The following is a 223,120-nucleotide window of genomic DNA, read 5'->3' as shown; positions in this document are numbered from 1 at the left end:
CCGGCAATGCGCTGGGGCAGGTCACGGTGGGCGTGGGTGGCAGCTGGACCTTCACCCCGGACCAACCCCTGGCCGACGGCACCGTGGTGACCATCGTCGCTCGCGACGCAGCCGGCAACGAGAGCGGCCCGGTGCAGGTGACGGTGGATTCCAGCGCCCCCAGCATTCCAACACTCGACCCGAGCAATGGCCTGGCACTGGGTGGCACCGGCGAGATCGGCAGTACGGTCATCGTCAATGTCGCCGGCAGTGAAGTGGCCCGCGTGCAGGTCGGCCCGGACGGGCGCTGGAGCTACACGCCCGGCAGCCCGATCGCCGATAGTACGGCCATCTCGGTGCAGGGCACCGATGCTGCCGGCAACACCACGCCGATCGTCAACGGCAGCGTGGACGGGCTCGCCCCCGGCGCGCCGGACATCCTCCCGAGCAACGGCAGCACCTTCACCGGTACGGCCGAGGCGGGCAGCACGGTCATCCTCAGCGGGCCGGATGGAGAAATCGGCCGCGCCCTGGTGGATGCCGAAGGCCGCTGGAGCTTTACCGCGACCACCCCGGTGGGCAATGGCGTGACGGTCAGCGCGGTAGCCCAGGACGCCGCCGGCAACACCAGTGGCAGCGACAGCGTGGTGGTGGACGCTTCCGCACCGCTGGCGCCGAGCATCGACCCGAGCAACGGTACGCTCATCACCGGGACCTCCGAGATCGCCAGCACCATCACCCTCGTGTACGCCAACAACGTACTGATCGGCCAGGCCACCACCGACCCGGACGGCAACTGGACCTTCACCCCGAACCCGCCGCTGGCCGACGGAACGAAGATCGACGTGATCGCCCAGGACGCCGCCGGTAACGCCAGCTCGGTGGCGAGCATCATCATCGATGCCACGCCGCCGGCGGCGCCTGTGGTTGCGGCGAGCAACGGCAGCGTGCTCACGGGCACCGCAGAGCCCGGCAGTACCGTGACCATCAGCCGTGGCGGCGTCGAGCTGGGCAGCGCGACCGCCGACCCGGTGACGGGGCAGTGGAGCATCACTCCAACGAGCGCCGTCGGCGACGGAGAAGTACTGCAGGTCGCCGCGCGCGATGCAGCGGGCAACATCAGCCAGCCGACCCCAGTCACCATCGACGCGGTGCCGCCGGGGCAGCCCGTCATCAACGCCACCAACGGCGCCTTGCTGTCGGGGACCGCAGAGGCCGGCAGCACCGTGCTGCTCAGCGACGGCAGCGGCAACCCGCTGGGAACGGCCATCGCCGACGCCAACGGCCACTGGAGCCTCACGCCGGCCAGCCCGTTGCCCGACGGCACCACGGTAAACGCCGTAGCGCGTGACGCGGCGGGCAACCAGGGACCGTTGCAGAGCGTGGTGGTCGACAACACCCTGCCTGACGCGCCGATCATCAATGCCAGCAACGGCAGTGTGATCTCCGGCATTGCCGTGCCCGGCGCGGAGGTCGTGCTGAGCGATGGCAACGGCAACGAGATCACCCGCGTCACTGCGGACCCCATCAGCGGCCAATGGAGCTATGAACCCGGCTTGCCCCTGGCCAATGGCACCGAAGTGGTGGCCGTGGCCGTGGTCGAGGGCCGCACCAGTGGCGTCAGTGCCATCACCATCGATGCCCTGGCGCCCGATACGCCGACCATTGTCCCGAGCAACGGCACCGAGTTCAGCGGCACCGCCGAGGCCGGCAGCACGGTGATCCTCGCCGATGGCAACGGCAACCCCGTGGGGCAGACCACCGCCGATGGCACCGGGCACTGGAGCTTCTCCCCCGTTGCGCCGCTGGCCAACGGCACGGTGGTCAATGTCGTCGCGCAGGATGCCGCCGGCAACGCCAGCGCGTCCGCCAGCACCACGGTGGATGCGGTGGCGCCCATCGCCCCGACCATCAACGCCAGTAATGGCAACGTGGTGACCGGCAGCGCCGAGCCGGGCGCCACGGTGCTCCTCACCGACGGCAACGGCAGCCCCCTCGGCCAGGTCGTCGCCGATGCCACCACCGGGCAGTGGAGTTTCACCCCCAACCCGCCGCTGGTGGGTGGCACCACGGTGAATGCCGTGGCCCAGGATGCCGCCGGCAACACCAGTAGCGTGGTCAACACGGTGGTCGACACCACCGCGCCGACCACGCCGAGCATTCTGCCCAGTAACGGCAACGTGCTCAGCGGCACCGGCGAGGCCGGGGCGAGCATCGTGCTCACCGATGGCAACGGCAATCCGATTGCCCAGGTCGGCGTCGATGGCAACGGCAAGTGGACCTACACGCCATCGCCGGCTCTACCCAACGGCACCACGGTCAATGCCGTTGCGGTGGATGCGGCCGGCAACCAGAGTTCCTCGGTCAGCACCACGGTGGACACCACCGCGCCGGCCGACCCGACCATCAACCTCAGCAACGGCACGCTGCTCACTGGCACCGCCGAAGCCAATGCGCTGGTGCTGCTGACCGACGGCGGCGGCAACGCCATCGGTCAGGTGCGCGCCGACGCCAATGGCGCCTGGAGCCTGGCCGTAAGCCCGGCTCTGGCCGATGGCTCGGTGGTCAATGCGGTGGCGAAGGACGCCGCCGGCAACACCAGCAACAGTGTCAGCACCACGGTGGACTCGGTTGCACCCGTCGCACCGACCATCGCGGCGAGCAATGGCACCGAACTGCACGGTACGGCGGAGAACAATGCCACCGTGCTGCTCACCGACGGCAACGGCAACGTGATCGGTCAGACCACCGCCAATGGCAGCGGCAACTGGACCTTCACCCCTGGCACAGCGCTGGCCGATGGCACTGTGGTCAATGCCGTGGCCAGGGATGCCACCGGCAACACCAGCGTCGCGGCCACCACCACGGTGGACAACCTGGCGCCGCCCATCCCAACCATCAATGCCAGCAACGGCGCGCTGCTCACGGGCACTGCCGAGGCAGACGCCACGGTCATCCTCACCGATGGCAACGGCAACCCCATCGCCCAGGTCACGGCCAATGGCTCCGGGGAGTGGTCCTTCGCGCCGGGTGTCCCTCTGCCCGATGGCACCGTGGTCAACGTCGTGGCGCAGGACGCTGCGGGCAACACCAGTGGTTCTGCCAGCACCACGGTGGCCGCCGTGGCGCCGGCCAGCCCGACCATCGATCCGAGCGATGGCGTGCACATCACCGGTACCGCCACGGCCGGCGTCACCGTGGTGCTCACCGATGGCGGCGGCAATCCCATCGGCACCACCGTCGCCGACGGTGCCGGCAACTGGTCCTTCGACCCGGCCACGCCGCTGGGCAATGGCGTGGTCATCCAGGCCGCCACCCGCGATGCGGTCGGCAACACCAGCGGCTCGGTCAGCACCACGGTCGACAACGTCGCACCGCCGCCGCCGACCATCGAACCCAGCAACGGCACCGAACTGGCCGGTACCGCCGAGGCCAACGCCACCGTTGTCCTCACTGACGGCAACGGCAACCTCATCGGCACCTCCCAGGCCAACGGCAGCGGCGACTGGGCATTCACCCCCAGCCCGGCGCTGGCCAACGGCACTGCAGTCACCGCAGTGGCCCAGGACGCCGCCGGCAACACCAGCGGGTCCGCTTCCACGGTGGTCGATAGCCAGGCGCCCGAGCCGCCGGTGATCGACCCCAGCAATGGCACGCTGCTCAGCGGCACTGCCGAACTGGGCGTGACCGTGGTGCTCAGCGTCGATGGCGTGGAGCTGGCGCGGGTGGAGGTGCAAGGTGACGGCACCTGGTCATTCCCGGTGCCCTCGGCGCTGGCCAACGGTACGGTCGTGGACGCCGTGACGGTAGATGCCACTGGCAACCTGAGCGCGAGCGTCAGTGTCACCATCGATGCCCTGGCGCCGCTGGCGCCCACCGTAACGCCCAGCGATGGCGCCGTGCTGGCGGGTACTGCCGAAGCCAACACGACGGTCCTCCTGCGCGATGGCCTGGGCAACCTGATCGGCTCGGCCCAGGCCGATGCCAACGGCAACTGGCACTATGTGCCGGACGCGCCGCTGGCCGACGGCCTGGAAGTGGTGATCAGCGCTCGCGACGCGGTCGGCAACGTCAGCCTGACGACCAGCGTCGTCATCGACGCGAGCCTGCCGGCGGTCCCGGTCATCACCCCGAGCAACGGCACGGTCATCAGCGGCACGGCCGAAGCCAACGCCACCATCCTCCTGACCACCACCGGCGGCTTGCCCATTGGCCAGGTCAGTGCCGATGTCAACGGCAACTGGAGCTTCACCCCGGGCACGCCGCTGGTCGACGGTACCGTGATCAACGCAGTGGCCCGCGATGCCAGCAACAACCTCAGCGGCGTCGCCACCGTGGTGGTCGATGCGGTAGCGCCGAACGTGCCGGTGGTCTCGCCGAGCAATGGCAGCGTGCTTGCCGGCACGGCGGAAGCGGGCGCCACGGTGGTGCTCAGCGTGGCTGGCGCGCCCATCGCCCAGGTCGTTGCCGACGGCTCCGGGCACTGGACCTACAGCCCCGGTGTGCCCCTGGCCAATGGCGTGCAGGTCAGCGTGGTGGCCAAGGACGCAACGGGCAACACCAGCGTCGCCGCCAGCGTCACCGTGGACAGCGTCGCGCCCAACACGCCGACCATCGCCGCCAGCAATGGCGTGACCTTCACCGGCACCGCCGAAGCCAATTCGACGGTGATCATCAGTGGCGCCAACGGTGCGCTGCTCGGCCAGGTCACGGCCAATGCCAGCGGTATCTGGACCTTCAACCCGACCACGCCGGTGGGCAATGGCGTGGTGGTCAGCGCGGTGGCCAGGGACGCCGCCGGCAATATCAGCCTGGTTGCCGCCACCACCACGGTGGATGCGCTGCCACCCGCGCTGCCGGTGGTCAATCCGAGCAACGGCGCGCTGCTGGCCGGTACTGCCGAGGCCGGTTCCACGCTGGTACTCAGCGTGGGCGGCAACGTCATCGGCCAGGTCACCGCCAATGCCCAGGGCCAGTGGAGCTTCGCCCCCGGCGTGGCGCTGGCTAACGGTGTGCAGGTCAGCGTGGTGGCCAAGGATGCCGTGGGCAATACCAGCGTCGCCGCCAGCGTCACGGTGGACGCCGTGGCGCCGACCGCGCCGGTTGTCGCGCCGAGCAATGGCACGGTCCTCAGTGGCACGGCAGAGATCGGTTCGACGGTGATTCTCAAGGTCGGCGGCGCTGTCATCGCGCAGGTCACCGCCGATGCCACCGGCAACTGGAGCTTCACCCCCGGCAGCCCGCTGGCGAACAACACCCAGGTCAGCGTCACGGCCAAGGACGCCGCCGGCAACACCAGCGTGGCGACCACCATTGGCGTCGATAGCGTGGCGCCGGTCGCACCCAGCGGTCTGAGCGTTTCCGCCAATGGCACGGTGCTCACCGGCATCGCCGAGGCCAACAGTACGGTGAAGGTGGTCATCAATGGCGACGCGGCCAATCCGATTACGGTGCAGGCCAACGGCAGCGGCAACTTCACCGTCAACCTCAGCCCGGCGCTGACGGCGGGGCAGCTGCTGACGGTCAACGCGGTGGATGCTGCCGGCAATGCCGGAGCCACCATTCAGGTGCAGGCGCCAGACCTCACGCGACCGGTACTGACCATCGCCGAAGCCGCCGACGGTTACATCAACAAGGCCGAGCTGGCCGACGGTATCCAGGTGCGTGTGGGCCTGACGGCCGGCGCTCGCGCCGGGCAGACGCTGACCCTGCGCTACAACGGCCCCGGCGGCTATACCTTCAGCCAGGCCCATGTGCTCACGGCGGCGGAAATCACCGCTGGCGTTGTGCTGGTGAGCATGCTCCCGGCGGCCGGCGTGGCGGCGATCCCGCAGGGCGCGGCGACCGTCACTGCCGACGTCAACGGCGGGCTGACAGCGACCCCGGCGAACTTCACCCTCGACACCATCGCGCCGGCCAACCCGGTGCTGTCACTGGTGGGCAACCTGCTGACCATCGGCGCCGAGCCCAGCAGCACCCTGCTGGTGGATGCCAAGCTGCTCGGGCTGGTGTCGCATACGGAAGTCTCGGCAAGCAACGCCGGGCTCGCTTCGCTGGACCTGCTGAGCGGCCTGGCCACCGCCATGAGCTGGGACCAGCTGCTGGACGCCAATGTCACCGTCGGCGCCCGTGATGCGGCAGGCAACGTCGGCAACCTGGTGGGCATCAACCTGGAGAACGTGCTGACCCAGAACACCGTCACCATCGGCAACCTCGGCCTCGCCGTCGGGCTGCTGCCGCCGGTGCTGGGCCTCAGCGGCACGGCCATCGCCGGCGGTAGCCTGGGCGTGGAGGTCATCACGCCGCTGCTGAACGTCGCGCTGCACCCCATCGTCGACAGCACCGGCCATTTCACCATCAACCTGCTTGCGCCGGACCTGCTGGCGCAACTCGGCCTGTCCGTCACCCAGCTGCTCAACCTGGGCAGCCAGCTGAGCATCAACCTGATTGCCTACGACGCCGCCGGCCACGCCAGCGCGACCTACGGCATTTCCCTGACCGGCTCCGGCCTTGGCCTGGCGCTGGGCGAGATCAGCGTCAGCGGCACCGCCGGCGCGGACGTACTGATGGGCACCAGTGGCACCGAGCACTTCTACGGTAACGCGGGAGCGGACCTGTTCCTCCATGTCGGCACGGGCGACATCGTGCAGGCGGGCGATGGCAACGACACCATCCAGTTGCAGTCGACCACCTTCAAGAGCGTCGACGGCGGCGCCGGCTTCGACACGGTGATCCTCGACAGCGGCATCAACCTCACCTACGGCTCGCTGTTCACCGGGACCATGACCAACATCGAGCGGATCAGCCTGGGCAAGGGCGACGCCGCGCCCAGCAGCCTGACCCTCACCGCGGCGCAGGTCGATGCGGTGACCGACGCCAACAACGTCCTGCAGATCACCGGTGACACCAACGACACCCTCACCGTGAGGGGCGCGGTGGATACCGGCGCCAATCAGGTCCACAGCGGCGTCAGTTACGACGTCTACTCATTCGGCAACACCACGCTGCTGGTGGAGGAGAACACCGTCCACGTCGTCGTGTCCTGAACAAGGAAAACAACTGGATGACACTACGCAACGCCTGGCTGTACGGCCTGCTGCTGGTGAGCGCGGCAGGCCAGGGGCAGACACTGGAGGAGGCCGTGCGCGCCGGCCTCGCCATCCATCCCGAAGTCCGCGCCGCAGTGGCGGAAGCGGAGCGCGGCAAGACCGATGTGGAGATCAGCAAGGGCGGCTACTACCCGCAGGTGAGCATGTCCGGCGGGCCCAACGAGTTCGACTTTGGCGAGGTGGTCTACGACCTCACTGCGTCCCAGATGCTCTACGACTGGGGCAAGATGAAGAGCAAGGTGGACAGCGCCAAGGCCAGCCACCGTCAGCTCGACGAAACCGCGCTGGTGAGCCGCGAGGATGCGGCGCTGGACATCACCGAGACCTACCTCGACGTGCTCGCCGCCCAGGCGCGGATCGAGACGGTACGCGAGCATATCCAGCGCCTCGGCGACATCCGCGAGATGACCCAGGCACGCGGCGGCGATGGCTATTCCGACCGCAGCGAACTGGACCGCGCCAACCTCGAGCTGTCCCGCGCGCAGGAGCAGTTGTCGCTGGAAAAGGGCGCCCTGCAGGACGCCCGCAACCAGTACGAAGTGCTGGTCGGCAAGCCGCCGGCCGACCTCGCCGAACCGGAGCCCCTGTCCATGCAACGCTACCTGGTCGGTACCGACATGAATCGCTTGATCGTCGACAGCCCGCTCTACCGCAAGGCCGCCGAGGACGCCGAAGTGGCCGAGGCCAAGCTGCGCGAGAGCAAGGCCTCGCTGCTGCCGCAGGTGAACCTGGAGGCCTCGTCGCTGCGCCGGGAGATCGGCGGGCACCTGGAAAACGACTCGGTGGTGTCGCTGCGCCTGCGCATGGATACCTTCGAAGGTCTGTCCAACTTCCGCCGACCCACCGCCGCCCAGCAGCACCTGGAGTCCACCCGCTGGACCCGCGACGCCATGCAGCGCGATATCAAGCGCAAGCTGCAGACCCTCTTCGACACCGACGACACCCTGCGCTGGCGGCAGGATTCGCTGGTACAGCAGGTGCGCGAATCGGAGCAGGTCAGTGGCGTCTACCGGGACCAGTTCGAGGTCGGCCGGCGCGACGTGATCGACCTGCTCAATGTGCAGCGCGAGCGCTTCGAGGCCGAGCGCCAACTGGCCAACCTGCGCTTCGAGCGCAAGCGCGTGGAGTACCGTGCCGCCGCGCAGATCGGCCTGCTCGGGCCGCTGCTGGAAAACCACCTGGCCCCGGGAGCCTCCTGATGAACGCCGAGAATGTGGTTCTGCTGGCGGATCACGAAGCCGAGACCGATCCCCTGCGCCAGGGCCTTTCGCTGCTCTGCCGGCAGTTGGGCCGGCCACTGGGCGTGGCCGAGCTGGGGGAGGGCATGCCGCTGCACCAGGGCCGCCTGCCGCTGCGTTTTGTGCCCCGCGCCTTGCGCCGCGCGGACATAGTCGCGCGGGTCGATCGCCTGGCCCTGGCGAAGATGGATAACTACCTGCTGCCGGCGCTGCTGCTGCTCGAAGACGGCGGCACCCTGGTGCTCTGCGAGCAGGATGAGCAGACCGCCAGCGTGCTGGTGCCGCACAGTGATGGCGGCGTCGAGCGGATTGCGCGGGCCGAACTGGAGCATCGCTACAGCGGTGTTGCGATCTTCGCCAAGTGCCGTTACCGGGCGGACGGGCGCGTCGGCGACTTCGCCAGGCGTGAGCCGGATCACTGGTTCTTCGGCCCGCTGAAGCGGCTCTGGCGTTCGTATTTCGAAGTCGCCATGGCGGCGATGATGGCGAACCTGCTGGCGATTGCTTCGGCGCTGTTTGCCATGCAGGTGTATGACCGCGTGGTGCCCAACGCGGCCATGGACACCTTGTGGATACTCGCCAGCGGCGTGGGCCTGGCCATCGTGCTGGAAGGCGTGATCCGCGGGTTGCGCGGGCACCTGCTGACCACCATGGGCAAGCGTATCGACCTGCAGCTTTCCACGCTCCTGTTCGAGCGCGTGCTCAACACCCGGCTGGCGGCCAAGCCCGGTTCGGTGGGCGCCTTCAGTACGCAGGTGCGCGAGTTCGAGGGCGTGCGTGAATTCTTCACCGCCTCCAGTGCGGCGATGATCAGCGACCTGCCGTTCGTGCTGCTGTTCCTGTTGATCATTGCGCTGATCGGCGGGCACCTGGTCTGGGTGCCGGCGGTGGCGGCATTGCTGATGTTGATTCCCGGACTGTTCTGCCAGGGCGTGCTGGCGCGGCTGTCGCGGGAGAACCTGCGAGAGGGCGCGGTGAAGAACGGCATCCTGCTCGAATCCATCGAGAACCTCGAGTCGGTCAAGGCCACCCGCGCCGAGGGTCGCTGCCTGCACCTCTGGGAAAACCTCACCGCGCAACTGGCCGGCAATGCCATGCGCACGCATACGCTGACCACGGCGCTGTCCTATGGCGCGAGCATCGTGCAGCAGTTGTGCTACATCGGCGTGGTGGTGTTCGGCGTGTACCGCATCAGTGCCGGCGAACTGAGTGTCGGCGCGCTGGTGGCCTGTTCCATCCTTGCCGCTCGTGCGGTGGCGCCGCTGTCCCAGGCCGCCGGCATCCTCGGTCGCTGGCAGCACACCCGGGTCGCCATGGAAGGGCTCGACCAGCTGATGAAGGCGCCCATGGAGCGCCCGCAGGACAAGCGCTTCGTGCGCAAGGAGCGCCTCGCCGGGCACTACCGCCTGGAGGCGCTGAAGCTGGCCCACGGCGAGAACCCGCCGGCGGTGGACATCGCTGCGCTGGAGATCCGCCCCGGCGAGCGCGTTGCGCTGCTGGGCGGCAACGGCGCCGGCAAGTCGACCCTGCTGCGCCTGCTGGCCGGGTTGTACGACGCGCAGTCCGGGCGTCTGCTGCTGGACGACGTGGCCATCGCGCAGATCGACCCTTCCGACCGGCGCCGTCACATCGGCTACCTGCCGCAGGATGTCGCGCTGTTCTACGGCACCCTGCGCGACAACCTCAACCTGGAAGGCGCGGCGATCAGCGATGACGAGATGTTCGAGGCGCTGGATGGCGTCGGCCTGGGCGACTTCGTCCGCTCGCACCCGCTGGGGCTGGACCTGCCGCTGCTGGGCAACGGCAGCCTTTCCGGCGGTCAGCGCCAGGCCGTGGGGCTGGCCCGCGTGCTGCTGCAGGACCCGCCCGTGGTGCTGCTCGATGAGCCCACCGCGACCTTCGACCAGAGCACCGAGCTGCACGTCATCGGCTACCTGCAGCGTTGGCTGGAAGGCCGCACCCTGGTGATGACCACGCACAAGAAGACCATGCTCGCCGTGGCCACCCGTGCCGTGGTGCTCAGCCAGGGCAAGGTGGTGATGGACGGCGCCCTGGACCAGATCGTCAAGGACCGCACCGTACAGATTCCCGGACAGGAAGGAGCCGTCCATGGCCAGTGAAACCCGCGCTGCCGAACGCCTGCGCCGCGAGCTGCAGGACCCGCTGCTGGTTTCCAGCCACCCGGTGTCGCGGCCGCTGCTCTGGGCGCTGTTGCTGAGCCTGGTCGCCGCTGTCGCCTGGGCAGCCTGGGCCGAGCTGGACGAGGTGACACGAGGCGATGGCCGCGTGGTGCCCTTCAGCCGCATGCAGAAGATCCAGAGCCTGGAGGGGGGTATCCTCGACCGTCTGCTGGTGCAGGAGGGCGAGCTGGTGCAGGTCGGCCAGCCGCTGGTGCGCCTGGACCGCACGCACTTCGAGACCTCCTGGCAGGAAGCGGCCAACCAGGCCGAGGTCCTCGGTGCCGCCATCGCCCGGCTGGACGCGGAAGTCATGGGCCAGGACCACATCGTCTTCCCCGCAGGCGTGCCCGCCGACGGCCCGGTGGCGCGTTCCGAACGTGAGCTGTTCAAGTCGCGGCGGGACAAGCTGGAGGAGAACACCCGCTCGCTGCAGCAGCAGGTTCGCCTGGCGCAGAGCCAGCTGGCGCTGGTCAAGCCGCTGGTGGAGCGCCGCGCGGTGAGCCAGATGGAAGCACTCAAGCTGAGCCAGGACATCGCTACCCTGAGCGGCAAGCTCACCGAGCTGAAGAACACCTATTTCCAGGATGCCTACACCGAGCGGCAGGAGAAGAAGGCCCAGCTGGCGCAGATCGAGCCCATCGTCCAGCAGCGCAAGGACCAGCTGCGCCGCACGGAAATCCTCTCGCCGGTGCGCGGGCGGGTGAACACCGTGCTGATCAGCACCCGCGGCGGCGTGGTGCAGCCGGGCGAGCCGATCATGGAGGTGATCCCGGTGGAGGAACGCCTGCTGGTGGAAGCCAAGGTCAAGCCGCGCGACGTGGCCTTCCTGGTGCCGGGCATGCCGGCCAAGGTCAAGATCACCGCCTACGACTACAGCATCTACGGGGATTTGAAGGGCACCCTGGAACAGATCAGCGCCGACACGATCGAAGAAGATACGGTGCACGGCAAGGAGTACTACTACCAGGTGCTGATCAAGACCGACGGCAGCCAGCTGATGCGCAACGGCGAGGTGCTGCCGATCATCCCCGGCATGGTCGCCGAGGTGGACATCCTCAGCGGAAAGCGCAGCGTGCTGAACTACCTGCTGCGGCCGTTGCTTAAGGCGCGGTTGATGTAACCGCGGCTAATAGGGCAGCCGCGCAGGGCGCATAACCCGGAGCGGGTTATCCGCCCTGCGTATCAGCGTGAGGGCTGCGGACCTTGTCCGCGAAGGTTTTGCGAACACAGGAACACCCGGCATACGCCTCCTTCCCCTGACAGGAAAGGGCCGGGAACCTGGGGAGGACAAGGGCGTGGTACCTGTAGGGGCGAGCCTGCCTGCCATGGTTGTCCGGGCGGGGCTTGCGGGCGGGCTCGCTCCTACGGCGGCCGTGGACTGTGCCCAGGCACACTCAGCAGTTGGAGATCTGCCCAGCGTCGATCTCATCCACGCGGCCTCTGGCGAAGTGCAGCCAGAGCCAGTTGGTGCGGTATCGGGTTCTATCGCACTTGCCTTCGATCCGGCGGTGATGTTCGAAGCGCCACCAGCCGTCCGCCGGCGGTGTCGAGACTCCCATGACCGCCTGCACTTCCGCACTCGACGCACCAATCCAGTCATAGCCATCGAGCGACAGCGAAAGCTGGGGAGACCGTAGTGCCGCGCACGCGCTGGTGGTTTGTGGCTGGGGCTGGTTGCGCAGGGTGATGCGCGTGATGCGATGGCTGCCATCGGTCTTCCTGGCGTCGGAAACCAGCCATAGGCCCAGCCTTGCATGCGGGAGCCAATAGCAGAGCCAGTCGCGGCTGTCTTCGCCGTCCATGTCGTGTTGCCACTCGCCGGAGCCCAGGTTATTGCGGGCGCCCTCCAGCGTGACGAGTTTCGCTTCGGTAACCAGGTTGCCCACTATCAGGGAACGCCACAGCGGCGCGCCAACGGTGAACTGGGCTGTGGCCAGGCGGAGTAGCTCGGGAGGTGTGTTGCTGTCGGTCGCCTGTGCCAGCGAGGCGACGCACGACAGCATTATCAGCCAGGGGCGCAGCAGCGAGTGGCGGATGAGAGAAAGCGGTTTCATGGTGGGCGCACTGGAGAAAGAGGGCGCCATGGTGGAAGTGAGGCCGATTTGCCCCTATGAGATTACTCTGGAGGAGGGTTCATAGGATTCTGATCCTGCCCGGCTCTGGCGGCTCAGATCATCGGGTCCCAGCGCTGCGACCAGTCCGGGTCCTGCGCCACCACCTCGCGCAGCACCGCGAAGGCCTGCTGCAGCGCCTGCGAGTCGCGGTCCCGCGAATACACGAGATAAGTCGGGTAGCTGAACTCCGGTGCCTTGGGCACGCGGCGCAGCACCTTGCGGTCGAGGTAGCTCTGCACCACCCGCGTGCGGAAGTAGCCCGAGCCGCCGTTCTCCAGGATGTACTGCAATGCCAGCGGGCCGAGGTTGAACGATACCGGCGCCTTGGACAGTTCCGGCAGGGCGCTGTCGTGCTGCTGGCGGAAGCCTTCGCCCCAGTCGATGTAGACGTAGGGTTCGGGGTTCTGCGCGCGCACCAGGATCAGCTTCTCCTCCAGCAACTGCTCCACCTGCATCCCCGGCCAGTAGGTCGGCTGGTAGACCAGGGCGGCATCGAGCACGCCCAGCTCCAGCTGGCGCAGCAGGCTCTGGCCGTCGCCGATCTCGGCGCGCACTGCGTGGTCGCCGATGGTCTGGCGGATACGGCTGACCCAACGCAGCATCAGCGGGTTGCACAGGCTCACCTCGCCGCCGATGTGCAGCACGTTGTGGATGCCTTCGGGCAGTGGCAGGTCGCGCTGGGCGGCTTCCCATGTCTGCAGGATCTGGTTGGCGTAGGTGACGAAGGCCTCGCCGTCCGGCGTCAGGCGGGCGCCGGCGCGGTTGCGCACGAACAGCGTGCAGTTGAGGTGTGCCTCCAGCTTCTGCACCCGCGCGGTGACGGCGGTCTGGGTGACGTGCATGCGGTCGGCGGCGGCCACGAAGCTGCCGTGGCGGACGATTTCCAGGAAGGTGCGGGTGAGGTCGATGTCCATGCGAAGGCTTCTGCGCGATTCAGGCGGCCAGTGTAACGGAAAGGGCTGTCAGCCCAGGCGAACTGAAAGCGCGGTCAGCCCAGGTGACTGAGCAGGTCGCGCTCCAGCGCGGCGATCAGGTCAGTCTGGGTGATCACGCCCACCAGTTCGCCGCGCTCCAGCACGGGCAGGCAGTGCAGGCCGTGGTCGGAGAGCAGCGGGATCAGTTCCACCGCATGGGTGTCGGCATCCACATGCAGCACCGGGCGGGTCATCACCTCGCCCAGCAGGCGGTCGCGGCGCAGGCCGATCCCGCCGAGCAGGCGCTTCCACCAGGCGCCCCTGGGCACCAGCAGGTCGATCAGGCTGACGATGCCCACCAGCCGGCGCTCCTCGTCGAGGATCGGCAGGGCCTTCAGGTGGTGCTTCACCAGCAGGCGCAGGGCGTGGCTGAGCGGGGTTTCCGGCGAGGCGCAGATCAGGTCGCGGGACATCACCTCCCGCGCGCGGGTCTCGCCCATGCTGCGGCGCAGGGCGTGGCGCTCGGTGCTGCGCACCAGGCGCTCGAGGTCGTCGCGGGTGATGTCGACAAAGCCCTCAAGCTCGTCCAGCGCCTGGTCGAGGTCGGCGGCCTGGATGCCGACCCGCGCGCCGGGGGCCGGGTCCTGGGTCTGGTGGTTGTCCGGCGCGAGGCTGCGGCGGCGCGGGTAGGGCATGCGTGTCAGGTTGTTGAACAGCAGCGCAAGCAGCACCAGGCCGAGGCCGCCGCTGATTGCCGGCAGCGATGCCATCCACACCGGCTCGCCAGGTGCGGGTGAGGCGAAAACCATGCAGAAGGCCAGCGCACCGCCCGGCGGATGCAGGCAGCGCAGCGGGTACATCAGCAGCAGGCTCAGCCCGAGGGCTAGGGCCGCGCTGGCGATGCCGGCGGGCAGGAACAGGCCGATCAGCAGCGCCACCAGCGAGGCGCACAGGTAGCTGCCGATCACTGACCAGGGCTGGGCGAGGGCGCCGGAGGATACGGCGAACAGCAGCACGGCCGAAGCGGCCCAGGGGCCGGCGAAGTGCAGCGCCACCGAGGAGCCGAACAGCAGGCCGCAGGTGGCGGCGCTGAGCAGGAAGCCCAGGCTGGCGCCGAGCGAGGCGCGCAGCCATTCGCGCGGGCGGGTATGGGGAATGTCGGGCAGGTACGCGGCGGCGCGGTGCCGCCAGCCGGTGAGGGCGGGCATCGGAAGGTCCGGGGAGCGAAGTCTGAAAAAACGGGCTCTCGCGGGAAAGAGCCCTGCAAGGTGCCAACATCGGCACTCGGGGAGGCTCCGTCCGTGGAGCAGGAAATCACTGGCGTCGGAGATCAGGCGCGCAGTCGGTAGGGCGGTGGCGGCTCCGGCAGCGGCTGGACGATCCTTTCGCAGTGCCGGCCGGTGGCCGCGCTCATGCGCCGTGCGGCTTCCGGGTCGTCGGCGAAGGGCAGCAGCGCAGCCTGTTCGTCATCATGGCGGCAGGATTGCCAGCAGGCGGCGATACAGGCGATCAGGCCGATAAGGCTCAGCAGCATCGTCGCGTCCTCAGGCCGCAGCCGCTTCGAGGTTCGACACCGGCTTGCCGGCGCGCACCGTGGCCCAGGTATTCCAGGCCATTAGCAGCATGCCGCTGGCGAAGGTGGACCCGCCGATCAGCCGCACGATGTAGCCCGGATGGCTGGCCGCCAGCGCCTCGACGAAGGAGTAGGTCAGCGTGCCGTCCTCGTTCACCGCGCGCCACATAAGGCCCTGGGTGATGCCGTTGACCCACATCGAGGCGATGTACAGCACGGTGCCGATGGTTGCCAGCCAGAAGTGCGCATTGATCAGCCCGACGCTGTGCATCTGCTCGCGACCGTAGAGCTTGGGGATCATGTGGTAGAGCGCGCCAATGGAGATCATCGCCACCCAGCCCAGGGCGCCGGCGTGCACGTGGCCGATGGTCCAGTCGGTGTAGTGCGACAGCGAGTTCACTGTCTTGATCGCCATCATCGGGCCTTCGAAGGTGGACATGCCGTAGAACGCCAGGGACACCACGAGGAAGCGCAGGATCGGGTCGGTGCGCAACTTATGCCAGGCACCGGAGAGGGTCATCATGCCGTTGATCATGCCGCCCCAGCTGGGCGCCAGGAGGATCAGCGACATCACCATGCCGAGGGACTGCGCCCAATCGGGCAGGGCGGTGTAGTGCAGGTGGTGCGGGCCGGCCCAGATGTACAGGGTGATGATCGCCCAGAAGTGCACGATGGACAGGCGATAGGAGTAGATCGGCCGCTCGGCCTGCTTGGGCACGTAGTAGTACATCATGCCGAGGAAGCCCACCGAGAGGATGAAGCCCACCACGCTGTGGCCGTACCACCACTGGATCATCGCGTCGGTGGCGCCCGAGTAGAGCGGATAGGACTTGAACAGTGTCACCGGGATCGCCAGGTGATTGACCACGTGGACCATCCCGGTGACCACGATGAAGGCACCGTAGAACCAGTTGCCGACGTAGATGTGGCGCACCTTGCGCCGGGCGATGGTGCCGAAGAACAGGTAGGCATAGATCAGCCAGAGGAAGGTCACCCAGACGGCAATGGGCCACTCCATCTCGGCGTATTCCTTGGAGGTGGTGATGCCCAGCGGGTAGCTGATCACCATGGCCACCAGGCTCGCCTGCCAGCCCCAGAACAGCAGGTTGGCCAGGCTGTCGGAGATGATCCGCACACGGCAGGTGCGCTGCACCACGTAGAAAGAGGTGGCGAACAGCGCGCTGCCGCCGAAGGCGAAGATCACCAGGTTGGTGTGGATCGGCCGGATGCGCCCGAAGCTGGTCCAGGGCATCTCCAGGCTCAACTGCGGCCACACCAGCTGGGCGGCGATGAACACGCCCATGAGCATCCCGAAGATGCCCCAGCCCAGGGTGGTGAGGGTGAAGCGGCGAACGATGTCGTAGTTGTATTCGGCGTCGCGGGGGGTGTGCTGATCGAGGGGTATCGCGCTGTCCATCTTGATTCCGTCGTACTCCGGTTGACTGACGGCTCCCTGGGCACCCGAGAGTGCTAAGCGTTGCTTAATCGGCGAAGAGGCAAGGTAGGAGGCAATTCGCCGCAGGGAGCCCGATCAGTCTGAACAGACGCAATGGATGCAACAAACGAATAATAATGCTGCATAAGTGCAGTTATTTTGATTTGAAAGCGAAGAGCTGGCACGCGGCCGCTCTGCAATGCCTTGTCCGGGGTCAAGGCCGACGAGCGGCGCAGCGGAAATGAAGAGGTACGGCGCGGGCTGGATGTATTCGGAAAATTGCAGCGTCAGTGCAATTCAATTCATTTAAAACCGTTTCGCGAGACGGTCTAGGATGGGCCTTCGCGATGACCTGGGGGCTTCATGTCCGACGATCTGATTGACTGGTTGCAGACCTTGATGCGCGCCGAGCGCGCTGGTGCGCGGGTGATGCTCGACAGCCTGCGGCAGGCCGACGAGGCCGTGGCACGCCACCGCCTGGAGCGTTTGCACCAGGGCGAGGCGGAAAGCTGCCGGCGCCTGCGGCGCTGCCTGGAACGACTGGGCGCCACGCCGGATACCGGCGTGGGCGACTTCCATGCCAGTGCCATGGCCATCGACGACCTGGAGCTGCGTTTCGACTTCATCGGCCGTGGCCAGCGCTGGGTTGCCCGGCAGATCACGCAGCGCCTGCCGGAAATCCATGAGCCCTGGCTGCGCGAAGAGCTGGAGGCGGTACTGCGGTTACACCAATGAGCGTAGGAGCGGACTCCGTCCGCGATCGGTTCGGTGCCACTCCGGCCAAACAAGGAGCTGGGCGAAGCCATCGCGGACGGAGTCCGCTCCTGCGCGCGATGTGGCATCGGCGGAAGGGGCAGGGCAGAGTCATCACACAACTGGCCAGCCATGGCCGGGCGCCATCCCGATGTTGTACGATGACCGCCACTTCATCTATTCCAGCGACCACCATGCCGACCAGTCCGCTTCCCCGCAAACGTTCCCGCAGCCTCGCCCATGACGTGGTCGCCGAGCTTTCCGCGCGTATCCGCGATGGTCGCATCAAGCCTGGCGACAAGCTGCCCACCGAGTCGGCGATCATGACCGAGCAGGGCGTCAGCCGTACCGTGGTCCGCGAGGCGATCTCCCGGCTGCAGGCCGCGGGACTGGTGGAAACCCGCCACGGCATCGGCACCTTCGTGCTGGACACGCCCAAGGACGGCCCGTTCCGCATCGACCCGGCGACCATCGTCACCCTGCGTGACGTGCTGGCTGTGCTGGAGTTGCGCATCAGCCTGGAGGTGGAGTCCGCCGGGCTCGCCGCCCAGCGCCGCAGCCCCGAGCAGCTGCAGGGCCTGCGCGACGCCCTGGATGCGCTGGAGGAGAGCCAGGCCAACGGCCGCGACGCGGTGGCCTCGGACTTCCAGTTCCACCTGCGCATCGCCGAAGCCACGGGCAACCGCTACTTCACCGACATCATGAGCCACCTGGGGGCGAGCATCATCCCGCGCACCCGCCTCAACTCTGCGCGCCTGGCCCATGACGACCAGAGCCACTACCTGGCGCGGGTCAACCGCGAGCACGAAGACATCTTCGACGCCATCGCCCGCGGCGACACCGACGCCGCCCGCGCCGCCATGCGCCTGCACCTCACCAACTCCCGCGAACGCCTGCGCCGTGCCCACGAATCGGCCGAGGAAAAACTCGGCTGACGAGCGGACGGAAGAAAAGGTTGTCTGACGACTTGTCGGCTTTTGTTTGTAGTTGTACGATGACCGACAACATGACGCCATAAGCCGATTGTCGTTGCACCTCTTCCTATAAAAATTCGCTTTGCAGGGTGATCGCCAATGAATCCACAAGAACTGAAGTCCACCCTTTCGTCCGGTCTGCTGTCGTTCCCCGTGACGGACTTCGATACCCAGGGCAACTTCCGCGCGGACACCTACGCCCGCCGCCTGGAGTGGCTGGCCCCTTACGGAGCCAGTGCACTCTTCGCGGCCGGCGGCACCGGCGAGTTCTTCTCGCTGGAGCCCAACGAGTTCTCCTCGATCATCAAGACCGCGGTGGATACCTGCCGTGGCCAGGTACCGATCCTCGCCGGCGCCGGCGGCCCGACCCGTCAGGCCATCGCCTACGCCCAGGAAGCCGAGAAGCAGGGCGCCGCCGGCATCCTGCTGCTGCCGCACTACCTGACCGAAGCCAGCCAGGAAGGCCTGGTGGCCCACGTCGAGCAGGTCTGCCGCTCGGTGGACTTCGGTGTGGTGGTCTACAACCGCAACGTCTGCCGCCTCAACGCCGACAGCCTGGAAAAGCTGGCCGACCGCTGCCCGAACCTGATCGGCTTCAAGGACGGCATCGGCGAGATCGAGCCGATGGTCGCCATCCGCCGCCGCCTGGGCGAGCGCCTGACCTACCTCGGCGGCCTGCCGACCGCCGAGGTCTACGCAGCGGCCTACAAGGCGCTGGGCGTGCCGGTGTACTCCTCCGCCGTCTTCAACTTCATCCCGAAGACCGCCATCGATTTCTACAACGCCATCGCCAGCGACGACCACGCCACGGTCAACCGCCTGATCGACGATTTCTTCCTGCCGTACCTGGCCATCCGCAATCGCTGCGAAGGCTACGGCGTGAGCATCATCAAGGCTGGCGCCAAGCTGGTCGGCCATGACGCGGGCCCGGTGCGCGCACCGCTGACCGACCTCACCGGCGAAGAAGTCGAGATGCTCGACGCGCTGATCAAGAAACTCGGCCCGCAGTAAGCCGGAGGTTCCCGTGGCTCAACAGTATTCGCACTACGTCGACGGCCAGTGGCTGGCCGTTAGCGACGCAACCCCGAACCGCAACCCGTCGGACCTGTCCGACGTGGTCGGCGACTACGCGCTGGGCGACGCCGCGCTGGTCAACCAGGCAGTGGAGGCGGCCCGCGCTGCTTTCCCGGCCTGGTCCAACAGCAACGTGCAGGCCCGCGCCGACGCGCTGGACAAGGTCGGCAGCGAGATCCTCGCCCGCCGCGCCGAGCTGGGCGCGCTGCTGGCGCGGGAGGAGGGCAAGACCCTTCCCGAAGCCATCGGCGAAGTCGGCCGCGCGGGGAACATCTTCAAGTTCTTCGCCGGTGAATGCCTGCGCCTGGCCGGCGACCTGCTGCCCTCGGTGCGCCCCGGCGTCAGCGTCGAGGTGACCCGTGAAGCGGTGGGCGTGGTCGGCCTGATCACCCCGTGGAACTTCCCCATCGCCATCCCCGCGTGGAAGATCGCCCCGGCCCTGGCCTACGGCAACTGCGTGGTGATCAAGCCTGCCGACCTGGTGCCCGGCAGTGCCTGGGCGCTGGCGGAAATCATCTCCCGCGCCGGCTTCCCCAACGGCGTGTTCAACCTGGTGATGGGCCGTGGCAGCGTGATCGGCGAGGCCCTGGTCAACCACCCGCAGGTGGACGCCGTGAGCTTCACCGGCTCGGTCGGCGTCGGCCGGCGCATCGCCGCGCAGTGCGTGGCCCGTGGCGCCAAGGTGCAGCTGGAGATGGGCGGCAAGAACCCGCAGATCGTCCTCGATGATGCGGACCTCGCCAGCGCCGTGGAGCTGTCGGTGCAGAGCGCCTACTACTCCACCGGCCAGCGCTGCACCGCGTCGAGCCGGCTGATCGTCACCGAAGGCATCTACCCGCGCTTCGTCGAAGCCATGGTCGAGCGCATGCGCCGGATCAAGGTAGGCAATGCGCTACAGGACGGCATCGACATCGGCCCGGTGGTTTCCGAAGCGCAGTTGCGCCAGGACCTGGACTACGTCGAGATCGGCCGCAACGAAGGCGCACGCCTGCTGTTCGGCGGCGAGCGCCTGTCGCTGGCCACCGAGGGCTACTACATGGCCCCGGCGCTGTTCGACGAGACCACCCCCGACATGCGCATCAACCGCGAGGAAATCTTCGGCCCCGTGGCCAGCATCCTCAAGGTGAAGGACTACGACGAAGCGCTGGCCCAGGCCAATGCCACCGAGTTCGGCCTGTCCGCCGGCATCGCCACTACCTCGCTCAAGCATGCCGCGCACTTCAAGCGGCACGCCCAGGCCGGGATGGTGATGGTCAACCTGCCCACCGCCGGCGTGGATTACCACGTGCCGTTCGGCGGTCGCAAAGGCTCGTCCTACGGGCCGCGCGAGCAGGGCCGCTACGCCCAGGAGTTCTACACCACGGTGAAGACCGCCTACGTCGGTGCCTGACCGATAGCAGTACCCGCGGGTGGCGCCTGCTAGCGCCATCCGCTGCACAAGACATGACCCGAACCCCGACACAAGAACAAAGCAGGGGAAATACCATGACCATCGACTGCCCGCCGTCGACACGTACCCGCGAACCCAGGCGCTGACCGCGCCCAGAGCTGTCCCACTCCGCTCAACTTCGCAGGTAGGTCGTCATGCAGAACCGTCCGATCTCACATCGCCGCGCCACCGTGCGCCGGCTTTCCCCGCGCCAGTTCCCTGGCCGCGCCGTGTCGTCTCGCCTGCTCGCCAGGCGTCCGGCGGGGCCCTTTTCTTCGCTCCACGCTCTCTCGCTGTACGCCATCCGGCTGCCTGCCGGCCATGGCGCGCTATCTGCTGTGTCGCTCGCCGCTGTGTCCTGCGTGCGAGTCGGAACGGACGTACCGGCCGCGCCCGCCGTACGTCGGCAAGGAGGCGGTAACGGCTCGCCACGACGGGCCGGCTGATAATCTGGCCGGCCTGCGCCGGTCGCTCCCATAACAACAAGACACGAGACGCAATCGATGAGCCAAGCAACCGCCAAACCGACGCATGTGCGTTACCTGATCCTGCTGATGCTGTTCCTGGTAACCACCATCAACTACGCCGACCGCGCCACCATCTCCATCGCCGGCTCCAGCCTGCAGAAGGACCTGGGCATCGACGCGGTCACCCTGGGCTACATCTTCTCCGCCTTCGGCTGGGCCTACGTGGCCGGGCAGATTCCCGGCGGCTGGCTGCTCGACCGCTTCGGCTCGAAGAAGGTCTACGCCGCGGGCATCTTCATCTGGTCGCTGTTCACCTTCCTGCAGGGCTTCGTCGGCTACCTCCCCGTGGCCAGCGCGGTGATCGCACTGTTCCTGCTGCGCTTCATGGTGGGCTTCGCCGAGGCGCCGTCCTTCCCGGGCAATGCGCGCATCGTCGCCGCCTGGTTCCCCACCGCCGAACGCGGCACGGCCTCGGCCATCTTCAACTCCGCGCAGTACTTCGCCACCGCGCTGTTCGCACCGATCATGGGCTGGATCGTCTTCCACTTCGGCTGGGAGCACGTGTTCGTGGTGATGGGCGTGCTGGGCATGGTCTTCGCCGGTATCTGGATGAAGACCATCTACAACCCCAAGGAACACCCGCGCACCAACGCCGCTGAAATCGCTGCGATCGAAGCCGGCGGCGGCATGGTCGACATGGACCAGAAACGCGCCAGCGACGGCCCGAAATGGCACTACGTCAGCCAACTGCTGCGCAGCCGCATGCTGCTGGGCGTGTACCTGGGCCAGTACTGCATCAACGCCATCACCTACTTCTTCCTCACCTGGTTCCCGGTGTACCTGGTGCAGGAACGCGGCATGTCGATCCTCAAGGCCGGCTTCATCGCCTCGCTGCCCGCGCTGATGGGCTTCCTCGGCGGCGTGCTGGGCGGGATCATCTCCGACTACCTGCTGCGTCGCGGCCATTCGCTGACCTTCGCCCGCAAGCTGCCGATCGTCTGCGGCCTGCTGCTGTCCACCACCATGGTGTTCTGCAACTACGTTGACGCCGAGTGGATGGTGGTCGGCTTCATGACCCTGGCGTTCTTCGGCAAGGGCCTGGGCGCGCTGGGCTGGGCGGTGGTGGCGGACACCTCGCCCAAGCAGATCGCCGGTCTTTCCGGTGGCCTGTTCAACACCTTCGGCAACCTCGCCTCGATCACCACGCCGATCGTCATCGGCTACCTGATCAGCGCCACCGGCTCGTTCAAGTGGGCCCTGGTGTTCGTCGGCGCCAACGCGCTGGTGGCCGTGCTGAGCTACCTGTTCATCGTCGGCCGCATCGAGCGTGTGGAGCTGCGTGAAGAAGACCCAAAGGGTCGCCAGGTGCCTGAAAAACGTCTGGCCCCGGCCAATTCCTGAGCAGTTCCGGGGGTATTTCGGAGATGAGTGTCATGCAGTTGATCCCGCACCAGGACTCGCCGCGCTACGTGAAATTACACGCGGACGATAACGTCGCCATCGTCGTCAACGACCAGGGCGTCGCCGCTGGCGGTCGCTTCCCGGATGAGCTGGTGGCCGCCGAGTCGATCCCGCAGAGCCACAAGGTGGCGCTGGTGGACATCGCCGAAGGCGCGCCGGTGCTGCGCTACGGCACGGTGATCGGCTACGCCCTGGCGCCCATCGCCAAGGGGCGCTGGGTGACCGAGCAGTTGCTCAGCCTGCCGGAGCCGCCGGAGCTGGATGCGCTGCCACTGGCCACCGAGGTGCCGCCCACTGCCGAGCCGCTGACCGGCTACAGCTTCGAGGGTTACCGCAATGCCGACGGCAGCGTCGGCACGCGCAACCTGCTGGGCGTCAGCACCACGGTGCAGTGCGTGACTGGCGTGCTGGATCACTGCGTGGAGCGCGCCCGTCGCGAACTGCTGCCCAAGTACCCGCACGTCGATGACGTGGTGGCGCTGACCCACAGTTATGGCTGTGGCGTGGCGATCAATGCGCCGGACGCCATCATCCCGATCCGTACGCTGTACAACCTGGCGCGCAACCCCAACCTCGGTGGCCAGGCGCTGGTCATCGGTCTGGGCTGCGAGAAATTGCAGCCGGTGCAGCTGATGGACGGCGACGCACTCACCGCCGGGCAGGACGAGGCACAGTGGCTGTACCGCCTGCAGGAATCCGGCAACGGCTTCCAGGGCATGGTCACGCAGATACTGGAGCTGATCGAGGAGCGTCTGGTGGTCCTCGACCAACGCCGCCGCGAGACGGTGCCGGCGTCGGAACTGGTGGTGGGCATGCAGTGCGGCGGCAGTGACGCCTTCTCCGGCGTCACCGCCAACCCCGCGCTGGGCGTCGCTGCCGACCTGCTGGTGCGGGCCGGCGCCACGGTGATGTTCTCCGAGAACACCGAGGTGCGCGATGGCATCCACCTGCTCACCGCCCGCGCTGTCAACCGCGAGGTGGCCGAGCAACTGGTCGCCGAGATGGACTGGTACGACCGCTACCTCGCCCGCGGCATGGCCGACCGCAGCGCCAACACCACGCCGGGCAACAAGAAGGGCGGGCTGAACAACATCGTCGAGAAGGCCATGGGTTCCATCGCCAAGTCCGGCAGCAGCGCCATCGCCGGCGTGATCCCACCGGGCGCACGGGTGAAGGGCAGGGGCCTGCAGTACTGCGCCACCCCGGCCAGCGACTTCATCTGCGGCACCCTGCAACTGGCCGCCGGGATGAACCTGCACATCTTCACCACCGGACGCGGCACGCCCTACGGGCTGGCCATGGCGCCGGTGATCAAGGTGGCCACCCGCACCGAGCTGGCCGAGCGCTGGCCGGACCTGATCGACGTCGACGCCGGCCGCGTCACGTCCGGGCGCATGACCCTGGACGAGCTGGGCTGGGAAATCTTCCAGCTCTACCTCGAGGTGGCCAGCGGCAAGGTCCACACCTGGGCCGAGCGGCATCACCTGCACAACGACCTGGTGCTGTTCAACCCGGCCCCCGTGACTTGATGCAACCGCTGGGCTGATCCACCCCTGATCGACGGCGCCTCCCGGCGCCGCCGGCCTCCCTTTGCCTGAAATCCCGCGCCTGCCCGCACCACTGGGACGGGTGGCGCTCACCCTGAAATCCACGAACCGGAGACAACAATGAAAAACTCCACCCTGGGCGCTGCCATCGCCTGCGCCGCCCTCGGCCTTCTCGTGCCCGCCGCCCAGGCTGCCGGCTTCATCGAAGACAGCAAGGCCAGCCTGACCCTGCGCAACTTCTACATCAACAGCGACAACCGCAACGGCACGGCCGAGCCGAGCCGCCAGGAAGAGTGGGGCCAGGGCTTCATCCTCAACTACGCCTCGGGCTACACCCAGGGCACCGTAGGCCTTGGCGTCGACGCCATCGGCCTGCTCGGCATCCGCCTCGACAGCGGCGGTGGCACCCATTACGAATCGGCCAGCCAGCAGGCCGGCACGGTGTTTCCGTCGAAAAGCAACGGCGAGGCGGTGAACGACTTCAGCAGCTTCGGCCCGACCCTGAAGGCGAAGATTTCCAGCACCGAACTGCGCTACGGCACCCTGATGCCCAAGCTGCCAGTGGTGACCTATAACGACGGTCGACTGCTGCCGGGCACCTTCGAGGGCGGGCAGGTGACCAGCGCCGATATCGACAACCTCAGCCTGGTGGCCGGCAAGCTGGAGCACACCCGTGGGCGCAACTCCAGCGACTGGCGCGGTATGTCGATCCAGGGCGCCAACAGCGGCGCCACGGTCCGCGACAGCAACGAGTTCTACTACGCCGGCGGCGACTACAAGCTGAGCAAGGACCTGACGCTGCAGTACTACTACGGCCAGCTCAGCGAGTTCTACCAGCAGCACTTCCTCGGCCTGCAGCACAGCCTGAACCTCGGTCCCGGCGTGCTGAAGACCGACCTGCGCGCCTTCGACAGCGACTCCGACGGCAAGAATGGCAGCGCCTCCGGACGCGCCGACGGGTACCTCTCCAGCGGCTACTACGGCAATCGCGTGACCAAGGGCGAAGTGGACAACCGCGCCTACAGCGGGATGTTCACCTACAGCCTATCCGGGCACAGCCTTGGCGCCGGCTACCAGGTCATGAACGGCGACAGCGACTTCCCCTACCTGAACCGCGGCGACGGCGCCAGCGGCAGCGCCTACCTGATCACCGACGTGCAGATCGGCAAGTTCCTGCACGCAGGCGAACGCACCTGGGTGGCGCGCTACGGCTACGACTTCGCCCAGGCCGGCCTGCCGGGCCTGACCTTCGCGGCAATCTACCTCAAGGGCGACGACATCAGGACCGCCAGTGGCGACCAGGGTGAATGGGAGCGCGACCTGACGTTGTCCTACGTGATCCCCGAAGGCACCCTCAAGGGCCTGGGCTTCTCCTGGCGCAACGCCATGCTGCGCAGCGGCCTGCCCGCCAGCGGCTCCGGCACCCCGACCCAGCGCGACCAGGATGAGAACCGGCTGATCGTCAGCTACACCTTGCCGCTGCTGTGAGTTCAGTAATGCAGAGACCGTAGGGCGCATAACCTGGAACAGGTTATCCGCCGTCGCCTCCACCAGTGGCGGATAACGCTGGCGCGTTATGCGCCCTACGAGACTGAGGGCGGACCTTGTCCGCCGCTCGCGGGCGTGGCCCGCTCCTACAGGGGGCACGGAGCTCTTGCAGGAGCGGGCCATGCCCGCGAGACCCCCGCGACGAGCTTCCAAGGGGCAAGAAAAAAGGCCCCTCGCCGGACTGGCGAGGGGCCTTTTCGCGGACGAAGTCCGCCCCTACGTCAGTTGCATCATCCGCGCGAAGCCTTCCAGCGACGGATCACCAGCTTCTCCAGTTCCACCGCGAAGAACACCGCGATACCGATACCCAACGAGATCAGCCAGCCGCTGAAGGGCAGGGCGACGGTGTGGAAGGCGGTCTGCATGAAGGGCACGTAGATCACGAAGCACTGCAGCAGGATCAGCGCCAGGGTCACGGTGAGCAGCGCGCCGTTGCGCAGCAGCGCCGTGTTCAGCGAGAACTCTTCCTGCAGCCGGCAGTTGAACAGGTAGGCCCACTGCGCCGTGACCAGGGTGTGCAGGATCATGGTGCGGATGTGGTCGGTGTCCTGGCCGTTGCTGACCATCCAGGCTTCCAGTAGGAAGGCCGCGGCGGTCAGCAGGCCACCCACGTAGAGCACCCGCCAGACCGCGAAGCCGTTGAGGATCGACTCCTTCGCGTTGCGCGGCGGCCGGCGCATCATCCCCGGCTCGCCAGGCTCGAAGGCCAGGGCGAAGGACAGGGTGGTGGAGGTCGCCATGTTCATCCAGAGGATCTGCAGCGGCGCCAGCGGGATCACCGCGCCGGCGAGGATCGCCATGACGATCAGCAGACCCTGCGCCATGTTGGTCGGCAGGATGAACAGTACGGTCTTCTTCAGGTTGTCGTAGACCCGGCGGCCTTCGCGCACGGCGCCGGCGATGGTGGAGAAGTTGTCATCGGTGAGCACCATGTCGGCGGCTTCCTTGGTCACCTCGGTGCCCTTGATGCCCATGGCGATGCCGACGTCGGCCTGCTTCAGCGCCGGGGCGTCGTTGACCCCGTCGCCGGTCATGCCGACCACTTCCTCGTTGGCCTGCAGCGCGCGCACCAGGCGCAGTTTGTGTTCGGGGCTGGTGCGGGCGAACACCGAGTACTGCATGGCGAGGGCTTTCAGTTGCGAGTCATCGGCCTGCTCCAGCTCCTGGCCGGTCATGGCGCGCAGGTCGTTGCCCATGCCGAGCATGCCGGCGATGGCCACGGCGGTATCCGGGTGGTCGCCGGTGATCATCTTCACCTGGATGCCGGCGCGCTTGCACAGCGCGATGGCCTCGATGGCCTCCGGGCGCGGCGGGTCGAGCAGGCCGGCGACGCCGAGGAAGATCATGCCGTCCTGCACGTCCTCGTGGTCGATCACGCCGTCATCGGGCTGCACTGGCTTGTACGCGGCGGCGAGCATGCGCAGGCCTTGCCCGGCGATGAAGCTCATCTCGCGCTCCCAGTACTCGCGGTCCAGCGGCTCCACGCCGCTGGCGCCGAGCTGTTGTTGGCACATGCGCAGCAGCACGTCGGGTGCGCCCTTGAGGTAGACCAGGCTCTGCCCGGCGACGTCGCAGCGCCGCGCCATGTACTTGTAGGCGGAGTCGAAGGGAATCTTGCCGAACTTCTGGAACTCTATTTCCGGCAGGTTCGCCTTGCGCGCCAGGACCTTCAGCGCGCCCTCGGTGGGGCCGCCGACCACGCCCCAGCGTCCTTCCTCGTTGAGTTGCAGGCTGCTGTCGTTGCAGATGTCCACCGCGCGGATGAAGTCGGCCAGCGCGGCGTGTTGCGACCAGTCCAGCTCGTCGCTGGTGCTGCCGAAGGTGATGCGGCCCTTGGGCTCGTAGCTCTGGCCCTCCACCGCGTAGAGACCGTTGGCGAGCAGCACGCTCTTCACGGTCATCTCGTTCATGGTCAGGGTGCCGGTCTTGTCCGAGCAGATCACGCTCATGGCGCCCAGGGTTTCCACGGTGGGCAGCTTGCGGATGATCGCCTTGTTCTGCGCCATGCGCTGCACGCCCAGCGACAGGATGATCGAGACGATCGCCGGCAGTCCCTCGGGCACCGAGGCCACCGCCAGGCTGATCAGCGACAGCAGCAGCTCGCCGAAGGGGTAGTCGTGCCAGAAGAAGCCGATGACGAACAGCACCACCATCATGCCGATGATCAGCTGGAAGATGCGCTTGCCCAGTTCGGCGATCTGTCGCAGCAGCGGGGTTTCGCCCTCGTCGACGTTGGCGATCAGCTTGTTGATGCGCCCAAGCTCGGTGGCCGGCCCGGTCTCGATCACCACGCCGCGCGCGTTGCCGGCGCTGACGTTGGTGCCGGAGAAACCGAGGTTGGTGCGGTCGGCCAGCAGCGCTTCCTTGTCCAGTGCGTCGGCGTGTTTGCCCACGGTGAGGGATTCACCCGTGAGCATGGATTCCTCGACCTGCAGGTGGTGCACGTCGAACAGGCGCACATCGGCGGGAATCTTGTCGCCGGGGCGCAGGATGACGATGTCGCCGGGCACCAGCTGGGCGGCGTCCATCTCGATCTTCTTGCCGTTGCGCACCACGTGGGCGGTGCTGCTGAGCATGCCGCGCAGGGCGGCGAGGGATTTCTCCGCCTTGTTTTCCTGGAAGAAGCCGATGCCCGCGTTGATCACCGCCACCAGCAGGATGACGAGGGTGTCGGTCCAGTGGCCCATCAGCGCGGTGGCCACGGCGGCGGCCAGGAGGATGTAGATCAGCACGTCGTTGAAGTGCCGGGCGAAGCGCAGCCAGAGCGGGTCGACTTCCTTGGCCGGCAAGGCATTGGGACCAACGCGCAGCAGCCGCGCCTCGGCTTCGTCGGGGGAAAGGCCTTGCGCGCTGGTCTGCAGGTCGGCCAGGGTCTGGTCGACGCTCTTGCGGTACCAGTCGGTGCCTTTGGGTTCGGTGTCTTGCGGTTTGCCGTCGGTGGTTTGCGGTGCAGTCATGCTTCGACTCCCGGCTCCTGCCTGTTGGGAAAGTGGGACTGCCCCCAGACTAGACCGCGGGAATTGCACCGGAACTGTCATACCTCAAAGTTCTTCGATTCCTAGCTGAACGCTTCCTGAACGGCGTAGGAATCGAGAATGTAGGGCGCATAACGCGCCAGCGTTATCCGCCGCGAGGCCATCGGCGGATAACCCGTTCCGGGTTATGCGCCCTACGGTTCTATGGAACGTCCGGCGCCAATTCCTGCGTGGCCCCCACCCGACTGGCCTGCCGCCAGCGGTTCGGCGTGCAGCCCACCAGCTTGCGGAAACTGCGGCAGAAGTGCGACTGGTCGGCGAAGCCGCATTCCTGGCCGACCTGGGAGATCGGCGCATCGCCGCTGGCCAGCAACTCGCGGGCGCGGTCGATGCGCAGGCGCAGCGCCCATTCCCGTGGCGCAAGTCCGGTGGCCTGCTTGAAGGCACGGGAAAAATGGCTGCGTGACATGCCGCATTGCTCGGCGACATCGGCGATGTACAGGCGGCTGAGCAGGCTGCCGGCGAGAATGTCCTTGGCCTTGCGCTCCTGCCAGGGGGCGAGGGCGAGGCGTTCACCCGTGTCCGCGCCATCGTTGCAGGGCTCGGGCACCCTGTAGTGTTCCAGCAGATGCTGGCAAAGGCGCTGGCTGGCTTGCTGTACGCCGTCGCCCTGGCTTTCCAGCTCCTCCATGAGCTGCAGGACCAGGCGGTGGGTCTGGGGGGCGAGCATGGTCGCTACCTGGTGGGCAGGTGCGGGCATGGCGTCTCTCTTCTCGTTCTAATGGCGGCCGAAATGCCGCTCCGGAATGTAAAAAATTCAAGGTAAATCAAGGTGATCCGATGCTCAATCGGATTAAGCCAAACGGTACGCGAATGAGCACACACGTCCAAGAAAAATGCCCTGTTTCATGATCGACTGGCGCGACCCTTGTCTTGTGCAAAGATGCCGACTCCCACAGCCCCGAGCGACCAGCCATGAACCGAAACGACCTGCGCCGCCTGGACATGAACCTGCTGGTGATCTTCGAATCCCTGATGCTGGAGCGGAACCTCACCCGCGTCGGCGAGAAGCTGTTCATCACCCAGTCCACTGTCAGCGCCGCCCTGGCGCGCCTGCGCGACCTGTTCGACGACCCGCTGCTGGTGCGCGCCGGCCGCGCCATGGAACCCACCAGCCGGGCGCTGCACATCTTCGAGGAGCTGCGCCCGGCAATGGACGTGATCTCCGCCGCGGTCAGCCGCGCCAAGACCTTCGAGCCGGAGAGCAGCTGCAATATCTTCCGCCTGGGGCTTTCCGACGACGCTGAGTTCGGCCTGTTCCCCGCGCTGCTGGCACGCCTGCAGCAGGAAGCGCCGAACATCACCGTGGTGGTGCGCCGCGCCAACTTCCTGCTGATGCCCGCGTTGCTGTCTTCCGGCGAAATCACCGCCGGCGTCAGCTACACCACCGACCTGCCGGCCAACGCCAAGCGCCGCAAGCTGCGCGATATCGGCGTGAAGGTGCTGCGCGGCGACGATCGTCCCGGCCCGCTGAGCCTCGACGAATACTGCTCGCGACCGCATGTGATGGTGTCCTTCTCCGGCGATCTGAACGGCGCCATCGACCTGGACCTGGAGCGCATCGACCGCCGCCGTCGCGTGGTGCTGGCCGTGCCGCAGTTCGGCAGCCTGCGCGCTCTGCTGCGCAACACCGAGATGATCGCCACCGTCCCCGACTATGCCGCCTGCGCGCTGGTGGAAGACAGCTGCCTGCGTGCCGAGGACCCGCCGCTGGAGATCAAGCCCGCGGAGCTCTCGCTGGTCTGGAGCGCCGCCCACGACAACGACCCGGCCGAGCGCTGGCTGCGCGAGCGGATGGTCGAGTACATGAGCGCGCCGGTGCCCTGAGGCCCGAGTTTCGGCCTTTGTAGGATGGGTGGAGCCTGAGCGATACCCATGCTGCTGGTGCATGGGATTGATGGGTATCGCTGCGCTCCACGCCATCCTACGGTGTGTTTCTCCTGATGACTTACCAGGCACCCTTGTAGCTCGTAGGGCGAATAACCTGGAACAGGTTATCCGCCGGTTCAGTTGCGGCGGACAACGCTGGCGCGTTATGGGCCCTGCGAACTGAGCAGAGCACCCTTGCAGGTGCGGGCCAGGCCCGCGATCGCGGACAAAGTCCGCGTCCAGCGGAGTGCGTCAGTGCCGGGCATATCCCGCTCCTGCAATGGCTGCTCGCTACGGCGCGACGGCGCTGAACGCCCGCGCGAGGGCGTCGATCACCGCCCGTACCCGCGCGGTATGGCGCACGTCCTTGTGGGTCACCAGCCACACGTCGTAGGGCTGGGGCGGGCGCTCCGGCCACAGGCGGACCAGTCCGTCCGCCTCGCCCATCGGCAGCGGCAATTCCCCTACGCCAAGGCCGGCGGCCAGGGCGCGGCGGACCATGAAGCCGGAAGTGCAGGTCATGGCGATGCGTCCGTGGATGATCGGCTCGCAGGCGAGAAATACTTCCTTGCCCGCGTCGATATACGGCTGATAGATCACCAGGTCGTGCCCGGCGAAGGCGCTCCCCGGTTCGGGAGCCCCGCGTTGCTCGACATACTGCGCGGAGGCGAACAGTCCGCTGCCCCAGCGTGCCAGGCGTCGAACGATCAGGTCAGGGTTTTCCGGCTGGTGGGTGCGCACGGCGATGTCGGCTTCGCGCTTGCTCAGGTTGAGCATCTGCGTGGAGGTCTGCAGTTGCACTTCGATGCCCGGTTCCTCGCGGTGCAGGGCGGCGACCGCGGGGATGATGAAATCGGCGGCGAAGGAGTCGGTAGTGGTGACCCGCACCACGCCGCTCATGCGGTCGTCCATGCCGAGGATCCGCCGTTGCAGCTCGGCAGCGGACGACTCCATGGCCTGCGCTGCCGCCAGGGCGATCTCGCCGGCGGCGGTCAGGCTGTAGCCGGCCGAGGTGCGCAGGAACAGCGTCGCCTCCAGCGAACGTTCCAACGACGCCAGGCGCCGGCCCACGGTCGCCTGGTCCACCGCGAGCACGCGGGCGGCGCCGCGCAGGGTCTGTTCGCGGCACAGGGCGAGGAACACCCGCGCGTCGTCCCAGTTCATCATGGCGAAATCCTCTTGATGCAAAAATGCGGTGCTGAGATGAAAACTCGCTGCATTATTTCATCTTCGCGCGACTTTATGATCCCCCCATCACCACTCAACGGCGCCGCCCTGACGGCGCGATAGGGGTTGTCATGAATACCGATGCTTCCCGCCTCGCCAGCCGAGGCTCCCTCTGGTTGCCGATCTGGGCGGGCCTCTGCGCCAGCCTGGTCGGCATCGGCCTGGCGCGTTTCGCCTACACGCCGCTGATCCCGGCGCTGATCGAGGCGCACTGGTTCTCGGCTTCCGCCGTGGTTTACCTGGGCGCCGCCAATCTTGCCGGCTACCTCGTCGGGGCGCTGGCCGGGCGCCCGCTGGCGGCGCGCTGGTCGAGCACGGCGGTGCTGCGCGGCATGATGCTGCTGGTCACGCTGTCGTTCTTCGCCTGCGCCTGGCCGCTGAACCAGGCGTGGTTCTTCTTCTGGCGGCTGGTCTCGGGGATTTCCGGCGGGGTGATCATGGTGCTGGCCGCCAGCACCATCCTCCCGCACGTGGCCGCCAATCGGCGTGGGCTGGCGAGCGGGGCGATCTTCCTCGGCATCGGCCTGGGCATCGCCGCCTCTGGCACCCTGGTGCCGCTGTTGCTGGCGCTGGGGCTGGTGCAGACCTGGCTCGGCCTCGGTTTGTTGGCCCTGGTGCTCAGCCTGAGCAGCTGGTTCGGCTGGCCACAGGAGCAGGCTCATCCCCAGGCGCACAGCGTTGAGGGCGTGCGCGCCTCGGCGGGCATCTACGTGTTGTTCGCCCAGTACGCGCTGATGGCCGCGGCACTGGTGGCGCCGATGATGTTCCTGGTGGACTACGTGGCCCGGGGCCTGGGCGCCGGTACCCACGGCGGCGCGCTGATCTGGACGCTGTATGGTGTCGGCGCCATCGTCGGGCCGGTGGTCTACGGCTTCCTCGCCGACCATCTCGGTGCGCGGGCGGCGATCCGCCTGGTGCTGGTGGCGCAATGCATTGCCCTCGGCCTGCTGCTGGAAACCGGTGACCTGCGCCTGCTGGGCGTGGCGAGCGTGGTGATCGGTTCGTTCCCGCCGGGCATCGTGCCGCTCGCGCTGGCGCGGGTGCATCAGCTGGTGCCCGGTCACGCTGCGCAGAGCGCTACCTGGAGCCGCGCGACGGTGTCCTTCGCCAGCTTCCAGGCCATCGCCGGCTACGCCTACTCGGCGCTGTTCAGTGCAAGCCACGGGCACTACGCGCTGCTCTTCGCGGTGGCAGCGGGAGCCATAGTGCTGGCCCTGCTGATGGAGACGGCGCTGCTGTTCAAGGCCTCGCCCCAGTCCGGCGTGCCGGCCCGCGGCTGACTCAGAACACGCCCTTGAGCGGGTACTCGACGATCACGTAGATGCGGTCGATATCCGCGCCGCCCTGGGCGTCGTTGGCACGGTGCGAGACCTGCGCGAAGCTCAGCGCCAGGTCCTTGGCTGGGCCGGATTGCACCACGTAGCGCAGGTCGAGATCGCGCTCCCAGTGGCGCCCGCCGTCGCCATAGGCAGGCTGGCAGGCCCCGCCGTCCATGGGGTTGTAGGCGCCGCCGCAGGGGGCGTGAGTGCCGTCGATGCCGCTGCCGCGCACGTAGCGCGTGGAAAAGGTCAGGCCGGCGAGGCCGGCGCTGGCGCCGTCCCACTGGTAGCGCGCCTGCCAGGAGTGCTCGCCGGGGCCGTTGAAGTCGGCGTACTTGATCGAGTTGGCGAGGTAGATGGAGTCGCCGCCGACGAAGTCGAAGGGCGTGTCGCCATCGATCTTCTGGTAGGCAAGACTCAGCGCATGGCTGCCCAGGGCGACCTTGCCCAGCAGGCTCCAGGCCAGGGTGTCGATCTCGCCGGCGCGGGCGCTGCCGGTATCGCCGGTCTTGTACAGGTTGGCGTCCACCGACCAGCGACCGAAGTGGCCGTTGAGGTTGGCGTAGGCCTGGCGCCAGACGTCGTCCAGCTGGCTGGCGTAGAGCGCGCCGCCCCAGTTGGCGTCGGGCGCGCTCCAGGTGGCGCCGGCCAGGCTCAGGCCGCCGAAGCGGGTGCTGGCGCCGTAGCCTTCGAACTCGCCGTGGCTGGAGCTGGAGTCCTGGTTCTTGAACGCAGTGAAGCGCCCGGCCTGCAGTCGCAGGTTGGACAGGCTGCGGTCGTCGAGGAACCAGCCGGTGGCGTATTCGGGTTGCAGGCGCTTGTCACCAGTGTCGAACACCGGGGTCTCCACTTCCATCTCGCCCCAGGCGAGGGAAGTCTTTTCATGCACCAGGCGCAGCGCGGCGCCGGCGTCGGAATACTCGCTCTCGCTGCGGCCGTCGCTGTCCAGTGGCAACAGGCCGGTGCCGGCGTGGCCGCGCCCGCCGTCGAGCTTCAGGCCGAGGAAGGCATGGGCATCGACGCCCAGGCCGACGGTGCCGGGTGTGACGTCGCTGCTGAACTTGCCGATGAAACCCTGCGCCCATTCACGGCGCAGGCTCTGGCCGTTGGGGCCAGGGCTGCGGTAGTCGTTGTCGAGGAAGTAGTTGCGTGACAACAACGACCAGTCGGCGGCGTGGGCCTGGACGCAGGCAAGCGTCAGTGCGCAGGGGAGCAGGAGGTTTTTCACGGTCGGGGCTCCGTCCGAAGTTCACCCAGGCGGGGCAGGGCGAGGCGATAGCTGCCAGGGCCGGCCATCGCCAGGCCGGCGAAGAGGATCAGCATCCACCAGGCGAACTGGCCTTCTTCCAGCGACCATTGAGGGTGCACGAACAGCAGTGCCACCAGGAGCACGGCGATTACCGGCAGGCAGGCGAGGCGGGCGAACACGCCGAGGATCAGCAGGATCGGGCAGAGCACTTCGGCGAACACCGCCAGTGCCAGGGTCGGCGTGGCGCCGAGGCCGAAGGGGTCTTCGATGTGCTGCAGCTCGTTCTGCCAGTGCAGCAGCTTGGGCAGCCCATGCACCTGGAGCAGCAGGAGCGCGGCGGCTACGCGCATGAACAGCAGCGCCAGGGCGCCGGAACGGTCTTGGGTCGGCATGGTGGGTATCCCGGAAATGAAAAAGGGGCGGCAATGCCGCCCCTTTCTGCTGCTCAGGCTCAGTGGCCTTCGCTGGCGTTGAACATGGTCTTGGCGTAGATCAGGCCGAGGCCGTAGGCGCCGCCGTGCTCGATGGAGGTCTTCACGGTCGCATCGTAGGTTTCGCCGCGGGCCCAGTCGCGTTGCAGTTCCAGCAGGTACTGCAGGGAGGTCATGGGGCGCGCGCCCAGCTGGATCATTCGTTGCAGGGCCATCTCGTGGGCTTCGGTGGACACGTCGCCACAGGCGTCGGCGATCACGTAGACCTCGAAGCCCTGGTCGATGGCCGACAGGGCCGGGCCGACGATGCACACGGAGGTCCAGAGGCCGGCCAGGACGATCTTCTGCTTGCCGAACTTGTTCACTTCCACGGCGATGCGCGGGTCTTCCCAGGTGTTCATGCTGGTGCGGTCGATGACGTTGTGTTCGGGGAAGACCGACTTGATCTCGTCGAAGATAGGGCCGGAGAAACTCTTCTCGGCAACGGTGGTGAGGATGGTGGAAACACCGAATTCCCTGGCCGCCTTGGACACCAGCGCTGCGTTGTTGCGCAGGGTTACCGCGTCGATGGACTTGGTCGCGAAGGACATCTGCGACTGGTGGTCGATCATGATCAGGGTGTGGTCGGTGGGGTTGAGCAGGGTCTTGCCGGGAACGGCTTTGGCGATGGCGGTCATGGTCGGATTTCCTGGTGGATTGCGTGGAGTGGGAAGAGGGCGTCTGGAGTGTCTTTTCGGCCTGCAGGACTTGGCTGCAAACCGTGGACACATCTTTGCCGAACGCTGCGAGGCGCGGAACAGACAGCCCGGCAGGGTGGCTTTGCAGTTCTGCAAGGGCGTCCGGGGCGCTTCGATGGGCAGACTATGGTTTCGCCGCCACGGCATTTATTGGACCTGTGTGCTCGGCCCGCCTGGCGGAGAATGATGCAAACGTGCGATTCGCCGGCGCGGCGAATGGGTACAGTGGTTTTTTCCTATACCGGGGCACGCGAGACCGCCAAGCCCCGTTTGCGTGCGAGTAGAAGAATGAAAACAGTGGCCATGGTGCTGTACGACGATGTGCTGGCGCTGGATGTGACGGGGCCGATGGAGGTGTTCTCCATGGCCAACCGCTACCTGCCGCCGGAGCGGCATTACCGTTTGCTCACGGTGGCGGCGAAGCCCGAGGGCGTGCGCGCCTCCAGCGGCCTGAAGATGAGCGCCGACCTGCCGCTGGAAGCGCTGCTCGCCGGCGTGGACCTGCTGCTGGTGCCCGGCGGGCCCGGTGCCTACAACGGCAACAACGAGGCGCTCAACGCCTGGTTGCCGGCGGCGGCGCGCGCGGCGAAACGCTACGGCGCGGTGTGCACCGGCGCCTTCCTGCTCGGCGCGGCCGGGCTGCTCGACGGCTACCGCTGTACCACTCACTGGAACTACCTGGATCGCCTGGCACAGCTGTATCCCCGCGCCGAGGTGCAGGCCGAGCGCATCTACGTCATCGACCGCAACCTGATCACCTCCGGCGGCGTCACCGCCGGCATCGACATGGCGTTGGCGGTGGTCGCCGAGGACCACGGCAAGGACGTTGCCCTGGAAGTCGCCAAGGTGCTGCTGGTGGTGCTCAAGCGCCAGGGCGGGCAGACGCCGTTCGGCCCGCTGCTGGTCTCGGTGGTGCGCGACGGCTCGGTGATCGCCCGTGCCCAGGCCCACGTGGTGGACCACATCGACGAGCCGCTGACAGTGAATCGCCTGGCCGAGCTGGTGGCCATGAGCCCGCGCAACTTCGCCCGCGCCTTCCAGCGCGAGACCAGCATGACGCCCATGCAGTACGTGCAGAGCGCGCGGATCGACCATGCGCGCAAGCTGCTGGAAAGCAGCGACCTGCCGCTCAAACAGGTGGCCAGCCGCAGCGGCTTCGGCAGCCCCCGGCACATGCGTACGGTTTTCGGCGAGCGGATCGGCATGACGCCGAGCCAGTACCGCGAGCAATTCGGTTTCGCCTGATGGCAGTGCGCCGCATTTTCAGCCGGATGACCGTCCGGCGCACCCAAGTTGGCCGAATCCTTCCCCCCGCGGGAATTGCGCTGTCACACGAGGGCGGGAAAATACCCTGACCAATAATCAGGGGCGCGTCACCTCGGTACTGGCCAGATCGCCTGGAATACCCGTTGTAGAGCGATCCGTCAGATCCGCAGACGTGAGCAGGACATGAGCGCAAGCACGGAAAACCGCACCGAGACCATCCTGCAGTTCGGTCGCTTCCAGTTCCACCCCTACAAGCGCCAGTTGCTGCAGGGGGATCGCCCGGTGCGCATCGGTAGCCGGGCGCTGGACATTCTCCAGGTGCTGATCCGCCAGCCCGGCGAGATCATCGGCAAGGACACGATCATCGCCCAGGTCTGGGGCGATACGGTGGTCGAGGAAATCAACCTGCGCGTGCACATCGCCGCCCTGCGACGTGCACTCGGCGAGGGCCGCACGGGTGAGCGCTACATCGCCAACGTGCCGTTGCGCGGCTATGGCTTCGTCGGCGTGGTGGAGAGCGTGGTCGCTCCGGCGCAGGCTGTGGCACTGCCGTGTGAAGTGCGCGCGAGCAACCTGCCGGTCCTGCTGATGGGCCTGGTCGGCCGCCAGGCGTTGCTCGAGCGGGTGGTGAAGCAGATGCCCGCCACGCGCCTGATGACCCTGGTCGGCCCCGGCGGCATGGGCAAGACCTCCCTGGCGATCCACGCTGCCGAGCAGCTCGGCAGGCATTTCAGCCAGGTGCGCTTTCTCGACCTCTCCGCCGACCCGGATGGCGTCTCCCTCAGCCAGAGCCTCGCCGTTCTCCTGCGCGAGCCGGCCTATGAACCGACCCTGCTGTTGCTGGACAACTGCGAGCACCTCGCCGACCGCTGCGCCGAGGCGGTAGAGCATCTGCTGCGCCTGCACCCGGCACTGAGCATCCTCGCCACCAGCCGCGAGCCGCTGCGCGCGGAAGGGGAGCGTGTGGTGCGCCTGCCGCCGCTGGAGATGCCCGCGCAGGACGATGCGCCACTGGCACTGGCCATGTGCAGTTCGGCGGTGCAGCTGTTCGTGATGCGCGCGCGGGAGGTCTGCGACCGCTTCGAACTCAAGTCCGGCCAGGTGCGCGCGATCATCGACGTCTGTCGGCGCCTGGACGGTATTCCCCTGGCCATCGAGATGGCCGCGCGGCAGGTGGGCATCCTTGGCCTCGCCGGGCTGCCGGCACTGCTGGACACGCCCATGCAACTGCTGATGCCCGGCCGCCGCACCGCGCCAGCCCGACAGCAGAGCCTGCGGGCGACCTACGACTGGAGCTACGCGCTGCTGGACGCCGTCGAGCAGCGTTGCCTGGGCTTGCTCGCGCAGCTGGCGGACGGCTTCACCCTGGACACCGCCGTCGCCTCGCTGGACGACAAACGCTGGTGCCGCGAGTGCGTGTTCGCCGCCGTGCGACAACTGGCAGACAAGTCCTTGTTGTGGGTGGAGCAGGGCGAGAGCGAAGTGCGCTACCGCGTGCCGCATACGGCGCGTGCCTATATGCGCCAGGTGACCTTGCCGGAGCTTGCCATCACCACCGTGTAAACGTTCCCCTTCCCACAGGTGAGTCCGGGCGGCTACTGAATCGCCGCCACCGGCTGCCCGGCCACCTGCCGGCTTGCCGCTTCCTGCGGGGCGGGGTTGGCCCAGTCGGCAGCCTTGAAGTCGCGGCGGATCAGGCCGTAGCTCTTCGCGGCCGTGATGGACGCATCCAGGCGACCGAGAAAGTCGGCATCGAGCTTCGGCGACAGCACGTCCACCAATGGCCGGTCCTGGTATTCGCTCTTGAAGATCACCGCCGGGTAGCTGGCCTGCTTCGACACCAGTTCGATATAGGCATCGCGGTTGGCCTCCGCACTGGCCCATTGCACGGCCTGCAGCTGCACCTTGAGCAGGCGCTCGGTGATGTCCGGGTGGGCGTCGACGAATTCGCCGTTGCCCACCAGCAGTGCCTGCAGGGTGCCGGCGCCGCCGAGGTCGCGGGTGTTCAGCGGGATTTCTGCCAGGCCCTTGTCGCGCAGGGCGAACAGGCCGGCCAGGCCCCAGGTGGCGTCGATCTGCTTGGCCGCCAGCGCCGCGAGGGCTGCGCTGAAGTCGAGGTTGATCACCTTCAGGTCCTTCTCGGTGAGGCCGGCGCTGGCCAGGGCGTTGTCGAAGGAGAGTTGACTGGCAGTGCCGCGGAAGATGCCCACGCGCTTGCCCTTGAGGTCGGCCAGGGTCTTGATCCCCGAGCCCGGCTGCACGCCCAGGTAATGGTTCACGCCGCGCGCGGTGGCGGCCAGCACGCGGCTGTCCAGGCCGCTGGACTTGCCGATGATCGCCGCCAGGTCGCCCAGGTAGGCGAAGTCCACCTGGCCATTGGCGAAGGCTTCATTGACCACCGGGCCGGCCCCCTTGAAGAAGCTCCATTTCACCTGGATGCCGTCCTTGGCGAATTCCTGCTCCAGCAGTTGGCGGGTGTAGAGGATGTCCACCACGCCGCCGCCGGAGTGGTTCTGCCCGGCGCTGACATCGGGCACGGCGATGCGGATTTCCTTCACCGGGTCGGCGGCCTGGGTGAACAACGGATAGGCGCCGAGCAGGCCGGCCAATACCGGCGCAGCGAAGAGGGACAGCAATTGAGTAGTGAGGGCCTTCATGGCGCCTGCCTCCTGCAGATGGGGGAGCGCGTGTGGCTCCGGCGCCCGCACTAAAGGCATGGGGCTGCTCATCAACAAAATAATAAAAAGTGATTTTTTAGTAATTATTCGAGCTAAGCGAGCAGCCGCAGGCCTCTGCGGGCAGATGCCCTGCGGGCATAAAAAATATTCGGCGAATGCATTGGATGAGCGTGCGGGCCTTCCCTTAAATGGCCTGTGTTAGCTCATAAATGCATTTATATAACTATTTATATTCCAATGAAGAATATTACGAAGCCGTATCGCCTTGCTCTTCCCAGCCCCCGCCTGAGGCCTTCCATCTTCGGCTGGCGCGGGCTCGCACCCATCCTGCCGTGGCTGGTGCCACTGGCCATCGGCGTGCTCTGGTGGTTCGCCAGCCACCGTCACTGGATGTCCGCGCAGATCCTGCCCACGCCCGAACTGGTGCTGCAGGCCGGCCGCGAGCTGCTTGCCGGCGAGCTCTGGCAGCAACTGGGCATCAGCCTGAAACGTCTGCTCTGGGGCCTGCTGGCCGGCATCCTCAGCGGGCTGGCACTGGGCGCCTGGCTCGGCTTCAGCCGCCGCGCCGAGCGTCTGGTGCTGCCCACCTTCAGTGCTTTGGCGCAGGTCCCGACCCTGGCCTGGATTCCGCTGTTCATGCTGTTCTTCGGCATTGGCGAACTGCTCAAGCTGGTAGTGCTGATCAAGGCCATCATCGTGCCGGTGACGCTGCACACCCTGGTCGGCGTGCGCGATGCCCAGCCGCGCCTGCGCGAGGCCGCTGCCGTGCTGCGCCTGCCGCACCGGCTGTTGCTGTGGCGGTTGATCCTGCCGGCGGCGCTGCCGGCGTTCCTTACCGGCGTACGCCTGGCACTTGCGCAGGGCTGGACCTCGCTGCTGGCCGTGGAACTGCTGGCTTCCAGTGAAGGCGTCGGCTACCTGATGGTGCAGGCGCGCCAGCTGTTCATGCTCGATATCGTGTTTGTCTGCATCCTGGTCATCGGCCTGGTGGGGGCGGCGATGGACCGCGGCATCCAGGCGCTGGACCGGCGCCTGGTGCACTGGCCACAGCAGGCTGCAGGGGAGCTGCGCCGCGCAGCGTTCCAAAGCAGCGGAACGGGGCAGGGCTGGGAACGCCTGCAACCCTGGCTGCTGCCGCTGGCGCTGCTGGCGATCTGGCAGGCGGCGAGCGCGTCGGAGTGGGTCGACCCCGCCATTCTCGCCAGCCCCGCGTCGGTAGCTGTCGCGCTGTGGGATGGATTGCTGGATGGCAGCCTGACCGTCGCGTTGCTGGCCAGCCTGCAACGCACGCTCGCCGGCCTGCTGTTGGGCGGCTCGCTGGGCTTCCTGCTCGGCCTGGGACTGGGCCTGTGGCGCCCGGCGGAGCGGCTGCTCGGTCCGTCCTTCGCCGCGCTGCGGCAGGTGGCGATCTTCGCCTGGGTGCCGCTGCTCACCGCCTGGTTTGGTTTGGGCGAGCTGGCCAAGGTGGTGTTCGTCGGCCTGGCTGCATTCTTTCCGCTGCTGCTGGCCACCCAGCGCGGCATCGCCAGCCTGCCGGCGCAACTGAGCGAGGCGGCCATCGCCCTACGCCTCTCGCCCTGGCAGCGGTTGCGCCGCTTGGTGCTGCCGGGCGCCGCGCCCTCGGTGTTCGCCGGGGTGCGCCTGGCGCTGATCTACGCCTGGCTCGGCACCATCGGCGCCGAGTACTTCATGCCTTCGGACGGCGGTATCGGCAGCCTGATGATCGGCGCGCAACAACTCTTCCGCATGGACCTGGTAGGTGCCGGCATGTTGCTGGTTGGCCTCACCGGAGCCCTGCTGGCCGCCCTCGGCCAGCGCATCGAAGCGCGGGTGACGCGCTGGAGACACGCATGAACGCATTCGCATCGCAGGCACTGGTGAGCTTTCGCCAGGTCGCCAAGAGTTTCCCCGTGGACGGCCGCGAGCTACAGGCCATCGAACGCTTCGACCTGGAGATCGCCGACGGTGAGTTCATCGCCATCGTCGGCGCCAGCGGTTGCGGCAAGTCCACGCTGCTGCGGCTGCTGGTGGGGCTGGACCGCGAATTCCAGGGCGAGATCCGCATCGACGGCGCGCTCATCGACGGCATTGGCGGCGAGCGCGGCATCGTGTTCCAGGAGCACCGGCTGTTCCCCTGGCTGAGCGTGGAGCAGAACGTCGCCCTCGGCCTGGTCAACGAACCGCTGAGCGAGACCGGCAAGGCCGCCAGGGTCGCCGATTATCTGCAGCTGGTAGGCCTGACGGCCTTCGCCCGCGCCTACCCGCATCAGCTTTCCGGCGGCATGGCGCAGCGCGTGGCAATTGCCCGCGGCCTGGTGGCCAGCCCGCGCATCCTGCTGCTGGACGAGCCCTTCGGCGCGCTCGATGCGCTGACCCGCCAGCAGTTGCAGGAGGAGCTGCTGCGCATCCGCCAGCGCGAACGCATTACCACCGTGCTGGTGACCCATGACGTCGAAGAGGCGCTGTTCCTCGCCGACCGCGTGGTGGTCATGGCGCCGCGTCCGGGGCGCATCAAGCGCATCGTCGAGGTGCCGCTGGCGCATCCGCGCGAGCGCGGTGGCTACGACTTCCTGCGCCAGCGCGAGGCGCTGCTGCACGAGCTGACGGGCGAGGGCGACTACGTCGCGCCGCAGCTCAAGCGGGTGGAAGACCTGCCGTTCGAGTTCATTGCCTGCTGATCCAGAGAACCCGCCCTTGCAGGCCCACCCAACCTAACGAGTCCGACCATGAGCAAACGCCCCAACTTCCTCGTCATCGTCGCCGACGACCTCGGCTTCTCCGACCTCGGCGCCTTCGGTGGCGAGATCGCCACGCCGCACCTCGACGCCCTGGCCCTCGACGGTCTGCGCCTGACCGACTTCCACACCGCGCCGACCTGCTCGCCGACGCGCTCGATGCTGCTTACCGGCACCGACCACCACATCGCCGGCATCGGCACCATGGCCGAGGCGCTGACCCCGGAGCTGGAAGGCAAGCCCGGCTACGAGGGCTACCTGAACGACCGCGTGGTGGCGCTGCCGGAGCTGCTGCGCGAGGCCGGCTACCAGACGTTGATGGCCGGCAAATGGCACCTGGGCCTGAAACTGGAGCAGGCGCCCCACGCGCGCGGCTTCGAGCGCTCATTCTCGCTGCTGCCGGGTGCCGCCAACCACTATGGTTTCGAGCCGCCCTACGATGAAACCACGCCGCGCATCCTCAAGGGCACGCCAGCGCTGTACGTGGAGGATGACCAGTTCATCGAGGAGCTGCCGGCGGACTTCTATTCCTCCGACGCCTTTGGCGACAAGCTGATCGACTACCTCAAGGAGCGCGACCAGAGCCGGCCGTTCTTCGCCTACCTGCCGTTCTCCGCGCCGCACTGGCCGTTGCAGGCGCCCAGGGAGGTGGTCGACAAGTATCAGGGCCGCTACGACGCCGGCCCCGAGGCGCTACGCCTGGAACGGCTGGAGCGGCTCAAGGAGCTGGGCCTGATCGAAGCCGACGTAAACGCGCATCCGGTTTTGGCAATCAGCAAGGAATGGGGGCGCCTCAGCGACGAGGAAAAGGCGAAATCGGCGCGAGCCATGGAGGTCTACGCGGCGATGGTCGAGCGCCTGGACTGGAACGTCGGGCGTGTCGTCGAATACCTCCGCCAGCAGGGCGAGCTGGACAACACCTTCGTCCTGTTCATGTCCGACAACGGCGCCGAGGGAGCGCTGCTGGAAGCCTTCCCGCGCTTCGGCCCTGATCTGCTGAGCTTCCTCGACCAGCACTACGACAACAGCCTGGAGAACATCGGCCGCGCCAACTCCTACATCTGGTACGGCCCGCGCTGGGCCCAGGCGGCCACCGCGCCGTCGCGGCTGTACAAGGCCTTCACTACGCAGGGCGGCATCCGCGTGCCGGCGCTGGTGCGTTACCCGGCGTTGCAGCGCCAGGGTGAGATCAGCCACGGCTTTTCCACGGTGATGGACATCACCCCGACCATTCTCGACCTGGCCGGCGTGCGCCATCCGGGCAAGCAGTGGCATGGCCGCGAAGTGGCCGAGGTGCGTGGCAAGTCGTGGCTGGGCTGGCTGTCCGGCGAGACCGAGCAGGCCCACGACGAGAAGACTGTCACCGGCTGGGAGCTGTTTGGCATGCGCGCCATCCGCCAGGGTGACTGGAAGGCGGTGTACCTGCCCGCGCCGGTCGGCCCGGCCACCTGGCAGCTCTACGATCTGGCCAGCGATCCCGGCGAGACAAGGGACCTGGCCAAGAGCGAACCGGCGAAGCTGGAAGCGCTGATCGAGCACTACAAGCAGTACGTCAATGAGACCGGTGTGATCGACGCGCCGCCACCGTTCCTGGCGCGCTGATTGCCAGCGCCGGAGCCTGTCTGCTCCCTCGCTCATGCGTGCCCGTGCGGGAAGGAAGGACAGTCCCGCGCGGGGGAGAGAACCGGTGGCCGCCCGACTGCTCGGACTGACGGCGGCCACCGGAATGCACTTCCCATCGGTTTGGCTGCGCTGGCCTTCTGTCTTATCGGCTTACGTCGGCCCGTCCTTGAGGCCGTCCTGGTGGGCCGCGGACAGATGGGGCTCCTGCCGGCTGTCCTCGGGCTCGATGTCCACCAGTTCTTCCAGCGACTCCTCGCGGGTCACTCGAGGGTCGGGGTCAGGGGTATCCACGGGGGTTTTCATGCTCACCTCGCTTGCGGGGCCTGCTTGCCGGCCAGGGCGCGCAGACGTGCACCGGCCACGACCACCTTGCGCGGCCGGTGGGTCGGATTCACCGGAACGAAGGTCTGCAGTTCGATGCGCTTGAGAAACCAGTCGACGTTGTCCTCCTCCAGCGGACCTTCCACGGTCATCAGATCTCGCCGGATACGCTCCACGAGGTTGTTCAGCAACACGGCGCTGGTCTGCTCCTCGTGCTGGATGACACGGGAGATCAGGCGCTTGCCCGCGGCATTGCGCAGGTTGATCAGCAGCGTGCCGTCGGGCCTGGTGGTGAACTGTGGACGGTAGTCGCTGAACAGGTGGCTCAGGTGCTCGATGGCAGTGTCGCGGCAACTGGACATGTCGATCCCTCCCGGTGGTTGGCAAAAGCCGGAGCGCTGGCTTGAGCCTGAAACCTCGCATCAGCCGTGCCAGGCCGGGAAAGACTGTTTCATCCGCTTAACAGGTTGTTATTGCTGGAAATCGTGCGCACATGCTGGCCTTTGGTCACTTGCAGGATGCAAGGTTGCACCGGCAAGAGGCTGGATAATGCACGGCCATCAGCTTTGCCGCCGTTCAAGTCGCCATGGTTGCCCCCTGGCAGGCCTTCCGTCCGAAACCCGCACGGGCCCGAAGGTAGCCTTGATATCAGCGGCGCCTGCCAGCGCGGGCGATCCGCTTGCCGATGCCGGCGAGTCCCGGCGCCTGGGCCAATCGCCAGCATTTCCCTCCGGCAGCCGAGCGGGCAGGGTTGAACCAGGGAGAGGAGGTGGCCATGACGCAGTTCCGACGCCTGGACGTGGAAGCGGTGCTCCACGAAGCCTACCCGCTGTTCAATTTCTCCTGCTACCGGGAGGAGGGTGGTCGCTATTCGATCCGACTCAGCAGCCAGCTGGCGGACATGCCCTGTACCACCGTGGTCGGCATCCACGGCGACGAACTGAGCAGCGCAGGGCGGGTGCGCAGTCTTGGCCTGGAGCTGATCGACAGCTTCATCGACTAGCGCGGCTCATCGGCCAGTGCGCGGTGAGCGGCAACGCTGCGGCCGCTCACCGCCCGGGCGTCAGTGCTGATGACGGCTCAGGGCACAGGCAGCCGCCAGCAGGCCCGCGGCTGTGGCCAGTACCGCAACGGTCTGCCAGGGGTGTTCACCGGCATACTCGCCGCCCGCGCGAATGGCCCGGCGGCTGCGCTGAATCAGGTGTTCGCTGGTTTCTCGGCTGTCGTCCACCAGGTCCCGCAGCCTCGTCTTGAACGCCGGCAGTTGTTCTGCCGTCAGGTCGCGGCTGCTGGCCAGCAGGGATTCCAGGTCGTTCACCAGGGATTGCAACTCCTGCACGCCACTGTTGCGGGTAGAGGGGAACCATCGATAGCTGCCCATTGACTGTCTCCTTGATTGCTTCAGGTTGGAATTCGCGGGTCGGTTGCGCCCTCGGGCTTCTATCCGCCACGGGCGTCGGCACGCGCTGCCGCGCGCATTGGCGGATTTGCCAGACCCATTCGAGAGAGCCCCGAGACCGCCGGTCGTTCACTGATTCGGATGAGCGGAACCTGACGGTTCGCCTCGGGCGTGCTTGAGTGCAAGGGTCGCTCGCCGGCTCTTTTTTGCCATTGTTGGAGGCTGCGCAGGTGCGACGATTGGTGGCAGTGCGCGGGGGAGCGCAGGGGTGATCGCTTGTGCGAGGATGCCGCCCGCCACGCCATGAGCACTTAAAAAGACCGGGAGACGACTCCGATGCAGATCCGTGACTTTCGCGATGACGACATGGACCGGGTGCTGGATATCTGGCTGCGCGCTTCGCAGCAGGCCCACAATTTCATCGATACCGATTTCTGGCAGCAGCGCCTGCAGGACATGCGCGACGTCTACCTGCCTGCTGCCGCCTCGCGCGTCGTCGAGAGCGACGGCTGCGTGATTGGCTTCTACAGCCTGCACGACGGCGCACTGGCCGCCCTGTTCGTTGCCCCCGAGTGCCAGGGCCAAGGGCTGGGCTCGCACCTGCTGAGCGACGCCAAGATTCACCTGCCGATGCTGGAACTGGCGGTCTATTCGGCCAATGCCGGCGCCGTGGCGTTCTACCAGCGGCACGGTTTCGAGGTGCTGGAGGAGCGCAAGGACGAACACACCGGGCATCCCGAGATGCGCATGGGCTGGACCGCGCGTCCGGCGGTCTGCGGATGCTGAAGAAAGCCGCTGCCGTTCTGCTGCTCGGCATTGCCGGCCCCGCCGCTGCCATGGATGGCAAGGGCAACTCCTCGGATCACTTCACCGTCGGCACCAGCCTCGGCACGGCCGCCGTCAGCGAGTCCAGCAGCCAGGCGCCACGCGCCTATCAGCAGGCTCGCGACGATGCACTGGCCTACGTCGCTTCGGCCGGGCAGATTCATGGCGCCCAACTCGAACAAGCCCTGCGCCTGTACCGCAGCGAGCACCCGCAATCACCCTTGAGTGACCAGCAGGTAGCCCAGGCCATTGCCAGCCAGGGCTGAAGGATTCTCCGCTTCCAGACAGGCAATTCGGCTTGCATTCGTGAGCTGGAATCAATTGATTTTGCCGAAACGGCGTCTTAATCCCCGTCGGCAAAGCCCGCAGACTGCTTTCCATTCGAACGATCGAGTGGTTCGCGGCGCTGCACCAAGGCTCCCACGGACTTCCCGATCGCGCCTCTTGCCGCTGAAGGAGTCCCGCCATGACCACCAACGCATCCCCGCTGTTCCAGTCCTATTCCCTGGGTGGGCTCGAGCTGCCCAACCGCATCGTCATGCCGCCGATGACCCGCTCCCGCGCCAGCCAGCCGGGTGATGTGCCCAACGAGCTGATGGCCGAGTACTACGCCCAGCGCGCCGGCGCCGGCCTGATCGTCAGCGAGGGCACCTGGATTTCTCCGCTGGGCAAGGGCTACGCCTGGACGCCGGGCATCCACACCCCGGCCCAGGTCGCCGGCTGGCGCAAGGTCACCCAGGCGGTGCATGCCGCCGGCGGGCGCATCTTCGCCCAGCTCTGGCACGTCGGCCGGCTCAGCCACATCAGCCTGCTCGACGGCCAGTCGCCGGTGTCTTCCTCGGCGATGCAGGCTGAGGGCGTCAATGTGTTCGTCGCCGAGAGCGACGGCACTCCCGGTTTCGTCCAGGCCTCGAAGCCCCACGCGCTGAAGGTGGAGGAAATCCAGGTCATCGTTGACGAGTACCGCCAGGCCGCGCGCAACGCCATGGCCGCCGGTTTCGACGGTGTCGAGTTGCACGCCGCCAACGGCTACCTGGTCAACCAGTTCATCGACTCCAACGCCAACGACCGCACCGACCAGTACGGCGGCTCGCTGGAGAACCGCCTGCGCTTCCTCGCTGAAGTGGCCCAGGCGCTGGTGGAAGGCACCGGCGACAAGAGCCGCGTCGGTATCCGCCTGGCCCCGCTGACCACCCTGAACGGCTGTTCCGATGCCGACCCGGAAACCACTTACCTGGCCGCCGCGCGCCTGCTGGGCGAGATCGGCGTGGGCTACATCCACATCGCCGAAGCCGACTGGGACGATGCCCCGCACATGCCGCTGGAGTTCAAGCGCCGCCTGCGCGAAGTGTTCCCCGGCGCGCTGATCTATGCCGGCAAATACACCGCCGAGCGCGCGACCGCCGCACTGAATGAAGGCTGGGCGGACCTGATCGCCTTTGGCCGGCCCTTCGTTGCCAACCCGGACCTGCCCGAACGCCTGCGCCTGGGCGCACCGCTCAACACGCACCAGCGCGAAACCCTGTTCGGCGGCGGCGCCCACGGCCTCACCGATTACCCGCGCCTGACTGCCTGACCTGCATCATCGTCTCCGGCCCTTGCACTGGCGCGCAGGGCGCGATGGATGCTGAGGGCGTGCGGTGTGGTTCGGCGCCTTCACTCCGGAGGCCATCACTGACACGACGCAGGCGCCCTGTTCACCGGCATCCATGTCGATGGCCCGGCGGCGCCAGAGTGGAAACTCGAAGGCTGATCGCGTCCAGCAAAAAGCCCCTTGCCCGTTATTCGGGCAAGGGGCTTCATCGTTCTTGCGCGACGGATTACCAGAAGCCTCCCGCGTGCCGGCTGGAGGCGTAGTCCAGGTGCAGGGCGAAGGAGCTCTGGAAGAACTCCAGCAGCCGGGTGTCCAGCACCAGCTCGTTGAGCGAGGCCAGCGAGCCGATCACCTGCTGTACGTCGGCTTCGGTCTCGCCGCAGCGGTTCTCGTGGCACAGGCGCTGGGTCTGCGGGTCGGCGCTGATACGGCAGACGCACTCGGCGTCGTAGCAGGAGTGGCGGACCTTCAGGCTCAACTCCGGCAGGTCGCGGCGGCCATCGAGCAACTCAACGCTGCATTCCAGACCGTGTTCGCGGGCGAATTCGCTGGCGCGGGCGAAGGCCGGCAGGGCCACCTCCACCAGGGCACTCTGGTAGGCATTGGCGAAACTCTCGGGGTCATCGCTCATCCATGGTCTCCTGTGCTGATTGCACGATGCCCGGCCTGCGGGCGGCCGGGGTTGAGTGATGGACCACGGAACACGCGGCTTTCACGATGTATCGGGTGGATTTCCGCCGAGCGGTCGCTGTCGCTCCGTCAGGCGGATTCAGCCTCCGCCCGAAGCGCCTCGATGACGGTCTTCCGTGCTCCGATCACTTCGAGGAAACGGCGGGTCGCAGGGAAGGGGGAGAGATCGACTTTCAGGTGATCCGACCAACCCAGTACGGTGAACAGGTAGGCGTCGGCGACAGTGAACCGGTCGCCAAACGCATGCCCGCTTTCCGACAGCACCTGCTCCATGTAGCCCAGACGCTTCGCCAGCTTGCCCCGCAGCAAGGCCTTCACTTCGTCCGGAATCTCGCTGCTGAACAGCGGGCTCATGCCGGCATGCAACTCGCTGCCGATGAAGTTCAGCTGGGCCTGCAACTGTGTGCGCGCCAGGCTGCCGTTGACCGGCGCAAGGCCAGCCTCGGGCTGCAGGTCAGCGAGGTACTGTAGAATCGCCGCGCCCTCGGTCAGCACCGTGCCGTCTTCCAGCTCCAGCGCCGCGACATAGCCTTTCGGGTTGATCCGGTAGAAGTCGGCGCCGTCGGCGGTGCGCTTGGTCTGGTTGTTCACGCGCACCAGCGAGAATGGCAGGCCCAGCTCGCGCAGGACGATGTGCGGGGCGAGGGAGCAGGCGTTGGGGGCGAAGTAGAGCTTCATCGGGCGGACTCTGGTCGGAAATGGGCGGCCAGTATTCCCGACCCCGATGCGGCGCGTAAGAACGCACTTTTTTGTGCGCTGGGCACAAAAAGGTTACCGGGAAGCAAAGATGAAGAAGAACGTTTCGGGCTGCTCGGTCGAGGAAGCCATGCGGGTGATCGGTGGTCGCTGGCGGCTGTTGCTGGTGTCTTACCTGCTCGACGGCAGCAAGCGCTTCAACGAGTTGCGCCGTGACATGCCGGAGATTTCCCAGCGGGTGCTGACCGCCGAGCTGCGTGCGCTGGAAGAGGCGGGGCTGGTGACTCGCACCGTGTATCCCGAGGTTCCACCGCGCGTGGAGTACTGCCTGAGCGATGACGGCGACCGGCTGCGGCCGGTGGTCGAGGTGATCAAGACCTTCGGCCTCTGGCTCAAGGCCCGTCCGGAGCTGTAGGGCGGGGGCGCCAGGCCCCACGGAACGCTGCTGAAGGCGCGCTTCGCCGCTACCGCTGGCGGTTGTGCCGCTGCCAGCGCAGGCCCTGCCGGCCGATCGCAAGCATGGCTCGCTCCTACAGGGTGTTCCCCTGCGAATTTCGGGTTGCACCTTTTCCAGCCCTGGCACGAACACTGCTTTCTTCCTGCCGTCCAGCCAGCCCCTGCGGGTTGCAGCCGGGCGAGCCCGTGGCCGTGCTCCGTTTGGTAGCGCCGTGTGTGGGAAATGTCACCGGTTGCACCGGATCTGCGCGTACGACCAAAGGCTTGTTTTTATTGGGTTGCACCTGGTTGCACCTTGAGAATCGGCGGTATAACCTTGCGCCGTTTTCAGGCAAACCTTCTAACAACAGGAAGCCCCATGGCCACCACCACCCTTGGCGTGAAGCTCGACGACGCCACCCGCGAGCGCCTCAAGCTGGCTGCCCAGCAACTCGACCGTACCCCGCACTGGCTGATCAAGCAGGCCATCTTCTCCTACCTGGAGCAGGTGGAAGGCGGGCTGACCCCGGCCGAACAATCCGGCCTGGCAGCGGCGGCGGGCGAGGAGTCGCTGGATTCGCTGAACGAACAAGGGTTGCAGGTCTTCCTCGATTTCGCCGAAAGCATCCTGCCGCAGTCCGTGCTGCGTGCGGCCATCACCGCCGCCTACCGCCGCCCGGAAACCGAAGCGCTGCCGATGCTGCTGGACCTTGCCCGCCTGCCGAAAGAGCAGGCCGGCGCCGCCAGCAAGATGGCCCTGGGCATCGCCGAGAAGCTGCGTAACCAGAAGAACGCCGGTGGCCGTCAGGGCCTGGTGCAGGGTCTGCTGCAGGAGTTCTCGCTGTCGTCGCAGGAAGGTGTGGCGCTGATGTGCCTGGCCGAGGCGCTGCTGCGCATCCCGGACAAGGCCACCCGTGACGCGCTGATCCGCGACAAGATCAGCAACGGCAACTGGAGCCAGCACCTGGGCCAGAGCCCGTCGATGTTCGTCAACGCCGCCTCCTGGGGCCTGCTGATCACCGGCAAGCTGGTGGCGACCCACACCGAAGCCGGCATGTCCTCGTCGCTCAACCGCATCATCGGCAAGTCCGGCGAGCCGCTGATCCGCAAGGGCGTGGACATGGCCATGCGCCTGATGGGCGAGCAGTTCGTCACCGGCGAAACCATCGCCGAAGCCCTGGCCAATGCGGCCAACATGGAGTCCCGCGGCTTCCGCTACTCCTATGACATGCTCGGCGAAGCCGCGCTGACCGATGAGGACGCCAAGCGCTACCTGGCTTCCTACGAGCAGGCGATCCATGCCATCGGCAAGGCCTCCCACGGCCGTGGCATCTACGAAGGCCCGGGCATCTCGATCAAGCTCTCCGCGCTGCACCCGCGCTACAGCCGCGCGCAGTATGACCGCGCGATGGACGAGCTGTACCCGACCGTGCTCGGCCTGGTGAAGATGGCCCGCGATTACGACATCGGCATCAACATCGACGCCGAGGAAGCCGACCGCCTGGAAATCTCCCTCGACCTGCTCGAGCGCCTGTGCTTCGAGCCGTCGCTGGCCGGCTGGAACGGTATCGGCTTCGTCATCCAGGCCTATCAGAAGCGCTGCCCGTACGTGATCGACTACGTCATCGACCTGGCCAAGCGCAGCCGCCACCGCCTGATGATCCGCCTGGTGAAGGGCGCCTACTGGGACAGCGAGATCAAGCTGGCCCAGGTCAACGGCCTGGAAGGCTACCCGGTCTACACCCGCAAGCCTTACACCGACGTGTCCTACCTGGCCTGCGCGCGCAAGCTGCTGGCCGTGCCGGAATCCATCTACCCGCAGTTTGCCACCCACAACGCCCACTCGCTGTCGGCCATCTACCAGCTGGCCGGGCAGAACTACTACCCGGGCCAGTACGAGTTCCAGTGCCTGCACGGCATGGGCGAGCCGCTCTACGAGCAGGTGGTGGGCAAGGTCGCCGACGGCAAGTTCAACCGTCCGTGCCGCATCTACGCCCCGGTGGGCAGCCATGAAACCCTGCTGGCGTATCTCGTTCGCCGCCTGCTGGAAAACGGCGCCAACACCTCCTTCGTCAACCGCATCGCCGACCACAGCATCTCCCTCCAGGACCTGGTGCTCGACCCGGTGCTGCAGGTCGAGCAGATGGCCGCGCAGGAAGGCACCCTGGGCCTGCCGCACCCGCGCATCCCGCTGCCGCGCGACCTCTATGGCGACAGTCGCCTGAACTCCGCCGGCATCGACCTGGCCAACGAGCACCGCCTGGGTTCGCTGTCCTCGGCGCTGCTGTCGAGCACCAACCACGCCTATGTCGCCGAGCCGATGCTGGGGCTGGCCGATGCCGCGCCCGGCGAGCCGCAGCCGGTACGCAACCCGGCCGACCTGCGCGACGTGGTCGGTCATGTGCGTGAGGCCAGCGAAGCCGATGTGAACAACGCCATCCTCGGTGCGCTGTCCAGCGCGCAGATCTGGCAATCGACCCAGCCGGCCGAGCGCGGCGCCATCCTGCAGCGTGCCGCCGACCTGATGGAAGCCGAGATCCAGTCGCTGATGGGCGTACTGGTGCGCGAGTCGGGCAAGACCTTCGCCAACGCCATCGCCGAAGTGCGCGAGGCGGTGGACTTCCTGCGCTACTACGGCGCCCAGGCCAGCACCCACTTCGCCAACGACAGCCACCGCCCGCTGGGCCCGGTGGTGTGCATCAGCCCGTGGAACTTCCCGCTGGCGATCTTCAGCGGCCAGGTGGCCGCCGCCCTGGCAGCCGGCAACACCGTGCTGGCCAAGCCCGCCGAGCAGACTCCGCTGATCGCCGCGCAAGCCGTGCGCATCCTGCTGGAAGCCGGCGTACCCGCCGGCGCCGTGCAGCTGCTGCCGGGCCGTGGTGAAACCGTCGGCGCCCGCCTGGTGGGCGACGAGCGCGTGCGTGGCGTGATGTTCACCGGTTCCACCGAAGTGGCCGGCATCCTCCAGCGCAACATCGCCGGCCGCCTCGACGCCCAGGGCCGCACCATCCCGCTGATCGCCGAAACCGGCGGCCTCAACGCGATGATCGTCGACTCCTCGGCACTGGCCGAGCAGGTGGTGGTGGACGTGGTCAACTCCGCGTTCGACAGCGCCGGCCAGCGCTGCTCCGCGCTGCGCGTGCTGTGCGTGCAGGAAGACGCCGCCGACCGCGTGGTGCAGATGCTCAAGGGCGCCATGGCCGAGTACCGCGTCGGTGCGCCGGAGCGCCTGCACACCGACATCGGTCCGGTGATCGACGAGGAAGCCAAGGGCAACATCGACAAGCACATCCAGACCCTGCGCGACAAAGGCCGCAAGGTCTTCCAGAGTGCTCGCGTGGATGCCGAGGAAATCAAGCGCGGCACCTTCGTCGTGCCCACCCTGATCGAGCTGGACAGCTTCAGCGAGCTCAAGCGTGAAATCTTCGGCCCGGTGCTGCACGTGGTGCGCTACCAGCGCGCCGACCTGGACCAGCTGCTCGCGCAGATCAACGAATCCGGCTATGGCCTGACCCTGGGCGTACACACCCGCATCGACGAGACTATCGCCCAGGTCGTCGGCACCGCCCATGTCGGCAACCTCTACGTGAACCGCAACGTGGTTGGCGCCGTGGTCGGCGTGCAGCCCTTCGGTGGTGAAGGCCTGTCCGGCACCGGTCCGAAGGCCGGCGGCCCGCTGTACCTGTATCGCCTGCTGTCGACCCGTCCGCAGGATGCCGTGGCCAACCAGCTCAAGGGCGACGGCGCCCAGGCGCTGCCGCGGCCGAAGGATGCCCAGCAGGCCGTGGACGCGCTGACCAAGTGGGCAGGGCAGAAGGACGCCGCCCTGGCGACCCTGCTCGGTGGCTACGGTGAATTGGCGCAGAGCTTCACCCAGCAGGTACTCACCGGCCCGACTGGCGAGCGCAACACTTACACCCTGCTGCCGCGCGAGCATGTGCTGTGCCTGGCGGAAGACCGCGCCGACCTGCTGGCCCAGCTGGCCGCCGTGCTCAGCGTCGGCAGCCGTCCGCTGGTGGCCGAGTCCAATGCCGCTGTGGTCAAGGAACTGCCCAAGGAAGTCGCCCAGCGCATCGAGCTGATCGCCGACTGGAGCGCGACCGACAAGGTGTTCGACGCCATCCTGCACCACGGCGACTCCGACCAGCTGCGTGCAGTCTGCGAACAGGCGAGCAAGCGCAAGGGCGCCATCGTCGGCGTCACCGGGCTGAACCGCGGGGAAACCGACATCCCGCTGGAACGCCTGCTGATCGAGCGTGCCCTGAGCGTCAACACCGCCGCTGCCGGCGGCAACGCCAGCCTGATGACAATCGGCTGATGACGGTGCCGGAAGCGCCTTACCGGGCGCTTCCGGCCAGTCTTACGGCCGCTTGCCGCGGCCAACCGGCCTGCCAGCCCTTGGGCGGAGCTACCCGTTCCCGGCAGGCCGTTACTCTCGCGCTTCCTGCGCAATCCGTCTCGGGCCCGGCGCCCGGCACAACGGCGGGGCTATCCGCTCCGCCGATTCCTTTCCTGCCGACTCAGACCGGCGCCGCAGTGCGGGTCAGCTGCTCCAGCAGTTCCAAGTCAGTGCTCATGCCCGAGGTCTCGCGGATGCGCGCGAGGATTTCCTTCTTCAGGGCGATGAATTCGGGGGCCATCTTCATGTCCTGGTTGCGCTCGGCCGGCAGCGGCACCTCGTAGACGCTGTCGATGCGACCGGGGCGCGGCGCCATCAGCACCACGCGGCCACCCAGGTAGATCGCCTCGTCGACGTCGTGGGTGACGAACAGGATGGTGCTGTTCTCCAGGCGATGCACGTGGCGGATCAGGTCGTGCATCACTTCGCGGGTCTGCGCGTCCAGCGCGCCGAAGGGCTCGTCCATCAGCAGGATCTGCGGCTTGGGCATCAGCGCACGGGCGATCGCCACCCGCTGCTGCATGCCGCCGGAGAGCTGGCTGGGGTAGGCCTGGGCGAAGGCCGACAGGCCCATCAGGTTGAGCAGCGCATCGGCACGGCCGCTGGCGACTTCCACGTCTGCATCGCCGCGCACGGTGTCTGACACCACCTTGAGCCGGCGGCAGAACTTGATGTTCTCCATCACCCGCAGCCAGGGGTAGAGGCTGTAGTGCTGGAACACCATGGCGCGGTCGATGCCGGGGCCGTCCACCGCGCGGCCATCGACGAGGATTTCGCCGCCGCTGTGGCGCTCCAGCCCGCCGATGCTGCGCAGCAGGGTGGACTTGCCGCAGCCCGAGGCGCCGACGAAGGTGACGAACTCGTTGGCGCGAATCTCCAGGTTCACGTCCTGCAGCGCCTGCACGTGCCGGCCCTGGCTGCTGAAGACCTTGTCGACGTGGCGAATGGCGATCTTGTTCTGGCTCATCAGGCTTACCTCTTCATCCAGGGGAAGGCGACCCGGCCGAGCCAGCGGAACGCCTGGTCGGTGAGCAGGCCGATGACGCCGATCAGCAGGATGCCGGCGAAGATCTTGTCGGTCTGCATGTAGCGCTGGGCGCGCAGGATGGCGTAGCCCAGGCCGGAGTTGGCGGCCACCAGCTCGGCCACCACCAGATAGGTCCAGGCCCAGCCGCAGGTGATGCGCAGGGTGTCCAGCAGCGCCGGACGCGCCGAGGGCAGCACTACCAGGCGAATCGTCTCGGCGCGGCTGGCGCCCATGGTCTGCGCCGCCTCGATCTGCGCCATGGGCACGCGGCGCACGTCCTCGGCGACCATCAGCACCATCTGGAAGAAGGTGCCGATGAAAATGATCAGCACCTTGGAACCCTCGTCGATGCCGACCCAGAGCATCACCAGCGGAATGAAGGCCACCGCCGGCATGTAGCGGATGAAATCGGTGAGCGGTTCGAGGAAAGCCTGCACCGGGCGGTAGGTGCCGATGTACAGCCCCAGCGGCAGGGCGATCACCGCCGAGGCGAGGAAGCCGGCCATGACCCGGTAGACACTGATGGCGATATCGCCCAGCAGGCCCTCGTCGCTCCACCAGTGGCCGATGCGCTTGAGCACGGCGTCCGGGCCGGGGAAGAACATCGGGTTGGCCAGACCGGCAGCGCTGTAGGCCCACCAGAGCAGCAACGGCAGCAGCAGGCCGGCGGCGGCCAGGGACCAGATGGCGCTGCGTGGCAGCTCGCCGCGGATCACCCACCAGCGCTGGCGTGCGGGTTGCGCGACGGGGCGGGGCAGGGGCTGGTGGGCGGTCATGGCGTCACCTCCTCATCGGGGTACAGGGGCAGCTCGCAGGCTTGCCAGCCACCGGCGGGCGGGGTGGCGCCGAGGCTATTGAGCCAGTGGGCGTCGCGCAGCAGCTCGGGGTGGTCGGGATCGGCATCGCTGGGCAATAGTCGGGCGCCGATGCGCGCCGGCAGGGTGCTCAGTTCGATGCGCCAGGGGGCTACGCCACCCTGGTGGCGGCCAAAGCTCAGTTCGAAACCCAGCAGCTCGGGGGTGTCGCTGTCGAGCAGTGCGGCCAGCGATGGTGCGTGGGGCAGCGGCAGGCGCCGCCCGGCGGCGAACAGGAAGCAGTCGCCGGCCAGCAGCAGGCAGCCCTGACGGCCGTCCGCTCCGAGCAGCCAGGTGCCACGGTTGCGCCCGAGCGACTCGGGCAGGCGCTCCCAGACTTCGTGGTAGCTGCCGTCCAGGCCGTCCTCCAGCACCTTTTCGCTGTCCACGAAGTGCATGCGGCCGATGTCCTCGCCGCCATTGGGCGGCTGGAAGTCGATTGCGCGGTGCCACTGGCAGATATCGCCAGTGATTTCGGTGAGGCCTGCAAAACCGGCCTGGTTCGCCAGTGCTTCGGGCGTTTCGGGTGCGGGCAGTGGAATGCGCAGGTCGGCGAACAGACGCTCGGTCTGTAGCCAGTACACGCGGGTGCTGGTGTCATGCGTACCGCCGGTGGTGGTCAGCAGGGTGCGCTGCCAGACGCCGAGGTAGGCGGGCGGTACTGCGGAGATGTTCAGGCCAGGCATGCGTTTTCCTCCCATTCGGCGAGCACGGAACGGCTGTCCAGTACGCGACCGAACAGCCCGCCTTCCACCTCGACCATGGCCAGGGCGGCGGCGTGCAGCTCGGCGCTCGGCGAGCCGCAGGCATCGCTCACCAGCGTACAGGCGTAGCCCAGCTCCACCGCCGCGCGCTGGGTGGAAGAAACGCACACTTCGGTGGTCACGCCGCAGAGCACCAGGTGGCCGATGCCGCGCCGACGCAGCAGCAGGTCTAGGTCGGTGTAAGCGAAGGCGCTGTAGCCCGGTTTGTCGATCACCGGCTCGTCGGCCAGCGGGCGCAGTTCGTCAATCAGGTCGTGACCATACTCACCACGCACCAGCAGCCGCCCCAGCGGGCCGCGTGCGCCGATGGGCGCGCCGGCCTGTTCGGCACGGCGGCGCTTGCTCTCGTGCAGGTCGGTGAGGTCGGGGCGGTGCCCTTCGCGGGTGTGCACTACCAGCAGGCCCAGGGCGCGGGCGCTGTCCAGCAGGCGCGAGATGGCCGGGATCGGCGCGCGCAGGCGGCCGATCTCCAGCCCGGCCTGGTCGGCGTAGCCGCCGGGGGCACAGAAGTCGCGCTGCATGTCGATGACGATCAGGGCGACGCTCACAGCTCGAACTCCTTGCGTACCGCAGTGGCGATGCCTTTTACGATGTCCTTCGCCATGCGCAGGCCCTTGTCGGCGCTGGAACCGCGCGCCGAGGACAGCACGCCCGAGGGCGGCACCCACTCGGTGCGGCTGGGGTACATGTCGTAGGGCGGGAAGTCGGCCGGGCCGTCGTCGGGGATCAGGTCCAGGCGCACCAGGCTGGGCAGGTAGTGCAGCATCAGCGAGGTCTCGATCACCGCCGCGTGCTCCAGCGCGAAGCCGGGGAAGCCGTCGGGGAATACATCGTTCAGCGTGGCTTCGCTGCAGAAGTCCCAGTGCTCCAGGCGCATCACTTCCAGCGGGCTGGAAGGCCCCAGCTCACGCAGCGCGAGCTGGATGCCCTCGGTGACGAACCATTGGTTCTCGTAGTGCCCGTCCACCAGCACCAGGCGGGTGACGCCGTGGCGGGCGAACTCGCGCACGGCGTCGCGCACCAGGGCGATCAGGGTCTGCCCGTCGAGGCTGGTGGTGCCGCAGAAGTGCTGGCCGCCGCCGCACTTGGGCTGGGACTTGTAGCCGTAGGACAGGGCGGGCGCGACCAGACCGTCGACCTGGCGGGCGACGTCTTCGCACAGCGCACTGGCCAGCAGTGCATCGGTGCCCAGTGGCAGGTGCGGGCCGTGCTGCTCGGTGGCGCCGCAGGGCAGGAAGACCACGGGGGATTGCTCGCGCACCCGGCGCGCGTATTCGACCCAGCTGAGCTGGTCCATGCGGACAGTCATGTTTCGGCCTCGCAGAGAGTGGGGGAAAGGTCAGGAGAAGGGCGCGCGGCGATCAGCGCCGCCGCCAGAACCAGGGAACCGCCGAGCCATTCGCGCAGGCCCAGTTCGCGGTCGCCGAACCACGCGGCGGTGAGTACGGCGACCAGCAGTTCGATCACCACCAGCACCGCGGCGCGGCTCGCCTCGACATGGCTGAAACCGTATTGCGCAGCGCCCATGGCGGCCAGCCAGAACAGCCCGAAGCCGGCCAGTTGCACCCATTGGTGGTCGTCGAGGGCAGGCAGCGGTGTGCCTTGCAGCAGGCAGAACAGGCCGCCCAGCGCGGCGCTGCCGATGAAGCCGACCACTGCCTTGCTGGCCAGCGGGACCTGCTCGGCGGCGCGGGTGGCCAGGTTGTTGAGGGCGAAGGCGAAGCCGGCGGAGAGCGCCAGCCAGTCGCTGGCGGCCAGCGGGCGGAAGGTGTCGTGGCTGATGCCGAGGGTCAGGGCAATGCCGAGCATGGCCAGCGCGAGGGCGCCGATTCGCGTAGGCGTCAGGCGTTCGCCGAACAGCAGCCGGCCACCGAGCAGGCCCCAGACCGGCGCGAGATAGAACAACAGCATGGCGCGCACCACGTCGCCCTCGGAGAGCGCCGCCACCAGCCCGGCCGTGGCCCAGCCGCCGAACAGGCCGATGGCGAGCAGGGCACCGCGTTGCGGCCACCACTGCCGGCGCTGGCTCAGTACCAGCGGCACAGCCAGCGCGCAGAGCAGCCCGTAGGTGCAAAGTACCAGCGGCATGCCGGCAAGGCCCTGGCCGGCGAAGTGCGCCAGGGGCATCCAGCCCAGGCCCCAGATGGCGGCGCCCAGCAGCAGGACGATTTCCGCGCGCATCAGCCGCCCATCCAGGCGCCGCCATTGGCGCCGAGTATCTGTCCGTGGAAGAAGCTCGCGCCGGGCGAGACGAGGAACAGCACCGCCGCGGCGATCTCCTCCGGCTGGCCGAGGCGGCCGGCGGGGATGGCGGTTTCGCGGGCGATCATCGCCGCGCTCATGTGCTCGACCGAGACCATCGGTGTCTCCACCGGACCCGGCGCCACGCCGTTGATGCGGATGTGCGGGGCGAACTCCCGCGCCAGCGCCTTGGTCAGGCCGATCACCCCGGCCTTGGCGGCGCAGTACGCGGCGTAGCGTTCGCGGCCGAGCTGGCCCAGCTCCGAGGCAATGTTGACGATGCTGCCGCTGCCGCGCGCCTGCATGTGCGTCAGGGCATGGCGGCAGCAGCGGTAGACAGCGTGCAGGTCGACGCCGAGCAGGTTCGCCCAGTCGTCTTCGCTGGTATCGAGGAAGGGCTTTTCCAGGATGATCCCGGCGTTGTTGACCAAGATGTCCAGCTCGCCTTCGGCGAGCACGCGGGCGAACATCTCGGCGACCTGTTCCGGCTCCGCGACGTCGGCCTGTACGGCATAGGCGCGCCCCCCGCTGGAGGCGATGCGCGCTACCAGCGCGGTGGCAGCTTCTGGCTGGTCGAGGTGGTTGATCCACACCTGCGCGCCGGCTCCCGCCAGCGCCAGGGCGATGGCCCGGCCGATGCCCTGGGTGGCGCCGGTGACCAGGGCGGTCTGTCCTGCGAGCGGTTTCATCAGTGCATCACCTCACCATGGCTGACCGATAGCGCCTGGCCTGTGATCGCCGAGGCCAGCGGACTGCCGAGGAACAGGAAGGTGCCGGCGAGATCGGCCGGCGTGAGCAGTTCCGGCACCGCCTGGGCGGCGAGGATCTGCGCCAGTTCGTGTTCCTCGCTGCGGCCGTTGGCTTGTGCCATCACCCGCAGCGAGCGCATGGCCGCTTCGGTGGCGATCCAGCCGGGGCACACGGCGTTGACGCGAATGCGCCTTGGCCCCAGTTCCCACGCCAGTGAGCGGGTCAGGCCGATCACCGCGTGCTTGCTGGCGACATAGGCGGAGAAGCCCGGCACGCCTTTCAGGCCCCAGATCGAAGCCTGGTTGATCACGCTGCTGCCAGCGTGCAGTTGCGGCAGCAGGGCGCGGGTGAGGCGCAGCATCGAGGCGACGTTGTTGTCCAGCAATGCCTGCCAGCGCTGGTCGGTCTCGGCGTTGCCGCCCTCCAGCGGCGTGGCGTACTCCACGCCGGCGTTGTTGATCAGCACGTCGAGCGCAGCGCCCTGGCGGCTGTCGGCAAAGGCGGCGATGGCGTCGCTGTCGCCCAGGTCGAGGGTGGCGGTGCGCAGGTCGCACAGTGCTGTCAGCCCGTCCGCCACGCCTTGCAGCGCCTCGGTGTTGCGGTCGAGCAGCTCCAGCGTCGCGCCCTGTTCGGCGAACGCCCGCGCCAGGCCCTTGCCGATGCCGCTGGCGGCGCCGGTGATGAGGACGCGCTTGCCCCGGTAGTCGATCATGCTCAGACCGCCGTCAGGAAGGAGACGCCCACGGCGCCATAGAAGCCGTCGGCACGGTCGTTGCCGGCGGGCGCGACCTCGCCGTAGTTGTCGTCCACCACGCGGCGCAGGCGGTGCTGGTGGAAACCCTTGAACAGCAGATGCATCGGCAGCACCTGGGCGTAGCCGTCGCCGTACAGTTCGTGGTGCAGCTTGCGCAGGCGGTACCAGGGCGCCACGGGTTTCTCGTGGTGGGCGTTGTGGTAGGCGAAGTTGAGCAGCAGCAGGTCGAGCACCGGCCAGCGCACCGAGACCACGTTGGAGAAGGTGTTCATCTGCTCGTAGGTGCGGTCGCGGGACTTGTCGTCGGGAATCTTGCCGCCGTCCTCCAGCACCGCGAAGGCGTCGTAGGTGTGCTGGTAGGCGTCGGTGAAGCGCAGCACGATGATCATCAGCGTCCAGGCGACGAAGTAGAGCAGCAGCGCCTTGAGCGACACGGCGGCGACCACGCCGAACAACACGCCGCGCACCAGCAGGGTCAATGCCACGCGGCGGCGGTTGGCGCGATGGCGCGGGTTGTCGGTGATGAAGGGCAGGAGGATCACGTAGTAGTGCATGATCAGCTCCACCGCCGGTACGTAGGCCCACTCGGCGGCCAGCACCACGGCGCGCACCCAGCGAGGGCTGCGTGCGAGGAAGGCCTTGGTGTCGAAGGTGATCACGTCGGCGCGGTCGACGTGGTGGCGCATGTGCTTGCGGCGCAGGTCCTGAAAGCCCGCGTAGCAGCTGCCGCAGAGCCAGCTGCAGGCCTCGCCGGCCCAGGTGTTATGCGCCGGCTTGGCGAAGATGGTGCCGTGGGCGAACTCATGGATCAGGTAGGCCGCGACTATCATCGCGTGGCCCAGCAGCAGGGTGCCGGCGGCATTGAGCAGCCAGTTGTCGGCGAACAGCAGGGCGAAGCCGGCGGCGTAGCCACCGAAGGCGTAGGCCAGGGCCAGGCTGTTGGGCAGCCGGCCATCGGCGTAGCGGTACAGGGACGCGGACATGAAGAACCTCCGTAGGCGTTCCCGCCCTCCCGGCGGGAACGGTGGGTGCCTTACTGGGCGAGGGCCTCGACGAACTGCGCGTCGAAGGTCTGGGCGAAGTCGGGTATCGCCGGAATCTGACTGTTGTCCTTGAGCAACTGGGCGATCACCGCGCCGCTGCCGAAGAAGGAGCTGGTAGCGTCGGATTTCTCGAAGTTCCTGTTCATCTCCGCCAGCGGGATGTTGTAGACCCCGGCCATCTGCTCCTTGGCCTCGGCGGCGCTGACGCCCAGCACCTTGCCGATGATCTCGGCGGACTCGTCCGGGTGCGCCTTCATGTAGGCCAGACCGTCGACGTAACCCTGGATCATCGCGCTGATCGCCTTCTGGCGTTTGCCGATGACCTCCTGGTTGAACACCAGCACGTCGGTGATCAGGCCCGGCGCGTCCTTGGATGAATACACGACGTGGAACTTGTCGCCGGGCATGCCGAGGATCTGCGAGACGTTGGGCTCGTAAGTCACGCCCACCGGCAGGCTGCCGGAGGCCATGGCGCCGGGGATGCCTTCGGGCGTCATGTTCACCGGGTTGATGTCCTTGTCGCTCAGGCCGTGGCTCTTGAGCGCGTAGGCGAGCAGGAAATCGGATGGCGAGAGCGGGTTGAAGCCGATCTTTCTGCCCTTGAAATCGGCGACCGACTTGATCGACTTGTCGGCGACGATGGCGTCCCCGCCGTTGGAGAAATCGATGGGCATCACCACGCGGTACGGCTGCCCCTTGGCGACACCGCCGACCACCTGGTCGTAGGTGAGCATGCCGCCGTCGAGGGCGCCGCCGGTCATGGCTGTGGGGATCAGCGCCGGATCGTTGAAGAACTGCAGCTCCACCTTCAGCCCGTGGGGCTTGTAGAGGTCGAGCTTGTCGGCGACGTAGAAGGGCGCGTAGCCGGCCCAGACGACGGTGCCGATCTTGAGCTTCTCGGCGGCCTGGAGCGTCAGCGGCACGACCCCGGCGGCAGCAAGCAGACAGGCACCGAGCAGGGTCTTGCGCAGGGAACGCAGGGAAAGCGGCATGGTCATGGCATTGCTCCTAACGGTTGGAAATCGGCACGGGATGACATCACGTCTCCCGGGCTTTTCTCCCGCCGTGTAGCCCTGTCCCTAGGGCCGGAAAACTCTCGGACCAGACGCCTTTCTTGCGAAAGACCGGAACCCTAGTTCGCCTGTGGTGCAACTCCAGTGTGCCTTGCAGCGTTCGCCCACCCGGTGGCTACCTTGCCGTGGGTGATGCATCCCGTTGCAGGGGACAGAGCAATTGAAATGCCAGCTTTTCCGAAACCCCAAAAACCACCGGGGATTTCAATCGCTTAGCGGAAATCCCCGGTGCAGGGTGGGTGCCGGCCGGGCCATGGCCGGCACCAAGTCGATGCGTCTTGCCTTCTATTGAGGCATCAGGCGGTGCGCAGGGCGGTGCGCCGCAGCGAGGCGGCAGCCGTGGCCACGAACAGCCCGGCGGCGAGTGCCAGTGCGACCGGCACGCCTTGCGGGCCGAGGTCCATCAGGCTGCCGCTGAGCAGCGGCCCGAGCAGGCTGCCGACGCCCCACAGCATGCCGGCAGCGGCGTTGGCGGTGACCAGGTCTCGGCCGCGGAAGCGCTGGCCGATCAGCACCAGTGCCAGGGTGTAGACGCCACCGGCCACTGCGCCCAGTAGCATCAGCGCCGGCCACAGCAGCGCCGGCTGGCTGATCAGCCAGGGCAGGGCGAGGCCGATCAGCATCGCCGCGACGCCGCAGGCAAGGTGCAGGGTGGGTCGGTCGAGGCGGTCGGACAGCCAGCCCAGCGGCAGCTGGCAGAGCATGTCGCCGAGCAGGATCACCGTCGCCATGAACGCAGCGATGCCCACCGCGTAGCCGTGACTGGAGGCGTAAACGGGGAAGAGCGAGAGCACCACGCTGTCGAAGAAAGAGAAGAACAGCACGCCCATGCACAGCGCAGGAGCCACCCGCAGGAAACCGGCCAGGGAGAAGCTGCGTGGCTCCTCGACGTGTTCGTGAATGCCTTCCTCGGGCATGGCGAAGGCCACGGTGGCCAGGGCGATCAGGTGCCCTGCGCTGACCAGCAGCACCACCCAGGGCGTCTGCGCGCCGAGCAGCGCCACCAGTGTCGGGCCGAGCAGCTGGAAGGCGGTGAAGCTGGTGGCATAGAGGGCCACGATGGTGCCGCGGTTCTTCTCGCCGCACAGCTCGTTGACCCAGGCTTCGCCGAGGATGATCGCGATGCCCATGCCGACGCCCAGTGCCAGGCGTGCCGCCGCCAGCAGCCAGAGGGAGTGGCTGCTGAATTCGATGGCTGCGGTGCTCGCGGTACACAGCACGAAGCACAGCAGGTACAGGCGGCGCCGGCTCATCAGCTGGCAGGCGCGGTCCACCAGGGTGGCGGCGAGGATCATGCCGGCCGCTGGCACCGCCGACAGGACGCCGATCTGCAGCGCGCTGGCGCCGTTGTCCAGCAGGCGCAGCGCTACCAGCGGCAAAGTCGCGCCCAGGCTCAGGCCGACGATGGAGACGGCGAACAGCAGCACCGCGAGAAGCGGTTTGTTGAGGGGGCTTGGGGTATTCATGGAAACCTTCTCTTGCCCCGGCGCTCAGGCCGTAGGGCGAACACATGCGAACGAGCCCGCCGGCGCTTACCGGAGGGCGGAATCGGAATGCGGAAATGCCGGCGCGAACGCGCGGCTTCCGGCTCAGCAGCCGGAGGGCGGAGAGAAGGTGAAGGCGAACAGCACGCTGCGGCGACGGCGCAGCACCGTATCAATCTTGCGTACGCGCGGAGGCTCTCGCAGCAGGGCGAGGCTCGGGTCGGCGAAGCGGTAGAACGGGGTCATGGTGCAGGTATTACGGGGGATGTAGGAAACCGCGCACTCTAGTGAGTGCGCGGCAGGGCGTCAATCTCGGCCAGCCGCACGGTATCGCGGCAAGCGTCGGCACCGTAAGCCCTGCTTGCGGATCGCCGGCATCGTCAGCGCCCATCGAGTGCGCCGCAACTACCGGCCGAAGGCCGGTTCCCCGGCCGGCACTTCCTGCGGGCGGCTCAGCACATCGCGCCCCGGCAGGAAGCGCCCGAACCCACGCTCCTTGCCCAGTGCCTCCGGGAAGCCGCTCTCGCGCCGATAGGCCACGCGCCCGTTGATCAGCGTGGCCTCCACCGCATCGTCGTTGCGCTTCACCAGCCGCGTCAGGCCGATGATCTCCATGGGCGCTTCGCAGACGTCATCCAGCTCATCGGTCAGGCCGGCCGGGTTGACCACCACCAGATCGGCGCGGTCGCCGACGCGGATGTAGCCGGCGTCGATCCCGGCGAAATCCGCCAGCTCGCCGGTCAGGCGGTGGATGGCGCGGCCGGTGTCCATGAAGCTCTGTCCGGCCAGTTCGGCATCGCGCACGTACTTGAGCATGCGCAGCGGGAAGTTGTACTGCGCGTGGGAAGCCAGGTGCGCGCCGGAGTCGGCGAAGCCCGGCTGGGTCCAGGGGCTGGCCAGCAGCTTGCCCATGATGTCCGGGCGGTGGTTGCCGTAGCAGGTGGTCCACTTGAGCTCGTTGCGGTACTGGCCGGCCAGCTCGAAGAAGGCGTCCACCGGGTCCAGACCGCGCTCGCGGCCGATGTCCTCGAAGTTGCGCCCGACCATTGAGGCATCCGGGCATTCGCGCACCCAGCAGTCGGACAGGTTGCGGTGCCACAGGCCGAGGCTGAGGGTGGCCTTGATGTCTTTCTTGAAGCGTTCGCGGAAGGCCGGGTCCTGGATGCGCGTGTAGAGCTCTTCCGGGTCCTTGATGTCGCGCAGCACCTCGCCGGCGCCGAACTCCTCGAAGCCGTTCATGTTCAGCCCCTCGATGCGCACCACGAAGGGCGCGGGCAGGGTCTGCCAGCGGTAGCGGCCGCGCAGCAGGCGGTTGGCGACCCAACCGGAGGCGCGGGTGATGCGGTGCATGAAGGGCTGGGATTTCAAGTCCAGCGCAGTGAGCATCGAGCACTTGAGCGGGCGGCGGAACCAGCCGTGAGCCTGGTAGAGGAAGGCGAACACGTTGATCTTGGTGACCGCGTTGGGTGCGCCCTGCATCAGCGCGTTGCGCCGGCGCAACACCGCGAACAGGCGGGAGAATTCCTTCCAGCTGGCAAAGGTGGAGGGCAGCGGGCTGGACCAGGCACGGTCGCCGTCCATCTTGTCCAGCCGCGTGGTCATCACCGAGAGACCGAAGCAGCCGGCGTCCAGCGCCTGTTCCAGCAGTTCCTCCATGCGTTGCAGCTCGGCTTCCGTGGGCTTGGCGCCGCTGATGGCGCGCTCCAGGCCCATTACCGTGACGCGCAGCTCCGAGTGGCCGAGGAAGGAGCAGAGGTTGGGCCCCAGCGGCTGCTGGTCGTAGAAGGCGCGGTAGCCTTTGGCGTCCTTCCAGGTGCGCTTGTCACGCAGGATCGGCAGCACCTGCTCGCGGGGCACGGCTTCGACACGGGTGAACAGGTCCGAACAGTCCTCGGCCTCGCCCAGCACCATGCTGATGGAGCAGGAGCCCACCGACACGGTGGTCACGCCATGGCGCACCGACTCCTTCAGCGCCGGCGCGGCGATGGCTTCGGCATCGTAGTGCGAGTGGATTTCCAGGAAGCCGGGAGTGACCCACTTGCCGGCGGCGTCGATGATCTGCGTGCAGCCGCTTTCGGCCAGCGGACTGACGCTCAGGGTGTCGATGCGGCCATCCTTGATGCCGACGTGGCGCAGGCTGCCGGGGGCATCGCTGCCGTCGAAGTACAGGCCGTTCTTGATGATGATGTCGTAGCTCACAGGAGGCTCCAGGGCGACAGCAGCAGGACGCCGCTGACCAGCAGCAGGCAGTGGATGGCGAGGCGGAAGTGGTGTTCCTCGAAGCGGTGGTGCAGGCGTTCGCCCAGCCATACGCCGAGCAGCAGCAGGGGCGCGTAGGCGAGCACCTGGGGCAGCGCCGGGCGCAGGCGGCCGTCGAGGAGGAAGGCAAAGGTCAGCAGGCCGTTGAGGGTGAACCAGACGCAGACCAGGGTGGCGCGCAGGCGGGTCTTGTCCAGCGGGCGGGTCGAGAGCGCGTAGACCAGTAGTGGCCCGCCGGAAGCGAACAGGCCATGGCAGACCCCGGCGGCGCCGGTGGCCAGGCGCACCACCCAGTTGGGCGTTCTGCCGCGCTCCGGGGCACTGGCGCGCAGACGCCACAACTCACGGCCGGCGAACCAGAGGATCAGCACGCCAAGGCCGCGCTTGAGCGGTTGCGGGTCCAGGTGCGGCAACAGCAGGTAGCCGATCAGCATGCCGATGAGCATCCCCGGCAGTACGGTGCGCAGCAGCAGGCGCGTGTCGATCAGGCGGCGGTGGCGCCAGCACAGGTAGCCGGTCATGCCGATGTTCAGCGGCACCAGGATCGGCAGCAGTGTCTCGATGGGCATCAGCAGCGCGCCGAGGGACAGGGCGATCACCACGCTGCCGAAGCCGGTGATGGCTTCCAGGGTGTAGGCCAGCAGGATGAAACCGCCGAGGGCGAGGGCGGGCGCATTCATGACGCCGTCACCGCGGCGGCGCGGGGTTCGCGGCGCGCCCAGAGTTGCGCCAGTACCAGCCCGGAGAACAGCTGCCAGCAGCCCCAGAACGCCGCGATCAGGAGCATGCCGCCGGCCTGCGGGAAGAAGGTGAGGATCAGCGCCATGCCCAGCGCGGAGTTGTGAATGCCGCTTTCCAGGGTCACCGCACGCACGTCGGCGTCCGGCAGCTTCCACAGCCGCGCGCAGGTGTAGCCCAGCAGCAATGCAGTGCCGTTGAGTAGCAGCACCAGCCAGAAGAACAGGTGGAAGTAGCCCATGAACTGCTGGAAGTTCTTGGCGAAGGCCATGCCGACGAAGCCGAGCATCACCAGGAGCGACAACTGCCGCAGCGGCTTCTCCAGGCGCTGCGCGAGCTGCGGTTTGTGCCGGCCCAGGGCCATGCCCAGCAGCATCGGCAGGATCAGCACCAGCACCACGACGCCCACCAGTTCCAGCGGGTCGATGTGGATCTGCGTGAGGCGGTCGCGGGTCGCTGGGTTCAGCCCCGCGTAGAGGGCGAAGTTCAGCGGCGTGAAGATGCCCGCGCTCAGCCCCGATACGGCAGTGACGCTGGCCGACACCGCGACGTTGCCGCGGGCCATCCAGGTCATGATGTTGGAGAAGGTGCCGCTGGGGCAGGTGGCGACCAGGATCATCCCCAGCGCCAGTTCCGGGTCGATCGGCAGGGCGATGGTCAGCAGGCAGGTGGCGGCGGGCAGCAGCAGGAACTGCACGAGCATGCCGATCACCGGCGCCTTGGGCTGGCGCAGGATGCGGGCGAAGTCGTCGCGGCGCAGTTCCAGCGATACACCGAACATCATCAGGGCGATGATGGCGTTCAACGCGATCATCGAACCGCCGGAGAATTCGAGATGGACTTCAGGCATCGCCGTTCTCCCGCAGCAGGTGGGCGGGGAATGGCGAACGGGCAGTAGCCGGCGGCACGGGCGCGGCTCCGGTTTCAATCAGCATGCAAGGCGACTCTTGTTTGTATTTATCGTTGTAATTGGCAAGCATAGGGGAGCGTTACCGCCCGGTAACGGCTCAATCGGGACCTTCGCCGGTTAATTCGGGACCATGCCGCACACCATTACCGTCCATTACGCCCAGGGCATCCTGCAGGCCGCGCAGCGCCTGGGGCTGCCGGTGCCTGCCGATCTGCAGGCCGCCAGCCTCGAACCGCGCATCCCCTTGCAGCGCCAGGACGCCTTCTGGGAAGCCCTCTGCGCCGCCTCCGGCGACCCGCTGCTGGGCCTGCACCTGGGCAGCGCCCTGCAGGTCGGGCACCTGGACATGGTCGGCGCGCTGCTGATGAGCTGCGAGCATTACGGCGAGGCGCTGGACGCCTTGCTCGAGTACTACCCGATCATTGCCGAGGGCAGCGAGTTCCAGAGTGAGCAGGACGCTACGCAGGTGCGGCTGGTCTATCGCCCCAGCTACAGCGTACGCCGCGAGGAGCGGGTGGAGGCCGCATTGGCCAGCCTGGTGCACCTGACGCGCTGGATCACTGGCGACCGTGTCAGGCCGCAGCGCCTGGCTTTGAGCCATGCCGCACGGGGCGAGCCTTCACGTTACGTCGGGTTGCTGGAGTGCCCGGTGGATTTTTCCTGCACCGAGAACGCGCTGAGCTTCGCCCTGGCCGATCTCGACGTGCCGCTGATCCAGGCCAATGCGCTGATGCGCGAGCACCTGCGTGCGCTGGCCGATGCGCAGCTGGAGCGCCTGGGCGCGCAGAGCCTCGCCGCGCGCGTGCAGCAACTGCTGCGGCAGAACCCGCGCTGGGGCAAGGAGAAGGTGGCCGATCAGCTGGAACTCAGTGGCCGTCATCTCAATCGCAAGCTGGCCGACGAGGGCACCAGCTTCAAGCTGCTGCGCGAGCAGGTGTTGTACACCATGGCCGAGCAGCTGCTGCGCGATTCGTCGCGGCTGGGCGAGGTGGCCGAGCGCCTGGGTTTCTCCGATGAGAGCGCTTTCGCCAAGGCCTTCCGACGCTGGAGCGGGATGACGCCGGGGCAGTTCCGCCAGGGCAACTGAAGCGCTTACTGGCGGTTATGGTTCACTGTTGCCAGCGCCTGGGCGGCGGGCAGGTCGACACGCTGGGGAACGTAGCGCTGGTGCTCGATGACACCGGTGCCCGGCAGCTTCGACACGAAGAACTGATCGACGCCGAAGAACAGCAGGATCAGGGCGATGGCGCCGATCCAGCAGAGCACGTCGTAGTCCAGCGGCCAGCCACGGTGCTGGCGCTGCGAGCGAAGGGGAGGCTGGTTTTTCTTCATGGCGGTCACTGCGTTCGGATAGAGAGTCGGCGAAACCAGGGAGTGCCTGGATTCGCCGGCCATTTTCCGGTGTGCGGTGCTGCCGATGATTCAGAGAGCTCTGTAGGACGAGTAGGAATTACCTCTGAATGAATTGTCCGATACCTTCATGTGCAATTCGATTCAGGCTCCCGGCAGCGCCTTGTCCTTGGGCCACAGCAGCCACAGCTGGCCGTCCTGCTTCATGTGCCCGGCCAGCTCGCCGGCAGCGTCGCCAGTGCCCCAGAACAGGTCCGCGCGCACTTCGCCGACGATGGCGCCGCCGGTGTCCTGGGCAGCTACCGGGCGCACGACTGGCGCGCCGTCCGGGCGAGTGGTGGAAAGCCACATCAGGCTGCCCAGCGGGATGACCTTGCGGTCGATGGCCACGCTGTAGCCGGGCGTCAGCGGCACGTTCAGCGAGCCGCGCGGGCCCTCGTTACTGTCCGGGCGCTGGCTGAAGAACACGTAGCTGGGGTTGCTCGCCAGCAGCTCGTCGACGCGCTGCGGGTGCGCGCGCGCCCAATCGCGGATGCGCGCCATGCTGACCTCTTCCTTGCTCAGCTCCCCCTGTTCCACCAGCCAGCGGCCTACCGGCTTGTACGGCCGACCGTTCTGGTCCGCGTAGCCCAGGCGCAGCTGGCGTCCGGAGGCGAGCTCCACGCGGCCGGAGCCCTGAATCTGCAGGAACTGCAGGTCCATCGGGTCGGGTAGCCAGGCGAGCACGGGAGCATTGACGCCATCGCGGCGGATGCCGGCGGCGTCGGCGTAGGGCACCAGGGTGTTGCCTTCGAGTTTGCCGCGCAGGCGCTTGCCCTTGAGTTCCGGGTAGACGCTGTCCAGCGCCACGGTGATCAGGTCCTTCGGTACGCCGTAGACCGGTACGGTGTGCTTGGCGTCGCGCTGCTGGCTGCCGCGGTAGACGGGCTCGTAGTAGCCGGTGATCAGGCCATTCTTGCTGCCTTCGCCGGAACGAAGCTGGTAGGGCTGCAGGTGCGCCTGCATGAACTGGCGGATCGCCGGGGCGGAGGCCGGTACGCTGGCGGCGTCGGCGCAGGTCGCGGCCCAGATGTCATCCTTCTTGAGGCGCACCGCACAGGCCGAGCGCCAGGCGATGAAACCTTGCAGCACATCGGTGTCGGCGGTCTGCGGCAGGTCCGACCAGTCGGCCTTGGAGTAGGTGGGCGCCTGGGCTTCTTCGGGCTTTTCGCCGAACAGGCCGCAGCCGGAAAGCAGGGTGGCAAAACACAGGGTGGCGAGGAGAGGGCGGGTCCAGTGGCGGGACGAATCGGTCACGGGCGAGTCCTGGCAGGCAAACGAAAGCCCGCTAGCTTGGGCAGACGCGGGGCGTGCGTCAAACGCATCGGTCGGATTTACATGCCTTGCAACGAATCCTCAGGCGGACCGGTAGAATGTCGGCATGAATCGACTGACGGGTGGTTAGAGCGTGGAGGCAAGGCAGGGTTTCGTCCTGACGCGACATTGGCGGGATACGCCCGAAGGCACCGAGGTGGGTTTCTGGCTGGCCACCGATGACGGGCCCCGGCACGTGCTGCTGCCGCCGCAGACGTCGGTAGCCTTCGTGCCGGCCGAACAGCGCGCCCGCGCCGAGAAGCGGCTGGCCGGCGAGCGCGGCGCCGAACTGCGCCCGCTGGGTCTGCGCGACTTCCAGCAACGCCCGGTGCTGGGCCTTTACTGCCAGCAGCATCGCCAACTGATGAACCTGGAAAAGCGCCTGCGCGAGGCTGGAGTCGAGGTGTTCGAAGCGGACATCCGCCCACCCGAGCGCTACCTGATGGAGCGCTTCATCACCGCCCCGGTCACCTTCAGCGGCGAGCCGGGCGAGGGCGGCAGCACCGTCACCGCGCAACTGCGGCCGGCGCCGGAGTACCGGCCAAAGCTGAAGCTGGCCTCGCTGGACATCGAAACCAACATCCGTGGCGACCTCTATTCCATCGCCGTGGAAGGCTGCGGCCAGCGCCAGGTGTACATGCTCGGCCCGGCCAACGGTGTCGATGGCGAGCGCGATTTCGAGCTGGAGTACTGCGACAGCCGCGCGCAGCTGCTGGAGCGCCTGAACCAGTGGCTGGCGGAGCACGACCCCGATGCGATCATCGGCTGGAACCTGGTGCAGTTCGACCTGCGCGTGCTGCAGGAGCACGCCAAGCGCCTGGAGATTCCCCTGCGCCTGGGGCGCGGTGGCGACGAGATGGGCTGGCGGCAGCACGCCTCCAGCAACCACTACTTCGCGGCGGCGGCGGGGCGGCTGATCATCGACGGCATCGAGGCGCTGCGTTCGGCGTTCTGGAGCTTCCCGTCGTTCAGCCTGGAGAGCGTCTCGCAGCAGCTGCTGGGCGAGGGCAAGTCCATCGACAACCCCTACGACCGCATGGCCGAGATCGACCGCCGCTTCGCCGAGGACAAGCCGGCACTGGCGAAATACAACCTCAAGGACTGCGAGCTGGTCACGCGCATCTTCGACAAGACCCGCATCCTCGACTTCCTGCTCGAGCGCGCCAGCGTCACCGGTCTGCCGGCGGACCGCAGCGGCGGCTCGGTGGCGGCCTTCACCCACCTGTACCTGCCGCCGATGCACCGGCTGGGCTACGTGGCGCCGAACCTCGGTGGCAAGGCACCGGAAGCCAGCCCTGGCGGCTTCGTCATGGATTCGCGCCCGGGGCTCTACGAGTCGGTGCTGGTGCTGGACTACAAGAGCCTGTATCCGTCGATCATCCGTACCTTCCTGATCGACCCGGTGGGGTTGGTGGAGGGCCTGAGCGACCCTTCGGACGAGGCGTCGATTCCCGGCTTCCGTGGCGGGCGTTTCTCGCGCACGCAGCACTGCCTGCCGGCCATTGTCGAGCGCGTCTGGCAGGGTCGCGACGCCGCCAAGCGCGACGGCAATGCGCCCCTGTCCCAGGCATTGAAAATCATCATGAACGCCTTCTACGGCGTGCTTGGCTCCAGCGGCTGCCGTTTCTTCGACCCGCGCCTGGCCTCGTCCATCACCATGCGCGGCCACGAGATCATGCGGCGCACCCGCGAGCTGATCGAAGGGCAGGGGCACCGGGTGATCTATGGCGACACCGACTCCACCTTCGTCTGGCTGGGTCGCGCCCACGACGAGGAAGCCGCCGCCGAGATCGGCCACGCGCTGGTGCGTCACGTCAACCAGTGGTGGGGTGACCACCTGCGCGAGGAGTACGGGCTGGAGAGCGCGCTGGAAATCCAGTTCGAACGGCACTTCCGGCGCTTCCTGATGCCGACCATCCGTGGCGCCGAAGAGGGCAGCAAGAAGCGCTACGCGGGCCTGGTGCGACGTGATGACGGCAGCGACGAGATGGTCTTCAAGGGCCTAGAAACGGTGCGCACCGACTGGTCGCCACTGGCCCAGCAGTTTCAGCAGGAGCTGTACCTGCGCATCTTCCAGCGCCAGCCATACCGGGACTACGTCCGCGACTACGTGAACCGCACGCTGGCGGGCGAGCAGGATGACCTGCTGATCTTCCGCAAGCGCCTGCGTCGCCAGCTCGGCGACTACGAACGCAACGTGCCGCCCCACGTGCGCGCCGCGCGTATCGCCGACGACTACAACGAGCGCCAGGGCCGCCCGCGCCAATACCAGCGCGGTGGCTGGATCAGCTACGTGATCACGGTCAACGGCCCGGAGCCGCTGGAAACGCTCAGCTCGCCGATCGATTACGACCACTACGTCAGCCGGCAACTGCAGCCCATCGCCGACGCCATCCTGCCCTTCGTGGACGATGACTTCAGCGCGCTGGTCGACCGCCAGATGGGGTTGTTCTGAGGCCTGGCGCGCCGAAATGAAAAAGGCCGGCAATGGCCGGCCCTTTTTCATGGCGTGGGGCGCATCAGTCGCCGCGGTATTCGCAACCGCTGGTGCAGGTCTCGTGCACGCGCACCTTGGACAGCTCCGGCAGCAGCGGCTTGAGCTGTTGCCAGATCCAGCGGCAGAGGTTTTCGCTGGTGGGGTTTTCCAGGCCGGGGATGTCGTTCAGGTAGTTGTGGTCGAGTTGGTCGTAGATCGGCTTGAAGATCTGCTTGATCTCGGCGAAATCACGAATCCAGCCGGTATGCGGATCGACCTCGCCCTCGATGTAGATGGCGGCCCGGAAGGAGTGGCCATGCAGACGTCCGCACTGGTGCCCGGCGGGAACATGGGGCAGGCGGTGGGCGGACTCGAAGGTGAATTCCTTGAACAGTTCCAAAGTAGCGTGCTCTGTGACGATCGCCGGCCCTGGAACGGGCCGGCCGGAAAATGGGCGCACAGTCTATCACCATCGCACCCTCCGGGCCGGCCGATCCGGCCAGCGGCTCACTTGATCGCCAGGCGTTTCGCCAGGCGATTGAGGTTGGCGCGGTCCAGCCCCATCTCGCGCGCCACGGCTGCCCAGTTGCCTTCGTGGCGCTCCAGGCTCTGGCTGATCATCCGGCGCTGGAGGGCGTCCACTGCCGGGCGAAGCTCGCCCGCCAGCTCCTCGCCGAGGGCATTGTCGCCTTTGCTCGCACTGGCCTCAGATGCACCTTTGTGCAGGGCGTTCAGAGTGAGGTCGTCGACACCCAGGCTGAGGATGCGCGAGCGCTGCGAGTGGTTCGCCAGGGCTTTGAGCGAGGCGCGGCCGATCAGGTGTTCCAGCTCGCGCACGTTGCCCGGCCAGGCGTAATCGACCAGCGCGGCCTGGGCTTCGCGGGTCAGGCGCAGGCTGCGCAGGCCCAGGCGCGGGCGGTTCTGTTCGAGGAAGTAGCCGGCCAGCAGCAACACGTCGTTGCCGCGCTCGCGCAGGGGCGGAACGCGCAGCGGATAGACGCTCAGGCGGTGGTAGAGGTCGGCGCGGAAACGGCCAGCGCGGACCTCCTCGGCGAGGTCACGGTTGGTGGCGGCGATCAGGCGCACGTCCACATGGTGCTCGCGGTCCGAGCCCAGGCGCTGCAACTGGCCGCTCTGCAGCACGCGCAGCAGCTTGGCCTGGATCGCCAGCGGCAGCTCGCCCACTTCGTCGAGGAACAGGGTGCCGCCGTCGGCCAGTTCGAACTTGCCGCGACGCTCGCCCACGGCGCCGGAGAAGGCGCCGCGGACGTGGCCGAAGAGTTCGCTTTCCACCAGGGTTTCCGGCAGCGCCGCGCAGTTCAGGCTGATCAGCGGCTCGGTGCGGCGCAGCGAATTGGCGTGGATCGACTGCGCGACCAGTTCCTTGCCGACGCCGGTTTCGCCAGTGATCAGCACGCTCAGGTCGCTGCCGGCCACCACCTGGATTTCATTCATCAGCGCCTGGTGCGACTTGCTCTGGCCGATCAGCTCCCTGGGCTGGTCGCCGGAGGCGCGCTGGTAGGCGTCGGCGCGCTGCTGCTCGTGCTCGGCGCGCTGGGCCAGGTCGGTCATGCGCTGGTTGGCCTTCACCGTGGCGGAGGCGAGGCTGGCGAAGGCTTCCAGGTTGTCCAGGTCGCCAGTGGAGAAGCGCTCGGGGTCCAGTGCGTCCAGGGTCAGCAGGCCCCAGGGCTGCTCGTCCACCAGCAGCGGGCAGCCGAGGCAGTCGTGGACTTCCAGGTGGCCGTGCAAGCCCTCCACCAGCCCGTCATAGGGGTCCGGCAGGCCGCAGTCGGCGGCGAAATGGGTCGGGCCGGGGTGCTCGATGAGGGCGCGCAGGCGCGGATGCTCGCTGATCTTGAAGCGGCGACCGAGGGTGTCCTGGCTCAGGCCATCGACGGCCAGCGGCACCAGTTGGTCGCCTTCCAGGCGCAGCAGGGCGGTGGCATCGCAAGGCAGCAGACCGCGCAGGGCTTCCAGCAGGCGGCGATAGCGTTCGCTTTCCGGCAGCTCGCGGGACAGGTCGGCAACCAGCGGAAGCAGGGTGGCCAGAAGAGGGTTGCGAGTCATATTGACCTCTTTGGAGTCGTTTTGACCTGGTATTTGCGTGGTCATTATGACTCATTTTCAGGCGAAAGTCCCTGAAGCAGCGGCCTGCGGGATTGGCACGCTTCCTGAAGTACCTCAGTCAGAAAGCTCAGGCGCACCCACTCATTGCCTGGCCAACCCGAGGAGATCCACATGCTGTCCAACGAACACCGTACCCTGGTCAAGGCCACTGTCCCGCTGCTGGAGACCGGCGGAGAGACCCTGACCCAGCACTTCTACAAGATGATGCTCAGCGAGTACCCGGAAGTTCGTCCGCTGTTCAACCAGGCGCACCAGGCTTCCGGCGACCAGCCCCGTGCGCTGGCCAACGGCGTGCTGATGTACGCCCGCCACATCGATGAGCTGGAGCAGCTCGGCCCGCTGGTGGCGAAGATCGTCAACAAGCACGTTGCCCTGCAGATCCAGCCGGAACATTACCCGATCGTTGGCAGCTGCCTGCTGCGGGCGATCCGCGAAGTGCTGGGCGAGGAGATCGCCACCCAGGCCGTGATCGACGCCTGGGCCGCCGCCTACGGCCAGCTGGCCGACATCCTGATCGGCGCCGAAGAGTCGGTGTACCAGCAGAACGCCGAGCAACATGGCGGCTGGCGTGGCGCGCGGCGCTTCCGCATTGCCCGCAAGGAAGCCGAGAGCGAGGAAATCACCTCCTTCTACTTCCAGGCGCTGGATGGCGAGCCGCTGCTGGACTTCCAGCCCGGCCAGTACATCGGCCTGTCCCTGGAGATCGATGGCGAGGAAGTGCGTCGCACCTACTCGCTGTCCGACGCGCCGAACGGCCGTGAGTACCGCATCAGCGTGAAGCGTGAACCCGAAGGCAAGGCGTCCAACTATCTGCACGATCGCCTGAGCGTGGGCGACGAGCTGGACCTGTTCCCGCCGGCGGGCGATTTCGTCCTGCGCGGTGGCGACAAGCCGCTGGCCCTGATCACCGCCGGCGTGGGCATCACCCCGGCGCTGGCGATGCTCAAGCCGGCGCTGGAGTCCGGGCGTGAAGTGCACTTCATCCACTGCGCCCGCCACGGTGGCGTGCATGCGTTCCGCGAATGGGTCGAGGCGCAATCCGACGAGCATCCGCAGCTCAAGCATTACTTCTGCTACAGCGAGCCGCGCGCGCAGGACGCGTCCCACGTCGAAGGCTTCCTCAGCCGCGAGCTGCTGGCGGACTGGCTGCCGGAAGACCGCGACCTGGACGCCTACTTCCTCGGTCCCAAGCCGTTCATGGCCCAGGTGAAGCGCCACCTGCGTGATATCGGCGTGCCCGAGCAACAGTCCCACTACGAGTTCTTCGGCCCGGCCAGCGCGCTGGAGGCCTGAACCTGAGCGCCGGCCCGATGGCGGGCCGGCGCAACCCGAGGAGGTGTGTGATGGAAAGTCTGTTCGCCTGCCCGCAACGCAATCTGTCGATGTCCTGGTCACTGCTGACCGGCGGGCTCGTATTACTGCTGCTGGGAATCGTGGGAGCCTATTTCGTCGATGGCCATCTGAACCTGCAAAGCATTGTCGCAGCGCATGCCTTCACCATCCTCGGCCCGACACTATTGAAGCTGGGCTATGTGCTGCGGCTGGTAGCCCAACATCAGATGCGCAAGGAAGGCTGGGAGGCTTGCTGTGTTACTGGTTGATCGAAAAGCGCTGTTGACCATACCGCCCCTGTGGCGCCTGGGCTTCCGCCCGTTCTTCCTCGGTGGCGCGGTGTTCGCGCTGATCGCCATCGCGGCCTGGGCGGCGGTACTGCTCGGTGTGCTGCCGGCCTGGCAACCGCTGGGCGGCTGGCTGGCCTGGCACCGTCATGAAATGCTCTTCGGCTTCGCGGCGGCGATCATCGCCGGCTTCCTGCTGACCGCGGTGCAGACCTGGACCGGCCGCCCCGGTGTCAGCGGCAAGCCGCTGATGGTGTTGTCGCTGGTCTGGCTCGCGGCGCGGGTTGGCTGGCTCGTGGGTGCGCCGCTGTGGCTGGTCACCGTGCTCGAGCTGGCGTTCATGCCGGCGCTGGCCTTCTTCATCGGCCGCAGCCTGTGGCAGGTCCGGCAGAAGCGTAACTATCCGATCATCGCGGTGCTGAGCCTGCTGACACTCGCCGACGCGCTGGTGATGGCCGGCGTCTGGACCGGCAACGATGCCTGGCAGCGCGGTGGCGCGCTGGGTGCGCTATGGCTGGTGGCGGCGCTGATGGGCCTGATCGGCGGCCGCGTGATTCCCTTCTTCACCCAGCGCGGGCTGGGCCGCACCGCCCAGGTGCCGGCCTGGAACTGGCTGGACAATTCGCTGCTGGGCGGCACCATGCTGGTGGCGGTGCTGAGCGCAGTCGGCATCGGCCTGACGCCGCACCCGCTGGTGGGCCTGCTGTTCGCCGCGCTGGCGGTGGGGCACCTGGTCCGTCTGTGGCGCTGGTACGACAAGGACTACTGGGGCGTGCCGCTGCTCTGGTCGCTGCACCTGGCCTATCTGTGGATGATGCTGGCCCCGGCAGGCATGGCGCTGTGGAACTTCTCGCCGAGCTTCAACGTGAGCCTGGCAATCCACGCGCTCACCGTGGGTGGCGTCGGCGGGCTGATCCTGGCGATGGTCGCGCGGGTGAGCCTTGGCCACACCGGTCGCCCGCTGCAACCACCGAAGGTGATGTCCTGGGCCTTCGCGCTGCTCAACCTGGGTGTCGTCGCGCGGGTGCTGCTGGTGATGTGGTGGCCGCTGGAAGGCCTGAGCATCGCGGCAGCGTGCTGGGTGGTGGCGTTCCTGATGTTCGCCTGGCACTACGGTCCGATGTTCTGGAAGCCGCGGCTGGATGGGCAGCCGGGCTGATCGGAGTGTTGCGGTAACGCCGTCTTCGGCGGCGGTTCGCGGGCATGGCCCGCTCCTACAGGTCGTAGGGCGGATAACGCGCCAGCGTTATCCGCCGCGGGCCCATCGACGGATAACCCGTTCCGGGTTATGCGCCCTACGGACCTGAGCGGCCTGGGGGCCGCCGTGGACGCAGTCCGCTGCTACGCATTTGCGGGAAAGCTTCACTGAGGCTGGCGTAGCCGCTTGAGCTCGTCATTCAGCCAGGCGCTGGAGTCCTGCTTGCCCGCCGGGCAATCCACCTGATAGCGCTGGCCGCTCATGCTGCTCTTGGTCGCGGCGCGCTCGATGAAGTCTTCTGCGCTGCTCACCATGTCCTTGTTTTCCAGGTAATCCAACTTCTTCTGCAGGTGCGCGCGTGCTTCGGCGGCCGGGTACTCGCTGCCGTTACGGATGAACTGGCAGCCGCTGTGCTCGACGAAGTCCAGCAACTGGGTGATTTCCCGCTGCGCCTTGGCATCGACTGCGGCCTGCGCGCCCATGCAGATGAGCAGGAGAGCGCCCAGAAGCGAGCGAAGCTTTCGAGAGTGCGGCATGGCGATTCCTTGCTGTAGGCGTGAAGCCGCTGATTATGTCAGCGGCTGCAGCCGTTCGCCGAGGCGCCCGTTGTCTACCAGTTCAAGGAACTCGTCACCCATCCGCCGGCTTTCATCCATTGCCTTGCGCCAGTAGCGCTCGCGGCCCGCGTCGTCGCCCAGGTAGCGGTGGAAGTCCTTGCGGTCCGGCAGCTTGTTGTGCGGCAGGAGTGCCAGGTAGTCCTTCGACGGCGCCAGCAGCAGCACGTCCTGCAGGCGGCCGGCGTCGCCGCGGCGCCAGGGCAGGCCCTTGTCGAACCAGCCGGGGATGACCTTGTCGGTGAAGTGCGGGTAGAGCACCACGCCCTCGGGTTGGTAGGGCAGGTCCAGGTGGTAGTCCAGCAGCCCGCCGTCGCGGTAGGTGCCGGGGCCGGCGCCGGGGATGTCGCGCACGCCTTCCATGACCATCGGAATGGAGCCGGAGGCGAGCAGGGCATGGCGCAGGTTGGCCAGGTCCAGGTGCAGGTAGCGCGAGGGGAAGTCCGACAGCGCCTCCAGCGGTGGTGCGCGGCGGGCGTCGTGGATGATCAGACGCTCGAAGTGCCGGTGCAGGTGGCGGCGGCCGACCAGGTTGTCGCGGATCACCGCGCCCAGGCCCAGGCCGAGGTTGGCCTTGCCGTCCTGCGCGAGGCGACCGTGGCTCTTCACCACCACGACGTTGAGGCGGTACCAGGGGTTGTCCAGCACGCTGGCATCGTGGCCATCGAGCAGGTCGTCGAGCATCTTCGCGCAGCTTTTCGATACGTCGCTGATGCTCGCGTTGCGGGCGAAACGTTGTTGGGTGTAGAGCTCGCCGAGGCGGCGGATGCCGACGGCCGGGTCGGGCAGGCAGGCGCTGGCGAAGCGCCAGGAACCGATGGAGGCGCCGATCAGCGAGCGTTCGCGCGGTGCGCGCGGCAGCCATTCACCGAACAGGGCGAGGTCCAGGCCCTGGATGCCCAGCGCCTTCGGGCCGCCAGCGGCGCCGGGGAGGATGCCTACATCGGCAGGGGCCAGCCCCTGTTCGCGGATGCGCTGGAGCGCGCGGCTTCCGGCCTTGAGGGTGAGGGCGGGGGTCTTGATCTGGATGGCGGTCATGCGGGCCTCGCTTTGGCAGGCCGCGATTATAGAGCCTGTACGCAGGGAGCAAGGATACTTCACCAGGTGAATGATCCTTGCCGATTCAGCTTGAATTAAGTCCTTCGCCTTAGTCTGGAGATAAGAAGATTCTGACGAGGTACGCTCATGAAATGGCTGCTGATCCTGACCGCGCTCTCCGCCCTGCTGCTGGGTGCGGGCGCTGCCACGGCCCACGACATCGGCCCGGACGAGGCGCTGCGCCTGCGCGATGCCGGCACCATCCGCAACTTCGAGGAGCTCAACCGCACTGCGCTGGCCAAGCATGTCGGTGGTTCGGTGTACGATAGCGAGCTCGAGCTGGAACATGGCCGCTATCTCTACAAGGTCGACCTCAAGGACGCCCAGGGCGTGAAGTGGGATGTCGAACTGGATGCGGTCACCGGCGAAGTCCTCACCGATCACCAGGATGACTGATGAAGACCGTTCTGCCGCGCGTGGCGCTGCTCGGCCTGGCGCTTGCCGCCATCGCTGGCGTCGCGCAGGCCCATGACCTGAGCCAGGACGAAGCCCTGCGCCTGAGCAAGGAAGGGGTGATCCGTCCCTTCGAGGAAATCCTCCCCGCCGCGCTGAGCCGCTACCCCGGCTCGCGCCTGCTCGAAGCCGAGCTGGAGAAGGAGCACGACACCTACATCTACGAGGTGGAACTGCTGACCACCGAAGGCGTGGTGCGCGAACTGGAACTGGATGCCCGCGACGGCCGCATCCTCAAGGATAAGGAAGACGACTGATGCGCCTGCTGCTGGTGGAAGACCACGTACCCCTGGCCGATGAGCTGCTGGCGACCCTGACCCGCCAGGGCTACGCGGTGGACTGGCTGGCCGACGGCCGCGACGCCGCCGTACAGGGAGCCAGCGAACCGTACGACCTGGTGATCCTCGACCTCGGCCTGCCGGGCCGTCCCGGCCTGGAAGTGCTGCAGGAGTGGCGCGGCATGGGGCTTTCGATACCGGTGCTGATCCTCACCGCACGCGGCTCCTGGGCTGAGCGCATCGATGGCCTGAAGGCCGGTGCCGACGATTACCTGACCAAGCCGTTCCATCCCGAGGAACTGTTGCTGCGCATCCAGGCACTGCTGCGTCGTGCCCGTGGGTTGGCCAACCAGAGCCAGCTGGAAGTCGCCGGCCTGAGCCTCGACGAGTCGCGCCAGTGCGTGCAGCAGGGCGGCAAGGAGGTCGACCTGACGTCCGCCGAGTTCCGTCTGTTGCGCTATTTCATGCTGCACCCCGGCCAGTTGCTATCGAAATCGCACCTGGCCGAGCACCTGTATGACGGCGAGACCGAGCGCGATTCCAACGTCATCGAGGTGCATATCAACCACCTGCGGCGCAAGCTCGGCCGCGAGATCATCGAAACCCGCCGGGGCCAGGGCTACCGCTTCACCGGCAACGGAGTCGGCCGTTGATGTCGATCCAGCGCCGGCTCGGACTTGGGCTTGGCGTGGTGCTGGTGGTGGTCGGCCTGGCGTTGGCCCAGGCGGGTCTCTGGCTGTTCGACCAGGGTTTGCGCCGTTACTTGGTGAACGGCCTGCAGGACGAGGCGGAAAGCCTGCTGGTGGGTATCACCCGTGGCCCGGCAGGGCTGCAGCTGGACGGACAGCGGGTCGACGCCACCTATGAGCGGCTGTTCTCCGGGCGCTACTTCGTGATCCGCTTCGATGACCAGACCTGGCGTTCGCGCTCGCTGTGGGACAACGAGCTGAAGCTGCCGTCGCACAAGGGCCTGGCCAGCAAGCTGGAAAAAGGCCCGGAGGGTCAGCGCCTGCTGGTCTTCCGCGGCGACTACAAGCGCTACGGCAAGAAGCTCAACATTGTCGTCGCGCAGGATTACACACCCGTCCTCAAAAGCTTCAACCGCCTGCGCAATATCGGCCTGGGGGCCGGTGCGCTGGCGCTGCTGCTGATCCTGGTGTTCCAGAGCTTCGCCGTGCGCCGCGCGCTGCGCCCGCTGGAGCGCGTGCGCCAGCAGATCGCGCAGTTGCAGGAGGGTCAGCGCAGCCAGCTGGATCGCCAGGTACCGCGCGAGCTGGAGCCGCTGGTGGAGCAGACCAACCATCTGCTGCAGCACACCGAGGACACCTTGCGCCGCTCGCGCAATGCGCTGGGCAATCTCGGCCATGCCTTGAAGACGCCGCTGGCCGTGCTGATCAGCCTGGCCGAGCGCGAGGAGCTGCGCGAGCACCCCGAGCTACGGCGTGTGTTGCAGGAGCAGCTGGAGCAGATCGAGCAGCGCCTGGCCCGCGAGCTGGGACGCGCGCGGCTGGTGGGCGAGGCATTGCCCGGCGCCCACTTCGATTGCGATGCGGAGCTGCCAAGCCTGTGCGACATGCTCAAGCTCATCCATGGCGACCACCTCGCCATCGACTGGCAGGCGCCGCCCGCGACGCGCCTGCCGTATGACCGGGAGGACCTGCTGGAGATGCTCGGCAACCTGCTGGATAACGCCTGCAAATGGGCCGATGCCCAGGTTCGCCTGACGGTTGAGAAGGGCGCCGATACCTACCGGTTGAGCGTTGATGACGATGGCCCCGGCATTGCCGAGGACCAGCGTGACAGCGTGCTGGAGCGTGGCACGCGGCTGGATGAGCAGGTGGCCGGGCACGGCCTGGGCTTGGGTATCGCGCGGGATATCGCGGCGGCCTGCGGTGGTGGCCTGACCCTGGAAAGCAGCGAGCTGGGCGGGTTGCGGGTGGCGGTGGAATTGCCGCGGCGGGTGGTTTGATCCTGGCGCCGGCGTTGCCGGAGGGGCGCGGGCGTGGGTTTGTTCCTGCGAGGGTGATTCGGCGCTGGGCTGGCCCTCACCCTAGCCCTGGCTGCGCGCCCCGCTCCGGAGGGAGAGGGGACCGTTCGGGGTGCTATGGGAGGTCAGCGTTAGCTGGTTAGCAAATGGTGCGGTAAGAACGACAAGCTTACCGAGCGCTACGGGCTGCCCCCTCTCCCTCTGGGAGAGGGTTGGGGTGAGGGAAAAGCCCGAGCACTGAAGGTCGGCATCAAACGCGGAACTGATCCATCAGCCCCTGCTGATGGTTCGCCAGCTTGTTCAGCGACTGGCTGACCTGCGCCGATTCCTGCGCCTGGCTGGACAGCGATTCGGTGACGTCACGGATGCCAGCGACGTTGCGATTGATCTCCTCGGCCACTGCGCTCTGTTCCTCGGCGGCGCTGGCGATCTGCAGGTTCATGTCGGTGATCACACCCACGGCGTCGCCAATGCGCTTCAGCGCGGCCACGGCCTGTTCGACCTGGTTCACGCTGTCCTGCGCCTGGCGGTGGCTGTTGTTCATGGCGCCGACTACCTCGCGGGTGCCGTTCTGCAGGCCTTCGATGACCTGGCGGATTTCCTCTACCGAATCCTGGGTGCGCTTGGCGAGGTTGCGTACCTCGTCGGCGACCACCGCGAAGCCGCGCCCGGCCTCACCGGCGCGGGCCGCTTCGATGGCGGCATTGAGCGCCAGCAGGTTGGTTTGCTCGGCGATGCCGCGGATCACTTCCAGCACCGAGCCGATCTGCTCGCTGCTCGCCGCCAGCCCTTCCACCTGGCTCATGGCGCTGCTCATGTCGCTGGCCAGTTCGTCGATCAGGCGGGTGGTGTTGTCGATCACGCTCAAGCCATCGCGGGTCGCGCCGTCGGCGCCACGGGCGGCATCGGCGGCCATGGCGGCGCTGTTGGCGACGTCATGGGCGGTGGCGCTCATTTCCTGGGAGGCTGTGGCTACCTGGTCGACTTCGCGGAATTGCTGCTGCATGCCGGCGCTGGTCTGGCTGGCGATTTCCGAGGATTGGTCGGCAGTGGCGCGGGCGTCCTGCACCGAGGACTTCACGTCGCGGATGATCGGCTGCAGCTTGTCGAGGAAGCGGTTGAACCAGCCGGCCAGTTCACCCAGCTCGTCCTTGCCGCTGTAGTCCAGGCGTTTGGTCAGGTCGCCTTCGCCGCTGGCAATGTTGCGCAGCATGGCGGCGACGTTGAGGATCGGCCGGGTCACACCGCGGGCGGTGAGCCACATGGCGAACAGGCCGATCAGGATGGCAACCAGGCCGAAGCCGAGTTGCGAGACGGTGCCTTGCACGCGCTGGTTGTCCAGTTCGTTCTGCAACTCGATGGCCGGGCCGAGCAGGACATTTTGCGGGACTTCCAGCAGCACGCCCCAGGGCTTGGAGCCGGGGATCGGTTGCAGCGGCTCGACCACGCGCAGCTGGTCGTCCTGGCGGAACACCTGCTCATGGTTGGCGGCGATGGCCTGCAGCAGGTCGGCGCCCTGGTTGGGGTAGACCTCCTTGAGGTTCTTGCTCAGTTTGGAGGCGTCCGCGCTGTGCCCGGCGAGCAGGCCAGCGGCGCTGACGATGCTGACGCGACCTTGGCCGTCGTACAGCTCCTGGCTGCCTTCGACGCTGATTTCCTGCAGCTTCTCCATGCTGATGTCCAGGCCCATGACGCCGATGACCTTGCCGTCCAGTTCCAGCGGGAAGGCGATGCTGGTCATCAGCATGCGCTTGTTGCCGACGTCGTCGAAGTACGGGTCAAGTACGCAGGGCTGGCCGGTGGTCTTGGGGCAGGTGAACCAGGCGTTGTAGGCGCTGCCGCTCGGGCCGGGGCTGGTGTCCTGCAGCAGCGACTCGGCCATGGCTTCGGATTCCAGGTGGCCCGGGGTGGCCTGCGACCAGTAGATGGAGAAGCGTCCAGCGTCGTTACTGCCCAGCTCGCCCTGGCCGGCGAAGAGCTTGTCCTTGCCGTCCAGCGCATCGGGTTCGAAGGCGACATAGAGGCCCAGCAGCTCCGGGTTGCCTTCCAGCGCGGTCTTCACCTGGCGGGTCAGGTCTTCGCGCAGGTCATAGGCGTCAAGGAAGCGCTTCTGCGCCTGGTCGCGCAGGAACAGTACCTGCCGCGAGAAGCCCTTGCCGTACTGGTAGGCATCCATGATGTAGCGCTGGATACGCATGGCCTGGACTTCGCCGCGCGATTGCAGGCGGGCCTTGGCCGCCTCATCGAGCATTTCGGTGCTCGATTGCTTGACCAGCGCGGTGCTGGTTTGCGTGCGGTAGACGGACAGGCCGGAGAGCAGCGAGACGACGCCGAGCAGACACAGCCCGGCAAGCAACGTGATCTTCCACTGGATGGAGAGACGGCGCAGCAGCATGGAGGGGAATCCTTGTTTGAACTAAGCCCTGGGATGCCCGATATATCGGCCTTTCCCGCATCTTCTTGACCCGTGACGGGGCGAAACGCCGGAAAACAGGCGATTCTGGCGTGCCGTTACGACGGGCGGCGACTTTAAGGCAAAAAACGTGCGCACTACGGTGAAAATCCCGCCCAGTTGATTTCGGAAACGTCCTGATTCGACACAGGTTTTGACACCCCGCCAGGGGTTTGGCAGAGTGCGCGCCTTTTTTGCCCGCGCACAGGCGGGGCAATCCGTGAGAGGGGTGGTGAAGATGAATGCGGTGCTGATCGCCATTGGCCTGATGCTGGTGCTGAGCCTGTGTCGCGTGCATGTGGTGGTCGCATTGATCGCCGGCGCGGTGGCCGGTGGTTTGCTGGGCGGCCTGGGCATGGACGGCACGCTCAAGGCGTTCAACGAAGGCCTGGGCGCCGGTGCGACGGTGGCGCTGTCCTACGCCATGCTCGGCGCCTTTGCCGTGGCCATCGCGCGCTCCGGAATGGCGCACGCGCTGGCCGATCGCGCCCTGGCGATGCTCGGCCGCCACGAGGCGAATGGCTCCAATGGCTTCAAGTGGATGATGGTCGGCCTGCTGCTGGTGGTGGCGATCTCCTCGCAGAATATCCTGCCGATCCACATCGCCTTCATCCCTCTGCTGGTGCCACCGCTGCTCTATGTGCTGACGCGCCTGCAGATCGACCGCCGGCTGATTGCCTGCGTCATCACCTTCGGCCTGATCACCCCCTACATGTTTCTGCCGGTGGGTTTCGGCAACATCTTCCTGAACCAGATTCTGCTGGCCAACGTGGCCCGCGCGGGCGTCGACGTGCAGGGCATCAACGTTACCCATGCCATGCTGATTCCGGCGCTGGGCATGGTCTGCGGCCTGCTGATCGCGGTGCTCTTCAGCTACCGGCGCAAGCGTGACTACGACCTCGAACGTATCGAGCAGGCCGAGCGGGTCGATACGCCGTACAGCAGGATGAGCCTGGTGGTGGCGGGCGTCGCGGTCGCGGCGGCCTTTGCCGTGCAACTGCTGCTGGATTCGATGATCCTCGGCGCGCTGGTGGGCTTTCTGGTGTTCTCGCTGTCCGGCGTGGTGCGCTGGAAGGAAGCGGACGACCTGTTCACCGAAGGCATGAAGATGATGGCCATGATCGGCTTCATCATGATCGCCGCCCAGGGTTTCGCTGCAGTGATGACCGCCACCGGGCAGGTCGCCAGCCTGGTGGACAGCGCCGCCGGCTGGATCGGCAGCAGCAAGGCGCTGGGCGCCTTCATGATGCTGCTGGTGGGCCTGCTGGTGACCATGGGCATCGGTTCGTCGTTCTCCACGGTGCCGATCATTGCAGCGATCTTCGTGCCGCTGGCGGTGCACCTGGGCTTCAGCCCGCTGGCCATCGTCAGCATCGTGGGGACTGCGGGCGCATTGGGCGATGCGGGCTCGCCGGCCTCGGACTCCACCCTCGGCCCGACCTCGGGCCTGAACGTAGACGGCCAGCACAACCATATCTGGGACACCGTGGTGCCGACCTTCCTGCACTACAACCTGCCGCTGCTGGTATTCGGCTGGGTGGCCGCAATGGTGCTCTAGAGCGCTCGCGCGCACGGAACGCGCGCTGAAAGTTGCACTTGGCGGGGCAACTGCTGACTAATGAGCAGGTTTATCCATCCATGGACCCGCTCATGTTCGAATCGAAACTGGAATACCGGACGTTCCTCGCCCTGCTGCTGGTGGTGACGCTCGCCTTCGGCTGGATCCTGCTGCCTTTCTACGGGGCGGTCTTCTGGGGCACCATCCTGGCGATCATCTTCGCGCCCCTGCAGCGCCGCCTGCGGGTGAAGCTCAATGGGCGCAACAACCTCGCCGCGCTGCTTTCCCTCGCCGTTTGCTTCCTGATCGTGATCCTGCCGGTGACCTTCATCGCCGGCGCGCTGGTGCAGGAGGGGGCGACCGTCTACCAGCGGCTGAAGTCCGGTGAGCTGAACTTCATCGCCTACTACCAGCAGGCAGTCGCTGCGCTGCCGGGCTGGGCGCATCAGCTGCTGGAGCGCTTCGACCTGGCGGACCTGTCCAGCCTGCAGGAAAAGCTCTCGGCGGGCGCGATGCAGGCCAGCCAACTGGTGGCCACCAAGGCCTTCAGCATCGGCCAGAACACCTTCGAGTTCGTCATCAGCTTCGGCATCATGCTGTACCTGCTGTTCTTCCTCCTGCGCGACGGCCCGACGCTGGGGCGTCGCATCAAGCAGGCGGTGCCGCTGAGCGTGGAGCACAAGCAGCACCTGTTCGCCAAGTTCACCACGGTGATCCGCGCCACGGTGAAGGGCAACATCGCCGTCGCTGCGACCCAGGGCGCGCTGGGCGGGCTGATCTTCTGGTTCCTAGGCATCCAGGGCTCGTTGCTCTGGGGCACGCTGATGGCCTTCCTCTCGCTGCTGCCGGCAATTGGCGCGGGGCTGATCTGGGTGCCGGTAGCGACTTACTTCCTGCTCACCGGAGCGATCTGGCAGGGCGTGGTGCTGACGCTGTTCTGCGTGGTGGTGATCGGCCTGGTGGACAACATCCTGCGCCCTATCCTGGTGGGCAAGGACACCAAGATGCCCGACTACGTGGTGTTGATCTCCACCCTCGGCGGCATGTCGCTGTTCGGCCTCAACGGCTTCGTCATCGGCCCGCTGATCGCGGCGCTGTTCATGGCCTCGTGGGATCTGTTCACCGGTCGTGAAGGCGAAGCAGCCAAGCCGGCAGAGTAGGGCAGAGCACCCATCCTACGAAAAGCCGCAACGCCTCACGGCAATAAATCCGCCGAATGAAAAACCCCGCCGAAGCGGGGTTTTTTGTTGCCTGTCGACCTTAGCCGGCGATGGCTACCAGGCCGCTGTGCTGGAGGATGTCCAGCAGCGGTTGCGGGTAGACGCCGAGGAAGAAGGCGAGCAGGGCGATGGCTACCAGCATGATGCCGCCGGCGCGCTGGGCCCAGTCCAGGGGCGCGTCGTGGCGCTTCATGTTCGGCTCGACCAGGAACATGGTGACCATGACGCGCAGGTAGTAGAACAGGCCGATGGCGCTGCCCAGTACCAGGGCGCCGACCAGCCACCAGTGCTGGGACTCGACACCGGTGGCGACGATGTAGAACTTGCCGATGAAGCCGGCGGTCAGCGGGATGCCGGCCAGGGACAGCATCATCACGGTCATTACCGCGGTCAGCACCGGACGGCGCCAGAACAGACCGCGGTATTCGAACAGCGCGTCGGCGTCGCGGCCGCTGTACGGGGTGGACATCAGGGTGACCACGCCGAAGGCGCCCAGGGTGGTGACGACGTAAGTGGTCAGGTAGACGCCGACCGCTTCCACGGCCAGACCCTTGCTCGCCACCAGGGCGATCAGCAGATAGCCGAAGTGGGCGATGGACGAGTAGCCCAGCAGGCGCTTGATGTTGCTCTGGGTCAGCGCCAGCAGGTTGCCGATCAGGATCGAGGCGACGGCGATTACTGCGATGGCGTCATGCAGCAGGCCGTTGTTCAGGGCCGCGGGAGCGATCTGGAACAGGCGCAGCAGCACGGCGAACACGGCGACCTTGGCGGTGGTGGCCAGGAAGGTGGCGACCGGAGCCGGCGCGCCTTCGTAGACGTCCGGGGTCCACAGGTGGAACGGCGCCAGGGACAGCTTGAAGCCCAGGCCGACGACCATCATGCCGACGCCGATGGCCAGCAGCGGACCGTGGCTGGTGCCTTCGGCCAGCGAGGCACCGATGGCGGAGAAGCCCAGGTTGCCGGACTCGGCGTAGAGCAGGGCCATGCCGAACAGCAGGAACGCGGAGCCGGCGGCGGACAGTACGGTGTACTTGATGCCCGCTTCCAGGGTGCGCTTGTTGAAGAAGGCGTAGGCCACCATGCCGTAGACCGGAACCGACAGCAGCTCCAGACCGATGAACAGACCGGCCAGGTTCTGCGCGCTGACCAGTACCAGGCCGCCTGCGGTGGAGAGCAGGAGCAGCAGGTACAGTTCCTCGCGGTTGCCCGGGAAGCTTTCCATGTAGGCGTGGGCGAGGGTAGTGCAGGCCAGGGCGCCGATGAGGATCAGGGCCATGTAGAAGCAGGCGAAGTTGTCGACCACCATGAGCGGCGTGACTTCGATCGGGGTGACTTTCAGCACCGGGATGATCGACAGCAGGGCCAGGTTCAGACCGATCACCGAGAGGGTGGCGGCCATCGAGTGGTTACGCTTCCAGGCTACCGCGAGCATCACCACCACCAGGGTGGCGCTGGTGATGAGCAGTGGCAGGAGCGCGATGAAGTGTTGAATCGTGAAGGTCATTTCGCGCTTACCGTGCTGCCAGAGTGGAGAGGGCGGCACCCAGCCATTGCTGGACGCCGTGCATGGTTGCCGCGGAGGTGTCGAGGACCGGCTGCGGGTAGACGCCGAGCACGATCAGCAGCACCGCCAGGCCGAGCACCATGGAGAGCTCGCGGAAGTTCAGACCGGCGATGGCGGTGTCGGACTTGGCCGGGCCGAAGTAGGCGCGGTGGATCATGATCAGCGAGTAGACCGAACCGAACACCAGGCCGAAGGTGGCAATCACGGTGATCACCGGAACGACCTTGAAGCTACCCAGCAGGATCAGGAATTCGCCGACGAAGTTGCCGGTGCCCGGCAGACCCAGCGATGCGGTGGCGAAGAACAGGGCCACGGCCGGCAGGTACGGGATGCGCGACCACAGGCCGCCCATCTTGCGCATGTCACGGGTGTGCAGGCGCTCGTACAGCTGGCCACACAGGATGAACAGCGCGGCAGCGGAGAGGCCGTGGGCGATCATCTGCACGACGACACCCTGCAGCGCCTGGGGGCTGCCGGAGTAGATGCCGATCATCACGAAGCCCATGTGCGACACGGAGGAGTAGGCCACCAGGCGCTTGATGTCGGTCTGTGCGAACGACAGGAAGGCGCCGTAGAAGATGCCGATCAGACCCAGGGTCATGGCAATCGGGGCGAACTCGGCCGAGGCGTTGGGGAACAGCGGCAGGGCGAAGCGGATCAGGCCGTAGGCGGCGGTCTTCAGCAGGATGCCGGCCAGGTCCACGGAACCGGCGGTCGGCGCCTGGGCGTGGGCGTCCGGCAGCCAGGAGTGTACCGGCACGACCGGCATCTTCACCGCGAAGGCGACGAAGAAGCCGAGCATCAGCAGCCATTCGGTGTGCGGCGGCAGCTGGGTCTTCAGCAGGTCGGCGTAATTGAAGGTCAGGACGCCGGTGCTGTTGTAGTGCACGAACACCAGGCCCAGGATCGCCACCAGCATCACCAGGCCGCTGGCCTGGGTGAAGATGAAGAACTTGGTGGCGGCGTAGATGCGGGTCTTCTTGCCATCGTCCGAGCTATGACCCCAGAGCGCGATGAGGAAGTACATCGGCACCAGCATCATTTCCCAGAAGAAGAAGAACAGGAACAGGTCGACGGCCAGGAACACGCCGATCACACCGCCCAGGATCCACAGCAGGTTCAGGTGGAAGAAGCCGATGCGACGCTGGATCTCGTTCCACGAGCAGAGGACGGACAGCACGCCGAGCAGGCCGGTCAGCGCGACCATCAGCAGGGACAGGCCGTCCATTGCCAGGTGTACGCTGATGCCGAAGCGCTCGATCCAGGGCACCTGGAACTGCAGGGTCCATTGCGGCTCGCCACCGGGCGCCGGGGCGAGCTGGAAGTCACCGGTGTGCCACACCCACAGGCTCAGCGCCAGGGTGAGGACCATCGATCCCAGGGCGACCCAGCGGGGCAGGGTCTTGCTGGTGTACTCGGCGATCCAGCAAAGGAAGCCGCCGATGAAGGGGATCAGGATTAGCCAGGGCAGAATCATGTCGGGCTCAATCTCTTTCGTGAATTCATTAAGCCAGCAGCAGCGCGCCGAGGAGCAGCGCGGCGCCACCCACCAGGGAAGCGGCGTACCAACGCAGGCGGCCGTTCTCGGTGAGGCTGAGGAGTTTGTGACCACCGCGGGCGGTGAGCGGGACCAGGACCAGGGTCTTGTCGATCGGGTCCGCGGCCAGCAGGCGGCAGATCAGCAGATAGGGTTTCACGAACAGCTTGTCGTACAGCCAGTCGAAGCCCCAGGCATGCAGCCACCAGGTACCGAAGAAGCGGCCCGGTGCGCTCTGGGCGACGGCAGTGACGAAGCGGCGCTTGCCGAGGAACAGCAGGCCCGCCAGCAGGATACCGGCGATGGCGATGGCGCCCGAGGCGATTTCCAGGCTGTGCTTGGCTTCACCACCGGCGTGACCGGCGCTTTCCGGCAGGACGCCGGCCAGCGGCGGAGTGATCAGCGCGCCGATGAAGGTGGAGAGCACGATCAGGACACCCAGCGGCAGCCAGTGGCTGACGCCATGGCCGGCGTGCGCTTCGGTCTTCGCTTCACCGTGGAAGGCGATGAAGATCAGGCGGAAGGTGTACAGCGAGGTCATGAACGCACCGACCAGCCCTGCGATCAGCAGGTTCTGGTGACCGCTGGCGAAGGCTTCCCAGAGGATCTCGTCCTTGGAGTAGAAGCCGGCGGTCAGGAAGGGCAGGGCGGACAGGGCCGCACCACCGACCACGAAACTCGCGTAGGCCAGCGGCAGTTTCTTCCACAGACCACCCATCTTGAAGATGTTCTGCTCGTGGTGGCAGGCGACGATCACCGCACCCGAAGCAAGGAACAGCAGGGCCTTGAAGAAGGCGTGGGTCATCAGGTGGAAGATCGCGCCACCCCAGGCGCCAACGCCCAGGGCCAGGAACATGTAGCCGATCTGGCTCATGGTCGAGTAGGCGAGGATACGCTTGATGTCGGTCTGCACCAGGGCGGCGAAGCCGGCCAGGACCAGGGTCACGGCGCCGATGATACCCACCAGCTCGAGGACATTCGGAGCCAGTTCGAACAGGCCGTGGCAGCGCGCGATCAGGTAGACGCCCGCGGTCACCATGGTGGCGGCGTGGATCAGTGCGGAGACCGGCGTCGGGCCGGCCATCGCGTCCGCCAGCCAGGTCTGCAGCGGCAGCTGGGCGGATTTGCCGACGGCGCCGCCGAGCAGCATCAGGGTCGCGAGGGTGATCCACAGGTCGCCCTTGGCGAAGTGCTGCGGAGCCAGGACCAGCAGCTCCTGGATGTTCAGCGTGCCCAGGTGCTGGAACAGGATGAACATGCCGATGGCGAAGAACACGTCACCCACGCGGGTCACGATGAAGGCCTTCAGCGCTGCGTTGCCGTTGGGTACGTGGTTGTAATAGAAACCGATCAGCAGGTAGGAGCAGAGGCCCACGCCTTCCCAGCCGAAGTACATGAACAGCAGGTTATCGCCCAGCACCAGGAACAGCATGCTGGCGATGAACAGGTTGGTGTACGCGAAGAAACGCGAGTAGCCGGTTTCACCGCGCATGTACCAGGAGGCGAACAGGTGGATCAGGAAGCCGACGCCGGTGACCACGCCGAGCATGGTGACCGACAGGCCGTCCAGGTACAGGGTGAAGTTGGTCTTGAAGTCGCCAACGCTCATCCATTGCCACAGCACCAGGCTGTAGGCGCCACCTTCGGGCGGGTTGCTGTGGAAGCTCCAGATCGCCCAGAAGGCGGAGAGGGCCGCGAGGCCCACGGAGCCGACACCCACCAGTGCCGAGAGATTTTCCGACCACTTGCCACGGGAGAACGAGAGCAGCAGGAAGCCGACCAGGGGGAACAGGAAAGTAAGGGGCAGCAGGTTCATCCGCGCATCTCGCTGGCAGCGTCGATATCGAGGGTATGGAAGCGGCGATACAGCTGGAGCAGGATCGCCAGGCCAATGCTGGCCTCGGCCGCAGCCAGGCTGAGCACCAGGATGAACATCACCTGGCCGTCAGGCTGGCCCCAGCGGGCGCCACCGACCACGAAGGCCAGAGCGGCGGCGTTCATCATCACTTCCAGGCTCATCAGTACGAACAGGATGTTGCGTCGTACCATCAGGCCCACCAGGCCGAAGCAGAACAGCACACCGGCGAGCGCCAGTCCGTGTTCGAGAGGGATTGCATTCATGGTGTTAGTCCTTCGCTTCGTGGCGGCCGAGGTGGTAGGCGGCGACCAGTGCCGCCAGCAGCAGCATCGAGGCCAGTTCGACGACCAGCAGGTACGGGCCGAACAGGCTGATGCCCACGGCCTTGGCGTCCACCGTGGTGTGGCCGATGCCGATGCCGCTCGGAGTGCGCGAGAGCATCCACAGCAGTTCGACCAGCAGCACGGCAGCCAGGGCGCCGGGGCCGATCCAGACGCCGGGCTTGAGCCACTTGCGCTCCTGCTCGGCAATCGCCGGGCCAAGGTTGAGCATCATGACCACGAAGACGAACAGCACCATGATCGCGCCGGCGTAGACGATGATTTCCAGGGCACCGGCGAACGGGGCGCCGAGGCTGAAGAAGGTCATCGAGACTGCGAGCAGCGAGATGATGAGGTAGAGCAGGGCATGCACCGGATTGCTGTTGGTGATGACCCGGAAGGTTGCCAGCACGGCGACGCCGGCGGCGAAGTAGAAAGCGAATTCCACGCGACGTCTCCTTACGGCAGCAGGCTCTTGACGTTGATCGGTTCGGCCTCGTTCTGCGCGGCGCCTTTCGGCTTGCCGGCGATGGCCATGCCGGCAACGCGGTAGAAGTTGTAATCCGGATTCTTGCCGGGGCCGGAGATCAGCAGGTCTTCCTTCTCGTAGACCAGGTCCTGGCGCTTGAACTCGCCCATCTCGAAATCCGGAGTCAGCTGGATCGCGGTGGTCGGGCAGGCTTCTTCGCACAGGCCGCAGAAGATGCAGCGGGAGAAGTTGATGCGGAAGAACTCGGGGTACCAGCGACCGTCGTCGGTCTCGGCCTTCTGCAGGGAGATGCAGCCGACCGGGCAGGCCACGGCGCACAGGTTGCACGCAACGCAGCGCTCCTCGCCGTCGGGATCGCGGGTGAGCACGATGCGGCCACGGTATCGCGGCGGCAGGTACACGGGCTCTTCCGGGTACTGCAGGGTGTCACGCTTGCGGAAGGCGTGACCGAAGATCATCACCAGGCTGCGCAGCTGGGTGTAGGTGCCGTGCACCACGTCGAAAATGTACTTGATCATGGTCCTACTCCTTACTGGCTGGCCAGCACGACAGCGCCGGTCACCAGCAGGTTGATCAGGGTCAGCGGGAGGCAGAACTTCCAGCTGAAGGCCATCACCTGGTCATAGCGCGGGCGTGGGATGGAGGCCCGCAGCAAAATGAACATCATGATGAAGAAGCCGGTTTTCAGGGCGAACCAGAAGAACGGGATCTGCGGCAGGATGCCGAAGGGACCGTGCCAGCCGCCGAAGAACAGGGTCGCCAGCAGCGCGGACACCAGCACGATGCCGATGTACTCGCCGACGAAGAACATGCCCCATTTCATGCCGGCGTACTCGATGTGGTAACCGTCGGCCAGTTCCTGCTCGGCTTCGGGCTGGTCGAACGGGTGACGGTGAGTCACGGCGACGCCGGCGACGAAGAAGGTCATGAAGCCGAAGAACTGCGGAATGATGAACCACACGTGCTGGGCCTGGTATTCGACGATGTCGCGCAGGCTGAACGAACCGACCTGGGCGACGATACCCATCAGCGACAGGGCCAGGAACACCTCGTAGGAGATGGTCTGGGCCGAGGCGCGCAGGCTGCCGAGGAGGGCGAACTTGTTGTTGCTCGACCAGCCGGCGAACAGGACCGCGTACACGGTCAGGCCAGCCATGGCGAAGAAGAACAGGATGCCGATGTTCAGGTCCGCCACGCCCCAGTTCGGGGTGATCGGGATGACCGCGAAGGCCACCAGCAACGCACCCATGGCGATCATGGGGGCGAGGGTGAAGATCATCTTGTCGGCGAACGGCGGGGTCCAGTCTTCCTTGAAGAACATCTTCAGCATGTCGGCGCCGAGCTGGAAGGCACCGAAGGGGCCGACCCGGTTCGGACCGTAGCGGTCCTGCCAGAGGCCGAGCAGACGACGCTCGACCCAGCTGAGCAGCGCGCCGCAGACGACCACGGCGAGCAGGATGACGATGGCTTTGATGACCTCGATCAGGATGTCGACGATGGCGGGTGTCAGCCAACTCATTGCGCAGCCTCCTGCAGACCTTCAGCGACAGCGCCGATGACACCGGCAGGAATGCCTTGCAGACCGATCGGCAGGGCAACCAGGCCGGCGCCGAGCTCTTCGCTCACGCGCAGCGGCAGGCGCAGTTCCTGGCCCTTGACGGTCAGGCGGATGATCGCGCCTTCGTTCACGCCCAGACGGTCAGCCTCGGCCTTGGCCAGGGTGACGTAGGTCTGCGGGATGCGCTCCTGCACCGGGGCGGCTTTCGAGGAGTTCTCCTCGCTGCCGAACAGGTGATAGAAGGGCACCACCTTGAACTGGCTGGCGGCGGTGTGGAACGGCGCAGGAATCTCGCTGAACCACAGGGCATCGCCCTTGGCCTCGATCAGGCGTACGCCCGGATCGCCGGCACGCAGGTGACCACCGACTTCGTCCTGGAACTTGTTCCAGGCCTGCGGGGAGTTCCAGCCCGGGGACCAGGCGAACGGAATCTGCTGACGCGGCTCGGCGCTGCCGGCGTAGCCTTCCATGGAGAAGGCGAACGCGGAGTCGATGTCCTGCGGCTGACGCGGCTCGCTGACATTGATGTTGGCACGCATGGCAGTGCGGCCGGAGTAGCGGTGGGGCTCGCGCGCCAGCTTCAGACCCTTGATGCGGAACGCGGCGTTCGGTGCGGCTTCGCGGATGCCGGCCAGTTGCGGCTTGGCAGCGACGACGGCGTCGATCACGTGGTCCAGTTGGGTCCAGTCGACACGCTTGCCTTCGAGGGTGCTGTGCAGGGCATGCAGCCAGCGCCAGCCTTCGCGAACCAGGATGTCGGCGTTGTAGTAGGTCGGGTCGTAGACCTGGAAGAAGCGCTGGGCGCGACCTTCCTGGCTGACCAGGGTTCCATCGCCTTCGGCGAAGCTGGCGGCCGGCAGCAGGACGGTGGCCTTGGCGCTGGTGGCGGTCTGCTGGTGATCGGCGACGACGACGATCTTCGCGGCGGCCAGGGCGGCATCGACAGCAGCAGCGTCGGCGCGGCGGTACAGGTCGTTCTCCAGGATCACCACGGCATCGGCGGCGCCGGAGGTCAGCTGCTCCAGGGCGGCTTCAACCGAGGCGCCACCGAACAGGGTGAGGCCCAGGCTGTTGGCTTCCGGAACGACCAGGCTCAGGGAGCCGTTCTTCTCGCGGTTCTTCAGCGCGCTGGCGATGTTGGCCGCGGCTTCGATCAGGGCGTTGCTGCCCAGCGAGGTGCCGGAGATGACCAGCGGACGCTTGGCGGCGACCAGGGCATCGGCGATGCGCTGGGCGAGGGCGGCGGCTTCGGCGTCGAGGCCGGCGACGGCCGGAGCGCTCGAGTCGATCGCGTGTGCCACGGCGAAGCCCAGGCGCGCCAGGTCTTCGGTAGCGGCGTGCACGCACTCGGCGGCTACGTCGTCGAGGCGGGTTTCATCCAGGCTGGCGATGAACAGCGGGTTCATCTCATGCTGGGCGATGGTCTTCACCGCGGCGTCGAGCCAGGGCTGGATCTTCATCGCGGCGGCCATGTCCTCGCCCTTGCCCTTGACCGACTGACGCAGGGCCAGAGCGATACGGGCAGCGGTCTGGGTCAGGTCTTCGCCAAGCACGAATACCGCATCGTGGTCTTCGATGTCACGGATGGTCGGCACCGGCAGCGGGCCGTCCTGCATCACCTTCAGGACCAGCTGCAGGCGTTGCAGCTCGTCAGCGGAGATGCCGCTGTAGAAGTTCTGCGCGCCGACCAGTGCGGACAGGGCGTAGTTGCTTTCCAGGCTGGCGCGCGGCGAACCAATGCCGATGACCTTGCGGCCCTTGAGCAGCGCTGCGGTCTGGTCCAGGGCGCCGTCCAGCGAGAGCTTCTGCTTGCTCAGCATCAGCTGCGGCTGGCGCGGGCGGTCTTCGCGGTTGACGTAGCCGTAGCCGAAGCGGCCGCGGTCGCACAGGAAGTAGTGGTTCACCGAGCCGTTGTAGCGGTTCTCGATGCGGCGGATTTCACCGTAACGCTCGCCGGGGCTGATGTTGCAGCCGCTGGAGCAGCCATGGCAGATGCTCGGGGCGAACTGCATGTCCCACTTGCGGTTGTAGCGCTCGGAGTGGGTCTTGTCGGTGAACACGCCGGTCGGGCAGACCTCGGTCAGGTTGCCGGAGAACTCGCTCTCGAGCACACCGTCTTCGATACGGCCGAAGTAGACATTGTCGTGCGCACCATAGACGCCCAGGTCGGTGCCGCCGGCGTAGTCCTTGTAGTAGCGGACGCAGCGGTAGCAGGCGATGCAGCGGTTCATCTCGTGGGCGATGAACGGGCCGAGTTCCTGGTTCTGGTGGGTGCGCTTGGTGAAGCGGTACCGGCGCTGGTTGTGGCCGGTCATCACCGTCATGTCCTGCAGGTGGCAGTGACCGCCTTCCTCGCAGACCGGGCAGTCGTGCGGGTGGTTGGTCATCAGCCATTCGACGACGCTGGCACGGAATGCCTTGGATTCTTCGTCTTCGATGGAAATCCAGGTGTTGTCGGTGGCGGGAGTCATGCAGGACATGACGATGCGACCGCGGGTGTCGTTCTCGTCGGTGTACTGCTTGACCGCACACTGGCGGCAGGCGCCGACGCTACCGAGCGCCGGGTGCCAGCAGAAGTAGGGGATGTCGAGACCGAGGGAGAGGCAGGCCTGCAACAGGTTGTCCGCTCCGTCGACTTCTAACGTCTTGCCGTCTACGTGGATCGTGGCCATGGGTCTAAGTCTTCGTTGGCCCGTTGTCAGCGGGCGTGGCTAATAGAAATCACGGTTTCATCGGGCCGGCGGCACGCCGCGGCACTACAACGAAACAACGCCGGGCGCAGCGCCCGGCGATCAAAGCATCAAGCGCCGACGGTCTGCGGTGCTTGTACGGCCTGAGCCTGGCGGGAGATGCCCGCTTCGAACTCGGGACGGAAATACTTCAGTGCGCTGCCCAGCGGCTCGACGGCACCCGGTGCGTGGGCACAGAAAGTCTTGCCTGGGCCGAGGAAGTTGACGAGCTGCTCGAGGGTCTCCAGGTCGCCCTGGGCGCCTTCGCCTTTCTCCAGCGCGCGCAGGACCTTCACGCTCCACGGCAGGCCGTCGCGGCACGGAGTGCACCAGCCGCAGGATTCGCGGGCGAAGAACTCTTCCATGTTGCGCAACAGGGAAACCATGTTGACGCTGTCGTCCACCGCCATGGCCAGACCAGTACCCATACGGGTGCCGACCTTGGCGACGCCGCCAGCGTAGAACAGGGCGTCCAGGTGTTCCGGCAGGAGGAAGCCGGTACCGGCGCCGCCCGGCTGCCAGGCCTTGAGCTTGTAGCCGTCGCGCATGCCGCCGGCGTAGTCCTCGAACAGCTCGCGGGCCGGAAGGCCGAAGGGCAGTTCCCAGATGCCGGGGTTCTTCACCTTGCCGGAAAAGCCCATGAGCTTGGTGCCCATGTCTTCGCTGCCCGGACGGGCAAGGCCCTTGTACCAGTCGACGCCGTGCTCGACGATCGCCGGCACGTTGCACAGGGTCTCGACGTTGTTCACGCAGGTCGGCTTGCCCCAGACGCCAACGGCGGCGGGGAAGGGCGGCTTGGAGCGCGGGTTGGCGCGGCGGCCTTCCAGCGAGTTGATCAGCGCGGTCTCTTCGCCACAGATGTAGCGGCCGGCGCCGGTGTGCACGAACAGCTCGAAATCGAATCCACTGCCGAGGATGTTCTTGCCCAGCAGGCCGGCGGCCTTGGCTTCATCGATGGCGCGATTCAGGTTGCGGGCGGCGTCGACGTACTCGCCGCGCAGGAAGATGTAGCCGCGGTAGGCCTTGAGGGCGCGCGCGGAGATCAGCATGCCTTCCACCAGCAGGTGCGGCAGCTGCTCCATGAGCATGCGGTCCTTCCAGGTGTTGGGCTCCATCTCGTCCGCGTTGCACAGTAGGTAGCGGATGTTGAGGGATTCGTCCTTGGGCATCAGGCCCCACTTCACGCCGGTGGGGAAGCCCGCACCGCCGCGGCCCTTGAGGCCGGAGTCCTTGACGGTCTGGACGATGTCGTCGGTGGCCATCTGCGCCAGCGCCTTGCGCGCGGCAGCGTAGCCGTTCTTCGACTGGTACTCCTCCAGCCAGACCGGGGCGCCGTCGTCACGCAGGCGCCAGGTCAGCGGGTGGGTTTCGGCCGCGCGCGCAGTGCGGTTGGGCGTGCCGTAGGAGGTGAGGCGACTCATACGTAGGCCTCCAGCAGTTTGGCGACGCCGTCGGGACGCAGGTCGCCGAAGGTGTCGTCGTCGATCATCATCGCCGGGGCCTTGTCGCAGTTGCCCAGGCAGCACACCGGCAGCAGGGTGAAGCGGCCGTCGGCGGTGGTCTGGCCGAGGCCGATGCCCAGCTGCTTCTGAATCTCGCCAACCACGGACTCGTGGCCGCCGATGTAGCAGACCATGCTGTCGCAGACGCGGATGATGTGGCGGCCGACCGGCTGGCGGAAGATCTGGCTATAGAAGGTAGCCACGCCTTCGACGTCGCTGTCCGGAATGCCGAGGATGTCGGCGATGGCCGGGATGGCGCCGTCCGGCACCCAGCCGCGCTGCTTCTGAACGATCTTCAGGGCTTCGATGGACGCCGCGCGGGAGTCCTCGTAGTGATGCATTTCGTGCTCGATGGCCGAGCGCTCGGTTTCGCTGAGTTCGAAACGATCAGTCTGGATAAGGGTACTCATGATCAGCGGTCCACGTCGGCCATAACGAAGTCGATACTGCCCAGATAGGCGATCAGGTCAGCGATCATGCTGCCGTTGATCACCGACGGAATCTGCTGCAGGTGCGGGAAGCTGGGCGTCCGGATACGGGTCCGGTAGCTCATGGTGCTGCCATCGCTCGTCAGGTAGTAGCTGTTGATGCCCTTGGTCGCTTCCACCATCTGGAAGGCTTCGTTGGCCGGCATGACCGGGCCCCAGGAAACCTGCAGGAAGTGGGTGATCAGGGTTTCGATGTGCTGCAGCGTGCGCTCTTTGGGCGGCGGCGTGGTCAGCGGGTGGTCGGCCTTGTACGGGCCTTCGGGCATGTTCTTCAGGCACTGCTCGATGATGCGCAGGCTCTGGCGCATCTCACCCATCTTGACCATGCAGCGGTCGTAGGCGTCGCCGTTGGCCGCCAGCGGTACTTCGAACTCGAAGTTCTCGTAGCCGGAGTAGGGGCGGGCTTTACGCAGGTCGAAATCACAGCCGGTGGCGCGCAGGCCGGCGCCGGTGGTGCCCCATTCCAGCGCTTCCTTGGTGTTGTACGCGGCAACGCCGATGGTACGGCCACGCAGGATGCTGTTCTTCAGGGCGGCGGTTTCGTACTCGTCCAGGCGCTTGGGCATCCAGTCGAGGAACTCGCGGACCAGTTTGTCCCAGCCGCGCGGCAGGTCGTGGGCGACGCCGCCGATGCGGTACCAGGCCGGGTGCAGGCGGAAGCCGGTGATGGCTTCGACGACCTTGTAGGCGCGCTGGCGGTCGGTGAAGGTGAAGAACACCGGGGTCATCGCGCCCACGTCCTGGATGTAGGTACCCAGGTAGAGGAGGTGGTTCAGGATGCGGAAGAACTCCGACATCATGATGCGGATGACGTCGACGCGCTGCGGTACCTTGATGCCGGCGAGCTTCTCGACCGAGAGCACGTACGGCAGGTTGTTCATCACGCCGCCAAGGTAGTCGATACGGTCGGTGTACGGAATGAAGCTGTGCCAGGACTGACGCTCGGCCATCTTCTCGGCGCCACGGTGGTGGTAGCCGATCTCAGGAACGCAATCGAGGATCTCTTCACCGTCCAGCTGCAGGATGATGCGGAACGCACCGTGCGCGGACGGGTGGTTAGGGCCGAGGTTGAGGAACATGAAGTCCTCGTTCTCGCCGTGGCGCTTCATGCCCCAGTCTTCGGGCTTGAAGCGCAGGGCTTCCTGCTCGAGGTCCTGCTTGGCGGCGGACAGCGCGTAAGGGTCGAACTCGGTGGCGCGCGCCGGGTAGTCCTTGCGCAGCGGGTGACCTTCCCAGGTGGGCGGCATCAGCATGCGGGTCAGGTGCGGGTGACCGTTGAAGGTGATCCCGTACATGTCCCAGACCTCACGCTCGTACCAGTTGGCGTTCGGCCAGATACGGGTGGCGGTGGGTACGTTGAGGTCGCCTTCGGACAAGGCCACCTTGATCATCACGTCACTATTACGCTCGAGCGACATCAGGTGGTAGAACACGCTGAAGTCGGCGCCCGGCAGGCCGCGACGATGAGTGCGCAGGCGCTCGTCGACACCGTGCAGGTCATAGAGCATGACGTACGGCTTGGGCACATTGCGCAGGAAGGTAAGGACGTCGATCAGGCGCTCACGGGCAACCCAGAGCACCGGCATGCCGGTGCGGGTTGCCTGGACGGTGAAGGTCTCGGCGCCAAAGCGGGAATTCAGTTCGACGACGATATCTTGGTCGTCTGCCTTGTAAGGCGGGATGTACAGAGCGGAGTCTGCATTCATAGTCTTTAAGTCACTCGGTCAACGGTGGAGTGAAAACGGGCCTCTCGTGGAGGGCCGGATCACACTTCGTCGGGGCTGCGCAGGTTGGTGACCGCAATGCGCTGTTCGCGCTTGAGATCCTTCTGGGCAGGCATGTCGGCGCGATAGACGCCTTGATCGCCTACAACCCAGGACAACGGACGACGCTCCTGGCCGATGGATTCCTGCAGCAGCATCAGGCCTTGCAGGAACGCCTCCGGACGGGGCGGGCAGCCGGGGATGTACACGTCCACGGGGAGGAACTTGTCGACCCCCTGAACGACCGAGTAGATGTCGTACATGCCGCCGGAGTTGGCGCACGACCCCATCGAGATCACCCACTTGGGCTCCAGCATCTGCTCGTACAGGCGCTGGATGACCGGAGCCATCTTGATGAAGCAGGTGCCGGCGATGACCATGAAGTCAGCCTGGCGCGGCGATGCACGGATCACTTCGGCGCCGAAACGGGCGATGTCGTGCGGCGCGGTGAACGCCGTGGTCATCTCCACGTAGCAGCAGGACAGCCCGAAGTTGTACGGCCACAGGGAGTTCTTGCGACCCCAGTTGACTGCACCGTTGAGAACATCCTCGAGCTTGCCCATGAAGATGTTCTTGTGGACCTGCCCTTCGATGAGCGGGTCTTCTACCGTTTCGCGTTCGCCGATCGGGTATTGATCATTGGGCGCATCCGGATCGATCCGGGTAAGTTTGTATTGCATCGCCAAAGCCTCATTGTTTTAGCTTCGCCTGCCGTGCGCGACGTGCCGCCGGCGCCCAATCGAGCGCGCCGATACGCCACAGGTAGACAAGACCTGCCAACAGAATTGCTATGAAAATGGTTGCCTCGATCAGACCTGCCCAACCGCTTTCACGGACGGACACGGACCAGGCGAAGAGGAAGAGGGCTTCGACGTCGAAGATCACGAAGAGCATCGCGACCAGATAGAATTTTGCCGACAGACGCAGGCGGGCGCTGCCGGTAGGAACGATCCCCGATTCGAACGGTTCGTTCTTGCTGCGACCAAATGCCTTACTGCCAAGAAGGCTGGAAACCCCTAGCATGAAGGCGAGCAGGCCCAGCACTCCTAAAAGGAAGGCGGCGAGTCCCCAGTGTTGAGCTGCAAGTTCAGCTGGATTGGGCATGCCGATACTCCTTCCTACAAATAACGATTGTCTTGGGTTCCGGGCGCAACGCCCGACTACTGCGAACCCGACAACTCAAGGATAGCGAGCTAAGGGTTCAGGTCATCTTTCCAATTTTATGCCCAAAGCCTTCAGCAAGTAAATTTTTCCAACACAAACAGATGCTTCTATTTCGGGCAAAAGGCTTTTGCATTTCCCGTAGCGCCCTGTCTGCGCGGCTCTGGATGCCTAGTGTGACGGCACTTCGGCTTTGGTCGAATAGTACTTTCGAGGTATTTGACCGCAATAAATCGGCAGGCTATAAATGATAAATATTATCATTTGCAGTGTCGTATATCCGTAACTTTACTACATATAAGCGGCGCGGCTTTTATTTCGCCTGGTATGTGACTTCGAATTATCCCTCTGTGAACTCGTTGGTCGCCCCCGCATCCGGGTGGTTCAATTTCCCTTTCGAATCCACGCCCAGCGCATCTCGCAGCGCACCGGTTCGGCCCCCGAATCGTCCAGAAGGGTCACCTGCACCAGCGCCTCGCCGCGATCATCGTCCTGCATTGCGCGGCGCTGTTCCGGCGTCAGCGTGGCGATGGCGCGCATGCTGCCGCTGGCCCGGCGCAGGTAGTCGACCTTGAGGGTCTTGATCAGCGGCAGCTTGTGATCGGGCAGGTTCATGCCGACCATGCAGCCGCTGGCGGACTCGGCCAGCAGCGCCATGGCTGCGGCATGTAAGCCGCCGATGTGATTGCGGGCGCGGCGATGGTTGGCCAGGCTCATTCTCACTTCATCATTGGAGAGCCTCTGGATGCGTACGCCGGCGGTTCCGGCAAAGCGCACCTGGGAGCAGAACAGGCGACTCAGCAGTGGCTCGTGGAGGCGGCTGGGCAGGCGCTGGATGAGGTGGGCGGCGAGGGCGAGGCGGTTGCGCTTGGGTTTATTGCTCATGGGGCGTTCCGTTCATATAAAGGAAGCCCGAGGCTGGCACGTCGAAGCGGTTCTGCCCTTGGCGGGCGGGGAAGGGGTTGCTGGCGGTTCGGCCAAGCGCAATTCGGCCAGGCACAAAAAGCAAGACCCCGGTCGGGGCCGGGGTCTTGCGGAGCCTCCCAGCCCCGAGGGGCTGGTTGAGCCAGTTCTTAGTGGAACTGGTTCATGGTGTTGTCTTTACCCGAGGCTTTCAGAGCGGCTTCGCCAGCGAAGTACTCTTTGTGGTTGTCGCCGATGTCCGAGCCGGCCATGTTCTGGTGCTTGACGCAGGCGATGCCCTGACGCAGTTCCTGACGCTGAACACCCTTCACGTAGGCCAGCATGCCCTGGTCGGCGAAGTAGCCCTTGGCCAGGTTGTCGGTGGACAGCGCAGCGGTGTGGTAGGTCGGCAGGGTGATCAGGTGGTGGAAGATGCCGGCGTGGGCGGAACCGTCACGCTGGAAGGTGCGGATCTTCTCGTCAGCAACCTGGGCCAGTTCGGTCTCGTCGTACTCGACGCTCATCAGCTTGGCGCGGTCGTAGGCGGAAACGTCCTTGCCTTCGGCGACGAACGCATCGAACACCTGCTGGCGGAAGTTCAGAGTCCAGTTGAACGACGGGCTGTTGTTGTAAACCAGCTTGGCGTTCGGGATGACCTGACGGATGCGGTCAACCATGCCCTTGATCTGGCCAACGTGCGGCTTCTCGGTTTCGATCCACAGCAGGTCGGCGCCGTTCTGCAGCGAGGTGATGCAGTCCAGGACGCAGCGGTCTTCGCCGGTGCCCTTGCGGAACTGGAACAGGTTGGAAGCCAGGCGCTTGGGACGCAGCAGCTTGCCGCCGCGGTTGATCACCACGTCGCCGTTCTGCAGCTCGGCAGCGGAAACTTCTTCGCAGTCCAGGAAGGAGTTGTACTGGTCGCCCAGGTCGCCCGGCTCTTTGGTCACGGCGATCTGCTTGGTCAGGCCGGCGCCCAGGGAGTCGGTACGAGCAACGATCACGCCGTCGTCAACACCCAGTTCGAGGAACGCATAGCGAACGGCATTGATCTTGGCGAGGAAGTCTTCGTGCGGAACGGTCACTTTGCCGTCCTGGTGGCCGCACTGCTTCTCGTCGGAAACCTGGTTCTCGATCTGGATGCAGCAGGCACCGGCTTCGATCATTTTCTTGGCCAGCAGGTAGGTCGCTTCCGGGTTACCGAAGCCGGCGTCGATGTCGGCGATGATCGGTACTACGTGGGTTTCGTAGCCGTCGATCTGAGCCTGGATTTCGTCCTGCTTGACCTTGTCGCCGGCAGCGCGAGCGCTGTCCAGAGCGGTGAAGAGCAGGTCCAGTTCGCGGGCGTCAGCCTGGCGCAGGAAGGTGTACAGCTCTTCGATCAGGCCGGAAACGGCGGTTTTCTCGTGCATGGACTGGTCGGGCAGCGGGCCGAAGTCGGAACGCAGCGCGGCAACCATCCAGCCGGACAGGTAGAGGTAGCGCTTGTTGGTGGTCTTCAGGTGCTTCTTGATCGAGATCAGCTTCTGCTGACCGATGAAGCCGTGCCAGCAGCCCAGGGACTGGGTGTAGACTGAGGTGTCGGCGTCATACTCGGCCATGTCCTTGCGCATGATGGCCGCAGTGTACTTGGCGATGTCCAGACCAGTCTTGAAGCGGTTCTGAGCGCGCATGCGGGCAACCGACTCGGGGTTGATAGCGCTCCAGCTGTTACCGGTTTTCTCTTTCAGAGCGGCAACGGCCTTGATGTCGTTTTGATAAGCGGACATGGTCAATCCTTCAAAGTATGTGTGTGGTTGAGCACCGACTTACCCACTCAAACCCGTATCTACACGGAATTGACTGCGGGTTGCTCGCCGCGGGATGGCGAAGGTGCGACCGAAAGAAGGAATGACGCTGGAGGAGTGGGGTAGAGCGGCGTACAGACGGGTGACTGCAGCGGTGACATCCAGAATCGCTTGCCGGCTCGTGGCAGCCGTTGGGCGATGGTGGACGGCTGAATCCGTCACTTCGTACTGTTGCTAAGGCTTGCTTCCCCGTCCCTCAGGACAACCTCTTGCCAGTCGCAACCTCGTCGATCCGCCTTGTGGGCTTAACAACACGGACCAGCGCGGCGGGTGGGCCACAGGCTCGGTCCGGAGGGCTTTGAGACCCTCTGGTTAGCGGGAGCGAAGCCATCATGCACTTTCAAACGAGCGTTCGTCAAACGTTTTGTAGTGTTTTTTTTGGACTACTACACGAAGGTCTAACGAGGACTGTCAGGTCACCTACGGAAGGATTAGTCGAGCACTTCGACCTTCACCCGCAGGCTGCTGTCGCTGCGCCCCTGGGTGCTGTATTGGCGGGTGTAGCCACTCTGCGTGCTCTGGTTGCTCTGGCTGACGCCGCCGACCTCGATCCACTGGCCGATGGGGCCGCTGACACTGGTATCGGCCGAACTGGTGTTCATCGAACCCTGGTAATTGCCGTTGAGGCGGTCGTTGCGGGTGCTCAGGGTGATGTGCACCAGGTTGCCGGTGAGGCTGGCGGTCACGTACATGCCCTGGTTGGCGTCGCGGTATTCGGTCTGGCTGTAGACCTGGCCGTAGGGGCCGATGCCGGCGTTGGTCACCGGCTGGCTCTGGCCCACCTGGATGAAAGCGGGCGAGCCCTCGGTGGTGCGCACCTGCTGGGTGCCGCCTCCGCGACTGTTGGTGGATCGATTGATGATGCGCACCTGGTCGCGGCCGTTGACTTCCCCGCGACCCGCCTGGATTTCCACATTGCCGGCGCTCACCGAGCCATTCACCGAGTAGCCGCTCTGGCTGCCCTGGCTGCCATCGAGTGTATCGATGCTGATCAGTAGCTGATGCGGGCGCGTATCCAGTTGTTCGAGCACCTGCTGCAGTTCGCGGATCTTCGCCAGTTCGGCGTTGACTACCAACTGGTTGCCGTAGGCGGTGACCCGGCCTTCGTTGCCCAGCACCTGCTGCGCCACCGGCAGCACGTCTTCGGCGGTGCGATAGTTGAGCGGGATGATCTCGGTACGCGGCGCTGCGGTAGCGGTGAGGCTGATCGCGCAGGCGAGCATCAGGGCGAGAGGGTGTCGGCTCAAATCAGGAAACTCCGCAGGTTCGGGTCGAGAACGCTGGTGTTCCAGGTCTGTTCGAATTGCACGATCAGTTGGCGGACGCGGCCAGCGTTGTTGTAGTGCGCGTAACCGGCGTACTCGCCCGGCTCCGGGCGCAGCAGCAGGCCGCAATCGTCGGCGAGGAGAAAGGCATGCTCTTCGCTCGGGTAGTCCGGATTGATCCGGCGGATCTGGCAGTAGCTCGACAGCCGCCGGCTGAGATTGAGTAGGCGATGGCCTTCCTTCACGGCCCGGGTGCTGTCGCGCACCAGGATCATCAGGCGATTGCGCGGATTGCCCAGCAGCAACTGTGTGCAGGCTTCCTGGATGCTGCTGTGGTGGTACAGCCAGGGCTCCAGGTCGGGGGTGTAGAGGTAGAGGGTGCGGCGCGCCTGCTGGATCAGCGCCAGCGCATGGGCGCGGGCGTCATCCGGCTTGCTGAAGCGGTGCAGCTGGTCGCCCTCGCCGAGGCGAAAAGGCGCCGGCTCAAGGGCTTCGGGCGGCAGCGCTTCGCTGGGCGGGTTGTGGACGGCAAAACGCCCCGGTGACTGAAACTCGATGTCCGGCAGTTCTACCGGGAGGTCGTCTTGGTCCGGGGCGTTTTCCATGTCGCTCCTTTGAGTCGTTGCTCAGGCGCTCTCGCGCACCATGTCCACGTGGGGGAGGCCGGCGTCGAGGAATTCGCCGCTGGCCACCTGGAAGCCTAGCCGTTCGTAGAAGGGAATGGCGTAGACCTGCGCCGTCAGCAACTGGCGCTGCAGGCCCTGGCTTTCCGCCTGCTCGATGGCGGCGCGCATCAGCAGGTCGCCGACCTTCAGGCCGCGCCAGTCCTTGAGGACCGACACCCGGCCGATGTGCCCGTCCGGCAGGAGGCGGGCGGTGCCGATGGCATAGTCGCCTTCGAAGGCCAGGAAGTGCACGGCTTCGACATCCTCGGCGTCCCATTCGAGTTCCGGCGGGACCGATTGCTCAGCGATGAACACCGCCTCGCGAATGCGCCGCAGATCGGCATTATCCTTCTGCCAGTCCGCGACGCGAACCCTGATCTTGCTACTCATCGGCAAACTCCAGACTGCCCTGTTTGATCAGTTCTCCGATGAGCTTACGCCCATCGTCGTCGGCCAGCCATTGGCCGAGATTCCCTTCGTGCAGCGACTGGGCCGAGCACACCAGCTTTAGCAGGTCGCGCAGTTTTTCCGGCAGGACCACGGTCTGGCCGCTGGCGAACAGCAGTAGGCCGACGTCCACTTCGCTCCAGGCCATGCGGGCGCTGGGGTTGCGGATCAGCACTTCGCCGTCTTCGATGGCGGCGGTCAGGTCGTCTTCCTCGATCTCCTCGCCGGCCACCAGTTCCGGGTAGCGCGGCTCGGTCATGAACTGGCCGAACCAGGTGAGCAGCAGGCGTTCGTCGCTCATGTGCTCCTGCAGCAGGTTCTTCAGGCGATCGAGGGCGTCGCGCTGGATCTGGTGCTGGTCGAAGTCGCCTTTCATCGCCGCCATGCCGGCGTCGCTGTAGCGCTCCTCGTCGGAGAGGAACTGGGCGAGGAAGTCAGTGAAGTGGGTCAGTACTTCGGCGGCGCTGGGTGCGCGGAAACCGACCGAGTAGGTCATGCAGTCGTCTTCGGCGATGCCGTAGTGAGCCACGCGCGGCGGCAGGTAGAGCATGTCGCCGGGTTCCAGCACCCAGTCGGCGCTTTCTTCGAATTCGGCGAGGATGCGCAGGTCGGCGTGGGGCAGCATCGGGCTGCTGGCGTCGCAGGTCTGGCCGACTTTCCAGCGACGGCGACCGTGGCCCTGCAGCAGGAATACGTCGTAGTTGTCGAAGTGCGGGCCAACGCCGCCGCCCGGTGCGGCGTAGCTGATCATCACGTCATCGATGCGCCAGCTGGGCAGGAACTTGAAGTGTTCCAGCAGCTCGGCGACTTCCGGGATGAACTGGTCGACGGCCTGCACCAGCAGGGTCCAGTCGCGCTCGGGCATCTGGCTGAAGGTGTCTTCCTGGAACGGGCCGCGGCGCAGCTCCCACGGGCTGTCGCCGTGTTCGAGGACGATGCGCGATTCGATCATCTCTTCCAGGGCGAGGCCGGCCAGTTCGTCAGGGTCCAGCGGGCTCTTGAAATCGGGGATGGCCTGGCGCACCAGCAGGGGCTTTTTCTGCCAGTAATCGCGGAGGAATTCTTCGGCGCTGATGCCGCCCAAAAGCTGAAGAGGAATAGCAGGATTCATGGTTAAGTCCTTGAAACAAAAACGCCCGGCACAGCCGGGCGTGCAAAGTCAGGGCGAATCTCAGATACGCTTGGCCTGGGCGACAGCGTTACCGATGTAGTTCGCGGGGGTCAGTTTCTTCAGCTCGGCCTTGGCTTCTGTCGGCATGTCGAGGCCTTCGATGAACACCTGCAGGGCTTCGGCGCTGATGCCTTTGCCGCGGGTCAGCTCCTTGAGCTTCTCGTAGGGGTTCTCGATGCCGTAGCGGCGCATGACGGTCTGTACCGGCTCGGCCAGGACTTCCCAGCAGGCGTCCAGGTCATCGGCGATGCGTGCGGCGTTCAGCTCCAGCTTGCCGATGCCTTTCAGGCTGGCTTCGTAGGCGATGACGCTGTGGGCAAAACCGACGCCCAGGTTGCGCAGCACGGTGGAGTCGGTCAGGTCGCGCTGCCAGCGGGAGATCGGCAGTTTGCTGGCCAGGTGCTGGAGCAGGGCGTTGGCGATACCCAGGTTGCCTTCGGAGTTCTCGAAGTCGATCGGGTTGACCTTGTGCGGCATGGTCGAGGAGCCGATTTCCCCGGCGACGGTCTTCTGCTTGAAGTAGCCCAGGGAGATGTAGCCCCAGATGTCGCGGTCGAAGTCGATGAGGATGGTGTTGAAGCGCGCTACGGCGTCGAACAGCTCGGCGATGTAGTCGTGCGGCTCGATCTGGGTGGTGTAGGGGTTCCAGTTCAGGCCGAGGTCGCCTTCGATGAATTCGCGGGCGTTGGCTTCCCAGTCAACCTGCGGGTAGGCCGACAGGTGGGCGTTGTAGTTGCCCACCGCGCCGTTGATCTTGCCCAGCAGCTCGACCGAAGCGACCTGCTTGATCTGGCGCTCCAGGCGGTAGACGACGTTGGCCAGTTCCTTGCCCAGGGTGGTCGGGGAGGCCGGCTGGCCGTGGGTGCGCGAGAGCATCGGCACGTCGGCGAACTTCACCGCGAGCTCGCGGATGGAGTCGGCGATCTGGCGCATCAGCGGCAGCAGTACGGTGTCACGGCCTTCGCGCAGCATCAGGGCGTGGGACAGGTTGTTGATGTCCTCGGAGGTGCAGGCGAAGTGGATGAACTCGCTGACCTTGGCCAGTTCCGGCAGCTTGGCGGCTTGTTCCTTGAGCAGGTACTCCACGGCCTTGACGTCGTGGTTGGTGGTGCGCTCGATGTCCTTGATGCGCTGCGCGTGCTCCAGCTGGAAGTCGTCGGCCAGCTGGTTCAGCAGGGCGTTGGCTTCGGCGGAGAAGGGCGCGACTTCAGGGACGCCGGCGTGGGCGGCGAGACGCTGGAGCCAGCGAACCTCCACCAGGACGCGGAAACGGATCAGGCCGTATTCGCTGAAAATCGGACGCAGGGCGCTGGTCTTGCTGCCGTAACGGCCGTCAACGGGGGATACCGCGGTAAGGGAGGAAAGCTGCATGGGGCGTTCTCGTAGCTGTCGGTCAACGAAAAGGGCGCACATCATACATGAATGGCGCGAACCGGTCGCCCTTGCGACGACCGGAAGGACGTGTTTCAGCCGCGCAGCAGGGGGCGCAGTTCGTTCAGCATTTTCTTCCGGCTGAAGAGCATCTGCCAGCGGTTGCCGCCGAGCTGTCGCCACAGGCGCGCGGAGCGGATGCCGGCCAGCAGCAGGGCGCGGATACGCGCGGCGTTGGCGTTGATCTGCAGGTGGCGCATGTCACCGTGCACCTGGATGCGCTGGCGGAAAGTGCTCAGAGTGTCCTGGTAGAGGCCGGCGCAGGAAGCGATGACGTTCTCGTGGACCAGGCCGAAGTGCTGTACCTGCTGCTGAACCTGGTCCAGACGGGTGCCCATGATGTCGAGCATGTCGGGACGCTTGTTGAGCTGGCGTTCCAGGCCGATCAGCGACAGGGCGTAGCGCAGCGGCTCGCGCTGCAGGCTGTTGGGGTCGCGCTCGAGGGCGCTGACCAGGGCGCGGAAGCCCTCGCGCAGGTTGGCGGTGTCGCCGCCGTAGACGTCGAGGGTGGTCTTCGGGTCGCGCACCAGCAGGCTGCCGAGCATGCAGCCCAGCGGCGCCTCGGGGATCTGCCCGGTGCGGGCGAGGCGGTCTACCAGCGAGGCGGCTTCGAAGACGCCGGAGAGGGCGATGATCTGGTCGTGCAGATCGCTCATTTACTGTCCTTAGCGAACGCGGGTTCAGCGGATTCGATGACGCCGCCACCGAGGCAGACTTCGCCGTCATAGAAGACGACGGACTGGCCCGGGGTGACGGCGCGCTGCGGCTCGTCGAAGACGGCGCGGTAGCCGTTCTCGGTACGTTCCAGCACGCAGTCCTGGTCGGCCTGGCGGTAGCGCACCTTGGCGCGCAGGGCCTTGGGCTGGCCTAGGTCGATGGGGTTGACCCAATAGATGTGCGAGGCGTGCAGGGCTCGGGAAAACAGCCATGGATGGTCGTTGCCCTGGCCGACGACCAGGACGTTGCGTACCAGGTCCTTCTCCAGCACGTACCAGGGGCTGTCGTCGGCATTCTTCAGGCCGCCGATGCCGAGACCCTGGCGCTGGCCGATGGTGTGGTACATCAGGCCGACGTGCTTGCCGATGACCGTGCCGTCGGTGGTCTCGATATTGCCCGGCTGGGCTGGCAGGTACTGCTTGAGGAAGTCGCTGAAACGACGTTCGCCGATGAAGCAGATGCCGGTGGAGTCCTTCTTCTTTGCGGTGGCCAGGCCGTATTTCTCGGCGATGGCGCGAACCTCGGGCTTTTCCAGTTCGCCGACCGGGAACAGGGTCTTTCCGATCTGCTCGCCGCCCACGGCGTGGAGGAAGTAGCTCTGGTCCTTGTTCGGGTCCAGGCCCTTGAGCAGCTCGCTGCGGCCGTCGATGTCGCGGCGGCGCACGTAGTGCCCGGTGGCGATCAGGTCGGCGCCCAGGGCGACGGCGTAGTCGAGGAAGGCTTTGAACTTGATTTCGCGGTTGCAGAGGATGTCCGGGTTCGGCGTGCGGCCGGCCTTGTATTCCTCGAGGAAATGCTCGAAGACGTTGTCCCAGTACTCTGCGGCAAAGTTGGCGGTGTGCAGCTTGATGCCAATACGGTCGCAGACGGCCTGGGCGTCGGCGAGGTCGGTCATGGCGGTGCAGTACTCGGTGCCGTCGTCTTCTTCCCAGTTCTTCATGAACAGTCCTTCCACCTGATAACCCTGCTCCTTGAGGAGAAGGGCGGAGACGGAGGAATCCACGCCGCCGGACATGCCGACGATGACGCGGGTGTTCTGGGGGGCTTTGGGTGAGCTAGACATGGCAGCGGGTCACGAACGCAGGTAAAGAGGGCGATTCTACCAGAGCCGAGCGCCAGAGGCTCGGCTGCCGGCTTGAGGTTGGCTCAGTCGCGGATCAGGGCCAGCGGGAAGCGCTCGCCTTCGAGGTAATCGTCGATGCAGCGCAGCACCAGATGACTGCGCCAGCGATCGGGTTGTGCGGCCAGCTCTTCGCGGGTCATCCAGCGGGCGCCGAGGATGCCGTCGTCGAGCTCGCGCTCGGGATGATGGCGCTGGGGGCGCGCGGCGAAACAGACGCGCTGGTAGGTCACGCCGTTGCTCGGCGCGGTGTACAGGTAGATGCCGGTGACGGCGGTCAGCTCCACGTTCCAGCCGGTTTCCTCGAGGGTTTCGCGCACGGCGGCCTCGAGCAGGGTCTCGTTGGCTTCCAGGTGGCCGGCGGGCTGATTGAAGACCTGCTTTTTGTCAGCGGACATTTCCTCCACGAGCAGGAAGCGGCCCTGGTCTTCGACGATGGTGGCGACGGTGACGTGTGCTAGCCAGCGCATGGTAACGATCTCGTTGGGGCGAAAAGGCGCGAGTTTAACGTGGCGGGGTGCAGAAAGCAGAACCCCCGGGAAGGCCCGGGGGTTCTGGTATCACGCGAAAAGGCTTACGCCAGTGCGTCGATCGCGGCGTTGAAGGTCGCGCTCGGGCGCATGACCTTGCTGGTCAGCTCCGCGTCGGAACGGTAGTAACCACCGATTTCCGCCGGCTTGCCCTGTACGCCGTTGAGTTCGGCGACGATGGCCGCTTCCTTCTCGGTCAGGGTCTTGGCCAGGCCGGCGAAGTGAGCCTTCAGCTCGGCGTCGTCGTTCTGCTCGGCCAGGGCCTGGGCCCAGTACATGGCCAGGTAGAAGTGGCTGCCGCGGTTGTCGATCTCACCGATCTTGCGCGACGGCGACTTGTTGTTGTCGAGCAGCTTGCCGGTGGCGATGTCCAGGGTCTTGCCCAGTACCTTGGCCTTGGCGTTGTCGGTCTTGATGCCTTCTTCTTCGAAGGAGACGGCCAGAGCCAGGAACTCGCCCAGGGAATCCCAGCGCAGGTAGTTCTCTTCCACCAGCTGCTGTACGTGTTTCGGAGCCGAGCCGCCGGCGCCGGTTTCGTACATGCCGCCGCCCGCCATCAGCGGAACGATGGAGAGCATCTTGGCCGAGGTGCCCAGTTCCATGATCGGGAACAGGTCGGTCAGGTAGTCGCGCAGGACGTTGCCGGTCACCGAGATGGTGTCCAGGCCGCGCAGCTGACGCTCCATGCTGGTACGGATGGCTTCGTTGTAGCCTTTGACGCTGATGTCCAGACCGGTCAGGTCGTGGTCCTTCAGGTACAGCTCGACCTTCTTGCGCAGCTCGTTGTCGTGGGCGCGCTCCGGGTCCAGCCAGAAGATGGCCGGGGTGTTGGAAGCGCGGGCGCGGGTAACGGCCAGCTTGACCCAGTCACGGATCGGGGCGTCCTTGGTCTGGCAGGCGCGCCAGATGTCACCGGCTTGAACTTCGTGCTGCATCAGGACCTTGCCGTCGGCGTCGACAACGCGCATCACGCCGTCAGCTTCCAGTTCGAAGGTCTTGTCGTGGGAGCCGTATTCCTCGGCTTTCTGCGCCATCAGGCCGACGTTCGGTACGCTGCCCATGGTGGTCGGGTCGAACGCGCCGTTGGTTTTGCAGAAGTTGATCATTTCCTGGTAGATGCGGGCGTAGGTGCTTTCCGGCATTACCGCTTTGGTGTCTTTCTGCTTGCCGTCCTTGCCCCACATCTGACCCGAGTTGCGGATCATGGCCGGCATGGAGGCGTCGACGATCACGTCGCTGGGGATGTGCAGGTTGGTGATGCCCTTGACCGAGTCGACCATCGCCATTTCCGGGCGGTGGCTGTACACCTCGTGGATGTCGTGCAGGATTTCTTCCTGCTGCGAGGCCGGCAGCGACTTGATCTTGTCATAGACGCTGGAGATGCCGTTGTTCGGGTTCACGCCCAGCTCTTCGAACAGCTGGCCGTACTTCTCGAACACGTCCTTGTAGTAGACGGTGACGGCGTGGCCGAAGACGATCGGGTGGGAGATCTTCATCATGGTGGCCTTGACGTGCAGGGACCACATGACGCCGGTTTCCTTGCAGTCCTGCAGGGTCTTCTCGAAGAAGGCGCGCAGTTTGCTGCAGCTCATGAACATGCTGTCGAGGACTTCGCCGTCCTGCATCTTCAGGGTCTTCTTGGTCTCGACCTTGCCGTCCTTGCCGACGAACTCGATGCGGACTTCACCGGCCTTCGGAATGGTGACCGACTGCTCGCTGGAGAAGAAGTCGCCGCCACGCATGTAGTCGGCGTGGGAGCGCGAAGCCATGCTCCACTTGCCCATGCTGTGCGGGTGCTTGCGAGCGTAGGCTTTCACGGCAGCCGGGGCGCGGCGGTCGGAGTTGCCTTCACGCAGGACCGGGTTCACGGCGCTGCCCAGGACCTTGGCGTAGCGGGCGCGGGTGTCTTTCTCGGCGTCGGTCTGCGGATCTTCCGGGAAGTCCGGAACGGCGTAGCCCAGCTTCTGCAGCTCGGCGATGGCGCCCTTGAGCTGCGGTACCGAAGCGGAGATGTTCGGCAGCTTGATGATGTTGGCTTTGGCGTCGGTGGCCAGTACGGCCAGGTAGGCCAGATCGTCTTCGATCGCCTTGTCGCCGAGCTGGTCAGCGAAGGAGGCCAGGATACGGCCCGAAAGAGAGATGTCGCGGGTCTCGACGTCGATGCCGGCGGAAGCGGCAAAGGCTTTTACGATAGGAAGAAGCGAATAGGTGGCAAGGGCGGGTGCTTCGTCGGTGAAGGTGTAGGTGATCTTCGAGCGGATGGACATCTCGTTCTAACTCTCTTCTTTGCTGGGCGCGCACAGAGTCTCGAATCGCGTTGGTACACGCTTGCGGTCAGCGAAGTGGTTGACCGACCTTCGAGATTTGCCGCGGGGATATTGGGGCGCCAGTAGAGCGTTGTACGGCGGGATCCTGGTGAGGACGTGCGCCGCTGCGAGGAGAGAGTCTGGTCCCAGACTGCTCGGACCTCGATGACCATTAAGTCATGCCGGCCAGTATACCACCCTAAAGGCAGGGTGAAGCGTGTCCCTTTTTTAGACTAAGGAATGATGTAGTTCGATTACCGACTTGTGAGCTACCCTCAGTGGCTGCAAGAGGGTTTCAATCAAAAAGCGGAGTTCAGCATGGGATACCAAAAGATCCAGGTGCCGGCCGGTGACAAAATCACCGTCAACGCCGATATGTCCTTGAATGTACCGAAGAACCCGATCATCCCCTTTATCGAGGGTGATGGCATTGGCGTCGATATCAGCCCGGTCATGATCAAGGTCGTCGACGCTGCCGTCGAGAAAGCCTACAAAGGCGACCGCAAGATCGCGTGGATGGAAGTCTATGCCGGCGAGAAAGCCACTCAGGTCTACGACCAGGATACCTGGCTGCCCCAGGAAACCCTGGATGCCGTTCGCGACTACGTCGTATCGATCAAGGGCCCGCTGACCACTCCGGTGGGCGGCGGCATTCGCTCGCTGAACGTGGCGCTGCGCCAGCAGCTCGACCTTTATGTCTGCCTGCGCCCGGTGCGCTGGTTCGAAGGTGTGCCGAGCCCGGTGAAGAAGCCCGGTGACGTGGATATGGTGATCTTCCGCGAGAACTCCGAAGACATCTATGCCGGCGTCGAGTGGAAGGCCGGTACTCCCGAAGCCCAGAAGGTCATCAAGTTCCTCACCGAGGAAATGGGCGTCAAGAAGATCCGCTTCACCGACGATTGCGGCATCGGCATCAAGCCGGTTTCCCGGGAGGGCACCAAGCGCCTGGTGCGCAAGGCCCTGCAGTACGCCGTGGACAATGACCGCAGCTCGGTCACCATCGTCCATAAAGGCAACATCATGAAATTCACCGAGGGTGCGTTCAAGGACTGGGGCTATGAGCTTGCCCGTGACGAGTTCGGTGCGCAGCTGCTCGATGGCGGCCCGTGGATGCAGTTCAAGAACCCGACTACCGGCAAGAATATCGTGGTGAAGGACGTGATCGCCGACGCGATGCTGCAGCAGATCCTGCTGCGTCCGGCCGAGTACGACGTGATCGCCACCCTCAACCTGAATGGCGACTACCTGTCCGACGCCCTGGCGGCGGAGGTGGGTGGTATCGGCATTGCGCCGGGTGCCAACCTGTCCGACTCGGTGGCCATGTTCGAGGCAACCCATGGTACTGCCCCCAAGTACGCCGGCCTGGACAAGGTCAATCCGGGTTCGGTGATCCTCTCCGCCGAGATGATGCTGCGCCACATGGGCTGGCCGGAAGCGGCCGACCTGATCATCGACGGTGTGAACGGCGCCATCGCCGCAAAGACCGTGACCTACGACTTCGAGCGACTGATGGACGGTGCCAAGCTGCTGTCGTGCTCCGAGTTCGGCGACGCGATCATCGCCAAGATGTAACCGGGTGATTCTTCGCCCATGAAAAAGGCCGGCTTACTGCCGGCCTTTTTCGTTTCGTCTGATCCTTGACGAATCAGGCTTCCGCCGTGAGGTTCTCTACCTCGCTGCTCGGGGCAGTCTGCGCGGACGGGGTGGATGCATTGGCGTTGACGGGCTGGATGTTCACCGCGTGCAACCCCTTCGGACCTTGCAGGATCTCGAAACTGACGGGTTGGCCGGCCTTGAGAGTCTTGTAGCCATCCATCTGGATTGCCGAGTAATGAGCAAACAGGTCCTCATCTCGGCCATCAGCCAGGATGAAACCGTAGCCCTTGGCGTTGTTGAACCACTTGACCTTACCGCTAAGCATGCTGATATCCCTCTGCAAAGGACTCCATCGCTGGAGTATCATCCACTACTATTCCGCTATGCCTTTTTCTGAAGACTGGCGTCCGGAACTCCTGATACCCTCCGGGGGGTATCCTTTGGTTGTAACACCCTTTTGCCGTTAGTCAAGGCGGCGTCGTCTGGGCCTGAGAGGCGATTCAAACTCCGGCCGGCCCACTCATTCACCCACTCGCAAAGCTTTTATTCCAGCATGCATGCAAGTAGCCAGATTCGACTAACATTCAATCAGGACCGCCCGGATCCAATGGAAGACGACGGGACGGGGCTGGCGGTTGAAGAAGCCAAACCTGCCCTGAAGGCGCCGTCCATGTATCGGGTCATCATGTTCAACGATGATTACACCCCGATGGATTTCGTGGTTGAGGTGCTCGAGCTGTACTTCAACATGAACCGCGAGCAGGCAACCAAGGTCATGTTGACTGTGCATACCCAGGGCAAGGCGCACTGCGGGACCTTTACCCGCGATGTCGCGGAAACCAAAGCCATGCAGGTCAATCAATATGCGAGGGAGAGCCAACATCCACTGTTGTGCGAAATTGAGATAGAAGGTTGATGCGGATGTTTGGGAGCGAGGTGAAGTCATGTTGAATCGAGAGCTCGAAGTCACCCTCAATCTCGCCTTCAAGGAGGCGCGGGCGAAGCGGCATGAGTTCATGACCGTTGAGCACTTGCTGTTGGCGCTTCTGGATAATGAGGCTGCCGCGACGGTTCTGAAGGCGTGCGGTGCGAATCTGGACAAGCTGCGGCGAGACCTGCAGGAGTTCATCGATTCCACCACGCCGCTGATCCCCCAGCACGACGAGGATCGCGAAACCCAGCCGACCCTGGGCTTCCAGCGCGTCCTGCAGCGTGCCGTATTCCACGTGCAGAGTTCCGGCAAGCGCGAAGTCACCGGCGCCAACGTACTGGTCGCCATCTTCAGCGAGCAGGAGAGCCAGGCGGTGTTCCTGCTCAAGCAGCAGAGCGTCGCGCGGATCGACGTGGTCAACTACATCGCCCATGGCATCTCCAAGGTGCCGGGCCATGCCGAGCATCAGGACAGCGAGCAGGAGATGCAGGACGAGGAGGGCGGCGAGTCTTCCACTTCCAGCCATCCGCTGGATGCCTATGCCAGCAACCTGAACGATTTGGCGCGCCAGGGTCGCATTGACCCGCTGGTCGGTCGTGAGTCGGAAGTCGAGCGCGTCGCGCAGATCCTCGCTCGTCGCCGCAAGAACAACCCGCTGCTGGTGGGTGAGGCTGGCGTTGGCAAGACCGCCATCGCCGAAGGCCTGGCCAAGCGCATCGTCGATGGCCAGGTGCCGGACCTGCTGTCCGACAGCGTCGTCTACTCCCTGGATCTGGGTGCGCTGCTGGCGGGCACCAAGTACCGCGGCGACTTCGAGAAGCGCTTCAAGGCGCTACTCAACGAACTGCGCAAGCGCCCGCATGCGGTGCTGTTCATCGACGAAATCCACACCATCATCGGTGCCGGTGCGGCATCGGGCGGGGTGATGGATGCTTCCAACCTGCTGAAGCCGCTGCTGTCGTCCGGTGAGATCCGCTGCATTGGTTCGACCACCTTCCAGGAATTCCGCGGCATCTTCGAGAAGGATCGCGCGCTGGCTCGTCGCTTCCAGAAGGTCGACGTCACCGAACCGTCCGTCGAAGACACCTTCGGCATCCTGAAAGGCCTGAAGCCACGCTTCGAGCAGCATCACCACATCGAGTACAGCGATGAGGCGCTTCGCGCCGCCGCCGAGCTGGCTGCCCGCTACATCAATGACCGGCACATGCCAGACAAGGCCATCGATGTGATCGACGAGGCCGGTGCCTACCAGCGCCTGCAGCCGGAAGAGAAGCGCGTGAAGCGCATCGAGGTGCCGCAGGTCGAGGACATTGTCGCGAAGATCGCGCGGATTCCGCCCAAGCATGTGTCCAGCTCCGATAAAGAGCTGCTGCGCAACCTTGAGCGTGATCTGAAGCTGACCGTGTTCGGTCAGGCTGCGGCCATCGAGTCGCTGTCCACGGCCATCAAGCTGTCACGCGCCGGCCTCAAGTCGCCTGACAAGCCTGTCGGCTCCTTCCTGTTCTCCGGTCCGACCGGGGTGGGCAAGACCGAGGTGGCTCGTCAGCTGGCCAAAGCGTTGGGTGTGGAGCTGGTGCGCTTCGACATGTCCGAGTACATGGAGCGGCATACCGTGTCCCGTCTGATCGGCGCGCCTCCGGGTTATGTCGGTTTCGACCAGGGCGGCCTGCTTACCGAGGCGATCACCAAGACGCCGCACTGCGTGCTGCTGCTGGATGAGATCGAGAAGGCGCACCCGGAAGTCTTCAACCTGCTGCTGCAGGTGATGGACCACGGCACCCTGACCGACAACAACGGGCGCAAGGCGGACTTCCGCAATGTCATCCTGATCATGACCACCAACGCTGGTGCGGAAACTGCGGCGCGGGCCTCCATCGGCTTCACGCAGCAGGACCATTCCACCGATGCGATGGAAGTGATCAAGAAGAGCTTCACACCGGAGTTCCGCAACCGCCTGGACACCATCATCCAGTTCGGCCGTCTGAGTCACGAGACCATCAAGAGCATCGTCGACAAGTTCCTCACCGAGCTGCAGGCGCAGCTGGAGGACAAGCACGTGCAGATCGAGGTCAGCGATTCGGCGCGCGGCTGGCTGGCCGACAAGGGCTACGATCCGCAGATGGGCGCTCGCCCAATGGCGCGGCTGATCCAGGACAAGATCAAGCGGCCGCTGGCCGAGGAGATCCTGTTCGGCGAGCTGGCCGAGCACGGCGGTGTGGCCCATGTGGACCTGAAGGATGGCGAGCTGGCCTTCGAGTTCGAAGTGATCGCCGCAGAGCCGGCCTGACGAGTATTAATCAGGCCCAAACGAAAACGCCCGGCAATGCCGGGCGTTTTTCTGTGTGCCGGCTTTTGCCGGCACCTACCGTCTGTCAGCGAGCGCGGTAGGTGATGCGACCCTTGGACAGGTCGTAGGGCGTCAGTTCAACGCGAACTTTGTCGCCGGTCAGGATGCGGATGTAGTTCTTGCGCATCTTCCCGGAGATGTGCGCGGTAACGACGTGCCCGTTCTCCAACTCCACGCGGAACATGGTGTTGGGCAGGGTGTCGACGACAGTGCCTTCCATTTCGAAGCTGTCTTCTTTCGACATGCAGTAGAACCCTCGGTATCTATGGTTGCCTGAAGTTTCAGGGCATTAAAAAAGGCACACATTGTGCCTGAAATCGCCCCACAACGCCAATGGCTGTTTTCGCCTCAGTTCAGCGCTACCCAGTGCTGGTTCACGAAAAGCTCGATCGGCCGGTACTGGGTCTTGTAGTTCATCTTCCGGCAGTTCTTGATCCAGTAGCCGAGGTAGACGGCGTGCAGGTTCAGGCGTTCGGTCTCGGCGACCTGCCAGAGGATGGCGAATCGGCCGAGACTGCGGCGCTCCTCGTCCGGGTCGTAGAAGGTATAGACCGCGGAGAGTCCGTTGGGCAGGACGTCAGTCACCGCGACGGCAAGCAGCCTGCCGTGGAGGCGGAACTCGAAGAAGCAGCTGAACGGCAAGTCACGCACCAGGAAGGTGGCGAACTGGTCGCGGCTGGGTGGGTACATGTCGCCGTCTGCATGGCGCTGCTCGATGTAGCGCATGTAGAGAGCGTAGTACTCCTCGGTGAAGGCGGGACGCTTGCGGACAACTTCCAGGTCGGCGTTGCGCTTGATGATGCGCTTCTGCTGGCGATTTGGTTGGAAGCCGGCGGCCGGAATGCGCGCCGGGATGCACGCGGTGCAGTGCTGGCAGTGCGGCCGGTAGAGATGCTCACCGCTGCGCCGGAAACCCACCTCGGACAGCGAGGCGTACAACTGCGCGTCCATGGGCTGGCTGGGGTCGAGGAACAGGGTGGTGGCCTGCTCCTCGGGCAGATAGCTGCATGGATGCGGTTGCGTGGCGTAAAACTTCAGGCGGGCGAGCTCGGTCATCTTCAACCCCTGCGAGGTCCCTCAGGCAAGTTTAAGACAGGCTGAGCGGGTCCGCCTGCGAAGTCCAGTCCTGCGATGGTGTTTCGTCGAGATGACGGCGCAGGTAGCTGGCGAATTCACGGCGGGAAATGGCGCGGGCGCCGAAACTGTGCAGGTGCTGGGTCGGCATCTGGCAGTCGATCATCACGAAGCCGGCGGCCTTCAGGCGCTGTACCAGAGTGACGAATGCGACCTTGGAGGCATTGTCGGCGCGGCTGAACATGGATTCGCCGAAGAACAGGCGGCCGATGGCCAGTCCGTAAAGCCCGCCGACCAGTTCATTGTCTTGCCAGGCCTCTGCCGAGTGGGCGACACCCAGCCGGTGCAGCTGGCAGTACGCGTCCTGCATTGGTGTGGTGATCCAGGTGCCGTCCGCATAATCGCGCGGGCCGGCGCAGCCGTGGATGACCTGCTCGAAGGCCTGGTCGATCGTGACCTGATACTGCTGCTGGCGAACAAACTTGGCCAGGCTGCGGGAGACGTGCAGTTCTTCGGGAAACAGAACGGTGCGCGGGTCCGGTGACCACCAGAGGATCGGCTGGCCGTCCTGGTACCAGGGGAAGCAGCCATGGCGGTAGGCCTGGATCAGGCGCTGCGGGTTGAGGTCCCCGCCGGCCGCAAGCAGGCCGTTGGGCTCATGCAGGGCCTTGTCGAGGGGCGGGAAGTCGAAATTGCTGCGGGAAAGCCACTTGAGCATAGGGAGGAGGGGAGGGCGAGCCTCCCCTGGCGCCGATCAGTTGTCGTCGAGGAACTTTTCGGCGTCCAGCGCGGCCATGCAGCCGGCGCCGGCGGAAGTGATCGCCTGGCGGTACACGTGGTCGGCCACGTCGCCGGCGGCGAACACGCCGTCGATGCTGGTCAGGGTCGCGTTGCCTTCGGCGCCGCCCTTGATCTTCAGGTAGCCGTCGTGCATCTCCAACTGACCCTTGAACAGGTCGGTGTTGGGCTTGTGGCCGATAGCGATGAATACGCCGGACAGGTCCAGTTGGCGGGTTTCGCCGCTTTCAGCGTCTTTCAGGCGGACGCCGATCACACCCATGTTGTCGCCCAGGACTTCGTCCAGGGTGGTGTTCCAGTGCAGGCGGACGTTGCCGTTCTTGGCCTTCTCGAACAGCTTGTCCTGCAGGATCTTCTCCGAGCGCAGCTTGTCGCGGCGGTGAATCAGGTGGACTTCCTTGGCGATGTTGGACAGGTACAGCGCCTCTTCCACGGCGGTGTTGCCGCCGCCGACCACGCAGACGACCTGGTTGCGGTAGAAGAAACCGTCACAGGTAGCGCAGGCAGAAACGCCCTTGCCCATGAAGGCTTCTTCCGAGGACATGCCCAGGTACTGGGCCGAAGCGCCGGTGGCGATGATCAGCGCGTCGCAGGTGTAGGTGCCGCTGTCGCCCTTGAGGGTGAAGGGCTTCTGCTGCAACTCGGCGGTGTGGATGTGGTCGTAGACGATCTCGGTATCGAAACGCTTGGCGTGCTGCTCCATGCGCTGCATCAGGGCCGGGCCGGTCAGGCCCTCGACGTCGCCGGGCCAGTTGTCGACCTCGGTGGTGGTGGTCAGCTGGCCGCCGGGCTGGATGCCGGTGATGACAACAGGCTTGAGGTTGGCGCGCGCGGCGTACACGGCCGCGGTGTAGCCCGCGGGGCCGGAGCCCAGGATGATCAGGCGCGAATGCTTGACTTCACTCATAAAAAGACTCCATAAGCCTTTGTCACGTAAGAGAATGCATGCTCCAATTGAGCAGCCGAAAAGCGGTGTTGGGCTATGCTACACCGAACCCCGGAAAGCCGGCAAAAGCGCAGTCAGGCACACCCGGGTTCGCTGGCATCGGCCGGCCAAAGCCGTACAATAGGCCCGTTTCGCGGCCCAACGACTCTCGGACGCGCGTAGAGCGCAGGAATAGAAGCGTTTTGAAGGACACCACAGCAAGCCATGCCGCCGCCTGGCGCCAGCAACTGCATTACCGTCTGAAGGAAGGGGCCCTGATCGCGCTCGGCGCGCTCTGCCTTTACCTCTGGATGGCACTGCTCACCTACGATTCCTCCGATCCGGGCTGGAGCCACTCCAGCCACGTCGAACAGGTGCAGAACGCGGCCGGCCGCCTGGGCGCGCTGAGCGCTGACATCCTGTTCATGGTGCTGGGCTATTTCGCCTACCTGTTTCCGCTGCTGCTGGCGGTGAAGACCTACCAGGTCTTCCGCAAGCGCCACATGGCCTGGGAGTGGAGCGGCTGGCTGTTCTCCTGGCGTCTGATCGGCCTGGTGTTCCTGGTCCTGTCCGGCTCCGCGCTGGCTTACATCCATTTCCACACCAGCGGTGCTCACATGCCGGCCACGGCTGGCGGGGCCCTGGGCGAGAGCCTGGGCCAACTGGGCATCAATGCGCTGAACGTGCAGGGCAGTACGCTGCTGTTCCTGGCGCTGTTCCTGTTCGGCATGACGGTGTTCGCCGACCTGTCCTGGTTCAAGGTGATGGACGTCACCGGCAAGATCACCCTCGATCTGTTCGAACTCATCCATAACGCCACCAACCGCTGGTGGAGCGCCCGCAGCGAGCACAAGCAGCTCGTCGCCCAGTTGCGTGAGGTCGACGAACGTGTGGCCGAAGTCGCCGCGCCCATCGTTGCCGATCGCCGCGAGCAGGCCAAGGTCAAGGAACGCCTGATCGAGCGCGAGGAAGCGCTGGTCAAGAGCGTGCAGGAGCGCGAAAAGCGCGTGGCGCCGAAGATCGACGTCCCGCCGCCGCCCACCAAGCCGGCCGAGCCGAGCAAGCGCGTGCTGAAAGAGAAGCAGGCGCCGCTGTTCGTCGATACCGCCGTGGAAGGCACGCTGCCGCCGCTGTCGATCCTCGACCCGGCGTCGGAAAAGAAGCAGAGCTACTCGCCCGAGTCCCTGGAGGCTATGTCGCGCCTGCTGGAGATCAAGCTCAAGGAGTTCGGTGTCGAGGTCATCGTCGAGTCCGTGCATCCGGGTCCGGTGATCACCCGTTTCGAAATCCAGCCAGCCGCCGGCGTGAAGGTCAGCCGCATCTCCAACCTGGCCAAGGACCTGGCGCGCTCGCTGGCCGTAATCAGCGTGCGCGTGGTGGAAGTCATCCCCGGCAAGACCACCGTCGGAATCGAGATTCCCAACGAAGACCGGCAGATGGTGCGCTTCTCCGAAGTGCTGATGACGCCGGAATACGACGAGCACAAGTCCACCGTGCCGCTGGCCCTGGGTCACGATATCGGCGGCAACCCGATCATCACCGACCTGGCGAAGATGCCGCACCTGCTGGTGGCCGGTACCACCGGTTCCGGTAAGTCGGTGGGCGTGAACGCGATGCTGTTGTCGATCCTGTTCAAGTCCACGCCCGAAGAGGCGCGGCTGATCATGATCGACCCGAAGATGCTGGAACTGTCGATCTACGAAGGCATTCCGCATCTGCTCTGTCCGGTGGTCACCGACATGAAGGAGGCCGCCAACGCGCTGCGCTGGAGCGTCGCCGAGATGGAGCGCCGCTACAAGCTGATGGCGGCCATGGGCGTGCGGAACCTCGCAGGCTTCAACCGCAAGGTGAAGGACGCGGAGGAAGCAGGCACCCCGCTGACCGACCCGCTGTACCGCCGCGAGAGCATGGAAGACGAAGCGCCACTGCTGCAGACGCTGCCGACCATCGTGGTGGTGGTCGACGAATTCGCCGACATGATGATGATCGTCGGCAAGAAGGTGGAAGAGCTGATCGCCCGTATCGCCCAGAAGGCGCGTGCGGCGGGCATCCACCTGATCCTGGCGACCCAGCGTCCGTCGGTGGACGTGATCACTGGCCTGATCAAGGCGAACATCCCGACCCGTATCGCCTTCCAGGTCTCCAGCAAGATCGACTCGCGCACCATCCTCGACCAGGGCGGCGCCGAACAACTGCTGGGGCACGGTGACATGCTCTACCTGCCGCCGGGCACCGGCCTGCCGATCCGCGTCCATGGCGCTTTCGTCTCCGACGACGAAGTACACCGCGTCGTCGAGGCGTGGAAGCTGCGTGGCGCGCCGAACTACATCGAGGACATCCTCGCTGGCGCCGAAGAGGGCGGTGGCGGTTCGTTCGAGGGCGGTGGTGGCGGCGAAGGCGGCGAGGGCAGCGAGGACGATCCGCTCTACGACGAAGCCGTGCGCTTCGTGACCGAAAGCCGCCGGGCTTCGATCTCCGCCGTGCAGCGCAAGCTGAAGATCGGCTACAACCGCGCCGCGCGGATGATCGAGGCAATGGAGATGGCCGGCGTGGTCACTCCGATGAATACCAATGGCTCGCGCGAAGTAATGGCGCCGGCCCCGATCCGTGATTGATTCGACTTCGAGGATTTCGATGCGTCTGATCCGCCTGTTGTTCGTTGCTGCGCTGGCTGTTGCCGGCGCCCAGGCCCATGCCGACGAGGCTGCTGCGCAGCGCCTGAGCGGGATGCTCACCAAGGCCCAGACAATGACCGCGCGCTTTTCCCAGTTGACCCTGGACGGCAGCGGCACCCGCCTGCAGGAAACCGCCGGCACCCTGGGCCTGAAACGTCCGGGGCTGTTCCGCTGGCACACCGATGCTCCGAACGAGCAGCTGTTGATCTCCAATGGCGAGAAAATCTGGCTGTACGATCCGGACCTGGAACAGGTGACCATCCAGAAGCTCGACCAGCGCCTGACCCAGACCCCGGCGTTGTTGCTCTCCGGTGATGTGTCGAAGATCGGCCAGAGCTTCGACATCACCGCCAAAGATGGCGGCAACGTGGTCGACTTCACCCTCAAGCCGAAGTCCAAGGACACCCTGTTCGACAGCCTGCGGATTTCCTTCCGCAGTGGCGTGGTGAACGACATGCAGCTGATCGACAGCGTCGGCCAGCGCACCAACATCCTGTTCTTCGACGTGAAGATGAACGAGGCGATGGACGCCAAGCAATTCGTCTTCGAGGTGCCCAAGGGCGTCGACGTCATCCAGGAGTGACCGGTACTGCGCGCCTGCGTCAAGTCCCCAGCTTTGAGTGATAAATAGGTAAGACCTTGGATCTGTTCCGCTCCGCCCCCGTTTCCCAGCCCCTGGCCGCGCGCCTGCGCGCGACCAGCCTGGACGAGTACGTCGGCCAGGAGCACCTGCTCGCCCGCGGCAAGCCGCTGCGCGAGGCGCTGGAGCAGGGCGCGCTGCACTCGATGATCTTCTGGGGCCCGCCTGGGGTCGGCAAAACGACTCTGGCGAAGCTGCTGGCCCAGGTCACTGACGCGCACTTCGAGACCATCTCCGCGGTGCTCTCTGGCGTGAAGGAAATCCGCCAGTCGGTGGAAGTGGCCAAGCAGCACGCCGCGCAGTACGGCCGCCGCACCATCCTCTTCGTCGACGAAGTGCACCGCTTCAACAAGAGCCAGCAGGATGCCTTCCTGCCCTATGTGGAAGACGGCACGCTGATCTTCATTGGCGCGACCACCGAGAACCCGTCTTTCGAGCTGAATAACGCGTTGCTCTCCCGCGCCCGCGTCTATGTGCTGAAAAGCCTGGACGAAGCAGCCCTGCGCCGACTGGTCGAGCGCGCGCTGACCGAGGAGAAGGGGCTGGGCAAGCGCAACCTGAGCCTGCCTGACGACAGCTTCGCCATCCTCATGGCTGCCGCCGATGGCGATGGCCGGCGCCTGCTCAACCTGCTGGAGAACGCCTCCGATCTCGCCGAGGACAACGGCGAGATCAGTGCCGAGCTGCTGCAGAACCTGCTGGGCGACTCGCGCCGGCGCTTCGACAAGGGCGGTGAGGCCTTCTACGACCAGATCAGCGCGCTGCACAAGTCGGTGCGCGGCTCCAGCCCTGATGGCGCGCTGTACTGGTATTCGCGCATGCTCGATGGCGGCTGCGATCCGCTGTACATCGCCCGTCGCGTAGTGCGCATGGCCAGCGAGGACATCGGTAACGCCGATCCGCGCGCCCTGACCCTGTGCTTGCACGCCTGGGATGTGCAGGAGCGCCTCGGCAGCCCCGAAGGTGAATTGGCGATTGCGCAGGCTATCGTGTACCTGGCCTGCGCGCCGAAGAGCAATGCCGTCTACAACGCCTACAACACGGCGCGCCGTGACGTGGCGGAGAGCGGTTCGCTGGAAGTGCCGCTGCATCTGCGCAACGCACCGACCAAGCTGATGAAGAACCTGGGCTATGGCGACGAGTACCGTTATGCCCATGATGAGCCGGATGCCTATGCGGCCGGAGAAGACTACTTCCCCGAGTCCATGGAACCGCGCCAGTATTACCAACCCGTGCCGCGCGGGCTCGAACTGAAGATCGGCGAAAAGCTGCGCCACCTGGCCAGCCTCGACAAGGCCAGTTCCCGCCGTCGCAGAAAATCCTGAAGTGGCGCCCGCGAGCGCCGCCTGACACTAGACACGAGAAGACACCATGCTCGATTCCAAACTGGTTCGTACCCAGCCGCAGGAAGTGGCCGAACGCCTGGCCACTCGCGGCTTCACCCTGGACGTGGCGCGCATCGAAGCGCTGGAGAGCCAGCGCAAATCCGTGCAGACCCGCACCGAGACGCTGCAGGCCGAGCGCAACTCGCGCTCCAAGGCCATCGGCCAGGCCATGAAGAATGGTGAAGACGTCGCGCCGCTGAAGGCCGAGGTCAACCGCATGGCCGAGGAGCTGGAATCCGGCAAGCGCGAGCTGGACGCCATCCAGGCCGAGCTGGACAGCCTGCTGCTGAACATCCCCAACTTGCCGCACGAGTCTGTGCCGGTGGGCGCTGACGAGGAAGAGAACGTCGAAGTCCGCCGTTGGGGAACCCCGCGCACCTTCGATTTCGACATCAAGGACCACGTCGCCCTGGGCGAGCAGCACGGCTGGCTGGACTTCGAGACCGCCGCCCGTCTGTCCGGCGCCCGTTTTGCGCTGATGCGCGGCCCGATCGCCCGCCTGCACCGCGCCCTGGCGCAGTTCATGATCGACCTGCACACCCGCGAACACGGCTACGAAGAGGCCTACACCCCGTACCTGGTGCAGGCTCCGGCGCTGCAAGGCACCGGCCAGCTGCCGAAGTTCGAGGAAGACCTGTTCAAGATCCAGCGCGAAGACGAAGCGGACCTGTACCTGATCCCGACCGCCGAAGTCTCGCTGACCAACATCGTTGCCGGCCAGATCCTCGATGCGAAGGAGCTGCCGCTGAAGTTCGTCGCTCACACGCCCTGCTTCCGCAGCGAAGCCGGTGCGTCGGGCCGCGATACCCGCGGCATGATCCGCCAGCACCAGTTCGACAAGGTCGAGATGGTGCAGATCGTCGAGCCGTCCAAGTCCTGGGAGGCCCTGGAAAGCCTGGTCGGCAACGCCGAGAAGGTCCTCCAGGCCCTGGAGCTGCCGTACCGCGCCCTGGCGCTGTGTACTGGCGACATGGGCTTCGGCGCGGCCAAGACCTATGACCTCGAAGTCTGGGTGCCGAGCCAGGACAAGTACCGCGAGATTTCCTCCTGCTCCAACTGCGGCGACTTCCAGGCCCGCCGCATGCAGGCGCGCTACCGCAACCCGGAGACCGGCAAGCCGGAGCTGGTGCACACCCTCAACGGCTCGGGCCTGGCCGTGGGCCGCACCCTGGTCGCCGTGCTGGAGAACTACCAGCAGGCCGACGGCTCGATCCGTGTACCGGAAGTGCTCAAGCCGTACATGGCGGGCATCGAGGTCATCGGCTGAGATGGACTTCCTGCCGCTGTTCCACATCCTGCGCGGACGTCGCGCGCTACTGGTCGGCGGCGGTGATGTCGCACTGCGCAAGGCGCGCCTGCTGAGCGACGCCGGCGCAGTGCTGCGAGTCGTGGCTCCGGAAGTGCATTCGGAGCTGCGTGAGCTGATCGAGGAGGGCGCGGGCGAATTGCTCCTGCGCCCCTACGCTCAGGGTGATCTTCAGGATTGCGTTCTGGTCATCGCCGCCACCGACGATGAGCCGCTCAATGCCCAGGTTTCCCGCGACGCCAACGAGCGTGGCGTTCCGGTCAATGTCGTCGATGCGCCGGCCCTGTGCAGTGTGATCTTCCCGGCCATTGTCGACCGCTCGCCACTGGTGGTGGCGGTTTCCAGTGGCGGCGATGCGCCGGTACTGGCACGCCTGCTGCGCGCCAAGCTGGAAACCTGGATTCCCGCGACCTACGGCCAACTGGCCGGTCTCGCCAGCCGCTTCCGCGAGCGCGTGAAGCGGCGCCTGCCGGACCTGCAGCAACGCCGCAAGTTCTGGGAGGAGGTGTTCCAGGGCCCGGTCGCCGAGCGCATGATCGCCGGCCAGCCAAGCGAAGCCGAGCGCCTGCTGGCGGACAAGCTGGAATCGCCGCAGGCGGAGTCTCGCGGTGAGGTCTATCTGGTTGGCGCCGGTCCGGGCGATCCCGACCTGCTGACGTTCCGCGCCCTGCGCCTGATGCAGCAGGCCGACGTGGTGCTCTACGACCGCCTCGTTGCGCCGGCCATCCTCGAGTTGTGTCGCCGTGACGCAGACCGACTCTACGTCGGCAAGCGCCGTGCGGACCACGCCGTGCCGCAGGACGAGATCAATCGCAAGCTGGTCGAGCTGGCCCAGCAGGGCAAGCGCGTGCTGCGCCTGAAGGGCGGCGACCCGTTCATCTTCGGACGTGGTGGCGAGGAAATCGACGAACTGGCAGCCAATGGCATCCCATTCCAGGTTGTGCCGGGCATTACGGCGGCCAGCGGTTGTGCTGCCTATGCCGGTATTCCGCTGACTCATCGTGACTACGCGCAGTCCGTGCGCTTCGTGACGGGCCACCTGAAAGACGGCAGCACCGACCTGCCGTGGAACGATCTGGTCGCCCCCGGGCAGACCCTGGTGTTCTACATGGGCCTGGTTGGCTTGCCGGTCATTTGCGAGCAACTGGTGCGTCACGGTCGTTCCGCCGATACGCCGGCGGCGCTCATCCAGCAGGGCACCACAGTGCACCAGCGCGTGTTCACTGGCACCCTGGCAAACCTGCCGGAGCTGGTGGCCGAGCATGAAGTGCATGCACCGACTCTGGTGATTGTCGGGGAAGTGGTGCAGCTGCGTGAGAAGCTGGCGTGGTTCGAGGGGCAGCAGTGATATCCCCGCGCGTTGCGATCCTGGGCGCTGCGTGTGCGCTGGGTTGCATCGCCTTGCCAGCCCATGCGGCCAGCTTCGACTGCAAGAAGGCCAAGCAGGCGGACGAGAAGGCCATCTGCGCGGATCGCCAGCTTTCCGAGATGGATGTGCAGGTGGCGACCACCTACCGCCTGCTGCGCGGCCTGTTCGCCATGGGCATGCGCGGAAACCTGGGTGACTCCCAGCTCGCCTGGCTGGAGCAGCGCCGCGCCTGCGGCGCCAACAAGGCCTGCCTCAAGCAGCGCTACCAGGAACGTCTGGACGCGTTGCAGAAGGTCTACGACGGTATCGACAAACCGATCTGACTCGGTGCTCCTGCAGGCGCGGACCTTGTCCGCGAATTGCAGGCGCGGCCCGCTCCCACAGGAGCGGTGCTGCTGGTCAGCCCCTGCGCGTGATCCCTTTGCCCGGCAGGTGGTCCCGTCCGTGCGGTCCGGTGAAGTCCTGCAGGGGGCCGAGCGGCACGACGCCGGTTGGGTTGATGGTGCGGTGGCTGGCGTAGTAGTGGTTCTTGATGTGCTGGAAATCCACGGTTCCGGCAACGCCCTCCAGTTGATACAGCTCGCGCAGCCAGCCGGACAGATTCGGGTAGTCCGCCAGGCGCCGTAGGTTGCACTTGAAGTGGCCGTGGTAGACCGCGTCGAAGCGGATCAGTGTGGTGAACAGCCGCACGTCGGCTTCGGTCAGGTATTCACCGGCCAGGTAGCGCTGCTTGCTCAGGCGCTCTTCCAGCCAATCCAGTTCGTTGAACAGGGTCTTGAAGGCCTCTTCGTAGGCGTCTTGCGTCGTCGCGAAACCGGCGCGGTACACGCCGTTGTTCACTGCCGGGTAGATGCGCTCATTCAGTTCGTCGATCTGCGCGCGCAGCGGCTCCGGGTAGAGGTCCAGCGGGTTGCCGGTGATGCCGTCGAAGGCGCTGTTGAACATGCGGATGATCTCCGCCGATTCGTTGCTGACGATGCGTTGCTCGTGTTTGTCCCACAGCACTGGCACGGTCACGCGGCCGGTGTAGTTCGCGTCGTCCTTGGTGTAGCGCTGATGGAGGAAGGTCAGGCCGTCGAGCTTGTCGCCCGTGGAGCCGAGGGCTTTGTCGAAGGTCCAGCCGTTTTCCAGCATCAGCCAGCTGACCACCGAGACGTCGATCAGCGATTCCAGGCCCTTGAGCTGGCGGTAGATCAGCGTGCGGTGGGCCCAGGGGCAGGCCAGGGATACATAGAGGTGATAGCGGCCGGCTTCGGCGCGGAAGCCGCCTTCGCCGGTGGGGCCGGGTTGGCCGTCGGCGGTAACCCAGTTGCGGCGCTGCGCGTTCTCGCGCTGGAAGCGGCCGTCCTTGCTGGTGTCATACCACTGGTCATGCCAGCGGCCATCGATCAACTGTCCCATCTCATTGCTCCAGAACACGGGGGAGATGGGACCAGTCTATCGGCTATGGCTCGATTGTTTAGCGCAAAAACAGGATTCCAAGTATCGATTAAATCGATTTATCCCGCGCAGCCCAGCGCTTGCCAGCTTCCGCGAAGGCTTCGTCGCGCTGCATTCCCATGGCGCGCAGGGCGAGTGCCATGGTCGCGCGGACGGCCAGTTCGCCGTAGGCGTCTTCGGCTTCGCCGCGCCAGAAGGCGGCCAGGTGTGCCGGGTCCAGCGTTTCCGGCTTGACGTGGCGCAGCGGCGACAGCGCCGGCCACTCTTCGTCCCAGGCTTCGCCGTCGCGGCAACCATAGAGGTGGGAGGTGGCGTCCGGGTTCATCTCGATCTCGCCGCCTTCGCCCTTGATGACGATGGCGTAGTCGCCGAGCAGGCGGCTGCCCTCGCGGTGCACCTCCTGGTAGCCGGGGTGGAAAATGCTCTGCAGTACGCAGGTAGCGCTTAGCGGGTTGAGCAGGCGCACGGCCGAGTGCATGGGGGAGCGCAGACCCAGGGTATTGCGCAGGTCGATCATGTGCTGCAGGCGCGGCATCCAATCGACCAATGGGGCGAAGGCGATACCTTTGGCGTCCAGTGCCTGGCTGACCGAGCTCCAGTCGCGACACAGTGGCAGACCGAGCTGCTCGAGCAGCTGTTCGCTGTAGACCCGGCCAGCCGTATGCGCGCCGCCGCCATGCAAGAGGATACGGGTGCCGCTGCCACCCAGGCACTTGGCGGCCAGCAGGTACCAGGGCAGGTGACGCTTCTTGCCGGCGTAGCTGGGCCAGTCGAGGTCCACGGCGATCTTCGGTGCCTGCAGGCGGGAGCGTACGGCCTCGGTAAAGCCGGCGAGTTCCTCGGCGCTTTCTTCCTTGTGCCGCAGCAACATCAGGAAGGCACCCAGCTGCGCTTCCTCGACCTTGTCGTCGAGGATCATGCCGAGGGCTTCGCGGGCTTCCTCGCGGGTCAGGCCGCGCGCGCCGCGCTTGCCTTTGCCCAGGATGCGGACGAACTGGGCGAAGGGGTGTTCGGCGGGTGGCTGCAGGACGAGCGGGGAGGTGGTCATAGGCAATTGGTCGGCTTCGGCAGGCCGGCGAGCTTGGCGGCAAGCTTGGCCGGTGTGCCCTTGAACAGGAGGTTGAGGTGCAGGCTGCTGCCCTTTTCCGCACCCAGCTTCTGGGCGACGTACTTGATCAGCGGACGGTTGGCCGGCGAGAGCTGAAACTCGCCGTAGAACTCGCGCAGCAGCAGGAGGATTTCCCAGTGCTCGGGAGTCAGGTGGATGCCCTCGTTGTGTGCCAGGGCCTCGGCGGCGACGTCGCTCCAGTCGTTCAGGTCGACGAGGTAGCCGTCCTTGTCCAGCGGCAGGGAGTGGCCGTTGACCAGTAGGGTGCTCATAGCCAGGCGTTCACCTTGTCGAAACGGGTGCAGAGCTCGACGAAGCCGGGGTAATCCACGGCAACGACGCGGGCGGGTACATCATCCATGCCGCGGGCCTCCAGGTCTTCCAGCAGGGCGAAGAGCACATTGGCGGCGGGCATCAGCTCCAGTGCCTGGCAAGGGGCGGTGCCCTCGCGCAGGGAGTAGACGGCTTCGCCAGTCAGCAGCAGGCCATCGTCCGGGCCGAGCAGGTGCAGGCAGCTGGCGAGCCGGCCGTCATTGAAGGGAGAGTGCGAGAGCAGGTGGAGAGTAGCCATCAGATCGTGATCACCTGGTCATGGGTTTGCAGCAGGCTGCGCAGGGCGGCATCGTCCAGCGCCTGGACGGGCAGGGTCAGGCTCGCGCCGTCCAATCCGCGTTCGGCAAGGCTGCGGCTGCTGGTATAGAGCGCTTCCACGCCGAACAGCGGCAGGGCTTGCAGATTCGCCTGCAGGTCCTTCTGTTCAACTGTGCTGGGACGCTGGTCGGGAGCGAGCTGGAACACGCCGTCATCGAGAAAGAGCATCGAGATCGGCAGGTCGAAGGCGCCGCCAGCCAGGGCGATATCCAGCGCCTCGCGGGCGGCGGGGCCGGCCCAGGGCGCCTGACGGCTGATGATCAGCAGGGACTTGGCCATCAGTTGCCTCCGAAGCAGACCAGACGGTCCGCCAGTTGCGCTGCCTCATGCAGTTGGCCAAGGCCGGAAAGATCCCAGGGCGCCTGCAGGTTCGCGGCGGGACGGGAATAGCGGTTGGCTTCCTCTGGATTGAGCACGCCCCGTCGCAGCGCAGCGGCGATGCAGACCACTCCGTCCAGCTGGTGATCGGTGACGAAGCGCGTCCAGGCGGCGGCGACGTCCAGTTCATCCTGGCCGGTGACGGTGTTTGCCGAGGCGCTGTGCACGCCGTCCTGGTAGAAGAACAGCCGGGTGATTTCATGGCCGCCGGCCAATGCAGTCTCGGCGAAGCGCAGGGCGCGGCGGGCTGCCGGCGAATGCGGCGGGGAGAAAAGGGCGATGACGAACTTCATGGAGCGGGCCTGATCGGCGAATTTTCGCTGGATGATACGGCGCTATGCAGATGTTTGCCGCGCCGAAAATGAAAAAAGCCCGTCGAGACGGGCTTTTTCCTGGGAGGCGCGAGGGTCAGTCGTCGCTGCCCATGATGCCGAAGATCTGCAACAGGCTGATGAACAGGTTGTAGATCGACACGTACAGGCTGATGGTGGCCATGATGTAGTTGCGTTCGCCACCGTGGATGATCGCGCTGGTCTGGAACAGGATCATCGCCGAGGAGAACAGCACGAAGCCGGCGCTGATGGCCAGTTGCAGGCCGCTGATCTGGAAGAAGAGCGAGACTAGGACGGCGCCCAGCAGCACGAAGAAGCCCGCGGTGATGAAGCCGGACAGGAAGCTCATGTCCTTGCGGGTAGTCAGTACGTAGGCGGAAAGGCCGAAGAACACCAGGGCAGTCATGAAGAAGGCCGAGGAGATGATACTCGCGCCGTTGGCCATGCCCAGGTACATGTTAAGGATCGGGCCGAGGGTGTAGCCCATGAAGCCGGTGAGGGCGAAGGTGCTGACCAGGCCCCAGGCGCTGTTGCGCAGCTTCACGGTGAGGAAGAACAGGCCGTAGAAGCCCAGCAGCACCACGAAGAAGCTGGGGTAGGGCAGGCGCATCTGCTGCGAGGCGAAGGCCACCAGGCCGCTAAAGGCCAGAGTCAGGGCCAGCAGGCCGTAGGTATTGCGCAGGACGCCGCTGACCTCTTTCTGCTCCACGGCTGTGGAGTCGAGATATTGCCGTTCTTGCATGTCGAGACACTCCTGTTAAGCGGGATACGGATCCATGACCGTAGTGATGCTCATCATAACAGAGGGAAAAGCGCGCTGAATCATCAGAGTTTGACAGTGTGTTGCGATCCGGTAATATTGCCGCCCGCTCATGTGGAAGCGTGGCCGAGTGGTTTAAGGCAACGGTCTTGAAAACCGTCGACGGGCAACTGTCCTAGAGTTCGAATCTCTACGCTTCCGCCACTATTACAACGTTGAAAGCCCCGCCATGCGGGGCTTTCGCGTTTTTGGCGTCTTCGGCGAGTTGCTCGCCTGGGGAACTTTCAGGCGTAGAGTTCCGAAATGATCCGGAACGCGTTCCGAAACTTTCGCTAAATCGACGGCTTGGCGATCGCCCCGACCCGCATATACACCCGCTTCGTAATCTCCTCCTCGGTGTGGCCAAGTAACCGGCTCGCTTCCTTCACGTCGTTGATCTCCGTGGCGGCCTTCGGGCGGATGTCGCGGAATTGGAAATCACCAATCCGCTTCGCCAGTTGCTCGTCGCCGGCTTCGGTCGCCGCGGCCCGCGCCTGGTCGCGTGCAGCGTCCCAGCGGTGGCGCAGCATGCTGGCCGTTACCCGGCGGCCGGTGGGGCTGGCGATCAGGTAGGGGATCAGGTGGCCAAGGTGGCGCGCGGCCATCTGCTTGATCAACTGGCCCAGACTGTTGTCCTGGTCGCCGTTGCGGATCAGGATGCGGAGCTTCTTCGTGGTCTTGGCCTGCTTCACCAGCAGGTAGTCACCCTCGATGTCGTCGCGGCGCATCACCAGGACGTCGGCAGGGCGCTGGCCGGTGATGTAGGCCAGGTCCATCGCATCCTTCAGTTCCGGCGCTGCGCAGCGGTAGACGGCAGCCCAGACCACGTCGTTGGCGTAGTAGTCCCGCGGAGTCTCCTTGTTCTTGCGCACGCCCTGGCACGGGTTCTGGGTTGCGGTGAGCCCCCACTCCCTGGCCATGTTGAAGACGTGAGAAAGGGTGGCGATCTCCCGGTTGGCCCGGACTTTGGCCTTCCTGGCGTCGCGGTACTGGGCAATCATCGCCGGCGTCAGCGCGTCGATCGGAGCGTCGTCGAACACCTTCCGGAGCTGCTTCAGCTCCATCAGGTTGTCCTTCTGAGTACGAGGCGCCTTCCCCGGGATGACGTCCCGGACATACCGGTCGAAGATCGAGCGCATGATGCGCAGGTCCGCCGGCTTCTCCTTGGCCTGCAGCTCAGCCCACTTGATGCGCGCCATGTCCAGATCGGTGCCCAACGGACGCTCCTTGCCGCTGGAGTCCTCGTAGTAGTAGCCGATCCAGACCTTTCCGTTCTTGCGCTCGCGCTTCCGCCGGTACATGCCCGGCGGGAGGTCGCGGTTTTCCTTGTTCCGTGGTCGCATTCAATTCACCCGAGAGAAGTCAGGCGTCCAGGCTGGGGTAGGGAGTTGTGGCGGCTGGAGGACCAGGGAGTCCGGCTTGATGCCGAGCATCATCCTGGCGTACTGCCGGCCGACCAGCGGGCGTTTGCCGCGAGCCTCGACGAATACCCAGTTGTGGGACTTCAGCCAGCGGCGTTGCCAGCCGTAGGCCGTGTAGCCGGTGATCTCGGCCAGTTCCTCGTCGGAGAGGATCTCGCTTTCCATGGGCAATACCTCGTCGCGCCGGCGCTGGCCGGCGGGGATTGGATGGGGTGTAGGGGCGAGCCGGGCGAAATGCCCGGCGCGCCCAGGTGTGGCGGGGCTCTGCCGCAGGAGCGAACTGGCTACCCAGGCACGCCCTTGTTCGGCGGGAGCTCACGGCCTGAGCGGATGCGCACGGCGTCGCTGTCGATCTGGTACCAGCCGCCGCAGTGGCAGTGGTACTGCTCGCCTTGGACGTCCTCCAGGTCGTAGCCGTCCAGGGCGTTGATGCCCTGGCAGTGTGGGCAGCGGCAGATCAGCGATCCGTCGGTGTCGCGCGTAAGGTGGTGCACGTCGTAGATGTATTCGTCAGCCATTCGAGGCTCCCTGAATCGCCAGATCAATGGCGCGGCACTTCGCTGCCAGCAGCTCGTCGGCGCTGATATCGCCCCGAACTGTGACGACAGGGCCTTGCACGTCGCCCATAAACCCTTCTTCGACGTAGACGTCCTTCCGGTTTCCGGGCAAGACCTCGACGATCACCTTGCGGTGGTTGGACAGCATGAAGATGAGGCGGGCGGTATCGTTGAATTCAGCCATCACTCACCTCCCTGCGCCGGCGCGGCGGCGGCGTCCAGTGCACCGCGCATGCAGCGGTGAAGAACTGAACCGCTGGAAATCTGGTTCAGGCTATTTGCGTCCAAATACTGGACGGCCTCGCGCAGAGTGCCGATTGCCCACTTCGGGTTCCCGACATCCGGCACCTGCCCGCTCTGGGCGACCGGGGCGGTGATCTCCTCGCTGGCCACCAGGACATAGCGCGCACCGCACTGCGGACAGGCGGCAGCCATGCAGTTCTCGCTTTGGCAGCCCGGGCACTTGTCCTCGGCAGGGTCTGGCCCGGTCCAGTCGCAGTCATGGCAGGCGGCCAAGCCATCGGCAGAGTCGTTGATCCCCCCGTGCTGGCATTCGTCGCACTGGCGAGCCTCGACGTAGACTGTGCTGCGCTCCAGCTCCGCCACCCTGGCCTGGGCGGCGTCACGCTCTTCAAGCAGCTTCGCGCGCGCTGCGATGTAATCGACCGTCTCGGCTCTAGACCAGCAAGCAGCCTCGCGCCACATATCACGCTCTGCCCGCAGCGCTTGCAGGATGCGGTGGTGCTGGCCAACGAGCATCAGGTCGACGGCAATGTCCTCGGAGTCCTTCACCAGTTCGCGCTGCAGGCGCTCGACCGCCTGGCTGTCCAGGGTGACGTCGTTGTCCCCCAGTTCGGTGCTGCTGACTACGCCGCCGAGGATCAGGGCGCCGACGGCGGTTGGCGCCTCGATACCTTCTGCTGCGACCTGGGCGGCGTCGCGCTCAGCTCTGCGCCCCTCCGTCTCGGCCTTCGCCAGCACCAGGTCGGTGATGGCTCGCAAGATCGGGTCCACGCCCGGGTACGTGTCGAAGCCGAGTAGGGCGATGATGGCGCCGATGTCGGCGGCCATCGCGCTGAATGCTGATTTGTAGTCGTTCATGCAACACCTCGATTCCGGCGCAGCTCTGAGCGGTCGCGCAGACTGGCGCAGTGGTTGATCTGGCGGTACTCGGTGCAGATCACGATGGCGTCGCCGCCGTCGTGCCGGTGCACCGGCATCCGGTGGAAGGGAAGGGCCGAGCAGTCCTGGTGCCGCTTGCTGCAACCCTCGCAGCGACTGGCCTTGGGGTAGAAGGTCGTCATGCAGCGATCTCCACGTCGAAGAAGCCGAGCCGGCCCTTCATCGGCTGGAACGGCAGTGGCTGGGGATCGCGCAGGACGAAGGCCTTCTCGCCCATGTACCAGGGCGAGCTGCTGGTATCGACCGAGTCCACCAGCTCAACGGATCCGATGATCCCGCCGCGCTGCAGCTCTTCGAACGCTGGCAGGTTCCTGCAGCCATACAGCTCGGCAAACGAGCGAGCCCAGCGGTACTCGTCCCAGGTCATGCCCTGCGCCGCGTGGACGAGGAACCGGCCGCGAAGCTTGGTGTGCCAGGTGCGGTTCTCGACGTCCTTGCCGCCGTAGATGATCAGCCAGGCCCAGGGCTGGCGGATGCTGAGTGCTTTCATGCTCTGCGCGCCTCCATCGCCTGCCGCCACTGGAGGAACGTCTCCGCCCGCGGCACCAGGTCGGCGGCGCGGTAGACCGGAATGCGCAGCTCATCGGCCCGCGTGATCTCCGCCAGGGTTCCGGCGGAACGCTGCCAGCCCGGCGCCAGAACCACCGCGTCGCAGCGCTCCATCAGCGCCATCGTTCCGCGCAGCCAGAACTCGTCGCCCAGCTTCGGCAGCTCCTGCTCCATGTGGGCCGTGTTCATGTGGGGGATGATCGGGAACCAGCCCAGGGTGCAGACGTAGGCGCCCAGGCGGCCGGCGGACTCGATGTTGCGGGCAATAGCTGCCCGATCCGGCGCCCGGTAGGGGCCGGCGACGTAGACGATGGGGTGCATAGGGAGTCCTCGCGCCGTACAGGCGACATGGCATAATCGAGAAGGGAAAAATCGAGAACAGCTATGAGCAGGGATAAAGTTATTTTTCTTGGGTGCCTGTGTTTGTTTGCGGCGGGAGCCGTTTGGGGGAAAGTTCTTCCAAGTATTGAACTGTCCGAATTTGCGGTTCCCACTGACGGCTTCTGGAGCTTCAAAATCGTCGACGTTTTTCAAATGGTCTCAGGCTTAGCAACCGCTTTTGCGGCATTTGCTGCTTGGAAGTCAGCAGTGATTGCAAAGGACTCGGCAACGATTGCGAAACTCTCAGCAGATACCGCTAAGCGTTCCGCTGATGAAAGTCGAAATTTTTCAATGCTTCAGGCCTATTCAAATCACCGGGATAGGTTTGATAAGTTTCTTGATCAAACTGAAAGCGATCTGGGTATTCGCTTTGAAAATAGAGAGAGACTCTATAGGGACATTTTTCCAAATAATGGGAAGCCCGGCTGTGACCTACAGACGGCTGGGCATGGGGTCGAATTGGCCGCATGGAAGAAGAGATATAAAGAGCTTTCTGAACATGCGAACTCGAGAGGGTTTAGCTCAGAGAGAGATTTCATTTCTTGGGCTGTCGATACTGTGGCTCTTTCTGGTAATTACTTAAGATATAGATTGGAGTTGGGTGGAAAAAAATTCATCTGGGCGGATGGGTTAATAAAGACCTATTTAGTAGCTGGCAGCAGTTCGATAGTGCTTCATACAATTTGCGAAGTGCTCAGGCGCTTGGAGTTTTTTGCTCTTGGGGATGATGATATTCCATACGTCTCTCCAACCAGTCAGGTTGACTTTTGGGTTCGTAAAATTGCTAATGACTGCATTTTAAGAAACTCGCCACACAAACTTGCAGACTCATCTGGAATTTAGGTAGGCATTAGTTGCAGGGTGTTTAACGGTCGATTATTGGTTGCATGAAACACTCAGCGCCACTGCCACCGGCTGCACCCAAATCGGCATGCTGCTGAGCATGAATGTCTCGCCCATGCCGGCCAGCAGCAGGGTGGTCCCCATCACGTGTGCAATAGCCTCCGCGGCGTGCGGCGGAACTGCGTTGCCGATGCGCTCGCTCCAGTCCTTGTCGCTCAGGCCGTCGAGCACCAGGTATTCCTCTGGATCGACCAAGCTCTGCAGCGCGGCCTTCTCCAGTGTGGTGAAAGGCCGATGCCAAGTACCGTCGAGGCTTCGAATGATGCAGGTCAGGCGCTCATCTGCAGCGGGGATGCGCGGGTCAGCGACGCTGAATCGACCGCTATCGTAGCGGGAGCTGGCCGCGATGGCTCCGGAATGCTGATCGAAGCCGATCACGCCGTAGTGGCCGCCGGTCAGGTAGTTGTCACCCTTGCCGCGGTGCAGGATGCGCGGGTCCGCTACGGACTGTTGCCCGCCCTGGACGCCCTTGCCGCCGGCGATGATGGTGCCGGCCGGCCTGTCGAACGGTATTACCCGGTAGTTCCCGCTGTGGCGGTTCCAGTCGGGGCGAGGATCGGCGACGCTGAAAGTGCCCTGTCCTGGCATGGTCTGCCCGGGAATTGTCGGTGATGACTCTCCCCAGCGGATCACGCCGAATTGCTGGCCATGGTTCCAGTTCGCTGCCTGGCGATACCTCGGGTCAGCAACCGAGAACGCTCCGTTCGTAGGGCCGGAGCGGCCAGCTATCGCGCCGGCGGTGTCATCCCATTTGTGCACGCCCATGTAACCCGAACGGTACTCGGGCACGATGATCAGGTCGCGCAGATAGCCATCCTCGATCGCCAGCTTGTTCAGGCTGCGCCAGTCGCTGCCGGCCTCTACCAGGGCCAGGCGCACCCAGGTCTTCCAGTGCAGTGACGGGACGCGGTGCATAGGGCCCGCGGCTTCGATGTCGCCTGGCATCGGCATACGACCAAGGATGTCGCCGACAGCACGCAGGCTCTTCTTCTCCGGCTCGTAAAGGAACGGCGGAACCTTCTCGACATGGCGCGCCACCAGCAGGAAACGCTTGCGGCTCTGGGCCAGGCCGCCCAGCTCGCCGCAGTCGTGGGTGGTTTCGGCCACGGCATAGCCGAAGCTGCTCAGCAAGCTGTTGATCTGGTCCAGCAGGTGCCGGCCGCGGGTGGCCAGGCGCGGGACGTTCTCGAACACGATCAGCGGCACCGGGTCATTGGCCCATGCCTCGCCCATCAGCCAGATGCAGCGCAGCGTCAGTTCGTTGAGAGCCTGGTATTTGGGGGTGAGGCTCATCTTCTCGGACAGGAGGCCGCTGGCGCCCTTGCAGGGGGAGCTGATGAAGACGGCGTCCGGGCGTTTGCCTTGGGCTGCGCGGCGAACGTCCTCCGGGGTGGCCTCGCGCCAACTAGGTAGCGGCTCCTTCCCGTGGAAGCGGATGTACTGGTCGCGGGTGAACAGGTCCAATTCAGTGCCGGGCACGCCCGACAGGCGCTCGAAGTCGCGCAGACCAGCAGGATCGACGTCGATACCGCCAAGGCATTCCCATTCGGCTTCGACGTTGCCGACGCGCGGGCGGGCTCGGTTGAAACCCTTGGCGCCGCCACCTAGGCCGCAGCAGAAGTGGAAGTGGTAGAGGGTGCGCTTTATCATGGGTTTTTCTCAAGGAAGAAGACGAATGAATAGAGCGCTATCACTAATTGGATTGGCTCTTACTGTTATCTACGGGTTGATAGTCTGTTGGCTGATCTGGGGGCGCATAGGGACGCTTCAGACTATGGATCTAAATGAAGTTGGCGATTTCTTGGCCGGTGTGTTTGGGCCGGTTGCAATACTTTGGCTGATACTCGGCTACTTCCAGCAAGGGATGGAGTTGCAACAAAATAACAAGGCACTTCAGATGCAGGCAGATGAGTTGCGGAATTCTGTTGAACAACAAACTGCTATGGCTGAGTCGCAAAGGTTAAGCTTAAAGCACAATGAGCGCACTCTTGAGCCATTGCTAGAACTCAACGTGGAAGACGTGTTTTACGATGGCGATGAAGATGGCGAGTTCCGAGCTTTTCGCCTAACCAATTTGGGTGAGTATTGCGAAAGGGTGTTTATTTTAATGCCCGAGGATGAGTGCCATTGGATGATCGAAACTTTATCTGCAGGAGAGACGATTAATTTTTCCGTTCGTTACGGGGCGCTTCCATTCGATACTATGATGACAATCTCAATTCGGTATACCACAAGAGCAGGCGTCGTTGGTCTCCAAGAGTTTTCATACACTGAATACCGAGGAAATCGAAGTGGAGTCCGAGTATCAAAACGACCCTTTATAAACTCGTGATCGCTTGCTGAACCCAAGCTCCTACTGCGTCAAACACGCGCGCGGCCTGGTCTTCGTTGAATGGCTTCGCAGTCCTTCATGATTTATAGGCGGAGATAGTCGTGGCCTCATGGGATGCAAAGGAATTACGCGAAGCTGTTTTGAAGCTCTACGATGGTGAGGCAAGAAATATAGCCTCCGAGGCTGCTGGGTCGCTTTCCGATCGACTTTGGTTTGTCGAATTTCATTACTTTGAGTGCAAAGATCTTCTAGAACGTCAGCTGCCTCAAGTAAGTAGTGAGGAGGAGGTCTTTTGTAGACTGTTCAACGTGCACGATGAGCATGGGGAGGAGTTTGAAATAATTAGGCGGCAATCTCAGGCGCATCTGTACGCTTGTATTCAATCATTGCACTGCGTGGCAGATACTCTCGGAAGTTTACTCAATGCGACATTGTCCCTCGGGCTAAAGGGGGCCTTTTATTCTCACAATGTTCTTGAGAAATTAGTCGCTGAAGGTATGGTCCAGATTTATCAGCCGTTCAGTGCCTTGATCCACCATCCCGATTTTGTCTATTTAAATGCGCTCGTAAATAGATCGAAGCATACAAGTGTAGTGGCTATCCCATATGCGGTGGATTATGTTGCAGATGGCCGCCATGGAATGCAGTTCTCAGCTTTCAGGCAAAAAGGGACTCCCCACGACAAGAGGTGGGCCTTAGAGTTTGTTGCGAGCGAGACAGATCGACAATCTCGCTTGGTAGTAATCATAGGCAACGCATTGAATGCTGAGCTGAAGCGACGACTTAAGTACCGCTCAATTAGTTAGTTTTGGGGGGCGCCATTGCGGCGCCCGTGTTGAGGGTCATGCTGCGAGGTGGTGCTGCTCGTCGGCGATGTGGCCCTTGTCGATCCACACCGCCTGCAGCCATTCCGGCGTTTTCGCCATTTGCTCCTTCAGCGTGCCGGCGATCACCACCGAGTCGATCTCGCGGTCGAAGGTCACGGCGCGCATAAGAGCGATGGCCTGACCGCGGCTCGGCAGGTCCAGCACGTCGAAACGATCCAGCAGCGCCAGGCGCAGGCCGGAGATCGTCGCAATGGCCAGGGCGATGACCGCGTCGCACCGCCAGCGCTCCGACTCCGACAGCAGGCCATAGAGCCGGCCACCGTAGGTCACGTCGATGTCGGCGCTGATCTCCACCGGCGACCAGCCGGCGGTGGCGGCCAGGCGCTTCAGGGTGTCGTTCACCGGGCCGATAGCGTCGGCGAGGATCTCCGCCGGGATGCCAGTGGGCGACAGCGCATCGGCTATGCCGGTCCACGCCACCACATCCTGGTGCGCGGCCTTCGCCTTCTTGATCGAGGACTCGCGCTGGGCGGTGGCCTCCAGGGCTTCCTGCAGGGCCACCAGCTTCGCGCGGTTCGCGTCGCGGGCTTGGCGCAGCTCGTTGATAGCCTGCTCGCCGTTGGCGATCGCTTCGGCGGTGGGCGCACTGGCGGACTCGGCTTCCAAGGCCTTGATCTGCTCCGCGGCGGCCACGCACTCGTTCAGATCGCGCTGGCTGTTGGCCACGGCGCGCTGGGCGCTGGCCAGATACTCGCGGTACTCCGGCAGCCGTTTGGCCGCCTCGGCGTCGGCGATCTGCTCCGGCGGCTGATGCACCACCAGGGCGCCGGCCTGTAGGTCCACCGCGCCCTGGCAGTGGGGGCAGGTCAGCGGCTGGTGCGGTACGCTGCCGGACGAGGCCAGCTCGGCGGCCATGACCTTCTCGGACCACTCGTCCTGGCTCTGCTCGTCGGTGGTGAGCTTGTTGCGGCGGCGCGACTCCAGCTCGGCCAGCTCGCGCAGTGCGGCGATTCGCTGGGAGCGACCGTCGGCAGCCGCGCGGGCCTGCTTGCTGGCGCCCAGGGTCTGCTGGGCCTCGGCGAGGTCGTCCTCGAACTGCTGCAGGTTCTTGCCGGCCTCGGCGACCTGGTCATCGGTCACCACGGTGGCCACCAGCTCGGGCGCCCAGTCGATGGCCTTCTCGCTGCCGTAGTTCTCGCCGGTGATCGCCTTCCAGGCGCCGCGCGCCTCGCTGGCGTAGGACTTGGCCTGCTCGACGGCGGCCGGGAAACCGGTGCGGAGCAGGGGCTTCACCTTCTCGAACAGCTTCAGGTCCAGGCCTTTGGCTTCCAGGCGCTTGCCGACTTCCGCCGGGCTGGCGCTGGCGCCGCTGAGCTCGAACAGCACCTTGCGGCGCTCCCTCGAGTCCAGCGCGGCGAAGAGGCTGGCGTCGAGCACGTAGGGCAGGAACGGCGAGTCGGCCAGAGGGGCGCTCTTGCCGGTGGGCAACATCACCCAGGCCGTCTGCTCGTCACCGCCGTTGTCGAGGAAGGTGACGTGCGCCTCGCCCTTCTTGGCGCCCTCGCTGACCAGCTTGTCCATCTCCTTCTTCAGCGAGACGCGGCGCGGCTGGCCATTGAAGGCCATGGATATGGCGTCCAGAAGACTGCTTTTCCCGGCGCCGTTATGGCCGGCTACCAGCAGCACAGGCGCAGAAACATCAAGGGCCGCATGACGCAGCCCTTGGAAGTTGGTGATTTCGATTTTCGTGATGCGCATGGCTCACTCCAGGTCGAGGGCAATGTCCCCCGGCTTCTTGATGACGCGGTAGGTGTTCAGCTCGCGGGCTTCCTCGTTCTCCTGCTCGAGCACGATGACGCCCTGGTCCAGCAGTTGGAGAACGACGCGCTCGGCTTCCTCGGTGGTGAGGGCGAAGCGCGATTGCAGCCAGGCTGCGTCGAACACGTCCTTCTTGGTGGCGACGCCGATGGCGATCTCGCCCAGGGTGTGGCCGGCGAAGCGCTCGACGGTGAGTTGCGGCAGCTCTTGGAACTCGGCGTCGACGACGTCGCTATCGTCTGCAGCATGCTCGCCGCCCCAGGCGCCGGGGTCTTCCATGTCGTGGTCGCCGCCGTTCAGGTCGAGCGGGTTCTGGTCCGGGTCGGCCTTCACGTCCTTCATGCCGTCGAGGAACTCAGCGGCCCCGCCGATGATCAGCAGGCAGTCTTCGTTCACCGCGTCCAGCAGGTCGTGCTTGTTCGGGCTGGAGTGGTTCACCACGATAACGGCCTTCATCTTGTCTTTGGCCGCGATGGATTCGAGCTTGCCGTAGACGGTCTCGCGCTCGGCGCCGGCGATGGTGTGCACCGCGATGGTGGCGGCGTTGCGCACCTGCTGCTCGAGGCGGTCGATCACGTCGGTCTGCCTGGCTTCGGACAGCTTCTGCCACACGTCCGGCAGGATGCGGATTTCCTGAATCAGGCCCTGCAGCAGGCTCTTGCCGAGCGTGTCGGCAGTCATGTGGAGGAAAGCGGCGTTGTTCTGGCTCATGGGGTCGGGTTCCTACTGGTTGGCGATGCGGTCGAGGGTGGAATGCTGGGACTCGCTCAGGAACATCCGCGCGCCGTAGCGCTGGAAGTTCGCGCGCAGGTCGGCGGTGAACTGCTCTTCCCAGGTGTTGGCGGCACTGAGCTCCGCCGCGCAGAGGAGGCTGGTGAACTCCTCCACGCGGTCGAACTGCTCTTCGATGGTCTGGCTGGCCATGGCCGGTTACTCGAAGTTGAGGCCGTCGCCGTCCTGCTGCTGGGCGGCGGGCTGGCGCTCGGCGGTCTTGGTGATCTCGCCGCTGACGGTGTCGATCACTTCTCCCGGCTCGTGCTCGAGAGCAGGCTGCTCAGCTACGGACGACTTCTCGGCGGTGTCCTGCTGGCGCCGCAACGCGTCGAGGTCGACCGTGAAGGAGCCGTCGGTGTCGCGCTTGGCGTCGATGACGTCCTGCAGTTCTTCTGCGGTCTGCAGGCCCATGCCCAGGTCTGGCGCGTAGGCGCGTTGCCAGAAGGCGGCGGCGCGGTAGATGAACATCTGGTCCGGCATCGTCTTCCACTTGCTGCCGTTCTTCGTTGCCCAGCCTTCGTCGTTGACCATCTTCCAGGTCACCCAGATGCCATCCAGGCGCTCACCGGTGGACTTCTCGATCGTCCAGGCCCGGCACCCGTAGTCCGGCTTTCCCGGCTCGCCCTTCCATTCGTAGCGCATGGAGGAGTAGCGGCCGCAGGTATTCACCGTGGCGATCAGGAACTTGCTCGACCAGCCCGGCGTGCCGTGCACGACATACAGGTTCTGCATCACCATCAGCGGGTTCGCGCCGATGCGCTGGGCCATGTCCAAGGCGATCATGCAGTTGGGCAGGTTGCCCTGGTACTGCTTGGGCACCAGGTCGGACTGGCTGAAGGCCTTGGCGATGCGCTGCATCAGCTCGAAGCCTTCCATGTTGAAGAACGACATCGCGACGGGCGCCTGATCCTGCGAGCGCCGGGCTACGGCGCTGGTCTGCAGGTCGGCGAGGGTGGTTTGGCTCATGGGCTTCCTCATTCGTGGTAGGGGCAGGTCGCCCAGCGCGGGCAGTACTTCGGGCTGCACAGCGGGCTTTGCGGGTTGGGTGGGAACAGGCCGGTGCGGAACATGTCCGCCGCGTAATCGATCAGGCCGCGGTGCGACTCGCTGCCGACCATCACCTGGCGCGCGCCGATGATTTCGCCGACTGCCGCCTCGGGCTTGCCCTTGGTCTTCAGGCCGATGATCTCGGCCGGCGCGGTGATCGGGTCGCCGGTGGTGTGCTGGTAGAGCAGCTCGTAGGTGCCGATCTGCGGCTTGTGGCCCTTGGTCTTGGCCATGCCGTGGCTCACCGCGGCGCCGCCAGTCTTCACGTCAGCGATACCGATGCCGTGGGAGTCGCGCTTGATTCGGGCCCGGTCGAGCTGGCCAGTGAGGCGGACGATGATCCCGCCGCCGCAGTTGATCTCCAGGGGCTTGGTCGTCAGCTCGACGGCCACGAAGTCGTAGTTCGGGCTGATGTCGTTGCAGTACTTCGTGTGCAGCGCCAGGCCGGTGGACTCGGCTTCTCGCATGCTGATGTCGGAGCCGCGCCAGTCCACCTCGAACTCAGGCTGCTGCAGGGTGTGCACCAGCAGCTCGGAGGCGTCGTAGGCGCTGATCGGCTCGCCGTTCACCCGCGCCGCGTCGAAGGCGGCTGTGCTGGCGTGGATGGCGGTACCGAGCAGGGCGCGTGGGCCGGAGGGGCTGCGGATCTTGTCGATATGGATCGCCTTCCACTTGAAGGCGCAGTCGAAAAGCGCGCCACAGGACGAGGCACGCACCGTGTATACCGATTGCATGGGGACTCACTTCGCGGCGAATGCCGTCGTGGGTTGCTCGCCGGTGATGTGGCCGGCGGTGGCGGGGCCGATGATCAGGAAGATGTAGAGGGCGCAGGCGAGCAGGGCGCCGATGAGGGTGGCCTTGCGCTTGGCGTTCATGACCCCCTCCGCGGCGGCTCGATGTGCAACCAGGTGCGCTGGAGAACGTCGACGGCCTTCTCGGTGCCGCAGTACTTCTCTATCCCGCGCGCTGCTTTGCTGATGACCATCTCGCCAGCCTTCCGGACGTCCTCCGGCGTTGTGCAGCCGCAGGCCCGGAAGAACTGGCCCAGAGCGTGATCGGCGAGAGCGTCGGCTTCCTTGGCGGTGATCATCTGCGCACCCCCAGGCACTTCCGGCCCTTCTTGATGGTCAGCGCCATGCGGCGCGGCAGGTTCTGCACCAGCGTCTCGCGCGGCAGGCCGAGGGCGGTGGCGATGTCGGCGCCGGCCGGCATGATCAGGTCGGCGACCTGGTCGTCAATGAGCGACTGCACGGGTCTGGTCGTCATCCCGAATCTCCTCAAGAAGGCGGTTTACGCGGCTGGCTGTGAGTTGGCGCTTGCGCTTGCGCTCCGCGTCCTCCGCCAGCTGGATGAATTCGTCGTGCTGCTGATCGTCCAGCAGTGAAACGACGGTGTAGGCCTCGACCATTGCCCGGGCGGCCTCGGCGCTAGGCACAGCGCTGGTGCTGATCAGGTGAATCTCCCGCTCCACCATCCAGCGGGCTTTCTTCTTCGCCCAGTCGGCGTCGATCGTCGCTGTCGTCATCGCTGCATTCCTCGTCGAGCTCTTCGGGTTCAGGGTCAGGGCCATCCCACAAGGGATCGCCGCGCAGGTCGTAGGCGGCCTGGGCGCCTTGGAAGCGGGCGCGCCGCCGGTATTCGGAGATCCACATGGCGTTGTCCTCGGCGGATCGCCGGCATTCGGCAGCACTCGGGCGCTCCGCTGTGTGCCGGTGGGCGCGGAGGAGAGTGCTGGCGGATACGGGCGGGGAAGGGAAAGGGCGGCCATGCAGGCCGCCCAGGTGCCGGTTACGTGTCCGGCGCCCCATGCTGTAGGGGCCGGCCCAGCTGCGCTCTGGCAGGCTGACGGGGCGGGCAGCGAACGCGCGCGCTCCGGGGCCGATATTCTCTCGTCGGCCCGAGCGATCGCCGCTGACGTGGGCGATCTACGAACGCCGCGCTCTGCGCGGTGAGGTTCTTGGCGGGACGCTGCACACCCGAATGCGCGCACGCCCCGCTGGTACATCGCTCTCCGCCGGCGGCCGGCGCGGCCATGAAGCCATCGGCGATGGTGGCTGCTTCGTCAGCGAGCGCTTCGGGGCGCTCCTGGCGCAGCACCAGGCCGATCAGGACAAGGATCAGGATCATCGATCTGCTTCCGATTCGTGGTCAGGCGACGGTGGCCTTGGTGACTGCTTCGCCAGCTGCAACAAGAGCTCTACCAGCCAGAGCGGCGCTGACTTCGCCGCCGGTGAGGCACTTGGAAAGGCAGTCGCTCGTCAACTTCAGGGCGGCGAGAAGGTCGGGGGCGGCTGCGATCAGGCGAGCATTCGCATCAAGCTCCGTGTCGTCCCAGCGGTTTTCGCTGTGCTCGTCATCCATCACGACGAGAGCGACGACTTGTCCATCCGGGCCGCCAATAGGGGCGGTCGTGTTGTCGTGTCCGTCCTCGTGATCAACTGACCAAGGGTTTTCGGTGACGTACTTGCCGTCTTTCATGGCCACCCAGGGCCCCGGTGTGTGCTTGTTCATGTGGTACTCCTGGTTGGTTTCCCAGATGCCACCCTCTGGATGGCATCGAGGAAATCGGTGTCTCTGGCCGGTGTTACACGCCACCTCCGGCAGGGCGATGACTTTCTCGGGGGACCTAGGGTCCCAACAGCCAACCGCGCATGTGCCGTCGGCTCTCTCTTTTGGTGCTTTACGCTGCACACCTTGGGGGAGGCATCCCATCTCAGAGAATCCGCTTCAAGGCATGGCTCCCTGATCGCTGCCATGTCGTCCCATCTGGGATGCGGTGTCGGCTCGGTGGCCTGGCCCAGTGGTTCTTCGTTGGGCGTGTTCCAAATATAAGCGTGCTTATTTTGATACGTCAATAAGGAGGCTTATATTTTTCATCGACGAAAGATAAGCGGAGCGGGGATTGTCGAAAGGCGGCCTCAGAAAGTACTGTATGGGCGTACAGTAAATGGAGGTTCTTATGCGTACCCAGGCACCCACAAAACCCCAACAGCAAGAGCGCGGAATGGCCGGCGTAGACCGGTTGAGGCTGCGCATTTCCGCGATGGTGAACTCGCCGCGCGCGGCTTCACTGCGCCAGGCGACTATCTGGCGACTGGAAAGCGATTCGGATCAGGCGTGGGCCCAGGTTATGGGTGAGCTGCAGGAGACGGACGGGCTGGAGATGACCGAGAACGAGGACGGGACCTTCACGCTGCACTGGGAGGCGATGGTGGAGGAGGGTCCGGAAATCGAGGCTGATGATATGGACGTGCTGCCTGGGATGGTGGTGCAGCACCTGCACGAGGAGCCGGCGCCGTTCTAACCCGGTTGGCGGTGAAGTTTCCGAAGGAGGGCGTCGGCGCCGCCATGGAAGTCGATGAAGCGGTCGAAGGAGTGACCGCCTTCGCCCTGGAAGGATGCGGAGCGATAGATCAGGTTCGCTTTATCGGTATCGCTCAGCGCGCACGCCATGATTCGCCGCACCAGCAGCATGAAGCGCAAATAGTCGCCGCCGTCGACCTCGATGGGGCCGATCTCCGAGGCCATCTGGCCATCCGGCGTTTCCAGTTCAGGGGCGATCGCGTGCGTCTTGGCAATCCATCCGCCTTGCCAGTCCTGGCCAGAGGCTGCAGGCAGGGAAGGGCGGTCAACCCTTTCCAGCCGGCCGTGCTGCTCGAGCACATGCAGCGCATTACGCAGCTGCATGGTGGCTGAGAAGCGGTAGCCGTAGAGCACCTGGTCGTTCGCGAGCGATCCCTCGGGTGTCTGGTAGGCGGCGCGATCCTTGAACGGGGAGTAACTGCCGATCACGGCGCGGCCGGGGTAGGAGTGGTCCATGGCCAGCAGCAAAACGGTTTCGGGGCCGTCGTAGATTAGGTCTTCGGCGCTCGCACCAGGTGGAGAGCGGAAGATCGCCCAGTCCAGGAACTCCTCGTCTGGGCCGGCAATCGCTTCGGTGTCTCGGTCGTAGATGACCTGGTCGCCCTTGGTGAGCTGGGCCACCGCGCCGGCGCCGTGCTGCTGGACTGCCTCGAGGATGTCGACCCTCTCCTGGTGGAGCAGGCGCTGGCGGATGACACTCTCGCGCTCGTCGAGGACCTCGGCGGCGAGAAGCAGGTCGATTATCTGGTTGTCATCCATCGATAAGCCTCGGCGGTAGCGGGGCTGACGATGCGGGTCACGCCTTGCGGGCGTTCCAGATCAGCAGCACCTTCGCGTGGAAGATCACGTCTTCGCCGCGAGCCTTCTGCATCTGGTACTTGTCGTTGTCCGAGATCAGCTGGAAATGCTCGCCGTCGAGGATCTGCACGCGCTTGATGTACATGTGCTCGTGCCAGGTCAGGACGTAGATGCCCTCGCCGATGAACTCGTTGACTCCCTTGTCGACCATCACCGGGTCTTTGTCGTTGATGGTGCCCAGCATGCTCTGGCCCCAGCCGGTGATCATGGCCAGGTTCTCCGGGGCAGTGTAATCGACGCCATGGGCGCGAAGGTGTGCCTCGTTCACCACCAGGTTGCGGACGGTCTCCACGTAGTCGGGCGGCAGTTGGCCGGCGCCCATTGCGGCGCGGATGTCGTACTGCGGCACCAGCAGTTCGCCCTGGCGCGGGCGAATCCGGGAGAAGTCGGCCGGGATCACGTTGGAGGTCGAAGCTGCCACCACGTTCTTCTCGGCCAGGCTGTCGGCGACGGCCTGCGCGATCTTCTCCTGAGCAGCGCCACTCATTCCCTTGGCGGCGTGCTTCTTCAGCATCGCCAGCACGATGTCAGCGGCGCCTTGCTTCGCCTCCGCTGGATCTGCCGCGGGTGGTGTGCTGGCCTGGGCGTCCAGCATCTCGCCGACGCCTTCTGCCAGCCATGCCGGGTTCACCCGACAGGCGTGCGCGATCTTCAGCAGGTGCACGCTCTGCAAGTTCTCGCCGCTTTCCAACTGCGAGATGACGGGCTGCGAAACCCCAACAGCGGCGGCCAGATCCTTCTGGGTCAGGCCAGCGTGCTTACGGGCTTGCTTCATGCGGTCTTTGAGTAGGCTCATGGCCGCAAATCTATAAGTGCGCTTATGGCCTTGCAAATAAGCCTGCTTATTCATAGAGTATAAGCAGGCTTATCAGGAGGGCCGACCAAGATGATTCCCACTCCGCAGGCGGCCGAAGACCTGCCCAAAACCCCGATCCAGAAGCTGGTCGAGTTCTTTGGCGACCAGACCAAAACCGCCAAGGCACTCGGCGTCTCGCAGGCCACCGTCTCGTACTGGCTGGCAGGCATCCACACCATGACCGCGAAGCCGGCCTTCAAAGCAGAAGAGCTTACCGGCGGCCTGGTGACTGCCCGCGAGCTCTGCGCGCAGGGGCGGGCAGCCTGACGCTGCGATTTCAGATGGTCATCCATGACGGGTATTGCCCAGTTGGTTGATCGGATGCCCATAGATTCGGCTAGGAGTGCACGTAAGTCATGCGAAGCGAATCGCACACCCTCATCGCGACCCTGCTCGGCGTCGTGAACCAGTGGCGCCGCCGGGAAGGGCTGAGCCGCGAGACGGTCGTCCAGTACATCGTGGAAGCCCACGAGCGTATCGGCGCCGACACGGTCACCCAGATCTTCTTCGACCCGCCGTCGCGCGACACCGTGGAGCGGATGAAGGCCAACGCCGATCGCGTCTTCCGCTGGCTCGACGACTCGTCCAAGGATAAGAACCTGCTGCCGGCCAACTTCACCATGTCGGTGATCGCTGCGCTTCCGGCTGACCTGAAGATCCAGTCCCTGGGCGACCTGCTGACGCCGCTGGGCGTCTCCGTGCGCCTGATGGAGCCGGCCGGCGGCCAGCGCGAGGTGCTCTGCATGCTCCGCACCCTGATCAAGGAGAACGGCGAGGCCCAGCAGGCTGTCGCGGGCCTGGTTGACGGTGCCGATGACAACGAGCTGCAGGAAGCTCACCGCGAGCTGTCCGAATCGCGCGCAGCGACCGACGAAGCTCTCCGGATGATCGACTCCATGCGCTGCACTCCGAAGCTGTCGGTGGTGTAGCCGTGCCGACATTCCAGATTTGCGACGCAGAGTGGGACGCGCTCTTCGATGAGCCGCACCAGCTGCTGAAGGTGTACTGCGCGATCCGGATGTTCATGGACTACGGGACCGGCATCGCCGGCGAAGAACGCCGCCTGAGCGAGCAGATGCTGATCGAGGTCCTGAGCATTCCAGCTTCACCAGGTCGGCCCGCTCACAAGGCTACCCGCAAGGAAGCCAGATACACCGTCGACGCCCTGGTGCGCCGAGGTCTCCTCGAACCGATGCCAAGCATTGGCCCCTTCGTTTTCCACCTGCCGAAGGCTTCACGGGATCAATCCGTCTCGGGGAGGTGGGGCCAGAGGTTGGCAGTAGGTGGGGCCATACCTGGGGCCTTAGGTGGGGCCGGAGAGTTTCAGCCGGAGCCAGCACAGATAAAGGCTTTCGACGGATTGGATGGAGCAGGTGGGGCCGGAGGTAGGGACAGAGGTTGTCCAGAGGTGGGGCCTGAGGTGGGGCCCACATCCGGACTTCCTACTACAGAACTTCCTACTCCTCTCCCGCGTGCGAGCCACGACCCGCCCAAACGTTTCCCGATGCACGACGCCTGGGTCCCCAGTCCGAACGGCTGGCCAGCGACCCTGATGCGCAACGGCATGCATGGGTACCGGCTGAAGGACGACGACCTCCTCGAATTCCGCAGCTACTGGATCAACCGCGAAGACAAGCACCAGTCACAGGGCCAGTGGGAACACCAACTGGCGATGACCGTGAAGAACAACCAGGTCCGCGCAAGCGGCAGGAGCAGCCATGGAAACCCCAGTGGATCCCAAGAGCCTTCCGAAGGCGAAGCCGGCATACCAGCCGCCTCGCGCAGACTCTCTCGTAGGCAAGGCCCTCTCTCAGCCGTCGACCGAGTCAAAGCCGGAATCGCCGCCCGCCAAGCTCAAGAGCAAGCTGCTGGACGAGTTCTGGGTGAAGATGACCGAGATGTACGGCCACCGGTGGATATCCAACTACGGAGTTGAAGTCGACCAGGACAGCGTCTGGGGCAGGGTGCTTGCAGGCCTCACTGGTGTTCAGCTCGCCACCGGCCTCTTCGCGCTGATGGAGCGCGGTACCGAATTCGACTGGCCACCGCCAGCCAATGTCTTCCGCGCCATGTGCCTGGAAGTTCGTGGACTGCCCAGCGAGGACGAGGCCTGGTTGCAGGCGCTTCGCGGCGTGTATGGCCACGAGGCGGTTCGCATTGCAGCACGGGAAACTGGCGTGTTCGACCTGAAGCAGGCAGAGCTCAACGACAAAGGCCTGCGCGAGGTCTTCTCCCGCAACTACGCCATCGTCAAAGCCCGCGCCGCCATGGGCAAGCCGCTGGACGATGAGATCCCGAAGGCGATCGGACACGACGAGAAGACCCCAATGCAGAAGCAGATGGCGCACTCGCACCGCGAAGCGCGCGACATGCTCATGGCCCAGGGTCTGCCCAGCGATCCGAAGCAGGCGCGGACGCTGCTGCTGGCGAAGATGGGGATTCGTCGGGGAGGGGACAGCCATGCCTGAGTTCAAAGAATTGAAGCGGCTGGCTGAGCAGGTTTCCAAGGAAACGCATTGGCACGCCCAGATCGTCGCTACGGAGGAATTCAGGGAGGCTTCTGGCCCTGATGTGGTGTTGGAGCTGATCGCGGAGAACGAGCGGCTATGCGCCGAGGTTTGCGGTCTCCGGAAGGATGCGGTGCGCTACCAGGTGATTCGAGAGTTGCACTGGTACGACTCACCGCTGGCTGTCGTGCGGAGCCCCAAGGCACAAGTGAAACCAGGTACCGATTGCCCGAGCGAAGAGCGACTCGACGAGGCCGTGGACGCGCTGATTCTGGAGAAATCCGATGGTTGACCTTCGCCCTGTGCTGTTCACGGTCCCTGGCGAGCCGGTGGGGAAAGGAAGGCCCCGCATCGGCCGCGTCGCAGGCCATGCCCGGATGTTCACACCGGAGAAGACGGCCAACTACGAGGGGCTCATCGCACACAGCGGCCACCAGGCCATGGCCGGACGCGCGCTGCTGGAAGGGCCGGTGATGGTCGAACTGGACATCGCCCTGAGCATCCCTCAATCCATGTCGAAAAAGCGGAAGGCCCAGGCCCTGGCCGGGCAGCTGTACCCCACCAAGAAGCCCGACATGGACAACGTGATCAAGGCGATCTACGACGGCCTGAACGGTGTCGTCTGGAAGGACGACGTCCAGGTCGTGAAGGCGATGGTGGGGAAGCGCTACGGCGAAACGCCGGGCGTGCGAGTGAAAGTCGTCCCTCTCCTCGAGGGCGAGCAGTGACCACAGAAAACCACAGGGGAGAGCCGAAATGAAACTGACCAGCGCCCGCCAAGCATGGCACGACGCACTTTACGAGAACCGCGATTCGGTCCTCGCCGTGGCCGCGGAGAAGGCGAAACTCGGCAAGCGGGGGCGGGTGGCCAACGAGACCCACGCCGAGCGCAAGGACACCAACGGGAAGAGCGCCCACATGCTGGCGGCCGGGCTGGTGATGTCCGCCATCGGCACGCTGCCCAAGCCGCTGCAGCACTTCGGCCACACGCTGTACTCGCCGCTGGCCACTGGCGACGACGTTGCGATCGCTCACGGTCTAGTCTGGATCGGCGCCGGCCTTGGCCAACTCACCCAGCGCCAAGGCGAGCGCGCCTACTGGATGGCGCTGGCGGCGATCAACTCGCACAAGCGGGCCGTCAATGGCCGGGACATCCTGGGCCCTGGCGAGGTATGCATGTTCATCGAGGAGCGACTTGGCTGCCGCATCGACCCCAGCCACTGGGCTCGGGACTACGCCAGCACCTGGGAGCGGCTGGCGCGCCACATCGACAAGCTGGATGCGCAGGCGCTGAAGCCGGTGGCCGAGGTGGTGGCGAAGCAGAGCGGACTGCGGAAGGGGCCGGGCTGGCGCTGGCTGGAGAACGACCGCGACGTGGTCGCCGAGCAACGCGCCGAGCTGTACGCCCAGCGCCGAGAGCACCACCAGCAGCGACTGGCCGACCGCCTGCGCGGGATGTCAGACCACCAGCTGGCAGCCTGGGCGGCGCGGATGAAGCGGTACGGAGAGGCCTACCGGGCAGAGTGGGGCGATGACGTCCTGGAACTGCCCGAGGTGCATCAGCGCTACCATGACCGCGTGGCGGCCTACTGGACCCAGCGGGAGCGTCTGAAACAGGTCGCTTGACGTTTTGGCGAGCATTTGGGTATCGTTTTGCCACTGTGCAGAGTTACACCCGCACGACCCAACAAGTGAAAACCCCGGCCATTGAGCCGGGGTTTTTCGTTTCAGCGCGTAGCGCTTCGGGGACCTGACGTTGTCTCCAGCCAGAAGCTGAAGTAGCCGCGGGACTGGATCGCGTTCACCGCTTCCTCTACGTTCCACATCGCGTACCTGGCGCCGACTTCGAATTCGTCGATCGTCTCTTCGATCCTGCAGGGTGCTTCCTGTAGCCATTCGTACTGACGGGGGAGAGCCTTCGGGTCAGCGTCTCCCGGAATGACCAGCACACGGCCTCGCGCCGTATTGGCCATGTACCGGAGCTTGACCAGGTGGCTGCCGGAGTAGGTGCGGACGCTGAGCTTCGTGTCGAGCGCGGCAAGTGCTGACTCCAGCGCATCCATCTTGGAGGTGTGCAGGAAGTCGACCAGGCGATCGCCCTGGGTTTGGGCGATACCCAGAAGCTTGCACAGGTCGGACTTCCGCATTCCGCGCTTCATCATCTCGTTCCAAAGCGCGATCTTCGCCACAGTCACCGCCGGCAGACGCACGACGTGCTCACCGTCCTCCGGTGGAGTGGCCTCCGGGATCGGCTTTCGCGCGTCAACGTAGATCGACAGGGTGGTCTCGATGGCGTCCAGCGCCTCGCGGATAGCATGCTCGCGGTCATCGCCGAAGCTGTTCAGCTCCGGCAGGTCTCGGCAGAAAACGGCGACGCCAGGCGCGCTGTCGTCCTGTTCGAATCGAATTGCATAGTCGTACATGGTCACTCCTTGGGGTGATCGTTCAGCGTGCAGGCGAGGGGGCTCTTAGAGCCCCAGTTGCTTGATGATCGCCTTGCGGGTCGGTTCTGGCATTTCCTTAGCTCCGTGATCCGCGAAGGTGGTCGTTTTGCCGTTCGGGGCGGTGATCTTGAAGTGGCTTCCCTTGCCGGCTTCGAAGGTCACCCCGTGGGCCTTCAACCATCGTCTGAATTCGCTGAACTTCATCACCTCGTCTCTGTTGTTTGGATGGGTCCATTATACAACAGATTTGTGGTATTCCAACACTTTTGTGGTATTCGAGGTTCGCCCATGGAACCCACGACCTCCATCGGTATTGGCGCGCTGTTTGCCAAGTACAGCGTGACCATCGCCGGGTTCTGGGGCTCCATCCTCTCGCTCGGCTTTCTGAAAGACCTGACTCGCCTCCAGGCCGCCCTGGCCGTCGGCACGGGGTTTGGCTGCGCCACCTACTGGACCCAGCCCGTTGCTGGCTGGCTCTCCCGAACCTACCTCATCCCTCTGGATGACGCCTTCCTCGCCGGCGTAGCGTTCACCATCGGCCTACTGGCCATGAACGTGATTCCCGGCATGAAAGCCTTTGCGGAGCGCTTCCTGACGCCCCGAGGTGCCTGACCATGATGAACTCGATCCTCATGGGATTGGACGCCCTGCTATGCATTCTCGTGGTACTGGCCGCGCTGGACTTCCTGCGCTCCGTCCACCTGTTCGAGCATCCGATCCTGAGCCTGTCGTTCTACCTGGTCGCCCTCGGAGCCTTCGGCTTGCTGGTCGAGCTGGCAAAAGGCTACTGGGTCAGCCCTTGGGCGGTGATCATGCACTTGGGGATCGTCAGCTACGCCTGGTCACGCCGGAGGCAGATATTCCAGCAGGACTGGCGGTGGAATGGCGCAGAGCGGCGGCGCTCATAATGATGATGGCGCGATGACTTGAATGTGCCATTACGTGAACTAGGCTTGCCGAATCCTTGGATCACGGACGACCCATCATGCTGAAAGAGAGCTTCCTCATAACCCTTGCGTTGCTCGCTGGTTGCGCGTCTGCCGAGTCCGGACACAAGGAACCCAACGACATAGACCCCGATCTTGCAGCTCTGCACGTTGACGAAGACGGCCCTGTTCTCAAGGCTTACCCGATGTCGGCCCGAAATAACGAGAGCGCTCAGTTGCAGAAGGCTGCGGCACTGCTCGATTACCAGGTCGCCTCAGCGGACTGTCTGCGAGCGCAAAACTTCTATGAGGCGCGCTCGAAATCATCTGAAGGTGCACGCTTGGGCGTGGGGATCGTTGGTGGGGTTGCCGGCTTTGTGGGGAGCATGCTGGCAGCTGCTGGAACAGGCGGAGTATGGCCCGGCGTAAGTGCCGGTATAGCCGGCGTCGCGAGCACCACGCTTGGCGCCGCAGAAAAGGGTCCTCTCGCACCTAGCGCCTACGCTGCGAACCGTGAGTTTGTCGCCAAAGCCATGGCTGTCTCTTCGGCGAAGCTTCCGACGCTGAGTTCAGCAGAAGAGATTTACTTCAGTGCTGTTTCCCTTCAGGGAACATGTGCGGCGCCGATCAAGTCTTGAACCCAGATAGAAGCTTTGCCCCGGCCTAGAGGTGAAACATTCTTAACGTGCGCGATGGCGCCGCCCCATATGCCGAGATGAGCCCCGCACCCGCGGGGCTTTTTCTTTACGAGGTCCCTCATGGCGCTGAACAAGAAGCGGCGCCTGTTCGTCGAGGAGTACCTGGTCGACCTCAACGCGACGCAGGCAGCCATCCGCGCAAAGTACAGCCCGAGGCGGGCTGCAGAGATTGGTTACGAGCTGCTGCGCATCCCCGAAGTAGCCGAGGCGATCGCCCAGGCCATGGCTGAGCGCTCCAAGCGCACGGAGATTGAATCCGATTACGTCGTCCGCCGCTTGCGCGAGATCGACGAGATGGACGTCCTGGACATCCACGAGGACGACGGCAGCTTCAAGCCTATCCGCGAGTGGCCCAAGGTCTGGCGCCAGTTCCTGTCCGGCATCGAGGTCGCCGAGCTGTTCGAAGGCCGCGGTGACGATCGCCGCATCGCCGGGGTGCTCCGCAAGGTCAAGTGGCCGGACAAGCTCCGCAACCTGGAACTGCTGAGCCGGCACGTCGGCACCGAGTCTGCCGCCCTGGACATCGAGCTGAAGCGCCTGGAAGTGGCGAAGAAGCGCGCCGAGCTGAAGCTGCTGGAGAACCCGGAGGACGATGCGCCGCCGACCAGTGTCGCGGTGACCATCATCGACGCGAGGGTCCGCGATGCCGACGCTTAACGTGCCGCAGGCGAAGTTCCTGGCCCTGCCGCACAAGTTCTGCGGCTTCGTCGCGGGGTTCGGCTCCGGCAAGACCTGGGTGGGGTGCTCGGGTCTCGCCCAGCACGCCTGGGAGTGGCCGCGCATCAACGCCGGTTACTTCGCTCCGACCTACGCCCAGATCCGCGACATCTTCTATTCGACGATGGAGGAGGTGGCCTTCGACTGGGGGCTGCGGACCAAGATCAACCAGGCGAACCACGAGGTTCACCTCTACAGCGGCAGCGCCTACCGCACGACCATCATCTGCCGCTCCATGGAGAAGCCGCAGACCATCGTCGGCTTCAAGGTCGGGCGCTCCCTGGTGGACGAGCTCGATGTCCTGTCGCTGATCAAGGCCCAGCAGGCCTGGCGCAAAATCATCGCGCGGATGCGCTACAAGGTGGACGGCCTGCGCAACCGCGTGGACGTCACCACCACCCCGGAAGGCTTCAAGTTCGTCTTCCAGCAGTTCGTGAAGCAGCTGCGCGAGAAGCCGCACCTGCAGGCGCTGTATGGCCTGGTCCAGGCCAGCACCTACGACAACGAGGCGAACCTTCCGGACGACTACATCGATTCCCTGATGGAGTCATACCCGCCGCAGCTGATCGCGGCGTACCTGCGCGGCCAGTTCGTCAACCTGACGTCGGGCACGATTTACACCGCCTTCGACCGAAAGCTCAACGCCTCGCAGGAGACCGCACAGCCCGGCGAGCCACTGTTCGTGGGCATGGACTTCAACGTCGGCAAGATGGCCGCCGTGGTGCACGTGAAGCGCCTGGGCCTACCGCACGCCGTCGACGAGATCATCAACGGCTACGACACACCGGACATGATCCGCCAACTGAAGGAGCGGTTCTGGCTGTACGCCGACGGCGACTACAGGCCGACCCGCCAGATCAGGATCTACCCCGACGCCTCCGGCGACTCGCGCAAGTCCGTCCGGGCCAGCGAGACCGATATCGCGCTGCTCAAGCAGGCCGGTTTCATCGTCTCGGCGCCTGCCGCCAACCCTCCGGTCAAGGACCGGATCAACTCCATGAACGCCATGTTCTGCAACGCCAAGGGTGATCGGCGGTATCGGGTCAACCCCGACCGGTGCCCGACCTATGCCGATGCCCTGGAGCAGCAGGTGTGGGGCACCAACGGCGAGCCGGACAAGTCGGCTGACATCGACCACCCCAATGACGCGGGTGGCTACTTCATTCACAAGGAGTTCCCGATCAATCGGTACTCCCTCGCAGGTGTTTCCTAATGGGCGTAGTCCGCTTCCTCAGCGACAAGCTGGTCAACTTCGTGGCCAACTTGGGCACGGAGCGCGACAAGGCCGCCGGCAGCTTCTACGCGCCGGTGATCCTCACCGACGAGCAGCTGCTCAACGCCTACCGAGGCGCCTGGTTCCCGCGCAAGGTCGTCGACATCCCGGCCAAGGACGCAACTCGGCGCTGGCGCGCATGGCAGGCCAGCAAGCGGCAGATCGAAAAGATCGAGGCCGAGGAGAAGCGCCTTCAGGTCCGCGCTCGCACCAAGGAGGCGCTGATCAAGGCGCGGCTCTGGGGTGGCGCGGCGATCTTCATCGGTACCGGCGAACGTGACACCAGCAAGCCACTGACCCCTGATCGATTGGGCAAGGGCGGGATCAAGTACCTGACGGTGATGAGCCGGCGCGACCTGTCGGCCACCGAGCAGGATCGCGACGTGATGTCGCCAAATTACGGCAAGCCCAAGGCCTATCGCCTGGGTGGCAGCGCGATCGAGATTCACCCGTCCCGCCTGGTGATCTTCACCGGCGCGGACATCCCCGACCAGGACCTGGCCAACGGCAACCAGTTTGGCTGGGGGGATTCGGTCCTGCAGGCCGTGTTCGAAGCCATCCAGCAGATCGACAGCACCATGGCCAACGTGGCCAGCCTGATCTTCGAGGCGAAGGTCGACATCATCCGCGTTCCTGACTTCATGCAGGGCATGAACGACAAGGAGTACGAGAAGAAGCTGCTGGAACGCTTCCGCCTGGCGGCCACCGCCAAGGGCATCAACGGCTGCTTGCTGCTGGACAAGGAAGAGGAGTACGACAGCAAGTCGGCCAACTTCAGCACGCTGCCGGACATCATCGATCGCTTCCTGCAGAACGGTTGCGGCGCCGCCGACATCCCGGCGACCCGCATGCTCAGCCAGTCGCCCGCCGGCATGAACTCCACCGGTGAGGCGGACCTGCGCAACTACTACGACCGCATCCAGTCGAGTCAGGAACTCGATATCACGCCGGCCATGTCGGTGCTGGACGAGTGCCTGGTGCGCTCCGCGCTCGGAAGTCGGCCGCCGGAAATCCACTACGTCTGGAACAGCCTCTGGCAAACCACGGCGAAGGAGCGGGCGGACATCGGCAAGACCACCGCCGAGACCATCAAGACCATTGGCGAGACCAAGCTCTTCCCGCCGGACGCGCTCAGCAAGGCCGCCGAGACGCTGCTGGTGGAGAACAGCGTGATGCCCGGCCTGGAGTCTGCGCTCGAGGAGTTCGGCACCGAGGTGCCGGACGACGGCCAGGAAGAGGAGGGCGGCACTACCAAGCTGCAGGACGCCGCAGCTCGCACGCTCTACGTGTCCCGCAAGGTGCTGAACGCTGGCGCGATCATCGACTGGGCGAAGGCCCAGGGCTTCGAGACCACGCTCCCGGCCGAAGACCTGCACGTCACCGTTGCCTACAGCAAGACCCCGGTCGACTGGATGGCGGTCGCGCAGGCCTGGACCAACAAGCCGAACGGCAACCTCACCAGCTCCGGCGGCGGCCCGCGCATGGTCGAGCAGTTCGGCGAGGGCGCCATCGTCCTGCTGTTCAACAACACCGAGCTGAACTGGCGCCACCAGGACATCCTCGACGCCGGCGCCTCCTGGGATTGGCCGGACTACCAGCCGCACATCACCTTCACCTACCAGCCCGGCAGCGTCGACCTTGACCAGGTCGAGCCCTACCGCGGCGTCATCGAGCTTGGCCCGGAGGTCTTCGAAGAGATCACTCCGAGCTGGTCGGACGACCTCAACGAGGAATAGCAATGCTCCTTCTCGACCACTCCCTGTCGGTGTCCGGGGTTCGCCGGACCACTGACGGCTACCTCGTGGCCGTCGCCAAGGTGGCCCGCATCGGCGTGCAGGACTACCTCGGTTCCGAGGTCGGAGAGCCGGAAATGCCTCTGGTGCGGGTCTACCGGCCGCCGGAGGCGGTCTTCGCTGAGGACGCCATGCGCTCCTACGCCTTCCGCCCGATGACCAACGACCACCAAGGCGAGGTGAACGCCGACAACTGGAAGGAGCTGGCTGTCGGCAACACCGGTGCCGAGGTCCTTCGCGACGGCGACTTCGTCCAGGTGCCGCTGGTGCTGATGGACGCCAACACCATCCGCGACTACGAGGCCGGCAAGCGCGAGCTCTCCATGGGCTTGGAGGCCTCCGTCGTGTTCCAGGGCGGCGTCACCCCCGAGGGCGAGCCTTATGACGCCATCGTCACGGACATGCGAATGAACCACCTCGCCCTGGTCGACAAGGCCCGAGGCGGCGAGCAACTACGCATCGGGGACTCGCGCAGCCCCGCTGCGAAACCCCCTGCGCAGAAACCGAAAGGAGGCCATGACATGGCTGATGCACTCCGCAAACTCCTGGTCGATGGCCTCACGATCGAGACCACCGAGCAGGGCGCCCAAGTCGTCGAGAAGCTGCAGAAGCAGCTGCAGGACGCGGGCGTGAACCTCAAGACCATCCAGGACGCCCATGCCTCCGCGCTGGCCGCCAAGGATGCCGAGCTCGCCAAGAAGGACGCCGAAATCGACGGCCTGAAGGGCAAGGTCCTGAACGACGCTGCCATCGACAAGCTGGTGACCGAGCGCGCCGACCTGCTGGCCCTGGCCGTGCAGATCGCCGACGGCGACTACACCGGCAAGTCCCCGGCCGAGATCCGCAAGGCCGTAGTCGTGGCCAAGCTGGGCGACGCCGCTATCGCCGGCAAGACCGAGGCCTACATCGATGCCCGCTTCGACCTGCTGGTCGAGGACGCCAATGTCGATCCGGTGCGCCGTGTGCTGGGCGACCGCAAGACCACCATTGCCCCGACTGACAATGGTCAGTCGACCTACGAAGCGCGTCTCAACGACGCCTGGAAGGGAGGTGCCAAATAATGCCCGCCGTTCAGACCACCTACAGCGCGAACATCCGCCCCGGCCTGCCGGGCATGATCGTCGACGAAGTCCCGAAGACTCTGATCTCCCGCACCGTCGAGGCCTCTGGCGGCCTGGCGTTCGGCATCCCGGTCATGCAGGGCACCGCCGACAAGGCTGGCCGCGCCGCGACCGCCGGCGACACCGCCGCGAAGTTCGTAGGCATCAGCGTCCGCGACCGCTCCGTCAAGGCCGAGGCCAACCAGTACAGCCAGTACGAATCGGCCCGAGTGATGACCGAGGGCGCGATTTGGGTGACCGCCTCCGTGCAGGTCGCCGCAGGTGACCCGGTCTACTTCGTGCCGGCCACTGGCGTCTGGACCAACGTCGCCACCAGCAATGTGCAAGTGCCGAACGCTCGCTTCGACACCAGCACCACTGGCGCCAACCAACTCGCTCAAGTCCGCCTGAGCTAAGGAGAAACCATGAGCCGTCATATCAAACTGCTCGACGCTCAGGCTGCCCTGGGCTTCGTGGTCTCGCAGACCACCTACATCGAGCGCCAGGTCAACGAGATCGTCTACCCGGATATCCAGTATCCGCAGCTGATCCCGGTCGACACCTCGGCGCCCGAGTGGATCAAGACCGTCACCTTCTACTCGGCCGACAAGGTCGGTAAGGCCGACTGGGTCAACGGCAACGCCGACGACCTGCCGCTGGCCAGCACCGAACGCTCGAAGTTCGAGTCGAACGTGCACATGGCCGCCATCGGCTACGGCTACGGCCTGGAAGAAATCAGCCAGGCGCAGATGCTCGGCCTGAACCTGACCGCCGACGACGCCGCCGCCGCGCGCCGTGCCTACGAGGAGTTCGTGGACCGCGTTGCCCTGGCGGGTGACTCGTCCAAGGGCTTCAGCGGCCTGTTCGCCTATCCGGGCGTGACCGCGGGCACCGCTGTCACTGGCAACTGGGCAACCGCGACCGCCGACCAGATCCTGGCCGACGTGAACACCGCACTCACGGTGCAGGCGCAGGGCACGCTGTTCACTGCCTTCTCCGACACCCTGCTGATGCCGTACAGCAAGTTCCTGCTGCTCGCTACCCGCAAGGTGAACGAACAGGGTCTGGAGTCGATCCTGACTTACCTGCAGAAGAACAACGTGTACACCGCCACCACCGGCCGCCCGCTGACCATCCGCGGTCTGAATGGCCTGGATACCGCCGGCGCCGGGGGCACCGCGCGCATGATCAGCTACCGCCGCGATCCGTCGGTGCTGAAGATGCACATCCCGATGCCGCACCGCTTCCTGCCGGTGTACCAGGCCGGCCCCATCCGCTGGGAAGTCCCCGGCATCTTCCGCCTCGGTGGCGTGGATATCCGTCGTCCGGCGGAAGTCCGTTACACCGACGGCATCTGACGGGGGTTCATCATGGCCAAAGTCACCAACACGCACCGCATTACCCCCATCGGCCTGCCGAGCGGCGCCGTCATCCTGCCGGGCGCGTCTGTTGACGTGCCCGAGTGGGACGAGATCAAGGACCGCAAGAACCTCGCTTTCTACGTAGTCACACGCGTGCTGGTGGTCGAAGGCGGCGAGGGCGGCGACGATCAGGACGGCGAAGAAGCCTATCGCCAGCAACTGTTCGCCGAGCTGAAGGCCCTTGGCGTGAATGCCGGCTCCAACAGCAAGACCGAAACCCTGGTCACCAAGCTGGCGGAGCTGAAGGCGAAGGCTGCGCCGAGTCAGCCGACCCCTCCGCCGGCTGACGAAGCCGCGCAGAAGCAGGCGCTGATCGCCGAACTGGCCGCCCTGGGTGTGCCGGCAGGCGAAGACGCCTCCCTGGAAGAGCTCCAGAAAGCCCTGGCCGACAAGAAGGCAGCGCAGCAGTAACTCCCCAGCAGGGACGATTCAACCGGGCCAGGATGGCCCACCTATTCGAGAACGATGATGGCCGACTTCTACGGAACCGTAGCTGGCGCTGATGCCTACCACCAGGCACGCGGCAATGCCGCCTGGACTGGCAGCGAGGAGGCTAAGACCGCGGCGCTCACAAGAGCATCGGCCTACATCGACGGGTTGGGCACTCAGCTGCCCGTGACCCAGTGCGTTCTGGTGTTCCCTGGCAAGAAGGTCGGCGGGCGTGGCCAGGCGCTGCAATGGCCGCGCACCGGCGCCGTTGACCGAGAGGGCGATGCCATCGACCCCGGCACCGTGCCGGCCGAGGTCGAGCAGGCCACCTATGAGGCTGCGCTGCGCGAGCTTGTAAAGCCCGGCAGCCTGAACCCCGACTACGTTGCCAGCATGGCGGTGAAGAGCGCGACGGTTGGCCCGCTGAAGACCGAGTTCTTCGGCCCGGCCGAGGGTGACAACCAGCCCAACAAGCCCTACGTGGGCATCATCAATGACATCCTGGCGCCGATCATGGCCTGGCGCTGCCCGTGCCCGGGCGTGGCCACGGTATGACCGAGGCCGAAATCCTCGCCGCGATCGAGGGCAAGGAGCCGGCGCTGCAGCAGGCCTACCTCGACAAGGTAAGGGCGGTCACCGATGCCGCTGTGGTCGCGGAGATCGAGCGCTACATCCAGGAGCAGGACGAGGACGCCATAGTCGAGGCGCTGTCGCTGGGCCTGCTGGCCGCGTTCCTTGAACAGGTGCGCGCCACCTACCTTTCTGGCGCCACCTGGGAGATCAGCTACCTGCCGCGGTCTGTCGCGCCTGAGTTCGACGCCATGGGCGCAGACGCCACCGGCTGGCTCGCCCGGAATGCCGCCGACCTGCAGCGTGACACTGCCGAGGCCACGCGCCTGGCTGTCCGCTACACCATCCAGACCGCAGACCTGCTCGGCCAGTCGGCTCGACGCACCGCCATGGATCTGGTCGGCCGGCGCAGCAGCCGCACCGGAGAGCGCACCGGCGGCGCGGTCGGCCAGCCCGGCAATTACGCCCAGTTCGTGGCCAATGCGCGCGTGCAGCTGCTCAGCGGCGACCCGGTGCAGATGCGCCAGTATCTGACCCGCCTGAAGCGCGACCGCCGTTTCGACGGCATCGTCCAGCGCGCGATCGAGAGCGGAAAGGCGGTGGCTCAGGCCGACGTTGACCGCATCGTGGGCCGATATTCCGAGCGCCTGCTGCGCACTGGCGCCGAGCAACTGGCCGCTACCCAGGCGCACAACGCCTTCAGCGCAGGCCGCGACCGGGTCTACGAGCAGCTGGTGGGCGACGGCGTGGAGCGCAGCCGCATCCTGAAGGAGTGGCACACAGTCGGCGACGACAAGGTCCGGCACAGTCATGCGCCGATGCAGGGCCAGAAGCAGCAACTCGGCAGCCCTTTCGTGAGCGGGCGCGGAGCGCTGCTGATGTATCCGGGAGATGACTCGCTGGGGGCAGAGGATGACGAAATCATCGGCTGCCGGTGCTGGACTGAATACGTAATTGGAGGTGTCCGTGCGCGATGAAATGCAGGCCATCTTCGGCGAGCTGTTCGACACGATCTTCAGCGAGTCAGTGACGACCTTCTCCGGTCAGTACATGGGGCCAGGGAGTTGGGACCAATCCACCGAGACCACCACGGCCCAGCCCGTGATCTACAGCGGGCGCGGCGTCTTCTACAACTACGACGCGAGCCGCATCGACGGGCTGAACATCCTCGTCGGCGATCTCCTGCTGATCGCCCTGGTGAACGAAGTGGAGGACCGGCCCAAGGTCGGGCATGAGCTGAGCACCGTCGACGTGGTGCCGATCCTCGGCACAGCGCTGACCGGGTACCGCATCGTGACTGTCGGCGGGGACCCTGCCGGCGTTCACCATGAGCTGCAGCTGAGGAAAGCTTGATGGCTGGGCAGCGGAAGTGGAGCGTTCTGCCTTCGACCTTCATGAAGAAGGTGGACGGAGGGGTAGTTGCCCTTCAGCGGCGCCTCACCATCGAGATGCTCGAGCAGATCACCATTCGCGCGCCGGTACTCACCGGCCGGTTCAAGGCCAACAACCTGGTCAGCGTGGGCGAGCCGGTTTTCTACTCGGTGAACCGCTACGACCTGGACGGCAACGAGACATTGGCCTATGGCGAAGCCGCGCTGGCCGCCTTGGTGCCGTATTCGGTGGTCTACATCCAGAACAATCTGATCTACGCCGGCGCGCTGGAGGATGGCCACTCCGGCCAGGCCCCGGCGGGCGTGTACGGGGTCAGCTACTACAGCGTGTTGGCGAAGAACTCATGATGACCCTTGAGCAGATCCGGGCCGTATTCATTGACCGCATGAGCGCCTGGACCGGCATTCCCGCCAGCGATATCGACTACCCGAACAACCCGAAGGGGCCATTCGATCCGACTGGGAAGGCTATCTGGGCGCGGTTGGGTGAGCTTTCCGCACCGGCGGGAGCCACCGAGATCGGCAACGGTCCCTGTGTTCGCCGCGATGGCCGCGTGACCATTCAGCTCTTCGTGCCCAGCAACAAGGGCACGCTGGCCATCACCAAGGCAGCGGACACTCTCGTCGAGCACTTCCAGTTCTATACCGACCCAGCGCATCCCTTCGACTGCTTTACCGTTTCTATGAATTCACTCGGCGACGACGGCCGCGGTTGGTACCAAGTCAATCTTGCGGTTCCGTACCGGGCATATTGACTGGGTCCACGTACCAACGAAGCGGGTGCGATCGCCGCAGGTTAAGCTTCAGTTTGCTCATTGCGTCCCGCGCGGAGTCGTAAACATCAATTGGGTCTGGCTTACCTTCAGGCCACTCCGAGAATGCGGTGATGATCACTGCCGAAGTCTTCTCGATGCGGGCAGCCTGGGTGTAGTAAGTGCGGTCACGCTCTATTGTTGAAAGCTTGAGGTAAAACTTCAGACGCCAATGATCCTCATGACTATCGCACTCTTGAATCAATAAGGGATCAGTCATCCTTGCCTTTGCATTCTTGTATTCAAGCAGTAGGCGCGCGGCGGTAAGCCAGCCGACCCTGCTATCTGGCGGCGGGTTGCTATCTGGCGAGTTTCCCGCGAAAGCCGAGTAAGCCCGTTCAAGGGTGATCACTGCGTGATCAAGCAATCGTTCGTTCGCGCGTGCTGTATCTGCCGCTTTCTGTTGTGAGTTGGCGATTGAGGTTGCGCGCTTGATCGTCCAAAACGCACCAATTGCTGACGCTGCTGCTGCAAACGCTGCAACTGCGTTGAGTCCGATTGTGAGTAAGTTTGAAGTTTCCGCATCCATTGCAGGGGCCTCGCGCCATTGTGATGCGCTGCATCGTACTTGACATAACGGCTCGTCCCCAAATGTCCACCGCCAGCTCGGCGGTCCCTTTCGCCTACACAGGAGAATCGCCCATGAGTTCTGGCGCGAAGGTCCAGCTCGCCTGGATCAAAGAGGTAACCCCCGGCACCACTCCGCCGGGCAACTGGAACACGCTGACCCGCATCAGCAATGGCGTGACCCCCACCTACAACACCGAGGAGAACAACGAGATCGGCGCCGATCGGATGGCCCAGGGCACCGCCCAGACCACCGTGGATGTGGGTGGCGACGTCGAAACGAAGTGGCGCTACGGCGCGCTCGACGAGTTCATGGCCTCCTGCTTCGGCAAGGCATGGGTCTCCAACGTCCTGACCATGGGCAACGACCGCATCACCTTCTCCCTGGCCACCTACGCTGCGGACATCGGCGTTGCCGGCATTGCCCGTGGCGCCCAGGTCGCCACCATGGCCTTCGACTTCCCCGGCGACAACGAGGTGACCGTCACCACGACCTTCGCCGCGCGCGCCTGGTCGGATAAGGCCGACGACACCTCCTACATCGTCAGCGCCCAGCCGGAGGCCTCCGAACGCCGCTTCGGGTTCAAGGACATCAGCGGCCTGAAAATCAACGGTGTGCAGGTCGGCGAGGACAACGCCTGCGTCGACTCCTTCACTCTGCAGTTCGACAACGCCGTTCAGACCCAGCGCTGTATCGGCAACGGCAACCCGTTCCCGGGCAACATCATCCCGACCATCTTCACCCCGTCGGGCTCGATCACCATCGCCTGGTCGAAGCTGGCCTACCAGAACTGGAAGAAGCAGCAGACCGGCGACGCGATCAGCCTGGAGTTCACGATCGCCAACGCCGACGGCGGCTATTCGATCCTGCTGCCGGAGTTGGAGGTCAGCGGTGACTGGCCTGACGCTGGCGCCCAAGAAATTGTGCAGGTCGAGCTGAACTACACCGCCCGCCGTACCCCTCCGACCATCACCCGCCTGCCGGCGCCGGTGACGATCGCCAGCGTCATCGTCACCCCGGACACGGTTTCGGTAGCCGTTGGCGACGAGGTGGATCTGGAGGCCGCAGTGCTGCCGGTTGGCGCGAGCCAGACCGTCACCTGGTCTTCCTCGGACACCACCAAGGCGACCGTGAGCGAGACCGGTCTGGTCACCGGTGTTGCCGTCGGTAGCGCCACCATCACCGCCACCAGCGTGGCCGATCCGACCAAAACCGACACCTGCGCGGTCACCGTAACCGCGTAACCCGCCTTGCCTGGCGCGCCCTGCGGTGTGCGCTGGGCCTTTTTACCGCAGAGGAACACCATGGCTATTACCCTGAAAAAAAAGCCCGAGCTCGATCTCCACGGCACCCGCTGGGTGCACTTCAAGCTGGATAAGGAGACCGGCCGCCTGGCGCCGCACCCCGTCGAGGAGGAAGCAGACCTCTCGCTGCTCGTCGCGTCGATCATGAACCCGCTGTACCAGTCCCATCTGGCGCTGATCCAGCGGCACATCGCCCGGATCGATATGGCCGCTGGGGTTGGTACTCGGGATTTCGATCCCGCCGCGCTGGGCGAGGTCGCCTACGACGAGCAGGGCCGCCTGCTGGTGGTGCTGGCCACGGAACAACTGATCAAGGGCTGGAAGGGCGTGCAGGAGGCTGAGGAGCCTGGCGTGCCAGCTGAGTACACCCCTGGCCGCTGCAAGGTGCTGCTCGATGATCACCCTGAGCTTTACCTCTTCGCGATCCAGACCGGGAACGACATCGCGGCACGCATTGAGCTGCGCACCCAGGAGACAGTGGGAAAGTCCTGAGCGCGTATCGCTGGGCCAGGGAGTGGGCTGGCCCCCAGCACGATAAGAAGCGGCATCAGCACGAGCGATTCGGCCTGCCGATGCCGCCAGAGCCCGAGATTGACGGGGTGTGCGCCGAGATTTTGGGCGCCTACAACTGCATCAGCCGAGGGCGGCAGTACATCGGCATGATCGGCCAGCCGGCCGCGCTCTCGCATCGCGATATCGACGCCTACCTCCAGCGGTTCCCCACCGCCATCCCCCTCGAAGAATTCGAAGCCGCCATTTTCGCCCTGGACGACGAGTACCGCGCCCAGTGGGACGCGCAGAACGCGCCCAAGCCGACCCCGAAAAAGTAGCCGGAGACCGCCATGGCGGATGAAAGTCGCCTCAACATAACCATCGACTCGCGCGGGGCGGAGCAGAACGCCAATCGCATGAGCGATGCGCTCGACCGGCTGGAGAAGTCCGGTATCGACGCCGCCGGGGCTACCGATCGCACTACTGACGCCCTGGACGAGGAGCGCAAGGGGCTCGCCAAGCTGCTGGGGCAGATCAACCCGACGGTGGCCGCTCTCGATCGCCTGGACGACATGCAGCAGAGGCTGCAGCGCTACAAGAAGCTCGGGATTGTCGAGTCGGACACCCTGGTCGATGCCCAGAAGCGTATCGACGCTATGCGCGATGCCTTGGGCGAGGCTGACGACGGCATGAACAAGGCCGGGATGTCCGCCAAGCAGATGGCGAACAATCTGCGCATGGTTCCGCCGCAACTGACCGACATCGCTGTCAGTTTGGCCAGCGGCCAGGCCCCGATGACGGTCTTTCTGCAGCAGGGCGGCCAGCTGAAAGACATGTTCGGCGGTATCGGCCCGGCTGCGCGCGCCGTCGGCGGCTACGTGCTCGGCCTGGTAAATCCATTCACGTTGGCCGCCGCTGCCGTAGGTGCGCTGACGCTCGCCTATTACCAGGGCAGCGAAGAAACCGACGCGATGACGGATGCAGTCATCGAGAACGGAAATGCCGCCGGCACATCGGCCAACCAGCTGGCAAACTTCGCAGCCCAGGTTGGCAAAGGGAATGTCACCGTTGGCGAGGCCGCTGCCGTGCTGACCCAGTTGGCCGCCGCTGGCAACCCGCTGACCACCCTGTACACCAACATCACGGCCAGCACCCTGAACTGGTCGAAGATGACCGGCCAGGCCACCACCGAAGTGGTGCAGAACTTCAACGACCTCGCTAAGGACCCGGTCGACGCGGTGAAGAAGCTGGACGACCAGTTGCATTTCCTCACTGCTGCCCAGTACGCCAACATCCAGTCCCTGCAGGAGCAGGGCCGCACCATGGACGCCGCGCGTGTCGCAACGGAGGCATACGCTGACGCGCTGGCGACCCGCTCGGCCGAGATGGAGCAGAACCTCGGTTACGTGGAGAAAGCCTGGAACGGCTTAAAGGGCGCCGCGAAGTCCGCCTGGGACGCGATGCTCGATGTCGGCCGCACCGAGACGCCCGAGCAGCAGTTGGCCAAGGTCTATAAGCAGATCGAGAACGCCCAGAAGGGCGTCGGTCGTGGCGGCCGCCTGATGGGGCTTGGGATCAACCAGGACAGCCTGGACACGCTGTACAAGCGCGCCGAGGAACTCCAGAGCAAGATCGCCGCCGACGGCCAGAAACAGGCCGAGGAGATTGCCAACAACCTGCTACAGACGGCCGGGAAGAAGGGCGTCGACACGATCAACAGCATCTACGCCTCGGCCCAGACGCAGACCCAGAAGCTGGAGAAGCAGCTGAAGGACTTGGATAAGGCGCGGGCGAATGCGCTGGCGGCGGGGGGCTATACCGCTGAAGAGGAAACCAAGTACGCCGCGTCGCGGAAGAACATCGAACAGCAGATCGCCGACATCAAGGAGCGGGAGGCGAAGAAGAACGCGCCGAAGACCCGCGGCCAGAACGCCGGTGTGCGCGAGGCGGACAACACCGCCTCCCGCCTGCTGGCCCAGTACGACCCTGCCGCCCAGGCAGCGCGCACCCTGACCAAGGAGGAGAGCCAGCTCCAGTTGGCGCTGTCCAAGGGCAAGATCACCCGAGAGGAGTACGGCAAGGCGCTTGCCCAGGCCTCGCAGAACTACGCCGCGGCGATCAAGGGTGCGCAGGGTCTCACGGCTGCTGAGCAGTACCAGGCCCAACTGGAGCGGCAACTGCTGCTGCAACGCGAGCAGTACGCCGCGCAGGCGGCAGCCGTCGGCATGGGCAGCAAGGAAGCGGAGCAGTACCAGCAGCGCCTGCAGCTCGAGCAGCAGACGAACGACCGGGTGCTGCAGCTGCGGACCGAACTGGCCCAGGCCACGACCGAGAAGCAGCGACAGGAACTCCAGGCCCAGATCGACCTGACCAACGAGTACTTGCCGCAGCAGATCGCCGCGATGCAGCAAGGTTGGGCGCAGATGGATGCCGCCATGGCCAATCCCATCAACGGGTGGACAGCCGCCGTCCAGAACTTCGGCGACCAGGCGGCCAACGTCGCCGGCCAAACGCAGAGCATCTTCCAGGGAGCCTTCAGCACTGTCACCGATGGAATCACCGAGGACATCATGGACCTCAACCTTTCCATGAGCTCCTTGGGTGACATCGGGCGCGAAGCCCTGCGCAGCATCATCTCTGGTTTCGTGAAGATGGGCGTCCAGATGGGCGCCAACGCACTGCTGGCGATGACCCTGGGGACTTCGCAGACTGCTGCCACCGTGGCGATGGCGGGTACCACTGCTGCGGCTTGGGCGCCGGCTGCCGCAATGGCATCGCTGGCAAGCTTCGGCGGCAACTCCATTCCGGCCGAGACCGCGCTGACCTCGACCACCGCTCTGGCATCCTCGCTCGCGATGATTCCTGGCTTGGCCACTGGTGGCATGGTGAATGGCGCCGGCACTGGCACCTCCGACAGCAACCTCCGCTGGCTCAGCAATGGCGAGTTCGTGGTCAACGCTGACGCGACCCGCCGCAACCGCGCGCTGCTCGAGGCGATCAACTCCAACGACCGCACCCCGACGTCGTCTGGCGGTAGCGGTTCAACGAGCGGAGGCATGACTGCGGCAGCGCCAGTGGTGAATCTCTATGAGGACCCATCGAGGGCCGGCACCGTGGAGACCCGGAAGGGTGACGACGGCGCCGACATGATCGACATCTGGGTGGCCAGCATCATGGGCGACGGCAAAGCCCACAAGGCGATGCAGCAGAAGTACGGACTGAGGACCGCAGGCACATGAGTGACCCGATCATCTATCCCTCGCAGTTGCCGCCGCCGTTACAGGACGACTACGGCCTCAACACCACCGACCCGAAGCTCAGCACCACGCTGGTCACTGGCAGGCTGCGGGAGCGTCGCCGCTACACCAACGTCCCCACGCTGGTGAATGTGCGCTGGAACATGGACGGAGAGCAGGCCTCCTTCTTCGAGACCTGGTTCTCCACCGTCCTGGTGGAAGGAACTTTCTGGTTCGAAGCTCCGCTCAAGACGCCGCTCGGGTTCGAACCGTACCTGTGCAAGATACGCGGCATGTATTCCGGGCCGAAGCTCGTGCAGGTCGACCGGTGGGAGTTCACCGCAATCCTTGAGCTGCGCAACAGGCCTCTGATTCCTGGCGGCTGGGTGAACTTCCCGGACCTGTGGTTCGGGAAGAGCATCATCGACCTAGCGATCAACAGGGAGTGGCCCGAAGCATGACGGTACTGGAGCGCGTCTATGCCTCGGGCGGTCCGGAGGTTTCCGTCGCCACGCTGGAGTTGTCCTGCGAGGCCTGGGCCGATTCGCTGCTGCTGTGCCAGGGCTTCGAAGATCAGGTGTTCACCACGGAGGATGCGCGGACACTCACCTTCCAGGCGGCTGGTATCGACGTCGCTATCCCGAAGCGTGACAACTCCGGTGCGCAGACGGTGGGGTTCGCCATCGACAACGTCACCGGGGAGGCCCAGCAGCGCATCGACGCCGCGATGGAGGCGGGCGCCCGGATTTTCCTGACCCTCCGCATCTTCCTCAACACCGATCCCAGTGCGCCGGCGGAGCCGCCGTATCGAATGGTGGTTAAGAGCGGCCGCTGCTCCGGCACCACAGTGGAAGTCACCGCCGGCTATTACGACCTGATCAATACCGGCTGGCCGCGCGACGTATACACCACGACCTTCGCGCCCGGGCTCAAGTACATCAGCTGACCCATGTTCGACCGATACCTGACGGCCACTTATCTGGAAGGGGGCCGCGAATTGCCGCGCCTGGACTGCTGGGGTCTGGTGATCCTGGCTCGTTCCGAGCTCTACGGCCTGCCCCGGCTGAGCAATTTCGGCGCGGTCACGCGGCTCACTCCGGTGGACATGCAGCGCGCCTACCACGCTGAGGTAGAGCGCGCCCTGGATGAGTGTGATCCGGCGCCTGGCGCAATCGCCGCAGCGATGCGCGGTGCGCTCTGCGTCCACGTCGGCCTGGTGGTCGAGAAGGAGGGGCGCCTGCAGGTCCTGGACATAAACCCGCGTGGCACACCAACCATTCAGCGCCTGGCTGACTTCGAGGCGCGCTACCTGCGAGTGATCTATTACCGTGATCGAGATCTATCCGTCGAAGCTCAAGGGTGAGCCGCTGGAGCGGCATCCGATTATCCAGCCGCTGACCATTCGCGACTGGCTCGTGGCCAATATCCCGAGCTTCAGCGACCGTGATCTGCACCCGATCACCATCGGCCTGATCCGCGCCGAGTTCGCCACCAGGTCAGACCTGACCGAGCAGCAGATCAGTGCGCAGGAGCAGGTCGTGCCGGCGGAAGAGTGGGGCGACACCCTGCTACAGACGCAGGACGTGGCGCGCATCTACATCGAGCCACGCGGAACCGACCCGTTCACGATCACCGCCGCGCTGTTCAAGGGTGCTCAGGCGGTCTTCCGCTCGCTAATGCCCAAGATGCCTGGCATGCCCTCGGCGCCGGGCAGCGGCAACCAGCTGAACGATGCGACGGCGAACGCCAACAAGGTCGCCCTGGGCGATGTGATCCCGGAGCTGGCTGGTTCGCCGAAACGTTTCCCCGACTACCTGCTGCCGCCACGGAAGTACTTCTCTGCACCGCGCGAGCAATGGATGGAAGTCCTGCTGTGCATCGGCAAGGGTGAGTACCAGATCCCCGCCAGCTCGGTGCTGATCGGCGACACCGCGCTGCTCGCCTTGGGAGCGGACGCCAGCTACACCATCTACGAGCCGGGCGCTGACCTGTCGGCGGAAACCGCCGCGCAGTGGTGGCATACGGCGACAGAGGTCGGCGCTACTTCCACCGGCACCGCTGGCCTGGAGCTCACACTATCGACGGACGTCACCCCTTCGCCGACCGCCTCGGCGTACCAGTTCAGCGGCTTCTCCATCTCCATCCCTGTCGGCCAAGGCCAGTTTCCAGCTGACTGGACCGTGGGCCAGGTGATTCGTGTCGTCGCGCCGTACAGCTACACGGTCACCGATGGCACGCCGCGCGACGTGATCACCGGGCCGTTGTCGATGCTCAACGCATCGGTTGGCGACCAGATTGAAGTGGTCGGCGTGAACGGCGGCTATTACACCGTCGTGACCTTCGACACCGGTACCGGCATGACGCTGGACTACGACTGGGGTTCTCCGGCCGATCAGCTCACGCTGGGAACGGGCCCGGCCACCATCGGACCGAAAGGTCTGTTGTACCGGATCGCCACGATCTCCACCGACAAACAGACCATCACTGTTCAGCGACTGACCTCCAGTGGATCGACTGATCTCACCTGGGCAGGGTTCGACAACATGACGACCTCTTCAGCCGTCATCAGCTTGGACATGAGCGGCTCCGTTGGCGGCTACCGCGGGCCGTTCCCGGCATGCCCTGAGCGCGAGAAAACCTCGCTGATCGAGCTCGACGTGTTCATGCCGGAAGGTCTGTGCGGCGTCGGGCGGGAAGGGCAGTTCTACCAGATCAGCGTCTTCTACGACGTGGAGTGGCGGGACATGGCCGTCGGCGGTGCTTGGAACGTCGTGCACTTCAGCCACGCCGGCAACACTCTCGATCAGCAGGGTTTCACTGACCGGATTGTGCTGCCGTATGCCATGCGGCCAGAGGTTCGGCTTCGGAAGGTATTCGTGAACCAGGGTGGTAACTCGACCTCGGAATACCGCGATAAAGCTCAGTGGTACGGCATGCGGGCAAAGTTGGCGGCGCCGACCAGCTACCCCGGGGCCACCACCATCGCGGTCAAGGTGCGCTCCTCCGACCGCATCTCCTCGATGACCGACAACAAGATCTCCTTGAAACCGACTCGCATCCTGCCGACACGCAGTGGCGGTTCCTGGACCACTCCACAGCCAACGCGCGACATCGTGCCGTGGGTTGCCTACGTGGCGAAGTCCATCGGGTACACCGACGCCGACCTTGACCTGATAGAGCTCGATCGCCTGGACACGATCTGGAAGTCGCGCGGCGACACCTACGACATCGCGATCACTGATGCCGGGACAGTGAAAAGCAACCTCGAGGACGCCCTGGACGCTGGCTTCGCAGAACTGACGATCAAGCGGGGCAGAATATCGCCAGTCCGCGATGAGCCGCGGACCTCCTTCGATCACATGTACACCCCGCAGAATATGACCGAGGCCCTGGTGCGTAGCTTCACCGCGCCAGGTCCGGACGACTATGACGGCGTCGATGTGGAGTACACAGACGGGCTGACCTGGGAAAAGGCAACAGTGGAATGCCGCCTTCCTGGCGATGTCGGTCGGAAGGTCGAAAAGATCAGCGTTCCCGGCGTCATCGACAGGACGCGCGCCTGGCGAATCGGCATGCGCCGCCGGATGGTCCAGCTGTACCGGCGCTGGGACAACACCTGGTCGACCGAGCTGGATGCCCTGAACAGCGACTACCTCGGCTATTGCGCGGTAGCAGACGACGTGCCTGGCTACGGCCAGAGCGCGCTACTGCTCGGCTTCGAAGCAATCGGTGGCGGACGGGTGCGATTGGAATCCAGCGAGCCACTGGACTGGTCATCTGCTGATCCGCACCTGCTCGCGCTCCGCCGGCCGGACGGCACGCTCTCCGGGCCCTATGCGGCGACGAGGGTCGATGACTACACCGTCACGATCACGGCTCCCGACTTCATCCCCGACCTGTCCTGGGAGATCGAGCCGCCACACCTGCTTTTTGGCACCGCTACCCGCTGGTCTTACCCGGTGCTGATCACCTCAATTGATCCCAGCAGCAACGTTGGCGCCTCGGTTTCGGCCGTCAACTACGACGCTCGCGTCTACCAGTTCGACGACGCCACGGCGCCCTGATCTACCCCAATTCCTAAGGCCCGCCATGTGCGGGCTTTTTCATGCATGGAGAAACGCATGACCAAGTATTTCACTGGCAATCCTGTTGGCTCTACTGATCCTCGCGACCTTTACGACAATGCGGAGAATCTGGACCTGCTTTTGCTCGGGTCGAGCCAAAGCTATCCGGATCGTCTGGGCGTTCTTCGTCGTTCTTGGCAGGGCATACTGCAGCAGGTAACGGACTATCTGATCGCTCAAGGCTACGAATCGGTCTATCTGGTCTATGGCGTCGGTGTAGTGGTGGAGCGGCAAACACAGCTCGTTCAGCGAGGTGGCGAGCTCTATCGCGTCATGAACGCCGCTGACGTTCCGCTCACCCTGAGCGGCGACTGGGCTACCGATGCGCCGAAGCTTCAGGCAGTTGGCGATGCCGCTCTCCGGCAGCTGCTGGCTAGCCCGGACGGTGCCGAGCATGTCGGGTACGAAGGGGCGACCGTCGGCGGCGCCCTTGACGGGCTTTCCGCCTATTCGCGCTCGAAGGTCCTCGACCTTCCCTTTCGCGACTCGTTCTACGACTCTCTGGTCGCGACGTACAGCTACAACTTCCTCTACCCGCAATCCTTCGCTGTCGATGCTGAGCGCCGGGAAGTCTTTGTCCTGAAGGGGGCCAGCTCGGGGGCGAACACCTGGGCATGGATCTGGGTGCACGATCTGGACACCGGGGCGGTAAAGACCAGGTTCACGACCGGTCAGCAGTGGCGGGAATCGCTTGTCCTTCGGCGCGTTGGGTCTTCCCGGTTCCTCTACACAATCGGCAACAGCAACGCGGTAATCAAGCTGGACCTGACGACACTTCCGGCAAACCTGGCTACCGTGAGTCCGGTTGCCTCGTATGCGGTCGTAGCGCAGTCCATGCTCGCGTTTGACGGTCAGAACTGGTACGTCCAGGACTACATTGTCAGCCGCGGCACAGGGCGTCGGAACAGGTTCAAGATCTACGACGTCGACTTCGTAAAGCAAACCGGCGAACTGATCCTGCCCACCGATGCGACTGGCACCCTGCAAAGCTACGCCAACTATTTCCCGAAGATGCAGGGCGCATGCTTCTACGATGGGAAGTTCTATATCGGCTGCGGCGGCGATTTCAATTCGGCATCTTCAAGTTCGCTGCTTCTTGAGAATTACCCGGTCAAGCTCCAGGGGATTCAAGCGTTTACTTCGTCGGGAGATAGGGTCGTCGATGCCCTATGTGCTCCTGCTCAGTTCAGGGCCACGCTTGAACAGATGATGGGTCGAGTCTGCACGGTGACCGAATCGGAAGGGGTCGCCGCCGACGGCGGGAATCTGTATTCAATCTGGCAAACCTTGACTCCCGAGGAGTGGGCAACATCCAGAGGGATATCCGAGGGTATCGCCATTGCCCTGGAATACTCGAATACTCCGGAAAGAGTTTCCTTTGCTGAAAGCGCAATGGGGACCAGGTCGGCATTCAATGCTCAAGACTTCCAGCTTGAAATTCATCACTCGTCCGCTCAGCTGAAGAATCCCGTAACTGATGATGCTTTGGATACTTTTCAGAAAATAATCACGATGATGAACGAGTTGGATATTGCTCGTTACAGCTTCAGCGGTACCAATCAGACGATAACGGATATTAACGGGGCAGTAGTTGCGGTAAGCGGAAGGCTTGTCGAAGTTCTGAACGTGAATGGATTCACGATCATCTTCAAGATTACCGGGGGTAGCATCGAGGACTCGAAGTACGTTGTTAGCGGTGGAGGCACATCGCAGGTTGGTCCGCTCTACGACGCAGAGTACGGCAGTAATGCGAATGGCGAGTTCATTCGCCACAGCAATGGTGTTCTGGAATGCTGGACCACGAGCGCTGCGACCATCGTCTGTACCACCGCGACCAACAATATCTTCCGTTCTTCTGGATCGGATGTGTGGACCTATCCGGCCAGTTTTCTCTCCGGAACAGTCCCTGAAGTGTCGGTGAGTGGATGCTTCGGAACGCGCTGGGGTACGACTGGAGCCACCCCGACGAACACCGGTTGCAGCGTCACGGTGTTGAGTGCGTCGAATGACCCCACAGCGCGGCCATACCAGGCGCGCGCTGTGGGCAGATGGAAATGACTATTGGGCGACAGCCGCGGACTGCTGACGGCTTGGTGCATGTCGGGCAAGGAAGGGCTTTTCTACGAAGCGCCACGACGCTGCGGCAAGCACTAAGGTGATGGCGACGGTCAACAGCAGGCTTGGGTAGAGACTCAGGCCTGTCTCGTTGATGACGATCTGTTGCACCGGCCACGCATAGATGTAGATGCCGTAGGAAATGTCGTACTTCCCACTGATCAGCCGGTCTTTGAAGGACGTGCCTATAGCCAGAACAGCCACCGCTATCGCAATGTTGCCGAGGATGTATGCCTCTTTGGTCTGGCTTGTTGCAATAAGAGTCAGAACGCTCAGTACAGCAAGAACGATCCTGGACTTGGTGTTGTTCCACGTGATTTCAGTCGTCGCCATCAGCGAGCCAACAGCAAAAACAATCAGGAATGGCAGGAAGCGAGCGCTCTTAATCTGGTAGAAAATGAACTCAGAACGAGACTCAAGGGTGTAGAACATCGCTGCAATACAGATGGCGAGAATAACAGCTGGTGCTCGCCAACTTTTTGAATATCCCAGTGCGATAGCGGCAAGCACATAGCACAGGAACTCGCTAGACAGAGTCCATAAGCTGCCATTCATGATGTTGTGATATTTGAACGCAGCAACGGGCGTGGGAAAGTCCAGGCGGAGCAGCATCACGCTGCGAATAAATGAATTCCACGAAGCAGGGTCGAAGAAAGCAATAAGATGGTTGCCGTTATAGAAAGGCATGACCAGAAAAACAAGAATGGCGCAGCAAACAATAAGTCCAGGGAAAAGTCGTCGAGCTCGCTTGTTCATGTAGTCGACGAACCCTTCGGAGCGAATGAAGCTCTTGGTTACCAAATATCCCGAGATTGAGAAAAAGATCAGAACGGCCAGGCCTCCCCAGGAAATTGCATTCATTCCGAAGATGAATTTCCCTGAGAAGTTTGGCTCAACAAGCCCGCTAAGTGCGTAGTGGTGGCTTACCAAGACGGCAAGCGCCGCAATGTGTCGCATCAGATCAAAACAGTTATGCCTACTTGCGCCGCTCACGTCCTTCTCCAACAGCTGCGTCCAAAAAAATCCGCGCATTGTCGCATCAATGAACAGGAGTAACCATGCTCATCAAGCTTTCACCCAGCAGGTCCGACGACAAGCTGATAATCGTCCGGGACGGGGAGGCGCTGACGATCAACGGTCAGGTGCTGAATTTTGGAGGCATCGGGGAAGGCGAGACGGTGTCGGCCGAGTCCCTGGAATGCCCATGGATCAATCAGCCGGTTTCGCGGATCGATGGCGAGATAGTGCTGACTTTGATCATGCCCTACGGCCTGCTTGCGGGTGACCAGTCTAAGTTCCCGGCGGACATTGTCGACCCGCCAGATGGGCCCGTTGAATTGCCGACCGATCAGGATCCAGTCGTGCCGGAGTTCCTCTAATACCTGTCGCCGCCCCAGTTGCGGGACACCTTGTTCTACCTGAGCGCCAGCCAGAGAGCTGGCGTTGTCGTTTTCGGAGATCAGCCATGACCACCCGCGGCATCCGCAACAACAACCCCGGCAACATCGACTACAACCCCCGCAACGCCTGGCAGGGCCAACTCGGCCTGGAACTGGGCGTGCAGAAACCACGCTTCGCCCGCTTCGACACCCCAGAGAATGGCATTCGCGCGCTGGGTAAGCTGCTGCTGGCGTACCGAGGGAAGAACGGCATGCCCGGTGTGGGCGGCCCCGGCATCGACACCGTCCGCGAGACCATCAGCCGCTGGGCGCCGGGGAACGAGAACGACACCGAGGCGTACATCGGCGCAGTGGCCAAGGCGCTGGGAGCGCAGCCCAACCAGATGATCGACGTCCGGCTGCCGGCAACCCTGCGCGGCCTGGTGGTGGCGATCATCCGGCACGAGAACGGCGGCGTGCCGTACCAGGGTCCGGTGATCGATGAGGGTGTGCGGAGGGCGTTGGCGTGACCTGGCTGCTCAGCTACTGGAAGCCTCTGCTGTGCGCTCTGTTGCCGTTCCTAGCCGCTGCCGTCGGCTGGCACGAAGGGAGCGGGCGCATGGATGCCGCCTGGCAGGCCAAGTGGGATCAGCACGGGAAGGCGGACCAGCAGGCCGCCGCAGTATTCGAAGCCAGGCAGCGCGCCGAGGAGCAGCGCCGCCAACTGTCCGTCAACAAGGTGATCGAAGATGCCGACAAGAAGATTGACCAGGTTCGTGCTAATGCTGATGTCGCTGCTGATCAGCGCGTGCGGGACGCAGCCGCCAAGTACGCCGACCGAGTTGCTGCAGCTGAAGCCGGCCGCGATTCCTGCACTGCCGCCGCAAGCAAGACAGCAGCCCAGCACGCCAGAGTGCTCGCCGAGCTGCTTGGAGAGGCTGACCGCCTGGCGGGTGTCTACGCAGAAGCAGCTGACGAATCCCGAGTGAGGGGGCTGGCCTGCGAGGCGGCCTATGGAGTTCTTGAACGGGGGGCGGTTCGGTAGTAGCGTCTCGCCACATTCACCGCGAGGGATCGCTATGCCAACGTCATTTCGCCGTCTTTCCCTTTACATCGCTCTCATACTTTTGGGTGGCTGCGTCGGCGCTCAAATGGTATCGCCACCGCGCAGCGGTTCTGCATATGCGCCTGTAAATGAGGGAGAGCGAGTCGGAGTTATTAAGTACCTGAATGGTGGTGCAGACCGCGTCATCAATGCTCGCAGAGAAGACGCCTTCAAGCAGATGCATGAGGCTTGCGGAGGCAGATACCAGATTGTCGGGGAAGGTGAAGTTAGTGAGGGAGGCACTGTAATCGCCTACGCGAACACTGCCTCGTATGTGACGGATAGCTATTGGTACATCCAGTTCCAGTGCGTTCAGTAGGGTAGACTGCCGGCCACGATCAACAGGAGGTCGGCATGCTCAGAATCCGCAGTAACGGAGGTACGCGCCTTCACCTGGAGCGCATGGTCACAAAGTCCGGCCAGTACGGCATTTGGGAATTCCACGTGTCGGCCAACTCCGAAATGTTCGCCGGGTTCCAAGCTGGACGGCATGCCGCAATCGTTCCGGCCGAGCCGAAAGAAGGCCAAGAGGTAGAGGCCTTTGCCATGTTGTCGCCAAACTCGCCGCAGGATCAGTGGAAGGCCGTTGGAAAGGGCGTGGCCCACTACATTGCAGGCTAGATCGGCTCGATCAGCTGCGCGCCCTGGTTCCTGACGCTGCCGACGTCCGTGGATATGCGGTAGGCCTCGAAGTCCTGCCGCGCCAGGGCGATGGTGTCGTAGGCCAGTTCGAGCGAGGTATCCGGCGACAGCCAGGTCTTCCACTGCTCTGGCGCCAGAATCACCGGCATCCGGTGGTGGACGGCAGCGACCAGGCCCTCGGCCTCCTTGGTCAGCAGCGCGCAAGAGGTGATCGGCTCCCCCTCCGGCGGCGCCCAGGTCGACCAGATGCCGGCGATCGCCAGCACCCCGTTGTCGATAGCGTGGTGGTAGTAGGGCTGGCTCACGGCGCGGCCGGCGCTGTTCTTGACCGGCTCCTTCTCGTTCCACTCGTACCAGCCCGCCGCCGGCATCAGGCATCGCTTGTGCCGGATCGCGTCCCGCCACATCGGCTTCGTCGCCGCTTCCTCGCTCCGCGCGTTGAAGGTCAGCGCCGGCAGCTTCTCCTGCTTCCACCAGAACGGGATCAGCCCCCAGCGGGCCGCGACCACTTCCTGTTCTCCCGCCTCGCTCAGGAGCACCATGGGCACCTGGCTGGTCGGCGCGACGTTGTACGCGCGATCAATCCAGCGCCCGGCGTTCCCCCGCCAGATATGCCAGTACCGCTCCATAGCCGCTTCCTCTGGCGTCACATATCTCCCGCACATTCCCAGATCCTCAAACCGTAACCCGAATGAAGCCTAGACCGGTGCACTGGGCGCAGTCGTACTGCGTGGCGAAGTTGGCCCGGCAGCTCGGGCAGACCCTGAACGGGCTTACCTCCGCGCGCCGCTCGAGGTGGCGCGCCCTGGCTACATTGCCGGCTTCGTGGGCAACCTCGATCATGTCCAGCAGCAGGCGAAAGCCGTCCGGATCAGTGATCGCCTCGACGTACTCGCCGCCCCTCAGATAGCGACCGACCTCGACCAAGGTGAAGCGCCTGCCGTTCTCCATGGTCAGCACTAGACCCTGGATGGAGCCGGAGAGGTAGTTGAAGGCCGGCCCGGTGAAGGCCTGCAGCGTGCCGCCCTCGCCGTACTTCACCTGCAGCGGCGCATCTTTGGCCGCGTCGAAGGCCAGGATGCCGCGGGAGCCCTTGCCGGCCTGCTGGCCGGACTGGTCGAGCACCACATAAGCGGACGCAGGGTGGAACAGCTCGGCGGCGCGCTGCTCGATCGCGAAGGAGTAAGAACCGGTGACCAGGTCGCAGAGCTCCAGCCATTCGTCGTTGGTGATCATGCCGCGGGCGAGCAAGCCCCGGGCGCCGTCGGTCAGCTCGCGCCGGAGTTCTTCGGGATGAGACATCAGGTCGCGCCGGCTGTTGAGCCTGGCGTGCCACTGCGAGAGGTCGGGGTGCACGGTAGGTTGGAATAATGCTGTATGGATATACAGATTACGTGAAGCGATCGAGGGGAGGGAAGGCGTGCCCGGACGGGCGGAGGAGGGGCGAAAATCAGTTCCGAAAGGTATTTCGAGACCTCAGCAATATCGGGCCTTTTAGGTGGTTTGATTTCTGATAGAATCGGAACGCGGATACGTCTGTAGGTCGCGGAATTGCTATGTTTGTATGACGGACTTGAAAACCGTCGACGGGCAACTGTCCTAGAGTTCGAATCTCTACGCTTCCGCCACTATTACAACGTTGAAAGCCCCGCCATGCGGGGCTTTCGCGTTTCTGGCCATCAAGCACCGCTTGTGGGATTTTCTTCCAATTTCACGTCGTACTCATGGCAATTGCATTGCACAAGTTGAACAACGTCAGAAAAGGCAGTCATCCCGATCGATGATTCTGTAGGACGTTGATCCGCTCAGTTAAACTTCAAGTACTACCTTCCGGAAAACCCTGAATGAACCAAGTCGAAGATCTCGAGCGGCAGATGCGCGAAGCGCTTGGCGTTGCTCCGAAGAAAGTGAAAACCACTCGCGAAGCCAGCAACCCCATGCGGGGCTATCTGATTGTTCTCAGCGTGCGTGCAGAAAGTGGGCCCGCCTTCCGCTTCGAGCATCGTTCGCGCTCGCTGAGTCGCACCGAGGCGATCCTCGAAGCGGAAAAGGCAGCGCGCGCCGCAGGCTACAAGCCGTGGGCCCTGCTGGATGCCGTCGAAGCCTGAGTTACACCTGCATTGCAGTCGATCCTTCCTGGTAGGGAATTTTCCGGTACGGCCGTCCTAGACGGTCTGGTGGGCATCTGTCAGCATTTATCCCGCCTGCGCTGCGTTTCTCTGGCGCTTGCATTTTGGCGAACCGCTTCCAAGCTAGGTCGTAGAGCCGCTTTCTGTTAAGGTTCGGCAATTGTTCGAGGTCCCTTTTCGGGGCTCACCATTCCATTCTGTGCAAGGGGTGCTGCGTGATTAAGGTGCTGGTGGTCGATGATCACGATCTGGTGCGCACCGGAATTACCCGCATGCTGGCTGATATCGACGGCCTGCAGGTCGTCGGGCAGGCCGACTCCGGCGAGCGTGGATTGCAACTGGCTCGCGAGCTCAAGCCCGATGTTGTGCTGATGGACGTGAAGATGCCTGGCATCGGCGGCCTGGAAGCCACCCGAAAACTGCTGCGTAGCCAGCCCGACGTGCGCGTCGTGGTAGTGACAGTGTGTGAGGAAGACCCGTTCCCGACTCGCCTGATGCAAGCCGGCGCGGCTGGCTATCTTACCAAGGGCGCGGCTCTGGATGAGATGGTCCAGGCGATTCGCCAGGTGTTTGCCGGCCAGCGCTATATCAGCCCGCAGATCGCCCAGAACCTGGCGCTGAAGTCCTTTGAGCCGGAAAGAAATGCATCGCCGTTCGACACCCTGTCCGAGCGCGAGATCCAGATCGCACTGATGATCGCCAACTGCCACAAGGTACAGAGCATCTCGGACAAGCTGTGCCTCTCGCCCAAGACCGTGAATACCTACCGCTACCGCATTTTCGAGAAGCTCTCGATCACCAGTGACGTCGAGTTGGCGTTGCTGGCTGTCCGGCACGGCATGGTCGACGCCAGCAACTGATCATGGTGCAACTGTTCGATTCGGCGGCTTTCCTGGCCACCTGCAGCGGGCGGCCGGGCGTCTATCGCATGTTCGACGCCGAGGCCAAGCTGCTGTACGTCGGCAAGGCGAAGGACCTCAAGAAGCGTCTCTCCAGTTATTTCCGCAAGTCCGGCCTGGCGCCGAAGACGGCCGCCCTGGTGGCGAAGATCGCTCAGGTCGAGACGACCATCACCGCCAACGAGACCGAGGCGCTGCTGCTCGAGCAGACGCTGATCAAGGAATGGCGGCCGCCGTATAACATCCTGCTACGCGACGATAAGTCCTATCCCTACGTCTTCCTGTCGAGCGAGGACGCGTTCCCGCGCCTGACCATCCACCGTGGCGCGAAGAAGGCCAAAGGGCGCTACTTCGGCCCTTACCCGAGCGCTGGCGCCATTCGCGAAAGCCTCGCGCTGCTGCAGAAGGCTTTTTTCGTGCGCCAGTGCGAGGATAGCTACTACCGCAACCGCACGCGTCCGTGCCTGCAGTACCAGATCAAGCGCTGCAAGGCTCCCTGTGTCGGGCTGGTGAGCGAGGAGGAGTACGCCGAAGACGTGCGCCACTCGATCATGTTCCTTGACGGGCGCAGCAATGTGTTGGCCGAAGAGCTGTCCACCAGCATGGAGCAGGCGGCTATGCGCCTGGACTTCGAGAAGGCGGCGGAATTGCGCGATCAGGTGCAGATCCTGCGCCGCGTGCAGGACCAGCAAAGCATGGAGTTCGGTACGGGCAACGTCGATGTGGTGGCGGCCATCGTCAATCCGGGCGGAGCCTGTGTGCACCTGATCAGCGTGCGCGGTGGGCGGGTGCTGGGCAGCAAGAACTTCTTCCCGCAGGTGGCGATCGAGGAGGAGGTGGGTGACGTCCTGCTGGCCTTCCTCGGGCAGTACTACCTCAGCCATCACGAGCGTGATCTGCCGAGCGAGTTGATCGTCAACGCCGTGCATGAAGACTTCCCGATCCTCGCTTCGGCCATCGAAGAGTCCCGTGGTCGCCTGCTGGAAATCTCGCCCCGAGTTCGAGGCACGCGTGCGCGCTGGCAGCAGCTGGCCGTGACCAACGCAGAACAGGCGCTGGCCGCCCGCCTCGCGAACCGCCAGCACATGGCTGCGCGTTTCGATGCGCTCGGCGAGGCGCTGGATCTGCCCGAGCCGCCGCAGCGGCTCGAATGCTTCGACATCAGTCACTCCAGCGGTGAGGCGACTGTGGCTTCCTGCGTGGTCTTCGGGCCTGAAGGCGCGCTGAAGTCGGATTATCGCCGGTTCAATATCGAGGGCATTACCGGCGGCGACGATTACGCCGCCATGCACCAGGCGCTGACCCGCCGCTTCAGCCGCTTGAAGGAAGGCGAGGGCAAGATGCCCGACATTCTTCTGGTGGATGGCGGCAAAGGGCAGTTGGCAATGGCCCAGGAAGTGCTCCAGGAGCTGACGGTGGTAGGCTTGACGTTGCTGGGCGTCGCCAAGGGCGTCACCCGCAAGCCTGGTCTGGAAACCCTTTACCTCAACGACGCCGAACACGAATTCACCTTGCCCGCCGACTCGCCCGCGCTGCACCTGATCCAGCAGATCCGCGATGAGGCACACCGCTTTGCCATCACCGGCCACCGTGCTCGGCGCGGCAAGGCCCGTCGCACCTCGACACTAGAAGACGTCGCTGGCGTCGGGCCCAAGCGCCGTCGCGACCTGCTCAAGCATTTCGGCGGGTTGCAGGAACTGGGCAGAGCCAGTATCGATGAAATTGCCAAAGCCCCCGGTATCAGCAAAAAGCTGGCAGAGCAGATTTATGCTGCACTGCACAGCGAGTAGAATGCCGGCTCAACTCGCAGACCTTCCGACCCGATGAATATCCCGAACCTGCTCACATTGCTCCGCGTTCTGCTCATTCCGATCTTCATCCTGCTGTTCTATCTCCCGTTCCCGGCCAGTCACCTGGCTGCCAGCGCCGTGTTCGCACTTGCCGCCGCCACCGACTGGCTGGATGGCTACCTGGCGCGTCGACTGGGGCAGAGCACTCCCTTTGGCGCCTTCCTTGACCCGGTAGCGGACAAGCTGATGGTTGCCACTGCACTGGTGCTGTTGGTGGAGGAGCACGCGAATCTGTGGCTGACGCTGCCGGCCGCAATCATCATCGGCCGCGAGATCGTGGTCTCGGCGCTGCGCGAATGGATGGCGGAGATAGGGGCGAGGGCGCATGTCGCCGTTTCCAGTCTGGGCAAGTGGAAGACTGCGGCGCAGATGCTGGCGCTGGTGATTCTGCTGGCCAATCCGCCGCTGATGACCTTTTGGGTCCTGGTTGGCTATGCACTGCTGATCGTTGCGGCCATCCTCACCCTGTGGTCGATGCTGCACTATCTTGTGGCGGCCTGGCCGCACCTGAACACGACCCCGAAAGAGAAATAAGTATTTTTGAATCAAGGAGTTGACAGGCATTTCCAAATCGTTAGAATGGCGCCCGTCAACACGACAACGCGGGAATAGCTCAGTTGGTAGAGCACGACCTTGCCAAGGTCGGGGTCGCGAGTTCGAGTCTCGTTTCCCGCTCCAGATTTTGATGATTCGCCTTGAGTCATCCGTGTTATGGCTGAGTAGCAGAGTGGTTATGCACCGGATTGCAAATCCGTGAACGCCGGTTCGATTCCGACCTCAGCCTCCAATAGAAAAGCCCTGTAAATCGAAGATTTACAGGGCTTTTTCTTTAGTGGCCCGCTGCAGGGATTGCGAGTTTCAGCAACTTGCGCAGCGGGAGTGGGGCTGTATATAGTCCAGCCCTTTCCAGGTTTGCACCTGGAAACACTGCAACGCGCTGCCGCCCGGATGGCGAAATCGGTAGACGCAGGAGACTTAAAATCTCTCGCCCTTTGGGCGTGCCGGTTCGAGTCCGGCTCCGGGCACCATCTTCAAGAGCAATGGCTGCCAGCCATTGCGTCCCGTCTTCCTCCAATCCTTATGCTCCGGGGCGGACAGAAATCTAGCCATCTCCATCTACCTCTCACTGGCGCGACTCAACGACTTCAGGTCGTCCTTGGCAAAGCCCGTTGGAGATGCGGAATGCGCGAGCACGATACTGTTTTCATGGTTTGTTGCAGGCTGAGGCTGGGAGTGCCGCGTATTGCATGATCGTGAGCTGCATGCCGTTCTTGCATGGCGAGCGACGTATATTCTTGCCAGCGAACTCTATACAGCCTAAGGTTTCAACCGGTTCTGTATTGCCTTTGATACGAGGCGAACCTCGTGTGCGAAAGGGTAGCTATCCGAAGGCGGATGTTCCGGAGTCAATTCGATAGCTTTTATAGAAAACATTCAGGATTTTCAAAGCGATGCAGTCTTTTTCCTGGGAAGGTGAAGATGTTCTTGCACGAAAAATCCTCATCGATGTATTCGGTATGACGCGCGGCCGATACCTCGATATAGGGGCTCATCACCCATATAACCTCAGTAATACTGCTCTTCTTTACTCTGAAGGCTGGCGAGGCATAAACATAGATGCGATGCCGGGGAGTATGGAGGAGTTCAGGCTTCATAGGCCGGACGACGTCAACATTGAGTCGCCAGTCGCTGCCGCTCCTGGAGTTCTGCGCTTCACGGTTTTCAATGATCCTGGGTTGAATGGATTTGTGGATGATCGGCAGGTAGAGGCTCACAAGCTGCGAGGTATTGAGGTCCTTGATCAATTCGAACTGCAGTGCAAGACGGTGGAGTCGCTGCTTGATGAGCATCGCATCTCAAGCATTGACCTGATGTCCATCGATGTTGAGGGCTTGGACGGGGAGATTCTCGCAACCTTCCCGTTTCACAGGGTCAGACCAAAACTTATAATCACCGAGGTTCTGGCTTGTCATTCTGCGTCTGATGTGAAGCGTACGCCATCGCATAAGGTGCTCCGCCGGAAAGGTTATATGCTTTTTTCTCGGCTTCACATGTCCTGCATATATATTGATCGAACCGCGTATTGCTTGCGCATCGCCTCGCGGGAGCGACCTGTCTACGCCGCATCCTGGCTTAGTTGGATGTGGGTGAGGCTGAAGATAAAGATGGGCTTTATAGCAAGCTATTAAGGCGGAATTTTTACAGGTCTAGCGTTCGTGTATCCGCTGATGGCAAGAAGCCTATTGTTCCTATGCCGGTTGCTCCTGATAGGGAGTCCATTCGAGTTGCTTGAGATCGCACGGGTTACAAATTCAAGAGCCAGGTTCGCGTGGAGCTGGTAAGAAATAAAAACCCGGCTTTGTGCCGGGTTTTTATTTCGCGTTTGTCAGGCGCTCACATTCGCCATCGACCGCAATCTTGCGCCGGCCTTGACGATGCGACGCTGGCGCAGCGGCTCGGCAGACTCGTAGAAGTTCTGCAGAGGAACCTCTGCCTTGAAGTGGTCGGCATCGCGCTCCTGCAGCGGGCCGTACTCGGTCGCCAGATCGCGACGAATGCGGCCAACCAGGCTGGTTAGCAGCTCTTCGTTGCGTTGCTCTTCCTGGCGCACCACGCGACAGGCGATGTGTTCGCCCGCATCCTTGCTCAGCGTCATGATCAGATTGCCGTCCGGTCGAGCCGTGAAGCTCACGTCGAAATCGGAGAAGGCCTGGCAGAGGTATTGGGCGGCAGGCAGGCGGTCGATAGGCATGGTGTCGTCCTCGGCAATGAATGGGTGGTTTCTTCCCTTTTCATTGCAGGGTGCATACCAATCTGGCGTAAATAGAAAATCCTTAAAAATCAGATGGTTGCAATGTCTATCCGCCTCGCTTGCCATGCACCCTGCATGGTAAGGCGAAAATGCCATGGCATTTTGCACGACTGGAGATTTCAGTGAGGGATAGGTTGGTGCCGCGAGGAGTCGGCTTTCGCTTTGTGCCTGGGCTTCTGCAGGCGGGCCCGACGCATCGGTACGCGAAGGATCGCCCACAGCGTAACTACTGCCAGCAGGACCCAGCCGAAAATCATGAGCGTGACGAACGTGCCTGGATTCATATCGATATCCTCACCCCTCCCTAAGGGTAGTCCACCGTCATCGGTGCGCTGTCCTTTCGGTTGAGCGGCATTTCTTCCTGGAGGTTCCATTCAATAGCTTGTCGGGCTGACAGGTATCTGCTATCTGTATGCATATACAGTATCTGGAGAAGGGTCATGCAGCAAACCATTCTGGAAGTCCGAGATGTTGTGCAGACTGGTGCAATGGCCGGTGTTGCGGCTCTTCATACGTACATAGTCCGTGCATGTGGCGAAGGTATGACGCAAGCGGGCATTCACGACTGCGACCTGCTGCTGGTCGACCGTTCCGAGCTGGCGGCACCTGGTGAGATTGTGGTGGCGGCGCTCAACGGCGAGGCACTGATCCGTCGCCTCGCCATTGTCGACGGTTCCTTCGCGCTGCAGGCGGCGAGCGATGAATATCCGACGCTGAAAGTCGAGGAGGGCGATGAGCTCTCAATATGGGGAGTGGTGCGTCAGCGGCTTTCCGGAGGCGACGTTGCGCAGGGCCCCAGGGCGTAGCGTTGTGGCGTGTTGGAGCGGGATGCTGACCATTTGCCAGTAACTTCGAGAACTAAATCGGGGTCTTGGTGGTCAGATGCGCGTGCCACCGGTTTCGCAAGTCCTCACAAGAGTCGTGCAGCTTGCAATCCGGGGCATTGTAAGGCGGGCGCAGCCTGATTAGACTGCGCGCAACTCGCACCCCTGTCCCTCTCGAAGGACTCCCATGATCAAGAAATGTCTGTTCCCGGCCGCCGGCTACGGTACCCGCTTCCTCCCGGCCACCAAGGCCATGCCCAAGGAAATGCTGCCGGTGGTGAACAAGCCGCTGATCCAGTACGCCGTTGAAGAGGCACTGGAAGCCGGTCTCGGTGAAATCGGTATCGTCACTGGCCGCGGCAAGCGCTCCCTCGAAGACCACTTCGACATCAGCTACGAGCTGGAGCACCAGATTCGCAACACCGACAAGGAAAAGTACCTGGTCGGTATTCGTCGCCTGATCGACGAATGCACCTTCTCCTACACCCGTCAGGTCGAGATGAAAGGCCTGGGTCACGCTATCCTGACCGGCCGCCCGCTGATCGGTGACGAACCCTTCGCCGTTGTGCTGGCGGACGACCTGTGCCTGAACCTCGAAGGCGACAGCGTCCTCAAGCAGATGGTCAAGCTTTACAACCAGTTCCGCTGCTCCATCGTGGCGATCCAGGAAGTGCCGCCGGAAGAGACCAACAAGTACGGCGTGATCGCCGGCGAGATGATCCGCGACGACATCTACCGCGTGAACACCATGGTCGAGAAGCCGAAGCCCGAAGACGCCCCGTCGAACCTGGCGATCATCGGTCGCTACATCCTGACTCCGGATATCTTCGACCTGATCGAGCAGACCGAGCCGGGCAAGGGCGGTGAAATCCAGATCACTGACGCCCTGATGAAGCAGGCCCAGGACGGCTGCGTGCTGGCCTACAAGTTCAAGGGCAAGCGTTTCGACTGCGGTAGCGCCGAGGGTTATATCGAGGCGACCAACTTCTGCTACGAACACCTCTACAAGACTGGCAAGGCCTGGTAAGTCCGGACCTTTCCACTCTTCGGGAAAGCCACCTTCGGGTGGCTTTTTCGTTTTTCCGGCCTACATCGAGCGTGGAATCGGCATCGCCTCCGAGCCCGGCCCGAGCGGCTGGCCGTAGCTGAACTCGACGTAGTTGCCGGCCGGGTCGCGCAGGCCGCAGTAATAACCAACGGGGTAGGGTTCTTCCCGTGGCGCCCAGATCAGGCAGCCGGCAGCCTCGGCATCCCTGGCGACGCGATCGACCTCAGCGCGGGTGTCCACGGCGAAGCCGAAGTGGCTGTAGTCATCGCTTGCCAGGTGGCGTTCCTCGCCGCCGGGCATGATGACGAAAATGAAGCGGTGCTCCTTGCCCGGCTCCGCCATCCAGACGATGCGCGAGCCCTTGCCCTCGCGCTCGTGGATCACACGCATGCCGCAGAATTGCTCGTAGAACGCCACGCAGGCTTCCAGGTCGGGCACGTGCAGGGCCAGGTGGGTCAGGGTCGGGTGCATGGCAATACCTCCTTCGGGACCGGCAGTTGGCAGGATAGGTCAGGCGCCATGAGGTATGCTGCCCGACATATCCAAGCGGAGAACCATGATGTCTTTCGATTTTGACCTGTTCGTCATCGGTGCGGGTTCCGGCGGTGTGCGCGCCGCGCGCTTCGCCGCAGGCTTTGGTGCCAAGGTGGCCGTGGCGGAAAGCCGCTACCTGGGCGGTACCTGCGTCAATGTCGGTTGCGTACCGAAGAAGCTGCTGGTGTACGGGGCGCACTTCCATGAAGACTTCGAGCAGGCCGCCGGATTTGGCTGGACCCTGGGCGAAGCGAACTTCGACTGGAAGACCCTGATCGCCAACAAGAATCGCGAAATCCACCGGCTCAATGGCATCTACCGCAACCTGCTGGTGAACAGCGGCGTTTCCCTGCTGGAAGGCCATGCAACGCTGCGGGATGCGCACACCGTGGAAGTCGACGGGCAGCGCTTCAGCGCCAAGCACATCCTCATCGCTACCGGTGGATGGCCGCAGGTGCCGGACATTCCCGGCAAGGAACACGCGATCACCTCCAACGAAGCCTTCTTCCTCGAGTCGCTGCCGCGTCGGGTGCTGGTAGTCGGCGGTGGTTACATTGCGGTCGAGTTCGCTGGCATCTTCCATGGCCTGGGCGCGCAGACTTCGCTGCTGTACCGCAAGGATCTGTTCCTGCGTGGTTTCGATCGCAGCGTGCGTGAGCACCTGCGTGACGAGTTGGCCAGGAAGGGGCTGGACCTGCAATTCAACAGCGACATCGCGCGCATCGACAAGCAGGCCGATGGCACCCTGGCCGCCACCCTCAAGGATGGTCGCGTGCTGGAGGCGGATTGCGTGTTCTACGCCACTGGCCGCCGGCCGCAGCTGGACAACCTGGGCCTGGAGAGCGTCTCCGTGGAGCTGGACGACCGCGGCTACGTGAAAGTGGATGAGGCTTATGGCACGAGCGAGCCGTCGATCCACGCCATCGGCGATGTCATCGGTCGCGTGCAGCTGACCCCCGTGGCGTTGGCCGAAGGCATGGCGCTGGCGCGCAAGCTGTTCCGCCCGGACGAGTACCGCCCGGTCGACTACAAGCTGATCCCCACCGCGGTATTCAGCCTGCCGAACATTGGCACCGTTGGCCTCACCGAGGACGAGGCGCGCAGCAACGGGCACAAGGTGAAAGTCTTCGAGAGCCGCTTCCGGCCGATGAAGCTGACGCTCACTGAAAGCCAGGAGCGGACTCTGATGAAGTTGATCGTCGATGCCGACAGCGACAAGGTGCTGGGCTGCCATATGGTGGGCCCGGATGCCGGGGAGATGCTCCAGGGCATCGCCATTGCGCTGAAGGCCGGGGCGACCAAGCGGGTGTTCGATGAAACCATCGGCATCCACCCGACGGCTGCCGAGGAATTCGTCACCATGCGCACGCCAGTCGGTGCCTGACAGCGAGGCAGCAATAAAAAAGCCGGTGCAGATGCACCGGCTTTTTTGTGGGCGTCAGGTCGTCAGTTACTGCGTTCCAGTGAGGCGTGACTGTCTTCCTGGCGCTGCGCGTAGCGCTGGGCGAGCACGGCGCAGACCATCAGCTGGATCTGGTGGAACAGCATCAGCGGCAGCAGGATCACACCGACCGTACTGCTGGCGAACAGCACCGAGGCCATGGGCACGCCGGTGGCAAGGCTCTTCTTCGAACCGCAGAAGACGATGGTGATGCGGTCTTCCAGGGAAAAGCCCAGGTAACGGCCGAGCAGGTTGGTGGCGATCAGCGCCAGGGCCAGCAGTACGCAGCAGGCAACGACCAGGCCGGCCAGGGCGGGCAGCGGGATCTGGTGCCAGAGGCCCTGGATCACGGCGGCACTGAAGGCGGTGTAGACCACCAGCAGGATCGAGCCCTGGTCGACGTACTTCAGCACTGGCTTGTTGCGCTCGACCCAGGCGCCGATCCAGGTGCGCAGCAGTTGGCCTGCCACGAAGGGTACCAGCAGTTGCAGGGTGATCTTGCCAATCGCGTCGAGGGTCGATATGCCGGTGTCGCCGTGGGCGCCGATCAGCAGTTGCACCAGCAGCGGGGTGAGGAACACGCCCATCAGGCTGGAGGCCGAGGCGCTGCAGATCGCGGCAGGCACGTTGCCGCGCGCGAGCGAGGTGAAGGCGATGGACGACTGCACGGTAGCCGGCAGGGCGCAGAGGTAGAGCATGCCCAGGTACAGGTCCGGGGTCACCAGAGGCGACAGGACCGGCTTGAGCGCCATGCCGAGGATCGGGAAGAGAATGAAGGTGCAGGCGAACACCAGCAGGTGCAGGCGCCAGTGGGTGGCGCCGGCGATGATCGCCTGGCGCGACAGCTTCGCACCGTGGAGGAAGAACAGCAGCGCGATGCCCAGGTTGGTGATCCAGCCGAAGATCACGGCGGCGGTGCCTTCGCAGGGCAGCAGGCTGGCAACGGTCACGGTGGCGATCAGCGCCAGGGTGAAGTTGTCGGGGAGCAGGCGTGGGCGAGCCATGGGCACATCTCTCATCGTTGTTGTGTGTGAAAGACCGCTAGGGTCAGGTTCGCACTCTAAGCCCGGGTGGATGTGCCGGCTAACGCCAGAAAGCCAGCTTATGTCGCTGAAAGGACAGTTTCCACACCTTGTACGTGCAGATCGACAGAGCACACGCTGACCATGCCGCGCATGCGCTGTGCGATGACCTCGGCACGGTAGCGCGGCAGGGTGTTCACCCGCAGGGCAATGTCCATCCAATCCTCCCGGCGAGAGGACTCGACTTCGGCCGGGACGTGGCCCTGAAGCGCGAACTGGTTCAACAGGCGGCAGAGAATGTCGGCGTCGATCTCGGCGCGAATCAGGTAGCGCGCGTCGGCGGCCGCTTCGGTGGGAACCGGGCGGTCCTGTTGATCCAGGGGGAACTCGACGAGATGGAGAGCAGGGAGCGTCATGACGGCTGGCCGATGCAGGGGGAGTGAGGAATATTCTGCGGCCCGTGCCGAGGATTTATTTGCCTGTTTTTGGCCATGTGGCGGTAATTTGTGCATTAATGATTCTCTGAATTTACTAAGGGCGAATCATCTATGCCTGTTTCGCTGGATGCCCATGACCGCAAGATCCTCGCCTTGCTGCAGGACGAGGCCACTCTTTCCACGGCGGAGATCGCCGAACGTATCGGCCTGTCCCAGTCACCGTGCTGGCGGCGGATTCAGCGGCTGAAGGAGGAAGGGGTGATCCGCAAGCAGGTGACCCTGCTGGATCGCAAGAAGATCGGCCTGAATACCCAGATATTCGCCCAGGTGAAGCTCAATGCCCACGGGCGCAATCACCTGACGGATTTCGCGCAGGCCATGGAGGCGTTTCCCGAGGTGCTGGAGTGCCATGTCCTGATGGGCGCCGTGGACTTCATGCTGCGCATCGTCACGGAAGATGTGGAGGCGTATGAGCGCTTCTTCTTCGAACGGCTGTCCCAGGTGCCGGGGGTCCAGGAGATCAACTCCATCGTGGCGCTCTCGGAGATCAAGTCCACCACCACGTTGCCGCTGCCGCGCGGCTGAAGGGCGCCGGGGAGGCCAGCGCCCGGGGCGGTCAGACGCCGCCCAGGTAATCCATCTTGCCGACTTCCACGCCGTTGTGGCGGAGGATGTCGTAGGCCGTGGTGATGTGGAAATAGAAGTTCGGGTTGACGAAGCCCAGCAGGAAGTCCGAGCCCTTGAAGCTGACTTCGCGGGTGCGCAGCTTCAGTTCGATGGTGCGGTCTTCGGCGCCTTCGAATTGCTCGGGCTTGAGGGTCTTGAGGAACTCGATGGTCCTGGCGATGCGCGTCTGCAGTTGGTCGAAGGTGGTTTCGTCATCGGCGTAGCTCGGCACATCTACGCCGGCCAGACGCGCGCCGGCGCCCTTGGCGGAGTCGGAGGCGATCTGCACCTGGCGAGCCAGGGCGAACATGTCCGGGGCGAGGCGGGCGTTGATCAGGACGGAAGGGTCGATGGATTTGGCCTGGGCGTGCTCGGCAGCCTTGGTGAGGATCACCGAGAGGTTGCCGAGCATGCGGATGAAGACGGGAACGGAAGCCTGGTAGATCGAGAGGGACATGCTGCGTACTCCAGACAGATAAAGGTGGGGCTCGTCACGCGGGACGGCTGTCGGAGTCTACTGCTGGCGCCTGCGGCTGTCGCCAGGCTTCAGCGCCTGGCCACTTTCGGCGTCGGGCAGCGGTCGGTTTCGATCGGGCCGACATAAGGGTTGCCCCAGCCCATCACGCAGCCAACCATCTGGTTTCGCTGCCGCTCCCAGGCTTCCACCGGGTACTGCTTGCTCCAGGCGGTGAACAGCTGGCGGTCCTGGTTGGACAGCTTCAGGCCGTAGCGGTCGCTCATGTAGAAGTAGGTGCGGGCGATCATGCCGCGAATCTGCGCGCGGGGCATGGCCTTGCGCGCCTTGAAGTCCACCACCATCGGGCAGGCGCCGTACTGCGAGGGCTTCTGCTGCAGCCAGCCGAAGCTGTAGTTGGCACGGTCACCGTTCACCTCGCCGATGCTCGGCACGAGGTTGTGCAGGTCGGCCTCGGCCTTCTGGTACACCCGGTCATTGCGCGAGCAGTTCTTGCGCCCGCCGCTCTGCCAGCACTGACGCTGATGGCCGATCACCCACGCGGGGACAATGTGCTCCCACTCGATGCGCGAAGCCCGGTTGGCATTCTTGCGCGGGGTATAGCCGCAGCTCTTCAGGTCGACCTTGGTGCCGTTGTAGCGGCAGCCACAATAGAACTCCACCGACTGGCGGGCATACAGCTTGCGCCCGACCTTCTTGGCTTCCTCGAAAGTGCGCGGGGCGGCGGCGGAGGCGACGGTGGGGATGGCGAGGATCAGCAGCAGGGTCAGGCAGCGTCCGAACATGAGGCGTTCCTTACGAAAGTCGCTGCATCTTACTGATTGAGAAAGAAATGCCAATCGTGGCAATGGAATGGCAAGGGCTGGATTTCCCGGCTGGAGGCGAGGGCTGGGCCGCCGCGGTATGCGCCCGCTGGGAACGCTTCGCAGCAGACCCCTGATGTCTCTTGTAAAGGTTTAGAAAATCTATTTATCTGATTGTTTTTAAAGGGGAAAATATTCTATAAAAAGCTTTAAGAATCGACGCTATCCGGTTGTTTAAACGAGGGATGAGGGAGTCGTACGGGGCTATGGCGACAAGCAGTACCCTGAGGAGACTTTTTCCTATAGTTGACATGATGTTTGTATTGTAAAGTACTGATATATAAGTATTTATATTGAATTTTCGCACTGCTCTGTACTGAGCGGTGAGGCTTGGTAAGCTGGAGCCTTTCCACCAGTCGGGAGCTCGCCATGATCGGTCTCAGGATCCTTGGGGCAATCGCCTGTTGTGCCCTGGCGCTACCCGTCTACGCGCAGCAGTTTTCCACGCAGGAAAGACAGTCCCAGCAGAACTATCAGGGCCAGCCGCACTGGCAGCAGTCGCCGCCAGTGATCCAGCGCATCTACATCAGCCCGGGTGCGAGCGGCAGCGTGGAGAGTTCCTCCAGTTGGCAGCGCAATGACGGTTATGGCGGTGTGCAGGTGCCGCGCAGCTACGGCGAGACGCGCTCGGGCACAGTGATCATCGACCAGGGCAGCGGTGGCATCCGGCAGAGCATCGAATACCCCAACGGCGCGGTCTATCCGCGCGGTAATGGCTATTACCAGCAGCAGTAGGTCGGATCAGTCGATCAGGTCGTCGCGGGTCAGGCGGGATTTGCGCAGGCCGCCGTGGCTGTAGAACAGCCCGGTATCGCCGCGCCAGTGGAAGAGTGTGGCGAGGAACGCGGAGCTGACCCGGCCCACATCCCAGCTACGGAGTTTGCGGTAGGCCCAGAGCCAGCTGTCGTCGGCGGAAGGGTCGCTCATGGAATCGTCCTTGATTCGGCAAGCGGGGAAAAGTGCATGGGACATTAGTGCGCCGGGTGGGCCTTCGCAAGTCGCTGCTCCCGCAACCGCGACCTGCGAAAAAGCCCGCGCGCTCAGGCGGTGCTGACCGCCTTCGATTCCTCGACGTACTCCTTCAGCCAGCGCAGGACTTCCACGGCATCCCAGCGACTGGGATCGAACATGGCATAGGCCTGGCCCTGGTAGCCCACCACATCCAGCGGCCGGTGATAGCCGGCGCGCTGCATCAGGGCCTCGATTTCCGCGAAGCAGACGTTGAAGTGGGTGCGGCTGAAGGGCGTCTTGCCCTCTGTGACCAATCCCTCCAGCAGCAGTTCCGATACGGCTTCGCTGACTTCATCGATGGCCATGTGGTTCACGGTGTATTTCAGCTGATGGATGCTCACCATCGCTTGCTCCTCAATGGGGTTCTGGCCCATGCCCTGTGATCCGAGGTGATCGACGTAGCCAATGGACTGTGGCCTTTCGTCGAGGTTTAAAAAATTTTCGCAAAATACTGTATGCATGAACAGTATTTTCTCCTAGTATCCCTCTCGCGGTCTGACAGAAACCCTGAAGTGCCCGTCGCCACTGGCCTGGCGGGCACTCTTCGAAGAACAGGAGCGATGGCGATGTTGCAGAAACTGATGCTTTGCGCAGGTGTGGCGATGCTGGCGGGTTGTGCCCAGCCCCAGGCGGACGTCCCGCGCGCCAATGGCGCCTACCTCATCATCGAGGGCAAGGAGGCCTGGGCCGTGCTGGTGGCCGACGGCAAGCGCATCGAGGAGCGCGGCACGGTACGCGACGCCATCCGCCTGCCGAAGGAGCGCTCGGCCATCGCCGCCAGCTATGTGATCGACACGCCCAACTGTGGCCGCCTGCAGTGGCTGACTGAAGGCGAGGGCGACTCCACCGTGCGTCTGTCCTCGCGGGGCGCGGCGGACGATCTGTCGAGCTGCCAGATCAGCGATGGGCTCAGCCGCGTCTGGACCGCGCTGGACTATTCGAGCTGAGCGCTAGCCTCCAGAGAGTGGATCTCCAACAAAATGTTTCGGCTGCCCCTCGCTTCACGTTTTTTTCACACTCGGGGGCAGAGGATGAAAACCAGCTAAAGGACTAGCTCCCCATCGAAAAGCCCGCTTGATTGCGGGCTTTTTATTGCCTGTCGACCAAGGTCGGCTCGCCCGTCTGACGCTGCGCGGCTAAGGTGAAATTCCAAGGAAAAGGCGGAGATAGAGATGCAGCGTGTTCTTGCGGAGCGACTTTGGATTGCCCTGGGCGGCCAGGCCGAACGCCTGAGTCACCTGGCCTTTCGCAGCGAAGGCTCCCTGCCTTCGGCTTTCTTCGTCACCGAACTGGCCGCCGCCAGCATCGCCAGCGCAGGGCTCGCGCTGGGCGAGTGGCTGGAGCCGGACTCCGGTGCCGCCACGTCCCTGGTCGTGGACCGCCGGTTGGCTTCCTTCTGGTTCTCCACTTCCTTGCGCGCCCAGGGCTGGACGCCTCCCGACCTGTGGGACGCCATCGCCGGCAACTACCGCACCCGCGACGGTTGGGTTCGCCTGCACACCAATGCCCCGCATCACCGCGCCGCTGCCCTTCGGGTGCTCGGTACCGAGAATGATCGTGATCGGGTCGCAGACGCCGTGGCTAACTGGTGCGCGGGCGAGCTGGAACTGGCGATCGTGGAGGAAGGCGGCTGTGCGGCCGAGATGCGCTCCTGGGACGGCTGGAAACAGCACCCGCAAGGCCTCGCCGTTGCCCGTGAGCCGCTGGTATTGCGCGATCTCCAGCTGGTGTCCGCGCCTTCTCTGGATATCGAGATCGACCGCGAGCGCCCCTTGGCCGGATTGCGCGTGCTGGACCTGACGCGCGTGCTGGCCGGGCCGATTGCCACACGCTTTCTTGCCGGCTTTGGCGCCGAGGTCCTGCGCATCGATCCGCCGGATTGGGATGAGCCTGGCGTGGTGCCGGAAGTCACCCTGGGCAAGCACTGCGCGCGTCTGGACCTGCGCCAGCCTGCGGGCCGCGAGCGCTTCCAGGCGCTGCTCGCCAGCGCCGATGTGCTGGTGCACGGCTATAGGGCCGATGCCCTGGACCGCCTGGGGTTCGGCGCCGATGTACGGCGGACCATTGCGCCGGGATTGGTGGATGTCAGCCTGAATGCCTACGGCTGGTCGGGCCCCTGGAGCGACAGGCGCGGTTTCGACAGCCTGGTGCAGATGAGCAGCGGCATCGCCGAGGCCGGGCGCGTCTGGCGGGGCGAAGACAAACCCGTCCCCTTGCCGGTACAGGCGCTCGATCACGCCACCGGCTACCTGATCGCTGCGGCGGCCTTGCGTGGATTGGCCGAGCGCCGGCGTAGCGGCCGCGGGAGTCGTTGGCGCCTGTCCCTGGCGCGCACGGCGCAATGCCTGCTGGAGGCGGGAGTTTCGTCGGTGGGTTCGCTGGAGCTGGCGGCGGAGACAACCGACGATCTGGCACCGGGCATCGAGACAACGCCCTGGGGGCACGCGCGGCGCTTGCGTCCGCCGCTGCAGGTCGCGGGCTCGCCGCTCTACTGGGAGCTGCCGGCCTCCGAGCTGGGCTCGGCGCCGGCAACCTGGCAGCCGGTCAGCCCCGACTGACCTGGAACGCCTCGCCGGTGGCGAAGAAGGCGCCGCCGGCCTGGTAATGAATGGTGCGCAGCTCGTCGCTGGGGAAGTGCCAGCGGCCATTGGAGAAGGCACGCTCATCCGCATAGGCGGCGACTACTTCGGCGATGAACAGGTCGTACTTCTCCTGGTTGTGTGGCTCGCTGATCACCTTGCACTCCAGATAGGCGACGCAGCCATCGACGATCGGCGCCTCGACCTGCTTCGCACGGGAAGTGCGAATGTCCAGCTGCTCGAACTTGTTGCCTTCGCCACCGTTGCTCGAGCCAACCGCCAGGGTCAGCTCAGCCTGCTGGCGCGTCGGCAGCTGGATGACGAAGGCGGCCGAGCCTTCCACCAGATGGCGCGACCAGGTGTTGCGGTCGAGCACCAGCATCAGCTTGGGTGGATCGAAGTCCAGCGGCATGACCCAGGCGGCGGCCATGACGTTGGCGACACCCTCGTGCTCGCTGGTGACTATGGTGCTCGGGCCGTGGTTGAGCAGCAGGTAGGCCTTGTTCAGCGGCACGTCTTTCAGGTGGTTCATTCAGGGGTCCTCAAGTCCGGATCAGAGCAGCAGGCCGTCCACCGGCTTCAGCGGTTCGGGCAGGTCGGTCTCGCCGAGGATTTCCAGCACGGCGATTTCCATGTTGCGGCTCATGGCGTCCAGCGGCAGGTCGTTGGGTTGGGTATCGAAAGGGTCGGCGATCTGGTCGCCCAGTGCATCCAGCCCGAAGAAGGTGTAGGCCAGCACGCACACCGCCAGCGGGGTGAACCAGCCGATGCTGTCCACCAGGCAGAACGGGAGCAGGAAGCAATAGACGTGCACGATGCGGTGCAGCATCAGGATGTACGGGTAGGGGATCGGCGTGTTGCGGATGCGCTCGCAGCCACCCAGCACGTACGACAGGCGGGTCATCTGCTGGTCGATGGCGGCCAGGGTGATGTCGCTGGCGCCGCTGGCGCGGCCACGGTCGGCGAAGCGCTGGCCGAGGCTGGCGAGCAGCACGTTGGTCGGGCTGTGGCTGGTAGCCAGCGCGGCGGCTTCGTCGTCCAGCAGGCGGCGCACGTCCTCGCTTTGCGGGGTGCCGCGCAGCTGGTCGCGCAGGGCGTAGCTGAATGCGATCAGCTGGTTGCCCAGCTGGCGACGGCCTTGGCTGTCCAGGTCCGGCAGGAGCGAGCGGGTCTGCCGAGCCAGGTTGCGGGTGACGATCAGCAGTTCGCCCCACAGCGTGCGCGCTTCCCAGAAGCGCTGGTAGGCGACGTTGTTGCGGAAGCCGAGGAAGATCGCCAGCGTCAGGCCCCAGAGGGTGAAGGGCGTGGAGGTGATGATCACCTTGTAGTGATACAGGGTGCCGTGGGTGGCCACTACCAGTGAGCTGAGCAGTACCGTGTAGAGCACCTTGCGCCAGATGGCGGGGATGATCGAACCCTTGAGGGAGAACAGCAGGACCCAGAGTGTCGGGGTTTGCGGGCGGAGGATCATCGGGCGGCATCCGGTGGGGCGGAGCGCGCATGATAGCCGAGATAGAGGCGGGGATGCGGTTCGCTGGCCCCCGTGGGAGCGTGCCATGCACGCGATCGCGTCCATGGCACGCTCCTGCAAAGAATTGCCGAGATCAGCCCTGTTCGTACAGCTTCACGATGGCCGAGAAGTCCAGCTGACCGTTGCCCTGGTTGCTGAATGTCTGGAACAGCTGCTGGGCCAGGGCGCCGAGCAGCACGGGCTGGCGCACCTGGCGCGCTGCCTCGCTGGCCAGACCGAGGTCCTTGAGCATCAGGTCGGTGCCGAAGCCGCCGCTGTAGCCGCGCGCCGCCGGGGCGCCGGTGAGCGGGTTGTTCACTTCCGAGCTCCAGCAGCGGCCGCTGGAGGTGTTGATGATGCCGGCCAGCACTTCTGCGTCCATGCCCAGCTTCACGCCCAGGGACATGGCTTCCGCCACGCCGATCATGGAGATGCCCAGCAGCAGGTTGTTCGCCACCTTGGCCACCTGGCCGTTACCGGCGCCGCCGCAGTGCACGATGTTCTTGCCCATCGCCGCGAGTACCGGGCGGGCGCGATCGAAGTCGGCCTGATCACCACCGACCATGAAGGTCAGGGTGCCCGCGGCAGCGCCAGCGGTGCCGCCGGAAACCGGCGCATCGAGCATCGGGTTTCCGTGGGCAAGGGCGGCGGCGCTGACGTCACGGGCGTTCAGCGGGTCGATGGTGGACGAATCAATCAGCAGCACGCCGGGTTGCACGTTGGCCAGCAGGCCGTCGTCACCGAGGAAGACCTGCTTCACGTGGGCGGCGGCGGGCAGCATGGTGATGATCACCTCGACATCGTCGCGCGCCACTTCGGCGGGGGATGCCAGGGCGCGGGCGCCGAGGGCGACGGCCGCTTCCACGGCCTTGGCGGAGAGATCGAAGACGCTCAGGTCGAAGCCGGCCTTGAGCAGGTTGGCGGCCATGGGGCCGCCCATGTTGCCGAGTCCGATGAAGCCGATGCGCATGGGTTGGTCCTCTTCTTCTTGTTCGGGGCGCCCGGTCGATCAGGCGCGAAAGGAGGTGCCCGCCCGCGTGGTGCCGGGGCCGGAACAGCATCCTTGCTGAAGTCCGGATCGGCTCGGGGCGAGCGGGCGGGCAGGCTGATTTATTTGAGGTTGATGGTGGTGTTCACCGCGCCGCCGACCTCGTTCTCGTCGAACCAGCGTTCGGTGACGGTCTTGGTCTGGGTGTAGAACTGCACCACCTGCTTGCCGTACGGGCCCAGGTCGCCCAGCTTGGAGCCGCGCGAGCCGGTGAAGGAGAACAGCGGCACCGGCACCGGGATCGGCACGTTGATGCCCACCTGGCCGACATCGATCTCTTCCTTGAAGTGCCGCGCGGCAGCGCCGGAGCGGGTGAACAGCGCGGTGCCGTTGCCGTTGGGGTTGGCGTTGATCAGCTCGATGGCCTCGTCGAAGGTCTTTACCGACACCACGCAGAGCACCGGACCGAAAATCTCCTCGCGGTAGATGGTCATCTGCGGGGTGACGCCGGAGAACACGGTCGGGCCGACGAAATTGCCCTTGGCGTAGCCGGACACCTGCGGGTTGCGGCCGTCCAGCTCCAGCCTGGCGCCTTCCTGGGTACCGCGTTCGATCAGGCCGCTGACGCGATCCAGCGCCGCGCAGGAGACCAGCGGGCCGACGTCGGTATTGGCCTCGGTACCGCCGCTGACCTTGAGGGTCTTGGCCTTGGCCACCAGGTCGGGAATCCAGTCGTGGGCTTCACCCACCAGGATCGCCACCGACAACGCCATGCAGCGTTGCCCGGCGGCGCCGAAGGCCGCACCGGCAATGGCGTTGAGGGTCTGCTCCTTGTTGGCGTCGGGCAGCACGATGGCGTGGTTCTTCGCTCCCATCATGCACTGCACGCGCTTGCCGGCCTGGGATGCGCGGTTGTAGACGTGGGTGCCGACGCGGGTGGAGCCGACGAAGGAGACGGCCTTGATGTCCGGGTGGTCGCAGATGGCGTTCACCACGTCCGGGCCGCCATGGATGACGTTGAGCACGCCCGGCGGAACGCCGGCTTCATGGGCCAGCTCGACCAGGCGCATGGTCACCATCGGGTCCTGCTCGGAGGGCTTGAGGACGAAGGTGTTGCCGGTGGCGATGGCCATCGGGAACATCCACAGCGGAATCATCGCCGGGAAGTTGAAGGGGGTGATACCGGCGCAGACGCCGATGGGTTGCAGGATGGTGAAGGTATCGACGCCGCCGGCCACGTTGTTGGCCAGCTCGCCCAGTTGCAGATTGCCGATCCCTGCGGCGTGCTCGACCACTTCCAGGCCGCGGAACACGTCGCCCTCGGCATCGGGCAGGGTCTTGCCCTGTTCGGCGGTGAGGATCGCCGCCAGCTCCTTCATGTTCTCGCGGATCAGCTGCTGGTACTTGAGGAAGATGCGCGCGCGGGCGCCGATGGGCGTCTTCTTCCAGGTCTTGAACGCGGCCTTGGCACTCGCCACCGCGCGCTCGACTTCCTCGGGCGTGGCGAAAGGCACGCGGGCGAGGACTTCCTGGGTGGCGGGGTTGATCACGTCGCGCCATTCGGAGGTGGTGGACTCGACGGGCTTGCCGTCGAGGAAGAGTTTGACGGTCGGGACGGCAGTTGCAGTCATCGGGGTTCTCCCAGCCTGAAGGCTTTCTTGTTGTCTGGAACGATCCTAGCAGTGCATTTTTGATGTGCTCAATGAGGTGATGTGCAAGTATGCTCTGCATTTTTGCAGACACGGCCCGTGCTGAGGCAGATATGGACTGGGACAACCTGCGGTTTTTCCTCGAGCTTTCCCGGGCTGGCAAGCTGACCGTGGCAGCGCGACGCCTGGGCGTGGACCACACCACGGTCGCCCGCCGCCTGCAGGCGCTGGAGAAAAGCATCGGCGCCCAACTGCTGGTGCGCGAGCCCGCCGGCTATCGGCTGACCGAGGCCGGTCACGGGCTGCTGCCCCAGGCCGAGGCCATGGAAAGCGCCTGCAAGGTGATCGAGAAGCGCCTGGCCGGCGCCGAAGACAATCTCTCCGGCAAGGTACGCATCGGCGCCACCGAGGGTTACGGCTCGACGCTGCTGACCTCGCAACTGGTGGAGCTGAACCAGCGCCACCCGCATCTGGGTGTGGACCTGCTGGCGGTCCCACGGGCGTTGCAGCTGTCGCGCCACGAGGCGGACATAGTGATCACCCTGGAGCGCCCCGGCCGCGGGCCTTACCTGATTACCCGGCTGACCGACTACGTGCTGCGCCTCTACGCCTCGCAGGACTACCTCGCCGAGCGCGGGCCGATCCGCAACCGCGACGACCTGCGCGAGCACGCCCTGGTCGGCTACGTCGACGACCTGCTCTACAGCAAGGAGCTGCAGTACCTCGACGAGATCGGCCGGCCGCTGCACATGGCGCTGCGCTGCACCAGTATCCTCGCCCAGCAGCGCGCAGTGGCAGAGGGCGCCGGGCTGGCGATCCTGCCGGCGTTCGCGGCAGCCGAAAACCCGTCGCTGCAGCCGGTGCTGGCAGGGGAAATCGAGTTCGTGCGGACCTTCTGGATGCTGATGCCGACCGAACTCAAGGATATCGCGCGGATGCGCACCACCTGGGATTTCCTGCGGGAAAAGGCCGAAGGCAGCCAGGACGTACTGATGGGCCGCGCCGTTTGAGTGTCGGCAGGATGGAAGTTTCAACAGTGACAGGGACCCGCCAGGACAGCGCGGGAACCGTTTGAGGAGAAGGAAGCATGGCTGAAATCATTCCGCTGTCGGCGGAGCTGGAACAACAACTGGCAGATCTGCAAAAGCAGGGACTGGCGCTGCTTCAGCTGGCGCCCGAGTTGCCACCCCATGAGGTGGTCGCGGCGATTACCCAGTACGTGCGCGAAGCCAAGGCGCAGCAGCGTGAGGTGGACGATGACACGGTGTTCGCGCTCGGTGCCCTGCTGGGGCGGCAGTTCGTGCTGGGGCTGGGGTGGCACTGGGGCGATGTCACCTGGGACAACGATCCCGACTCGGCAGCTATCGGTGTGCTCAACCCGGATGATTCGCTGTTCAACAACCCCATCGGCTGGGTCAGCCAGGCGCTGGGCAGCGAGGGCGGCGTGACCTTCATGCTGAGCTACAACATGATTCAGGCCAACGAAACTCCGGTGTTCGAACCGGGGAGCGCGACCGGGCTGTACTGACGGTGGCGCGAGGGAGATGGGCTTGCCCCATCTCCCCTGGGGTGCCTTGCTGTTACGCCAGGCCGACGTAGAGGTTCTGCACGTCGTCGTTGCCGTCGAGGGCATCGAGGAAGGCTTCGACTTCCTCCAGCTCCGCGTCGGACAGGCTCACCGGGTTCTTCGCCTTGTAGCCGAGCTTGGCCGAGGCGACGGTGAAACCGTGCTCGGGCAGGGCGCGGCAGACGGCGTCCAGATCGGTGGAGTCGGTGAGGAACAGGGTGTCGCCTTCTTCCTCGCCCGGCTCGAAGTCCTGGGCGCCGGCTTCGATGGCGGCCAGTTCCGGGTCGGCGTCAGCGCTGGCCGGGGTGGCCTCGACCAGGCCCAGGTAATCGAAGTCCCAGGAGACCGAGCCGGAAGCGCCCAGCTGGCCCTTGCGGAACAGCACGCGGATTTCCGCGATGGTGCGGTTCACGTTGTCGGTCAGGCATTCGACGATCACCGGCACGCGGTGCGGGGCGAAGCCTTCGTAGACCACGCGCTCGAAGGTGGCGGCGCCGTCCAGCAGGCCGGCGCCCTTCTTGATGGCGCGCTCCAGGGTATCGCGCGGCATCGAGGCCTTCTTGGCCTGCTCGACGACCAGGCGCAGTTTCGGGTTCATGTCCGGGTCGGCGCCATTGCGCGCGGCGATCATGATTTCCTTCGACAGTTTGCCGAAGATGCGGCCCTTGGCGTTGGCGGCGACTTCTTTATGTTTGGCTTTCCACTGGGCGCCCATAGTGATCTCTTGCTGGCGGTTGCTGATGGGCGGCAAGTCTAAGGCCTCGCGCGGCCGCTGGCGATATCCGCTGGATCAGTGCGGGACCGCGAACACCGCACTGGCCTGCGCCACCACCTTGTCGCCCACCGACAGCAGCGCATTGGCGAAGGCCATCTGCCGACCGCACCGGTTGTGCAGCAGGCGGATGCTCAACCAGTCGCCGACCTGCGCAGTGGAGACGTAGTCCAGGGTCAGGCTGGCGGTGACCAGCGGCTGCGGCGGCTGGCTGGAGAAGGCCATGGCGTAACCCATGCCGATGTCCGCCAGGGTGGCGAGGATGCCGCCGTGCACGCTGCCGCGGCCATTGGTGTGGCGCTCGTCCAGCAGCAGGCCGAGCTCCAGGGATTCGCCCTCGCCGCGCACCAGGAACGGACCGAGCAGGTCCAGCAATGGATTGCGTCGCTGCAGTGGCGCGAAGCCCTCGGGGTAGCCCAGGTCGGCGATCGCGTTCATTGCCAGCCTCCGGTGTGCTGCTGCAGCACGGCGCGGACGGTTTCGATGACCCGTTGCGGGACGCGGTAATCCGGGTGGGCGCGGAACACCGCCGCCGCATCCGCCAGGCGGGTGAGGGCGAGCAGCTCGCTCTCGGCCTTGCGGGTGTCGCTGGCGCCCACTGGCAGGGCCATTGCCTGGCGCTCGCAGGAACAGGCTGCCTGCGCGTTGACCAGCCCGCAGTGCTGCTGCATGAACTCATCCAGCCGCAGGCGCGCCCGTGACAGGCGCTTGCGATAGGCCGCCGGCTCGATCTCCAGCACCGCTGCCGCCGTCTCCGAGTCCAGCCCGAAGGCGATGTCGAGCACATAGGCCAGGCGCTGCTCGCGCTCCAGGCACATCAGCATGCCCTGGGTGCAGGCCAGGGCGATGCGCTCGGCGGCGAGCTTGTCGGCGGGCTCCAGCGGGCGTTCATTGGCCTCCGCCAGGCGCAGGCCGAGGTCGAGCTTTTCCGCCAGCGCCTCCAGCGACACGGTGGGCGTCTCGCGGACCTTGGTGCGCGCGGTCAGAAGCGCGTTGCTCGCTATGCGGAAGGCCCAGGTGGAAAACTGGCTGTCGCCGCGGAAGCTGGCGAGGTGCGTGGTGATACGCAGGAGGATTTCCTGGCTGGCGTCCTGGGCGTCTTCACGGCGGCCGAGCATGCGCAGGGCGAGGTTGTAGACCGGCGCTTGCAGGGCCAGCAGCAGTGCGTCGAGGGCGGCGGGGTCGCCTTGTTGGGCGCGTTGCAGCTGTTGCGGGTCGATGGCGGGAAATTTCACGGTGTCCTCCTGACGTGCCGGGCGATATGCCGGCTGTTCTTCCTTGGACTCGGCCCCACTGATTTTTGTGACCATCAACCCTGCGCGGAGAGGAACGTATACAGCCGCTCATCCAGCGAGTGCGCAACATTGAAGCGCATCCACGGCACGCTGCGGCCGTCGGGCATGAACAGCTGGCCGGGGAACAGCAGGATCTTCGCCTCCTTGGCGCGGCTGGCGAGCAGGGTGGCGTCGTCGACCGCGCGGTGCCGGGCCCAGAGGAACAGGCCGGCGCGCGGTTCATGGAAGATTTCCAGGCCGGCGGCTTCCAGGCGTCGCGCCACGCTGTCGTGGGCTTCGCCGAGCTGGTCGCGCAGCTGGCGCACGTGCTTGCGGTGGCGGCCCTGCAGGAGGATGTCCAGGGCCAGGGTCTCGGTGAGTTCCGAGCTGGTCAGGCCGCTGACCATCTTCAGCGGTACCAGCTCCTCGATCAGCTCGGGGTGCGCGGCGATGAAGCCGGTGCGCAGGGCCGGGGCGATGACCTTGGACAGGCTGCTGATGTAGATCACCCGCGCCAGCTGGTCGAGGTTGGCCAGCAGCAACTGGCCGGCGGGGTCGAGGTCGGCGTAGATGTCGTTCTCGACGATCAGGAAGTCGTACTTCTCCGCCAGTTGCAGCAGACGATGCGCCGCAGCCAGCGACAGGCTGCCGCCGGTGGGGCTCTGCAGGCGCGCCTGGGTGAAGTAGACCTTGGGGCGGTGTTCGCGGGCCAGTTGCTCCAGGCGGTCGAGATCCAGCCCGTCGGCGCTGCGCGGCACGCCCAGCAGCTGCGCGCCCTGCAGGCGCAGGTTGAGGAACAGGTTGTGGTAGCCAGGCTCGTCAACGAGCACCGGGTCGCCACGCTGCACCAGGTAGCGCACGGTCAGGTCCAGCGCCTGGCTGGCGCCGGCGGTCAGCAAAATCTGCTCCGGGCTGGCAGCCACGCCCGCATCACCCAGGCGGTCGGCCAGCTTGCCGCGCAGCTTTGGGTTGCCCTTGCTGTGGCCGTAGTTGCCGAACTGGGTCGGTTCTTCCCGCGCCAGGCTGCGCAAGCCGCGCAGCAGGCCTTCGCCGTCGAGCCAGTGTTCGGGCAGCAGGCCGACGCCGGGCCGCAGCTCCATGCCCAGCGGCTGGAAGACCTTGTGCAGCAGCAGGTGCGCATCGAAGTCGAATTCGGTGGGCGCCTCATCGCTGGCGCTGTCCTCGACTGCCGGGCCGCGCACATAGAAGCCGGCGTTGGGCACGGCGTTCAGACAGCCGCGCGCTACCAGCCGGTCGTACGCCTCGACCACGGTGAAGTGGCTGACGCCGTTGGCCTGGGCGAACTTGCGGATCGAGGGCAGCTTGGCGCCGGGGCGCAGGCGCTGCTCGTCGATGGCCTGGGCGATGCCGTCGACGATCTGGGTGACCAGGGGAATGTCCGAGGTGGGGTCGAGCAACAGCATCCGAAGGTCCGATTCTTGTGGGGAAGGATCTGTACAGGTCCGCGGACCATAACAGCATTGCAATTTCTGCGTTGTCCCTGTGCATGGTGCGGGCCGGGCGCGCCCAGCACACTCGGTCCCAGACGGCGGCAATTCGCCGCACAGCCTGAAATAAGAACCCCCGAACAAGAACAGGGACAGCCCGTCATGCGTGACACAGCTTACAACATCGATCCGTCGAGCATTTCCGCCGAAGAGTGGCAGGCCCGCTGCGACCTCGCCGCGCTGTACCGGCTGATTGCGCACTTCCGCTGGACCGACCACATCGACACCCACATCTCCGCGCGGGTGCCGGGCGAGCCGGGCCACTACCTGATCAATCGCTACGGCGTGATGTTCCATGAAATGCGCGCCTCCGACCTGGTGAAGGTCGACCACGCGGGCGACGTCATCGATCCGCGCTTCGGGCCGAAAAGCGTCAATCGCGCCGGCTTCAACATCCATTCCGCGGTACACGCCGCCCGCGAGGACGTGGCCTGCGTGATCCACACCCACACCGCCGCCGGCATCGCGGTATCCGCCCAGGAAGACGGCCTGCTGCCGATCAGCCAGCACGCGCTGAAGTTCTACAACCGCCTGGGCTACCACGACTACGAAGGCATCGCCCTGGACCCCGACGAGCGCTCGCGCCTGGTCAACGACCTGGGCAGCCACATGGTGATGATCCTGCGCAACCACGGCCTGCTGGCCACCGGGCGCTGCATCGCCGAAGCCTTCAACCAGATCTACTTCCTCGAACGCGCCTGCCAGGCGCAGATTCAGGCCCTGGCCGGTGGTCGCCAGCTGCGCTACCCGCCGCACGCCGTGTGCGAGCGCGTCGCCGTGCAGGAAGAGGAAGCGCTGGTCGACGGCCTGCACCTGCTGGCCTGGGAATCGGCCCTGCGCCTGATCGAGGACGGCGAGGCCGCCTATCGCAGTTAAGACAAACGGGCGCACCTGCCCCTGTTATCGTGCCCCGATCCGCAGAGACCGGGCGCCTGCGTGCTTGAACCATCTGCCAACAACAAAGCCAAGAGGTGGAAATGAAAAACCCGATTCTGGGAGCCCTGCTCATGGGCGTGGCGTCCGGCGCCATGGCTGCTGACCTGACCGTGATCTCCTTCGGTGGCATCAGCAAGGACGTACAGACCGAAGCCTTCTACAAACCCTTCGAGAAGAAGGAAGGAATGAAGGTGATCGCCGGCGAGTACAACGGCGAAATGGGCAAGATCAAGGCCATGGTCGACACCGGCGGCGTCAACTGGGACGTCGTCCAGGTGGAAGGGCCGGAGCTGCTGCGCGGCTGCGAAGAAGGCCTGTTCGAACAACTCGACCCGGCGATCCTCGGCAAGGCCGAAGACTACGTGCCCGGCACCATCTCCGACTGCGGCGCCGGCCTGCTGGTCTGGTCGATGGCCATGGTCTACGACAGCAAACGCCTTGCCAACGGCCCGACCGGCTGGACGGATTTCTGGGACACGAAGAAATTCCCCGGCAAGCGCTCCCTGCGCAAGGGCGCCAAGTACACTCTGGAGATCGCCCTGCTGGCCGATGGCGTGAAGAAGGAAGACCTGTACAAGGTACTGTCCACCAAGGAAGGCGTGGACCGCGCGTTCAGGAAGCTCGATGAGATCAAGCCGTCGATCCAGTGGTGGGAGTCCGGCGCGCAGCCGATGCAGTTCCTCGCCAGCGGCGACGTGGTCATGAGCACCGCCTACAACGGCCGCGCCTTCGCTGCGCAGGAGGAGGGCGTGCCGATGAAGGTGGTGTGGAACGGCAGCCTGTATGCCATCGACTCCTGGGCGATCCCCAAGGGCAGCCCGAACAAGAAGGCCGCCGAGGACTTCATCGCCTTCTCGCTCTCGCCCGAACAGCAGAAGATCCACACCGTGAAGCTGGGCTACGGCTCGGTGAACCTGGGGACCAACAAGCTGATCGATCCCAAGCTGATCGAGCGCCTGAACACCGCGCCGGCGAACCTGGAACAGGCCGTGCCGGTGAACTTCGAGTTCTGGGTCGACCACGGCGAGGACCTGGAGCAGCGCTTCAACGCCTGGGCGGCGAAGGGCTGATCGGCGGTTTGACGCGGGTGGCAACACCCGCGTGATCGAATCGCTGGCGCGGTTCGCCCCTGCGAGGAGTCGTGTTCCCCCTCAGGGGCGGGCCCTGCCCGCGACCCGCCGGCAGGGCTGGCGTCAATTCAAACCTTGCGCCACACGCTCGCCAGCCAGGGCTGCTGCTCCCGTGGCAGGCCTGCCGGACGATAGTAGTGCTCGAGCTCGCGGAAGCCGGCGTTCTCCAGCAGGCGCGTCCAGTTCTCCAGGTCGTGGTAGGAGCCGTAGCGCCCGCCATTCCAGCCTTCCTGATTCTCCCCGCGCGGATTGGAGCTGAACAGCACGCCACCCGGCTTCAGCGCCCCATGCAGCTGGCGCAACACACGCGGCAGCTCGCTGCGCGGTACATGGAACAGGCTGGCATTGGCATAGATGCCGTCGAAGCGCTCGGCGGGCAGCTCAAGAGCGAGGAAATCCTGCTGCCAGACTTCGCAGCCGCTGGCCTCGCGCGCCATGGCGACGAAGCCGGCGCAGCCGTCCAGGCCGACCGGTGCATGCCCCATGCCTTTCAGAGCACACAGGTCGCGGCCTGGACCGCAACCGAAATCGAGCAGCACGAAAGGTGCTTCGCCCTGGATATGTCGCAGCAGCGCGGCAATGTTCTGGGTGACGTCGTGGTCCCAGGTACCCTCGCGGAAAGACTGGGCGCTGTTCTGGTAGTGCTGCAGGGTGACGCGGGAAATGTCGCGCAGGATCGGGTCTTCGGTGCTCATGGCGGTAGTCGGTCCGGGGTGGATGTCCGAGTCTACAACGACGCCTGACGGATGGCCCCATTGGCCGGTCACCGCAGGGCGAATAACCCGGAGCAGGCTGTCCGCCATGGCGGCGGATAACGCCATAGGCGTTATGCGCCCTACAGGGCCGGCCGCTGACCTGATTTCCTGGTACCCGTAGGGCGAATAACCCGGAACGGGTTATCCGCCGATGCCACCGCGGCGGATACCAACACTGTAGGAGCGGGCCATGCCCGCGATCGCGCCCATGGGGCGCTCCTACAGGGAAGTTTGAAAGTCGGCCTTGGGGCGCGGGCGGTAAAGGGGCGGTCCTAGACTGAGGCATTGCCATCACGGATCGCCAAGATGCTCCTCTCCCGAACCCTGTCCGGCCTGGATTGGCCCGCACTCACCCAGCAACTCGACGCCGACGGCCACGCGCTGATCCCCGGCCTGCTGGACAGGGCGCAGTGCGAGACGCTCCGCGCGCTCTACGACCAGGAGGCGCCATTTCGCAGCCGCGTAGTCATGGCCCGGCACAACTTCGGCCTCGGCGAATACCGCTACTTCGCCTATCCCTTGCCGACCCTGCTGCAGGAGCTTCGTCAAACCTTCTATCCGCCGCTGCGGGCCATCGCCAACACCTGGCAGGAGCGCATGGGCACCAGCATCCAGTACCCGCCGGAGCATGCCGGCTTCCTCGACCAATGCCACGCCGCCGGCCAGCGGCGGCCGACCCCCTTGCTGCTGCGCTACCGTGCTGGCGACTACAACTGCCTGCACCAGGACCTCTACGGGGAACGGGCCTTCCCGCTGCAGGTGGCGATCCTGCTGTCGCGGCCGGGCGAAGAGTTCACGGGCGGCGAGTTCGTCCTCACCGAGCAGCGCCCGCGCATGCAGTCGCGGGCGAGCGTGGTGCCTTTGCAGCAGGGCGATGCGGTGGTGTTCGCCGTGGCCCAGCGCCCGGTTCACGGCGTGCGCGGCTATCACCGGGTCAATATGCGCCACGGCGTCAGTCGCCTGCATACCGGCGAGCGCTTCACCCTCGGGGTGATCTTCCACGATGCGCTGTGAGGAGTAGCATGGATCGGTCCAGGGAACCGGGAGATCGACATGCACTACGAAGTGATTCAGCGTCACCGCAGCGAGTATCCCGCGCCCATCACCTTCGCCAGGGGCGCACCGCTGTTCGTCGGTGAGCGTTATGAAGGCGCCGAGGGCTGGGAAGACTGGTACTTCTGCTCCACGCCCGGCCAGCGCGAGGGCTGGGTGCCGGCGCAGGTATTCAACATGACTGCGCCGGGCGCGGGGGTGGCGATGGAGGACTACACCGCCCGCGAGCTCGACGTCGAAGTCGGCGAGCGCCTCGAAGGCGGCCGCGAGCTGGGCGGCTGGCTCTGGTGCGTGCGCTCCGGTGGCGAGGCCGGCTGGGTGCCGCTGGATTGCCTGCAGGAAGTCAGCGCCTGACCCGGCAACGCCTGCTACGCAATGGAGTCAGGCCTTGTAGCGGCGTCCGGCGTGCTGCTTGAGCCAGGCCATCAGCCCGCGCTGCTGCACCACCGTGGGTTGCTCGACCAATAGCGCGGCGCTGGCCTTCTGGCGGAAGTCCAGCAGACGGCCCATGGCCTCGGCGATCTCCTGGCGCGCCTCCATGCAGGGAGCGAGGGTTTCCTTGTCGATGTAGTAGGCGGCGCCATCGCTGATCGCGGTGAACTCAGCCTGCCAGGCCGAACCGGTCAGCACGCCGGCTTCGCCGAACACTTCGCCCGGCCCCATGCGGCCGGCCTCGATGGTCTGGCTGTCGTGGGGCAGGGTGACGCTGACCACGCCGGAGTCGATGATCAGCAGGCGGTCGCTGACATCCCCCGGCGCCAGCAGCACTTCGCCGCGCTTGAAGGGGCGGCGCTGCATGCGCTTTGCCAGTTCGTCGCGTTCCTCGTCGCGCAGCGCATCGAACAGCCCCGAACGCACCAGCAGCGCCCGTGCCCGCGAGGCGCTCTCGCGCATCGGCGCATCGGCTTCGGCGAGCAGGTTGATGCCCGCGGCCTGCAGGTGGCGGTAGGCGAGGTCGAACAACTGGTTGCGCACCTCGCGCTTCTCGCCCATGGCGGCGACGAAGCCGCTCATTTCGTATTCCACACCGTCCGGCGCGGACTTGCGCACGCTTACCGCTGGCGCAGGCGTGGCCAGCAGCGCTCGACAGCCGCCGAGCGCGTGCTCCAGCGCCTCCACGACCTTGCGCGGGCGGATGTGCGGGCTGACCGTCAGGCTCACGCTGACGCCATAGAGGTTTGCCGGGCGGCTCAGGTTGAGCACCTTGGCCTTGGCGGCGAGGGAGTTGGGCACCACGGCCAGCGTGCCCTGCGAGGTCTGCAGGTAGGTGGAGCGCCAGTCGATCTCGGTGACCTTGCCCTCGATACCGTCGATGGAGATCCAGTCGTCCAGCTGGTACGGCTTGGTGGTGTTCAGCACGATGCCGGAGAACACGTCGCTCAGGGTGCTCTGCAGCGCCAGGCCGAGGACGATGGCAACCACCCCGGAAGTGGCCAGCAGGCCCTTCACCGGCAGCTCCAGCACGTAGCCGGCGGCGGCGATGATGGCGACCAGGAAGATCAGTGCGCCGACCACGTCCTGCAGCAACCGCCCGCCGTGGCCGATGCGTTGCACCAGCAGGAAGCCCAGCACCACCGTCAGGCAGCGCGCGGCGAACAGCCACCAGAATATCTGCACGGCCGTGGCGACCATGTGGCTGGGCAGGTCATCCGGCCAGGGCGCGGCGCGCAGCGGGTTCATCCCGGCGTTGAACAGCAGGAGGCTGAACAGCAGGAAGCACAGGATGCGCGTGGCCAGCCGCCAGTGCGGATGAGCCGGGCCGACCAGCCGCCAGAGCAGCAGGTCGATCAGCAGCAGGACGGGGGCGGCGAACAGCGGGTGGGAAGTGAGCAGGGCGGGCATCGAGCCTCTCCTTGGAACGATCGCAAGAAGATGGCACAGAAAGCGCTTTCTGGCAGCGGCCTCAGCTCGGGTTGTGCGAGTTCACCAGCTTCAGCCACTCATCGGTCTCGACTTCCCCGGCAATGCGCAGCCTGGGTTCGCTCTCGTCGAACAGCACCAGGGCGCTGCCGTACTCGGGGGTGTCGGTCTCGCGCACCTTGAGGTTCTCGCGCAGGAGGTCGAAGCATTCGCTGTGAGTGACCAGCACGAGGTTGCGGTGCGCGGCCTTGTGCTGGCGGATCTGCTCGGCGAGGTCGCCATCCTTGCAGGTGAGCAGCCAGTCCTGGCGCGCCACGTTGCGGTCGAACATCAGGTCGGCGGTCTGCATGGTGCGGTTGGCCGGGCTGCTGTAGATGTCGGTGGCGGTCAGGCCCAGGCGCGTGATGCTCTCGCCCATGCTCCGCGCCAGGGCGGCGGCGCGGGCGGTGATGCCGTCGGCGGCGCCCAGGCATTCGGCGGTGGAGCGGTCGCAACGCTCCATGTGGCGCACCAGCAGGACGACCCCGCCGCGGGCCCAGTTGTGCGCGAACAGGCTGCTGCTCGGCACGTCTTCCAGTGGCGTGGGCAGCGAACGCCAGGCCACCAGGGCGAGAGTGGTGCAGGTCAGCAGGGAAGCGGCCAGAAGGCGAAGGCGGGGCAAGGGTCATCCTCGTGCGCAGGCGTCCGCGCGGGATGCGGGAAGCTGAAAGCATGCTGCACCGGGCGGGTGACAATCACGCGATGGGTTGATGACGGGGCGGTGATGAAAGTTCCCCGTGCCCATCGGAAGGTAGGGGCCTAGCGAGCGCTTTCGACCACGCTGACGGTGGCGGTGGTGCCGGCGCGCAGGCGGTCGCGGCCCTTGTAGTCGGGGGCGATGGCGATACGCACGGGGATGCGCTGGGCGAGTTTCACCCAGGTATAGCTCGGGTTGATGTTGGCCAGCAGGCGCGCGCCGGGGGCGTTCTCGCGGTCGGTGATGGCGAAGGCGATGCTCTCGATGCGGCCGTCGAAGCGCTCGCCACTCATCAGCTGCACGTCCACCCGGTCCCCCTCGCGGATACGTGGCAGCTTGGTTTCCTCGAAGTAGCCGCCGACGTAGAAGGAGTCGCTGTCCACCAGCGCCACCAGTGAATGGCCGGCCGTGGCGTAATCACCGGCGCGGGTCAGCAGGTTGGTCACGTAGCCGTTCACCGGCGCCATCACCTGGGTGCGCTCCAGGTCCAGGCGTGCCTGCTTCTGCGCGGCTTCGGAGAGCGCCACATTGGCTTGCGCCAGGCCCAGGTTGGCCTGTTCGCGCAGCAGTTGGGCCTCGGCCACGGTGACGTCGGTCTGCGCCTTCTCCCATTCCTCGTTGGAGATCGCCGAGCGCGCCTTCAGCGCCCGGCGCCGGACCTCCTCGTTGTGGCGCTGCTGCAACAGCGCCTGGTTGGCAGTGATGGCCGCCTGGGACTGGCCGAGTGCGGCGCGGGCGACTTCCATCGCGCGGTCGGCGTGCAGCACCGCCAGTTCGTAGCGCGCCGGGTCGATGGTCAGCAGCAGCTCGCCCTTTTTGACGTGCTGGTTGTCCTTCACCCGCAGTTCGACGATACGCCCGGTGACGTCCGCCGAGAGCGTCACCACGTCGGCGCGCACGCGGGCGTCGCGGGTCCAGGGCGCGCGGGTGTAGTAGGTCCAGGCGAAGTAACCGAGGATCAGGGCGAGCGCGACCACGGCCAGGGTGATCAGCGGCGGGACGGCTTTGCGCAGGCTGGCCATTCAGTGCAGGGCTCCCATGAGCAGGATCAGGCCTGCGCAGATGCAGGCATAGAGCGCGCCTTCGAACAGCGCCTCGTGCCAGACCAGACGCAGGACGCCGAGGCGACGCAGGCTCCAGTCCAGCAGCAGGAAGATCGGCAGGGCCAGCAGCAGCGCCTGGGCCAGCGGCGGCAGGTAGACCCCGCCCAGTTCGATATCAACGGGCATGCAGCGCGGCTTCCCCGTGGTCGTCATGGAGGGCGGCGGATTCGCCGTAGAGGTCGCGGAAGCGTTCCAGCAGGTCGGCAGCCACCAGCAGCGCGACGCCGCTGACGAACACCGGGCGCATGGCGTCGCCGCTGGGGTAGTTGCCGTGGCTTTGCAGCTCGTCCAGCTCGCTGCCCAGCTCGCGCATGGCCGGCAGTACCCGGTGCAGCGGCGCGGCGGGTGGCTGGTCGAGGCAGGCGGCGAGTTCATCCAGCAGCAGTGACAGGCGCTCGCGCAGCGCCTGCGGCAGGCCGTTGGGGTTCAGGCTCTCGCGGCGCAGCTGGTGCAGCACCACACCCAGGGTCATGCTCGCCAGGCTGCACTGGAAGCGCTCGCCGGACTGGTTGTCGCGCGCCGCCGGCAACAACCCGAGCATGATCGCCAGGCGATCCACCATGCGGCTCTCGAACAGGAATCGGCGAGCTTCGCTGGGCTTGGACAGCAGTACCGAGCGCACCTCGGCGCGGGTGCGGCGCGACTGGCGGCGCAGGCGCGCATCGGCGTCAAAGGGGAACACCCAGGCGTAGACCAGCAACGCCAGCACACCGGCACTGACGTAGCCGCCGGCGAACTCGAACCATTGCAGCGAGGTGTTGATCCACGCGCCCTGGTTCTGCGGGCCGACAAGCAGGAAGGTCGATAAGCCCAGACCGATGCCGATCCCCGCTGTCTGCGGGTTGGCCAGCCCGACTGCGATCACGTACAGCAGCGGCGTGAGGAACAGCGCGAGCATCTCGAAGTCGCCAACGCTGGGCAGCAGCAGGAACTGCAGCAGCGCCGCCGCCACCAGCGCCATGGCCAGCCCGCGCATGTAGGCCAGGCTCGCCATCAGCGGGCGCGGGAAGGTGGCGAGCAGGGAGCAGAGGATGCCGATCAGGATCATCCCGGCGCGGGCGCCGTCCCAGGCGGTCTCGATCCAGATCCAGCCGGCGCAGCACAGCGCGACGAACGCGCGGGTGGCGTTCATCGCGGCGAGGTGGAAGTCCAGGTGCAGGGCGTGGGCCTGGCTCTGCGGGTAGGAGCTGCTGCCGGGGCGGCCCTCCTGGATCGCCTCACTCAGCTCGATCATCTCGTCGAGTTGCTGCATCAGCCGCGCCTGCTCGAAGCGCAGCGCCCAGGCCAGTGAACGCAGTGACGTGGGCAGGCCGTCGGCCAGTTCCTCCGCCTGCCGTGCGGCGGCGTCGAAGCGCTGGCGCAGCTGAGTGATGCGCTTGCGGGTGGCGCCGGGCAGGTCGCGGCCGAACTCGGCCAGCTCGGCAAGGCAGGCCAGTTCGTCCTCGCGCAGGCGCCGCACGGATTCGGGCAGCGGGCCGCTCAGGCGCGCTTCGATCAACTTGCGCTGGCGCCGCAGGATGGCCAGGCGCGAGGTCATCAGCACCAGTTGGTTGGCCAGTTGCTGCACCAGTTCATCGGCGCCGCGCAGGCGCGGGGCGTCGAAATACAGGTGGCGGCGCAGCATTTCCAGGGCGGCTATCTCGCCCAGCAATTGCTTCTGGCGTTGCTGGAAGTCTTCCTCCAGCTCCTCGCCACGGATCACCGCGGCGGCGTGCACGGCAATCAGGCGGATCAACTGGTCGACCTTGGCGAAATAACCGCGCGCGACACTCTGCGGCCGGGCGAAGAACAGGCTGACCAAGGTCACGCAGGCAACGCCCAGCAGGGTTTCGGTGACGCGGGTGATGGCCAGGGTGTAGGTGGACTCGGGCGCCGGCTGGGCCAGCAGCGCGACTATCACCGCGGTGAAGCCGCTGAGGACGAAGGCATGGGAGTAGGTGAAGCGCATCAGGGTGCCGCCGGCCGTGCAGAGCGCCAGCCACAGCGCCAGGGTAACGATGAAGGGCAGCGGCGCCTGGGGAAACAGCGCCATGATGGCCATGGCGACCATGGCGCCGATGGTGGTGCCGATTACCTGGGCGAAGCTTTTCTGCAGGGTCATGCCGGCCAGCGGGGTGCTGATGATCACCACCGTCATGGTCGCCCACTTGGGCTGGTCGAGGTCGAGCAGGAACGCCAGGTAGAGCGTCAGCAGCCCCGCCAGCACGGTGCGCAGGGCGAACAGCAGGGTATCGCGGCCAGGATGGATGATGGCGCGCAGGTACAGCAGCATGGGTGACATGCCAGGCCCTCGATCACGGCGGGAAGACGCCCCGGCGGTGGAGCGTCGCGAACCCTGTTGAGTGTGGTCGAGGTTTTCCGGCTGTGGGAAATTTCTTGGCTTAGCCGGTGGCGTGCAGCGACTGCGCCAGACGCTCCTGGATGAAGTCGAGGAAGCACTGGATGCGCAGCGCCAGCTGCGAGTTGCGGTAGTACACCGCGTGGATCGGCTGGCGGCGCTCGCTGGTCATCTCCGGCAGCACGCGCACTAGCCGGCCGGCGCGGATGTCGTCACAGGTCATGAAGCTGGCGAGGCAGGCGATGCCCTGGGCGCCGATGGCCAGCTGGCGCAGGGTCTCGCCGCTGGAGGCGGACAGCGACGGGTCGACCGTGAGGGTGTCGCCCCCGGCGTGGCGGATCGGCCAGACGTTCAGCGCCTCCGGCTGGGTAAAGCCCAGCAGCGAGTGGCCGAGCAGCTCTTCCAGGTTGGTCGGGGTGCCGTGGCGCTCAAGGTATTGGGGAGCGGCGAGCAGGTTCAGGCGGCTGCTGCCCAGCGGACGGGCGTGCAGGCTGGAGTCGGCGAGGTGGCCGATGCGGATGGCGATGTCGGTGCTCTGTTCCAGCAGGTCGATGTTGAGGTCGTTGGTGTTGAGCTGCAGCTCGATGTCCGGATAGCGCTCGCGGAAGGCGCCGATATGCGGCACTACCGCGTGGAGCATGAAGGGCGACGCCGCGTTGATTCGCAGACGCCCGGCCGGGGATTGCTGGCGCAGGGCCAGGCGCTCTTCCAGGGCGTCCATCTGTTCGAGGATGTGCCGGGCGTTCTCGAGGAAGAACTCGCCTTCCTCGGTCAGCTTCATGCGCCGCGTGGTGCGGTTGAGCAGGGTGGTGCCGAGCTTTTCCTCCAGCTTCGACAGCGCACGGCTGACGGCCGAGGGCGTCAGCCCCAGCTGTTCGGCGGCGGCGGTGATAGAGCCGCAGTCGATCACCGTGGCGAAGGTCTTGAGTTCGTCGGAGTGGGCTTTCATCGGCAGGCCTGTTCGGGAGCGGCGGGGTGATTGTAGGGGCGGCGTAGCTGGGTTGTCTTGAACATCGGACGCCATTGCAGGAGCGGGCCATGCCCGCGACCGCGCCCTTAGGGCGACTCTGCAGGGAGATTCGGTGCCAGGTGCCGGTAGGGTTGGAATTCGTCCGATGGCAGACTTCCGCTGCGATGGCCAGCGCCGGCCCTGCCGACGGATCGCGAGCATGGCTCGCTCCTACAGGGATACCGGTGCTGGGACCAGGGTGCAGGACTCAGTAGGTGCCCGGATAGGCGCCGCCATCGAGCAGCAGGTTCTGCCCGGTCAGGTAGCCGGCGTGGGCGCTGCACAGGAAGGCGCAGAAAGCACCGAATTCCTCGGCGCTGCCGAAGCGCCCGGCGGGGATTTCCTGTTTGCCGGCATCCACCAGTTCGCCTTCGTCGCGTCCACTCAGGGTTGCCGCGCGGTGGAAGCCGCTGCGCAGGCGGTCGGTGTCGAAGGAGCCGGGCAGCAGGCCGTTGAGGGTCACGTTGTTGCCCGCTACCTGCGGCTGGCGGGCAACGCCGGCAACGAACCCGGTCAGGCCGCTGCGCGCGCCGTTCGACAGGCCCAGGGTGGCGATCGGCGCTTTAACCGAACCGGAGGTGATGTTGACGATGCGCCCGAAGCCGCGTTCGGCCATGCCGTCGATGGTGGCCTTGATCAGCTCGATGGGCGTGAGCATGTTCAGCTCCAGGGCGCGCAGCCAGTCCTCGCGTTCCCAGTCGCGGAAATCACCAGGCGGGGGACCGCCGGCGTTGTTGACCAGGATGTCCACCTGCGGGCAGGCGGCGACCAGTGCGGCGCGCACGTCCGGCTGGCTGATGTCGCCGGCCACTTCGCGTACTTCCACGCCCAGCAGGCGCAGTTCAGCGGCGGTGGCGGCGAGGGTGTCGACGTCGCGGGCGTTGATCGCCAGGTTCACGCCCTCGCGGGCCAGCGCCAGGGCGCAACCCTTGCCCAGGCCCTTGCTGGCGGCGCAGACCACGGCCCAGCGGCCCTTGATGCCCAGATCCATGATGTTCTCCTGTTCGTTCTGAGGGTTTTGTCCGGGGCGCTCTTGTAGGATGGGTGGAGCGCAGCGATACCCATGCGTCGGGTGCACGGCATCGATGGGTATCGCTGCGCTCCACGCCATCCGACGACGTGTTCATCCTGCCAGATGGGGGTTCGGCTTTACCCCGAAGCGGTCCGGTCAGGCGATGACCATCGGCGCCGGCAGGCGACTGATCCATTTACCGCTGCCTGCGCCGGACTTCAAGCGGTGCAGCGCTTCGGGCAGCTCGGCGAAGTCGAAAAATTGCTTCGCCGGCGCCTGCAACTGGCCAT

General features: G+C 65.1%; 227 protein-coding genes, 4 tRNA genes, 3 pseudogenes and 1 riboswitch (2 of these 235 only partly in view). Of the genes and pseudogenes, 105 read left to right on the top strand and 129 right to left on the bottom strand.

The window, feature by feature from the left end:
- The 4 genes in view from IB273_RS07060 to IB273_RS07045 are tightly spaced (at most 17 nt apart) and all read left to right on the top strand, a layout consistent with a single transcriptional unit that may run on beyond the window.
- On the top strand, positions 1-7,025 hold the 3' portion of the coding sequence (locus tag IB273_RS07060; protein WP_192223654.1) for an Ig-like domain-containing protein. 4,594 nt of this gene lie to the left of the window's left edge; the window shows 7,025 of its 11,619 coding nt (coding positions 4,595-11,619); its start codon lies beyond the left edge, outside the window; it ends in the stop codon at positions 7,023-7,025.
- Positions 7,026-7,042: 17 nt separating this feature from the next.
- Positions 7,043-8,287: a TolC family protein gene (locus IB273_RS07055; protein WP_192223653.1), complete on the top strand. Its 1,245-nt coding sequence runs from the start codon at positions 7,043-7,045 to the stop codon at positions 8,285-8,287.
- Entirely contained in the window at positions 8,287-10,446 is a 2,160-nt protein-coding gene (locus tag IB273_RS07050; RefSeq protein ID WP_151187318.1) for a type I secretion system permease/ATPase, read from the top strand. The genes IB273_RS07055 and IB273_RS07050 overlap by 1 nt, the downstream gene beginning before the upstream one ends.
- Positions 10,436-11,626 (top strand): HlyD family efflux transporter periplasmic adaptor subunit, encoded by a 1,191-nt coding sequence (locus IB273_RS07045; RefSeq protein ID WP_192223652.1) that lies wholly within the window; start codon positions 10,436-10,438, stop codon positions 11,624-11,626. The genes IB273_RS07050 and IB273_RS07045 overlap by 11 nt, the downstream gene beginning before the upstream one ends.
- Positions 11,627-11,900: 274 nt before the next feature.
- Here the strand turns inward: IB273_RS07045 and IB273_RS07040 are convergent, their stop codons facing one another.
- The 5 genes from IB273_RS07040 to ccoN all read right to left on the bottom strand — a co-directional run bounded on the left by IB273_RS07040 (position 11,901) and on the right by ccoN (position 16,524).
- Positions 11,901-12,560, bottom strand: a complete 660-nt coding sequence (locus tag IB273_RS07040; protein WP_192223651.1) for a hypothetical protein — start codon at positions 12,558-12,560, stop codon at positions 11,901-11,903.
- A gap of 113 nt (positions 12,561-12,673) precedes the next feature.
- Positions 12,674-13,534 (bottom strand): LysR family transcriptional regulator, encoded by an 861-nt coding sequence (locus IB273_RS07035; protein ID WP_151187316.1) that lies wholly within the window; start codon positions 13,532-13,534, stop codon positions 12,674-12,676.
- A 74-nt stretch (positions 13,535-13,608) separates the two neighbouring features.
- A complete protein-coding gene (locus IB273_RS07030) occupies positions 13,609-14,742 on the bottom strand; it encodes a CBS domain-containing protein (protein WP_192223650.1) in 1,134 nt (377 codons plus the stop codon).
- A 122-nt stretch (positions 14,743-14,864) separates the two neighbouring features.
- Entirely contained in the window at positions 14,865-15,068 is a 204-nt protein-coding gene (locus IB273_RS07025) for a hypothetical protein (RefSeq protein ID WP_081519702.1), read from the bottom strand.
- Positions 15,069-15,078: 10 nt separating this feature from the next.
- The gene (gene ccoN / locus IB273_RS07020) at positions 15,079-16,524 is read right to left on the bottom strand and encodes a cytochrome-c oxidase, cbb3-type subunit I (RefSeq protein WP_192223649.1); all 1,446 of its coding nucleotides are present in this window, start codon (positions 16,522-16,524) and stop codon (positions 15,079-15,081) included.
- A 381-nt stretch (positions 16,525-16,905) separates the two neighbouring features.
- Here ccoN and IB273_RS07015 point away from each other — a divergent pair, with 381 nt between their 5' ends.
- The 7 genes from IB273_RS07015 (at position 16,906) to IB273_RS06985 (ending at position 25,735) form a co-directional block, all read left to right on the top strand.
- Positions 16,906-17,277, top strand: coding sequence for a DUF6306 domain-containing protein (locus tag IB273_RS07015; protein ID WP_192223648.1), 372 nt, complete (start codon positions 16,906-16,908; stop codon positions 17,275-17,277).
- Between the two features lie 212 nt (positions 17,278-17,489).
- Complete coding sequence (locus IB273_RS07010) at positions 17,490-18,230, top strand: FadR/GntR family transcriptional regulator (protein ID WP_081519704.1); 741 nt, start codon at positions 17,490-17,492, stop codon at positions 18,228-18,230.
- A 138-nt stretch (positions 18,231-18,368) separates the two neighbouring features.
- On the top strand, positions 18,369-19,280 hold the full coding sequence (gene kdgD, locus IB273_RS07005; protein ID WP_081519705.1) for a 5-dehydro-4-deoxyglucarate dehydratase: 912 nt from the start codon (positions 18,369-18,371) through the stop codon (positions 19,278-19,280).
- 13 nt (positions 19,281-19,293) lie between these two features.
- The gene (locus IB273_RS07000; protein WP_192223647.1) at positions 19,294-20,733 is read left to right on the top strand and encodes an aldehyde dehydrogenase family protein; all 1,440 of its coding nucleotides are present in this window, start codon (positions 19,294-19,296) and stop codon (positions 20,731-20,733) included.
- Positions 20,734-21,275: 542 nt separating this feature from the next.
- A complete protein-coding gene (locus tag IB273_RS06995; protein ID WP_081519707.1) occupies positions 21,276-22,640 on the top strand; it encodes an MFS transporter in 1,365 nt (454 codons plus the stop codon).
- A gap of 32 nt (positions 22,641-22,672) precedes the next feature.
- Positions 22,673-24,229: a galactarate dehydratase gene (gene garD, locus IB273_RS06990; RefSeq protein WP_192223646.1), complete on the top strand. Its 1,557-nt coding sequence runs from the start codon at positions 22,673-22,675 to the stop codon at positions 24,227-24,229.
- Positions 24,230-24,367: 138 nt separating this feature from the next.
- Positions 24,368-25,735 (top strand): OprD family porin, encoded by a 1,368-nt coding sequence (locus IB273_RS06985; protein ID WP_192223645.1) that lies wholly within the window; start codon positions 24,368-24,370, stop codon positions 25,733-25,735.
- Between the two features lie 290 nt (positions 25,736-26,025).
- Here the strand turns inward: IB273_RS06985 and IB273_RS06980 are convergent, their stop codons facing one another.
- Together IB273_RS06980 and IB273_RS06975 are read right to left on the bottom strand one after the other, a co-directional pair.
- Positions 26,026-28,752: a cation-transporting P-type ATPase gene (locus tag IB273_RS06980; protein WP_192223644.1), complete on the bottom strand. Its 2,727-nt coding sequence runs from the start codon at positions 28,750-28,752 to the stop codon at positions 26,026-26,028.
- Between the two features lie 220 nt (positions 28,753-28,972).
- On the bottom strand, positions 28,973-29,530 hold the full coding sequence (locus tag IB273_RS06975) for an AraC family transcriptional regulator (protein WP_192223643.1): 558 nt from the start codon (positions 29,528-29,530) through the stop codon (positions 28,973-28,975).
- Between the two features lie 215 nt (positions 29,531-29,745).
- Here IB273_RS06975 and IB273_RS06970 point away from each other — a divergent pair, with 215 nt between their 5' ends.
- Entirely contained in the window at positions 29,746-30,657 is a 912-nt protein-coding gene (locus IB273_RS06970; protein ID WP_192223642.1) for a LysR substrate-binding domain-containing protein, read from the top strand.
- A gap of 333 nt (positions 30,658-30,990) precedes the next feature.
- On the opposite strand, the gene IB273_RS06965 is transcribed toward IB273_RS06970, so the two are convergent.
- Positions 30,991-31,863: a LysR family transcriptional regulator gene (locus tag IB273_RS06965; RefSeq protein ID WP_151189684.1), complete on the bottom strand. Its 873-nt coding sequence runs from the start codon at positions 31,861-31,863 to the stop codon at positions 30,991-30,993.
- A 134-nt stretch (positions 31,864-31,997) separates the two neighbouring features.
- On the opposite strand from IB273_RS06965, the gene IB273_RS06960 reads away from it, so the two are divergent.
- Positions 31,998-33,206 carry a YbfB/YjiJ family MFS transporter gene (locus IB273_RS06960; protein ID WP_192223641.1) on the top strand — a complete coding sequence of 403 codons (1,209 nt, stop codon included), beginning with the start codon at positions 31,998-32,000 and terminating at the stop codon, positions 33,204-33,206.
- A 1-nt stretch (position 33,207) separates the two neighbouring features.
- On the opposite strand, the gene IB273_RS06955 is transcribed toward IB273_RS06960, so the two are convergent.
- From IB273_RS06955 to IB273_RS06945, 3 genes are read right to left on the bottom strand one after another with little or no spacing between them, the layout of a single operon-like run.
- Positions 33,208-34,473, bottom strand: a complete 1,266-nt coding sequence (locus IB273_RS06955) for an OprD family porin (protein WP_192223640.1) — start codon at positions 34,471-34,473, stop codon at positions 33,208-33,210.
- Positions 34,470-34,886 carry a DoxX family protein gene (locus tag IB273_RS06950; RefSeq protein WP_081520540.1) on the bottom strand — a complete coding sequence of 139 codons (417 nt, stop codon included), beginning with the start codon at positions 34,884-34,886 and terminating at the stop codon, positions 34,470-34,472. The genes IB273_RS06955 and IB273_RS06950 overlap by 4 nt, the downstream gene beginning before the upstream one ends.
- Before the next feature lie 59 nt (positions 34,887-34,945).
- A complete protein-coding gene (locus IB273_RS06945) occupies positions 34,946-35,602 on the bottom strand; it encodes a hydrolase (protein WP_151187302.1) in 657 nt (218 codons plus the stop codon).
- Between the two features lie 348 nt (positions 35,603-35,950).
- On the opposite strand from IB273_RS06945, the gene IB273_RS06940 reads away from it, so the two are divergent.
- Positions 35,951-36,907, top strand: coding sequence for a GlxA family transcriptional regulator (locus IB273_RS06940; protein WP_167523198.1), 957 nt, complete (start codon positions 35,951-35,953; stop codon positions 36,905-36,907).
- Positions 36,908-37,111: 204 nt separating this feature from the next.
- Positions 37,112-38,491 (top strand): ATP-binding protein, encoded by a 1,380-nt coding sequence (locus IB273_RS06935; protein WP_192223639.1) that lies wholly within the window; start codon positions 37,112-37,114, stop codon positions 38,489-38,491.
- A 32-nt stretch (positions 38,492-38,523) separates the two neighbouring features.
- On the opposite strand, the gene IB273_RS06930 is transcribed toward IB273_RS06935, so the two are convergent.
- Positions 38,524-39,585, bottom strand: coding sequence for an ABC transporter substrate-binding protein (locus IB273_RS06930; RefSeq protein ID WP_192223638.1), 1,062 nt, complete (start codon positions 39,583-39,585; stop codon positions 38,524-38,526).
- A gap of 258 nt (positions 39,586-39,843) precedes the next feature.
- Between IB273_RS06930 and IB273_RS06925 the strand changes: the two genes are divergently transcribed.
- Genes IB273_RS06925 through IB273_RS06915 form a run of 3 tightly spaced genes read left to right on the top strand, consistent with a single transcriptional unit; the run spans position 39,844 to position 43,943 of the window.
- Complete coding sequence (locus tag IB273_RS06925) at positions 39,844-41,460, top strand: ABC transporter permease (RefSeq protein ID WP_225610086.1); 1,617 nt, start codon at positions 39,844-39,846, stop codon at positions 41,458-41,460.
- Positions 41,457-42,284: an ABC transporter ATP-binding protein gene (locus IB273_RS06920; RefSeq protein ID WP_081520534.1), complete on the top strand. Its 828-nt coding sequence runs from the start codon at positions 41,457-41,459 to the stop codon at positions 42,282-42,284. The genes IB273_RS06925 and IB273_RS06920 overlap by 4 nt, the downstream gene beginning before the upstream one ends.
- Positions 42,285-42,332: 48 nt before the next feature.
- The gene (locus IB273_RS06915) at positions 42,333-43,943 is read left to right on the top strand and encodes an arylsulfatase (protein ID WP_192223637.1); all 1,611 of its coding nucleotides are present in this window, start codon (positions 42,333-42,335) and stop codon (positions 43,941-43,943) included.
- A 171-nt stretch (positions 43,944-44,114) separates the two neighbouring features.
- On the opposite strand, the gene IB273_RS06910 is transcribed toward IB273_RS06915, so the two are convergent.
- Together IB273_RS06910 and IB273_RS06905 are read right to left on the bottom strand one after the other, a co-directional pair.
- Positions 44,115-44,267, bottom strand: coding sequence for a hypothetical protein (locus IB273_RS06910; protein WP_167523197.1), 153 nt, complete (start codon positions 44,265-44,267; stop codon positions 44,115-44,117).
- Between the two features lie 2 nt (positions 44,268-44,269).
- Entirely contained in the window at positions 44,270-44,647 is a 378-nt protein-coding gene (locus IB273_RS06905; protein WP_151187296.1) for a DUF3509 domain-containing protein, read from the bottom strand.
- Positions 44,648-45,060: 413 nt separating this feature from the next.
- Here IB273_RS06905 and IB273_RS06900 point away from each other — a divergent pair, with 413 nt between their 5' ends.
- Positions 45,061-45,288: a hypothetical protein gene (locus IB273_RS06900; protein ID WP_081520531.1), complete on the top strand. Its 228-nt coding sequence runs from the start codon at positions 45,061-45,063 to the stop codon at positions 45,286-45,288.
- Between the two features lie 60 nt (positions 45,289-45,348).
- Here the strand turns inward: IB273_RS06900 and IB273_RS06895 are convergent, their stop codons facing one another.
- Positions 45,349-45,666, bottom strand: a complete 318-nt coding sequence (locus IB273_RS06895) for a DUF883 family protein (protein WP_192210945.1) — start codon at positions 45,664-45,666, stop codon at positions 45,349-45,351.
- A gap of 354 nt (positions 45,667-46,020) precedes the next feature.
- Here IB273_RS06895 and IB273_RS06890 point away from each other — a divergent pair, with 354 nt between their 5' ends.
- From IB273_RS06890 to IB273_RS06880, 3 genes are all read left to right on the top strand, one after another.
- Positions 46,021-46,470 carry a GNAT family N-acetyltransferase gene (locus IB273_RS06890; RefSeq protein WP_081520529.1) on the top strand — a complete coding sequence of 150 codons (450 nt, stop codon included), beginning with the start codon at positions 46,021-46,023 and terminating at the stop codon, positions 46,468-46,470.
- On the top strand, positions 46,464-46,775 hold the full coding sequence (locus IB273_RS06885; RefSeq protein WP_225594991.1) for a DUF2388 domain-containing protein: 312 nt from the start codon (positions 46,464-46,466) through the stop codon (positions 46,773-46,775). The genes IB273_RS06890 and IB273_RS06885 overlap by 7 nt, the downstream gene beginning before the upstream one ends.
- Before the next feature lie 200 nt (positions 46,776-46,975).
- The gene (locus IB273_RS06880) at positions 46,976-48,085 is read left to right on the top strand and encodes an alkene reductase (RefSeq protein WP_192223636.1); all 1,110 of its coding nucleotides are present in this window, start codon (positions 46,976-46,978) and stop codon (positions 48,083-48,085) included.
- Between the two features lie 244 nt (positions 48,086-48,329).
- Here IB273_RS06880 and IB273_RS06875 read toward each other — a convergent pair whose 3' ends face one another.
- On the bottom strand, positions 48,330-48,734 hold the full coding sequence (locus tag IB273_RS06875; RefSeq protein ID WP_081520527.1) for a hypothetical protein: 405 nt from the start codon (positions 48,732-48,734) through the stop codon (positions 48,330-48,332).
- A gap of 128 nt (positions 48,735-48,862) precedes the next feature.
- Positions 48,863-49,471 (bottom strand): glutathione transferase GstA, encoded by a 609-nt coding sequence (gstA, locus tag IB273_RS06870; RefSeq protein ID WP_192223635.1) that lies wholly within the window; start codon positions 49,469-49,471, stop codon positions 48,863-48,865.
- A gap of 109 nt (positions 49,472-49,580) precedes the next feature.
- On the opposite strand from gstA, the gene IB273_RS06865 reads away from it, so the two are divergent.
- On the top strand, positions 49,581-49,904 hold the full coding sequence (locus IB273_RS06865) for a winged helix-turn-helix transcriptional regulator (RefSeq protein ID WP_081520525.1): 324 nt from the start codon (positions 49,581-49,583) through the stop codon (positions 49,902-49,904).
- Between the two features lie 399 nt (positions 49,905-50,303).
- Positions 50,304-54,242: a trifunctional transcriptional regulator/proline dehydrogenase/L-glutamate gamma-semialdehyde dehydrogenase gene (putA, locus tag IB273_RS06860; RefSeq protein ID WP_192223634.1), complete on the top strand. Its 3,939-nt coding sequence runs from the start codon at positions 50,304-50,306 to the stop codon at positions 54,240-54,242.
- A gap of 202 nt (positions 54,243-54,444) precedes the next feature.
- Here putA and IB273_RS06855 read toward each other — a convergent pair whose 3' ends face one another.
- From IB273_RS06855 to IB273_RS06785, 15 genes are all read right to left on the bottom strand, one after another.
- Entirely contained in the window at positions 54,445-55,290 is an 846-nt protein-coding gene (locus IB273_RS06855) for an ABC transporter ATP-binding protein (protein ID WP_192223633.1), read from the bottom strand.
- A 5-nt stretch (positions 55,291-55,295) separates the two neighbouring features.
- Entirely contained in the window at positions 55,296-56,126 is an 831-nt protein-coding gene (locus IB273_RS06850) for an ABC transporter permease (protein WP_192223632.1), read from the bottom strand.
- Positions 56,123-56,890: a hypothetical protein gene (locus tag IB273_RS06845; RefSeq protein ID WP_192223631.1), complete on the bottom strand. Its 768-nt coding sequence runs from the start codon at positions 56,888-56,890 to the stop codon at positions 56,123-56,125. Before IB273_RS06845 ends, IB273_RS06850 begins: the two co-directional genes overlap by 4 nt.
- On the bottom strand, positions 56,878-57,516 hold the full coding sequence (locus tag IB273_RS06840) for a cysteine hydrolase family protein (protein WP_269140624.1): 639 nt from the start codon (positions 57,514-57,516) through the stop codon (positions 56,878-56,880). The genes IB273_RS06845 and IB273_RS06840 overlap by 13 nt, the downstream gene beginning before the upstream one ends.
- Positions 57,513-58,277, bottom strand: a complete 765-nt coding sequence (locus IB273_RS06835; protein ID WP_192210951.1) for a creatininase — start codon at positions 58,275-58,277, stop codon at positions 57,513-57,515. The genes IB273_RS06840 and IB273_RS06835 overlap by 4 nt, the downstream gene beginning before the upstream one ends.
- A complete protein-coding gene (locus IB273_RS06830; RefSeq protein ID WP_192223630.1) occupies positions 58,274-59,149 on the bottom strand; it encodes a DMT family transporter in 876 nt (291 codons plus the stop codon). The genes IB273_RS06835 and IB273_RS06830 overlap by 4 nt, the downstream gene beginning before the upstream one ends.
- Positions 59,149-59,898 carry an SDR family NAD(P)-dependent oxidoreductase gene (locus tag IB273_RS06825; RefSeq protein ID WP_081520518.1) on the bottom strand — a complete coding sequence of 250 codons (750 nt, stop codon included), beginning with the start codon at positions 59,896-59,898 and terminating at the stop codon, positions 59,149-59,151. Before IB273_RS06825 ends, IB273_RS06830 begins: the two co-directional genes overlap by 1 nt.
- Positions 59,898-60,671, bottom strand: coding sequence for an SDR family NAD(P)-dependent oxidoreductase (locus IB273_RS06820; protein WP_192223629.1), 774 nt, complete (start codon positions 60,669-60,671; stop codon positions 59,898-59,900). The genes IB273_RS06825 and IB273_RS06820 overlap by 1 nt, the downstream gene beginning before the upstream one ends.
- Positions 60,672-60,673: 2 nt before the next feature.
- Complete coding sequence (locus IB273_RS06815) at positions 60,674-61,696, bottom strand: fatty acid desaturase family protein (RefSeq protein WP_081520516.1); 1,023 nt, start codon at positions 61,694-61,696, stop codon at positions 60,674-60,676.
- Positions 61,697-61,746: 50 nt separating this feature from the next.
- The gene (locus tag IB273_RS06810) at positions 61,747-62,754 is read right to left on the bottom strand and encodes an ABC transporter substrate-binding protein (RefSeq protein WP_225610085.1); all 1,008 of its coding nucleotides are present in this window, start codon (positions 62,752-62,754) and stop codon (positions 61,747-61,749) included.
- A gap of 44 nt (positions 62,755-62,798) precedes the next feature.
- A riboswitch (guanidine-I (ykkC/yxkD leader) is annotated at positions 62,799-62,903 on the bottom strand.
- Positions 62,904-63,125: 222 nt separating this feature from the next.
- Complete coding sequence (locus tag IB273_RS06805) at positions 63,126-64,295, bottom strand: MFS transporter (RefSeq protein ID WP_192223628.1); 1,170 nt, start codon at positions 64,293-64,295, stop codon at positions 63,126-63,128.
- Positions 64,296-64,418: 123 nt separating this feature from the next.
- Positions 64,419-64,559, bottom strand: coding sequence for a hypothetical protein (locus IB273_RS06800; protein WP_192223627.1), 141 nt, complete (start codon positions 64,557-64,559; stop codon positions 64,419-64,421).
- Between the two features lie 159 nt (positions 64,560-64,718).
- Positions 64,719-66,512, bottom strand: coding sequence for an N-acyl-D-amino-acid deacylase family protein (locus tag IB273_RS06795; RefSeq protein WP_192223626.1), 1,794 nt, complete (start codon positions 66,510-66,512; stop codon positions 64,719-64,721).
- Complete coding sequence (locus IB273_RS06790) at positions 66,509-67,252, bottom strand: sulfite exporter TauE/SafE family protein (protein WP_192223625.1); 744 nt, start codon at positions 67,250-67,252, stop codon at positions 66,509-66,511. Before IB273_RS06790 ends, IB273_RS06795 begins: the two co-directional genes overlap by 4 nt.
- Positions 67,249-68,160: a bile acid:sodium symporter family protein gene (locus IB273_RS06785; RefSeq protein ID WP_081520511.1), complete on the bottom strand. Its 912-nt coding sequence runs from the start codon at positions 68,158-68,160 to the stop codon at positions 67,249-67,251. The genes IB273_RS06790 and IB273_RS06785 overlap by 4 nt, the downstream gene beginning before the upstream one ends.
- Positions 68,161-68,350: 190 nt before the next feature.
- Between IB273_RS06785 and IB273_RS06780 the strand changes: the two genes are divergently transcribed.
- Positions 68,351-69,307 carry an AraC family transcriptional regulator gene (locus IB273_RS06780; protein WP_151187284.1) on the top strand — a complete coding sequence of 319 codons (957 nt, stop codon included), beginning with the start codon at positions 68,351-68,353 and terminating at the stop codon, positions 69,305-69,307.
- Between the two features lie 5 nt (positions 69,308-69,312).
- Here IB273_RS06780 and IB273_RS06775 read toward each other — a convergent pair whose 3' ends face one another.
- Both IB273_RS06775 and IB273_RS06770 read right to left on the bottom strand, forming a co-directional pair.
- Positions 69,313-69,552 (bottom strand): hypothetical protein, encoded by a 240-nt coding sequence (locus IB273_RS06775; RefSeq protein ID WP_192223624.1) that lies wholly within the window; start codon positions 69,550-69,552, stop codon positions 69,313-69,315.
- Between the two features lie 162 nt (positions 69,553-69,714).
- A complete protein-coding gene (locus tag IB273_RS06770) occupies positions 69,715-70,866 on the bottom strand; it encodes a murein transglycosylase A (RefSeq protein ID WP_192223623.1) in 1,152 nt (383 codons plus the stop codon).
- Between the two features lie 151 nt (positions 70,867-71,017).
- Here IB273_RS06770 and IB273_RS06765 point away from each other — a divergent pair, with 151 nt between their 5' ends.
- Positions 71,018-73,378 (top strand): DNA polymerase II, encoded by a 2,361-nt coding sequence (locus IB273_RS06765; RefSeq protein ID WP_192223622.1) that lies wholly within the window; start codon positions 71,018-71,020, stop codon positions 73,376-73,378.
- A gap of 64 nt (positions 73,379-73,442) precedes the next feature.
- Here the strand turns inward: IB273_RS06765 and queD are convergent, their stop codons facing one another.
- Together queD and norR are read right to left on the bottom strand one after the other, a co-directional pair.
- A complete protein-coding gene (gene queD / locus IB273_RS06760) occupies positions 73,443-73,799 on the bottom strand; it encodes a 6-carboxytetrahydropterin synthase QueD (protein WP_017516521.1) in 357 nt (118 codons plus the stop codon).
- 107 nt (positions 73,800-73,906) lie between these two features.
- Entirely contained in the window at positions 73,907-75,466 is a 1,560-nt protein-coding gene (norR, locus tag IB273_RS06755; protein ID WP_192223621.1) for a nitric oxide reductase transcriptional regulator NorR, read from the bottom strand.
- 171 nt (positions 75,467-75,637) lie between these two features.
- On the opposite strand from norR, the gene hmpA reads away from it, so the two are divergent.
- Genes hmpA through IB273_RS06740 form a run of 3 tightly spaced genes read left to right on the top strand, consistent with a single transcriptional unit; the run spans position 75,638 to position 78,304 of the window.
- Positions 75,638-76,819: an NO-inducible flavohemoprotein gene (gene hmpA / locus IB273_RS06750; RefSeq protein WP_192223620.1), complete on the top strand. Its 1,182-nt coding sequence runs from the start codon at positions 75,638-75,640 to the stop codon at positions 76,817-76,819.
- A gap of 50 nt (positions 76,820-76,869) precedes the next feature.
- A complete protein-coding gene (locus tag IB273_RS06745) occupies positions 76,870-77,127 on the top strand; it encodes a transmembrane sensor/regulator PpyR (protein ID WP_081520504.1) in 258 nt (85 codons plus the stop codon).
- Entirely contained in the window at positions 77,114-78,304 is a 1,191-nt protein-coding gene (locus IB273_RS06740; RefSeq protein WP_192223619.1) for an NnrS family protein, read from the top strand. Before IB273_RS06745 ends, IB273_RS06740 begins: the two co-directional genes overlap by 14 nt.
- A 203-nt stretch (positions 78,305-78,507) precedes the next feature.
- Here IB273_RS06740 and IB273_RS06735 read toward each other — a convergent pair whose 3' ends face one another.
- Both IB273_RS06735 and IB273_RS06730 read right to left on the bottom strand, forming a co-directional pair.
- Positions 78,508-78,879 carry a DUF5329 domain-containing protein gene (locus tag IB273_RS06735; RefSeq protein WP_192223618.1) on the bottom strand — a complete coding sequence of 124 codons (372 nt, stop codon included), beginning with the start codon at positions 78,877-78,879 and terminating at the stop codon, positions 78,508-78,510.
- A gap of 33 nt (positions 78,880-78,912) precedes the next feature.
- Positions 78,913-79,995: a patatin-like phospholipase family protein gene (locus IB273_RS06730; RefSeq protein ID WP_192223617.1), complete on the bottom strand. Its 1,083-nt coding sequence runs from the start codon at positions 79,993-79,995 to the stop codon at positions 78,913-78,915.
- A 147-nt stretch (positions 79,996-80,142) separates the two neighbouring features.
- On the opposite strand from IB273_RS06730, the gene IB273_RS06725 reads away from it, so the two are divergent.
- The 4 genes from IB273_RS06725 to IB273_RS06710 are packed head-to-tail and all read left to right on the top strand — an operon-like array spanning position 80,143 to position 82,755.
- Positions 80,143-80,451 (top strand): PepSY domain-containing protein, encoded by a 309-nt coding sequence (locus IB273_RS06725; protein WP_081520500.1) that lies wholly within the window; start codon positions 80,143-80,145, stop codon positions 80,449-80,451.
- Positions 80,451-80,765, top strand: a complete 315-nt coding sequence (locus tag IB273_RS06720) for a PepSY domain-containing protein (protein WP_081520499.1) — start codon at positions 80,451-80,453, stop codon at positions 80,763-80,765. Before IB273_RS06725 ends, IB273_RS06720 begins: the two co-directional genes overlap by 1 nt.
- Complete coding sequence (locus IB273_RS06715) at positions 80,765-81,439, top strand: response regulator transcription factor (RefSeq protein ID WP_081520498.1); 675 nt, start codon at positions 80,765-80,767, stop codon at positions 81,437-81,439. Before IB273_RS06720 ends, IB273_RS06715 begins: the two co-directional genes overlap by 1 nt.
- Positions 81,436-82,755 (top strand): sensor histidine kinase, encoded by a 1,320-nt coding sequence (locus tag IB273_RS06710; RefSeq protein ID WP_192223616.1) that lies wholly within the window; start codon positions 81,436-81,438, stop codon positions 82,753-82,755. Before IB273_RS06715 ends, IB273_RS06710 begins: the two co-directional genes overlap by 4 nt.
- A 268-nt stretch (positions 82,756-83,023) precedes the next feature.
- Here the strand turns inward: IB273_RS06710 and IB273_RS31860 are convergent.
- Both IB273_RS31860 and IB273_RS31855 read right to left on the bottom strand, forming a co-directional pair.
- Positions 83,024-83,536: pseudogene (locus tag IB273_RS31860) on the bottom strand (methyl-accepting chemotaxis protein); the annotation flags it as partial.
- A gap of 345 nt (positions 83,537-83,881) precedes the next feature.
- Positions 83,882-84,949, bottom strand: a pseudogene (locus IB273_RS31855) (HAMP domain-containing protein); the annotation flags it as partial.
- Between the two features lie 514 nt (positions 84,950-85,463).
- On the opposite strand from IB273_RS31855, the gene IB273_RS06700 reads away from it, so the two are divergent.
- Entirely contained in the window at positions 85,464-86,783 is a 1,320-nt protein-coding gene (locus IB273_RS06700; RefSeq protein WP_138215489.1) for a Na+/H+ antiporter family protein, read from the top strand.
- Between the two features lie 92 nt (positions 86,784-86,875).
- Entirely contained in the window at positions 86,876-87,943 is a 1,068-nt protein-coding gene (locus IB273_RS06695; RefSeq protein WP_192223614.1) for an AI-2E family transporter, read from the top strand.
- Positions 87,944-88,043: 100 nt separating this feature from the next.
- On the opposite strand, the gene nuoN is transcribed toward IB273_RS06695, so the two are convergent.
- The 24 genes from nuoN to IB273_RS06575 all read right to left on the bottom strand — a co-directional run bounded on the left by nuoN (position 88,044) and on the right by IB273_RS06575 (position 115,333).
- Positions 88,044-89,507, bottom strand: coding sequence for an NADH-quinone oxidoreductase subunit NuoN (gene nuoN, locus IB273_RS06690; protein WP_081520495.1), 1,464 nt, complete (start codon positions 89,505-89,507; stop codon positions 88,044-88,046).
- Between the two features lie 7 nt (positions 89,508-89,514).
- Positions 89,515-91,044, bottom strand: a complete 1,530-nt coding sequence (nuoM, locus tag IB273_RS06685) for an NADH-quinone oxidoreductase subunit M (RefSeq protein WP_081520494.1) — start codon at positions 91,042-91,044, stop codon at positions 89,515-89,517.
- A 28-nt stretch (positions 91,045-91,072) separates the two neighbouring features.
- The gene (nuoL, locus tag IB273_RS06680) at positions 91,073-92,920 is read right to left on the bottom strand and encodes an NADH-quinone oxidoreductase subunit L (protein WP_192223613.1); all 1,848 of its coding nucleotides are present in this window, start codon (positions 92,918-92,920) and stop codon (positions 91,073-91,075) included.
- Entirely contained in the window at positions 92,917-93,225 is a 309-nt protein-coding gene (nuoK, locus tag IB273_RS06675) for an NADH-quinone oxidoreductase subunit NuoK (protein ID WP_017517116.1), read from the bottom strand. Before nuoK ends, nuoL begins: the two co-directional genes overlap by 4 nt.
- A 4-nt stretch (positions 93,226-93,229) precedes the next feature.
- Positions 93,230-93,730, bottom strand: a complete 501-nt coding sequence (gene nuoJ / locus IB273_RS06670) for an NADH-quinone oxidoreductase subunit J (protein ID WP_017517115.1) — start codon at positions 93,728-93,730, stop codon at positions 93,230-93,232.
- Positions 93,731-93,741: 11 nt separating this feature from the next.
- Entirely contained in the window at positions 93,742-94,290 is a 549-nt protein-coding gene (gene nuoI, locus IB273_RS06665) for an NADH-quinone oxidoreductase subunit NuoI (protein WP_015477483.1), read from the bottom strand.
- A gap of 11 nt (positions 94,291-94,301) precedes the next feature.
- Complete coding sequence (gene nuoH, locus IB273_RS06660; RefSeq protein WP_081520492.1) at positions 94,302-95,291, bottom strand: NADH-quinone oxidoreductase subunit NuoH; 990 nt, start codon at positions 95,289-95,291, stop codon at positions 94,302-94,304.
- Positions 95,288-98,002, bottom strand: coding sequence for an NADH-quinone oxidoreductase subunit NuoG (gene nuoG, locus IB273_RS06655; RefSeq protein WP_151187260.1), 2,715 nt, complete (start codon positions 98,000-98,002; stop codon positions 95,288-95,290). Before nuoG ends, nuoH begins: the two co-directional genes overlap by 4 nt.
- 128 nt (positions 98,003-98,130) lie before the next feature.
- The gene (nuoF, locus tag IB273_RS06650; RefSeq protein ID WP_081520490.1) at positions 98,131-99,480 is read right to left on the bottom strand and encodes an NADH-quinone oxidoreductase subunit NuoF; all 1,350 of its coding nucleotides are present in this window, start codon (positions 99,478-99,480) and stop codon (positions 98,131-98,133) included.
- Positions 99,477-99,977 (bottom strand): NADH-quinone oxidoreductase subunit NuoE, encoded by a 501-nt coding sequence (gene nuoE, locus IB273_RS06645; protein ID WP_177429504.1) that lies wholly within the window; start codon positions 99,975-99,977, stop codon positions 99,477-99,479. The genes nuoF and nuoE overlap by 4 nt, the downstream gene beginning before the upstream one ends.
- Positions 99,974-101,755 (bottom strand): NADH-quinone oxidoreductase subunit C/D, encoded by a 1,782-nt coding sequence (gene nuoC / locus IB273_RS06640; protein WP_081520488.1) that lies wholly within the window; start codon positions 101,753-101,755, stop codon positions 99,974-99,976. Before nuoC ends, nuoE begins: the two co-directional genes overlap by 4 nt.
- Positions 101,756-101,814: 59 nt before the next feature.
- Positions 101,815-102,492, bottom strand: coding sequence for a NuoB/complex I 20 kDa subunit family protein (locus IB273_RS06635; RefSeq protein ID WP_045214755.1), 678 nt, complete (start codon positions 102,490-102,492; stop codon positions 101,815-101,817).
- Positions 102,493-102,502: 10 nt separating this feature from the next.
- Positions 102,503-102,916 carry an NADH-quinone oxidoreductase subunit A gene (locus tag IB273_RS06630; RefSeq protein WP_017517108.1) on the bottom strand — a complete coding sequence of 138 codons (414 nt, stop codon included), beginning with the start codon at positions 102,914-102,916 and terminating at the stop codon, positions 102,503-102,505.
- A gap of 441 nt (positions 102,917-103,357) precedes the next feature.
- Complete coding sequence (locus IB273_RS06625; protein WP_192223612.1) at positions 103,358-103,858, bottom strand: DUF4442 domain-containing protein; 501 nt, start codon at positions 103,856-103,858, stop codon at positions 103,358-103,360.
- 188 nt (positions 103,859-104,046) lie between these two features.
- The gene (locus tag IB273_RS06620; RefSeq protein WP_045214761.1) at positions 104,047-105,642 is read right to left on the bottom strand and encodes an isocitrate lyase; all 1,596 of its coding nucleotides are present in this window, start codon (positions 105,640-105,642) and stop codon (positions 104,047-104,049) included.
- A gap of 509 nt (positions 105,643-106,151) precedes the next feature.
- Positions 106,152-106,943 carry a secretin N-terminal domain-containing protein gene (locus tag IB273_RS06615; protein WP_192223815.1) on the bottom strand — a complete coding sequence of 264 codons (792 nt, stop codon included), beginning with the start codon at positions 106,941-106,943 and terminating at the stop codon, positions 106,152-106,154.
- 20 nt (positions 106,944-106,963) lie between these two features.
- A complete protein-coding gene (locus IB273_RS06610; protein WP_192223611.1) occupies positions 106,964-107,590 on the bottom strand; it encodes a histone acetyltransferase HPA2 in 627 nt (208 codons plus the stop codon).
- 21 nt (positions 107,591-107,611) lie between these two features.
- Complete coding sequence (locus IB273_RS06605; protein ID WP_017517103.1) at positions 107,612-108,040, bottom strand: GNAT family N-acetyltransferase; 429 nt, start codon at positions 108,038-108,040, stop codon at positions 107,612-107,614.
- Entirely contained in the window at positions 108,033-109,208 is a 1,176-nt protein-coding gene (locus tag IB273_RS06600; RefSeq protein WP_081520484.1) for a cupin domain-containing protein, read from the bottom strand. Before IB273_RS06600 ends, IB273_RS06605 begins: the two co-directional genes overlap by 8 nt.
- Before the next feature lie 60 nt (positions 109,209-109,268).
- Positions 109,269-110,639 carry an adenylosuccinate lyase gene (gene purB / locus IB273_RS06595; protein WP_081520483.1) on the bottom strand — a complete coding sequence of 457 codons (1,371 nt, stop codon included), beginning with the start codon at positions 110,637-110,639 and terminating at the stop codon, positions 109,269-109,271.
- Positions 110,640-110,734: 95 nt separating this feature from the next.
- The gene (gene hflD, locus IB273_RS06590) at positions 110,735-111,355 is read right to left on the bottom strand and encodes a high frequency lysogenization protein HflD (RefSeq protein WP_081520482.1); all 621 of its coding nucleotides are present in this window, start codon (positions 111,353-111,355) and stop codon (positions 110,735-110,737) included.
- Positions 111,352-112,479: a tRNA 2-thiouridine(34) synthase MnmA gene (gene mnmA, locus IB273_RS06585; RefSeq protein WP_192223610.1), complete on the bottom strand. Its 1,128-nt coding sequence runs from the start codon at positions 112,477-112,479 to the stop codon at positions 111,352-111,354. The genes hflD and mnmA overlap by 4 nt, the downstream gene beginning before the upstream one ends.
- A gap of 83 nt (positions 112,480-112,562) precedes the next feature.
- Positions 112,563-113,006 (bottom strand): NUDIX hydrolase, encoded by a 444-nt coding sequence (locus tag IB273_RS06580; protein WP_192223609.1) that lies wholly within the window; start codon positions 113,004-113,006, stop codon positions 112,563-112,565.
- A gap of 104 nt (positions 113,007-113,110) precedes the next feature.
- On the bottom strand, positions 113,111-115,333 hold the full coding sequence (locus IB273_RS06575; RefSeq protein ID WP_081520479.1) for an NADP-dependent isocitrate dehydrogenase: 2,223 nt from the start codon (positions 115,331-115,333) through the stop codon (positions 113,111-113,113).
- Positions 115,334-115,690: 357 nt separating this feature from the next.
- On the opposite strand from IB273_RS06575, the gene icd reads away from it, so the two are divergent.
- Positions 115,691-116,944, top strand: a complete 1,254-nt coding sequence (icd, locus tag IB273_RS06570; RefSeq protein WP_081520478.1) for an NADP-dependent isocitrate dehydrogenase — start codon at positions 115,691-115,693, stop codon at positions 116,942-116,944.
- Between the two features lie 73 nt (positions 116,945-117,017).
- Here the strand turns inward: icd and cspD are convergent, their stop codons facing one another.
- The gene (cspD, locus tag IB273_RS06565) at positions 117,018-117,293 is read right to left on the bottom strand and encodes a cold shock domain-containing protein CspD (protein WP_045214920.1); all 276 of its coding nucleotides are present in this window, start codon (positions 117,291-117,293) and stop codon (positions 117,018-117,020) included.
- 228 nt (positions 117,294-117,521) lie between these two features.
- Here cspD and clpS point away from each other — a divergent pair, with 228 nt between their 5' ends.
- A complete protein-coding gene (gene clpS / locus IB273_RS06560) occupies positions 117,522-117,884 on the top strand; it encodes an ATP-dependent Clp protease adapter ClpS (protein ID WP_081520477.1) in 363 nt (120 codons plus the stop codon).
- A gap of 28 nt (positions 117,885-117,912) precedes the next feature.
- Positions 117,913-120,186, top strand: a complete 2,274-nt coding sequence (gene clpA, locus IB273_RS06555; protein WP_081520476.1) for an ATP-dependent Clp protease ATP-binding subunit ClpA — start codon at positions 117,913-117,915, stop codon at positions 120,184-120,186.
- Between the two features lie 85 nt (positions 120,187-120,271).
- On the opposite strand, the gene infA is transcribed toward clpA, so the two are convergent.
- The 4 genes from infA to trxB form a co-directional block, all read right to left on the bottom strand.
- Positions 120,272-120,490, bottom strand: a complete 219-nt coding sequence (infA, locus tag IB273_RS06550; RefSeq protein ID WP_002553999.1) for a translation initiation factor IF-1 — start codon at positions 120,488-120,490, stop codon at positions 120,272-120,274.
- Positions 120,491-120,594: 104 nt separating this feature from the next.
- Positions 120,595-121,302 (bottom strand): arginyltransferase, encoded by a 708-nt coding sequence (locus tag IB273_RS06545; protein WP_192223608.1) that lies wholly within the window; start codon positions 121,300-121,302, stop codon positions 120,595-120,597.
- A 31-nt stretch (positions 121,303-121,333) separates the two neighbouring features.
- A complete protein-coding gene (gene aat, locus IB273_RS06540) occupies positions 121,334-122,038 on the bottom strand; it encodes a leucyl/phenylalanyl-tRNA--protein transferase (protein ID WP_192223607.1) in 705 nt (234 codons plus the stop codon).
- A gap of 36 nt (positions 122,039-122,074) precedes the next feature.
- Entirely contained in the window at positions 122,075-123,025 is a 951-nt protein-coding gene (trxB, locus tag IB273_RS06535) for a thioredoxin-disulfide reductase (protein ID WP_081520473.1), read from the bottom strand.
- A gap of 221 nt (positions 123,026-123,246) precedes the next feature.
- On the opposite strand from trxB, the gene ftsK reads away from it, so the two are divergent.
- The 6 genes from ftsK to IB273_RS06505 are packed head-to-tail and all read left to right on the top strand — an operon-like array spanning position 123,247 to position 130,741.
- Complete coding sequence (gene ftsK / locus IB273_RS06530; protein WP_081520472.1) at positions 123,247-125,658, top strand: DNA translocase FtsK; 2,412 nt, start codon at positions 123,247-123,249, stop codon at positions 125,656-125,658.
- Between the two features lie 19 nt (positions 125,659-125,677).
- Positions 125,678-126,301 (top strand): outer membrane lipoprotein chaperone LolA, encoded by a 624-nt coding sequence (gene lolA, locus IB273_RS06525; protein WP_192223606.1) that lies wholly within the window; start codon positions 125,678-125,680, stop codon positions 126,299-126,301.
- Positions 126,302-126,357: 56 nt separating this feature from the next.
- Positions 126,358-127,683: a replication-associated recombination protein A gene (locus IB273_RS06520; protein ID WP_081520470.1), complete on the top strand. Its 1,326-nt coding sequence runs from the start codon at positions 126,358-126,360 to the stop codon at positions 127,681-127,683.
- A gap of 46 nt (positions 127,684-127,729) precedes the next feature.
- A complete protein-coding gene (serS, locus tag IB273_RS06515; protein WP_081520469.1) occupies positions 127,730-129,010 on the top strand; it encodes a serine--tRNA ligase in 1,281 nt (426 codons plus the stop codon).
- 1 nt (position 129,011) lies between these two features.
- The gene (gene cysG / locus IB273_RS06510; protein WP_192223605.1) at positions 129,012-130,397 is read left to right on the top strand and encodes a siroheme synthase CysG; all 1,386 of its coding nucleotides are present in this window, start codon (positions 129,012-129,014) and stop codon (positions 130,395-130,397) included.
- Between the two features lie 53 nt (positions 130,398-130,450).
- Positions 130,451-130,741 (top strand): lysozyme inhibitor LprI family protein, encoded by a 291-nt coding sequence (locus tag IB273_RS06505; protein WP_225594993.1) that lies wholly within the window; start codon positions 130,451-130,453, stop codon positions 130,739-130,741.
- A 76-nt stretch (positions 130,742-130,817) separates the two neighbouring features.
- Here the strand turns inward: IB273_RS06505 and IB273_RS06500 are convergent, their stop codons facing one another.
- The 7 genes from IB273_RS06500 to IB273_RS06470 all read right to left on the bottom strand — a co-directional run bounded on the left by IB273_RS06500 (position 130,818) and on the right by IB273_RS06470 (position 135,069).
- Positions 130,818-131,819 carry a glutathione S-transferase family protein gene (locus IB273_RS06500; protein ID WP_192223604.1) on the bottom strand — a complete coding sequence of 334 codons (1,002 nt, stop codon included), beginning with the start codon at positions 131,817-131,819 and terminating at the stop codon, positions 130,818-130,820.
- A gap of 88 nt (positions 131,820-131,907) precedes the next feature.
- On the bottom strand, positions 131,908-132,906 hold the full coding sequence (locus IB273_RS06495) for a glycosyl transferase family protein (protein ID WP_192223603.1): 999 nt from the start codon (positions 132,904-132,906) through the stop codon (positions 131,908-131,910).
- Positions 132,903-133,238, bottom strand: a complete 336-nt coding sequence (locus tag IB273_RS06490) for a TusE/DsrC/DsvC family sulfur relay protein (RefSeq protein WP_151187240.1) — start codon at positions 133,236-133,238, stop codon at positions 132,903-132,905. Before IB273_RS06490 ends, IB273_RS06495 begins: the two co-directional genes overlap by 4 nt.
- Entirely contained in the window at positions 133,235-133,537 is a 303-nt protein-coding gene (gene tusB, locus IB273_RS06485) for a sulfurtransferase complex subunit TusB (protein WP_192223602.1), read from the bottom strand. Before tusB ends, IB273_RS06490 begins: the two co-directional genes overlap by 4 nt.
- Positions 133,537-133,896: a sulfurtransferase complex subunit TusC gene (tusC, locus tag IB273_RS06480; protein ID WP_192223601.1), complete on the bottom strand. Its 360-nt coding sequence runs from the start codon at positions 133,894-133,896 to the stop codon at positions 133,537-133,539. The genes tusB and tusC overlap by 1 nt, the downstream gene beginning before the upstream one ends.
- Positions 133,896-134,288, bottom strand: coding sequence for a sulfurtransferase complex subunit TusD (gene tusD / locus IB273_RS06475; protein ID WP_192223600.1), 393 nt, complete (start codon positions 134,286-134,288; stop codon positions 133,896-133,898). The genes tusC and tusD overlap by 1 nt, the downstream gene beginning before the upstream one ends.
- 115 nt (positions 134,289-134,403) lie before the next feature.
- Positions 134,404-135,069: a Bax inhibitor-1/YccA family protein gene (locus IB273_RS06470; RefSeq protein WP_024765156.1), complete on the bottom strand. Its 666-nt coding sequence runs from the start codon at positions 135,067-135,069 to the stop codon at positions 134,404-134,406.
- 134 nt (positions 135,070-135,203) lie between these two features.
- Here IB273_RS06470 and IB273_RS06465 point away from each other — a divergent pair.
- Positions 135,204-135,291, top strand: a tRNA-Ser gene (locus IB273_RS06465).
- A gap of 128 nt (positions 135,292-135,419) precedes the next feature.
- Here IB273_RS06465 and IB273_RS06460 read toward each other — a convergent pair.
- The 8 genes from IB273_RS06460 to IB273_RS06425 form a co-directional block, all read right to left on the bottom strand.
- The gene (locus tag IB273_RS06460) at positions 135,420-136,469 is read right to left on the bottom strand and encodes a tyrosine-type recombinase/integrase (protein ID WP_192223599.1); all 1,050 of its coding nucleotides are present in this window, start codon (positions 136,467-136,469) and stop codon (positions 135,420-135,422) included.
- The gene (locus IB273_RS06455; RefSeq protein WP_192223598.1) at positions 136,470-136,712 is read right to left on the bottom strand and encodes a DUF4224 domain-containing protein; all 243 of its coding nucleotides are present in this window, start codon (positions 136,710-136,712) and stop codon (positions 136,470-136,472) included.
- Between the two features lie 119 nt (positions 136,713-136,831).
- Positions 136,832-137,065 carry a hypothetical protein gene (locus IB273_RS06450; protein ID WP_192223597.1) on the bottom strand — a complete coding sequence of 78 codons (234 nt, stop codon included), beginning with the start codon at positions 137,063-137,065 and terminating at the stop codon, positions 136,832-136,834.
- Entirely contained in the window at positions 137,058-137,288 is a 231-nt protein-coding gene (locus IB273_RS06445; protein ID WP_192223596.1) for a hypothetical protein, read from the bottom strand. The genes IB273_RS06450 and IB273_RS06445 overlap by 8 nt, the downstream gene beginning before the upstream one ends.
- A complete protein-coding gene (locus IB273_RS06440; RefSeq protein ID WP_192223595.1) occupies positions 137,288-138,205 on the bottom strand; it encodes a hypothetical protein in 918 nt (305 codons plus the stop codon). The genes IB273_RS06445 and IB273_RS06440 overlap by 1 nt, the downstream gene beginning before the upstream one ends.
- Positions 138,202-138,408, bottom strand: a complete 207-nt coding sequence (locus IB273_RS06435; protein ID WP_192223594.1) for a hypothetical protein — start codon at positions 138,406-138,408, stop codon at positions 138,202-138,204. Before IB273_RS06435 ends, IB273_RS06440 begins: the two co-directional genes overlap by 4 nt.
- On the bottom strand, positions 138,405-138,776 hold the full coding sequence (locus tag IB273_RS06430; protein ID WP_192223593.1) for an ASCH domain-containing protein: 372 nt from the start codon (positions 138,774-138,776) through the stop codon (positions 138,405-138,407). Before IB273_RS06430 ends, IB273_RS06435 begins: the two co-directional genes overlap by 4 nt.
- A complete protein-coding gene (locus tag IB273_RS06425) occupies positions 138,773-139,156 on the bottom strand; it encodes a DUF1937 family protein (protein WP_192223592.1) in 384 nt (127 codons plus the stop codon). The genes IB273_RS06430 and IB273_RS06425 overlap by 4 nt, the downstream gene beginning before the upstream one ends.
- 63 nt (positions 139,157-139,219) lie before the next feature.
- Between IB273_RS06425 and IB273_RS06420 the strand changes: the two genes are divergently transcribed.
- Positions 139,220-140,059 (top strand): hypothetical protein, encoded by an 840-nt coding sequence (locus IB273_RS06420; RefSeq protein WP_192223591.1) that lies wholly within the window; start codon positions 139,220-139,222, stop codon positions 140,057-140,059.
- A gap of 33 nt (positions 140,060-140,092) precedes the next feature.
- Here the strand turns inward: IB273_RS06420 and IB273_RS06415 are convergent, their stop codons facing one another.
- Complete coding sequence (locus IB273_RS06415; protein WP_192223590.1) at positions 140,093-141,769, bottom strand: DNA cytosine methyltransferase; 1,677 nt, start codon at positions 141,767-141,769, stop codon at positions 140,093-140,095.
- Between the two features lie 25 nt (positions 141,770-141,794).
- Here IB273_RS06415 and IB273_RS06410 point away from each other — a divergent pair, with 25 nt between their 5' ends.
- Positions 141,795-142,451, top strand: coding sequence for a hypothetical protein (locus IB273_RS06410; RefSeq protein WP_192223589.1), 657 nt, complete (start codon positions 141,795-141,797; stop codon positions 142,449-142,451).
- Between the two features lie 101 nt (positions 142,452-142,552).
- Entirely contained in the window at positions 142,553-143,257 is a 705-nt protein-coding gene (locus IB273_RS06405; protein WP_192223588.1) for a hypothetical protein, read from the top strand.
- Between the two features lie 36 nt (positions 143,258-143,293).
- Here IB273_RS06405 and IB273_RS06400 read toward each other — a convergent pair whose 3' ends face one another.
- The 11 genes from IB273_RS06400 to IB273_RS06355 all read right to left on the bottom strand — a co-directional run bounded on the left by IB273_RS06400 (position 143,294) and on the right by IB273_RS06355 (position 149,428).
- On the bottom strand, positions 143,294-145,036 hold the full coding sequence (locus IB273_RS06400) for an AAA family ATPase (RefSeq protein ID WP_192223587.1): 1,743 nt from the start codon (positions 145,034-145,036) through the stop codon (positions 143,294-143,296).
- A gap of 3 nt (positions 145,037-145,039) precedes the next feature.
- Entirely contained in the window at positions 145,040-145,807 is a 768-nt protein-coding gene (locus IB273_RS06395) for a cell division protein FtsK (RefSeq protein WP_192223586.1), read from the bottom strand.
- A gap of 12 nt (positions 145,808-145,819) precedes the next feature.
- The gene (locus tag IB273_RS06390; RefSeq protein ID WP_192223585.1) at positions 145,820-146,020 is read right to left on the bottom strand and encodes a hypothetical protein; all 201 of its coding nucleotides are present in this window, start codon (positions 146,018-146,020) and stop codon (positions 145,820-145,822) included.
- Positions 146,021-146,026: 6 nt separating this feature from the next.
- A complete protein-coding gene (locus IB273_RS06385) occupies positions 146,027-146,836 on the bottom strand; it encodes a hypothetical protein (protein ID WP_192223584.1) in 810 nt (269 codons plus the stop codon).
- Positions 146,837-146,844: 8 nt separating this feature from the next.
- On the bottom strand, positions 146,845-147,651 hold the full coding sequence (locus tag IB273_RS06380; protein WP_192223583.1) for a RecB family exonuclease: 807 nt from the start codon (positions 147,649-147,651) through the stop codon (positions 146,845-146,847).
- Between the two features lie 6 nt (positions 147,652-147,657).
- The gene (locus IB273_RS31580; RefSeq protein WP_263866293.1) at positions 147,658-147,792 is read right to left on the bottom strand and encodes a hypothetical protein; all 135 of its coding nucleotides are present in this window, start codon (positions 147,790-147,792) and stop codon (positions 147,658-147,660) included.
- The gene (locus tag IB273_RS06375) at positions 147,789-148,007 is read right to left on the bottom strand and encodes a hypothetical protein (RefSeq protein WP_192223582.1); all 219 of its coding nucleotides are present in this window, start codon (positions 148,005-148,007) and stop codon (positions 147,789-147,791) included. The genes IB273_RS31580 and IB273_RS06375 overlap by 4 nt, the downstream gene beginning before the upstream one ends.
- Positions 148,004-148,183 (bottom strand): hypothetical protein, encoded by a 180-nt coding sequence (locus IB273_RS06370; RefSeq protein WP_192223581.1) that lies wholly within the window; start codon positions 148,181-148,183, stop codon positions 148,004-148,006. Before IB273_RS06370 ends, IB273_RS06375 begins: the two co-directional genes overlap by 4 nt.
- Positions 148,152-148,487 (bottom strand): hypothetical protein, encoded by a 336-nt coding sequence (locus IB273_RS06365; RefSeq protein ID WP_192223580.1) that lies wholly within the window; start codon positions 148,485-148,487, stop codon positions 148,152-148,154. Before IB273_RS06365 ends, IB273_RS06370 begins: the two co-directional genes overlap by 32 nt.
- A gap of 218 nt (positions 148,488-148,705) precedes the next feature.
- The gene (locus tag IB273_RS06360; protein ID WP_192223579.1) at positions 148,706-149,044 is read right to left on the bottom strand and encodes a hypothetical protein; all 339 of its coding nucleotides are present in this window, start codon (positions 149,042-149,044) and stop codon (positions 148,706-148,708) included.
- A 21-nt stretch (positions 149,045-149,065) separates the two neighbouring features.
- Positions 149,066-149,428 (bottom strand): hypothetical protein, encoded by a 363-nt coding sequence (locus IB273_RS06355; protein ID WP_192223578.1) that lies wholly within the window; start codon positions 149,426-149,428, stop codon positions 149,066-149,068.
- Positions 149,429-149,921: 493 nt separating this feature from the next.
- Here IB273_RS06355 and IB273_RS06350 point away from each other — a divergent pair, with 493 nt between their 5' ends.
- Positions 149,922-150,221 (top strand): DUF1654 domain-containing protein, encoded by a 300-nt coding sequence (locus IB273_RS06350; RefSeq protein WP_225610084.1) that lies wholly within the window; start codon positions 149,922-149,924, stop codon positions 150,219-150,221.
- On the opposite strand, the gene IB273_RS06345 is transcribed toward IB273_RS06350, so the two are convergent.
- Positions 150,218-151,039: a hypothetical protein gene (locus IB273_RS06345; RefSeq protein WP_192223576.1), complete on the bottom strand. Its 822-nt coding sequence runs from the start codon at positions 151,037-151,039 to the stop codon at positions 150,218-150,220. The genes IB273_RS06350 and IB273_RS06345 overlap by 4 nt on opposite strands.
- Positions 151,040-151,076: 37 nt before the next feature.
- Positions 151,077-151,934, bottom strand: a complete 858-nt coding sequence (locus IB273_RS06340) for an XRE family transcriptional regulator (protein WP_192223575.1) — start codon at positions 151,932-151,934, stop codon at positions 151,077-151,079.
- 90 nt (positions 151,935-152,024) lie between these two features.
- Between IB273_RS06340 and IB273_RS06335 the strand changes: the two genes are divergently transcribed.
- The 7 genes and pseudogenes from IB273_RS06335 (at position 152,025) to IB273_RS06305 (ending at position 156,127) form a co-directional block, all read left to right on the top strand.
- Entirely contained in the window at positions 152,025-152,261 is a 237-nt protein-coding gene (locus IB273_RS06335; RefSeq protein ID WP_192223574.1) for a transcriptional regulator, read from the top strand.
- A gap of 89 nt (positions 152,262-152,350) precedes the next feature.
- Positions 152,351-152,923, top strand: coding sequence for a hypothetical protein (locus IB273_RS06330; protein WP_192223573.1), 573 nt, complete (start codon positions 152,351-152,353; stop codon positions 152,921-152,923).
- Positions 152,924-153,012: 89 nt separating this feature from the next.
- A pseudogene (locus IB273_RS31725) lies at positions 153,013-153,684 on the top strand (DnaT-like ssDNA-binding domain-containing protein); the annotation flags it as partial.
- 28 nt (positions 153,685-153,712) lie between these two features.
- The gene (locus IB273_RS06320) at positions 153,713-154,462 is read left to right on the top strand and encodes a hypothetical protein (RefSeq protein ID WP_225610083.1); all 750 of its coding nucleotides are present in this window, start codon (positions 153,713-153,715) and stop codon (positions 154,460-154,462) included.
- Complete coding sequence (locus IB273_RS06315) at positions 154,455-154,793, top strand: hypothetical protein (protein WP_192223570.1); 339 nt, start codon at positions 154,455-154,457, stop codon at positions 154,791-154,793. The genes IB273_RS06320 and IB273_RS06315 overlap by 8 nt, the downstream gene beginning before the upstream one ends.
- Positions 154,786-155,229, top strand: a complete 444-nt coding sequence (locus IB273_RS06310; RefSeq protein WP_192223569.1) for a RusA family crossover junction endodeoxyribonuclease — start codon at positions 154,786-154,788, stop codon at positions 155,227-155,229. Before IB273_RS06315 ends, IB273_RS06310 begins: the two co-directional genes overlap by 8 nt.
- Positions 155,230-155,257: 28 nt before the next feature.
- The gene (locus IB273_RS06305; protein ID WP_192223568.1) at positions 155,258-156,127 is read left to right on the top strand and encodes a hypothetical protein; all 870 of its coding nucleotides are present in this window, start codon (positions 155,258-155,260) and stop codon (positions 156,125-156,127) included.
- A gap of 101 nt (positions 156,128-156,228) precedes the next feature.
- On the opposite strand, the gene IB273_RS31720 is transcribed toward IB273_RS06305, so the two are convergent.
- Together IB273_RS31720 and IB273_RS06295 are read right to left on the bottom strand one after the other, a co-directional pair.
- The gene (locus tag IB273_RS31720) at positions 156,229-156,924 is read right to left on the bottom strand and encodes a hypothetical protein (RefSeq protein ID WP_318652467.1); all 696 of its coding nucleotides are present in this window, start codon (positions 156,922-156,924) and stop codon (positions 156,229-156,231) included.
- A 45-nt stretch (positions 156,925-156,969) separates the two neighbouring features.
- Positions 156,970-157,149, bottom strand: coding sequence for a type II toxin-antitoxin system HicA family toxin (locus IB273_RS06295; protein WP_192223567.1), 180 nt, complete (start codon positions 157,147-157,149; stop codon positions 156,970-156,972).
- Positions 157,150-157,233: 84 nt separating this feature from the next.
- On the opposite strand from IB273_RS06295, the gene IB273_RS06290 reads away from it, so the two are divergent.
- From IB273_RS06290 to IB273_RS06220, 15 genes are all read left to right on the top strand, one after another.
- Positions 157,234-157,557, top strand: a complete 324-nt coding sequence (locus tag IB273_RS06290; RefSeq protein WP_192223566.1) for a peptidase M48, Ste24p — start codon at positions 157,234-157,236, stop codon at positions 157,555-157,557.
- A gap of 2 nt (positions 157,558-157,559) precedes the next feature.
- A complete protein-coding gene (locus tag IB273_RS06285) occupies positions 157,560-157,853 on the top strand; it encodes a hypothetical protein (RefSeq protein ID WP_192223565.1) in 294 nt (97 codons plus the stop codon).
- Positions 157,854-157,930: 77 nt separating this feature from the next.
- A complete protein-coding gene (locus IB273_RS06280; RefSeq protein ID WP_192223564.1) occupies positions 157,931-158,509 on the top strand; it encodes a hypothetical protein in 579 nt (192 codons plus the stop codon).
- Positions 158,510-158,629: 120 nt separating this feature from the next.
- Positions 158,630-159,226 carry a terminase small subunit gene (locus tag IB273_RS06275; RefSeq protein WP_192223563.1) on the top strand — a complete coding sequence of 199 codons (597 nt, stop codon included), beginning with the start codon at positions 158,630-158,632 and terminating at the stop codon, positions 159,224-159,226.
- Entirely contained in the window at positions 159,213-160,499 is a 1,287-nt protein-coding gene (locus IB273_RS06270; RefSeq protein ID WP_192223562.1) for a terminase large subunit domain-containing protein, read from the top strand. The genes IB273_RS06275 and IB273_RS06270 overlap by 14 nt, the downstream gene beginning before the upstream one ends.
- Positions 160,499-162,295 carry an anti-CBASS protein Acb1 family protein gene (locus IB273_RS06265; RefSeq protein ID WP_192223561.1) on the top strand — a complete coding sequence of 599 codons (1,797 nt, stop codon included), beginning with the start codon at positions 160,499-160,501 and terminating at the stop codon, positions 162,293-162,295. Before IB273_RS06270 ends, IB273_RS06265 begins: the two co-directional genes overlap by 1 nt.
- 2 nt (positions 162,296-162,297) lie before the next feature.
- Complete coding sequence (locus IB273_RS06260; protein ID WP_192223560.1) at positions 162,298-163,413, top strand: DUF2213 domain-containing protein; 1,116 nt, start codon at positions 162,298-162,300, stop codon at positions 163,411-163,413.
- Positions 163,413-163,868 (top strand): DUF2190 family protein, encoded by a 456-nt coding sequence (locus IB273_RS06255; protein WP_192223559.1) that lies wholly within the window; start codon positions 163,413-163,415, stop codon positions 163,866-163,868. The genes IB273_RS06260 and IB273_RS06255 overlap by 1 nt, the downstream gene beginning before the upstream one ends.
- A gap of 9 nt (positions 163,869-163,877) precedes the next feature.
- Positions 163,878-164,810 (top strand): DUF2184 domain-containing protein, encoded by a 933-nt coding sequence (locus IB273_RS06250; RefSeq protein WP_192223558.1) that lies wholly within the window; start codon positions 163,878-163,880, stop codon positions 164,808-164,810.
- A gap of 12 nt (positions 164,811-164,822) precedes the next feature.
- Positions 164,823-165,284, top strand: a complete 462-nt coding sequence (locus IB273_RS06245) for a hypothetical protein (RefSeq protein WP_192223557.1) — start codon at positions 164,823-164,825, stop codon at positions 165,282-165,284.
- 57 nt (positions 165,285-165,341) lie between these two features.
- On the top strand, positions 165,342-165,857 hold the full coding sequence (locus tag IB273_RS06240; RefSeq protein WP_192223556.1) for a DnaT-like ssDNA-binding protein: 516 nt from the start codon (positions 165,342-165,344) through the stop codon (positions 165,855-165,857).
- Positions 165,854-166,849 (top strand): hypothetical protein, encoded by a 996-nt coding sequence (locus IB273_RS06235; protein WP_192223555.1) that lies wholly within the window; start codon positions 165,854-165,856, stop codon positions 166,847-166,849. The genes IB273_RS06240 and IB273_RS06235 overlap by 4 nt, the downstream gene beginning before the upstream one ends.
- Positions 166,839-167,225 (top strand): hypothetical protein, encoded by a 387-nt coding sequence (locus IB273_RS06230; protein WP_412548062.1) that lies wholly within the window; start codon positions 166,839-166,841, stop codon positions 167,223-167,225. Before IB273_RS06235 ends, IB273_RS06230 begins: the two co-directional genes overlap by 11 nt.
- On the top strand, positions 167,225-167,611 hold the full coding sequence (locus IB273_RS06225) for an HK97 gp10 family phage protein (protein ID WP_192223554.1): 387 nt from the start codon (positions 167,225-167,227) through the stop codon (positions 167,609-167,611). Before IB273_RS06230 ends, IB273_RS06225 begins: the two co-directional genes overlap by 1 nt.
- Entirely contained in the window at positions 167,611-168,018 is a 408-nt protein-coding gene (locus tag IB273_RS06220; RefSeq protein ID WP_192223553.1) for a phage tail terminator-like protein, read from the top strand. Before IB273_RS06225 ends, IB273_RS06220 begins: the two co-directional genes overlap by 1 nt.
- Here the strand turns inward: IB273_RS06220 and IB273_RS06215 are convergent.
- Complete coding sequence (locus tag IB273_RS06215; RefSeq protein ID WP_192223552.1) at positions 167,987-168,604, bottom strand: hypothetical protein; 618 nt, start codon at positions 168,602-168,604, stop codon at positions 167,987-167,989. The two genes, IB273_RS06220 and IB273_RS06215, sit on opposite strands and share 32 nt — an antisense overlap.
- Before the next feature lie 113 nt (positions 168,605-168,717).
- On the opposite strand from IB273_RS06215, the gene IB273_RS06210 reads away from it, so the two are divergent.
- The 9 genes from IB273_RS06210 (at position 168,718) to IB273_RS06170 (ending at position 179,857) form a co-directional block, all read left to right on the top strand.
- The gene (locus tag IB273_RS06210) at positions 168,718-169,887 is read left to right on the top strand and encodes a phage tail tube protein (protein WP_192223551.1); all 1,170 of its coding nucleotides are present in this window, start codon (positions 168,718-168,720) and stop codon (positions 169,885-169,887) included.
- Positions 169,888-169,947: 60 nt separating this feature from the next.
- Positions 169,948-170,439, top strand: a complete 492-nt coding sequence (locus IB273_RS06205; protein ID WP_192223550.1) for a hypothetical protein — start codon at positions 169,948-169,950, stop codon at positions 170,437-170,439.
- 107 nt (positions 170,440-170,546) lie between these two features.
- Positions 170,547-170,777, top strand: coding sequence for a hypothetical protein (locus IB273_RS06200; RefSeq protein WP_318652466.1), 231 nt, complete (start codon positions 170,547-170,549; stop codon positions 170,775-170,777).
- A 12-nt stretch (positions 170,778-170,789) separates the two neighbouring features.
- Positions 170,790-173,678 carry a phage tail length tape measure family protein gene (locus tag IB273_RS06195; protein WP_192223548.1) on the top strand — a complete coding sequence of 963 codons (2,889 nt, stop codon included), beginning with the start codon at positions 170,790-170,792 and terminating at the stop codon, positions 173,676-173,678.
- Entirely contained in the window at positions 173,675-174,136 is a 462-nt protein-coding gene (locus IB273_RS06190) for a transposase (protein WP_192223547.1), read from the top strand. The genes IB273_RS06195 and IB273_RS06190 overlap by 4 nt, the downstream gene beginning before the upstream one ends.
- Positions 174,133-174,621: a DUF1833 family protein gene (locus IB273_RS06185; RefSeq protein WP_192223546.1), complete on the top strand. Its 489-nt coding sequence runs from the start codon at positions 174,133-174,135 to the stop codon at positions 174,619-174,621. Before IB273_RS06190 ends, IB273_RS06185 begins: the two co-directional genes overlap by 4 nt.
- A gap of 3 nt (positions 174,622-174,624) precedes the next feature.
- Positions 174,625-175,038 (top strand): hypothetical protein, encoded by a 414-nt coding sequence (locus IB273_RS06180; RefSeq protein WP_192223545.1) that lies wholly within the window; start codon positions 174,625-174,627, stop codon positions 175,036-175,038.
- Entirely contained in the window at positions 175,004-177,739 is a 2,736-nt protein-coding gene (locus IB273_RS06175; protein WP_192223544.1) for a host specificity factor TipJ family phage tail protein, read from the top strand. The genes IB273_RS06180 and IB273_RS06175 overlap by 35 nt, the downstream gene beginning before the upstream one ends.
- A gap of 57 nt (positions 177,740-177,796) precedes the next feature.
- Entirely contained in the window at positions 177,797-179,857 is a 2,061-nt protein-coding gene (locus IB273_RS06170) for a hypothetical protein (protein WP_192223543.1), read from the top strand.
- On the opposite strand, the gene IB273_RS06165 is transcribed toward IB273_RS06170, so the two are convergent.
- The gene (locus tag IB273_RS06165) at positions 179,858-180,907 is read right to left on the bottom strand and encodes an acyltransferase family protein (protein ID WP_192223542.1); all 1,050 of its coding nucleotides are present in this window, start codon (positions 180,905-180,907) and stop codon (positions 179,858-179,860) included.
- A 65-nt stretch (positions 180,908-180,972) separates the two neighbouring features.
- Between IB273_RS06165 and IB273_RS06160 the strand changes: the two genes are divergently transcribed.
- The 4 genes from IB273_RS06160 to IB273_RS06145 all read left to right on the top strand — a co-directional run bounded on the left by IB273_RS06160 (position 180,973) and on the right by IB273_RS06145 (position 183,019).
- A complete protein-coding gene (locus IB273_RS06160; RefSeq protein WP_192223541.1) occupies positions 180,973-181,293 on the top strand; it encodes a hypothetical protein in 321 nt (106 codons plus the stop codon).
- Positions 181,294-181,379: 86 nt separating this feature from the next.
- On the top strand, positions 181,380-181,823 hold the full coding sequence (locus IB273_RS06155; protein ID WP_192223540.1) for a structural protein P5: 444 nt from the start codon (positions 181,380-181,382) through the stop codon (positions 181,821-181,823).
- Positions 181,820-182,338 carry a DUF2514 family protein gene (locus IB273_RS06150; RefSeq protein WP_192223539.1) on the top strand — a complete coding sequence of 173 codons (519 nt, stop codon included), beginning with the start codon at positions 181,820-181,822 and terminating at the stop codon, positions 182,336-182,338. The genes IB273_RS06155 and IB273_RS06150 overlap by 4 nt, the downstream gene beginning before the upstream one ends.
- Positions 182,339-182,752: 414 nt before the next feature.
- A complete protein-coding gene (locus IB273_RS06145; RefSeq protein ID WP_192223538.1) occupies positions 182,753-183,019 on the top strand; it encodes a hypothetical protein in 267 nt (88 codons plus the stop codon).
- Here the strand turns inward: IB273_RS06145 and IB273_RS06140 are convergent.
- The gene (locus IB273_RS06140; RefSeq protein WP_192223537.1) at positions 183,016-183,705 is read right to left on the bottom strand and encodes an SOS response-associated peptidase; all 690 of its coding nucleotides are present in this window, start codon (positions 183,703-183,705) and stop codon (positions 183,016-183,018) included. The two genes, IB273_RS06145 and IB273_RS06140, sit on opposite strands and share 4 nt — an antisense overlap.
- A gap of 10 nt (positions 183,706-183,715) precedes the next feature.
- Positions 183,716-184,342, bottom strand: coding sequence for a hypothetical protein (locus IB273_RS06135; RefSeq protein ID WP_192223536.1), 627 nt, complete (start codon positions 184,340-184,342; stop codon positions 183,716-183,718).
- Positions 184,343-184,884: 542 nt separating this feature from the next.
- Here IB273_RS06135 and IB273_RS06130 point away from each other — a divergent pair.
- The 8 genes from IB273_RS06130 (at position 184,885) to IB273_RS06095 (ending at position 190,107) form a co-directional block, all read left to right on the top strand.
- Positions 184,885-185,148 carry a hypothetical protein gene (locus tag IB273_RS06130; protein ID WP_225594994.1) on the top strand — a complete coding sequence of 88 codons (264 nt, stop codon included), beginning with the start codon at positions 184,885-184,887 and terminating at the stop codon, positions 185,146-185,148.
- Between the two features lie 236 nt (positions 185,149-185,384).
- Entirely contained in the window at positions 185,385-186,029 is a 645-nt protein-coding gene (uvrY, locus tag IB273_RS06125) for a UvrY/SirA/GacA family response regulator transcription factor (RefSeq protein WP_017517075.1), read from the top strand.
- A 2-nt stretch (positions 186,030-186,031) separates the two neighbouring features.
- Positions 186,032-187,858, top strand: a complete 1,827-nt coding sequence (uvrC, locus tag IB273_RS06120) for an excinuclease ABC subunit UvrC (RefSeq protein ID WP_151187234.1) — start codon at positions 186,032-186,034, stop codon at positions 187,856-187,858.
- 33 nt (positions 187,859-187,891) lie between these two features.
- Positions 187,892-188,452, top strand: a complete 561-nt coding sequence (pgsA, locus tag IB273_RS06115; protein WP_081520460.1) for a CDP-diacylglycerol--glycerol-3-phosphate 3-phosphatidyltransferase — start codon at positions 187,892-187,894, stop codon at positions 188,450-188,452.
- Between the two features lie 68 nt (positions 188,453-188,520).
- Positions 188,521-188,596, top strand: a tRNA-Gly gene (locus IB273_RS06110).
- 35 nt (positions 188,597-188,631) lie between these two features.
- Positions 188,632-188,705: transfer RNA gene (locus IB273_RS06105), tRNA-Cys, on the top strand.
- 155 nt (positions 188,706-188,860) lie between these two features.
- Positions 188,861-188,946, top strand: a tRNA-Leu gene (locus tag IB273_RS06100).
- A gap of 423 nt (positions 188,947-189,369) precedes the next feature.
- On the top strand, positions 189,370-190,107 hold the full coding sequence (locus IB273_RS06095) for an FkbM family methyltransferase (protein ID WP_151187232.1): 738 nt from the start codon (positions 189,370-189,372) through the stop codon (positions 190,105-190,107).
- Positions 190,108-190,304: 197 nt separating this feature from the next.
- Here IB273_RS06095 and IB273_RS31715 read toward each other — a convergent pair whose 3' ends face one another.
- Positions 190,305-190,949, bottom strand: coding sequence for a DUF3509 domain-containing protein (locus tag IB273_RS31715; protein WP_192223535.1), 645 nt, complete (start codon positions 190,947-190,949; stop codon positions 190,305-190,307).
- 221 nt (positions 190,950-191,170) lie between these two features.
- Between IB273_RS31715 and IB273_RS06085 the strand changes: the two genes are divergently transcribed.
- A complete protein-coding gene (locus tag IB273_RS06085) occupies positions 191,171-191,536 on the top strand; it encodes a LexA family protein (protein WP_151187229.1) in 366 nt (121 codons plus the stop codon).
- A 205-nt stretch (positions 191,537-191,741) separates the two neighbouring features.
- Entirely contained in the window at positions 191,742-192,581 is an 840-nt protein-coding gene (gene galU / locus IB273_RS06080) for a UTP--glucose-1-phosphate uridylyltransferase GalU (RefSeq protein WP_024767166.1), read from the top strand.
- A 60-nt stretch (positions 192,582-192,641) separates the two neighbouring features.
- Here galU and IB273_RS06075 read toward each other — a convergent pair whose 3' ends face one another.
- Positions 192,642-193,073, bottom strand: coding sequence for a VOC family protein (locus IB273_RS06075; protein ID WP_081520457.1), 432 nt, complete (start codon positions 193,071-193,073; stop codon positions 192,642-192,644).
- 88 nt (positions 193,074-193,161) lie between these two features.
- Between IB273_RS06075 and gorA the strand changes: the two genes are divergently transcribed.
- Positions 193,162-194,520: a glutathione-disulfide reductase gene (gorA, locus tag IB273_RS06070; protein ID WP_081520456.1), complete on the top strand. Its 1,359-nt coding sequence runs from the start codon at positions 193,162-193,164 to the stop codon at positions 194,518-194,520.
- Positions 194,521-194,582: 62 nt separating this feature from the next.
- Here gorA and IB273_RS06065 read toward each other — a convergent pair whose 3' ends face one another.
- Positions 194,583-195,581 carry a bile acid:sodium symporter family protein gene (locus IB273_RS06065; protein WP_151187228.1) on the bottom strand — a complete coding sequence of 333 codons (999 nt, stop codon included), beginning with the start codon at positions 195,579-195,581 and terminating at the stop codon, positions 194,583-194,585.
- Positions 195,582-195,679: 98 nt separating this feature from the next.
- Positions 195,680-196,015, bottom strand: coding sequence for a hypothetical protein (locus IB273_RS06060; RefSeq protein ID WP_192223534.1), 336 nt, complete (start codon positions 196,013-196,015; stop codon positions 195,680-195,682).
- Positions 196,016-196,147: 132 nt separating this feature from the next.
- Between IB273_RS06060 and IB273_RS06055 the strand changes: the two genes are divergently transcribed.
- Positions 196,148-196,621, top strand: a complete 474-nt coding sequence (locus IB273_RS06055; RefSeq protein WP_081520453.1) for an Lrp/AsnC family transcriptional regulator — start codon at positions 196,148-196,150, stop codon at positions 196,619-196,621.
- 31 nt (positions 196,622-196,652) lie between these two features.
- Here the strand turns inward: IB273_RS06055 and IB273_RS06050 are convergent, their stop codons facing one another.
- Positions 196,653-197,159 carry a DUF1993 family protein gene (locus IB273_RS06050; protein WP_192223533.1) on the bottom strand — a complete coding sequence of 169 codons (507 nt, stop codon included), beginning with the start codon at positions 197,157-197,159 and terminating at the stop codon, positions 196,653-196,655.
- An 89-nt stretch (positions 197,160-197,248) separates the two neighbouring features.
- Positions 197,249-197,962: an endonuclease gene (locus IB273_RS06045; protein WP_081520451.1), complete on the bottom strand. Its 714-nt coding sequence runs from the start codon at positions 197,960-197,962 to the stop codon at positions 197,249-197,251.
- Positions 197,963-198,409: 447 nt separating this feature from the next.
- Here IB273_RS06045 and IB273_RS06040 point away from each other — a divergent pair, with 447 nt between their 5' ends.
- Positions 198,410-198,775: a hypothetical protein gene (locus IB273_RS06040; protein ID WP_081520450.1), complete on the top strand. Its 366-nt coding sequence runs from the start codon at positions 198,410-198,412 to the stop codon at positions 198,773-198,775.
- A gap of 6 nt (positions 198,776-198,781) precedes the next feature.
- Here IB273_RS06040 and IB273_RS06035 read toward each other — a convergent pair whose 3' ends face one another.
- Complete coding sequence (locus IB273_RS06035; RefSeq protein ID WP_151187225.1) at positions 198,782-198,967, bottom strand: hypothetical protein; 186 nt, start codon at positions 198,965-198,967, stop codon at positions 198,782-198,784.
- A 113-nt stretch (positions 198,968-199,080) separates the two neighbouring features.
- Positions 199,081-199,395: a transcriptional regulator gene (locus IB273_RS06030; protein ID WP_081520448.1), complete on the bottom strand. Its 315-nt coding sequence runs from the start codon at positions 199,393-199,395 to the stop codon at positions 199,081-199,083.
- A gap of 222 nt (positions 199,396-199,617) precedes the next feature.
- Here IB273_RS06030 and IB273_RS06025 point away from each other — a divergent pair, with 222 nt between their 5' ends.
- A complete protein-coding gene (locus IB273_RS06025) occupies positions 199,618-199,998 on the top strand; it encodes a hypothetical protein (protein ID WP_081520447.1) in 381 nt (126 codons plus the stop codon).
- 225 nt (positions 199,999-200,223) lie between these two features.
- A complete protein-coding gene (locus IB273_RS06020; RefSeq protein ID WP_192223532.1) occupies positions 200,224-201,609 on the top strand; it encodes a CoA transferase in 1,386 nt (461 codons plus the stop codon).
- Here IB273_RS06020 and IB273_RS06015 read toward each other — a convergent pair.
- The 4 genes from IB273_RS06015 to IB273_RS06000 all read right to left on the bottom strand — a co-directional run bounded on the left by IB273_RS06015 (position 201,596) and on the right by IB273_RS06000 (position 205,759).
- The gene (locus IB273_RS06015) at positions 201,596-202,162 is read right to left on the bottom strand and encodes a flavin reductase family protein (RefSeq protein ID WP_151187222.1); all 567 of its coding nucleotides are present in this window, start codon (positions 202,160-202,162) and stop codon (positions 201,596-201,598) included. The genes IB273_RS06020 and IB273_RS06015 overlap by 14 nt on opposite strands.
- Before the next feature lie 21 nt (positions 202,163-202,183).
- Positions 202,184-203,101: a bestrophin family protein gene (locus IB273_RS06010; protein WP_192223531.1), complete on the bottom strand. Its 918-nt coding sequence runs from the start codon at positions 203,099-203,101 to the stop codon at positions 202,184-202,186.
- Between the two features lie 133 nt (positions 203,102-203,234).
- Positions 203,235-204,110, bottom strand: a complete 876-nt coding sequence (mmsB, locus tag IB273_RS06005; RefSeq protein WP_192223530.1) for a 3-hydroxyisobutyrate dehydrogenase — start codon at positions 204,108-204,110, stop codon at positions 203,235-203,237.
- Between the two features lie 140 nt (positions 204,111-204,250).
- The gene (locus IB273_RS06000) at positions 204,251-205,759 is read right to left on the bottom strand and encodes a CoA-acylating methylmalonate-semialdehyde dehydrogenase (protein ID WP_192223529.1); all 1,509 of its coding nucleotides are present in this window, start codon (positions 205,757-205,759) and stop codon (positions 204,251-204,253) included.
- 131 nt (positions 205,760-205,890) lie between these two features.
- Between IB273_RS06000 and IB273_RS05995 the strand changes: the two genes are divergently transcribed.
- Complete coding sequence (locus IB273_RS05995; protein ID WP_192223528.1) at positions 205,891-206,787, top strand: LysR family transcriptional regulator; 897 nt, start codon at positions 205,891-205,893, stop codon at positions 206,785-206,787.
- A 77-nt stretch (positions 206,788-206,864) separates the two neighbouring features.
- On the top strand, positions 206,865-207,305 hold the full coding sequence (locus IB273_RS05990) for a hypothetical protein (protein ID WP_225610082.1): 441 nt from the start codon (positions 206,865-206,867) through the stop codon (positions 207,303-207,305).
- 52 nt (positions 207,306-207,357) lie between these two features.
- On the opposite strand, the gene IB273_RS05985 is transcribed toward IB273_RS05990, so the two are convergent.
- From IB273_RS05985 to IB273_RS05970, 4 genes are all read right to left on the bottom strand, one after another.
- Positions 207,358-208,059: a YebC/PmpR family DNA-binding transcriptional regulator gene (locus IB273_RS05985; RefSeq protein WP_081520439.1), complete on the bottom strand. Its 702-nt coding sequence runs from the start codon at positions 208,057-208,059 to the stop codon at positions 207,358-207,360.
- 75 nt (positions 208,060-208,134) lie between these two features.
- On the bottom strand, positions 208,135-208,554 hold the full coding sequence (locus IB273_RS05980) for a PaaI family thioesterase (RefSeq protein ID WP_192223527.1): 420 nt from the start codon (positions 208,552-208,554) through the stop codon (positions 208,135-208,137).
- A complete protein-coding gene (locus IB273_RS05975) occupies positions 208,551-209,351 on the bottom strand; it encodes an RNA polymerase sigma factor (protein WP_167523193.1) in 801 nt (266 codons plus the stop codon). Before IB273_RS05975 ends, IB273_RS05980 begins: the two co-directional genes overlap by 4 nt.
- Positions 209,352-209,425: 74 nt before the next feature.
- Positions 209,426-210,814 carry a PLP-dependent aminotransferase family protein gene (locus tag IB273_RS05970; protein ID WP_192223526.1) on the bottom strand — a complete coding sequence of 463 codons (1,389 nt, stop codon included), beginning with the start codon at positions 210,812-210,814 and terminating at the stop codon, positions 209,426-209,428.
- A 186-nt stretch (positions 210,815-211,000) separates the two neighbouring features.
- Between IB273_RS05970 and IB273_RS05965 the strand changes: the two genes are divergently transcribed.
- The gene (locus tag IB273_RS05965; protein ID WP_192223525.1) at positions 211,001-211,774 is read left to right on the top strand and encodes a class II aldolase/adducin family protein; all 774 of its coding nucleotides are present in this window, start codon (positions 211,001-211,003) and stop codon (positions 211,772-211,774) included.
- Positions 211,775-211,875: 101 nt separating this feature from the next.
- On the top strand, positions 211,876-212,904 hold the full coding sequence (locus IB273_RS05960) for an ABC transporter substrate-binding protein (RefSeq protein ID WP_192223524.1): 1,029 nt from the start codon (positions 211,876-211,878) through the stop codon (positions 212,902-212,904).
- A 128-nt stretch (positions 212,905-213,032) separates the two neighbouring features.
- On the opposite strand, the gene IB273_RS05955 is transcribed toward IB273_RS05960, so the two are convergent.
- Complete coding sequence (locus IB273_RS05955; protein ID WP_192223523.1) at positions 213,033-213,659, bottom strand: class I SAM-dependent methyltransferase; 627 nt, start codon at positions 213,657-213,659, stop codon at positions 213,033-213,035.
- Between the two features lie 366 nt (positions 213,660-214,025).
- Here IB273_RS05955 and IB273_RS05950 point away from each other — a divergent pair, with 366 nt between their 5' ends.
- Both IB273_RS05950 and IB273_RS05945 read left to right on the top strand, forming a co-directional pair.
- Positions 214,026-214,733 carry a 2OG-Fe(II) oxygenase gene (locus IB273_RS05950; protein ID WP_192223522.1) on the top strand — a complete coding sequence of 236 codons (708 nt, stop codon included), beginning with the start codon at positions 214,026-214,028 and terminating at the stop codon, positions 214,731-214,733.
- A 39-nt stretch (positions 214,734-214,772) separates the two neighbouring features.
- Positions 214,773-215,126, top strand: coding sequence for an SH3 domain-containing protein (locus tag IB273_RS05945; protein ID WP_081520431.1), 354 nt, complete (start codon positions 214,773-214,775; stop codon positions 215,124-215,126).
- Positions 215,127-215,153: 27 nt separating this feature from the next.
- Here the strand turns inward: IB273_RS05945 and IB273_RS05940 are convergent, their stop codons facing one another.
- The 8 genes from IB273_RS05940 to IB273_RS05905 form a co-directional block, all read right to left on the bottom strand.
- Positions 215,154-216,614 (bottom strand): mechanosensitive ion channel domain-containing protein, encoded by a 1,461-nt coding sequence (locus IB273_RS05940; protein ID WP_081520430.1) that lies wholly within the window; start codon positions 216,612-216,614, stop codon positions 215,154-215,156.
- Between the two features lie 61 nt (positions 216,615-216,675).
- The gene (locus IB273_RS05935; RefSeq protein ID WP_081520429.1) at positions 216,676-217,293 is read right to left on the bottom strand and encodes a hypothetical protein; all 618 of its coding nucleotides are present in this window, start codon (positions 217,291-217,293) and stop codon (positions 216,676-216,678) included.
- Positions 217,294-217,430: 137 nt separating this feature from the next.
- Entirely contained in the window at positions 217,431-218,390 is a 960-nt protein-coding gene (locus IB273_RS05930) for an HlyD family secretion protein (RefSeq protein ID WP_192223521.1), read from the bottom strand.
- On the bottom strand, positions 218,391-218,597 hold the full coding sequence (locus IB273_RS05925; protein WP_045207441.1) for a DUF1656 domain-containing protein: 207 nt from the start codon (positions 218,595-218,597) through the stop codon (positions 218,391-218,393).
- Positions 218,587-220,752: an FUSC family protein gene (locus tag IB273_RS05920; RefSeq protein WP_192223520.1), complete on the bottom strand. Its 2,166-nt coding sequence runs from the start codon at positions 220,750-220,752 to the stop codon at positions 218,587-218,589. The genes IB273_RS05925 and IB273_RS05920 overlap by 11 nt, the downstream gene beginning before the upstream one ends.
- Positions 220,753-220,852: 100 nt before the next feature.
- Positions 220,853-221,758: a LysR family transcriptional regulator gene (locus IB273_RS05915; RefSeq protein WP_081520426.1), complete on the bottom strand. Its 906-nt coding sequence runs from the start codon at positions 221,756-221,758 to the stop codon at positions 220,853-220,855.
- 268 nt (positions 221,759-222,026) lie between these two features.
- Complete coding sequence (locus IB273_RS05910) at positions 222,027-222,809, bottom strand: SDR family oxidoreductase (RefSeq protein ID WP_192223519.1); 783 nt, start codon at positions 222,807-222,809, stop codon at positions 222,027-222,029.
- Positions 222,810-222,986: 177 nt separating this feature from the next.
- Positions 222,987-223,120, bottom strand: the 3' end of a protein-coding gene (locus IB273_RS05905; RefSeq protein WP_192223518.1) for a zinc-binding dehydrogenase. The gene runs 892 nt beyond the window's last position; the window shows 134 of its 1,026 coding nt (coding positions 893-1,026); its start codon lies beyond the right edge, outside the window; the stop codon is at positions 222,987-222,989.

The organism is Pseudomonas sp. PDM19, assembly GCF_014852215.1.
In the GTDB taxonomy this organism is placed as follows: domain Bacteria; phylum Pseudomonadota; class Gammaproteobacteria; order Pseudomonadales; family Pseudomonadaceae; genus Pseudomonas.
This window is presented reverse-complemented; position numbering and strand designations above follow the sequence as displayed.

Coding starts and splice junctions, on each gene's coding strand:
- IB273_RS07055 (WP_192223653.1), top strand. CDS start 7,043: ATGACACTACGCAACGCCTGGCTGTACGGCCTGCTGCTGGTGAGCGCG.
- IB273_RS07050 (WP_151187318.1), top strand. CDS start 8,287: ATGAACGCCGAGAATGTGGTTCTGCTGGCGGATCACGAAGCCGAGACC.
- IB273_RS07045 (WP_192223652.1), top strand. CDS start 10,436: ATGGCCAGTGAAACCCGCGCTGCCGAACGCCTGCGCCGCGAGCTGCAG.
- IB273_RS07040 (WP_192223651.1), bottom strand. CDS start 12,560: ATGAAACCGCTTTCTCTCATCCGCCACTCGCTGCTGCGCCCCTGGCTG.
- IB273_RS07035 (WP_151187316.1), bottom strand. CDS start 13,534: ATGGACATCGACCTCACCCGCACCTTCCTGGAAATCGTCCGCCACGGC.
- IB273_RS07030 (WP_192223650.1), bottom strand. CDS start 14,742: ATGCCCGCCCTCACCGGCTGGCGGCACCGCGCCGCCGCGTACCTGCCC.
- IB273_RS07025 (WP_081519702.1), bottom strand. CDS start 15,068: ATGCTGCTGAGCCTTATCGGCCTGATCGCCTGTATCGCCGCCTGCTGG.
- ccoN (WP_192223649.1), bottom strand. CDS start 16,524: ATGGACAGCGCGATACCCCTCGATCAGCACACCCCCCGCGACGCCGAA.
- IB273_RS07015 (WP_192223648.1), top strand. CDS start 16,906: ATGTCCGACGATCTGATTGACTGGTTGCAGACCTTGATGCGCGCCGAG.
- IB273_RS07010 (WP_081519704.1), top strand. CDS start 17,490: ATGCCGACCAGTCCGCTTCCCCGCAAACGTTCCCGCAGCCTCGCCCAT.
- kdgD (WP_081519705.1), top strand. CDS start 18,369: ATGAATCCACAAGAACTGAAGTCCACCCTTTCGTCCGGTCTGCTGTCG.
- IB273_RS06995 (WP_081519707.1), top strand. CDS start 21,276: ATGAGCCAAGCAACCGCCAAACCGACGCATGTGCGTTACCTGATCCTG.
- garD (WP_192223646.1), top strand. CDS start 22,673: ATGCAGTTGATCCCGCACCAGGACTCGCCGCGCTACGTGAAATTACAC.
- IB273_RS06985 (WP_192223645.1), top strand. CDS start 24,368: ATGAAAAACTCCACCCTGGGCGCTGCCATCGCCTGCGCCGCCCTCGGC.
- IB273_RS06980 (WP_192223644.1), bottom strand. CDS start 28,752: ATGACTGCACCGCAAACCACCGACGGCAAACCGCAAGACACCGAACCC.
- IB273_RS06975 (WP_192223643.1), bottom strand. CDS start 29,530: ATGCCCGCACCTGCCCACCAGGTAGCGACCATGCTCGCCCCCCAGACC.
- IB273_RS06970 (WP_192223642.1), top strand. CDS start 29,746: ATGAACCGAAACGACCTGCGCCGCCTGGACATGAACCTGCTGGTGATC.
- IB273_RS06965 (WP_151189684.1), bottom strand. CDS start 31,863: ATGAACTGGGACGACGCGCGGGTGTTCCTCGCCCTGTGCCGCGAACAG.
- IB273_RS06960 (WP_192223641.1), top strand. CDS start 31,998: ATGAATACCGATGCTTCCCGCCTCGCCAGCCGAGGCTCCCTCTGGTTG.
- IB273_RS06950 (WP_081520540.1), bottom strand. CDS start 34,886: ATGCCGACCCAAGACCGTTCCGGCGCCCTGGCGCTGCTGTTCATGCGC.
- IB273_RS06945 (WP_151187302.1), bottom strand. CDS start 35,602: ATGACCGCCATCGCCAAAGCCGTTCCCGGCAAGACCCTGCTCAACCCC.
- IB273_RS06940 (WP_167523198.1), top strand. CDS start 35,951: ATGAAAACAGTGGCCATGGTGCTGTACGACGATGTGCTGGCGCTGGAT.
- IB273_RS06935 (WP_192223639.1), top strand. CDS start 37,112: ATGAGCGCAAGCACGGAAAACCGCACCGAGACCATCCTGCAGTTCGGT.
- IB273_RS06930 (WP_192223638.1), bottom strand. CDS start 39,585: ATGAAGGCCCTCACTACTCAATTGCTGTCCCTCTTCGCTGCGCCGGTA.
- IB273_RS06925 (WP_225610086.1), top strand. CDS start 39,844: ATGAAGAATATTACGAAGCCGTATCGCCTTGCTCTTCCCAGCCCCCGC.
- IB273_RS06920 (WP_081520534.1), top strand. CDS start 41,457: ATGAACGCATTCGCATCGCAGGCACTGGTGAGCTTTCGCCAGGTCGCC.
- IB273_RS06915 (WP_192223637.1), top strand. CDS start 42,333: ATGAGCAAACGCCCCAACTTCCTCGTCATCGTCGCCGACGACCTCGGC.
- IB273_RS06910 (WP_167523197.1), bottom strand. CDS start 44,267: ATGAAAACCCCCGTGGATACCCCTGACCCCGACCCTCGAGTGACCCGC.
- IB273_RS06905 (WP_151187296.1), bottom strand. CDS start 44,647: ATGTCCAGTTGCCGCGACACTGCCATCGAGCACCTGAGCCACCTGTTC.
- IB273_RS06900 (WP_081520531.1), top strand. CDS start 45,061: ATGACGCAGTTCCGACGCCTGGACGTGGAAGCGGTGCTCCACGAAGCC.
- IB273_RS06895 (WP_192210945.1), bottom strand. CDS start 45,666: ATGGGCAGCTATCGATGGTTCCCCTCTACCCGCAACAGTGGCGTGCAG.
- IB273_RS06890 (WP_081520529.1), top strand. CDS start 46,021: ATGCAGATCCGTGACTTTCGCGATGACGACATGGACCGGGTGCTGGAT.
- IB273_RS06885 (WP_225594991.1), top strand. CDS start 46,464: ATGCTGAAGAAAGCCGCTGCCGTTCTGCTGCTCGGCATTGCCGGCCCC.
- IB273_RS06880 (WP_192223636.1), top strand. CDS start 46,976: ATGACCACCAACGCATCCCCGCTGTTCCAGTCCTATTCCCTGGGTGGG.
- IB273_RS06875 (WP_081520527.1), bottom strand. CDS start 48,734: ATGAGCGATGACCCCGAGAGTTTCGCCAATGCCTACCAGAGTGCCCTG.
- gstA (WP_192223635.1), bottom strand. CDS start 49,471: ATGAAGCTCTACTTCGCCCCCAACGCCTGCTCCCTCGCCCCGCACATC.
- IB273_RS06865 (WP_081520525.1), top strand. CDS start 49,581: ATGAAGAAGAACGTTTCGGGCTGCTCGGTCGAGGAAGCCATGCGGGTG.
- putA (WP_192223634.1), top strand. CDS start 50,304: ATGGCCACCACCACCCTTGGCGTGAAGCTCGACGACGCCACCCGCGAG.
- IB273_RS06855 (WP_192223633.1), bottom strand. CDS start 55,290: ATGAGCCAGAACAAGATCGCCATTCGCCACGTCGACAAGGTCTTCAGC.
- IB273_RS06850 (WP_192223632.1), bottom strand. CDS start 56,126: ATGACCGCCCACCAGCCCCTGCCCCGCCCCGTCGCGCAACCCGCACGC.
- IB273_RS06845 (WP_192223631.1), bottom strand. CDS start 56,890: ATGCCTGGCCTGAACATCTCCGCAGTACCGCCCGCCTACCTCGGCGTC.
- IB273_RS06835 (WP_192210951.1), bottom strand. CDS start 58,277: ATGACTGTCCGCATGGACCAGCTCAGCTGGGTCGAATACGCGCGCCGG.
- IB273_RS06830 (WP_192223630.1), bottom strand. CDS start 59,149: ATGCGCGCGGAAATCGTCCTGCTGCTGGGCGCCGCCATCTGGGGCCTG.
- IB273_RS06825 (WP_081520518.1), bottom strand. CDS start 59,898: ATGAAACCGCTCGCAGGACAGACCGCCCTGGTCACCGGCGCCACCCAG.
- IB273_RS06820 (WP_192223629.1), bottom strand. CDS start 60,671: ATGATCGACTACCGGGGCAAGCGCGTCCTCATCACCGGCGCCGCCAGC.
- IB273_RS06815 (WP_081520516.1), bottom strand. CDS start 61,696: ATGTCCGCGTCCCTGTACCGCTACGCCGATGGCCGGCTGCCCAACAGC.
- IB273_RS06810 (WP_225610085.1), bottom strand. CDS start 62,754: ATGACCATGCCGCTTTCCCTGCGTTCCCTGCGCAAGACCCTGCTCGGT.
- IB273_RS06805 (WP_192223628.1), bottom strand. CDS start 64,295: ATGAATACCCCAAGCCCCCTCAACAAACCGCTTCTCGCGGTGCTGCTG.
- IB273_RS06800 (WP_192223627.1), bottom strand. CDS start 64,559: ATGACCCCGTTCTACCGCTTCGCCGACCCGAGCCTCGCCCTGCTGCGA.
- IB273_RS06790 (WP_192223625.1), bottom strand. CDS start 67,252: ATGAATGCGCCCGCCCTCGCCCTCGGCGGTTTCATCCTGCTGGCCTAC.
- IB273_RS06785 (WP_081520511.1), bottom strand. CDS start 68,160: ATGCCTGAAGTCCATCTCGAATTCTCCGGCGGTTCGATGATCGCGTTG.
- IB273_RS06780 (WP_151187284.1), top strand. CDS start 68,351: ATGCCGCACACCATTACCGTCCATTACGCCCAGGGCATCCTGCAGGCC.
- IB273_RS06775 (WP_192223624.1), bottom strand. CDS start 69,552: ATGAAGAAAAACCAGCCTCCCCTTCGCTCGCAGCGCCAGCACCGTGGC.
- norR (WP_192223621.1), bottom strand. CDS start 75,466: ATGACTCGCAACCCTCTTCTGGCCACCCTGCTTCCGCTGGTTGCCGAC.
- hmpA (WP_192223620.1), top strand. CDS start 75,638: ATGCTGTCCAACGAACACCGTACCCTGGTCAAGGCCACTGTCCCGCTG.
- IB273_RS06745 (WP_081520504.1), top strand. CDS start 76,870: ATGGAAAGTCTGTTCGCCTGCCCGCAACGCAATCTGTCGATGTCCTGG.
- IB273_RS06735 (WP_192223618.1), bottom strand. CDS start 78,879: ATGCCGCACTCTCGAAAGCTTCGCTCGCTTCTGGGCGCTCTCCTGCTC.
- IB273_RS06730 (WP_192223617.1), bottom strand. CDS start 79,995: ATGACCGCCATCCAGATCAAGACCCCCGCCCTCACCCTCAAGGCCGGA.
- IB273_RS06725 (WP_081520500.1), top strand. CDS start 80,143: ATGAAATGGCTGCTGATCCTGACCGCGCTCTCCGCCCTGCTGCTGGGT.
- IB273_RS06720 (WP_081520499.1), top strand. CDS start 80,451: ATGAAGACCGTTCTGCCGCGCGTGGCGCTGCTCGGCCTGGCGCTTGCC.
- IB273_RS06715 (WP_081520498.1), top strand. CDS start 80,765: ATGCGCCTGCTGCTGGTGGAAGACCACGTACCCCTGGCCGATGAGCTG.
- IB273_RS06700 (WP_138215489.1), top strand. CDS start 85,464: ATGAATGCGGTGCTGATCGCCATTGGCCTGATGCTGGTGCTGAGCCTG.
- IB273_RS06695 (WP_192223614.1), top strand. CDS start 86,876: ATGTTCGAATCGAAACTGGAATACCGGACGTTCCTCGCCCTGCTGCTG.
- nuoN (WP_081520495.1), bottom strand. CDS start 89,507: ATGACCTTCACGATTCAACACTTCATCGCGCTCCTGCCACTGCTCATC.
- nuoM (WP_081520494.1), bottom strand. CDS start 91,044: ATGATTCTGCCCTGGCTAATCCTGATCCCCTTCATCGGCGGCTTCCTT.
- nuoL (WP_192223613.1), bottom strand. CDS start 92,920: ATGAACCTGCTGCCCCTTACTTTCCTGTTCCCCCTGGTCGGCTTCCTG.
- nuoK (WP_017517116.1), bottom strand. CDS start 93,225: ATGAATGCAATCCCTCTCGAACACGGACTGGCGCTCGCCGGTGTGCTG.
- nuoI (WP_015477483.1), bottom strand. CDS start 94,290: ATGATCAAGTACATTTTCGACGTGGTGCACGGCACCTACACCCAGCTG.
- nuoH (WP_081520492.1), bottom strand. CDS start 95,291: ATGAGTTGGCTGACACCCGCCATCGTCGACATCCTGATCGAGGTCATC.
- nuoG (WP_151187260.1), bottom strand. CDS start 98,002: ATGGCCACGATCCACGTAGACGGCAAGACGTTAGAAGTCGACGGAGCG.
- nuoF (WP_081520490.1), bottom strand. CDS start 99,480: ATGAGTCGCCTCACCTCCTACGGCACGCCCAACCGCACTGCGCGCGCG.
- nuoC (WP_081520488.1), bottom strand. CDS start 101,755: ATGAATGCAGACTCCGCTCTGTACATCCCGCCTTACAAGGCAGACGAC.
- IB273_RS06635 (WP_045214755.1), bottom strand. CDS start 102,492: ATGCAATACAAACTTACCCGGATCGATCCGGATGCGCCCAATGATCAA.
- IB273_RS06630 (WP_017517108.1), bottom strand. CDS start 102,916: ATGCCCAATCCAGCTGAACTTGCAGCTCAACACTGGGGACTCGCCGCC.
- IB273_RS06625 (WP_192223612.1), bottom strand. CDS start 103,858: ATGAGCAATAAACCCAAGCGCAACCGCCTCGCCCTCGCCGCCCACCTC.
- IB273_RS06620 (WP_045214761.1), bottom strand. CDS start 105,642: ATGTCCGCTTATCAAAACGACATCAAGGCCGTTGCCGCTCTGAAAGAG.
- IB273_RS06615 (WP_192223815.1), bottom strand. CDS start 106,943: ATGCTCGCCTGCGCGATCAGCCTCACCGCTACCGCAGCGCCGCGTACC.
- IB273_RS06610 (WP_192223611.1), bottom strand. CDS start 107,590: ATGGAAAACGCCCCGGACCAAGACGACCTCCCGGTAGAACTGCCGGAC.
- IB273_RS06605 (WP_017517103.1), bottom strand. CDS start 108,040: ATGAGTAGCAAGATCAGGGTTCGCGTCGCGGACTGGCAGAAGGATAAT.
- IB273_RS06600 (WP_081520484.1), bottom strand. CDS start 109,208: ATGAATCCTGCTATTCCTCTTCAGCTTTTGGGCGGCATCAGCGCCGAA.
- purB (WP_081520483.1), bottom strand. CDS start 110,639: ATGCAGCTTTCCTCCCTTACCGCGGTATCCCCCGTTGACGGCCGTTAC.
- hflD (WP_081520482.1), bottom strand. CDS start 111,355: ATGAGCGATCTGCACGACCAGATCATCGCCCTCTCCGGCGTCTTCGAA.
- mnmA (WP_192223610.1), bottom strand. CDS start 112,479: ATGTCTAGCTCACCCAAAGCCCCCCAGAACACCCGCGTCATCGTCGGC.
- IB273_RS06580 (WP_192223609.1), bottom strand. CDS start 113,006: ATGCGCTGGCTAGCACACGTCACCGTCGCCACCATCGTCGAAGACCAG.
- IB273_RS06575 (WP_081520479.1), bottom strand. CDS start 115,333: ATGTCCATCCGCTCGAAGATCACCTACACCTTCACCGACGAAGCACCC.
- icd (WP_081520478.1), top strand. CDS start 115,691: ATGGGATACCAAAAGATCCAGGTGCCGGCCGGTGACAAAATCACCGTC.
- cspD (WP_045214920.1), bottom strand. CDS start 117,293: ATGCTTAGCGGTAAGGTCAAGTGGTTCAACAACGCCAAGGGCTACGGT.
- clpS (WP_081520477.1), top strand. CDS start 117,522: ATGCATGCAAGTAGCCAGATTCGACTAACATTCAATCAGGACCGCCCG.
- clpA (WP_081520476.1), top strand. CDS start 117,913: ATGTTGAATCGAGAGCTCGAAGTCACCCTCAATCTCGCCTTCAAGGAG.
- infA (WP_002553999.1), bottom strand. CDS start 120,490: ATGTCGAAAGAAGACAGCTTCGAAATGGAAGGCACTGTCGTCGACACC.
- IB273_RS06545 (WP_192223608.1), bottom strand. CDS start 121,302: ATGACCGAGCTCGCCCGCCTGAAGTTTTACGCCACGCAACCGCATCCA.
- aat (WP_192223607.1), bottom strand. CDS start 122,038: ATGCTCAAGTGGCTTTCCCGCAGCAATTTCGACTTCCCGCCCCTCGAC.
- trxB (WP_081520473.1), bottom strand. CDS start 123,025: ATGAGTGAAGTCAAGCATTCGCGCCTGATCATCCTGGGCTCCGGCCCC.
- lolA (WP_192223606.1), top strand. CDS start 125,678: ATGCGTCTGATCCGCCTGTTGTTCGTTGCTGCGCTGGCTGTTGCCGGC.
- serS (WP_081520469.1), top strand. CDS start 127,730: ATGCTCGATTCCAAACTGGTTCGTACCCAGCCGCAGGAAGTGGCCGAA.
- cysG (WP_192223605.1), top strand. CDS start 129,012: ATGGACTTCCTGCCGCTGTTCCACATCCTGCGCGGACGTCGCGCGCTA.
- IB273_RS06500 (WP_192223604.1), bottom strand. CDS start 131,819: ATGGGACAGTTGATCGATGGCCGCTGGCATGACCAGTGGTATGACACC.
- IB273_RS06495 (WP_192223603.1), bottom strand. CDS start 132,906: ATGACCACCTCCCCGCTCGTCCTGCAGCCACCCGCCGAACACCCCTTC.
- IB273_RS06490 (WP_151187240.1), bottom strand. CDS start 133,238: ATGAGCACCCTACTGGTCAACGGCCACTCCCTGCCGCTGGACAAGGAC.
- tusB (WP_192223602.1), bottom strand. CDS start 133,537: ATGGCTACTCTCCACCTGCTCTCGCACTCTCCCTTCAATGACGGCCGG.
- tusC (WP_192223601.1), bottom strand. CDS start 133,896: ATGGCCAAGTCCCTGCTGATCATCAGCCGTCAGGCGCCCTGGGCCGGC.
- tusD (WP_192223600.1), bottom strand. CDS start 134,288: ATGAAGTTCGTCATCGCCCTTTTCTCCCCGCCGCATTCGCCGGCAGCC.
- IB273_RS06470 (WP_024765156.1), bottom strand. CDS start 135,069: ATGCAAGAACGGCAATATCTCGACTCCACAGCCGTGGAGCAGAAAGAG.
- IB273_RS06460 (WP_192223599.1), bottom strand. CDS start 136,469: ATGCGACCACGGAACAAGGAAAACCGCGACCTCCCGCCGGGCATGTAC.
- IB273_RS06455 (WP_192223598.1), bottom strand. CDS start 136,712: ATGGAAAGCGAGATCCTCTCCGACGAGGAACTGGCCGAGATCACCGGC.
- IB273_RS06450 (WP_192223597.1), bottom strand. CDS start 137,065: ATGGCTGACGAATACATCTACGACGTGCACCACCTTACGCGCGACACC.
- IB273_RS06445 (WP_192223596.1), bottom strand. CDS start 137,288: ATGGCTGAATTCAACGATACCGCCCGCCTCATCTTCATGCTGTCCAAC.
- IB273_RS06440 (WP_192223595.1), bottom strand. CDS start 138,205: ATGAACGACTACAAATCAGCATTCAGCGCGATGGCCGCCGACATCGGC.
- IB273_RS06435 (WP_192223594.1), bottom strand. CDS start 138,408: ATGACGACCTTCTACCCCAAGGCCAGTCGCTGCGAGGGTTGCAGCAAG.
- IB273_RS06430 (WP_192223593.1), bottom strand. CDS start 138,776: ATGAAAGCACTCAGCATCCGCCAGCCCTGGGCCTGGCTGATCATCTAC.
- IB273_RS06425 (WP_192223592.1), bottom strand. CDS start 139,156: ATGCACCCCATCGTCTACGTCGCCGGCCCCTACCGGGCGCCGGATCGG.
- IB273_RS06420 (WP_192223591.1), top strand. CDS start 139,220: ATGAGCAGGGATAAAGTTATTTTTCTTGGGTGCCTGTGTTTGTTTGCG.
- IB273_RS06415 (WP_192223590.1), bottom strand. CDS start 141,769: ATGATAAAGCGCACCCTCTACCACTTCCACTTCTGCTGCGGCCTAGGT.
- IB273_RS06410 (WP_192223589.1), top strand. CDS start 141,795: ATGAATAGAGCGCTATCACTAATTGGATTGGCTCTTACTGTTATCTAC.
- IB273_RS06400 (WP_192223587.1), bottom strand. CDS start 145,036: ATGCGCATCACGAAAATCGAAATCACCAACTTCCAAGGGCTGCGTCAT.
- IB273_RS06395 (WP_192223586.1), bottom strand. CDS start 145,807: ATGAGCCAGAACAACGCCGCTTTCCTCCACATGACTGCCGACACGCTC.
- IB273_RS06390 (WP_192223585.1), bottom strand. CDS start 146,020: ATGGCCAGCCAGACCATCGAAGAGCAGTTCGACCGCGTGGAGGAGTTC.
- IB273_RS06385 (WP_192223584.1), bottom strand. CDS start 146,836: ATGAGCCAAACCACCCTCGCCGACCTGCAGACCAGCGCCGTAGCCCGG.
- IB273_RS06380 (WP_192223583.1), bottom strand. CDS start 147,651: ATGCAATCGGTATACACGGTGCGTGCCTCGTCCTGTGGCGCGCTTTTC.
- IB273_RS31580 (WP_263866293.1), bottom strand. CDS start 147,792: ATGAACGCCAAGCGCAAGGCCACCCTCATCGGCGCCCTGCTCGCCTGC.
- IB273_RS06375 (WP_192223582.1), bottom strand. CDS start 148,007: ATGATCACCGCCAAGGAAGCCGACGCTCTCGCCGATCACGCTCTGGGC.
- IB273_RS06370 (WP_192223581.1), bottom strand. CDS start 148,183: ATGACGACCAGACCCGTGCAGTCGCTCATTGACGACCAGGTCGCCGAC.
- IB273_RS06365 (WP_192223580.1), bottom strand. CDS start 148,487: ATGGCCCTGACCCTGAACCCGAAGAGCTCGACGAGGAATGCAGCGATG.
- IB273_RS06360 (WP_192223579.1), bottom strand. CDS start 149,044: ATGATCCTGATCCTTGTCCTGATCGGCCTGGTGCTGCGCCAGGAGCGC.
- IB273_RS06355 (WP_192223578.1), bottom strand. CDS start 149,428: ATGAACAAGCACACACCGGGGCCCTGGGTGGCCATGAAAGACGGCAAG.
- IB273_RS06350 (WP_225610084.1), top strand. CDS start 149,922: ATGGCCGGCGTAGACCGGTTGAGGCTGCGCATTTCCGCGATGGTGAAC.
- IB273_RS06345 (WP_192223576.1), bottom strand. CDS start 151,039: ATGGATGACAACCAGATAATCGACCTGCTTCTCGCCGCCGAGGTCCTC.
- IB273_RS06340 (WP_192223575.1), bottom strand. CDS start 151,934: ATGAGCCTACTCAAAGACCGCATGAAGCAAGCCCGTAAGCACGCTGGC.
- IB273_RS06335 (WP_192223574.1), top strand. CDS start 152,025: ATGATTCCCACTCCGCAGGCGGCCGAAGACCTGCCCAAAACCCCGATC.
- IB273_RS06330 (WP_192223573.1), top strand. CDS start 152,351: ATGCGAAGCGAATCGCACACCCTCATCGCGACCCTGCTCGGCGTCGTG.
- IB273_RS06320 (WP_225610083.1), top strand. CDS start 153,713: ATGGAAACCCCAGTGGATCCCAAGAGCCTTCCGAAGGCGAAGCCGGCA.
- IB273_RS06315 (WP_192223570.1), top strand. CDS start 154,455: ATGCCTGAGTTCAAAGAATTGAAGCGGCTGGCTGAGCAGGTTTCCAAG.
- IB273_RS06310 (WP_192223569.1), top strand. CDS start 154,786: ATGGTTGACCTTCGCCCTGTGCTGTTCACGGTCCCTGGCGAGCCGGTG.
- IB273_RS06305 (WP_192223568.1), top strand. CDS start 155,258: ATGAAACTGACCAGCGCCCGCCAAGCATGGCACGACGCACTTTACGAG.
- IB273_RS31720 (WP_318652467.1), bottom strand. CDS start 156,924: ATGTACGACTATGCAATTCGATTCGAACAGGACGACAGCGCGCCTGGC.
- IB273_RS06295 (WP_192223567.1), bottom strand. CDS start 157,149: ATGAAGTTCAGCGAATTCAGACGATGGTTGAAGGCCCACGGGGTGACC.
- IB273_RS06290 (WP_192223566.1), top strand. CDS start 157,234: ATGGAACCCACGACCTCCATCGGTATTGGCGCGCTGTTTGCCAAGTAC.
- IB273_RS06285 (WP_192223565.1), top strand. CDS start 157,560: ATGATGAACTCGATCCTCATGGGATTGGACGCCCTGCTATGCATTCTC.
- IB273_RS06280 (WP_192223564.1), top strand. CDS start 157,931: ATGCTGAAAGAGAGCTTCCTCATAACCCTTGCGTTGCTCGCTGGTTGC.
- IB273_RS06275 (WP_192223563.1), top strand. CDS start 158,630: ATGGCGCTGAACAAGAAGCGGCGCCTGTTCGTCGAGGAGTACCTGGTC.
- IB273_RS06270 (WP_192223562.1), top strand. CDS start 159,213: ATGCCGACGCTTAACGTGCCGCAGGCGAAGTTCCTGGCCCTGCCGCAC.
- IB273_RS06265 (WP_192223561.1), top strand. CDS start 160,499: ATGGGCGTAGTCCGCTTCCTCAGCGACAAGCTGGTCAACTTCGTGGCC.
- IB273_RS06260 (WP_192223560.1), top strand. CDS start 162,298: ATGCTCCTTCTCGACCACTCCCTGTCGGTGTCCGGGGTTCGCCGGACC.
- IB273_RS06255 (WP_192223559.1), top strand. CDS start 163,413: ATGCCCGCCGTTCAGACCACCTACAGCGCGAACATCCGCCCCGGCCTG.
- IB273_RS06250 (WP_192223558.1), top strand. CDS start 163,878: ATGAGCCGTCATATCAAACTGCTCGACGCTCAGGCTGCCCTGGGCTTC.
- IB273_RS06245 (WP_192223557.1), top strand. CDS start 164,823: ATGGCCAAAGTCACCAACACGCACCGCATTACCCCCATCGGCCTGCCG.
- IB273_RS06240 (WP_192223556.1), top strand. CDS start 165,342: ATGGCCGACTTCTACGGAACCGTAGCTGGCGCTGATGCCTACCACCAG.
- IB273_RS06235 (WP_192223555.1), top strand. CDS start 165,854: ATGACCGAGGCCGAAATCCTCGCCGCGATCGAGGGCAAGGAGCCGGCG.
- IB273_RS06225 (WP_192223554.1), top strand. CDS start 167,225: ATGGCTGGGCAGCGGAAGTGGAGCGTTCTGCCTTCGACCTTCATGAAG.
- IB273_RS06220 (WP_192223553.1), top strand. CDS start 167,611: ATGACCCTTGAGCAGATCCGGGCCGTATTCATTGACCGCATGAGCGCC.
- IB273_RS06215 (WP_192223552.1), bottom strand. CDS start 168,604: ATGGATGCGGAAACTTCAAACTTACTCACAATCGGACTCAACGCAGTT.
- IB273_RS06210 (WP_192223551.1), top strand. CDS start 168,718: ATGAGTTCTGGCGCGAAGGTCCAGCTCGCCTGGATCAAAGAGGTAACC.
- IB273_RS06205 (WP_192223550.1), top strand. CDS start 169,948: ATGGCTATTACCCTGAAAAAAAAGCCCGAGCTCGATCTCCACGGCACC.
- IB273_RS06195 (WP_192223548.1), top strand. CDS start 170,790: ATGGCGGATGAAAGTCGCCTCAACATAACCATCGACTCGCGCGGGGCG.
- IB273_RS06190 (WP_192223547.1), top strand. CDS start 173,675: ATGAGTGACCCGATCATCTATCCCTCGCAGTTGCCGCCGCCGTTACAG.
- IB273_RS06185 (WP_192223546.1), top strand. CDS start 174,133: ATGACGGTACTGGAGCGCGTCTATGCCTCGGGCGGTCCGGAGGTTTCC.
- IB273_RS06180 (WP_192223545.1), top strand. CDS start 174,625: ATGTTCGACCGATACCTGACGGCCACTTATCTGGAAGGGGGCCGCGAA.
- IB273_RS06170 (WP_192223543.1), top strand. CDS start 177,797: ATGACCAAGTATTTCACTGGCAATCCTGTTGGCTCTACTGATCCTCGC.
- IB273_RS06160 (WP_192223541.1), top strand. CDS start 180,973: ATGCTCATCAAGCTTTCACCCAGCAGGTCCGACGACAAGCTGATAATC.
- IB273_RS06155 (WP_192223540.1), top strand. CDS start 181,380: ATGACCACCCGCGGCATCCGCAACAACAACCCCGGCAACATCGACTAC.
- IB273_RS06145 (WP_192223538.1), top strand. CDS start 182,753: ATGCTCAGAATCCGCAGTAACGGAGGTACGCGCCTTCACCTGGAGCGC.
- IB273_RS06140 (WP_192223537.1), bottom strand. CDS start 183,705: ATGTGCGGGAGATATGTGACGCCAGAGGAAGCGGCTATGGAGCGGTAC.
- IB273_RS06135 (WP_192223536.1), bottom strand. CDS start 184,342: ATGTCTCATCCCGAAGAACTCCGGCGCGAGCTGACCGACGGCGCCCGG.
- IB273_RS06130 (WP_225594994.1), top strand. CDS start 184,885: ATGAACCAAGTCGAAGATCTCGAGCGGCAGATGCGCGAAGCGCTTGGC.
- uvrC (WP_151187234.1), top strand. CDS start 186,032: ATGGTGCAACTGTTCGATTCGGCGGCTTTCCTGGCCACCTGCAGCGGG.
- pgsA (WP_081520460.1), top strand. CDS start 187,892: ATGAATATCCCGAACCTGCTCACATTGCTCCGCGTTCTGCTCATTCCG.
- IB273_RS06095 (WP_151187232.1), top strand. CDS start 189,370: ATGCAGTCTTTTTCCTGGGAAGGTGAAGATGTTCTTGCACGAAAAATC.
- IB273_RS06085 (WP_151187229.1), top strand. CDS start 191,171: ATGCAGCAAACCATTCTGGAAGTCCGAGATGTTGTGCAGACTGGTGCA.
- galU (WP_024767166.1), top strand. CDS start 191,742: ATGATCAAGAAATGTCTGTTCCCGGCCGCCGGCTACGGTACCCGCTTC.
- IB273_RS06075 (WP_081520457.1), bottom strand. CDS start 193,073: ATGCACCCGACCCTGACCCACCTGGCCCTGCACGTGCCCGACCTGGAA.
- gorA (WP_081520456.1), top strand. CDS start 193,162: ATGTCTTTCGATTTTGACCTGTTCGTCATCGGTGCGGGTTCCGGCGGT.
- IB273_RS06065 (WP_151187228.1), bottom strand. CDS start 195,581: ATGGCTCGCCCACGCCTGCTCCCCGACAACTTCACCCTGGCGCTGATC.
- IB273_RS06060 (WP_192223534.1), bottom strand. CDS start 196,015: ATGACGCTCCCTGCTCTCCATCTCGTCGAGTTCCCCCTGGATCAACAG.
- IB273_RS06055 (WP_081520453.1), top strand. CDS start 196,148: ATGCCTGTTTCGCTGGATGCCCATGACCGCAAGATCCTCGCCTTGCTG.
- IB273_RS06050 (WP_192223533.1), bottom strand. CDS start 197,159: ATGTCCCTCTCGATCTACCAGGCTTCCGTTCCCGTCTTCATCCGCATG.
- IB273_RS06045 (WP_081520451.1), bottom strand. CDS start 197,962: ATGTTCGGACGCTGCCTGACCCTGCTGCTGATCCTCGCCATCCCCACC.
- IB273_RS06040 (WP_081520450.1), top strand. CDS start 198,410: ATGATCGGTCTCAGGATCCTTGGGGCAATCGCCTGTTGTGCCCTGGCG.
- IB273_RS06035 (WP_151187225.1), bottom strand. CDS start 198,967: ATGAGCGACCCTTCCGCCGACGACAGCTGGCTCTGGGCCTACCGCAAA.
- IB273_RS06030 (WP_081520448.1), bottom strand. CDS start 199,395: ATGGTGAGCATCCATCAGCTGAAATACACCGTGAACCACATGGCCATC.
- IB273_RS06025 (WP_081520447.1), top strand. CDS start 199,618: ATGTTGCAGAAACTGATGCTTTGCGCAGGTGTGGCGATGCTGGCGGGT.
- IB273_RS06020 (WP_192223532.1), top strand. CDS start 200,224: ATGCAGCGTGTTCTTGCGGAGCGACTTTGGATTGCCCTGGGCGGCCAG.
- IB273_RS06015 (WP_151187222.1), bottom strand. CDS start 202,162: ATGAACCACCTGAAAGACGTGCCGCTGAACAAGGCCTACCTGCTGCTC.
- IB273_RS06010 (WP_192223531.1), bottom strand. CDS start 203,101: ATGATCCTCCGCCCGCAAACCCCGACACTCTGGGTCCTGCTGTTCTCC.
- mmsB (WP_192223530.1), bottom strand. CDS start 204,110: ATGCGCATCGGCTTCATCGGACTCGGCAACATGGGCGGCCCCATGGCC.
- IB273_RS06000 (WP_192223529.1), bottom strand. CDS start 205,759: ATGACTGCAACTGCCGTCCCGACCGTCAAACTCTTCCTCGACGGCAAG.
- IB273_RS05995 (WP_192223528.1), top strand. CDS start 205,891: ATGGACTGGGACAACCTGCGGTTTTTCCTCGAGCTTTCCCGGGCTGGC.
- IB273_RS05990 (WP_225610082.1), top strand. CDS start 206,865: ATGGCTGAAATCATTCCGCTGTCGGCGGAGCTGGAACAACAACTGGCA.
- IB273_RS05985 (WP_081520439.1), bottom strand. CDS start 208,059: ATGGGCGCCCAGTGGAAAGCCAAACATAAAGAAGTCGCCGCCAACGCC.
- IB273_RS05980 (WP_192223527.1), bottom strand. CDS start 208,554: ATGAACGCGATCGCCGACCTGGGCTACCCCGAGGGCTTCGCGCCACTG.
- IB273_RS05970 (WP_192223526.1), bottom strand. CDS start 210,814: ATGCTGTTGCTCGACCCCACCTCGGACATTCCCCTGGTCACCCAGATC.
- IB273_RS05965 (WP_192223525.1), top strand. CDS start 211,001: ATGCGTGACACAGCTTACAACATCGATCCGTCGAGCATTTCCGCCGAA.
- IB273_RS05960 (WP_192223524.1), top strand. CDS start 211,876: ATGAAAAACCCGATTCTGGGAGCCCTGCTCATGGGCGTGGCGTCCGGC.
- IB273_RS05955 (WP_192223523.1), bottom strand. CDS start 213,659: ATGAGCACCGAAGACCCGATCCTGCGCGACATTTCCCGCGTCACCCTG.
- IB273_RS05950 (WP_192223522.1), top strand. CDS start 214,026: ATGCTCCTCTCCCGAACCCTGTCCGGCCTGGATTGGCCCGCACTCACC.
- IB273_RS05945 (WP_081520431.1), top strand. CDS start 214,773: ATGCACTACGAAGTGATTCAGCGTCACCGCAGCGAGTATCCCGCGCCC.
- IB273_RS05940 (WP_081520430.1), bottom strand. CDS start 216,614: ATGCCCGCCCTGCTCACTTCCCACCCGCTGTTCGCCGCCCCCGTCCTG.
- IB273_RS05930 (WP_192223521.1), bottom strand. CDS start 218,390: ATGGCCAGCCTGCGCAAAGCCGTCCCGCCGCTGATCACCCTGGCCGTG.
- IB273_RS05925 (WP_045207441.1), bottom strand. CDS start 218,597: ATGCCCGTTGATATCGAACTGGGCGGGGTCTACCTGCCGCCGCTGGCC.
- IB273_RS05920 (WP_192223520.1), bottom strand. CDS start 220,752: ATGTCACCCATGCTGCTGTACCTGCGCGCCATCATCCATCCTGGCCGC.
- IB273_RS05915 (WP_081520426.1), bottom strand. CDS start 221,758: ATGAAAGCCCACTCCGACGAACTCAAGACCTTCGCCACGGTGATCGAC.
- IB273_RS05910 (WP_192223519.1), bottom strand. CDS start 222,809: ATGGATCTGGGCATCAAGGGCCGCTGGGCCGTGGTCTGCGCCGCCAGC.